Genomic DNA, 227322 nt, shown 5'->3' with positions numbered 1-227322 from the left:
CATTCATGCGGTCACCGAGTTCACCGAAATCCTTGCCGCCAGCGGAAATCGTCGCCTTGCCTTCGACCAGCACGAGAATGACTTCCGTGTCGCCGGTGCTTTCGGCTGCCGTCTCGCCCGGCTTCAGTCGGTAAAGGCCGAAACCGACATAACCCCAATCCGCGCTTTGGGGCGTGATATCGTGCACCTTGCCGCTTGTCTCGACCGGCTTGCGCAGAAGTGAGGTCATGGTGTCGTTCCTTTTTCGTGTGTAGCACAAACATGTCGTTCGGTAGTTTCGCGCCCTGCCGTCATTCCGGCCTTGATCCGGAATCCAGCTGACGCGCGTCTGCGCGGCGTGAAGACTTTTCAGCCCAAGGACTTGGGCTGGCTGGATACCGGCTCAAGGCCGGTATGACGGGTGGGATAGGTCACCCGCCTTCCTTGGCTCAGCTCAAGCGGCCTGAGCCTTGTCCAGCCCCGCTTCGCGCGCAAACGCCTTCAGCGATTTCAGCCCGAGGCTCTGATATTCGAACGGGTTGCGCACGTCAGGATCCTGCTCGGCCTCGATCACCAGCCAGCCGCTATAGCCATGCTCGGCCGCCACTTTCAGCACGGGCGGGAAGTTGACGCCGCCTTCGCTATCGCCCGGCACGGTGAAGACACCGCGGCGAACGCCTTCGAGGAAGGAAAGCCGTTCATTGCGGACCTGATCGGCAATGACCGGGCGCACGTTCTTGGCATGGATATGGCCAACGCGGCCCATATATTTCTGCGCAACGCGAACAGGGTCGCCGCCGCCGAACAGGCAATGGCCGGTATCGAGCAGCAGATGCGTCTTCGGGCCGGTGTGCTTCATCAAGAGGTCGATTTCATCTTCGCTCTCGACCACGGTTCCCATGTGGTGATGGTAGACGAGGGTGATGCCCTGCTCAGCAGCAAAAGCCGCAAGCGCTTCCACGCCCGCGCCGAATTTAGCCCAGTCCTCGGCCGCAAGGCGCGGACGGTCTACCAGCGCCGTGTCGTCTGCGCCGTGGATGGCGTTGGAGGTCTCGCAGACGATGATGACCTTCGAGCCCATGGCCTTCAGGAGGTCAAGCGCCGGCTGCATCGCCTTCTTTTCAGATTCGATGCTGTCCGTCAGAAGGTTCAGCGAATGCCAGCCCGAGACAAAGGAGAGGCCGCGCGGCGAAAGCACGCCCTTCAGGCCTTCTGGGTCGATCGGGAATTTGTGACCCTTTTCGATGCCGTCGAAACCGATCTTGGCGGTTTCATCAAGGCATTGTTCCAGGCTGATATGGGCGCCCAGCGTGCGGTCGTCGTCATTGGACCAGGCGATGGGGTTGGTTCCGTAACGGATCATCTTACTGTCTTTCCTTGACATGGTTTTCATAACGGGCGCGCGCCGGGCCGATTTCGGCGCGGTCGGAAACTTCGGGCACCGCGACATCCCACCAGTGGCCACCGGCTCGCGGGGTCGGATAGGGGTCGGTATCGATGACAATGACGGTCGTGCGGGTGGAGGCGCGGGCGGCGGCGAGGGCCTCTTCCAGTTCGGTTATGGTGGAAACCTTGCGTGCATCCGCGCCCATCGAGCCGGCATGGGCGACGAAGTCGATGGCGATGGGATTGACGTTGGTATGGGTGTAGAGGTTGTTGAACTCCGCGCCGCCGGTTTCCATCTGCAGACGGTTGATGCAGCCGTAACCCCTGTTGTCGGTAATGACGAGCGTAATCTTCACGCCCATGGCGACCGATGTGGCAAGCTCGGAATTCATCATCATGTAGGAGCCATCGCCGACCATGACGATCACGTCGCGGTCCGGTTCCGCCATCTTGATGCCGAGGCCGCCGGCGACCTCATAACCCATGCAGGAGAAGCCGTATTCCATGTGATAGGAGAGTGGCAGCTTGGATTTCCACAGCTGGTGCAGCTCGCCCGGCATGGTGCCTGCGGCGCACATGACAACGGTATTGTCCCGCGACTGGCGCTGGACAGCACCGATGACCTGCATGTCGGTGGGCAGGCTGTTTGCGTGCTCTTCGCCCGGCGCCGCCGTATCGGCATCGGCCTTTTCGAACCATGCTGCCTTCAGGCCGGCATCCGGCGCTGCAAAACGGTGAGCGCCGAGGGCTGCGGAGAGTTTTTCAAGCCCGATTTTGGCATCCGCCGTCAGGCTGATCGCATCATGCTTGGCGCTGTCATAGGGCTGGACGTTGAGCGCCAGGATCTTGCGGTTCGGGTTCTTGAACAGCGCCCAGGAGCCGGTGGTGAAGTCCTGAAAACGGGTGCCGACACCAAAGACCAGATCGGCCTTTTCGCTGATGATGTTGGCGCTTTCGGCACCGGTAACGCCAACGGGGCCGAAATTGAGATCGTGATCCCAAGCCAATGCTGATTTGCCGGCCTGCGTTTCGACGACGGGGATGGAGTGGGTTTCGGCAAAGCGCTTCAGCGTCTCCGTTGCGCCGGCGAAATGAACGCCGCCGCCAGCAACGATGATGGGGTTCTTTGCGGCCTTCAGCGCCGCGACGGCCTCTTCGAATTCCACCACGTCGGGCTCGGGGCGGCGCTGGCGCCAGACCCGCTTTTCGAAGAAGCTTTCGGGATAGTCGTAGGCTTCCGCCTGTACATCCTGGCAGAAGGCGAGCGTGACGGGGCCGCAATCGGCAGGGTCCGTCATGGTGCGCATGGCGCGGGGGAGGGCGGTGAGCAACTGTTCCGGCCGCATGATGCGGTCGAAATAGCGGCTGACCGGGCGGAAGCAGTCATTCACCGTCATGGTGCCATCGCCGAAATCTTCGAGCTGCTGCAGCACGGGGTCCGGGCCACGATTGGCGAAGACATCGCCGGGGATCAGCAGGACGGGCAGGCGGTTGACATGCGCCAGCGCTGCCGCCGTCACCATGTTGGCGGCACCCGGGCCGATGGACGAGGTGACCGCCATGGCGCGGCGGCGGCGCAGCTGCTTGGAATAGGCGATGGCCGCATGAGCCATGGACTGCTCGTTCTGGCCGCGATAGGTCGGCAGCTCGTCCCTGATGCCATAAAGCGCTTCGCCGATGCCGGCGACATTGCCATGGCCGAAAATCGCCCACATGCCGGCGATATAGGTTTCGCCATGTTCATTCATCTGCGCTGCCAGGTAACGAACCATGGCCTGCGCAGCCGTCAATCTTACTGTCTTCACGCTGCCTCTCCCTTTTTGGCGCGCGCCTCATCCCAAATACGGCACAGGCTGGTATAGCGCTGCGCCATATCCTTGACCGCTTCCTCGTCGGTCATCTTGCCCGAGAGCCAGCCGCGGGCGGCGTCGGCAAAAATCGTGCGGCCAACCGCGAAACCTTTGACCAGATCGAAACCAGCCGCAAGGCGGAAGCTTTCTTCCAGTTCGCTCTGCGGTGCGTCGAGACCGAGAACGACGATGCCCCGCACGTAAGGGTCGTTGCGGTTAACGGCGTCGCAGGCATTCTTCCATGCCGCGGTGGTTTTCATCGGCTCCAGCTTCCACCAGTCCGGGTAAACGCCGATCTCGTAGAACCGCTCGATGATGCGGGCGGCGGTAAGATCGTCGGTCGGGCCGACCTTGGAGGGGATGATCTCCAGCAGCATTTCCAAGCGGTTGCGCCGTGCGGCTTCAAACAGCCGTATCACGGTCTCTTCCTGCGCAGCGCGCATCTCATCCGTGTCATCGGGGTGATAGAAACAAAGTACCTTGACGACATTTTCGAGCGGCCATTCGGCGAGCCCGCCAAAGTCCTTGCCGAGATCGGGTTCCAGTGTCAGCGGACGGGAACCCGGCCATTCCACCGGACGGCCGATCCAGAGGCCGGAGCCGCTGGCGGCAAACAGCGCATCTCGCCCAAGGCGTCCGTCGCAGAGAATGCCGTAACCCGGCTCACCACCGGAAACTTTTTGCGCAGCCTGGAGGCAAAGCTTCTTGAAAGCGCCGATCTGCTCGTGTTTGACACCAAGCTCATCGGCGATCGCTTCCAGCTGCATGCGATGGTCGAAGGCGAAAACGCGCATCGTGTCCCAGTCGCCCTTGCGGTTGGTGGACCAGTGCACCTGCTCGAGCGCCTCGTCCTTGCGCAGCGCCTTGTTGCGAATGCCGGCCTTGAAGAAATATTGCAGTTCTTCCCAGCTTGGATAGGCAGGCGTGCAGCCATGGCGGGAGACGGCGAAGGCGCCGCAGGCATTGGCGTATTTCAGCGTCGTCGGCCAGTCTTCGCCGCGCAGCCAGCCGCGGAACAGTCCGGCCATGAAGCCGTCACCAGCGCCCAGAACATTGAAGACCTCGATCGGGAAACCTTCGCCCGTCTGCCCGTCATCGAGGCTTGCGGGGATATCGCCGGTGAAGACCGAAGCACCCATCGGGCCGCGCTTGCAAACCAGCGTGGCATTCGAAACCTTGCGCACGGCATTCAGTGCGGCCAGCGTATCTGTCGACCCGCCGGCAATGTGGAATTCTTCTTCCGTGCCGACGATCAGATCGAAGAGATGCAGGGTGGATTGCAGCTTGGCGGTCACCTTCTGCGATTCCACGAAACGGCTCTCGCCATCGCCATGGCCGGCCACACCCCAGAGATTGGGGCGGTAATCGATATCGAGCGCGGTTTTTGCACCATTTTCGCGGGCAAGTTTCAGGGCCTTCAGCACGGCCGCTTCCGTTCTTGGATGCGACAGATGCGTGCCGGTGGCGCAGACGCAGGCCGCCTCGGCAATGAAGGCGGGATCGATATCGTCTTCGCTCAGCGCCATGTCGGCGCAGTTTTCGCGATAGAAAATCAGCGGGAACTGGTTCTGATCACGAATGCCGAGCAGCACCAGCGCGGTCAGGCGCTCCGGGTCGGTTTTCACGCCACGCACGTCAACGCCTTCGCGCACCAGCTGTTCGCGGATGAAGCGGCCCATGTGCTCGTCGCCGACACGGGTGATGACGGCGCTGTTAAGGCCAAGCCGCGCAGCACCGGCTGCAATGTTGGTGGGAGAGCCGCCAATATATTTGGCAAAGGAGGCCATGTCCTCCAGACGGCCACCGACCTGCGACCCATAAAGGTCAACAGACGAGCGCCCGATCGTGATGAGATCAAGTTTTTTCAAAAGGTTCCTCCTTAGCACCGCACGCTGGCGCGGTCTGCCTCATATGTGTCGAGCGGATCAGGCAACCATGCCGCCAGCTATCGCCATCCCCGCTCCGGTGAGCCTCCTCCGCTCACTTGTCCGTCACGAGAAGGACCGTCGTGGAATGTCCGTTTCATGAATTTGGATCATAAATTCTATTTTTTCCGTTTTCAATAAAAATATTCAGGCCGTCTTGCGTGTTCCCACAGCCACGGCCAGCGTGATGGCGAGACAGAGCGTGGCCGAAAGGGAGCGGAAAGCGCCGAAATCGATCTCTGTAACCGTCAGCAGCGTTGCGCCGGATTTCCTTAGCGGATTGACGGCGGAATCAGACATGGCGACAACCGGAACGCCCTTGGCGCGGGCCGTTTCCGCCAGTTCCAGCGTCTCGGTAGAGTAGGGGGAAAAGGTGATTGCGATCAGCGCGTCGTCGCGGGAAATCGCACTGATATTGCCGAGCCCGCCCACGGCGCTATGCAGAACCGCCGGCACCTTCATCTTCTCGAAGGCATAGGCCAGATAGCTGGCAATGGGGAAGGACCGCCGCAGGCCGACGATATGCACGGTGCGCGCCTTGGCCAGCACGGAAACCGCCTCATCGAGCTGTCGGGTGTCGACCGATTTCAGCAGCATTTCCAGCGACGAGCGGCCGGCTTCCACGAATTCGGCAAGCAGGCCGGACGCGCTTTCATCGCCCTTTTCGCGCAGATGATCGAGCCGCGTGGCATAATCCGGCCAGCCGCCGACATAGGAATCACGGAACAGGCGCTGCATTTCCGAAAATCCGGAAAAACCCATGATCTGGCAGAAACGCATGAAGGCCGAGGGTTGCACGCCGGCGCCTTCAGCCATTTCGGCGACGGTGGAAACGGCGATTCGATCCTGATTGGAGGCGACATAATCGGCACATTGCCGCAATCGTTTCGGCAAACCCTCCGCCACCTGGAGCAGCCGCTCCTCAAAAGCCTTTACGGAGTCTGGCGCCTCGATTGCCGTCATTGTCGTTCCCTGGTGCAGATTGAAATCGTGTGCACTTTAACTGCAATGGAATTTTTATTCCATTGGGTTTTTCGGAGGAAGGGCAGATGAGACGGCGGGGGCTTTGTGTGATCGGTCACCCTCCGTCATTCCGGCCTCGAGCCGGAATCCAGCCGACGCGCTTCGGCGCGGCGCGAAGGGTCTCTTCACCCCAAAGACTTGGGGTGGCTGGATGCCGGCTCAAGGCCGGTATGACGGAGATTATATATGAACGCGCAATGGCGATGCGTTGGCTTAGTGCAGCCCACCCACGCCAAGATGCGTATCGATAATATCCGGATTCTCCACCAGTTCGCTCGACGGTCCGTCCCAGACGATGCGGCCGCGTTCCATGATGATGGCGTGGTCGGCGAAGTCGATTGCCATCTGGATGCGTTGTTCGACGAGAAGAATGGTCATTTCGCCGGATTGGGCAAGCTTGGAGAAGGCGGCCATCAGCTCTTCGCAGATGACAGGGGCGAGGCCTTCGAGCGGTTCATCGAGCAGCAGCACCCGCGGCTGGCCGAGAATGGTGCGGGCGGTGGACAGCATCTGCTGTTCGCCACCGGAAAGTTGCGAGCCGAGATTGCGGCGGCGCTCCTTGAGGCGCGGAAACAGCGTGTAGGCTTCCTCGATCGCCGATTTCGGTCGCCCCTTGAGGCCCACGAACAGGTTTTCCTCCACCGTCAGCGTCGGAAACACGTCACGGGTCTGTGGCACGTAACCGAGTCCGGCCTTGGCGCGCGCAGCACTTGGCAGGGTGCCAATCTCCTGCCCCCCGATGCGGATATCGCCGGAAAACCGCTTCGTCTGGCCGGCCAGCGTGGCGAAGAGGCTCGTCTTGCCGACGCCGTTGCGGCCGAGCACTGCGAAACGCGAGCCCGATGGCACGGAAAGCGACAGGCCCTCGATGACCCTTGTCGGGCCATAACCGGCCGTGAGGTTGACGATTTCAAGCGGCGCTGCGGGCATCGGCGTAACTTCCCAGATAGGCTTGGCGGACTTCCGCATTGCTGGTGACATCATCAGGCGAACCGTCGAAGATGACGGCGCCGGCGGCCAAAACGACGACGCGCTTGGCAAAACGGAAGACCAGATCCATGTCGTGTTCGATCATCAGGATCGCGAGGTCGGATGGCAGCCGGTCAAGCGCCTGTTCGATGCGCGCGGTTTCCGTGGAAGGCACGCCGGCGGCAGGTTCGTCGAGCAAGAGGATTTTCGGGCGAAGCGCCATGGCAAGCGCGATCTCGATCAGCCGCTGCTGGCCATAAGCGATTTCGCGCACCTTTGTTTCGGCGAGGGCCGTGAGGCCAAGCGTGCCTAGAATGTCGCGGGCTTCGCCCATCACCGCAGGCATGGCACGGTAACGGCCGAAAATCCGGCCGGTCCTGCCCTCACGCTGGAGAATGGCGAGCGCCACGTGCTCCTCTGGCGTCATGTCCTGAAACAGCCTGGTAACCTGGAAGGAACGTACGAGCCCGCGTTTCACGCGCTGGCTGGCGCTGAGGCCCGTCACATCCTCGCCGGCGATGCGCACCGTGCCGGCTGACGGTTTGATATTGCCGGTGACGAGATTGACAAAGGTCGTCTTGCCGGCGCCATTGGGGCCGATGAGTACCGTCCGGTCTCCCGGCGAAAGCGACAGCGAGACGTTGTTGGTGACGACGAGGCCGCCGAAATTTTTCTGCAGGCCGGAGACTTCGAAAATGGCGCTCATTTGCGACCTCCCCGGAGACGCGCGATGATCTGTTCGCCTGCGCCATAAAGGCCGCGCGGCGCGAAGAGCACGACGGCGATCAGCAGCAGGCCGACAATGGTGAGCCAGTGAAACGGGTTGGCGGCGGAAACCACGTCTTCAAACCACATGAAGGTGACGGTGCCGATCAGCGCGCCATAAAGGGAACCCGCGCCACCGAGCACCAGCATGACCAGCCCCTCGGCCGATAGCGTGAAGCTGAGGCTGTCCAGGCCGACAACCTGCGTGGAGATGGCGTTGAGCGCACCACCGATGCCGGCGACGATGCCTGAGATAACGAACATCTTCAGGATTGTGCCATTGACGGCGCCGCCCATGGCCTGAATGCGGATGCTGTCCTGTTTGACGCCCCGGCACAACATGCCGAATGGTGAATTGACGACCACCTTTAGGGCGAGGAAGACGACAAGCAGCAGGCAGACACCATAGATATAGGCGGTGCGGCCGAAGAGGTCGAATTCGAAGGTGCCGAACAGCGCGTCCGGCGAAACGCCGGCAAGACCGTCGCTGCCCCCGGTCCAGCCTGAAGCCTTGTTCGCCGCCTCGTGGAACAGGTGGATGACGGCGATGGATAGCACAAGCTGTGGAAGCCCGTGGGCACGCAGCAGCACCGCGCCGGAAAGCAGCCCGGCCACGCCGCCCGCAGCCGCGCCGATGGCGGTCATGAGAAGCGGGTCGGTGATTTCGAAATGGGCGGCGGCGATGCCGGCGGCATAAGCGCCGGCGCCGAAGAGGGCGGCATGGCCAAGCGTGGCGACGCCGCAATAACCGGTGACCAGATCGATCGACAGCACCAGAAGCGCGATGGCTATGATGCGTGTCAGAAGTGCCAGATTATCCGGAAACAGGTAATAACCGGCAACAGCGGCGGCGATGATGAGGAGCGGCCCCGCGAGCGCGCGCAGTGGTGAGCGCGCCTTCGGAATGTCTGCCGTTTCAGTCACGTCGTTCATGAGCACCGCCATCTCATTTCGCCCTTCCAAGAAGGCCGCGCGGGAACAGCGTGATGATCACGATGACCGCCAGATAAAAGAAGAATTCGCCATATTCGGGCGCAAGATATCGCCCGGTCGTATCGATGGCGCCGAGCAGCAGACAGGCGATCAACGCGCCGGGAATGGAGCCCGCGCCACCAACGGAAACCACGACCAGAAAGGTGACCATGTAGCGCAGGGCATAATAGGGTTCCACCGGCAGCAGTTCCGCGCCGATGACGCCGCCCATGGCGGCTAGTCCGACGGCGATGGCGAAGCTGACGGCATAGATGATTTCGGTGCGCACGCCGAGGGCTGCGGCCATGGCGGCATTATCGACCGCCGCGCGCAGCTTGATGCCGAAGGCGGTCTTTTCAAAGGTGAACCACAGCGCGCCGGCCACGGCAAGACCGCAGGCAATGGCGAAGATGCGGTGGGTGGCGATGGTGCGGAAGCCAAGATCGGTGGGGCCGGCCAGCTGCTGCGGCAGCGGAATGGTCTTCAGCGTCGGGCCGAAAACGAAGTTTGCGATGCCAATGATGCAGAAGGTGATGCCGATGGTCATCAGCACCTGTGTCAGTTCCGGCGCGCCATAGATGCGGCGATAAAGGAAACGTTCCAGCGGTATGGCGATGACGATGGTGCCGACGATGGCGACGAGGATCGCAGCCGCATAACCGAGACCCAGTCCGTGGGCGGCATAGGAGGCGAGATAACCGCCGATCATGGCGAAAGCGCCGTGCGCCAGATTGACCACACGCATCAGCCCCATGGTGACCGAAAGGCCGATGGAGATGATGAACAGGACCATGCCATAGGCAAGCGCATCGATGAGGATGCTGAAGACCGTCTGCATGATGAAGAAACTCCTCCCGGTGCTGCAATGCCCGTCCGGGCCGGAAACGGGCCGCCACTGGCGGCCCGGCAATATTGTCCTGTCTGGCCGTTACTTCGCGGCGGCGAGACCCGGATCGCCCTGTTTTTCGAAGGTCTGGACTTCCTTGTTGTAATAGCTGCCGTCATCGGCCTTGGCTACTTCGCGCAGATAGATGTTCTGCGTGATGTGGCGGCTTTCCGGGTCGATGCTGACCGGGCCGCGCGGGCTTGTCCAGGAAAGGCCCTTGACTGCCTCAACCGCCTTTTCCGCATCCTGCTTGCCGCCAGTGGCCTCGATCATCTTGCTGATGACATACATGCCGTCAAAGGCGCCGACGGAAGGGAAGGAGAGTTCCTTCGGATTGCCGATTGCCTTGGTTGCGGCTTCCACGAAGGTCTTGTTCTCGGGTGAATCATGCGAGATGGCATAATGGAAGGTCGTCTGCATGCCGAGCGCGGCTTCCCCGAGCGCCGGCAGATCGGATTCCTGCGTCAGATCACCCGGCGCGAAGAGCTTGACGCCTGCGGATTTCAGGCCGTTGTCGTTGAAGGCCTTGACGAAACCGAGCGTGGTCGGGCCCGATGGCAGGAAGGCGAAAACACCCTGTGCGCCGGAATCCTTCACACGTTGCATGATGGGACTGAAATCATTGGTGGAAAGCGGCATGCGGATGGTTTCAACCACTTCGCCGCCGGCAGCGGTGAAGGCCGCCTTGAAAGCATTTTCGGCATCGACGCCCGGGCCATAATCGCTGACCAGTGAGATGACCTTCTTCACGCCGCCGTCAAAGGCCACCTTGGCGATGGGGGTGGAAGTCTGCCAGGTGGTGAACGACGTGCGCACCACATAGGGGCTCTTGGTCACGATGGCCGAGGTGGCGGCATTCATGACCACCATCGGCACGTTGCCCTGCTTCAGCAGGGGTGTGACGGCCATGGCGTCAGGGGTAAAATAGAAGCCGGCAAGATATTGCACGCCTTCCTTCACCACCAGCTCCTGCGCCAGTGCCTTGGATTGCGCCGGATCGGCCTGCGGCACATCGCGATAGACGACCTCGACCGTGTCATTGCCGACCTTGTTGCCGTGAAGGGCAAACCAGGCATCGATGCCGGCCTTGAAGTTCTTGCCCTGCAGCGCAAACGGGCCGGAGAACGGGCCGACAACGCCCACCTTGATCGTTTCTGCATAAGCGGCAGAGCTGAAACAGATGGCCGCTATCGCCACGGTGATCCGAAATTTCATGGTTTCCTCCAAATTCGCCTGTGGCTCCCATCCACCGGTCCAGGCTGCCAGATTGATGATTAAGAATATCAAAGTAAAATGAAATAAGGGGGGTAATAAATAACCTGACGGTTATCAATACCGCGTCTTTGACGCCTTGCCCATATCGGATCGGGAAATCAGCCCGGCGCCTGCCCCTTTTTCAGCTCCGCATCGGCCTTGGTCTTCGCGGTCAAACAGTTCGGGGCAAATGTCGCCTGCAACCGCGCGACCGGCCATCCCGCAACCAGAGCTTTAACCAGTTCTAAGGGGATTTTTCGTAGTCTCGCCAAGCATATTTAGAACGTTATTTGGTGTCTTGATGGGCGAATATCAGAATAAAGCTGTTGAGCTGATGCGCAATCGCGTTGGAGAAAACAGGCTCAACAACCGGATCGAGCGTCGTGAAGCATTTCTGCGCAAGGCGCTGACGCTTTATCATGCCATGGGTGGTGCGATGGAGGATGTGGAAGCGGCCGTCAAGGACGCCGTGTCATCACCTGCACCGACCATCGACGTGGCCGTTGGCGACGTGATGTACAAGCTGGCCGCCATCGGCCATGTGGCCGATCTCGATATTATCCAGGCGGGATATAACAAGCTTGATGCCGCCAACCTGCATATTCTCAGCAAGGGCAAGAAGCTGCTGCAAAAACAGCGCGATCAGAAACTGGCTGCGACAACGCCGGGGAAGTGAACCGCCCGCCCGGGGCGGTTGCCGTATCAGGCCACTTGCGGCGACAGGATTTCCTGCCAGGCATCGTAGGCGGACAGCACCGTTTCCATTTGCGCGGTGTGGCCGGTGATGAAATCCGTGCCATAGATGGTTTCGTCGGGATATTCGGTGATCAGCGTCATCGGCACGGTGTGGCGGTCATCGATGGACGACAGGCACGGAAAGCCGTTGATGATGCGGAAGCCGGTTTCGCCGGCGTGGATTTCATAAAGCGCGATCTGGCGGTTATTGTAGTCGAGCAGGCCGGGAATGGCGCCGAGATGGCGGGTTACCTTGTCCAGCAGGGCTTCTGCTCGGCTTTCCCAGTCCGCATGGTGGCGGATGATGAGGAAGAAACCCTTCGGCAGCGTCCACATGGCGAAATTGCGCGGCACATAACCGGATAGAGGCCGGGTCCACTCATGTGAAGGATACCCGTGCAGGTTCACATGCAGGCTGGCGCCGCTCATTTCCTGCGCCTTGAAACGGATTTCCTTCTCGTTCAGATGCGCAGCCGAATTTTCCGGCGTGCGATATTCGAGGTCATCGCCAAGGGCGGTGTACCGCGCCGCATGATGCATGTGGCGCGGATTATCGACGCGCAGACGCTGATGCAGGGCGTAACCGTCAGGATTTTCGAGCGGCGAGATGGTGAAATGCGCGCCCTTGCGATCAGCGAGTTTGCGGGCGGCGCGGATGGCGCCGACGATGCCCGTCGTCTCGTTGGGGTGCTGGCCGCCGCTGATCATCACCGCGGCATCGCTGCCGGCGACATAACGGGCGGAAAGGACGCGGCCGGAGCGGGAGCGCGCCTGGAATGGCTCGCCGCCGATTTCCTCAAGCAGCCCTGCGAGCTGGCCTGCCGCAACCGGTTCGCGCGCCTCATCGATCGGTTGCTCGCCGCCATCGAGGAAGGCGGTTGTGAGCGGGCGGGTCTCGATGTGAAGGGTGATCTCGCCTTCGCTTTTGACGATTTCCGGTACGATCTGGCCGGGCTTGAGGCCACGGTCACCCAGCGGTCGGCCGGATTTTTTCTGAAAGAACTCCAGCAGCGAGAAATAGAAATCCTCGTGCAGCGCTTCGCGCAGGCTGACGACCTCATCACCAACGGAAAGAGGCAGATCTTCTGCCGGATGGGTAACACGGATGTTCAGTTCCTCGAAATAGGGCTCTTCATCGCCCCAGCCGTGGTTGGCGACGGCACAGATTGCCGCTTCAAAAAGCTGTTCGTAATCCGTCTCCAGTCGCTCGCCCGAGGCATCACCGGCAAGCCGGAACCAGCCGGTTGGCGAGACACTGGTTTCGCCGACGATATCGGTATGAACCCGGTTCGGAGCCAGAACCTTCAGAGTTTCCGTCTTGCCACGGCGGCTCAGCGTCACCTCATAATGGAAACTGTCGTCCTCGCGGGCGATGAAATCCAGCTTAGCATCGCCCACCAGCGCCGCCAGCGGATAGGCCTCCAGCCGGAAACGGTTGGCGGGGGCGTTTTCGTGCACCGGGTAACGCACTTCGATGGCGTCGACGCCATCCAGATTGATCTCTTCCAGAAAGGTGAAGAGAAGCGGCTTGTAGGCGCTGCGGATGCGGGCGCAGATGCCTTTTTTCTTCAGCCTCTCTTCAGTCTCACGGCGGCTTTTGGCGTCATCGAAGGTCCATGCCTCGAAGGACTGGCCGGGCTCGGCTTTGGCGACAAGCGCGTCCAGCGTGCGTTCGAAGGTCTGGTCGAAAATCTGGCTCATCACGGTTACCTCGAGGTTCTGCCTGTTGGGTCGAGGCTGTCGCGCAGCCAGTCGCCGAGAAGGTTGAGGCCAAGCACGGTCAGAAGAATCGCAAGGCCGGGAAAGACGCTAACCCACCATGCCGTCTGCAGATAGGTACGCCCATCCGCCAGCATGCCGCCCCAGCTCGGAATTGTCGGATCAACGCCGAGACCGAGGAAGGTGAGGCTGCTTTCCAGCAGGATGTTGTTGGCGACGTTGAGCGTCATCAGCACGATGACAGGGCCGATGAGGTTCGGCAGCAGGTGCTGAAGGATGATGCGCCAGTCTTTCACGCCGATGGCGCGGGCGGAAAGAATGAATTCCCGCTCCCTGAGCGTCAGCACCGATCCGCGCACGAGACGGGCATATTGCACCCATTGCGAGACGATCAGGAGGATGATGGTGTTGGTGAGACTGCCGCCGACAATGGCGATGAAGGTGATGGCGAGCAGGATGAAGGGCATGGCGAGCTGGATATCGGCAAAGCGCATGACCAGCATATCCCAGAAGCCGCGATAATAACCGGCGACAAGGCCAACGGCGACGCCGAAGATGACCGCGCCGATGACCGACGTGAAACCGACCAGCAGCGAAATCTTGCCGCCGGCGACGACGCGGGCGAGCACATCACGCCCGAGCGGATCGGTGCCCAGGGGATGGGCGGCATTGGCGAAGGGTTTGGCAAGGCGCGCCATCAGGTCGATCTTGTCAGCTCCGCCCGGAAACAGCACGTCGGAAAAGATGACGGCAAGGCAGATGATTGTTGTCAGCGACGCGCCGAGGACGAATTCGAGATTGGTGAAGCGCGCGAGACGCGAGGTTTTGGCAGCCATCGTCACTTACTCCGTGCGGATGCGCGGATCGACAAGCCCATAGGCGATATCGACCAGAAGGTTGATGCCGACGATCATCAGCGACAGCACGGTGATGACGGCCTGAAGCACGGGATAATCGCGCGCGCCGACTGCATCGAAGGCGAGCGTGCCGAGGCCCGGCCAGTTGAAGACACGCTCGATAACGACGATGCCGCCAAGCAGCCCACCAAATTGCAGGCCGAAATAGGTGATGAGCGGAATGGCGCAGTTGCGCAGCGCATGTTTGTAGAGAACCTTGCTTTCACTGAGCCCCTTGGCGCGCGCCACCATGACGTATTGAGAGCGCAGCGTATCAAGCATTGCCGTGCGCACAAGGCGTACATTGGTGGCCGTCAGGATCACACCCATGGTGACCGCGGGCATGATGTAGCTCGCAAAACCGCCCATGCCGCTTGGCGGCAGCCAGCCGAGCGTGATGGAGAACAGCAGCACCAGCATGGTGGCCAGCCAGAAATTCGGGAAGGAAAGGCCGATAAGCGAGAAGATGCGGATCACCTGATCGGCCGTCTTGCCGCGCGATGTTGCGGCCTTGATGCCGAGCGGGATGGACAGCGCAATCGACACCGCCATGGAGATGAACGCCAAGAGCAGCGTGGCGGGCAGGGCATCGGCGATCAGGCGCGAGACCGGCGTGCTGCCGGTGAAGCTGCGGCCGAAATCGAGCGTCACGAGGCCCTTGAGGAAGCTGAAATATTGCACGAAGAACGGCCGGTCGGTGCCGAGCGCCGCACGGATGCGCGCCAGATCATCTTCCGTCATGCTGCCGCCGCCCTGGAACATGGTGACGGCGGGGTCACCCGTCAGGCGGATGGCGAAGGAAACGAGAAGGGTGATGGCGATGACGACAAAAATCGCCTGCAGCAATCGCTTGATGAGGAAACCGGCCACGTTTTTTACCTTGAAGAGAGACCCGGCCTTGCCCGCATTGCGGCGGGCAAGGTGTGTTGATCAGAAACCAGCCCGATTATTCGACGGTAACGTCGGTCAGTTTCAGGCGATTGTCAGGCGGTGCGACAAAACCCTTGACCCGCTTGTTGATGCCGTAAATGGCATTGGTGTTGTAAAGCGGGATTTCCAGCGCGCGTTCGGCGGTGTAGCTGCCGATTTCCTTGAGAATCTTTTCGCGCTCGGCGCGGTCCGTCAGCGGACGCTGGGATTCCAAGAGCTTGTCCAGCTTTTCGTCCTTGTCATAGGGGTTCCACTTTTCACCCGAGTGATACATGGAATAGGCGGTGTTATCGTAATCGAAGGTCCAGCCGCCCCATTTCTGCTGGAACATCGCGCCGGTCTTGCCCTGCGGGATGATGTCGTTCAAGAGAACGTTGGTTTCATAGGGCTTGATGGTGGCGGTGATGCCAACCATGGAGAGGTAGCTGGAAATGACCTGCGCCACTTCGTTCATCGTCGCGTCATTGCCGCGGATGTCGATCTGCAGCGCCGCACCCGGCTTGACGCCGGCTTCCGCGAGAAGCTTCTTTGCGCCTTCAGGATCGTAAGGCAGCGGCTTTAGTTCCGGATCGTAACCGAAGGACAGCGCGCTCTGGAAGCTTGCGATTTCCGATGCCTGGCCGGCAAGGATCGACTTGACGATGGTGCCGCGGTCGACGGCCATGATGATGGCCTTGCGGACCTTCGGATCGGCGGTGATGCCGTCACGGGTGTTGAAACGCAGCGCATCGACGGTCGGGCCGGGGACGCTGACGATCTGAAGCTTGGAATCGCCTTCGATGACGGGGATCATGCCGATCGGGATGGTGGGCGGAATGACGAGATCGACGCGGCCTGCCTGCAATTCGGCAACGGCGGTCGCCGGCTCTGAAATGAAGCGGTATTCCAGTTCGGAAAGCTTCGGTGCGCCGCCCCAGTAATCCGGGTTGGCTTCAAGCTTGATGTTGGTCTTCGGTGCATAGGATACGAATTTGAACGCGCCGGTGCCGATTGGGTTGAGGTTGAAGTTGTCCTCACCCTTTTCCTGAATGTATTTCGGCGGCACGATCATGCCGCCATAACCGGCAAGCTTGGTGAGCAGAACCGGATCCGGCGCCTTCAGCTTCATGTCGACGGTGTAGTCGTCGATGACATCGACGCTTTCGATGGCGACATAGTTGGAGCGCTGCGGGCCCTTGGCACCCTGTTCACCAAGAAGGCGCTCGAAGGTGAACTTGACGGCGGCGGCGTTAAAGGGCTCGCCATTGTGGAACTTGACGTTCTGGCGCAGCTTGAAGCGGATGCGTTTGCCTTCATCCAGCTCTTCCCAGGATTCGGCGAGGCCGGGCACGACCTTCAGGTCCGGGCCGCGATAGGTGAGGCCATCGAAGATGTTGGTGGCGACAGCGGCCCATTGAACGAGGAAGGTGTCGATCGGATCCCAGCTGCCCGGATCCTGCGGGCTGGAAATGGTCATCTTGCCGGCGGCAAGAGCCGGTGCGGCGGTCAAGGCCGTTGCGGCCATGGCAAGCGCGACGAACGTTGTCGTCATCCCCTTCTTGATCATTGTCATCTACCTGTTCCTCTTCAGATGGTTGTGGTTCTGGTTGTTATTCAGGCGCTCTTCGCGATGAAGTGGCCCGGATTGATTTCCTCATGGGCGAGAATGGCCGGCTCATCGCCGACACGGCGCACGGGATTGGGAATTTCGCCCTCGATCATGGCAATGCGGCGCTCGATGGTCGGATCGGCGACCGGCACGGCCGACAGCAGGCGCCGGGTGTAATCATGCGTGGGGGTTTCGAAGACCTGCCGGCGGCTGCCCATTTCCATGATCTGGCCGAGATAAAGCACGGCGACGCGATGGCTCATCTTTTCCACGACAGCCATGTCATGGCTGATGAAGAGATAGGCGAGCCCGCGCTCTGCCTGCAAATCCATGAACAGATTGATGATCTGCGCCTGAATGGAAACATCGAGCGCCGACAGCGCCTCGTCGGCAATGATGAGCTTCGGATCGGAAGCGAGCGCGCGGGCAATGCAGACGCGCTGGCGCTGGCCACCGGAGAACTCGTGCGGATACCGCGCGGCGTGCTCGGAGGAGAGGCCCACACGCTCCAGCAATTCATCCACCCGACGCTTTACGGCTTTCTGATCATTGATCAAACCATGGGTGTTGATCGGCTCGGCAATCGAAAAACCAACCGTCTTGCGTGGATCGAGCGAGGCGAAGGGGTCCTGGAAGATATATTGCACTTCCTGACGCATGCGAAAGCGTTCCGCCGCCGACATCTGTGCAAAGCTGCGGCCGTTGAAGGTTATTTCGCCCGAGATGGCCGACTGCAACTGCTGGATGGTGCGGCCGATGGTGGATTTGCCAGAGCCGGATTCCCCCACCAGCGCCAGCGTTTCGCCGGCATGAATATCGAAACTGACCTTCTGCACGGCGCTGCACCGGTGCGTTGCCTTGCCAAACAGGTTCTTGCGGATATCAAAGCGCACGAACAGGTCCTTGACCGACAGAAGCGGTTTCTGGTCGTATTTCGCGGTATTTTGCACGCGCTCTTCACCGATCACGACCGGCTGGCCATCCTGCAGCACGGTGAGCGGCAGGCGCTTCGGGAAGGCTTCACCTTCCATGCTGCCAAGGCGCGGAACGGCGGAAAGCAGGGCGCGCGTGTAAGGGTGCTGCGGATTGGCGAAGATATCCTTGACCGGACCTTCCTCGACCTTCTTGCCCTTCCACATGACGACGACGTCATCGGCCATTTCCGCCACCACGCCCATGTCATGGGTGATGAAGACCATGCCCATGCCGAGCTTCTTTTGCAGGTCGCGCATGATGTTGAGGATCTGCGCCTGAATGGTCACGTCGAGCGCCGTCGTCGGTTCGTCGGCAATGAGAAGCTTCGGGCGACAGGCGAGCGCCATGGCAATCATCACACGCTGGCGCATGCCGCCGGAAAGCTGGTGCGGGTATCGCTTCAGAAGCTCGGCGGCATCGGGCAGGCGCACCATTTCGAGAAGCTTCTGTGCTTCTGCCATCGCTGCCTGCTTGCCCATCTTTTCATGCAGCACAAGCACTTCGCAGATCTGGTCGCCGATGGTGAAGACGGGGTTGAGCGAGGTCATCGGCTCCTGGAAGATCATGGCGATCTCCTTGCCGCGGATCGAGCGCATCTCTTTCTGAGAGGCCTTCAGCAAGTCCCTGCCTTCAAACAGGATTTTGCCTGTCGGATAGGTCGCGCCCATCATGTCCGCAAGGCGCATGGTGGAGAGCGACGTGACCGATTTTCCCGATCCGGATTCGCCGACGATCGCCACCGTGCGGCCGGGCTCGACGCGAAAGGAAATATCGTCCACGACGCGGCTGTTGCCAAACTCGACGCTCAGGCCTTCGACGGACAGCAGGGCGTTTGCGTTTGCGGCAGTCATGTCAGTGTCTCCGGCGTGGCCTGCGCCGGTGAAGCGGCGCGGTGGTCTGGAAAAGGAAAAGGGCGATGGGCAGGCGAGCTACGCGCAACGCCGGGCGGGAATATCGAAAATGTCGGGTGAGATCGCATCTTCAGGATGCTTTTTCACAGGGAGCCGCGCGACAATCGATGCCCCGCATTAATAGCCGCAGTGCCGCCGCAGCCGTGCCGGTTACACCCATGGCAGCCACCCGACGCGAAACGCCGGATGCCAATTCGACAATGCGCATGAAACCTTATTCTCCCCCGCCCTTGTTTTATGGAAAAAGCTAACAAAACAGAACAATCATGTCCATAGTGTTGAACAATTTTTGTGTACTGCTCTACAAATACGCATATGCACCGATTTTGAGCGCGTGTTCCTGCACAATGCTTCGCAAAGAGGCGTGTATTCCGCGTGTAGCGCCACTAAAAACGCTGAGAAGAACGAAGAGGAATGGAATGCCGTGCATGAACAATAGGGCGGGCGCAGTCAGGCTGAGGGGTTTTCTACGATGCTTGACCAAGGATGATGTCGAACTGGTCCGGCGCCACCTTCCTGAACATCTTCGTCTGACGAGAGAGGAACCCGGCTGCATTTCCTTCGGGGTATCCGAGACAGACGATCCCCTGATCTGGCGGGTTGAGGAGCTTTTTGCCGATCGTGCCGCCTTTGATTTTCATCAGCAGCGGACGCGGGCGTCGGAGTGGTTTATGGCGACCTCCGCCATTCCACGTGATTACGAGATAACGACATTGGAATAAATGAGAACAGGCCGCAGCGGCATTCCTGCCGGCTGCAGCCTGTTCGGATTTCGCTGCCGAGACCTATTCCTTCGGCATGCCAACCGGCGGCGCAAGGCGGCGTTGCGCGGCGATGCGGAAGGGGGCGTTCATGGCGCCATAACCGCCGTAAGCCCCGCGCCTTTCGATGATTTCGAAGAAGAATCCTTCGCCGAAGGTGCGGCTGTAGATCTGGAAATATTCGCCATTGTCGTCGCGGTCATAAAGGATGCTTGCCGCTCTGAGCGCATCGGAAAATTCCGGCTCCAGACCGAAACGGGCTTCCAGATCGTCGTAATAATTGCGCGAGATCGGCAGGGCCTGAAAACCGCGCGCCTGCATCGCCTTGGCCGTCGCGAAAATATCGTTGGTGGCGAAGGCGATGTGCTGGATGCTGGTGCCGAAACCTTCAGCCAGGAATTTGCCGGCGAAGGTCTTGCGATTGTCGGCACCGTTCATGGTCAGGCGGAAATGCGGTGAGGGTACGCTTTCAATCGCCTGGCTGCGCACCAGCCCGCCCGGATCGACCACATCGATCATCGGTGTGCGGCGGGTAGAAAACAGCGAGGTGTAGAACAGAAGCCACGTCAGCATTTCATCGTAATGCGTTGTTTGCGCAAGATGATCGATCCTCTTAAGCCCGGCATCGCCAGCTCGTTTATTGTCGCCGACTGTCGCAAACTCATTGTCCCAGATGGAAGCAAGCGCCGGCGAATCGTCGAGGAAATAAATGACACCGTTGCCCACGCCCTGAATGGCCGGGACGGCGACTTCGCCCGTCTTGCGCGGCTCGGCGAAGGTGGGCGCACCCAGCGCTTCAGCACGCGCCAGCGCCGCTTTGGCGTCATCGACCTTGAGGCCGAATGCATAGGCATTGGTGCCGTGGATGGAATAGGACGCCCCGGCGAAACTGTCGCCGCCATCACTGGTATTGATGACGATGCGGATATCGCCCTGGGTGTAGAGGTCGACATCGCGATTGCGGTGATGTGCGGTTTTCTCGAAACCGAGCGTGGCGAGCAGCGCCTCCAGATTGATCTTTTCTTCCGGCGCCGTGGTGAATTCCACGAACTCCACGCCCCGCGTCTCAACCCGGTCCGGCATGGCGGGCACGTCGATTCTGATATCCGGCTCAAGACGGCGCACCTGATCCATCAGGTTGACGAGCGAGCGGTGGCCGTCCTCCGCGAGCAGCCGGGCCGAGCCGCCGCGGAACTGGTCATTGAAGATCTCGAGCGACAGCGGGCCGCTATAACCGGTTGCAGCCACGGCGCGCATGAAATCCACGACAGGCAGATCGCCTTCTCCCGGCATGTTGCGGAAATGGCGGCTCCAGTAGAGCAGGTCCATGTCGATCAGCGGCGCATCGGCCAGCTGGACGATGAAAATCTTGTCGCCGGGAATGGAACGGATGGAATTGGGATCGATCTTGCGCGACAGCGTGTGGAAACTGTCGAGAATGATGCCGACATTGGCGTGGTCGGCACGGCGCACCACTTCCCAGGCATCGCGGTGATCGCTGATGTGACGGCCCCAGGCAAGCGCCTCGTAACCCACGCGCACGCCATGTTTTGCGGCAAGTTCGCCCAGCTGATGGAAGTCGGCGGCGGCGCGGTCTATGCCGCCGAGCGAGACCGGCGAGACATTTGAGCAGATCAGCATCAGATCTGTGCCGAGTTCGCCCATGATGTCGAATTTCCGCTGCGCTCTCTCGAAGGCGCGGGCGCGGTGCGGCTCCGGCATGCCCTCGAAATCGCGGAACGGCTGAAACAGGGTGATATCAAGTCCGTGGTCGGCAGCCAGTGCCTTTACCTCGCGCGGGGAGGCGTCATAGGTCAGGAAATCGTTTTCGAAAATCTCCACGCCGGAAAAACCGGCCTTGGCGATCGCCGCCAGCTTTTCGGGGAATTCGCCACTGATCGATACGGTTGCAATGGATGTGCGCATTGGCATGCCGTGTCCTGCTGTGTCATAGCTCGCCATATTGCCTTCCTTTTCAGCCTTATGTACTGATTGGTTAATAAGCAGGGCGTGACCGCAGGCCGCCGCCCCACCGATGGAATGGATGATGACCAAAACTGCGACTTTGAACGCGACCCGAGAAAGCCGGCAGGCGAAGCGTGATCCGGAAGGGGTTCGCCGCGACATTCTTTCGGTGGCCATGGAAGAGTTTTCGCAAAACGGCCTCTCCGGCGCCCGCATCGATGAAATAGCGGCGCGCACGCGCACGTCCAAGCGCATGATCTATTATTATTTCACTGACAAGGAGAGCCTCTACCAGCGCGTTCTGGAGGAGGCTTATGCCAAGGTGCGCGGCGGCGAGAGCGATCTGGAACTCGATGATCTGGAACCGGCTGCGGCGCTCGACAAGCTCTGTCGGTTCACCTTCGATCACCACCGGCGCAATCCCGCTTTCATTCGCATGGTGATGATCGAGAACATCCATCACGGCCGGCACATGCAGTCCTCCGAAACGATCCGCCAGCTCAACCGTCCGGCCATCGATGCGCTGGAAAGCGTGCTGCTGCGAGGCCAGCAGAGCGGCGTCTTCCGCGAGGGCATCGATGCGCTGGAATTGCACTGGCAGATCAGCGCGCTGTCCTTTTTCAACGTCTCGAATGTCACGACGTTCTCGTTCATCTTCGGCGACAGCCTGTTCACCGATGCGGGACAGGAAACATTGTCGCGGCATGTCAGCGACATGGTGCTGCGTTATGTGCTGACGCCCGCCCATATCACGACGAGCGCGAAAGACGGCCGATGAGGTGGCGCAGCGCCACGTCATAACCTTCGATGCCGAGGCCGGCGATCACGCCTTCGGCGCGGGTCGAGACATAGGAGTGGTGCCGGAAGACCTCGCGCTTGTGGATGTTGGAAATGTGAACCTCGATCACCGGCCCTTCAAAGGCATTGAGCGCATCGAGGATGGCCACCGACGTATGGGTAAAGGCGCCGGGGTTGATGACGATGCCTGCGGATTTGCCGCGGGCTTCGTGAACCCAGTCGATCAGCTCATATTCCCGGTTGCTCTGGGCAAAAAACAGTTCGTGGCCGGCGGTTTCTGCGATCCCGCGGCAACGGGACTCGATATCGGCGAGCGTTTCATAGCCGTAGATTTCCGGCTGGCGCTGGCCGAGCAGGTTGAGGTTCGGGCCGTTGAGGATGGTGAAAAGACTCATGCCACCCCCTCCGCCATGCACAGCTCGGTGAAATGTGCGGTCATGCGCGCAGCGTCCGGCTCGCGGGCGCAGAAGAGGCGGAATGCGCCAACGGCCTGAAACACCGTCATGCCGCCGCCGGGCAGGGTGCGACAGCCCTTTTTCGCCGCCGTCGCCAGCAACTCGGTCACGAGCGGCATGTAGACGATATCGGCCACCCAGTGTCGCTGTTCGATCAGGGCGGCCGAAACCGGCATGCCGGGATGGGCGGGCATGCCCATTGGCGTGGCGTGGATCAGGCCATCGGCAAAGGGCAGGGAAGCGGCCGGGTCGCGAACGGCAAAGGCGCGCCCTTCTCCGAACCGGTCGTTGAGTTCGCTCGCCAGGCGCTCGGCCCGGGGCAAATCGCGATCGAAAATATCGAGTCTCATAATATCGAGCTTCAGGGCGGCATGGGCGACAGCCACACCGGCGCCGCCTGCGCCGACCAGCAGCGCCCGATCACGCTTTGCATCCGGCAGGCCGCGCACGAAGCTTTCGTAAAAGCCGTACCAGTCCGTGTTATGGCCAATGCGGCGGCCGTCGCGGAAGACGACGGTATTGACCGCTCCAAGCATGCGGGCGTCGTCAGAAAGTTCGTGCAGATGCGCGATGACGGCCTGTTTGAACGGATGGGTGATATTGGTGCCGGCAAAACCGCGCGCCTCCAGCTCATCGAGCAGATCGGGAAGGGCGCTCAGGGGCAATTTGCGTGCGGAGACATCCACCAGCTCATAAGAATAGTCGAGACCATGGGCTGCTCCCTCGCGCATATGCAGCGCGGGTGACTTGGATAGCTGGATATCGGCGCCTATCAGGCCGACCTTGAATGCGGTTTTGTCTGTCATGATCTCGGGTCGTTCATCTGTTCGGCGGCGGGCATCGCCTGCCTTCGGGTTGCTGGCGAGGTGTTGAAACCTCGCCGTCGTCATCCTCGGGCCTGATCCCGGGGATCTGTCATCCGCTGGCTCCATGGATCCCCGGGCCTGTCCCGGGGATGACGCTGTCTCTGCGCGGGAGGTCGCCAAGAATTCCCCCGCGGAGCGCGAACCTCAATGATGGGCGAGAATTTCGCCAAGGAACGTGCGGGTACGCTGGTGCTTGGGATCGCGGAAGAATTCCTCCGGGGGGCCTTCCTCGATGATCTCGCCTTCCGACATGAAGACCACGCGGTCGGCCACCTGCCGGGCGAAACCCATTTCATGCGTCACGCAGATCATCGTCATGCCGTCGCGGGCAAGACCGATCATGGTGTCGAGCACTTCCTTCACCATTTCCGGATCGAGGGCCGAGGTCGGTTCGTCGAACAGCATCGCCTTCGGTTCCATACACAGCGCCCGCGCAATCGCCGCGCGCTGCTGCTGGCCGCCGGAAAGCTGGGCGGGGTACTTGTCGGCCTGGTTGAGAATGCGCACGCGCTCCAGATATTTGCGTGCCGTCGCCTCCGCATCGGCCTTCGACAGGCCTTTCACCCGCATGGGCGCCAGCGTGCAGTTTTCCATGATGGTCTTGTGCGGGAAGAGATTGAAGCTCTGGAACACCATGCCCACTTCGCGCCGAACCGCATCGATGGCGCGGCTGGAATCCGAAAGCATGGTTCCCTCCACCGTAATCTTGCCCTCCTGGATCTCCTCCAGATGGTTGATGCAGCGAATGAGGGTGGATTTGCCCGAACCGGACGGGCCGCAAAGAACGATCTTCTCGCCCTTGCGAACCGTCATATTGACATTTTTAAGCGCGTGGTAGGCTCCATACCACTTTCCGACCCCTTCAAGGGCGATAAGCGGAACCTGTGCGGCGGCGGATTGCGGCATGGAAACCTCCGGATTACTTCACGGTGAAGGGGATGTCGGGAAGGCTGTCCGGGAAGGCCGGCACTTCGCGCTTCATCCATTTGTCGTAAATCTTGGCGAGCTGACCATCCGACTTGATCTTGTCGAGGAAGGCGTTGATGGTTTCGTTCCAGTCCTTCTCGCCCGGGCGGGTGCCGGCGCCGTTATACATGGTCGTCAGTTCGAACTTTGATTCGTACTTGCCCTCGGCAGCCTTGTTCAGCCGGTCGCCGTAGAACATGTTGCCGCCCACGGCTTCGACCTGGCCCGATATCAGCGCCTGAATATTGGCGGCGTCGTCATCGAAGCGCAGGATATTGGCTTTGGAGCCGGCACCGGCAGTAATCGCCGTGTCCATGGCGCTCGACTTCGGCACGCCGACATTGATGCCGGTCAGATCATCGTAACCGGCGATCTTCTTGTCCTTGGGGGCATAGACGGAAAACACGTTGCCGACATAGGGCTTCGAATACTGAATGCTCTTGGCGCGCTCGGCGGTCATGGCCATGGTGGCGAAGAGCACGTCGACCTTGCCGGTCAGCAGCGCCGGGATGCGGTTTGCGACGGCGAGCGGCACGAACTCGGCCTTGACGCCGAGATAGTCCGCGAAGGCCTTGCCGATATCGGCATCGAGACCATCCTGCACGCCGCTGGAATTCACGAAGCCCCAGGGCGAATTGTCACCCTGAATGCCGATGACGACCTTGCCCTTGGCCTTTGCCTCTTCAACGGTCCCGGCGAAAGCATTGCCCGGTGTCACGAAAGGCAGCGCAACCGTTGCCGCGGCGAGCGCGAGCAGGGCGCGACGCGAGAATTTCATGCTGGTGGTTTTCATCTTTTGCTCCTCCTTACAAAGCTGATGAGATGGTTTTGACGTTTAACGGGACGCGGCCTGCAGCCGCTTTTCGACGCCGGCGCCCCACAGGGAGAGCGGCCAGCAGATCAGGAAATAGATGATGCCGACGAGGGCGAAGACGGTGAGCGGGCGGAACGTCTGGTTGGAGACGATCTGTCCGGCGCGGGAGAGCTCGACGAAACCCACGATCGCCGCAAGCGAGGTGCCCTTGATGAGCTGCACGAGGAAACCGATGGTGGCCGGCAGTGAAATCTTGAGGGCCTGCGGCAGGATCACATCCTTCATGCGTGAGACGTAATGCAGGCCGAGCGCATTGGCCGCTTCCGTCTGCCCTTTCGGCACGGCCTGGATGCCGCCGCGCCAGATTTCACCCAAGAAGGCGCTGGCATGCAGCGTGAAGGCGATGGCAACGGCGATCCAGGCATCGACATTGAGGCCGGCGAGCGCCACGCCGTAATAAACGACGAAAAGCTGCATCAGGAGCGGCGTGCCCTGGAAGATGGCGATGTAGGCCGTGCTTGCCCGCTGGATTGCCGGGCTGTCCGCAACGCGCGCGAGCGCCACGCAAAGGCCGAAAATGCCGCCGCCGATAAAGCCGATGATGGTCAGCGCAAGGGTCCATTTCAGGCCCTGCAGCAGGAAGAAGAGTTCGTTGGGACCGATGGATGCCATTGTCTTTTCTCCTCACTTGACCGGATAGCTGAAGGAAAGGCGGGAGATGAGCGAGAAGACGGCCATCATCAGCGAGGAAATGACGAGATAAAGCAGCGTGATCGAGAAATAGACCTCGAAGGACCGGAACGTATCCGCCTCGATCTTCTGCGCGACCGAAGTCAGCTCGTAAGCGGCGATCGAAGTGCAGACCGACGTCGTCAGCGTCAGCATGATGAACTGGCTGGTGAGTGACGGATAGACCGCGCGCAACGCCGGCTTCAGGATGATATGGCGGAAGATCTGCGCCCGGTGCAGGCCGAGCGCGAGGCCCGCTTCCACCTGGCCCCTGGGGATGGAATCGACCCCGCCCCGAATGATTTCAATGGCATAGGCGCCACCGTTCAGGGCCAGCGCAATGATGGCGGTGACGGTGGGATTGAGCTTGATGCCGATCTGCGGCAGGGCGAAGAAGATGAAGAATATCTGCACCAGAAACGGCGTGTTGCGGATGGCTTCCACAAAGGCGATGACGATGCCGCGCAGCAGCCTGAAACGCGAGCGTCGGGCGACAACCCCGAGAACCCCGATGACGGTGGCAAGCGACATGCCGGCAATGGCAAGGCCGATCGTCGCCAGACAGGCTAAAAGCAGCTCGGGCAGCCGGTCTATGACCGCTGAGAAATCGAGACTGTAAGACATTCTTCCTCCCAACCCCTTCGGGTCCGGACAGGCTTTGCGCCTTGTCCGCATCGCTCTGGAACCGTGCGGCGCCAAAGCCCTCCATTTGTCGATTTTTGCCGCTGCGGGCTTCGAACCCTTGTCGGCGGCGTCTCGTTAATCTTAATGTTTGTACCAGTTAGTTCATTTTTGTGTCAAGCGTCATATCCGGTTAAAAAGCGGCGTCGCCGCTGTTTTTTTGTTTTTTGAAATTCCCGATAAAGTCTTTTTTATCAATGGCTAATGCAAAGGAGCGCAAGCGCTTTCCGCACGTCACCATGTCGCCACCGGCCGCCCGTCTGGTAGTTCCTGGAAACCCTGGTCTATGGAAGATGGCGATCGCCCTGAGGCTCGTTTTCGCCTGCGCCCAACCTGTCTATCTGCCCCGCCAACCGCTCGGCGATCAGCAGCGAGGCTCCCGTTGCCGTCACCATTTGTGGGAGCGACAGCCATTCCAGCATCCAGCCCGCGCCGGACCTTTCCTGTTCGTGCACAAGCGACTGGTGCAACGCCGATATGTGCACGGCATTGAAGCGCGCGAGCGTCACCAGCGTTTCGGCATTGACCGGGTTTTGTTTGTGCGGCATGGCCGAGGAACCGCCGCCTCCGGAGAGGCGGATTTCCGTGCCGAGTTCGGCCATGAGCGCGATGTCCTGCCCGAACTTGCCGAGCGTGCCCGTGATCAGCGAAAGCAGACCGGAAAATTCGGCGATGCCGTCGCGCTGGCTTTGCCATTGTGGCCGATCCGCAAGGCCGAGGCGCCTTGCCAGATCGATGCGCACGGCTGCGGCATTGTCACCGAGCTTTTCGAGCGTGCCGGCCGCGCCGCCGAATTGCAGGGCGAAACCGGTCTGCGCGAAGCTCTGGAGCCGCAGCAGATGGCGCTCCAGCGGTGAAATCCAGCTTGCCGCCCGGTCGGCGACCGTGATGTCGATCGCGGCCTGCATGCGGGTATAGCCCGTCAACGGATTATGGCCGTCGCGGGAGGCGAGATCTCCCAGCGTATCGACGAGACGCCCGAGCCGCATGGCGATGATTTCCGCCGCCATTTTCAGCCGCAGCATCAGGCTGGTATCGATGACATCCTGGCTGGTCGCGCCGAAATGCACCTTGTCCGCTGCCTTGCCGGCGACGGCCGCCCGCATCTGCCGGATGAGTTCGGGAACCACAACGCCATCCTTTGCGACGCCGTGGCGAAGGGCGGTGATGTCGGCGGCAAAGTCCGACAGGCCTGAGACAATCGCTTGTGCCACCTCATCCGCAAGGATGCCAGCCTCCGCCTCCGCCTCCGCCAGCGCCGCTTCGAAACGGATCATGGCGTCGATATCCGCCCTTGCCGAAAACAGCTCGACGATTTCGCTGTCGCCGAAAAGGCCTGAGAGGAAAGGGTGCTCGAAGGGGGAAAGGCTCATTGTCCGTCTCGCTTTCTTTTGCGCATATCGTTGTCGCAAAACCGCTGCACACTTTTGCGCGATATGCGTCAGATATCGAAAAACACGGTTTCGCCTTCGCCCTGCAGACGGATATCGAAACGATAGACGTTGCCTTCTTCCTTTTTGGCGACAAGCGTGGCGATGCGGCTCTTCTGCTCGATGCGGGCGAGAACGGGATCGGCGGCATTGGCCTCCTGTTCTTCCGGGAAATACATACGGGTCTGCAGGCCGATATTGATGCCGCGCGCGACGATCCAGAAGGTGATGTGCGGCGCCATCGGCCGACCGTCGCGGAACGGCACCGAGCCGGGCTTGATGGTTTCGAAGACGAATTCGCCCGTATCCATGTCACCGGGCGAGCGGCCCCAGCCGATGAAATTCGGATCGGCCTTGCCGCGCGTTTCGCTCGGGCTGTTGTAATAGCCGTCGGTATCGGCCTGCCATATCTCGATCAGCGCATCCTTGAGCGGCATGCCGGCGCCGTCATAGACCGTGCCGCGCACGCTGATGCGCTCGCCGCGGGCCTTGTCGTTATAAAGCGGGCCGGAACCGAGATCCTTCTCGAACACGCCTTCGATGCCGACGAAATTGGGTGTGCAGCCGATATGCACGTAGGGCCCTGCCGTCTGTGAGGCGGTTTCCTTGAAATAGTTGAGCGGCTGAACCATGGTCAGTTGCCCTCCATGCGGTTTTCGAAAAGGGTGGAGCGGCGACCGCGCAGCACGATATCGAACTTATAGGCCAGCATGTCCATCGGCAGCGTCGCATTCATGTCCAGCGGCGCGATCAGTCTCCGTATCGCATCCTCGTCCGGAATGGTTTTGACGATCGGACATTTCCAGATCAGCGGATCGCCCTCGAAATACATCTGGGTGATGAGGCGCTGCGCGAAACCGTGACCGAAGATGGAGAAATGGATATGGGCCGGCCGCCAGTCATTGACGCCGTTCGGCCAGGGATAGGCGCCTGGCTGGATGGTCTTGAACCAGTAATAGCCGTTCTCGTCGGTGATCGTGCGGCCGACGCCGCCGAAATTCGGATCGATGGCCGCGAGGTAGCTTTCCTTCTTGTGGCGGTAGCGACCGCCGGCATTGGCCTGCCAGAATTCCACCAGCGCGCCGTCGACGCCGCGACCGCACTCGTCCAGCACCCGGCCGTGAACGAGAATACGCGGTCCAACAGGCATTTCACCAGGGCGGGCATAGTTGAGGATGAGGTCGTTATCCAGCGGGTTCAGCATGCCATGGCCAAAAACGGGACCGGTGATCTCGCTCTTGGTTCCTTCAAGCGAAATCAGGGCGCGTTGCGGCGAGCGCAGGATCGAGGTCTTGTAGCCGGGCGCATAGGCCAGCGGGTGAATATCGCGGTTGCGCGCGAAGAAAGGCCCGGTTTCTGGTGGCTGGTTGCTCATTTCGTCTCCTCCCCATCGCCAGTTTTATCAAGGGAACTATCGGCTTTCATGCTGGCCAGGGCAAGCTTGGCAATCTTGAAAGCATGATTGGCGGCAGGCACGCCGGCATAGATCGCCACGTGCATCAGCGCCTCGCGAATATCCGCCTCGGTTGCGCCGGTATTGACGGTGGCGCGCACATGCATGGCAAGTTCTTCGTCCTGGCCCAGCGCCGCAAGAAGGGCGATGGTGACCATCGAGCGCTCGCGTTTCGTCCATTGATTGCCGGACCAGACGGTGCCCCAGGCGCCTTCGGTAATGAGCTGCTGAAAAGGCTGGTCGAAGCCCGTCGTCACGGTCTGGGCGCGGTCCACATGGGCATCTCCCAGCACGGAGCGACGGGTCTTCATGCCCTGTTCGAAACGTTCGTTCTTGTTGTTCTGGTCCGCCATCGGTCAATGCTCCGGCAAGGTCTTGAGAAAAATGCACGCGGCCTGCGCGTAGGCGAGTGGCTGTTCAAGGCAGGGAATGTGGCCGCAGCCGGCGATTGTTACAAAGCGGCTTGCGGGAATGAGGTCCGCCAGCGACTTTACCAGTTCCGGCGGTGTCGAGCCGTCCTGATCGCCCACGATACAAAGGGTCGGCACGGCAATGCGCCCGGCGGCCGCGGTAAAATCCGCGTCGCGGATGGCGGCGCAAGTGCCGCTGTAACCGGCTTCCGGCTGTTGCGACAGCATGTTGCGTGCGCCGGCATAGGCGGCATTGTCAGGCGTGCGGAAGGCGGGCGTGAACCAGCGCTCCATGACGGGATCGACCAGCGAGCCGAGGCCATCGGCAGAGATTTTGTCGATGCGGGCGTTCCACATGTCGGCCGTGCCGATCTTGTGAGCGGTATTGCTGAGCACGAGTGCGCGGACGAGATCGGGCCGGCGGGCATAAAGCCCCTGGGCAATCAGGCCGCCGACGGACAGTCCCCAGATGACGGCACTTTTCACGCCGAGATGATCGAGCAGCGCGATCAGGTCACCGGCATGGTCGTCGATCGAATAGGGTGGGCGACCGATATCGGAAAGCCCGTGGCCACGCTTGTCGTGCAGCACGTAGGCATAGTCATCGCCAAGCACCTCGATCACCGCATCCCAGATGCGGAAATCCGTACCGAGCGAATTGATGAAGGCGATGACCGGCTTGCCGCTGTCCAATCCCTTGACGCGATAATGGATCACGGTCTCGCCGCAGCGCAGAAAATGCATGATGGCTCCTCCTGCCGGGGATATTGCAAGCGGGTTCCGGTTAAGTAAAATGACATTATCGATGAAAATCATAACCACTGGATTATACGAGCGATGGTCGACCAGCGTATCAAGTTCCGCCACCTGCAGACCTTCGTGGAGGTTGCGCGGCAGAAAAGCGTTATCCGCGCCGCCGAAATCCTGCATGTCAGCCAGCCGGCGGTGACAAAAACGATCCGCGAACTGGAAGAGATCCTGGGTGTCTCGCTATTCGACCGGGAAGGTCGCGGCATTCGCATCAGCCGCTACGGCGAGGTTTTCCTGCGCCACGCCGGCGCGACGATGACGGCGTTGCGACAGGCGGTCGATTCGGTTTCGCAGGAGGCGGCGCGCGCCGGTTCCCCGGTGCGGGTGGGTGCTCTGCCCACGGTTTCGGTCCGCATCATGCCGAAGGCGATGGCCGGTTTTCTGGCGGAAAAGACCGGCAGCCCGGTGAAGATCGTGACGGGCGAAAACGCCGTTCTGCTGGAGCAGCTGCGGGTCGGCGATCTCGATCTCGTCGTCGGCCGTCTCGCGGCGCCGCAGAAGATGGCCGGGTTTTCCTTCGAGCATCTCTATTCGGAAAGGGTGCGCTTCGTGGTGCGGGCTGGCCACCCGCTTCTGTCGCCCGGTGTTTCGGTGTTCGATCACCTGCATGAATATCCGGTGCTGATGCCCACACGGCAGTCGGTCATCGGTCCTGTCGTGGAACAGTTTTTGATCGCCAACGGTGTTCCGGCCCTGCCGATCCGCATCGAAACCGTATCCGACGCCTTCGGCCGCGCCTTTCTGCGCACCAGCGACGCGATCTGGATCATCTCGGAGGGCGTGGTGGCGGCGGATGTGGCCGATGGCATCCTCGAAATTCTGCCGGTCGAGACCGGCGATACCAGCGGCCCGGTGGGACTGACGGTGCGGGCCGATACACAGCCCTCGCTGCCGCTTTCGCTGTTGATGCAGGCCATACGTGAGGCGGCGGGCGAGTTGCTGGATGGGAGGGCGGAGGCTGGTTCTTGAGATGAGGGTGAGGGTCGGAAAAGTCTGAGAACCTCTCCTCCGTCATTCCGGCCTGGAGCCGGAATCCAGCCACGGCGCGTCTGCGCCGTGAAAAGAGTCTTTTTTGCGATCAATGATTTGATCGAGCTGGACCCCGGATCAGGTCCGGGGTGACGGGTGTGGAAACGGTAGGGATAAAAGCCGCGTGTCTGGGGCAGCCCTAATAGGGAAGCCCCACGTAATTTTCCGCAAGCGCGGTGGAAGCGGCGCGCGATTGGACGAGATAATCCAGTTCCGCCTCCTGAATGCGCTGGCCGAAATCCCCCGTATCGGGAAAACGATGCATCATCGTCGTCATCCACCAGGAGAAGCGCACCGCCTTCCACACGCGGGAAAGCGCCTTCTGCGAATAGGCGTCGATGCCGGCCTCAGACCTGTCGCGATAAAACTCGATCAGCGCCTCGCTCAGATAATGTACGTCGCTGGCGGCAAGGTTCAGGCCCTTGGCACCCGTTGGCGGCACGATATGGGCGGCATCTCCCGCTAAAAACAGCCGACCGAACCGCATTGGTTCACTGACAAATGAACGGAGCGGCGCGATCGATTTTTCAAAGGAGGGGCCGGTCACCATCGCATCCGCATGGTTTTCCGGCAGGCGACGGCGGATTTCATCCCAGAAACGTTCATCGCTCCAGTCTTCAGGCCGGTCCTCGAGCGAACATTGAATGTAATAACGGCTGCGCGTGTGCGAGCGCATGGAGCAGAGCGCAAAACCGCGCGGATGATTGGCGTAGATGAGTTCGTGGTTGACCGGCGGCACTTCGGCCAGAATGCCGAGCCAGCCGAAGGGGTAGACCTTCTCGAATTCCCTGATCGCGCCTTGCGGCACGGATTTTCGGCTCACCCCGTGGAAACCATCGCAGCCGGCAATGAAATCGCAATCGATCCGGTGGGTTACGCCATCTTTCTGATAGGTTACATAAGGGCTTTCGCCATCGAAGTCATGCGGCTCGACATCAGATGCATCGTAGATGGTCGAGAGGCCGGCCGCTTCGCGCACATCCATCAGGTCATGGGTCACTTCCGTTTGACCATAGACCATCACACGCTTGCCGCCGGTCAGATCGAATAGATCGATACGATGGTCGCGACCGTCGAAGGTCAGCGAAAAACCGTCATGCGGCAGACCCTCGCGGCGCAGGCGCTTATCCGCGCCGGCCTTTTCCATGAGCTGTACCGTGCCTTCTTCCAGCACGCCGGCGCGGACGCGGCCGAGAATGTATTCCTTGCTGACGCGGTCGAGAATGACGGTCTCGACACCGGCTTTCGCCAGAAGCTGGCCAAGCAACAGCCCCGATGGACCGGAGCCGATGATGACGACCTGTGTACGCATTGTTTCCTCCCGAACTTGTCTCCGGTCAAGAAATTGACCAAGCGTTGCCGGAAGCTCAATGGACTTTCCGGTCCGTAAATTGCACAATCCGACCATCGGGCGCAGGAGGGGGATGAGATGCGTGTGACTGCCAATGAAGGGCTCTATGGTGAGGAAGCCGCGCAGGGCAGCGATTTTCGCTTCCATTGCGAGACGCTTTTTTCGCGGAGCAGTCTGCATCGCTTTGAAATCGGCCTGCATCGCCATTCTGCTTTTTTGCAAATCTTGTACATTTTTGGCGGCGAGGGCGATGCCTTGCTGGATGGCCGCATCGAGCCGATCCGCCCGCCGGTCGCCATCATCGTGCCACCCGGTTTCGAACACGGCTTCCGTTTTTCCCGCGATATCGGCGGCGTGATCGTCACCATGCTGCAGGGCGCGCTGCCGGCATCGGTGCAGGCGCTTCTGCTGCGGAATTTCTCCCAACCGGTGCTTCTGCCCTTGCTGGATTTTGCCGATGGAGAAGGAGTGCGCAGCGGGTTCGAACGGATTTCCGCGGAATATGAGGCCCGTGAGATCGGTCGCGACGCGATGATAGAAGGCCAGCTTGCGACCGTCGTCGCGCTTCTTTCACGGGCGGCGCGGCCGCTTCTGGAAACAAGCGGTGAGGGCCTGGCGGAGCAACGTTTCGAACGGTTGCTGTCACTGATCGCCCGCCATATCCGCGAGCCGCAGAAAGCCGGTTTTTATGCGAGGAAGCTCGGCCTTTCGGAAACGCACCTCAACCGGCTTGTCCGTTCCGTTTCCGGGCTCAGCCTGCAGCGGCTGATTGCCAAGCGCCAGATCGAGATCGCCCAGCAGGAACTGGTCTTCACCGTCTCCAGCGTACAGATGATCGCGGAGGGTCTTGGATTTGCCGATCCCGCTTATTTCAACCGCTTCTTCAGGCGGGAAACCGGCATGACGCCGCGCGCCTGGCGGCTCGCCGAGCAGCGCAAGATGGGCGATACCGGCGCGCGGCAGATGCCGCTTCAGACCAGCATTCTCGCCAGTTCCCGCTGAACGGACAGAAGTGCGGGCAAATATCGCTCCACCAGATCATCCATCGAAGCGACCGAGGCGGCGAGCCCGACATTCAGCGCAGCGACCGTCTGGCCGCGCACGCTTTTCAGCGGCACGGCGATGGAGCGAAGGCCGATTTCGACTTCCTGATCGATCAACGCATAACCGCGATGGCCGGTCACCTCGATTTCGGTGAGCAAGGCCTGAATATCGGTAATGGTTTTTTCCGTGCGGGCGACCAGCCGGGAGGCTTCGAGAATGTCGCGCTGGCGTTCGGGCGGCTGAGCGGAAAGAAGAACACGGCCCATCGAGGTGCAATAGGCGGGCAGGCGCGACCCCGGCATCAGCGCAATGGACATGACCCGCTGCTGGGCGGCGCGGGCCACATAAACGATTTCGGTTTCGTCCAGGATAGAGACGGAGGTGCTCTGGCCGATCTCCTCCGAAAGGCGATCGATGAGCGGCTGGACGATTTTGGGAAGCGGCATGGTGGCGAGGCAGCCGGTGCCGAGCCGCAGCACCTTCGGCGTGACGGTAAAGAATTTGCCGTCATAGGCGGCATAACCAAGCTCCGATAGCGTGAGCAGGCAGCGGCGTGTGGTGGCGCGGTCCAGTCCGGCGATCTCGGCGGCATCGGAGATGGAAAGCCGCGGCCGCTCGGCGCTGAAGGCTTCGATCACGCGCAATCCCTTGGCGAGACCGCCCATCATGTCTCTTTCGCTGACGGCCATGGCTAGGCTCCATTTGTGCGATATACGAACAAAAATCATATAACGCACAAAATCCTTGCCGTCGAGGCAATTTCAGCTTTACCTCATGGCCAAGCAGCCCTGCCGGTCCATCCGCTCGGCTGGATGGAGGTTTTGAGAATGGACAAGACAATCAAGAGCGCGGAAGAGGCGCTTGCGGGCATCGGCGATGGTGCGACGATCATGATCGGCGGTTTTGGCGGCTCCGGCGCGCCGATCGAGCTGATCCACGCACTGATCGACAAGGGACCGAAGGACCTTACCGTCATCAACAACAATGCCGGCAACGGCCGCATCGGCATCGCCGCGATGATCGATGCGGGCATGGTCAAGAAGATGATCTGCTCCTTCCCGCGCTCTTCGGATCCGCGCGCCTTCACCGATCGCTATCTGGCCGGCGAAATCGAACTGGAGCTGGTGCCGCAGGGCACGCTTGCCGAGCGCATTCGCGCTGGCGGTTCCGGTATTCCGGCCTTCTACACCCCGACAGGTTTCGGCACGGAACTGGCAGAAGGCAAAGTAATCGCGGAATTCGACGGCCGCTCCTACGTGCAGGAGCGCTGGCTGAAGGCCGATTTTGCCATCGTCAAGGCCGAGCTTGGCGACACCTATGGCAACCTCACCTACAACAAGGCCGGGCGCAATTTTAACCCGCTGATGTGCATGGCCGCGAAAACCACCATTGCGCAGGTCTCGAAGATCGTCGCCGCCGGCGAGATCGATCCGGAGCATGTCGTGACGCCGGGTATTTTCGTGAACGGCGTCGTGGAAATTTCCGATCCGCAACAGGAAGAAGTCCTCATTCGCGCGGGAGTAGCCTACGCATGACCACGACCATCGACACCCGCGAAGACATCAAGCTTTCCAACGCCCAGATCGCATGGCGCGCGGCACAGGACATCGAAGATGGCGCCTACGTCAATCTCGGCATCGGCTTTCCCGAAATGGTGGCGCGCTATCAGCCACCCGGCCGTCAAGCGATCTTCCATACCGAAAATGGCATCCTGAATTTCGGTGAAGCGCCGCCGGAAGGTGAGGAGGACTGGAACCTCATCAATGCCGGCAAGAAGGCCGTGACGCTGAAACCGGGCGCCGCCTTCTTCCACCATGCCGACAGCTTCGCCATGGTGCGTGGCGGACATCTGGATGTGGCGATCCTAGGGGCCTATCAGGTGGCGCAGAATGGCGATCTCGCCAATTGGCGCGTCGGCTCCAGGGGTGTGCCAGCCGTCGGTGGGGCGATGGATCTGGTTCATGGGGCCAAGCAGGTCTTCGTCATCACCGAACATGTGACCAAGAATGGCGAGCCAAAGCTGGTTGAGAAATGCGCCTTCCCGCTGACCGGCGTCGGCTGCATCACCCGCATCTATACCAGCCACGCGGTGATTGACGTGGTTGATGGCCGCTTCGTGCTGCGTGAAAAACTGCCGGCAATGACGTTTGAAGAGCTACAGGCCATGACCGGCGCGCCGCTTCATGTGGATGGCACGGTTGCTGATCTCGTTGCACCGGAACTTTGAGGAAACACCGATGACCGAAGCCTATATCTGCGATTACATCCGCACACCCATTGGCCGTTTCGGCGGTGCGCTTTCTTCCGTAAGGGCGGATGACCTCGGCGCGGTGCCGCTGAAGGCGCTGATGGAACGCAATCCTTCCATCGACTGGGAAGCCGTCGAGGATGTGATCTTCGGCTGCGCCAATCAGGCGGGTGAGGATAACCGCAACGTGGCGCGCATGTCGTTGCTGCTCGCCGGCCTGCCGGTGTCGGTAACCGGAACGACCATCAATCGTTTGTGCGGTTCCGGCATGGATGCCGTCATTGCTGCCGCCCGGGCCGTCAAATCGGGCGAGGCGGAGCTGATGATTGCCGGCGGCGTCGAAAGCATGAGCCGAGCGCCCTTCGTTCTGCCCAAGGCGGAGAGCGCTTTTTCGCGCAATGCCGAAATCTACGACACCACCATCGGCTGGCGTTTCGTCAACCCGCTGATGAAGGCGCAATATGGCGTCGATTCCATGCCGGAAACCGGTGACAATGTCGCGGTCGATTATCAGGTCTCGCGCGAGGATCAGGATGCCTTCGCCGTACGCAGTCAGCAGAAGGCGGCGGATGCGCAGGCCAATGGCCGTCTCGACAGGGAAATCGTTTCGGTAACGATCCCCCAGCGCAAGGGCGATCCACTTGTCGTCTCGAAGGACGAACATCCGCGGGCCACAAGCCTCGAAGCACTGGCTAAGCTGAAGCCGGTGAACAAGCGCGAGGGCGCTACGGTAACGGCGGGCAATGCGTCTGGCGTCAATGATGGTGCGGCCGCGCTTATCATCGCGTCAGCCGAGGCTGCGAAGAAATATGGCCTCACTCCCATCGCCCGTATCCTCGGTGGCGCCGCTGCCGGCGTGCCGCCGCGCGTCATGGGCATCGGCCCGGCTCCGGCCTCCGCCAAACTTCTGGCGCGGCTCGGGCTGAAGCAGGAACAGCTCGATGTGATCGAGCTGAACGAGGCATTCGCCAGTCAGGGCCTTGCAACGCTGCGCCAGCTCGGCATTGCCGATGACGATGCGCGGGTAAATGCGAATGGCGGCGCCATCGCGCTCGGCCATCCGCTCGGCATGTCCGGTGCTCGGATCGCCGGCACGGCGGCGCTCGAACTTTCCTTGACGGGCAAGCGGCTGGCGCTCGCCACCATGTGTATCGGCGTCGGGCAGGGTATCGCCGTCGCGCTGGAGCGGATTTGACGGGATAACGGCTTCAGCATCGTGATAACGGTGCTAATGCCGCCGTAAACCGGTACGAATGCCCGCTGCCGCATCTTCCTTAGTGTGACAGTGGCCATTCAGGTTACTCGGCAGGTGATTTTTTCGCTCTGACACATCCCAGCCCCCTCATTCCTGTGCTTGTCACAGGAATCCAGCCGACGCGCGTCTACGCGGCGGAAGACTCCTCTCAGCCCAGGGACTTGGGCTGGCTGAATCTCTGTGACAAGCACAGAGATGAGGGGAGGAGGCGTGCTGGGCCAAGCAAGCCGGCCCTGCGATGCAGGCCCCCGTCGATTATTCCCTGATAAAGTACTCCACGCTCTTATCCCTCTGCACATGTTGGATTCCATCATGATCCGTGACATGTTTTGCGAGATATGACAGGAGTCTTTCCGTCTACGGGGCACCCGCATGAAACGTCCGACCATTACCGATGTTGCAAAGGCCGCCGGCGTCAGCGTCGCCACGGTCGACCGGGTGCTGAACGGCCGCCTGCCGGTGCGGGAGGAAACCTCGCGGCGTGTGTTCGAGGCCGCGGAGAAGATCGGCTTTCATGCCACCAACATCATTCGTCAGCGCATGCTGGCGGATATGCCTTCCTATGGCCTTGGCATCATTCTGCGCAAGGAACGGCACGCCTTTTATCAGACCTTTGCCGACGAGCTGGAGCTTGCGGCGCGCAACATCCGGGATCGCCACGTCAATCTGCGCATCGAATTTGCGCAATCCGGTGAGCCGGCGGAGCTTGCGGCGCTGCTTATGGGCATGAAGGGCCGGGTACAGGCGGTGGCCGCTACCGGGCCGGACCACCACGATGTCACGGCCGCCGTCGAGGCATTGAAGATCAAGGGCATTCCGACATTCTCGCTGCTTTCCGATTTTGCCCAGGGCGTGCGGGAGGCTTATCTCGGTGTCAACAGCATGAAGGTGGGACGCACAGCGGCGTGGATGATCTCACGACTGGCGCGCAGCAAGGGCAAGGTGCTTCTGCTGCTTGGTGGTCACCGGTTTCATGGTCATTCGCTGCGCGAAACCGGCTTTCGCAGCTACATGCGTGAATATGCGCCGGAATTTGAGGTTATGGATGCCCTGATCACGCTGGAAACGCGACGCGTAACCTATGAGCTCGTGATGGACTCTATCGCCAAGCACAGGGATCTCGTCGGCATCTATTGCGTGGGCGGCGGCATGGAAGGGGTGATCGAGGCACTTCAACACGAAAAGCGGCAGGAACCCATTGTCTGCCTTGTCAACGAACTGACCCCCGTGTCCCGCCAGGCACTGCTGGAAGGCAGCATCAGCGGCGTGTTCCAGACCCCGCTACGCGAATTGTGCGCCGATCTCATCGCAACCATGGTTCACACTATCGAACATGGCATGGCGGAGACGCCGGGACAGCGTTTCCTTCCTGCCCATCTCTGGGTTCCTGAAAGCCTTTGATGGTTTGATAGATTACATCATATCGCGTCCGCCCGTTTCTATCATGCTTGATGGTTTTGCCTGCTGCTGACGCGTTGACGTGGTGACCGGACTAGGAAATCTTGCCTGCCTGTGGAGCGGACAGGAGGCCGACCTTCACAGCATGAGATTACGTCGGGGTTGCTTGACGCCGCGGATATTCCTTCGCGGCGCGGGGGCAGCTTTTTCCGGAAAGCCGTGACGGCTTCGAGCGCGATGGTGCGGCCGGTTCTTTTCAAGGTTTGGAGGGGAAAGAGATGAAAAGACATTTCGCCAATGCAGCCTTCGCGACCATGCGGACGACGGGCGCGCCGGTGCAGGCCGTTGGAGTTTCGATGGCGCTGAAACCTGCCGGAAACGATGCGGCAGACAGGAGGGTCTTCGTGCTCTTCGAGCTGGTAAGGCCGGCCGATCTCAAAAACCATCAGGCCGGGAATTGAGCCATGGCCGTGCCTGCCGGCTTCTGCGCTCCCCGGGGGAGTGCCGCCGGAGGGGCCTGACGCGCCGCAGCCGGGCACGACCGGCTACGGTAAAAACTGGACAATGCAATCAGCAGCGATTTCCGCGGGAGGAAACCTTGAAAAAACTATTGATGGCGACGGCACTCTGTATCTTCGCGACACCGGCTCTGGCCGAGACCCGAATTGCAGTCTCGATGACGTCTTTCGACAATCCGTTTCTGACGATCCTGCTCAACGGCATAAGGGCCGAGGCCGGGCGCGACAAGACCATCGAGCTTCTGGTCGAGGATGCCCAGCTCGATCCTTCAAGGCAGCTGAATCAGGTGCAGAACTTCATTGCCAATGGCGTCGATGCGATCATCGTCAACGCCGTCGATGGTGACGCTACCTCGGCGATAACCAAGGCCGCATCCGCTGCGAAAATTCCGCTTGTCTATGTGAACCATCCGCCGGCTGAGCTGGAAACCGGGCTGCCTGACGGCACGGCATTTGTCGGCTCCAACGAACTTGATTCAGGCACCATGGAAGCCGAAGCCGCCTGCAAGCTGATGGGCGGCAAGGGCAAGGCCGTCATTCTGATGGGCCCTTTGGAAAACCATGCGGCGCTGGTTCGCACCAAGGATGTGGAAACGGTGTTCTCCAAGCCGGACTGCAAGATCGAAATCCTTGAAAAGCAGACGGCGAACTGGAGCCGCACGCAGGCACAGGACCTCGTTTCCTCCTGGCTGACGGCGGGCATACAGTTCGATGCGGTCATCGCCAACAACGATGAAATGGCGATTGGCGCCGTGCAGGCGCTGAAGGCAGCGGGCGTATCCATGAAGGACGTCGTCATTGCCGGCATTGACGCGACACCCGACGGACTTGCCGCGATGCAGGCGGGCGATCTCGATATCACCGTCTACCAGAATGCGACGAAGCAGGGCGAGGTCTCCGTTCAGACGGCGGTGAAGGCCGCTGCCGGTCAAAGCACCGAAAAGACGCTCTGGGTGCCCTTCGAACTCGTCACGCCGGAAAACATGTCCGCCTATGCCAAATGAGCCGGGGCTTCGGCCCCGTCCCTTATCCCACCGACTGGAAACAGCCATGAAACATACGCTCGATCCCCACATGTTCCGGCATCTTTCGCTGGCCGAGACCTGCCGCAAGGTCGCAGAGCTCGGTTACGACTATGTCGAACTTTCACCCCGTCCGGATTTTCTGTCCTGGTGGACGCGACCGAAGGTCTATCCCGAGCGCGTCGCCGAATTCAAAAAGGCCCTGAAGGATCACGGCGTCGGCCTTGCCACGCTGCAGCCCATGTATCGCTGGGCGAGCCCGTATCCGGACGAATGGGAGGTAGCGATCGACAACTGGAAACGCGCCATCGAGATTGCGGTCGAGATGGAGTGCCCGATGTTCGTTTCGGAATTCGGCCGTGGAGGCTCGCCGGAGCGCAGCCTCAACGACCGGTCCGGCCTGCACCGTCCGGAAACCTGCGAAGCGCAGTTCTTCCGCGCCATGGATGTTCTGGTGCCGATCCTCGAGCGGGAGGGGCTGGTGCTGTCGCTGGAGGCGCATCCCGAAGACTGGATCGAGGAAATCGCGCCGGCCATCGACATCATCAAGACCATCAATTCCAAGGCGGTAAAGGCCTCCTTCATCGCGCCTCACACCTTCTTTTACGGTCCGGACATGGTTGCCAACCTGCGCGCGACCGAAGGTCATCTGGTGCATGTGCGCCTTGCCGATACCTATGACCACACCAAATCGTCGCAGCTGCGCTACATCGTCAATCCGCCCGGCGCCAAAGTCAGGGTGCACCAGCACACGGATTTCGGCCAGGGCGAGATCGACTGGGAGATATTCTTCGCCACGCTGGCCGACATGAAATTCGACGGTGTGCTGTCGAATTGCGTCTTTGCCTGGGAAGATCGTGTCGATGAAAGCGCGCGTTTCATGCTCAGCGAAACCCGGCGATATGTCGCCAAATACTGGAAATGAGGTTTTTCAGATGACTGTGAAAATTGGTGTCATCGGCACCGGTGCCATCGGGCGCGATCACGCCCGACGTATCAATGAGGTTCTGGGCGGTGCGAAGGTCGTGGCGCTGAGCGACGTCAACCGCGCCTCGTCCGAAGCGGTCAAAAAAGACATCGCCCCTGATGCCGCCATTTTCGCCACCGGCGAGGAGCTCATCGCATCAGCTGATGTGGATGCCGTGCTTGTCACTTCCTGGGGCGCGACGCATGAGCAATATGTGTTGGCGGCCATCGCCGCCGGCAAGCCGTGCTTCTGCGAAAAGCCGCTGGCGACGACGGCAGAGGGCGCGAAGCGGATCGTCGATGCTGAGGTGGCGCATGGCAAACGGCTGGTGCAGGTGGGTTTCATGCGCCGCTACGACGCCGGTTACGTGGCGCTGAAAAAGACCGTGGACACCATGATCGGCGCCCCGATCATGGTCCATGCCGCCCATCGCAACCCGACCGTTCCGGAGCAGTATGTGACGCCCATGGCGATCCACGACACGATGATCCACGAGATCGACGTGCTGCGCTGGCTGCTCGATGACGACTATGTGTCGGCCCGGGTTCTCTTTCCACGTGCCGCCGCCCGCAGCCATGCAAAGCTGAGGGACCCGCAGATCGTCATTCTGGAAACGGCCAGGGGCACGATCATCGACGTCGAAATCTTCGTGAACTGCCACTACGGTTACGACATACAGTGCCAGGTGGTCGGCGAGGACGGCATTGCCAGCCTGCCGGAGCCGATGGCGATACAGACACGGCTCGGCGCCAAGCTGCAGAACGATATTCTCACCGACTGGAAGGATCGTTTCATCGCCAGCTACGACGTCGAATTGCAGGACTTCATCCATGCGGCGGCGAAGGGAACAGCCTCCGGCCCCAATTCCTGGGACGGCTACGTGGCCGCGATCACTTCCGATGCCTGCGTCGCCGCGCAGGAGACGGACGGAGCAGCCGTCGCAATCAGGCTTCCCGCCCGTCCCGCCCTTTATCAGTGAGGTCTTTCATGCGTTTTGCCATCAACCACATCACCGCCCCGGCGCTTTCGCTTGAGGACTTCTTCCAGACCGCGCGCGAACTCGGCCTCACCGAGGTCGAGATCCGCAACGACCTGCCGGATATTGTCGGCACGTTGACGCCGGCGCAGGTGAAGGCGGCGGCCGACAAGGCCGGCGTGACGATCATCTCCATCAACGCGCTTTATCCCTTCAACGTCTGGTCGGGCGACCTGCCGCAGCGCGCCGTCGCCATGGCCGATTACGCCGCGGCGAGCGGTGCAAAAGCGCTGGTCATGTGCCCGCTCAATGACGGCAGGGCGGTTTCCTTCGACGATCTCGTGACGGCGCTGAAGGCCATGAAGCCGATCCTTGAGGAGAGAGGCCTTACCGGTCTTGTCGAACCGCTCGGCTTCCCGGTCTCCTCGCTGCGCACCAAGACCGAGGCGGTGAGAGCCATTGATGTGGCCGGCGGCGGCGATGTCTACAGGCTGGTGCACGACACCTTCCACCATCACCTCGCGGGCGAAACGGCGTTCTTCCCCGAGCGCACCGGTCTCGTCCACATTTCCGGCGTCACCGACCCCGCCGTCTCCGTCGCCGACATGCTGGATGCCCACCGCGTCCTGGTGGATGGCGCCGACCGGCTGGAGAACATCGCCCAGATCAGGGCGCTGGAGGCCGCCGGTTACAAGGGGCCCTACAGCTTCGAGCCCTTTGCGACGGAAGTTCATGACCTGAAGGACCCGGCCGCTGCCGTGAAAGCCAGCATCGACCACATCGCCGGCGCGCTCTGACCGCGCTGCCGCCCGCGGTGAAGCGCGGGCGGCAACCGGACGATCGCCAAAGCCGGAGAAATCAATTCCGCATTTACGGATGATGCTGTAGTCTCCGGTAACGAGAGAGTAGCAGACCGGCGCGGTTATTCTTCAGATCGATTGCGTGAGTCTTTCCGCCAGGGCCGTCCGAAGAAGAGTGGTTGAATTCCCTTTTATGAAAATAGACAGGAAAACGACGCTTAAGGACGTCGCGCGGGAGGCGAATGTTTCGCTGAGCACGGCTTCGCATGCGATCAACGGCACGGCACCGCTCACCACGCAGGTTCGCGAGCGGGTTCTGGAAGCCGCCCGGTCGCTTGGTTATCTCGAAAACCGGCGCCAGAAGGCGACCATCGCCACCTTGCGTGTCGTCCTGCTGGCCATGACCAATGACGCGGCACCGCAGAGCGACCTCAACATGGTCAGCTGGACAATGTTGAACGGCTTCCGCCGCGAATGCGAGCGGCGCGGAATCCGCATCGTTCCCTATGTCAGTGCAACGAGCCGGCTCGACCCCGTGGCGGTTGCCGAAGCCGTCAGGACAGATAATGTGGACGGTGTCGTGGTTCTGAATGACGACAGGCCGCAGCTGGTCGAGGCGCTTTCCGCGCTTGGCAAGCCCGTGGTGCTGATCAATGGCGAAGATCCGGCCATGATCGTCGATACGGTAACGGCGGAGAACCGGTTCGGCGCTCGCCTCGGCATCGAGCATCTGCTGTCGCTCGGGCATCGCAATATTGTGCATGTGACCTGGAAGGGCCGCACGACGATCCGCCGTCGTCATGATGGCTATAACGATGCATTCCTTGCAACGGGCCTTGCCGTTCCGGCCGATATGGTCATCGAGGTCGAGAGCTACGAACCCGAATGGGGGGAGGTGGCTATCCGCCGTCTGCTTGCCGAGCAGCGACCACTGCGAAACGCCACCGCGATTTTCTGCGCCGCCGATAATCTGGCGCTCGGCTGTCTGAAGGCCTTGGGGGAGGCCGGCATCCGGGTGCCCGAGGATGTCTCGGTGCTGGGTTTCGATGACATCATGCCAGCCGCCTTCAGCACACCGCCTCTCAGCACCATCCAGTTGCCCGCCGACAGGCTGGGCGGGGCGGCGCTGTCGCTGCTGGAGCAGCGGCTGGTGGCGGCCGATCCCACCCGGCCGGCGCACCGGCTGGAACTCGGTTGCCGGCTGGTGCTGAGGGGCAGTATCGCCCCGCCGCGCAAATAGGCCGCTTTCCGCCGCCGACGCGCCGATCGACGTTTTCCACGTGATATTCGATTGCAAAAACCTATCCCATGAATAGCCTGTGCGGCATGGATTCTGGAATCGGGAGGGTTCCCCGCATGTCGCACAGCAATGAAAACGTCCCTGCTCTGGCGAGGCTGGATGAGCTGGATCGGTTCTGCCGCGCCGTTTTCCTCGCTGCCGGTACGGATGACGAGACGGCCGATGCGGCGACCCGCGCCATGATGCATGGCACGCGGCTTGGCGTTGACAGCCACGGTGTGCGCCTGCTCGCTCATTATGTCACCGCACTTGAAGGCGGGCGTCTCAATCCGCGGCCGCAAATCAGCCGCGTTTCCGGCTTCGGCGCGGTGGAGACGGTGGATGCGGACAACGCCCACGGCGCCCGCGCCACCTATGCGGCCATGGAAAACGCCATGGCGCTCGCGGAAAAATTTGGCATCGGCGCGGTGGCGATCAGGAATTCCTCGCATTTCGGACCGGCTGGGGCTTATGCGCTGGAGGCGGCCCGGCAGGGCTATATCGGCCTGGCATTCTGCAATTCGGACAGTTTCGTGCGCCTGCATGATGGCGCCATGCGCTTTCACGGCACCAACCCGATTGCCATCGGCGTTCCTGCAGCGGATGACCTGCCGTGGCTGCTGGACATGGCGACCAGCGCAGTGCCCTATAATCGCGTGCTGCTTTACCGCAGCCTAGGACAGCAATTGCCTGCGGGGGTTGCCTCGGATGGTGACGGCGTCGATACAAGGGATCCGAATGCTGCGGAAATGCTTGCCCCCGTCGGCGGCGAATTCGGCTTCAAGGGCGCGGCGCTGGCGGGAATGGTGGAGATTTTCAGTGCGGTTCTGACCGGCATGAAGCTGAGCTTCGATATCGCCCCGATGGGCGGGCCGGATTTCTCCACGCCGCGCGGGCTTGGTGCCTTCGTTCTGGCGCTGAAACCAGAAGCCTTCCTTGAGCGCGACGCGTTTGACGAGGGCATGAAGCGCTATCTCGAAGTGCTGCGGGGTTCCCCCGTTCGCGAGGATTGCAAGGTCATGGCGCCTGGCGATCGCGAATGGGCGGTGGCGGCGAAGCGGGAAAGGGAAGGGGCGCCGGTCGATCCGGTCACCCGCGCGGCCTTTTCGGAAATGGCGGCAAAGTTTTCGGTCAGCCCGCCCGCATATCACTAAGCTTCCACGATTGTCAGCGCCCGCTCAGGCGGGACGAAGAAGCATGCTGGGGCGCGGATAGGGTGCTTTTGCGGGTCCCAGCCTTTCCGCCACGACCGGACGGCCGATGTAATAGCCCTGCGCGTAATCGATTTCCATCTGGCGCACGAGTCTCAGCTGTTCCTCGGTTTCCACGCCTTCGATCAAAATTTTATGGCCGCGATTGCGAATGAGGCGGATCATGTCCTGCAGCATCGCCCGTCCGCGTGGGGTCTTGCTGTCATGCAGGAAAGAACGATCAATCTTGACGGTATCGAAATCCGTCATGCGCAGCCATGACAGCCCGGCGAAACCCGTTCCGAAATCATCCAGCCAGATTTTGATGCCAAGCGTCTTCAGGTCGTTCAGGCAACGCAGCACATCCGAATGCATTTCCATGTCCAGGCCTTCGGTGATTTCGAAGGCGAGCCTGTTGCCGGCAATACCGGCTTCCACGAGAATGGCCGCGACGGACGTGGCGAACCCAGGGTTCTTCAATTGCATGGGTGACACATTGACGCTGACGACATCAACCCTGTCATCGGCCAATATGTGCTTGCAGACCGTCTTGATGGTCCACAGGCCCAGTTCCATGATCGTGCCGGTACGCTCGGCGATCGGGATGAAGATGCTGGGGGCGACGGAATTGCCATCCAGCAGGCGAAGTCGCATCAGCGCCTCGACGCCTGTCGTTTCATTGGTCGAGATGTTCAAGATCGGCTGGTAGACAAGGGAAACAAGGTTCTCCGCAACTGCGATCTTCAGAAGGGCGGCGATGTTTTCCGTTTCGTCGCTGGTCTGCGGATCGTCGGGATCGAACAGCTTCATGCAATTGCGGCCATTGCCCTTGGCGATGTAAAGCGCGCGATCGGCCTCGTTGATGATCTTCTCCAGCTTGCCGTCCGGGTTGGGGCGGGTAAAGGAGGCGCCGATGCTGACAGTGACGATGAAGGTGCCGTCGCGGCGCTGGTCATGTGCGAGGGACAGGCTTTCCACGGTATGGCGGATCGTTTCGGCGAGTTCGCCAACCTGTTGTTTGGACTTGAATGGCGCCAGCACGATGAATTCTTCGCCACCATAGCGGCCGATCGAGGCGCCGTGCTGGATGATTGCATCCTGCAAGGCATTGCCCACGGTCACGAGACACTTGTCGCCTTCCTGGTGGCCATAACGGTCGTTGTATTTCTTGAAGAAATCGACATCGATCAGGAATACGGAAAAACCTTCTTCCTTCTTCATCCAGTTATCCCACAACAGGCGCAGATGGTGATCGATGGCGCGGCGGTTCTGCAGCCCGGTCAGGGAATCGGTGTTGGAAAGACGCAGCAGCGCCTGGCCACGCTCATCCGCCGCCTTCTGCTGGGCCTTCGCTTCCAGCCCGTTGACGAAGACATGGTAGCGTTCCCTGTTCAGGTTCCAGTTCACATAAGACGTGAAGACGAAGCAGGAGATATAGAAGGTGCCGAAAGCGAATTTGTAGAAAGCGTCTTCAGGAAACTGCGTCGCCGCCAGAAAATAGGTGACGAGAATGATGCCCGATGACACCAGCGACAGATGGAATCTGAAAGTGAAAAACAGATTGGCGCCCATCATGAAGATCGCCCCGAAAACCATGTAATAGGACATGTTTTCGATATTGTCGGTCAGCAGCGATGGCAATAGCCAGCCGATATAACCCATGACGAGGGCGGTCGCACAGGTGAGGTCGAGCGCTGCGGTGCTGGCTCCCCGGCGTAGCTGGATTTCCAGTGTCAGCAGCGCTGATACGGCGACCGCGAAACGTGCGACAATGGTGTAAAACGCGACGTCGGGTATCAGAACGATGTCTGAAGCGGCAAACAGAAGATAAATGAAGACAGCCGTCCACAGGCCCCGACGGATAGAACCCCGGCGGCTGCGTTCGCCTTCCTGCTGGTAAAGGGCAAGAAGTTCATCAGAAAACCGGGAGTCCGGCCGCCGATAGTCTTGCTGTCCACTCACCTCTCCCAATGTGTGCTTCATGCACTTTCCCATAGTGTTGCGTATACTTATTAAGTAACTGCTTATTCCACTTTTCCGTGTGCTGTCGCACCCAGTTCGGGTTCCTGTCGATCTCTGCCAAAGCTGTTTGAGACCATGGAAAGGAAGAACGCATCATACGTTCGCAACATTAAGTTTCACTAAACCGCCTATCCTCCCAGCCGCCACCCGAGAGTGTGACCAAAAAAATACGCTAATTTACTAATCTATCCCTACACCGCGCAAAAATCGAAATCGAGTGGCCTTCGGTGTCCCAGAAACGTATAGTTAACAATGTGTTAACACTGGAGGCTGAAGTGGTGCGGGTAAAGAAGAAAAATCTGGATGGGGCAAGTCTGATCACCCCGGATACTGTCGCAAAAGAGATTTTTGCACGCAAAACGAAAACGTTCGATGAGCAGTTCGCAGTTGCAAAAGCAGAAATTGCCATCATTCTCGAATTGGCACAGCAGCAGTTCGATAATGGTATTTCAGCACATGACATAATACATCGAACGGCGGGGGCGCTGCATGGGTTGCGAGAAAAACTCCACTCAAGCGTGTGGGCTGAACTGATCCCCGTCATACAGAATCACCCCGTGTCGGAGCGTTTTCTGCAGGATCCGTTCACGCGCTGGTCGTTCGACAAGCCGCGGGGTTATTCCGGCGATGCGCAATTGCTGGACTTCATCTATGGTCACGAAAGCGTTGCCGGTCTGGTGAAGAATGCGACGCCGCTGGGGCGTGATCTTTACGACTATACGAAGGACGCCAGTTCTTCCGTGGCGGTGCGCGAGCGACGGGATCTGCTGACGAGCTTTGTCGACGAAGCGGCGGCCCGGCACGGTGAAGATACCGAAATCCTCACCATAGCGTCCGGGCATCTGCGCGAGGCGGATGCTTCCGCAGCGCTGAAGGAGGGCAGGCTGCGGCGCTGGGTGGCGCTCGATCAGGACCCCTTGAGCGTCGGTTCCGTTGCCCGCGATTTCGCCGGCACCTGCATCGAGGCGATCGACGGCTCGGTGCGCGATATCGTCCTGCGCACGCAGGAGCTCGGCACTTTCGATCTGATATACGCAGCCGGTCTATACGACTACCTGAACGACCGTGTGGCGATCAAACTCACGCGGCGCTGCATGGAGATGCTGAAACCCGGCGGCATGTTCCTTTTCGCCAACTTCTCCGAGGACATCGTTGTGGACGGCTACATGGAAACCTTCATGAACTGGGCGCTGCTGTTGCGCTCGAAGGCGGATATGTGGCGGATCGTCAATGCCAGCGCCGATCCCGACAGCATCGAGGCTGAGGTGTTCTTCGGCGAGAACCACAATATCGTCTACGCGACGATGCGTAGGAAGGCATGACATCCTTCGGCCCGTCTTCCTGCCAATAACCATTTGCTTAAACCTCGTCGCGGGCCTAAGAATCCGCGCCGAATGCATTGCAGAATGGAATGGCTGAAATGAAGAGATATTATTCGGATATGGGCGGTCTGCCCGGGCAGACGGAACTCCTGTCGAGCAAGGCTGTATTCAAGACCGCCTATGCTGTCATCCCCAAGACCGTGATGTCCGATATCGTGACAAGCGTGCTGCCCCACTGGACCGGCACGCGTGCCTGGATCATCGCCCGGCCGATGACCGGCTTTTCCGAGACTTTCGCGCAATATATCGTTGAAGTGCAGCCCGGCGGCGGCAGCGACCGTCCGGAGCCGGACGCACGGGCGCAGGCGGCGATCTTCGTCGTCGATGGCGAGATGACCGTGGAATTCGAGGGCGCCCGGCATGAGCTGCGGGAGGGCTCCTTCGCTTTCCTTCCGGCCGGCAGCCGCTGGCAGATCCGTAATTCGGGCAAGGCGCCGGTCAAATTCCACTGGGTGCGGAAGGCGTTTCAGGCCGTAGACGGGCTGGAGCCACCGCCGGCGATCTTCACCCATGAAGACGAGACCGCCCTTTCGGCAATGCCGGACACCGACGGCAAATGGGCGACGACCCGTTTCATCGATCCTGATGACGTGCGTTACGACATGCATCTCAACATCGTCACCTTCGAGCCGGGCGCGACCATTCCCTTCATGGAAACCCATGTCATGGAACACGGCCTCTATGTTCTCGAAGGCAAGGCCGTGTACCGGCTGAACGAGGACTGGGTGGAGGTGCAGGCCGGCGACTTCATGTGGCTGCGCGCCTATTGCCCGCAGGCGTGTTATGCGGGCGGGCCGGGCCGATTCCGCTATCTGCTCTATAAGGATGTAAACCGACACGTGAAGCTCTGGTAACGGGCCTGCGGTCTGCAAAAAACCATGAATTGTCGCGCAATCCGGCGGCTTGCGCGATAAATGCTTGCTTTGGATCGAATATCCCTAATAAATTCCCGTAGGCGGCGGCTATTGCTGCGCCGCTCCGTTTGGTGATCCGCCTGCACCTATCCTTGAGAAGACTTGCCCGTATGACTGAGACGATCGATGCCAATGTCTTCAATCTTGCGCCCGTGGCGATGTGGATCGAGGATTTCAGCGAGGTAAAGCGCCAGTTCGATATCTGGCGGGCGGAGGGCGTAGAGGATCTCAGGGCGTTTCTTCTGGACGATCTGACAAGGGTGGCGGCCTGTTCGCAGAAGATCCGCGTCATCCAGGTCAACGCCAGGACGCTGGAACTGTTCGAGGCCCACGACCAGGGCCATCTCGTCGACAATCTGCACCGCATCTTTCGCGATGACATGCTAGAGAGCCATGTGAACGAGCTTTCCGAACTCTGGGCCGGCAAGACGGAATTCACCAGCAATGCTGTCAATTATTCGATCGGTGGCAAGCGGCTGGACATTCAGTTGCGCGGCGCGGTGATACCCGGCCACGAGGACACGCTCGACCGGCTGCTTCTGACCACCGAGGATGTGACGGAGCGGGAGGAGGCCCGCCGCAAGGAGCTGCTCAACCGCCGTTATGCCGAGGGCATGTTCAAACATTCGCCTGTGTCCCTGTGGGTGGAGGATTTCAGCCGGGTAAGGCGCCTGATCGAGGAGGTCAGGGAGCGCGGCATCATCGATTTCCGGGTCTTCATGGATGTGCATCCGGAATTCGTGCGGCAATGCATGAGCGAAATCCGCGTCATCGACGTCAATCGCGCGACGCTCGACCTGTTCTGTGCGCCGGACCGGCAGGTTCTGCTGCAGCGGCTAGGCGATATTTTCCGCGACGAGATGGAAAAGCCGTTCCGCGAACAGCTGATGGAACTCTGGAACGGTAATCTCAGCCATCACCGCGAGGTGGTGAACTACGCGCTGGACGGTTCCGAGCGGCATCTGCTTTTGCATTTTTCGGTTTTTCCCGGGTATGAGCGGGACTGGTCTCTGGTGCAGGTGGCGTTGACGGATATTACCGCGCGCAAGAAAGCCGAAGCCTACCTCGAATATCTCGGCAAGCACGATGTGCTGACCAAGCTGCACAACCGCGCCTTCTATTCCGACGAGTTGAACAGGCTGGAGCGCAGCGCGTTGCGGCCCGTATCGGCGATCGTGATCGATCTCAACGGCTTGAAGGACGCGAATGACAAGCTTGGGCACGATGCCGGCGACGCCCTGTTGCGACGCATGGGCGAGGTGCTGAACGGCGTGGTGACCGCGCCGAACCACGCAGCCCGCATCGGCGGCGACGAATTCGCCATTCTTCTTCCCGGCGCCGACAAGCAGGTGGCCGCCGCCATGGTCGAAACCGTTTATGAGCTGCTGAAGATCAACAACCAGTTCTATTCCAGCGCACCGCTCAGCCTGTCGTTGGGTGTGGCGACCAGCGAGGCAGGCGAGACGATGGAATCGTTGGTGCGCCGCGCCGATATGAATATGTACGAGCAGAAAAATGCCTATTACGCGGCGCTGCGTAACAGGTCTGCCGACAATAACGACAAGACCAATGCCGGCCCCCAGCCGGAAGCCAGCTCGCTGAAGCGTTTGTCCTGACGGTAAGAGGGGTCATCGACCCTCGCTCGCGCAATTATTTCTGATCTTCCGGCCATAAGGCCCAAGGTGGGACCCGCGCCGTCGTGGGTCCCAGACCCTTCCGTTTCCCGATGCTCTTGCGAATGCAGGCCGTGTTTCCACGCCGTCTCGCGCGGCTTCACAAGCGCGTGAGGCCGGTTTTGCGCTGCAACAATTCTATTGTCAGAAATTTACATACGTCTTAGTATGTATGTAAATGTGACCTTTTTCATGGATTCGGAGCGCAGAATGGCGAATAGACTGGGGCAGATCGTGGCGGTGTTGTTGGCGGGCATCGTTGTGGTCGGATGTAGCGACGAGCAGGCGTCTGCCCCCGGCGCGCCGCCGCCTGGTGCAGTCAAGGTCGTGACCGTAAAGCAGGAAGAGCTGCCGATAACCAACGACCTGCCGGGCCGCATTGCTCCGACGCGACTTGCGGAAGTGCGCCCGCGTGTCTCCGGCATCATCGTTGAGCGCGTGTTCGAGCAGGGTTCGCTGGTGAAGGAAGGCGATGTCCTCTACCGCATCGATCCCGCCCCGTTCCAGGTGCGCGTCGACAGCGCCGAGGGCACGTTGCGCCGGGCGCAGGCCGCGCAGCTTCAGGCGCGGCAGACGGCCGACAGGCAGCAGCAACTGCGCCGTTCCAACGTTGGTTCGCAGCAGGAATTCGACAATGCCATTGCCCAGCTGGCGCAGGCCGATGCCGAGGTGGCGGTGGCTGAGGCAGGCCTGGCGGAAGCGAAGCTCAATCTTCAATATGCGGATGTCAAAGCCCCGATCAGCGGCCGGATCGGCCGCGCGCGTATTACGGAAGGCGCGCTCGTCAGCGCGACCGGCTCTGAAAACCTGGCGACGATCCAGCAGCTTGATCCGATCTATGCCGACTTCACCCAGCCGGCGGCCGATCTCATTCGGCTGCGCAAGGCGCTTCAGGACGGCAAGCTGATGACCGGCCCGAATGAAGCCGAAGTCAATCTGCTCTTCGATGACGGCAGCCGTTACCCGCAGCCCGGCCGTCTGCTGTTTTCGGAGGCGGCGGTGGATGAGACCACCGGCCAGGTGACGCTGCGCGGCGAATTTCCCAACCCGAACGGCGATCTGCTGCCGGGCATGTATGTCCGCGTGCAGATCCAGCAGGGCATTCAGAAGGCCGCATTCGCGGTGCCGCAGCAGGCGGTTCAGCGCGATGCCGGCGGTCAGGCGAGCGTGCTTGTCGTCAACGCCGAAGATACGGTCGAGCAGCGGCGCGTCAGCGTCGGCCGTTCCATCGGTGACCGCTGGGTGATTTCGGAAGGGCTGAAGGATGGCGACCGCGTTGTTGCCGAAGGCTTCCAGAAGACCGCCCCGGGAGCCAAGGTGAAGCCTGAACCCTGGTCCGACGAGGCCGATGTCGCCGCTGCCGCAGGTAGCGAGAGCGCGGCTCCGGCCCAGAAGCAATAAGGACCGATTTCATGGCACGTTTTTTCATCGATCGGCCCATTTTTGCCTGGGTCGTCGCCATCTTCATCATGCTGGCGGGCCTGCTCGCCATTCCCATGCTGCCTATTGCGCAATATCCGAATGTGGCGCCGCCGCAGATTTCGGTCTCCACGACCTATCCCGGCGCTGCGCCGGAAGATATCTACCAGAGCGTCACGCGCCCGATCGAAGAGGAACTGAACGGTGTTCCCGGCCTGATCTATTTCGAGTCGACATCGGAGGCTTCCGGGCGCATTTCGATCAACGTCACGTTTGAACCAGGCACCAATATCGGTGAGGCGCAGGTCGAAGTTCAAAACCGCATCGCACGCGTGGAGCCACGCCTGCCGCAGGCAGTGACGCAGCAGGGCCTGCGCGTGGAACAGGCAGGCACCTCGTTTCTGATGATGGTGGCGCTCACCTCCGTCGACGGCAATACCGATGCCATCGGTCTCGGCGATTATCTCAGCCGCAACGTGCTCGGAGAATTGCGCCGCGTTCCCGGCGTCGGCAGCGCGCAGCTCTTTGCGACCCAGCGCTCCATGCGCATCTGGATGGATCCGGACAAGATGCTGGGCCTCAGCCTGACGTCGAGCGACGTCATCGGCGCCATCCAGGCGCAGAACTCGCAGGTCGCCGCCGGCCGCATCGGTGCATCGCCGAACCCGATTGGCCAGCAGATTTCCGCGACCGTCAACGTGCAGGGTCAGCTCACATCGCCGGAAGAGTTCGGCTCCATCGTGCTGCGCGCCAATCCGGATGGTTCTTCCGTCAGGCTGCGCGATGTCGCGCGTGTTGAGGTGGGCGGCGAAAGCTATAACTTCTCGAGCCGCCTGAACGGCAAGCCGAGCGCCGCCATCGGCGTGCAGCTGTCGCCGACCGGCAATGCGCTGCAGACATCGGAGGGCGTACGCGCCACGATGGAGGAGCTGTCGCGCTATTTCCCCCAGGGCATAGAGTATGAAATTCCCTATGATACCAGCCCCTTCGTCAAGATTTCGATCGAGAAGGTCATTCACACGCTGATCGAGGCCATCATCCTCGTCTTCGTGGTGATGTTCGTGTTTCTCCAGAACATCCGCTACACCATCATTCCGACATTGGTGGTGCCCGTGGCGCTGCTCGGCACCTGCGCCATCATGTATGTCTCGGGTTTCTCGATCAACGTTCTGACCATGTTCGCCATGGTTCTCGCCATCGGCATTCTGGTGGATGACGCGATCGTCGTCGTTGAGAATGTCGAGCGCATCATGGCGGAAGAGCATCTGTCGCCGAAGGAGGCGACCCGCAAGGCAATGGGCCAGATTTCCGGCGCGATCATCGGCATCACGCTGGTGCTGACGGCCGTGTTCGTGCCCATGGCCTTCTTCCCCGGCGCCGTCGGCATCATCTACCAGCAGTTCAGCCTGACCATGGTGGTGTCGATCCTGTTCTCCGGCTTCCTGGCCCTGTCGCTGACGCCGGCGCTGTGCGCTTCTTTCCTGAAGCCCATCAAGGCCGGCCATCATGAAAAGAAGGGCTTCTTCGGCTGGTTCAACCGCAACTTCGACAAGGCGTCGCACAAATATTCGTCTTCGGTCGGCGGCATCATCAAGCGCTCCGGCCGCTTCATGGTGATCTATGCGGCGCTGCTGGTCGGTCTCGGCTGGGCCTATATGCAATTGCCGAGCTCGTTCCTGCCGAACGAAGACCAGGGCTACCTGATCGTGGACATCCAGGCGCCTGCGGAAGCCAGCAGCGACCGCACCCTGCAGTCCATCCAGCAGATCGAAAAGATCTTCCTGGAAGAGCCGGCGGTTGAACGCGTCATCGCCGTGTCGGGCTTCTCCTTCTCCGGTTCCGGCCAGAACGCCGGCCTCGCCTTCGCGACGCTGAAGGACTGGAGCGAACGTGGACCGGAGGATTCTGCAGCGGCCATCTCAGCCCGGATCAATGGCAAGCTCTGGGGCCTGCCGGACGCAATGTCCTTCGCGCTGTCGCCGCCGCCCATTCAGGGTCTCGGCAACTCCAGCGGCTTTACCTTCCGCCTGCAGGACAGGTCCGGAGCGGGCCAGACGGCGCTGAGCGCCGCCGGCGCGCAGCTGATGGCCGCGGCGCGGCAGAGCCCCATCCTTGCCGGCCTTCGCATCGAAGGCATGCCGGATGCGGCGCAGGTCAATCTCGTCATCGACCGCGAGAAGGCAAACACATTCGGCGTGACTTTCAGCGATATCAACGCCACCATCTCGGCCAATATGGGTTCGTCCTACGTCAACGACTTCCCCAATGCCGGCCGTATGCAGCGCGTGACGGTGCAGGCCGAACAGGGCCAGCGCATGAAGACCGAGGATCTTCTGAACCTCAACGTCCGCAACGCCAATGGCGGCATGGTGCCGATCAGCTCTTTCGCCTCGGTGGAATGGGTGCGCGGTCCTTCTCAGGTGGTCGGTTATAACGGCTATCCGGCGATCCGTATCGGTGGCCAGGCGGCGCCGGGCTACTCCTCCGGTGATGCCATTGCCGAAATGGAACGTCTGGCGCGCGAATTGCCCGGCGGTTTCGGTTTCGAATGGACCGGCCAGTCACTGCAGGAAATCCAGTCGGGTTCGCAGGCACCGGCGCTCATCGGTCTCAGCGTGCTGTTCGTCTTCCTGCTGCTCGCAGCGCTTTACGAAAGCTGGTCAATTCCGCTCTCCGTCATGCTGGTGGTGCCGCTCGGGGTCATCGGCTCGGTGGCGGCGGTGATGCTGCGCGGCATGCCGAACGATGTCTACTTCCTCGTCGGCCTCGTCGCCATCATCGGCCTTTCCGCGAAAAATGCGATCCTCATCATCGAATTCGCCAAGGATTTGCGGGCAGAGGGCAAATCCACCTATGATGCGACGGTGGAGGCGGCGCATCTGCGCTTCAGGCCGATCCTGATGACGTCGCTCGCCTTCTCGCTCGGCGTGCTGCCCATGGCGATCGCCTCCGGTGCGAGCGCCGCGAGCCAGAATGCCATCGGTACCGGTGTTCTCGGCGGCATGATCTCGGCGACGATCCTCGCGATCTTCTTCGTTCCCGTGTTCTTTGTTTTCGTCATGAAGATTTTCGGGGATCGGAAGAAGGAGAACGAGATTGCTGCTGACGCCGTTTCACCGGCGGAATAACATCGAGGGAAAGCCGGGATACCGTCATGTCATGACGCCCCGGCATTGAGGAAAGGCACGGTGCGGAAGCGCCGTGCCGGCAGTGGAAGGAGATAACGGAATGCGCCGTACCAAGGCCGAGGCAGAAGAGACGCGTCAGGCGATCCTTGCCGCTGCCGAGCGGGTGTTCTTCAAGAAGGGCGTTGCCAACAGCTCGCTTGACGAGGTGGCGGCCGCGGCCGGGGTCACACGCGGGGCGATATACTGGCATTTTTCCAGCAAGACCGATCTCTTCATCGGCCTTTACCAATCGGTGGCGCTGCCGGAATCCGACCTGCTCGATTTCGGCGATCCCGACCTCAAGGGTGCGGCGCTGCTCTCCAGGATAGAAGAAGCGGCCTGCAAATGGCTGGCGCTCCTGGCGGGCGACGAACAGCGCCAGCGCATCATGACGATCAGTCTTCGTACCAATTATTCCGATGAGTTCGCGCCCGTGCTTCATGCGCAGGAGGAGCTGGATCGATACCACAAGGAGCGGCTGGAGGCGGCTTTCGAGCGGGCGCAGGCGGAAGGCGCGTTTAACGACAACTGGACCGCGGAATCCGCGCTTGGCGCGCTTTACTGGCTTTTGAAGGGCATGTGCTCCGACTGGCTGCTGTTCGGCAAACGATTCGATCTGGCCAGCGACGGCGCCGAAGCTGTACATCGCCTCATGAAAGGCTTCCAGCGTTCCCCTGCATAGTGAGGCGTTTTGCGGGCTCCCCGTCCACCGGTCGCCCCTCACATTTCAGTGTATTCTAACACACAAGCGAAATTTGCTTTACGTACCTCAAAACCAACGCTAGCTTCTTCTCCGAGCTTTGGGAGGAGTTCGCTCATGGTCACTTCAAGGACAATCGAAGGGCAGGAGCCCGTTCGCACCGGATGTCGGTGAGGGCGCATGGCTATTGCTGAGGTTACTGCGGAACCGGCACTTGTCCGGACGGTCGGGTTATCGAAATCTTTCGGACCGGTTCAGGTTCTGAAGGACATAGAGATAGACGTGCGGGCCGGTGAGGTGCATGCCATCATCGGTGAGAACGGCGCCGGCAAGTCGACGCTCATGAAACTGCTGGCGGGCAATGAAAAGCCCTCGGGCGGTGAGATCCGTGTCGACGGCGACCCCGTCACGCTGAGCGGGCCGGTGGATGCCGAACATCGCGGCATTGTGCTCGTCCATCAGGAAATATTGCTCGCGCCTGATCTGACGGTGGCGCAGAACATCTACCTTGGCCGCGAACTGCGCAAGGGCCCGGTGGTGGACGATCGTGCCATGCGCGACGGCGCCCGCAGGGCGATCACCGAACTGGGCGGCGTGATAGACCCCGACGCCATCGTCGGCAGCCTGTCTATCGCCCAGCGGCAGTTGGTGCAGATCGCGCGCGTGCTGCTCGTGCCGCATCGGCTGGTCATTTTTGACGAACCGACGGCCAGCCTGACGCCTATCGAAACCGAGGCGCTGCTTAACGTCATCCGCGATATTCGCGCGAAAGGCGTGGCCGTGCTCTATATCTCGCACCGCCTGCCGGAAGTGAAGGAAATCGCCGACCGCGTGACCGTGCTGCGCGACGGCCGGCTGGTCGCCTCTCACCCGGCCTCGGAGCTGGAGCCTGCCGATATGGCGCGGCTGATGGTGGGGCGCGATGTGGCGAAACTCTATCCCGACCGGAACGCCGGCGGCGAGCGCGAGCCTGTTCTTGAGGTGGAGCATTTCAACGTTCCCGGTTATGCGCAGGATGCCGGTTTCAGCCTGCGCAAAGGTGAAATCCTTGGTTTTGCCGGGCTGGTGGGGGCGGGCCGGACGGAGCTGATGGAGGGTGTGCTGGGCCTGCGGACCGGGCGTGGGACGGTGCGTCACCTTGGCCGGACGGTGCACTTCGCCAAGGCGGAGGACAGCCTCAGGGCCGGCATCGTTTACCTCAGCGAAGACCGTAAGGGGAAGGGGCTGTTGCTCACCAAGGATCTGCGGGTCAATCTCACGCTTGCGTCGCTAAAAAAATTCAGCCGTCTGTTCCAGATCGACACCGGCCGGGAAACGGCCGCGCTTGATGCTGCAGTGCGCGACTTCGACATTCGCACAGGACGCAAGGACTTGCTGGCGGGCCAGCTTTCCGGCGGCAACCAGCAGAAGCTGCTGCTGGCCAAGATGATGCTGCTCGACCCGTCCATCGTCATCATCGACGAGCCGACCCGCGGCATCGATATCGGCACCAAGGAGCAGATTTACCGCTTTATCGCCGGGCTTGCGGATGAGGGACGGTCGATCATCGTGGTTTCCTCGGAAATGCCGGAGCTGATCGGCATCTGCGACCGCATTCTGGTGATGCGTTCGGGCAGGATTGTCGGTGAGGTGACGGGGGAGCGCATGACTGAAAACGACATCGTGGCGCTGGCGACGGGTGTTCACACGCAGGAACCCGCCTGAGCGCCCGCGTTCCGGGAAACATGGCCTGGCAAAAGAAACTGAGGGGAAATATGACTGAGGCCGCATTTGATAACGGCAAAACGCCGAAGACCTCGAAGGACTGGGACCTGCGCGCCGTCGCGCCTTTCGTGGCGCTGGCACTGCTGCTGGTTCTCGGCACCATCGCCAATCCCAATTTCATCGGCATCGACAATCTGTTGAATGTCATCACCCGCAGCGCCTTCATCGCCATCATCGCGCTGGGCGCGACCTATGTCATCACGTCAGGCGGGCTGGACCTGTCGGTGGGCGCCATGGTTGCTTTCGTGGCCAGCCTGATGATCCTGTTCATGAACAGCGGCGCGATAGCGAGCCCGGTGCTGATGCTTCTTGCGGCAATGGCGCTCGCGCTCGCCATCGGCGCGGCCTGCGGGCTGGTAAACGGGCTCATCACCACCATCGGCCGCATCGAACCCTTCATCGCCACACTCGGCACCATGGGTATCTATCGCGGGCTGACGACCTGGCTGTCGCAGGGCGGCGCGATCACGCTGCGCAACCCGGAAATCCAGACGCTTTATCGCCCGGTCTATTTTGGCAATGTTCTGGGCGTGCCGGTGCCGGTCATCGTCATCTTCGTCACGGCTGCGATAGCCGCCTTCGTGCTTTACCGTACCCGCTACGGGCGGCATCTGACGGCGGTGGGCTCCAGTGAGGATGTTGCGCGTTATTCCGGCATTCCGGTCGCCCGGGTTCGCACCATCGCCTATGTGGTACAGGGGCTCTGCGTCGCCGTTGCGGTGCTGCTTTACGTCCCGCGCCTCGCGTCTACGTCGGCAACGACAGGCATGTTGTGGGAGCTGCAGGCGATTACGGCCGTCGTCGTCGGCGGTACGGCGCTGCGCGGCGGGGTAGGGCGCATCTGGGGCACGATCTGCGGCGCCTTCATTCTGGAGATCGTCGGCAACATCATGATCCTGTCGAACTTCGTCAGCGAATATCTGATCGGCGCCATTCAGGGGGCCATCATCATCATCGCCATGCTGGTGCAGCGCTCGCTCAGCCGCAGGTAAGGTATCACGCCGCGCCATGTGGGGCAGGCGCGGTTGGAGGAGGAACGCCCCGGTCTTGGGAGGAAAGAGACTATGCGTAATAAATTCATCGGCGTGGCCTTTGCCGCGCTGGCAACGGTGCTGGCGGGTTCGGCCCACGCGCAGGACAAAAAGGTCACGATCGGCGTGTCCATTCCGGCGGCCGACCATGGCTGGACGGCGGGCGTGGTCTACCATGCCGAACGTGTGGCGAAGCTTCTGATGAAGGAGCATCCGGGGCTCAACGTCATCGTCAAGACATCGCCGGATGCCGCAAACCAGGCCAATGCGCTGCAGGATCTGGCCGTGCAGGGGCTCGACGCGCTGGTCGTCCTGCCGTCCGATCCCGATCCGCTTGTCAACGCCATCAAGGAGATCAAGGACAAGGGTACCTTCGTCGCGCTCGTCGACCGCGCGCCGAGTGTCAACGACAATTCGATCCGCGATCTCTATGTGGCCGGCAACAACCCGGCGCTCGGCCAGGTAGCCGGCGAATACATCAAGAAGACGACGCCGGATGCCGAAGTCGTGGTCATTCGCGGCCTGCCGATCCCGATCGACCAGCAGCGCCAGGATGGCTTCGACAAGGGTATCGCCGGCTCGAATGTCAAGGTTCTCGACCGCCAGTACGGCAACTGGAACCGCGACGACGCCTTCCGTGTGATGCAGGACTATCTGACCAAGTACAAGAAGATCGACGTGGTCTGGTGTCAGGACGACGATATGGCAATCGGCGTGCTGGAAGCCATCCAGCAGGCCAAACGCACCGATATCCAGTATATCGTCGCGGGCGCCGGGTCCAAGGACATGATCAAGAAGGTCATGGACGGCGACAAGCTTGTGCCGGTCGACGTGCTCTATCCGCCGGCGATGGTGGCGACCGCCATGCAGCTGACGGCCGGGCATTTCTACGATCAGGTGCCGGTCGCGGGTGAGTACATCCTCGATGCGACGCTGATCACCAAGGACAATGCCGAGCAGTTCTACTTTCCGGATTCGCCGTTCTGACGAGCTGGCTTCTGCCATGCGACGCCCGCTGCAAGGCGGGCGTCGATGCTGCTAAAAGTTTTGCCTAGGTTTGGATTTGACGAGACGGCTGCATCCCCACTCCGTCACCCCGGACTTGATCCGGGGTCCAGGGCGATCAAGTCCTTGATCGCGGGAGAGTCCTTTCACGGCGCAGACGCGCCGTGGCTGGATGCCGGATCAAGTCCGGCATGACGGAAGGACGCTCGGCGAATGCCGCCCGGCCCTTCACCCGTTCTTCCTGAACCACGCCGAGAGATAATCCACGAAACTGCGCACCTTGGCGGGCAGGTAGCGACGATGCGGATAGACCGCATAAATGCCGCGGTCCTTGGAAATGTAATCGTCGAACAGCGTCACCAGTTCTCCGGACTGGATATAGGGCCGGGCGATAAAGTCAGGCACCATGGCGATGCCGAGGCCGGCACGCGCCGCGCGCAGGGTCGCCTGTGGGCTGTTGACCTCGATTGGGCCGCTGATGGCGACCGAATTTGAGCCGCCATCCGGCTCCAGATACCGCACCGTATTATGAAAACGCGTATTGGTGTCGATGATGAAGGGAACGCGGGAGAAATCCTGCGGACCATCGAGCGGTCCGTGTTGCGCGACGAAATCCGCCGTCGCCACCGCATAGACCCGGAAATCGGAAAGCTTGCGGGCGATCAGGCCCGAATCCTCCAGCCGGGTGATCCGGATCGCGAGATCGAAGCCTTCTTCGATCAGGTCGACGAATCGGTCTTCCGCGACGATCTCAAGCGACAGTTCCGGATTTTCCTTGGCGAAGTCGATGAGGCTCTGGCCGACCTCCGCGTCGATGAAAGTGCGTGGAACGGAGATCCGCAGTTTTCCTTTCAGATCGGCATTCTTTTCCCGAACAAGGTCGGCGAGATTGTCGATCTCCTTCAGAATGTCGGATGCTGTGCGGTAATAGGTGTGCCCGGCTTCCGTCAGCGAAAACTGCCGCGTGGTTCGGTTTAAGAGAAGCGCTCCGAGATCGTCCTCCAGTTCCCGCACATATTTGGACAGAAGCGCCTTGGAGCGCCCGGTCTTGCGCGCCGCAGCGGAAAACCCCTCCGCTTCGACAACATCGATAAAGGCGCGGATGCGCGTCAGCGTGTCCATGAAAACCCTCCAGTTTGTTCCATATAATTGAACGCTGCATCCTGACTGTTCAACCTTAAAATCGCTGCTGAAAAATTCCGCTATATGGTGAAAAAATCCTCTTGATTATGACGGCGAATATTCTTATCTCCCGTGCTGCCCAAAGTCGCACGTGCCCATGTGTGTCCGCCGATTCCTCGATGTGGTGAGGATTTAGGTAAGGTACCTGGAACTAACCCCTCCAGTCGCTATTCCGGCCAACCGGAAAATGCGAGGACATACGAAGCAACGACGGTGCGGGCCTTTCTGGTTCTCTGCCGGCTCTCCATCAGCCGGGGTACTAAAGAGGCACACCATCATTGCCTGAAGTGCGGTCGGGTCATTCCCTCCAATCCATGGCAGACAAAGCCGAATGATGCTCTGGCAGGGCGTCGTTCACATTCGCGCCTTGAGCGTATGCTATCGATTCTGCGCCTCCACCGGCTGATTCGAATGCATATCTCGAGCGTCCTTTGTCCTCCGGATTTTTCCGGAGCCGGTTTAACAGGGAATACATCGATGACGACTGCACGCATTCTCGACTTCATCAAGACCCGACGTCCCGAAGGCCCTTGCCTCGTGGTTGATCTCGACGTCGTGCGCGACAATTTCAACGCGTTCCGGCACTCCCTGCCGAACAGCGCGATCTATTATGCCGTGAAGGCAAACCCGGCTCCCGAAATCCTGAAGCTGCTTGCTTCGCTCGGCTCCAACTTCGATTGCGCCTCCGTGGCTGAAATCCAGATGGCGCTCGATGCGGGTGCGACTTCCGACCGTATCTCCTTCGGCAACACCATCAAGAAGGAACGCGATGTTGCGCGCGCCCATGCGCTCGGCATCGATCTCTTCGCCGTGGACAGCCATGAGGAAGTTGAGAAGGTTGCCCGTGCAGCTCCCGGCGCGCGCGTGTTCTGCCGCGTTCTGACGGATGGCGAAGGTGCGGAATGGCCGCTGTCGCGCAAGTTCGGCTGCGTACCGCAGATGGCTGTCGACGTTCTGGTTTACGCCCATCAGCTCGGTCTTGAGTCCTACGGCGTATCCTTCCATGTCGGTTCGCAGATGATGAACCTTGACGCATGGGATGCGGCGCTCGCCGATGCCAAGCGCGTTTTCGCTTCGCTTGCCAAACAGGGCATCCACCTGCAGATGGTCAATATGGGCGGCGGTTTCCCGACAAAGTACCTGCGCGACGTTCCGGCTGCCGAAGAATACGGCCAGGCCATCGACACGGCGCTGCGCAAGCACTTCGGCAACCAGATCCCGAAGACCATCATCGAACCGGGCCGCGGCATGGTCGGCAATGCCGGCGTCATCAAGGCGGAAGTCGTTCTCGTGTCGCGCAAGTCCGACAATGACAACCACCGCTGGGTGTTCCTCGACATCGGCAAGTTCGGCGGTCTCGCCGAGACGATGGATGAGGCGATCCGTTACCCGATCCGCACCGAGCGCGATCAGGACGAGATGGAGCCCTGCGTTCTGGCCGGCCCGACCTGCGATAGCGCTGACGTGCTGTATGAAAAGAACATGTATCCGCTGCCGGTCTCGCTGACCATCGGCGATGAAGTTCTGATCGAAGGCACGGGCGCTTACACGACCACCTATTCGGCGGTCGCGTTCAACGGTTTCGAGCCGCTGAAGGCCTACGTCATCTGATCCGAGCGCCGTCCGCTGAAAGGGCGGCGTCTCGACCAAGCTTCCGTTCCGGCCCTGCCGATTGTGCTGTTGCGCAAATCCCTGCTTGCTGCACCTCTTCCAGCCGAGGAAAGCGTGTCGGCGGGCCGGAACGGCTCCACCAATTTTCATCAAGGGCCGCGTGTGGGCGGTTGTGTGACGGGAGGCCAAGGATGGCCGCTCTTTTGAATTCGGTACGGGCATTTTTCACACCGCAGACATTTCATGTCGATCAGGAAAATCCGGGCGATGTCGTTGCCCGTGAAAACCTGCTGGACCGCGCCATGGGCGCCGGACGCCGCCGCAAGTCTTCCGAAAAGCTGCGCGCCGGCCGCGTTCCCGCCGAAGGCCTGGCGCTCGTCGCCCGCGATGAGGACGGCCATGTCATCGGCACGGTGCGCCTGTGGAACGTCGAAGCCGGTATCTCCCGCGAAGGCCGCGCCGTCGAAGCGCTGCTGCTCGGCACGCTTGCCGTCGATGCCGCCCATGAGGGCAAGGGCATCGGCTCGGCGCTGATGCGCGCCGCCATTACCGAGGCCACCAGGCGGGGCCATGGCGCCATTCTTCTGGTTGGCGACGCACCCTATTACGAGCGTTTCGGCTTTTTCGCCGACAAGGCCCAGCATCTCATCATGCCCGGCCCGTTCGAGCGCAGCCGTTTCCTGGCGCTGGAGCTGAAAGCTGGCTGGCTTGAAGGTGCTGCCGGCCTGCTGGTGGCAAGCGGCCGCAGGCTCTCTGCCTGAGACCGTCAACCGTTGATTTCGTGCTCCGGCCGGGTGGCCGGGGCCGATCCAGCGAAATTGTATTGCTGCAAAATATTCTTTCATGCCAGGCTGGGGAATCGGATGCGATACCGGTTCGGCGGCGATAGGTCGCAATAGCCTCTTTGGCCATTGTGACAGTTTATGTCTGCTCCGGCATGATTTCAGCAGCAGGGGATCAGGCATGCAGGCAGCTCTACTCCGAACCAATCGTGATTACCGCCTGTTATTCTCCGCGAGCGCCGTATCCAATCTTGCCGATGGTATTTCGATGGTGGCGATACCATGGCTCGGCACGTTGCTGACCAGCGATCCGCTGCTGATATCCATGATCGCGGTGGCGCAACGGTTGCCATGGCTGCTTTTTGCGCTGCCGGTGGGGGTTTGGACCGATCGAAGCGACCGGCGTTTGCTGATGGTGCGGGCAGACATGGTACGGCTGGCGCTGATGATATGCGCAGTCGCCATGATCTCCGCCACTGCAAACCTGCCATTACCGATGCAATCGGGTTCGTCGGCGATTTTTTCGCTCGCGGTAATAGCGTTCCTGTTCGGCTGCGCCGAGGTCGTTCGGGACAATGCGGCGCAGACGATCCTGCCTTCGCTTGTCGCGCCGGGTGATCTTGAACATGCCAATGGCCAGATGTGGAGCGCCGAACAGGTGACCGGCCAGTTCATCGGCCCGCCGCTGGCCGGCCTGTTGATCGCGGCGGGCATTGCCATTCCCTTCGGCCTTGATGCCGGCTTTTACGCGGTCTCGGCGGTGTTGATCTGGCTCATCGTGCTGCCGCCACGCAAACCCTCCGGTCCGGCTTCATTCTGGCCGGCATTGCAGGAAGGCCTTGGCTGGATGTGGCGCAACCCCATGGTCCTGCGGCTCGCTATCATGCTGGGCGCTATCAACGCCGTATTTGTCGGGGGAATGACAGTCCTCGTTCTCTATGCGCAGGAGGTGCTCAATCTCTCCGCGGCCGCCTATGGCGTGCTGTTGACCTGTGGCGCAGCTGGCGGCGTTCTTGGCGGGCTGGTCTCACCCTGGCTTGCCCGCCGGTTGGGGGCGAGGGCAAGCCTCTTTCTGGCGCTTTGCACATTTGTACTGTTCAATCTGGTGCTTGGCCTGTCGGCGTCCTTGCCGCTGGTGGCGGCCGGCCTGTTTTTCGAGGCGGCAGCGGGCATGTTGTGGAATGTGGTCACCGTCAGCTACAGGCAGAGGCTCATTCCAGATGAGCTTCTTGGACGCGTCAATTCCGTCTATCGGTTTTTCGGTTGGGGCGCGATGTCGTTCGGCGCCTTTGCCGCCGGGATAATGGTCAGTTTGGCCGAACCGGAGATCGGCCGCACCGCGGCGCTGCATATGCCTTATCTGGTTGGCGCCTCTGTCTGTGCGGTTCTTGCCGCCTATGGCTTCTTCCGACTGCGCTTCTGAACCCTGCCGCATGGCGATCTCCGGCCGTTTTGTCGCATCTTTGCGTTCCATACCCCCTTGCGCCCGGGAATTTGCGGGTATATACCCGAGACAAATGCCAAACGATAGCTGCCACTGCATTCTGTTGCGCAAAGCATCCCGCAAGGTCTCGTCCTATTATGACGAGGCGCTGGCGCCGCTTGGTGTCAACATCGGTCAGTTCAGCCTGCTGCGGAACATCAACCGCGTTGCGCCGGTCTCGCTGACCGACCTGGCGGCAAGGGTGGAGCTTGATCGCTCCACCGTTGGCCGTAATGCCAAGGTGCTGGCGCGAATGGGTCTGGTCGCTATTGGTCACGGCGAGGATCAGCGGGAAGCGATGCTCACCGTAACGGAGGAAGGGCACGCGATCCTCAAGGCGGGCGCACCGCTCTGGGATGGGGTGCAGGATGAAATCGAGGCCCGGCTTGGGCCCGAGAAGACAGCACAATTGCAGGAACTGCTCGCAGCCCTGTAGTTTTTTGGGCATATGCGGTTATCTGCCCGCAATGTGGGTATATACCCGTAAAATATCGGCCGCGGCCGCCGGAAAGGGAATTCGAACATGCTCTCCGCACGCCTCGCCAGCTGGATGGCCGGCAGAAATCTGCACTATGGCTGGCTCGTCGCCGCGACCACCTTTCTCACCATGCTGGCCACCGCCGGTGCGATGGGATCTGCGGGGGTGATGATCCAGCCGCTGCATCAGGAATTCGGTTGGGATATCGCCGATATTTCTTCGGCCATGGCCGTCAGGCTTGTGCTGTTCGGTCTGCTTGGGCCCTTTGCCGCCGCTTTCATGAACCATTTCGGCATCCGGCAGGTGGTTTCCACCGCGCTTGCCCTGATCATGGGCGGCATTGTCGCCTCCTTCTTCATGACTGAGGTGTGGCAATTGCTGCTGCTCTGGGGCGTGGTGATCGGCGTCGGCACCGGCATGACTGCCCTGGTGCTGGGCGCCACCGTGGCGACACGCTGGTTTTCCAAGCGTCGGGGACTGGTGATCGGCCTGATGACGGCAAGCAACGCCACCGGCCAGCTGGTTTTCCTGCCGCTGCTGGCGGCGCTGACGGAAGCCTATGGCTGGCGAACCGCCTTGACCCTGTCCGTCGCGGTGATTGCCACCGCCATGGTCCTCGTCCTGCTTTTGATGCGTGACCACCCCGCTGATGTCGGTTTGCCGGCCTATGGCGAGACGGTGGTGACAAAGCCGGTCAAGCAGGACCACAATCTCCTCGCCACGCTGGCATCGCCGCTGGTGACGCTGAAAAGCGTCTCGGGCAACCCCGTCTTCTGGGTGCTGTTCGGCACGTTTTTCGTCTGCGGCCTTTCGACCAACGGTCTCATCCAGACACACTGGATCTCGATCTGCGGCGATTTCGGCATGGCTGCGGTAACAGCGGCGGGAACGTTGGCGGTGATCGGCATTTTCGACTTCTTCGGCACGATCTTCGCCGGTTGGCTTTCCGACCGGTTCGACAATCGCTTCCTTTTGTTCTGGTTCTACGGTCTGCGCGGGCTATCCTTGCTTTATCTCTCATTCTCAGGCTTCAGCTTCGTGGAGCTTTCGGTCTTTGCCGTCTTCTACGGGCTGGACTGGGTAGCGACCGTGCCGCCGACGGTGAAGCTTGCCGCGGAAAACTTCGGCCGTGAAAAGGCCGGTCTTGTTTTCGGCTGGGTCTTTGCCGGCCATCAGCTGGGGGCAGCCACCGCTGCCTTTGGCGCCGGTTTCTTCAAGAGCGACTTCGATACCTATATGCCTGCGCTGCAGATTGCCGGTCTGATGTGCATGATTGCCGCCGTCTCGGTTCTGCTGCTGCGAAAGCCGGGCTCCGCGACCCTGACGCCGCAGACGGCGTGATATGCATGGGGGAGGCCTGCGCATGTGGCCTTCTCCGTATTCTGACTTCCGTAGGCGGGTCGCCGGGCGGTATTGTTGCGTAATTGCCACAATGCTTGCCGGTTCATCGCTTCCATACATGAAGGGCATCCCGGTTTGATCCATCTCAATCGGCCTGCGTCACCCTTCGTCATAGTGGCTCCCAAGCGGTTGCGGCAGGCGAAGATTCGCAAGGCCCGCCGTCATCAGCCGGTTCCGGGGACTTGCCCGGCTGCGGTGCGCTATAGGAGAGATGGAATGACGAATAGAAACAGAAACAACGCCTTGCTTGCCAGTGTTGCGATTGGCGTTGCCGCCATGCTCGGGTCCGCCGATGCGATAGCCGCTGATATGACCCAGGCGGCGCCGGCTCCGACTGCGGAGGAAGCGATTGCGGCGGCAAGCCCGTGGATGCTGCGCGTGCGCGGCCTCGGTGTCATCACCAACGACAGCGGGAGCGTCGACGGTGTGCCAGGGGCTGGCCTGTCCTATTCGGATACCGTAATCCCGGAACTCGACATCAGCTATTTCTTCACCGATAACTTCGCCGCCGAACTCATTCTCGGCACCACCTATGCCAAAATCAATGGCGAGGGCGTGCTGGCCGGCACGCCGGTCGGCAAGACCTGGCTGCTGCCGCCGACACTGACGCTGCAATATCACTTCACCGACTTCGGCGCTTTCAAGCCCTATATCGGCGCGGGCGTGAACTATTCGCTGTTCTACAACCAGACGGAAAAGCCCGGTTTCAGCAATCTCGACGTCAAGAACAAGCTGGGCGCCGCGGTGCAGGTCGGTTTCGACTATATGCTGGATGAGCATTGGGGTGTGAACTTCGACGTGAAGAAGATCTTCCTCAAGACCGACTGGACGGCGGAACTCGGTGGCACGCCGATCAGCGGCAAGGCCAAGCTGGATCCGTGGCTGATTGGCGCGGGTATCACCTATCGTTTCTGACAGTAGATCGATGAAGCGCGGCCTTTGACGGGCGGCGCTTTCTGGGCTATAGGGACGGCCACGGGCAAGAGCCCCGGCCGTCCGCAGGCGCGTTTGCGCCCCTGGTGAAGCTCTTTTCTTGATAACGGTCATCCCATGTTTTGCATGTCGTCGATGGCAACGCGGACTCCCTTCGGAACATTCGGCATGCACATGTTGGAGAACCGTTATGAACGTGTCCAAACCGCTTCCCGCACTTGAGGGGCTGAAAGAACAGGCAAAGCGCCTGCGTGCCGCTCTTGAGGATGAGGGGCAGTCAATCACCCATTCAAAGGCGTTGGAACTCATCGCCGCGCAATATGGCTTCCGCGACTGGAATACGCTACATGCCGCCGCGGGAAATCGTCCCGCCTTCAATCCCTATCTTCTGGGTTCGAGGGTGGAAGGTTTTTACCTCGGGCAGCCTTTCGTGGCCTCCGTTCTGGGCGTGCAGGCGCTCGGCGGCGATCCCGAACGTTACCGGCTGACCCTGCATCTCGATGATCCCGTGGATGTCGTGACCTTCGAAAGCTTCTCCGCTTTCCGCCAGCGCGTTCATTGCAATGTCGATACCTCCGGCCGCACCCTTGAGAAAACTTCCAATGGCCGGCCGCAGGTGGAACTCGTCTGGTAGGTTGGCGCTCCCTTGATTGGTCGCCGTTCATGGAGGCGAAGCACGGGATTTCAGGCTTTTTTGAACCCCTTTTCATTTCAAAACTGAAAGGGGGTTCAGTCGAAATTTGCGATGTTTGCTTCACCGCGTCTTTCCGCATCGCCCCCTTAACACACGTCAGTGCCCGTCCGAGTATATATAATATATTTTTTGGTTGTGCTTGTGTGTTATTAATAGCATTTATTGTAGATATATTTGTTTTGCAAAGTAAAATCTGTTACTGTATTGAATAGTTGATATATAAATATTATTGTCTGCTTATGTTTGAGGGATTTTATGAGCGATACGCAGTGGCTGGAATGGGGCAGGAAAAACCCATATTACGGCGTGTATTCCGAAGACCGATTTCACACTTCAAATATCGAGGCAACGAAGGGGGAATTCTTCGCAACCGGGGAAGCCAATGTCTCTTGGATGCTGGGTCGTGCGGAACAGTATTTCGGGCCGTTGGGTAAAGGACGTGTTCTTGAGTTCGGTGCCGGGGTGGCTCGAATGAGCATACCGCTTGCGTCCCGTTTTGAAACCGTAATCGGCGTTGAACTATCTCCAGACATGCGTGCCGAAGCCGTTAAGAATTGCCAGTTATACAATGTCAAAAATGTCGAAATGGTCCCTTCAGACGACGATTTAAGTCACGCTTCGGGCGAATTTGACCTCGTCCTCAGCTATATCGTTCTCCAGCACGTAGATGCCAGGAGGGGAGTGATGCTGATCGACAAGTTGCTGTCTAAGGTCGGCCCCAGCGGTGTCGCCATTCTCCACGCGAGCGTCAAACGGCCTGAACGCCGCTTGTCAGACCGCCTACGCTATCACCTGCGCCACAATGTGCCAGTGCTGGCGGCAACATATAGATTCCTGCGTGGAAAAGGCTGGAATACACTTTCAATGCGAATGTCGGAATATGATCCTGTCGCCATCCTCGCTGCGTTCAGTCGGAACGGAATGAAGGACGTTTTGCTTTCCGAGCATTATCAAGGTGATGTCCTTACCTTTCATTTCACGGCGAGAAAGGGCGGCTAACACGACGGGACGCCATTACTTAGATGCTGGACGTCGCAGTAATGGCATCCCGCAGTGGCTTAAATCCGCTTCCCCGCCGAATCGAACAGATGGAAATCCTTTGCCTGCGCGGCGATTTTCAGCGTTTCGCCGATTCGCAGTTGCGAGCGGCCGTGGACGCGGAAGACGATGGTGGTGCCGTCGGCGAAGGAGCCGTGCACGTAACTTTCCGCACCCACCAGTTCCACGGCGTCCACCTGCACGGTGCCGGTGAATGCAGCGTCGGTGGGGGCCTCACTGGCAAGGGTGATGTCTTCCGGGCGGATGCCGAGCGTGGCAGCGCCCTGCGGCAGTGCGGTGCTATCCATCACCGACCAACCGGAAGAGCTGTTGGCCGTCGCCGTCCCGTGGTTCAGCAGGTTCATCGAGGGCGAGCCGATGAAGGTGGCGACAAAGGTCGTGGCCGGTTTCTCGTAAAGCTCGATCGGCGTGCCCATCTGCTCGATGCGGCCGGCATTCAGCACCACCAGCCTGTCGGCCAGCGTCATGGCTTCCATCTGGTCGTGGGTCACGTAAACGCTTGTCGTGGCGAGAGAGCGCTGCAGGCGGCGGATTTCGACGCGCATCTGCACGCGCAGCTTGGCGTCGAGGTTGGAAAGCGGCTCGTCGAACAGGAATGCCGCGGGCTTGCGCACGATGGCGCGGCCCATGGCCACACGCTGGCGCTGGCCGCCGGAAAGCTGGCGCGGCTTGCGCTCCAGGAATTGTTCGATTTCGAGAGCCTTGGCCGCCTCCGTGATACGCCGCTCGATCTCCTCCTTCGGCGTGTTGCGGTTCTTCAGGCCATAGGCAAGGTTCTGGCGCACCGTCATATGCGGGTAGAGCGCGTAGTTCTGGAACACCATGGCAATGTCGCGGTCTGAGGGTTCCAGATCGTTGACGACGCGGTCGCCGATGACGATCTGGCCGCCGGAAATACCTTCCAGACCGGCGATCATGCGCAACAAGGTGGATTTTCCGCAGCCGGAGGGACCGACGAGCACGATCATTTCGCCATCGGCGATGTCCATCGATACGCCCTTGATGGCTTCGACATTGCCGCCATAAACCTTGCGGACGTCTTTCAGCGCAATTTTTGCCATTACTTCTCGGTCTCCACCAAACCTTTGACGAACCAGCGCTGCATCAGCACCACAACGATAACAGGGGGGATGATGGCGAGGATCGCCGTCACCATCACATAATTCCAGGGCGTCGAGGCATCGGTAAAATCCACCATGCGCTTGAGGCCGATGATGATCGTGTTCATCTTTGCGTCGTTGGTCACGAGCAGCGGCCAGAGATATTGCGTCCAGCCGTAGATGAAGAGGATCACGAAAAGTGCCGCGATATTGGTCTTCGACAGCGGCAGCAGGATATCGCGCATGAAGCGGAACGGACCCGCATTGTCGATGCGCGCCGCTTCCACCATTTCACCGGGAATTGTCAGAAAGAATTGCCGGAAGAGAAAGGTCGCCGTGGCTGAAGCCATCAGCGGCAGGGTGAGCCCCGCATAGGTGTCGATCAGGCCCAGATCGACGATGACCTTGTAGGTGGGCAGGATGCGTACTTCCACCGGCAGCATGAGCGTGATGAAGATCATCCAGAAAAAGCCCATGCGGAAGGGAAAGCGGAAGAAAACGATGGCGAAGGCGGACAGGAACGAGATGATGATCTTGCCGATGGCAATGGCCAGCGCCACGACGAAGCTGTTGAACAGCAGCCGTTCGAGGCTGACGCCGACGACCCTTTCCACGCCGCCAACCATGGCGTCGGTATAGTTTTCTCCGAGATGGCCGCCTGGCAGCAGCGACATGGGCGGCCGGATGATGTCGTTCGACGTCATCGAGGAAGCGATGAAGGTGTAGTAGATCGGAAAGGCCACGATGATGATGCCGAGCACCAGCATCAGATGGGCAATCACGCGTGCGATGGGGCGATTTTCAATCATCAGGACGTCCTCAGCCGTAATGCACGCGCTTCTCGACGAAGCGGAACTGGAAGGCAGTGAGCGCGATGACGATCACCATCAGGATCACGGATTGCGCGGCGGATGAGCCGAGATTGAGGTTCACGAAGCCATCATTATAGACCTTGTAAACCAGCGTTTCCGTCGCCTTTGCGGGGCCGCCGCCGGTCACCGCATGGATGATGCCGAAGGTGTCGAAGAAGGCGTAGACCGTGTTGACGACCAGAAGGAAGAAGGTGGTCGGCGCAAGCAGAGGGAAAACGATGGTCCAGAAGCGCCGCGAACCGCGCGCGCCATCAATGGAGGCGGCCTCCAGCAATGATTTAGGAATTGCCTGCAAGCCCGCGACAAAAAACAGGAAATTGTAGCTGATCTGTTTCCACGCAGCCGCCGCGACGACGAGCAGCATGGCCTGATTGCCGTTGAGCAGCGGGTCCCACATGATGCCGTTGCGACGCAGGATATAAGAGAAGGTTCCCATGGCCGGATTGAACATGAAAAGCCACAACATGCCGGCCACCGCCGGCGCGACGGCATAGGGCATGATCATCATGGTGCGGTAAAAGCCCTTGCCGCGCACCACCCTGTCTGCCGCCGTTGCCAGCAGCAGCGCCAGCCCCATGGAGACAAGCGCGGTGAGGATGCTGAAAACGACGGTGACCTGCAGCGAGTTGAGGTAGCTTTCATCAGAAAGTACCGCGGAAAAATTCGCCAGGCCGACGAAATTGCTGTTCAGCCCGAAGGCATCCTCGCGCATGGTGGACTGATAGAGCGCCTGGCTGGCCGGCCAGAAGAAAAAGATCACCGTCAGGATGATCTGCGGGGCGACCAGCAGATAGGGCAGGATCTTGTTGGGGAATACGACGCTTTGCACGGCGATCTCCTGATGACATGGAAATGCCGCCCGCATCTATCAGAGGATGCGGGCGGGGCAGGGGATCGTTTAATTGCCGGCGGCCTGTTTGATGGCCGCGTCGCCGCGCTGGACTATCTTGTCGAGTGCTGCCTTCGCATCCTGCTTGCCGGCCAGCATCGCCTCGAACTCCTCGTTCATGATGTCACGCACCTGCGGCAGGTTCACGAGACGTACACCCTTGGAGTTTTCTGTCGGCGGTTTGCCCATCATCTGCAGCAGCGGCGTTTCACGGCCGGGGTTCTTGTCGTAGAAGCCGGATTTCTTGGTTTCCTCATAGGCTGCGATCGTGACCGGCATATAGCCAGAGACCTGATGCAGGCGAGACTGGATCTTGGTCTGGGAGAGGAAGTGGAAGAACTCCGCTACGCCCTTATATTCGGCATCGCTCTTGCCACCGAAGACCCAGAGGCTGGCGCCGCCCGGGATGGTGTTCTGTGGGCCATGGCCCTCATAATAGGGAAGCTGGCCGATGCCGTAATTCATTCCGGTCTTGATGATATCTCCAAGGCCGCCGGAGGATTCGGTCAGAATACCGCATTCGCCGGACATGAAGAGCTGCTTGGCTTCCGAAGTGCGGCCGCCATAACGGAAGACACCGTCTTTCGCCAGATCGGCAATCGCCTGGAAATGCTCGACAAAGAGCGGCGCATTGACGGCGAGCTTCACATCGGTGCCGCCGAGACCGTTTTCATTGCTGCCATAGGAGACGTTGTTCCACGCGGCGAAGTTTTCGGTCTGGATCCAGGTCAGCCAGGTGGAGGTGAAACCACATTGCGCGGCACCGCTGGTCTTGATCTTCCTGGCGGCATCGAAAACTTCCGGCCAGGTCTTCGGCGGGTTGGCGGCATCGAGGCCGGCCTTCTGGAAGATATCCTTGTTGTAATAGAGGATCGGCGAGGACGAATTATAGGGGAAGGACAGCATGGTGCCGTCAGGCTTGGAATAATAGGCGACGATGCCTGCCAGATATTCATCCTTGTTGAAGGTGTAGCCGCCTTCCTTCAGCACGTCCGCTACCGGTTTGATGGCGCCCGCAGCACCCATCATGACACCGGAGCCGGCATCGAAGACCTGAATGATGGCAGGCGCCTGCTTGGCGCGGAAGGCGGCGATGCCGGCGTTCAGGGTTTCGGGATAGGTGCCCTTGAAGACGGGCATGACCTTGTAGTCTTTCTGGCTGTCGTTGAATTCCTTGGCAAGCGAATCCACGACTTCGTTGTTGGCGCCGGTCATGGCGTGCCACCACTGGATCTCCGTCACAGCATATGCATTCGATGTGACAAAAAACGAAAGCGCGGATGCCGCAGCAAGGCGGTAGCTGAGTTTTTTCAAGGCGATTCCTCCCATTATGAAAACAGTAAAAGATACAGCCCCTTAATTGCAGCCTATCCTCCTCGATATGGCTGCGGGCGATCTTTTCTGTATTAGCATTGCCGATTAAAAGCGAACTCTAACGAAAATGCAATAGAACGTGGAACGATTAAAACGAAAGTGAAGGAAACGGATTTATTATTCCATTTCCTTCGTTCCGCGGTTTTTTCATGCGCTTGGCCACCGGCGCGTGTCTTCGCTGGATTCGCTCCTGTCGAAATCCAATAGTTGCGATTGATATGTTATTACATTACCTATTATATTGCTGTGAATTTGTGCGGGCGAAGAGGTGGATGTGTTCGGATTGAAGCGGAAAAAGGCAGTTGAGCGCAGGGACGATTCGGCTGGCCTGCCATCTTTGGGAACGGTGCCGGTTACCCTGCTTACCGGCTTTCTCGGTGCAGGCAAGACCACCTTGCTGAACGCGCTTCTGGCTGCGCCGGCCATGCGGGATGCGGCCGTGATCGTCAACGAATTCGGCTCGGTGCCCATCGATCACGGTCTGGTGCGGACGGGGTCCGAACGATATTTCAGAACGACGACGGGTTGCATCTGCTGCACCGCCACGAGCGATATCCGCACCTCGCTTTACGAACTGCATCAGGCCATTCTGGAAGGGGTAATGCCTGATGTCTCGCGGGTTGTCATCGAAACCACCGGTCTTGCCGATCCTGCGCCGATCATCAACAGCCTCATCGCCGGCGGCACACCGGCGCTGGGCCTGCGGGATCACATCGTCGCCCGGCATTTTCATCTTTCGGGCGTGGTGACGGCTTTCGACGTTGTCTCGGGCCCGCCGATGCTCAACAGCTTCATTGAGGGCTGGAAACAGCTTGCCTTTGCCGACCACATCGTTTTGACGAAGACCGATCTGGCCGATGACGCGGCGCTGGACCGCGAAAGCCTCGCCGATCTCAATCCCGCAGCCTCGTTTCATGATCGCAATGCAGCCGATTTCGATCTGATGTCGTTGTTCAACGCATCGGATTATTCGTTGTGTGGCAAGCCGGAGGATGCGCCTGCATGGCTCGCGGCCGACAGGCTTAGCCTTCATGCGGCCCATCAGCACGATATCAACCGCCACGGCGTCGGGGTCGAGGCCTTCAATCTCACCTTTGACGGGGTTTTTGACCCCCAGGCGATTGTGACTTTTCTCGAGCTCGTCACCAGCAATGTGCACTCCGGTCTTCTGCGGCTCAAGGGAATTTTCGGGGCGACGGATGATCCGGAGCGACCGGTTGTCGCCCACGCGGTGCAGCATCGGCTTTATCCGCTTACCCGCCTGGAGCGCTGGCCGAATCAAGATCGTTCGACACGTATCGTGCTGATCGGCATGGACATGCCGCAAAAGCCCATTCGCGAGCTTTTCGACACATTGGCCGCGCAGGCAAGGCGGAAGGGCAGGGCATGAACAATCCGCTTGCACGCAGTGGCTCCGCGATCATCTCGCACGCCCGTCTTCTGAAGCAATGGTCACGCGATTTGCTGCAACTCAAGCCGGAAGACAGTATTACCGTCAGCGAGCTTTCCTGCGCGCTGCCGGATTGCCCGCCACGGGAAACGGTGATCGTCATCCTCGCCGTTTCCGGTACGACCCGGCAATTATCCATCCACAAGGCGCTTCTCGCGGTGGATCATGACGATATTGTGCGCGCCATTGCCGCGAATTCAGCTTGAGAACCCGCCTCCACGCGGCAGAGCCGCTTGACCGCTGCGGCCCTTATCCGCCACTTCAGGGACAGCGATGGGATTCGCGGATGATGAAGGGCACGGAATGGCCGATCTGGCTGTATATGCGGGTTTGTTTCTGACGGCGTTCATTGCGGCGACCATCCTGCCCATGCAGTCGGAGGCGGCGCTTGCGGGGCTCATTCTTCTGAAATCCCAGCCCGTCTGGCTGCTGGTTGTCGTGGCGAGCGTCGGCAATGTCGCCGGGTCCTTCGCCAACTGGCTGCTTGGCCGTGGCATCGAACGTTTTCGACATGAACGTTGGTTCCCGGTCGGGGAGGCTGCGCTGCAACGGGCGCAGAACTGGTACCGGCGTTACGGCAAATGGTCCCTGCTGCTCAGCTGGGCGCCGATCATCGGGGACCCTCTAACGGTTGCGGCCGGCATCATGAAAGAGCCGCTGCCGGTGTTTCTGCTGCTGGTCACCATCGCCAAGGTGGGACGATACGTGGTGCTCGCGCTGGTGACGTTGAATTTTTCATGAAGCCTCTCCTCCGTCATGCCGGGCTGGATCCGGCATCCAGCCACGGCGCGTCTGCGCCGTGAAAAGAGTTTTTCGCGATCAAGGACTTGACCGCGCTGGACACAGACCTGATCCGGAGTGACGGCTTGCGACTGCCCCGCATCGGTAGCTACCGCTCAAGCCGCCTGCCGGTCCCAGCTGGCGAAAGGATCGGGCAGGTGCCGCCAGGCATCGGGCGTGAAGGCATCCGTGTCGATCAGGCAGGCATCGAGCTGGGCGCGGATGCGGGCTTCATTCATTGGATCGGAACCTATGAAGACGATTTCCTGCCGGCGGTCGCCGAAGACCGGGTCGAGATAGGGCTTCATCATATCAAGGAACTGCTTTTCGCGCGGCCATTGCTCTTTCGGCACGGCGGACCACCAGAGACCCATCTTGCCGGTGCGAACCAGGGCGCCGGCCTGGCTGATCTCTCCCACATAAAGCGGCCGCGTCGCCAGCCAGAAAAAACCCTTGGCGCGCACGACCCCCGGCCAGGCGCGATCGATGAAACGCTGGAACAGCACGGGGTCGAAAGGCTTTTTGGCACGATAGACGAAAGAGCGAATGCCATATTCCTCGGTTTCGGGAATGTGGTCCTTGAAACCATGCAATTCCTTGAACCAGAGAGGGTGTTCTTCGGCCCTGGCGAAATCGAAGCGGCCAGTGCCCAGAACCTCCTTCAGCGCCACCTTGCCGAAATCGGCCTCGATGAGTTTTGCATCGGGGTTCAGCCCGATGATGATCTTGCGGGCGGCATCCCGCTCCTCTGGCGTTGCAGTGCCGATCTTGTTGAGCACGACGACATCGGCGAATTCGATCTGCTCCACCAGAAGATCGACGATGGTGCGGTTGTCGCCATCGCCCGCCGTTTCGCCCCGGTCGGCCAGAAAATCGGATGAACCGTAATCGTTGAGAAGATTGGCGGCGTCCACCACCGTCACCATCGTGTCGAGCCGGGCAACATCGGAAAGGCTGCGACCATTCTCGTCGCGGAAATCGAACGTCGCGGCGACGGGAAGCGGCTCGGCGATGCCGGTCGATTCGATCAGCAGATAGTCGAAACGGTCCTGCTCCGCCAGCGCCCGCACTTCCTTGAGAAGATCGTCACGCAGGGTGCAACAGATGCAGCCATTGGTCATTTCCACCAATTGCTCTTCGGTTCGGGAGAGATTGGCCCCGCCGTCACGAACCAGCGCCGCATCGATATTGATCTCGCTCATGTCGTTGACGATCAAGGCCACGCGCAAACCATCGCGATTGGCGAGAATGTGGTTCAGAAGCGTCGTCTTGCCAGCGCCTAAAAAGCCGGAAAGCACGGTGACGGGTAGTTTTTTCGACATTTGGACCTCGTTCTGTAAACGTGTTTCGAGTGGACCTTGGCGGGCACGTCGGGGCATCGGGAAACGATCCGGCGCGCATCGTTACCATATGTAACGTAATAACATTACATATATGGGGCGTGTCAACAGGTGAGCGAGAAATTGCCTTCGGCATGAGCGTGGTGGTTACGCGTCCGGATGAATAATTCGCCGTTTGCCAGCAACGGCCTACCCCGCGGAGGGGACAGCGTGCCAGTCCGCTTCCACCAGTAAATGTTATTTCATTACATATTCGTTTGACGAATGTAATAACATTACATATCAAGGGTCATCGAATGACATCCTGCTTCCGGAGGGATCGATGAACGATCCGTGCCTTATCTTCTCAAATCTGACCCTTGGATATGCCGGCCGGGCGGCGGTGCACCATCTCAATGGTAGTATTGCCTGCGGCTCGCTTACCGCCGTTATCGGCGCCAACGGCTCGGGAAAATCCACGTTGATGAAAGGCATTGCCGGCATTTTGAAGCCGCTTGGCGGCGAATGTCGGGTCAGTCCGGCGATCTCCGTCGCCTATCTGCCGCAACAGTCGGAGCTGGACCGGTCCTTTCCCGCTCAAGTACGAGACCTTGTGGCCCTCGGTCTCTGGCCGAGACGCGGCCTGCTCGGACGACACCGTTTCGAAGATCGGACGGCGATCGACCAAGCGCTGAAAACGGTCGGACTGTCCGGTTTTGAAAGGCGAAATATCGACTCCCTCTCGGGTGGCCAGATGCAGCGTGCCCTTTTTGCCCGGGCCATGCTGCAGGATGCGCAGCTCATTCTGCTCGATGAGCCCTTCAATGCCGTCGACGAGCGGACGGTGACCGACCTGCTGGTGCTGATCAAGGCATGGGTGGCGCAAGGGCGCACCGTTCTGGCCGTACTTCACGATCACCAGCTCGTGCAGCAGCATTTTCCCCAGACGCTTTTCCTGGCGCGAAGGCTGGTTGGACTTGGTCCAACGGCTGAAGTCCTGCAGGCGGAGAATCTTCGCCAGGCCCGACATTTCCATGAGGCGTGGGAGGCGAATGCGCCTTGGTGCGCGCCGGCTTCCCCTCCGCTCCCTCCGGATCCGGCGGCGCCGCCGCACGCCCACGCCCACTTCCACGCGAATTCGAATAGCCATGGCTGATATCTTCATCGATCCTTTCATCCAGTATGTCTTCATGCAGCGCGCGCTTGCCGGTGCGCTGATCCTCGCGGTCAGCTGCGGTCCCGTCGGGGTTTTTCTGATGCTGCGCCGCATGAGCCTGACGGGAGATGCCATGTCGCACGCCATCCTGCCGGGCGCTGCTGTCGGCTTTCTGTTTTATGGGCTGGACATTCTGCCGATGACGATTGGCGGGCTCGTCGTTGGCCTCGTGGTCGCGCTGGGGGCCGGCGCGGTGTCGCGTTTCACCGTTCAGAAGGAGGACGCCTCTCTCGCCGCGCTTTATCTGATTTCGCTGGCGCTCGGCGTGCTGCTCGTCTCATGGCGTGGCTCCAGCGTCGACCTGATGCACGTTCTGTTCGGCACGGTGCTGGCGCTGAACAATGAGGCGCTCGGACTGATCGGCGGCATCTGCGTCATTACGCTTGCGGTGATGATCACCTTCTGGAGGGCGCTCGTGGCGGAATGCCTCGATCCGCTCTTCCTGCGCTCGGTCAGCAGATGGGGCAGCCCGGTGCATTTCCTCTTCCTCGGCATCGTCGTGCTCAATCTCGTGGGTGGCTTTCAGGCGCTGGGGACGCTCCTTTCAGTCGGGCTGATGATGCTGCCGGCTGCCGCCAGCCGCTTCTGGTCAAACCGCGTCGCGCCCATGTGCTTCATTTCCATCGGCATCGGCATGGTGTCCTGCTTTGCCGGTCTTGTCCTGTCCTATCACGCGTCGCTGCCATCGGGCCCGGCGATCATCCTTTCGGCGGGTGCCGTCTATGCGCTCTCCATCCTCTTCGGCACGCGCGGCGTGCTCATCGATCTTCTCGGTTCCGGCCGCCACCGCGCGGCCTGAAAACAGCCTTTGAAACAGGAGAATCCAATGTTCAAAACCTTCCGCTTAGCCACGTGCGCCAGTCTTCTTTCGCTCTCACCGGTTCTGACGGCGCAGGCTTCCGCCGCCGAACTGAAGGTCGTCGCCAGCTTCTCGATCATCGCCGACTTCGCGAAAAATGTCGGTGGGGATCGTGTGGAGATCACCACGCTCGTCGGGCCGGATGGCGATGCCCATGTCTACGAACCGCGCCCTGCCGATGCTGTCGCCGTCAGCAAGGCGGATGTGGTGCTGGTCAACGGCCTGGAATTCGAAGGCTTTCTGAAGCGGCTGATTGAAACGAGCGGCACGAAGGCGCCGATTGTCGAGCTGACCAAGGGTGTCGAGCCGCTCAGGCTTTCCGACGAGCCCGCGGGCCACGCCCATCCTGAGGCCGAGGAAGAGGAGGCTCACAACCACAAGGCGGAGGAAGCCGGCCACAAGCACGAAACGGCTGACGCCCACGATCACGACCATGGCCATGGCCATGAAGGACATCACCATCACGGCGAGTACGATCCCCATGCCTGGCAGTCCATCAAGAATGCCCAAATCTACGTGAAGAACATAGCCGGCGCCTTTTGCAAGGCCGACAAACCCGGCTGCGCGACCTATACCGCGAATTCCGACGCCTATGTCGCCAAGCTTGCCACTCTGAACGAGAAGGTGAAGACGGAGATCGCCGCGATCCCGCCGGAGAAGCGCGTCATCATCACGTCGCATGATGCCTTCGGTTATTTCGAGCATGCCTATGGCCTGAATTTCCTCGCGCCGGAGGGCATCTCGACGGAGTCCGAAGCCTCTGCCGCCGATGTCGCCAAGCTGGTGGACCAGGTCAAACACGACAAGGCTTCGGCCATCTTCGTCGAAAACATCACCGACAAGCGGCTGATCGACCAGATCGCCAGCGAAACCGGCCTGAAGGTTGGCGGCACGCTTTATTCCGACGCGCTTTCCACGGCCGATGGCCCGGCCGCGACCTATATCGACATGGTCAACCACAATATCGAGACCATCTCGGCCGCTGTACTCGGGCAATAAGACCGCCGATCAGCCGAAAAGTTTCAGGGTGGCTTCGGCCACCCTGATTTCGCTCGTGTCATTCAGGCCGGGATCACCCTGCTGTCATCTGCGTGATGAAACGGTCTGACCGAGCCTGAGCTCGAGCTTGCCATCGGTTCTGGCCGTCGACCCCCGTCGACCTTTCGTCCTGGCAGGGACGGACCGGAGCTTTCGAGTTGTCCGATCCGGCCACTATAAAACTCTAATTTGCGGCCGATTGATCGTTTGGCCGTTGATAACCGCATCGGACCGGCTTTTCGTGCGAAGGCCCGTCGATGTAAAGTGCCACCTGTGACGTTCATGGGGGCAAGCACTTTGGCCAAATCTATCAGGACGATGGAGGAGTTTTCGGAGTTTGTCGGCCTTTCCCGCCCGACCGTTTCGAAATACTTCAATGATCCGTCCTCGGTCCGCAAGAAGACGCGGGATGCCATTGAGGATGCGCTGAAGAAATCCGGGTTTCGGCCGAACATTTTCGCTGTCAACCTCAACCGCCGCCGTTCCAACATCATCGGCATCATCATCCCGAGTTCCACCGACCCCTTTTATATGGCGCTCACGAGCCGTATCGAGCTCATCGCCAGCGAAGCCGGGTTTCTCGCCTTCGTGCTTTCATCGGACGGCAAGCCCGAAATCGAAGACCGCGCCATCCGCACCTTCAAGTCGATGAACGTGGCGGGTGCCATCATCGCGCCGCTTGGCGTCAAATCCCATCGCGCTACGCTGGAGCAACTCGCGGCCACTGTCCCGATCGTCTATGTCGATTCGCCACTCGACGAGACGTCCGCCTTTGTCGGCACAGATAACCGGCAGAGCGTGGGACTGATGGTGGATTATCTCTGCCGGTCGGGAGAACCGCCGTGTTTCTTCGACATGCCGCAGGTCAATACCAATGCCGCCACGCGCCGCACGGCCTATGTGGAGGCCATGCAACAACTCGGCTTCGAGCCACATGTGATTAACGTCCCGGGCGACATCACATGGGAGTTTGAACGGTTTGCTTTCGAGGAAGCAGGCCGGCTTCTGGAACGGCGCACGCTTCTGCCGTCGCGGACGATCCTGTGCGCCCATGACCGCATCGCCTTCGGCGTCATCGCCGCGGCTTTTCAGAAGGGCATCAGGGTCGGCCACGGCGCCGATTACGATCTGAGGGTCGCTGGCCACGACGATCATCCGCTGGCGCGTTATGCCTGCCCACCCATCACCACCGTGGCGCAGAACTACAACGAGATCGGCAGGCTGTCGATCGAGCTGCTGTTTCAGAAACTGAACGAGGAGGCAGACGATGCCACCCGAATGCGGGAGCGCATCCTGCTCAGCGCCGATCTGATGCTGCGGAAATCGGCCTGAGGATCGTTAGAAAAACTAAAATAAAAATGTGATTTTCTAAATAGAACTAATATTTGAACGCTCCTACTCTGTTCTCAAGGTTGCTTTGGGAGGCGACCGCGAGAGCCGGCGCACAGGTGTGCCGGGCTTCGGGAGGAACGTCAGATTGCCATGTCTCCAGTGCCGTGAGGGGAGCCTCGCAGCCGCGGTATCGCATGGTTTTCGCCGGGCTGACTGGACATTCTCGCCAGCAAATTCCCCAGCGAAGGATGATGAAACATGAACCTCTATTCTCTTCTGTCAGAACGTGCGGCCGGCGGCAGGCCTGTCCGCGTCGGTCTCATCGGCGCGGGCAAGTTCGGCTCCATGGTGCTGGCGCAGGCGCAGCGCATCGCCGGTTTCCACATGGTCGCCGTTGCGGACCTCAATGTCGGAAAGGCGAAGGAATCGCTGGATCGCGTCGGCTGGCCGAAGGAACGTTACGATGCGAAGAGCTGCGCCGAGGCGCTGAAGAGCGGCAAGACCTATGTGACCGACGACGTGAACGAGCTTTTCGCCTGCGGTGAGATCGAATGCGTCATCGAGGCCACCGGCCATCCGCTGGCCGGTGCCCGCCACGCGTTGGGCGCCATCGACCACAACAAACACGTCGTCATGGTCAATGTCGAAGCTGACGTCATGGTCGGCCCGATCCTTGCCGAAAAGGCCCGCGCCAAGGGCCTGATCTATTCCATGGCTTACGGCGACCAGCCGGCGTTGATCTGCGAGCTTGTCGACTGGGCGCGCGCCACCGGCTTCGAGGTCGTTTCCGCCGGCAAGGGCATGAACTTCGAGCCGCGTTACCGTTATTCGACGCCGGACACGGTCTGGGGTTATTTCGGCTGGACGGACGAGGAAGTGGCCAAGGGCGACTTCAATCCGAAAATGTATAATTCCTTCACCGATGGCACCAAGGCAGCCATCGAAATGGCGGCTGTCGCCAATGGTACGGGGCTGGATTGCCCGGATGACGGTCTGGCTTTCCCGCCCGCCGGCCTGCACGATCTCGCCCGTGTTTTCCGTCCCGCCGCCGATGGCGGCCGCATGGCCCGTTCAGGCCTGGTGGATATCGCCGCAAGCCAGGAACCGGATGGACGCGAGGTGTTCAACAACATCCGTTACGGCGTCTTCGTCACGTTCAAGGCGCATAATGAATATGCCCGCGCCTGCTTCAAGCAATATGGCCTGCTGACCGATCCGTCCGGCTGGTACGCCTCCATGTGGCGTCCGTTCCATATCATCGGACTCGAAACCTCGATCAGCGTGCTCTCTGCCGTATTGCGAAACGAGGCAACCGGCTGCTCGAAGGAGTTCCGCGGCGATGCCGTCGCCACCGCCAAGAAGGACATGCAGCCCGGCGAAATGCTGGACGGTGAGGGCGGTTATGCGGTCTGGGCGAACGCCATTCCAGCGACCCGCAGCCTGGACATGAAAGCGCTGCCGATCGGCCTCGCCCATAACGTCAAGCTGAAGCGCGCCATCAGGAAAGACCAGATCGTCAGCTTCGACGATGTGGAGCTGGTCAACGATCTCGACGTGGTGAAGCTGCGTCAGGACATGGAAAACCGCTTCCGCCCGCAAAAGGACGCTGCGGCGTGACGGGCGGGGATCAGGACATGTCGAAGGGGGCTTTCGTGGTGATAGCGGAATTTCGGGTCAAGCCCGACGCGATGGAGGCCTTTCTCGACGCTGCGCGTGATGATGCCACCCATTCGGTCCGTGATGAACCGGGTTGCCGGCAATTCGACGTGGTGCGGCCGGAAACGGGAAACAATGTGGTGTTCTACGAGGTCTATGACGACAAACAGGCTTTTGACGACCACCTGAAGACACCGCATCTCGACCGCTTCCGCGAGGCGTTCCCGGCGCTTATCGAAGAAGAACTGCCGGTGCGCTTCCTGAACCGGCAATGGCTTTGAAGGATGGGAACGATGGCAGACATCCGCCAGGTCGCCGTTATCGGTACGGGTATCATGGGCGCACCCATGGCGGCGCGCCTGGCAGAGGCCGGGTTTTCCGTCAAGGCCTGGAACCGCAGTGCCGACAAGGCTGCGGTTCTGGCAGAGAAGGGCGTGCAGCCGACTGTAACGGCTGCCGAGGCTGCGGCCGAAGCGGATGTGGTGCTCTGCATGCTGAGTTCCGGGCCGGTCTGCAACGATGTTCTGCTCGGTTCGCCGGGCATCGTTTCAGCCATGAAGCCCGGTGCGGTTCTGCTGGTCATGAGTTCCATTCCCGTTGAAATTGCAATGGAACAGGCTGAAGCCGCCCTGGCATGTGGCGTCAGATATGTCGATGCGCCCGTGTCCGGCGGTGAAAAGGGAGCGATCGAAGGAACGCTCGCCATCATGGCCGGGGGTGAACAGCGGGATGTGGATGCGCTGCGGCCGCTCCTCGGTTGTCTTGGCCGCGTCACGCACGTAGGGCCGGTGGGCTGCGGCTCTCTGGCCAAGCTTGCCAATCAGCTGATCGTCGCCTCGACAATCTGCGCCGTTGCCGAAGCTCTCACCCTTGCGGAAGAAGGGGGAGCGGACCCGGCACAGGTGCGCCACGCCCTGCTTGGCGGATTTGCCGATTCCACCGTCTTCCGTCAGCACGGAAAACGCATGGTTGAGGGCGATTTCCGCCCCGGCGGGCCGGCGAAATATCAGGTCAAGGATACGTCCACGGCGCTGGCCTTCGCCAGAAGCCGCGGCCTGACATTACCGGTCAGCGAGGAGGTTGACCGGCTGTTTCGCTCCATGGTCGAGCATGGCGCGGGCGAGCTTGATCACAGCGGTGTGATCCTTGAAATTAAGCGCATGAATGCGTTCGGAGGAACGCTCGAAACTGTTTAAGACACAACAAAGGGAGGAACACATGAAAATTTCGAAACTTTACGGGCTGGCCCTTGCCGCCACCATGCTGGTCGCATCGATTGCACGGGCCGAGACGCTGACGCTGTCGACGCCGGATGCAGACAATTCCGAAATCACGCTTTCCGCCAACAAGTTCGCGGAACTGGTCTCAAAAAAGACCGACGGCAAGCTCAAGATCAAGGTATTCCCCAACGGTACGCTTTATGGCGGCGATCCTTCGGCGGGCGTCAAGCAGCTGGCCGGCGGCTCGCTTGACATGCTCCTGAATTCGACATCGCTCTACGCGACGTTCAACCCGAAATTCACAGCTATCGCCATTCCCTATCAGTTCCGCGATATCGACCAGCTCCGGGTCTATCTCGACAGCGATCTCGGCAAGGAGCTTTCCGGCGATCTGAGCAAGATCGGCATTCTCGGGCTCGATCTCTGGTCACGGCCGCTGCGCCAGATCACCAATTCGAGGGCGCCGATCAAATCGCCAGCCGATCTGAAGGGCATGAAGCTGCGGGTGCCTAACAATCCGCTCTGGGTTGAATTCTTCGGCGCCATGGGGGCCGCCCCGACGCCGATGGCTTTTGCCGAAGTCTATAATGCCCTCCAGCTCAAGGTGGTCGACGGGCAGGAAAATCCGGTCAATGTGCCGGTCAGCGCCAAGCTCTACGAGGTGCAGAAATACCTGACGATCAGCAACCACATCGCCGACGCCTGGGTGCTGGGCATGAATCCTGCCCGTTTTGAAGGTCTTGATGAGAACTTCAAGACCGCGCTCAAGGAGGCCGCCGTGGAAACGGAGGCCTGGAAGGCGCAGAACGACGCTGCCGATATCGACAAGTCACTGGAAACGCTGAAAAAGAACGGCATGGAGGTGAACGCGCTGACCGATGACGAGCGCAAGGCTTTCGTGGCCGTGGCGGCCGGCCTTTCGGCGAAATTCTCCGCTCTGGTGAAGGATCAGGCCTTCTTCGACAAGACGCAGGCGTTCCTCAAGACGAACTGACCTTTCCGCAAACGGACGGCCGGGTTTCGATCCGGCCTTCCCAAATGTCAGGCAGGGTCGTCTTGCCGTAAGGGCAGGGTGGCATTCGTTTTACCGGATATCCGGTTTTAGCAGTGGAAGGGTATTGTCATGAACGATACGAAACCTTCGGTGCTCGGCACCATCGTAAGACTCATCGCCGATGTGGCCGCAGGCGCGGCCTGCGCCGGCATTCTCATCGTCGTGCTCCTCCAGGTCATTGGCCGCCTCATCGGCAGTCCTCTCCCCTGGACCGAGGAAGCAACCCGCTTTCTCTTCATCTGGATGGTGTTTCTGGGCCTCGCCGCCGGCTTCCGCACCGTTGAAAGCGCCCGTGTTGTGGTGTTTCTCGTGCTGTTTCACCGCTTCTTCCGGCGGCTCGCGGTGCCGATCTACGTCGGTTCATCCGTGTTCTTCTTCGGCATGATGGGCTGGACGGGCCTGACCATGGTGCGCCAGCAGGTCATGATGAACGAAACCGCCGCCACGCTTCCCATCCCGATGTGGACCATCGGCATCGTTCTGCCGGTTTCCGCCATCATCGCCGTGCTCGCCATCGTCGAATCGCTGCGCAGCCGCCGGGAGCTCATCGCGCTTCCCGAGCTTGGCCTGCCGGCGGACGAGATCGCACACGCCGACATCTCCATTTCAGCAGGACATTGATCCATGTCGGTCTTTCTTCTCGTCGCCTTTTTCGGTCTCAGCATGCTCGGTGTACCGCTTGCCATTGCGCTGGCGCTCGCCAGCGTCGGCACGCTCTGGCTCTTTACCTCCATGCCGATGGACCTGCTGTCGCAGACGATGTTCTCGTCCATGAACTCCTTCCTGCTCGTCGCCGTGCCGCTGTTCATCCTCGTAGGCACCGTCATGGAGCGGGGGCGTGTTGCGGAGCGCATTTTCGATTTCGCCGAGGCCATGGTGGGCTGGCTGCCCGGCGGCCTCGGTCACGTCAACGTCATCTCCTCGGTGATTTTTTCCGGTGTCTCCGGCTCGTCCGTCGCCGACATCGCCTCTGTCGGCGCCATCGAGATCAAGGCGATGGAGCGGCATGGCTTCCCGAAGGGTTATGCCGTCGGCATGACGCTTTGCACTTCCACGCTCTCCTCGATCATTCCGCCGTCAATCCTGATCGTCATTGCCGGCTCCATCGCCAACGTGTCCATCGGCACATTGCTGATCGCGGGCTTGGTGCCCGGCCTCTTCATCGCCTTCGCCTTCCTAATCTTCAATCACTTCTATTCCGTGCACTACGGATATAACCCGCCGACCCCCTTCAACTTCCGTCTGGTTGTCATCACCGGACTTCGCGCCATCCTGCCGATGCTCACCCCGCTGATCCTCATCATCGGCATCGCCAGCGGCCTGTTCACGCCGACGGAAGCCGCTGCCATCGCGGTCGTTTATGTAGCGGTGCTCGGCGTCATCGTCTACCGCACGCTGCCGGTGCGCGAACTGCCGGAAATCCTCATCTCGACGGCACGCATTTCCGGAACCATCCTGTTCATCGCCGCCACTTCGCAGCTGGCTGCCTGGGTCTTCACCTTTGACGGCCTGCCGGAACAGGTCGCCGAACTCTTGAAGGCGATGAACCTCGGGCCGATGACGGGCATGCTCGTGATCTTCGTGTTCCTGCTGATCATCGGCATTTTCATGGAAGCGATCCCCGCCATGTTCATCCTCATTCCGGTATTGATGCCGCCGGTCGAAGCGCTCGGTATCGATCCGATCCATTTCCTGATCGTGACTGTCATGACGCTGACGCTCGGGCTGGTGACGCCGCCAGTCGGGGTCTGCCTGTTTGCCGCAGCCCAGGTCGCGAACATGAAGATCGAGGATGTCATCCGCGGTTCGCTGGCGCCGATGACGGTGCTGACGCTCGCCATATTTGCGCTGGTGCTTTTCCCGATCCTGACGCTTGGGCCGATACGGCTGATGGGTCTCTACTGAGCCGAAACAGTAAGCCTGAAAAACTCAGACAACGCGACGGTCACGCCACTCGTCGCGTTGTTTTCGCATCCACTCCAGGAAAAGCGTCACCTTTCGCTGCCGCAGGTGAGAATGCGGGCAAACGATCCATTGGGTAACGAGCTTGATGCGCGGTGCGTCGATGACGGGGCAGACAAGCGCCCCGGTGCTCAGTTCCCGTTCCATCATCAACGTGCTCTCCAGCGCGACGCCCAGACCGCCGGCCGCAGCGTCGATGGCCATATGGCTGCGGTCGAACAGCACGCGCCGCCATCTTTTGTCTGAATGCACGCCCGCCATCGGGAACCAGTGCGTCCACTGCGCCTGCGCCTTCACCGAATGAATGAGCCGCAGTTCGAGCAGATCGGCGGCCTGAAGGCTTCCGGTGGCGGCATAGTCCGGTGAGGACACTGGCAGGAATTCCTCTTCCACCAGCCCTTCCACGAAGAGGCCCGGCCAACGACCATCGCCGTGGCGCAGCTCCACATCGACGAGCTCCTGCGAAAAATCGGTCGGCTCGTTGGTGCCGTCCAAGCGCACTTCCAGTTCAGGGTGCTCCTCCAGAAAGGAGCCGAGACGCGGCAGAAGCCATTTGTTGGAAATGGTCGGCGTCGCCCGGATAGTCAGTGCCGTGACGGAACGGAAACCACGAATGCTGTCGGTCGCGTCGGATATCTGCTCAATCTGGGCGGTGATCATCGAAAAATAGCGCTCGCCCGCTTCGGTCAATGTCACCTTGCGGCCGGTTCGCGCCATCAGCGTCGTGCCGAGCTGGCCTTCCAGCAGCTGGATCTGCTGGGAAACGGCCGAAGGCGTCACGCTCAACTCTTCCGCCGCCCGGGAAATGCTGCCCGCCCTTGCCGCGGCGTGGAAAACGAGGATCGATTTTATCGGGATTTGCATGGATAGGGCTTTGCTCAACGGAATACGGCGGTCACCCGAGTATCACAGGTGCCCGCCGTGTTGAAAAGCGTTGAACGCGAGGCTTTTAGCGGTGGCTCGGCAGTTTCGGCAGGAAGACCGTCAAAAGGCCGAGCAGCGGCATGTAGGAGCAGATGCGGTAGACGAATTCAATGCCTTCCTTATCCGCATAGACCCCCAGAACCGCAGCCCCGATGCCACCGAAACCGAAGGCGAAACCGAAGAACATGCCGGCGATGAGGCCGACGCGGCCCGGCACAAGCTCCTGCGCGAAAACGACGATGGCCGAGAAAGCGGAAGAGAAGACGAAGCCGATGACGACGACCAGAACGGCTGTCCAGAACAGGTTCGCATAGGGCAGCATCAACGCGAAGGGAATGACGCCGAGGATCGAGAACCAGATGACGACGCGCGAGCCGAAACGGTCACCGATCGGGCCGCCGAAGAACACGCCCAGTGCCGAAGCCCCGAGGAAGAGGAACAGCAGTACCTGCGCGTCCTGCACGCCAAGGCCGAACCTGTCGATGGTGTAGAAGGTGAAGTAGCTCGACAGGCTGGCGAGATAGGCATTCTTGGTGGCGGTCAGAACCACCAGCACCAGAAGCGTCATCATCACGGTTCCGCGTGAGAGCGGCAGGGCGCGGCTGGCCGGAGCCTTGCCGACGGTTGCGCGGCGGTGGCGGGTATACCAGACGCCGACCCAGGACAGCACGCCGAAGCCGAGGAGCGCAATCAGCGAGAACCAGCTGAGGCTCGACTGGCCCAATGGAATGACGATGAAGGCGGCGAGCAGCGGGCCGATGGCCGTGCCGGTATTCCCACCCACCTGGAAGAAGGACTGCGCCAGACCATGGCGGCCGCCGGATGCCAGGCGGGCAACGCGCGAGGCTTCGGGATGGAAGATCGCCGAGCCGATGCCGATGAGGCAGGCGCCAATCACCAGAACCTCGAAACTATGGGCAAAGGCGAGCGTGATGAGGCCGGCGCAGGTGGAGAGCATGGCCACGGGCAGGGAAAACGGCATGGGCCAACGGTCTGTCACCATGCCGACGACCGGCTGCAGCAGCGATGCCGTGACCTGAAAGGCGAAGGTAAGCAGTCCGATCTGTACGAAATCGAGCGCGTAATTGGCTTTCAGCAACGGGTAAAGCGACGTCAGCAGCGATTGCATGATGTCGTTCAGCATGTGGCAGAAGCTCGCGGCTGCGATGATTGAAAACGCCGTGCGTTGCGGGTTGAACCCGGTGCTGGTGACGGTGGCCATGAATTATCCTCTCCAGATCCCCGCCGATGAAACGGGAAACATGTCTTTATTTGCTCCCGCTTTTATTCATATTGTGTCTGGCCTGCATTTGTGTTCTGGACGAGTTTCTTTGTGAGTGGGCCAAATGGCAAAAATCAAATCGCGACAGACAGTCGGTGTGACGCTCGAGGAGCATGAGCGCAGCCTGAAATTGATCGACGGCACCAATGAGCCGGTGCTGGCGCTCCATCGCATCTATCCGACGGGGCATCGCACGCCGCCCCATAACCATAGTCGCGTGCAGATATGGTGCGCGCGCCGGGGGGTGGTGCTGGTCAGCACGGCGGATGGGCGCTGGATGATACCGCCGGGTCACGGGCTGCTCATTCCCGCCGGTCTGCAACATGAGGCCGAAGTCATCTCCAATGTCGAGATGCACTCCATCTACGTCCATCCCGATCTCTTCCAGGCAACGTCTCCAAGGGTCGTGGAAATAACAGATCTCGCCTCGAGCCTCATTTCCGAGTTGCTGGCCGAGGAACATCAGCCAGCTGCTTTTCACCGGCAGGGTCTCGTGCGCGCACTTTTGCTGGATGAAGTGAACCGCCTGCCGGAACGCCCTTTGGGTTTGCCATTTCCGGACAATCAGCGGCTGGCAGCGCTTTGCCGGGATTTCCTCAACAGGCCCGTGGCGCGGGTGGAGATCGATGACTGGGCGGCGGCCATGGGCATCAGCCGCCGGTCCTTTACGCGTCTGTTTCGCAAGGAACTGGGGGTGAGCTTCGCCACATGGCGTCAGCAGGCCTGCATCTTCGCCTCCCTGCCGCGGCTGGCGGCGGGGGAGGCCGTGACGAACGTGGCGCTGGATGCCGGTTATGAAAACATCCCGGCTTTTACAACGATGTTCCGGCGAATGCTGGGCAGCTCGCCCCGGGCTTATCGCCAGGCGGCGCGGCAGCGCAGCGCCGCTTTTCCCGATTTTGAAGAGATGGGTGGCTAGGGTTGGGGTGGCTCACTCAACCTCATCCCTGTGACGAGCACAGGAATGAGGAGGATACCCTAAGCCGCCGCCGCCCGCATGTCGCGGCGGAAATCGGAAGGCGACATGCCTGATATCTGGCGGAATGCCTTGTTGAATGCGCTGACCGAGCCAAAACCGCTTTCCATGGCGATTTGCAGGATATTGTCCTTGCCCGTCATCAGCATGGCCTGCGCGCGCGAAAGACGGAGCAGGGTCAGATATTTGATCAGCGTCATGCCGGTGGATTTGCGGAACAGGTTCATCGCATATTTCGGGTGAAGCGCGGCGGCGCGGGCGATGTCGGTTGCGTCGATATCGTCGAGGAAATTGGCGGCAATGAAATCGCACATGCGTACCACGCCGATGGAGGGCGCCATGCCCTCATCATTCTCTCTGCGTTTGCCGCTGGCGGCGGAAGATACGACGGCGTATGGCTCGAGGAACATCCGCTCGACCCTGAGCAGCAATTCTTCCACCGCGTGCTGGGCTTTCGCCGGGTCGCCGGAGGTGACATAGCGAAACCAGCGGCCGAAATTTTCGGCGTCTGCCTTGTCCGTCTCAGCACTCACCATCGTCGCACCGCCCATCAGCAGGCTGGAAACGGTAGCGGGCAGGCGCATGCGGAAAAAATGCACGAGCGGAAGATGCGCGCCGGCGTAAAACGAATCGTCGGAAGAGTGGTCCATCTGGTGCGGCTGGCCACCCCAGAAGATGCACATCTGGCCGGAATTAAGCGTAAGGTCATGATCGCCCATGCGATAATGCACCGATCCCGCCATCACGTAATTCACCTCCACCTGCGCGTGCCAGTGTGGCCTGAGCATGATGGGCGGGTGATTGTGAAAAAGCTGAAGGGTTGTCGGCATGCCTTCGATGCTGCTTGCACCCGGCTGGTAGAAGGCTCTTTCAGCAATCTTACTTTCCGCCAAATCGATGTTCCCTTTTTACGAGACAGATTTCCTGCCGCCGGTAATGTGCCCATGTTCGCTGAAGAACGGCAATTGAAAAAGGGAGGTTTTCAATGTGCTTGAAATTTCTTGGCGCGTCTACGGCCATGCTGCTTCTTGCAGCCCCGGCTTTCGCGCAAACCGAGACCGTCACCATCTGGAGCTGGAATGTCGCGGCTTCCGCGCTGAAATCCACGGTAGAGGGCTTCAACAAGCAGAATCCGGATATCAAGATCGTCGTCGAAGACCTTGGAAACAATCAGGTTTTTGACAAGACGCTGGCTGCGTGCGCCGCCGGGGGCGATGGTCTTCCTGATATCGTCACCATTGAAAATTTCGAAGCGGAACTGTTCTGGAGCCGTTTCCCAGACTGTTTCGCCAATCTGACCGAGCTTGGCTATACGCCTGAGAAACAGGCGCTTTTTCCTGATTTCAAGCGCACGGAACTGGAGGTTGACGGTGTCGCCTATGCGGTTCCGTGGGACTCCGGCCCGGTAGCGGTTTTCTATCGCCGCGACTTCTATGAAAAGGCGGGCGTCGATCCGGCCACCATCAAGAGCTGGGATGATTTCATCGCCGCCGGCAAGAAGGTCATGGCTGCCAATCCCGGAACGGTCATGGCGCAGGCCGACTTCAACGGCGATAGCGAATGGTTCCGCATGATCGCCAATGAGCAGGGATGCGGTTACTTTTCGACCGATGGCCAGAACATTACCATCAACCAGCCCGCCTGTGTCGCGACCCTTGAAAAGGTCAAGGAAATGAAGGACGCCGGCATCATCACGGCGGCGATCTGGGATGAAAAGATCCAGGCGAATACCGCCGGCAAGGCGGCAAGCCAGATGTATGGCGCCTGGTACGAGGGCACGATCCGCTCCGGCTCGCCCGATCTCGCGGGCAAATGGGGCGTCTATCTGATGCCGAGCCTCACGCCTGACGGTCCGCATGCGGCCAATCTCGGCGGGTCTTCGCTGGCGATCAGTTCGACGTCCGAGCACAAGGAAGCCGCATGGAAATACATCGATTACGCGCTGACCACGAATGAGGGCCAGGTGACGATGCTGAAATCCTTCGGCCTCGTTCCCTCGCTGCTATCAGCCATCGACGATCCCTTCGTGAAGGAAAAGCACCCCTATTGGGGCGGGCAGGCGGTCTGGACCGATATTCTTGCCACGCTGCCGAAGATCGTTCCAAGCCGCGGCACGGCATTCCAGTCCGATGCGGATGCGATCTACAAGGCGACGCAGACGAAATATTTCGCAGGTGGCTATCCCGATGCGAAGGCTGCGCTCGATGATGCGGCAAAGCAGATCGAAACGGCGACGGGGCTGCCTGTCGCGCAGTAAGCCGGCGGCCAGGACCGAGCGGGTGCCACGGGCTTCTTCTCCCCGATGGGGAGAAGTCCGCGGCAGCGGGATGAGGGGGCAACGTTGGTGATAGATCGCGAGCTAACCCCCTCATCCGACCCTTCGGGCCACCTTCTCCCCCTTGGGGAGAAGAAATAGGCCGCACCGCCTTGCAATGGTCTCGCCCTCGAAATCGGGCAGGCCTTCAAGCTTTTCCATTTATCCGGCCCTTGTCCGGCATCTGGAGGTCGTCATGCCGTCTAGGAACAGGATCGCTTATGCGTTCCTTGCGCCCTATCTCCTGATTTTCGCCACCTTCTGGGTCTGGCCGATCATCAGCTCGTTCATGCTGTCGTTCCAGAATACCCGCATTAACCCGTGGCGGTTTGCACCGTCCATGAACTGGGGGCGGCTCGTCTCCGATCCGGCATTTTATAACGCGCTCTACAATACGCTGATCATTCTGGTCATTCAGGTGCCGGTCATGATCGCGCTCGCCACCGTCATGGCGGTGCTCCTGAATTCGCCGCTGCTGAAAGCGCGGCCGCTCTATCGTTTTGCCTTCTTCGCGCCTGTCGTTGTCGGCGAGGTGGCCTATGCGGCGGTGTTCCGGCTGATGTTCAGCGCCGATTTTGGCATCATCAACAAGCTCATCACGTCAGTCGGCCTTGCGCCCATCTCGTGGTTCGACGATGCCAATGCGGCCATGGCGCTGGTCATCATCGCGGTGACCTGGCGCTGGGCGGGGTATAACGCGATCATCATTCTCGCCGGTCTGCAATCGATCCCCGGCGATGTCTATGAGGCGGCGACGCTGGACAAGGTGAGCAAGCGCCAGCAGTTCTTTCATATCACGCTGCCGCTCCTCAAACCCATCATTCTGTTCTGCGTTGTCCTGTCGGTCATCGGCACCATGCAGCTCTTTGCCGAACCCTTCCTCATCACCAACAGGGGCGGGCCGGGCGGCGGCACGGAAACGCTGGGACTCTTCCTTTATCGGCAGGGCTTCACCTCGCTCAATTTCGGGTACGCCTCGGCCATCGCCTACACCATGGCGGCGCTCGCCATCGCCATTTCGTTGCTTAATCTCTGGGTCGGGAGGGAGCCGAAATGAGATCGAAATCGAGATCGCTTTTCTGGCAAAAGATCGCGCTGCACGCGGTGCTGACGCCACTTGCCGTCATCTGGCTGTTTCCGCTGTGGATGATGTTCGTGTTCTCGACCATGCCGGATTACGGCATCTTCAGCCCCGATATCGTTCTGGTGCCGTCCACCAACTTCATCGAGAATTTCAACAACCTGCAGGCGGATACGAATTTCCTCAGGGCCATGTTCATCTCGATCACCGTCGCCTGCATCTACACCGTCCTTTCGGTCTTCCTGACGTCGATGGCGGGCTGGGCGCTGGCGCGTTACCGTTTTGCGGGACGCGGCGTGGTGATCGCCATCATTCTCGGCACCATCACCCTGCCGTTTGCAGTCGTCGTCATTCCGCAATTCATCATGGTGGCGCGGGAATTCAAGCTCGCCAATACCTGGGTAGCGCTGATCGTGCCGCCGCTCTTCAACTCGCTCGGCGTGCTGTTCATGCGGCAATCCTTCTCGATGATGCCGACGGAGCTTTTCGATGCCGCGCGGGTGGAAGGCGTCAAGGAATGGCAGATTTTTCTGCGCATTGCTTTGCCCTTGGCGCGACCCACCATGGCGGCGCTCTCCATCATTCTCTTCCTGGCCTCGTGGAACAATTACCTCTGGCCGCTTCTCATCAATTCCCGCCCAGGAATGATGACCGCACCCGTGGCACTTGGCACCCTTATCGGGCTCACCAAGGTGTCATGGGGCGGCATCATGGCTGGCGCGGTGCTGTTGACCGCACCCATTCTCGTGGTTTTCGTGGTCCTGCAGCGTCACTTCATCGCCGGCATTTCAGCCGGGGCAGTCAAGTAAGGGGAGGCCGCATGGCGGAACTTTCGCTCAAAAACGTCGTCAAGCGATACGGTGCGCTGGAGGTGATCCATGGCGCCAATCTCGAGGTGAAAGACGGGGAATTCGTCGTTTTTGTCGGCCCGTCCGGCTGCGGAAAATCCACGCTTCTCAGAATGATCGCGGGGCTGGAGGATATTTCCGGCGGCGATATCGTGATTGGCGGCAAGACGGTCAGTGATGCTGATCCGGCCGATCGTGGCATTGCCATGGTGTTCCAGTCCTATGCACTTTATCCGCATATGACGGTGGCCGAAAACCTCTCCTTCGGCCTCAGGATGAACGGCAATCCGAAGGCCGATACGGAAAAGCGGGTCAACCGCGCCGCCGAAATCCTGCAGATCAATGAACTGATGGATCGCCGGCCGAAACAGCTTTCCGGCGGCCAGCGGCAGCGTGTGGCCATCGGCCGAGCGATTGTGCGCGAGCCGCAGGTCTTCCTGTTCGACGAGCCTCTGTCCAACCTCGATGCGGAACTGCGGGTGCAGATGCGCGTCGAAATTTCGCGCCTGCACAAGCAACTCGGCACCACGATGATCTATGTGACGCATGACCAGACCGAGGCGATGACGCTGGCCGACAAGATCGTGGTCCTGCGGGCGGGCAATATCGAACAGGTGGGTGCGCCGCTCGATCTCTATGACGATCCCGCCAACCGCTTTGTCGCCGGCTTTGTCGGCTCGCCGAAGATGAACTTTCTCGACGCCACTGTCATCGGCGGCGGCGCCGACAGCGTCACGCTCGCCCTCGACAGCGATCCTGCGGTGCGGCTGACTTTGCCGATCAAAGAGCGCGTCAACGAGGGCGCCAGGGTCTTGCTCGGCATCCGGCCGGAGCATTTTGCCGATGCGGGCGGGGGCGATGCCGATCTCACCGTGCATGTCGATGTCGCCGAGCATCTCGGCAATACCAGCTATGTCTATGCCCGAACCGAAGGCGGCGAGCAGCTCATCATCGAGCGGCCGGAATCGCGTGATGTCGGCAATCGCGACCGGCAGACGGTCGGCCTTTCCGCCCGCCGGGCTTTCCTTTTCGACAGCAAGGGCGAACGCCTGCGCTGAACCCTTTCCCAAGCACCCAAGACCGATACGAAAGACGAGGATTTCATGACCACCGAACAACCGATCCGCTGGGGCATCATCGGCCCGGGCACCATCGCCAGAACCTTTGCTGACGGTATCGCCCATTCCCGCACCAGCAGGCTGGAGGCCATAGCCACTCGCAATCCGGACAAGCCCGGCCTTGCCGAAGCTTTTCCCGGCGCGCGCATTGTGAAGGGTTACGATGCGCTGCTTGCCGATCCCGATATCGACGCGGTCTATATCGCCACGCCCCATACGGGCCATGCCGAGTGGGCAATCAAGGCAATCCGGGCGGGCAAAAACGTGCTGGTGGAAAAGCCTATCGCGATTTCCGCCTATGACGCCGACGCAATTTTCCATGAGGCGAAAAAGGCCGGCGTTTTTGCCGGTGAAGCCTATATGTATCGCCTGCATCCGCAGACGGCGAAATTGCTGGAACTGGTGAAAGCCCGCGCGGTGGGTGATATCCGCATCATCCGCTCGAGCTTCGGTTTCAACATGGGCTCGTTCCGGGCCGATCACCGGCTGTTCGCCAATGAAACCGCGGGCGGCGGCATTCTCGATGTCGGCGGTTATCCGGTTTCGATGGTGCGGATGATCGCAGGCGCTGTGGATGGAAAGCCTTTTGCGGAGCCCGAAAAAGTGGCGGGTGCTGCCCATCTCGGCCAGTCGGGCGTTGATGAATGGGCCTCGGCCGTGCTGAAATTCCCAAACGGCATCGTCGCCGAAGTCTCGTGCTCGATCATGGCGGCGCAGGACAATGTGCTGCGCATCATCGGTTCGGACGGCCGGATCGAGGTCAGGGATTTCTGGTTTGCCGCCGGCCACAAGGGCGGCACCGGGCGGATCGATATCATCAGGGGCGACAAGGTCGAAACCATCGAGCTGCCGGAGGATCGCTGGCTTTATTCCTTCGAGGTCGATGCGGCGGGCGAAGCAATTCGCCAGGGTAAAAAGGAATTCGATGCACCCGGCATGGCCTGGGCGGACAGCCTCGGCAACCTGCGCGTCATGGACCAGTGGCGGGCTTCCGTCGGGCTGGAATACAGCGTCGAAAAGGCGACGTCGCGTATCGCCAATATAGCCGGTGGTAAGGTTGTATCCGGAAATACGGTCCCGAAGCGGCAGATACCGGGCCTTGCCAAGCCCGCTTCGGTAGTCGCGCTCGGCTTCGAATTCTTCCCCAATTTCGCCCCCGCATCCCTGACGCTCGATGCGTTTTACGAGGCCGGCGGCAATCTTTTCGATACGGCCTATGTCTATGGCGGCGGCAAAACGGAGGCGATTTTCGGCGACTGGCACACCAGCCGCAACGTGCCGCGCGAAGAGATCGTGCTGATCGGCAAGGGTGCGCATTCGCCGCTCTGCTATCCCGATATGATCGCCAAACAGCTAGATCAGTCGCTGGAGCGTCTGAAGACGGATTATGTCGATGTTTATTTCATGCATCGCGATAATCTCGACGTCCCGGTGGGCGAGTTCGTTGATGCCATGGATGCCGAGGTTCGGCGCGGGCGCATTCGCGGCATTTTCGGTGGCTCGAACTGGACGCGCGAACGGATGGATGAGGCCGCGGCTTACGCGCAGAAGAACGGCAAACAGGCCCCCGGCGCGCTTTCCAACAATTTCTCCCTGGCCGAAATGCTCGATCCCATCTGGGCAGGCTGCGTGGCGGCATCGGATGACGAATGGAAAGAATGGCTGAAATCCCGACAAATCCCAAATTTCGCCTGGTCCAGCCAGGGGCGCGGTTTCTTTACCGAGCGGGCAGGGCGGGACAAGCATGACGATGAGGAAATCGTCCGCGTCTGGTATTCCGACCGCAATTTCGTCCGTCGCGATCGGGCGATCGAGCTTGCGCAGAAACTCGGGCGCCACCCAATCCATATCGCTCTCGCTTATGTCATCGCCCAGCCTTTCCCGGTCATCCCGCTGATCGGGCCGCGCACGATTGCGGAGCTGGAGGATAGTCTTTCGGCGCTGGATATTGCGCTGACGGACGAGCAGGTGAAGTGGCTGGAGGCGTAAGAGTGGATTTAGGCTGCGGATTTATCTGCCGCCTCTTCCGGATAGGGCAAGCCGTTGCGGCATATTTCTTCTCCCCGCCGGGAGAAGGTGGCCTGAAGGGTCGGATGGGGGGGCAAGCTCTCCTGATATCTCGACCCTCGCCCCCTCATCCCGCTGCCGCGGACTTCTCCCCGGCGGGGAGAAGAAACAAGGGGCATCCGCTCGCTCACACTGATGAATCTCAGGGTTGAGACATCATCTTCCACCTTCTTTCCTATCCCGGTGACTGCTAAAGCGTAGGTTCACAAACCTGCCGCCAAACAATCACCGGAGTTCCCATGAGCGATATCGACCGAGGCCGCGCCCAGCAGCTGATGCGGGAGGCGGAGATTGATGCGCTGGTACTGTTCCAGCCCGAGGCCTTTCGTTATGCGGTTGGTGCGCCTGCCGGTGTTGCGACCATGTGGGGCAAAGCGGGTTCCGCAATTGCGCTGGTGCCTGCCGATGCCGGGGCAGGGCTGGCCGCCGTCGTCAGTGATCATGCCGCGCCGATCATCAGGAGGGCGGCACCTGATATCGATCTGCGCTGCCATCGCATCTGGATCGATTTGGTCGATCTTTCGGGTGTGGACACCATCGCGCAGGTGGATGATGCCTATCGCCGCAACAATTCAGGTGGGCCGCGGCCGGAGACATTCGATCGTACCGCCTGCTTCGGCCTGCTCTCCGATCTGCTGCGGGAGCGCGGACTGTCCGCGGCGCGCATCGGTGCCGACCTTGAATTCATGCCCGCGGCCGATTTTCTAGCGCTGCGCCAGGCATTGCCCGAGGTGAACTGGGTTGATGGTTCGACGGTGCTGAAACGTCTGAGGGCGGTGAAATCTCAACGCGAGATCAACCTTCTCAGGCAGGCGTCAGCCGCAGCCGAGGCGGGGCTGGTCGAGATGGCAGCCGCCGTCCGACCGGGGGCAGCTCTTGGTCAACTCTCTACCGCCTGGAAATCCGGCGCGCAGGCATATGCCGCGAAATCCGGTTTTTCGTTGAGCGGGCATTGGGACTTCATTTCGGTCGGCCCGGCTTTGTCGGATATGACGGCAGCGGTCGCGCCGGGTGCGCTGATCAAGGCCGATGTGGGCACGCTGGTGGACGGTTATTCTTCGGATGGCGCGCGGACTTTTTCATGGGGGCCGGTTTCGCCTTTCGCGGGCGATATCTTCAAGGCTCTGGAAGCGGCCTTCGCCCGCGGGCTGGACGCGCTCCGCCCGGGCAATACATTCGGTGCAGTGCACGCCGCCATGCTGGCCTCGATGCGCAAGGACGGCTTCGGTGAATATTATCGCGGCCACTTCGGCCACTCCGTTGGTGGCAGCGTGGGTATCGAGGAATGGCCGTTCTTTTCCCACGACAATCCGGAACTCATTCTTCCCGGCATGGTCGTCGCGCTCGAAGCGCCGTTTTATGGGGAAGGCGTGGGTGCGTTGATGATCGAGGACCAGTTCCTCGTCACCGCATCTGGCGCAGAGTGCATGAACAGCCTGCCACGCACCCTGCGGGATTTATCTGCGGACTGATCGCCGGATCAGAGGAAATCGTCGCGGCGCGGCGTGAAGCAGTCGATCAGTTCGCCCTCTTCCAGACACAGGCAGCCATGCTCGATATGGCCGGGAATGACGAGGCTATCGCCCTTCTTGAGGTCGTAGGCCTCGCCATCACGGTAAAAGCGGAAGCTGCCGCTGGCGACATAGGTCGATTGTACATGCGGATGGCTGTGCAGCTTGCCTTCCGCGCCGGTCTTGAAACGGAACGATACCACCATCAGTTCGGGCGCTTCGGAAAGCACGGTGCGTTCTACGCCATCGTCGGGCGAAACAGTGGGGAAGGTCGGAAGCTGCTGCATATCTTTCTCCTCAGTCAATGCGGTTCAGGCGGCAATCTCAGCGCGGTGCGCGCAACATCGCGCGGTATCGCATCTGGCTGCTTTTCAGGTGGTTGCGCATGGCGCTTCGCGCCGCCTCCTCGTCGCCGTCCTGTATCGCGATCAGTATCGCCTCGTGCTCTCCCACCAGACGGCTGAGATCAGCGGGCGAAAGCACGGTCTCGGAGCCGTTGTCGGCCACGGCGCGGCGGGGAATGACGGTCGGGCCGAGCACCTGCAGAAACTCGCTGAAGCGGGGATTGTTGGTCGCTTCGGCAACGGCCAGATGGAAGGCGAAATCGGCCTCGGCCGTCGGGCTGCCCTTGGCGGCGCTGGCCCGGAAGGCGTCGAAGGCCTCGATGATCTTTTCTTCCTGCGCCGGCGAACGGCGGATCGCAGCAAGGCCCGCGGCATCGCCTTCCACCGCGGTGCGCAGTTCCAGCATTTCGATCAGCGAGGAGACGCGGGCCAGATCGACATTATGGAAAGGCCGCCGTTCGACCGGGGCGGGCTCCAGTACGAAGACACCGGCGCCCTGACGCGGTTCGACGAGACCGTCTGAGCGCAGGGAGGCAATCGCCTCGCGCACAACGGTTCGGCTCACGCCGAATTCCTGCGTCATCTGCGCTTCCGATGGCAGGCGGTCGCCAGTCTTGTAACGGCCCTTGGCGATCTGGCTGCGGAGTTCCTCCGAAACCTTCACCACAAGCGTTTTGGCCTGTGGCGCTGCCGGTTCGGAGGTCGTCGTTCTTGTCATCTTCGTCGCCGTTCTAAAAATATCGGTTGCGTCTACCGTTCCTCGATACGTTATTCGCGGCCCGGCTTGCAATCCCACCGCCTGCCGGGAACGTTCCCTGCCGCATTTCACGTCGCCTTGAAGATCGGGTTGTCGACGAAAACACCGCCCTGAAACCGCACCATGGCATCGCCGGGGTCGGGTTTCGGCGTTGTCTCGGCAATGTGCCGCCGGAAGGCCTCCGCATTGTCTTTGGGTTTCCATCCGAGAAAACCGAGATGCGAATTGTCCCACCAGCCGGCGTCATTGGCAGACGCGCCCCAGACAACGGGGCAGCCGAGGATCGGTGCGCGAAATACCGCTTCGATCAGCGATACGAAATCGTCGTGCGAGAACCAGGTGGACAACATGCGATAATTGGTGGGTTCCGGGGTGCAGGAACCGATGCGCACAAGCGCCGTCTCCTGCCCGAACTTCTCGAAATACATGCGGGCCAGGTTTTCGCCAAAACACTTGGAGACGCCGTAAAGCCCGTCCGGTCGGAAGGGGGCGTCGGGGCCAAGACGCTCCGTCTGGGGATAATAACCGATCGTGTGGTTGGAACTGGCAAAAACGATCCGCGGCTGTCCATGGGCGCGGGCGGCTTCATAGAGATTATAAAGCCCGATGATGTTGCCTTGAACGATTTGTTCGAACGGCTTTTCCACCGATATGCCGCCAAGGTGGATAATCCCGTCGCAACCGGCGACCATGGCATCCACGGCATTTGCGTCCGCCAGGTCGCACTGCACGCATTCCTCGTTCGGGCCTGCCGGGTCTAGCGGAGCGAGATCGGCGAGGCGCAAGATCTCGGCCACCGGTGCGAGGCGTTCGCGCATGACGCGGCCGAGCTGGCCTGCCGCACCGGTAACAAGAAGCCGTTTCATCGCAATTCTCCATCAGCATTATACGTCATCGACGCAGTCAGATATGGCAGCGCCTCTTGACCTTGTCATACAGATCGTACAAAAAGCGGATAACATATATTATGTGCCATACGCAACAATCATGAAGGATGAGTTTGATGCTGACCGTCGAAACAAGGCAGGCCGTGAACCCGGAATATGCAAAAACGCTGGATACCGAAGGTCTCCGCCGGCATTTCCTCGCCAGCGACATGTTCCGTTCCGGTGAAATCAGGCTGATCTACACCCATTACGACCGCTTTGTGATGGGCGGCGCCGTGCCTGACGGAAAGCCGCTGACGCTCGACAAGGTGGAGGAAACCAGGACGCCTTCCTTCCTCGATCGGCGTGAAATGGGCATCGTCAACATCGGTGAGGCGGGCACGGTCAGCGCCGGCGGCGAAACCTACACGCTGAACCGCGGTGACGTGCTTTATCTCGGTGCCGGCAGCGGCGCGGTGACCTTCGACGGCGGCGGGCGATTCTACATCACCTCGTGCCCGGCGCATCGCAGCCTGCCGGCGAAGCTGGTGACGCTGGCGAACAGCAAGGAGGTCAAGCTTGGTGCAACCGAAACCTCCAACAAGCGCACCATCAACCAGTTCATCCATCCGCTGGTCATGGAAAGCTGCCAGCTGGTGCTGGGATATACGACACTGGAGGACGGCTCGGTCTGGAACACCATTCCCTCGCATATTCATGATCGCCGCATGGAGGCCTATCTCTATTTCGGCATGGATGAAAAGTCGCGCGTGCTGCACCTGATGGGCGAGCCCCAGGAGACCCGGCACCTGTTCATTTCAAATGAAGAAGGCGCGATATCCCCGCCCTGGTCCATTCATTCCGGTGCGGGCATCGGCTCCTACACCTTCATCTGGGCCATGGCCGGCGACAATGTCGACTATACCGACATGGACTTCATTCAGCCGGGAGACCTGAAATGAGGAACCCCTTTTCGCTTCAGGGGCGCAAGGCGCTCGTCACCGGCGCGAATACGGGGCTCGGCCAGGCGATTGCGGTGGGTCTCGCCGCTGCCGGCGCGGACGTCGTCTGCGCCGCCCGTCGTGCGCCGGATGAAACGCTTGCCATCATCGCGAGGGACGGCGGCAAGGCCAGCGCATTGTCTATCGACTTTGCCGATCCGCTGGCGGCAAAAGACAGTTTTGCCGGTGCCGGTTTCGACATTCTCGTCAACAATGCCGGCATCATCCGCCGTGCCGATTCCGTTGAATTTTCCGAGCTGGACTGGGACGAGGTGATGGACGTCAACCTCAAGGCGCTGTTTTTCACCACGCAGGCCTTTGCAAAGGAGCTGCTGGCGAACGGCCGCCCCGGCAAGGTCGTCAATATCGCCTCGCTCCTGTCGTTCCAGGGGGGCATTCGTGTGCCGTCCTATACGGCTGCAAAACATGGCGTCGCCGGTCTCACCAAGCTTCTGGCAAATGAGTGGGCGGCGAAGGGCATCAATGTGAACGCGATTGCGCCGGGTTACATCGAAACCAACAATACAGAGGCACTGCGCGCGGATGCGGCCCGCAACAAGGCCATTCTCGAGCGCATTCCGGCTGGCCGCTGGGGTCATTCAGACGATATAGCCGGGGCGGCGGTTTTCCTTGCTTCGCCGGCGGCGGATTATGTGCATGGCGCCATTCTCAATGTCGATGGCGGCTGGCTGGCGCGCTGAGCCGCGCCCGCTTGTAAAATTCATCATATAACTTGTATGATGAATTGTTGACAAATATACGGCAAGTGGTTTAGGTGACTTTCAGTCATTGAACTTCAAAGGAATACCGATCATGAACCCTGAACAAATCAAAACGGCTCTCGGCTCCGGCCTTCTGTCTTTCCCGGTCACCCATTTCGATTCCGAGGGCCGTTTCGCTGCCGACAGCTACAGGGCCCATGTCGAATGGCTTGCCGGTTACAAGGCGCCGGTGCTGTTTGCCGCAGGCGGCACCGGCGAGTTCTTTTCGTTGAAGCCGGATGAGATTCCGACCATCGTTTCCGCCGCCAAGGAAGTCGCCGGCGAAACCGCCATCGTTTCCGGCTGCGGTTACGGCACTGAAATTGCGGTCGATATCGCCCGCTCCGTCGAAAAGGTCGGCGCCGATGGCATCCTGCTTCTGCCGCATTACCTCATCGATGCGCCGCAGGAAGGGCTTTACGCCCATATCAAGAAGGTGTGTCAGTCGGTCGGCATCGGTGTCATGGTCTATAACCGTGACAACTCGGTTCTTCAGGCCGATACGCTGGCGCGGCTGTGCGACGAGTGCCCGAACCTTGTCGGCTTCAAGGACGGCACCGGCGATATCGGCCTCGTTCGCCAGATCACCGCCAAGATGGGGGACCGCCTGATGTATCTCGGCGGAATGCCAACCGCGGAACTGTTTGCCGAAGCCTATCTCGGCGCCGGTTTCACCACCTATTCCTCGGCCGTATTCAACTTCGTGCCCGGCCTTGCCAACGAGTTCTACGCGGCGCTGCGCGCCGGCGAGCGCGCCACCTGCGAGCGCATTCTTGTCGATTTCTTCTATCCGTTCATGGCGATCCGCAACCGCGCCAAGGGTTATGCCGTCTCCGCCATCAAGGCCGGCGTCCGCCTGCAGGGCTTCGATGCCGGTCCGGTGCGTGCGCCGCTGAAGGACCTCACGAATGAGGAAATCGGCATGCTCGAAGCGCTGATCGGCACGCACAAGCGCAAAGCCTGATCACGGCATAACGGGAGGGGAGCCATGAAAATCACGGCAGTGCGCACGCATCTGCTCGAACATCGTCTGGACACGCCGTTCGAAAGCGCCTCCATGCGTTTCGACCGGCGGGCCCATGTTCTGGTGGAAATCGAATGCGACGACGGGACCGTCGGCTGGGGCGAATGCCTCGGCCCGGCGCGGCCGAACGCCGCCGTGGTCCAGGCTTATTCCGGCTGGCTCATCGGCCAGGACCCTCGCCAGACCGAAAAAATCTGGGCCGTGCTTTATAATGCCCTGCGCGATCAGGGCCAGCGCGGCCTCAGTCTTACGGCCCTGTCCGGCATCGATATCGCGTTGTGGGACATCAAGGGCAAGCATTACGGTGCTTCCATCTCGATGCTGCTCGGCGGGCGCTGGCGCGAGAGCGTACGCGCCTATGCCACCGGCAGCTTCAAGCGTGATGGTGTCGACCGCGTTTCAGACAATGCGTCCGAAATGGCGGAGCGCCGCGCTGACGGCTTCCACGCCTGCAAGATCAAGATCGGCTTCGGCATCGAGGAGGACCTCAGGGTCATAGCCGCGGTTCGAGAGGCGATCGGGCCTGACATGCGGCTGATGATCGATGCCAATCACGGTTATACGGTCACCGAAGCCGTCACGCTTGGCAACCGCGCCGCCGACTATGGCATCGACTGGTTTGAGGAGCCGGTGGTTCCCGAACAGCTCGATGCCTATCAGCGTGTACGGGCAGGGCAGCCGATCCCGGTTGCGGGCGGCGAGACCTGGCACGGGCGTCACGGCATGTGGCAGGCGCTTTCCGCCGGTGCCGTGGATATTCTCCAGCCCGATCTCTGCGGCTGCGGCGGTTTTTCAGAAACGCAGAAGATTGCCACGCTTGCCACGCTGCACGGCGTGCGCATCGTGCCGCATGTCTGGGGCACCGGCGTACAGATCGCAGCCGCGCTGCAATTCATGGCGGCGATGACGCCTGATCCGGTGCGGGTCAATCCCATCGAACCGATCATGGAATTTGACCGCACCCATAATCCGTTCCGTCAGGCGGTTCTCAGTGAACCTCTCGAAGCGGAGAACGGTATCGTCGCCATTCCCGATGGTCCCGGTCTCGGCATTGAGATCAACCGGGATGCACTCGTTGAATTCAGGATGCCAGACCCATGAGTGAACTCGTCAGAAAGCTGAGCGGCACCGCGCCGAGACCCGCTTTCCCGAAAGGCGCGATCGATACGCAGATGCACATGTATCTGCCCGGATATCCCGCCTTGCCGGGTGGCCCCGGCCTTCCGCCGGGCGCCCTGCCGGGACCGGAGGATTATCGTCGCCTCATGCAATGGCTCGGCATAGACCGGGTCATCATCACGCAGGGTAACGCCCATCAGCGAGACAATGGCAATACGCTGGCCTGTGTTGCCGAGATGGGCGAGGCGGCGCGCGCGGTCGTCATCATCGATGCCACCACGAGCGAAAAGGACATGGAGAAGCTTGCCGCCGCGGGTGCGGTCGGCGCGCGTATCATGGATTTGCCGGGTGGCGCTGTGAACCTTTCCGAACTGGAAGCGGTGGACGAGCGGGCGCATGCGGCCGACTGGATGGTGGCGGTGCAGTTCGACGGAAACGGTCTTCTCGACCATCTGCCGCGTCTTCAGAAAATCCGCTCGCGCTGGGTGTTCGATCATCACGGCAAGTTCTTCAAGGGCATCAAAACCGACGGGCCGGAAATGGCGGCGCTTCTGAAACTCATCGACGGCGGCAATCTGTGGTTCAAATTCGCCGGCGTTTATGAAAGCTCCCGCGAAAGCTGGCCGTACGAGGATGTCGCCGCCTTTTCGCGGGTGATCGCGGCGCATGCGCCGGAACGCATCGTCTGGGGCACCAACTGGCCGCATAATTCTGTACGCGAAACAGCGGTATACCCTGATGATGCCCGTCTTGCGGAACTCACACTCGGCTGGCTGCCGGACGATAGCGCGCGCCGTCGGGCGCTGGTCGAAAACCCCGAAGAGCTGTTCAAGCTGTCGCCGGTCAAGGCGGCCTAATTTCATCCGGGATGGTTGGGGAAGGGAGGCCCCATCATCCTTTTCACATGAAAGGTCTTTGCATGCCGGCCCGGACGGGCGTCAAAAATCGGTCCGTTAGCCTTGGAGGGGCTGGACCGTGTCAACAATGGAGGAGGAAAGCATGAAAAAGATTGCAAGCATGATGTGCGTCGCGATGGGGATCGCGCTGTCAGGCGTTTCCGCCATGGCGCAGGAAATCACCCTGCGTTCGGCCGATATTCATCCGGACGGTTATCCCACGGTCGAAGCCGTGAAATATATGGGCGAGCTTCTGGCCGAGCGGACCAATGGCCGTATCAAGATACAGGTCATGAACAATTCCGTTCTTGGCGGCGAAAAGGACACCATCGAGCAGACCCGCTTCGGCGTCATCGACATGAACCGCGTCAATGCCGCGCCTTTCAACAATCTGGTCAAGGAAACCACCGTTCTTGGTCTGCCTTTCCTGTTCCGCTCGACGGAGCACATGCACAATACGGTCGACGGTCCGATTGGTGATGAGGTTCTGGCTGCCTTCGAACCGCACGGTCTCGTCGGTCTCGCCTTTTACGATTCCGGCGCCCGATCCTTCTACACCACCAAAAAGCCCATCGAAAAACTGGCGGATCTGAAAGGGCTTAAAATCCGCGTGCAGCAGTCGGACCTGTGGATTTCGATGATGCAGGCCTTCGGCGCCAACCCGACGCCGATGCCGATGGGCGAGGTTTATTCCTCACTGGAAACCGGTGTTGTCGATGGTGCCGAAAACAACTGGCCATCCTACGAATCCGCCCGTCATTATGAGGTGGCAAAGAACTATTCTCTGACCGAACATTCTCTGAACCCGGAAATCCTCGTCATTTCGAAGATCTCCTGGGACAAGCTCTCCCCGGAAGACCAGACGCTGCTGCGCCAGGCGGCCAAGGATTCGGTCGGCAAGATGCGCGAACTGTGGAGCGCCCGCGAAAAGGCATCGGAAGAAAAGGTCCGGGCTGGCGGGGTCAATGTCATCAAGGTCAACAAGGAGGAATTCGCTGCCGCGATGGGGCCGGTCTACGACAAGTTCGTCACCGATCCGAAGATGAAGGACCTTCTGGAACGGGTGAAAGCGGTCAAGTAACGCGTGGGAAACCGGCCTTGGAAACAGGGCCGGTTTTCTTTTGTCGCCGTTGATGCGGGAGGAACAGACAATGCGACACTTCATGCGGGCCATCCGCCCTTTTCTCGGCGCGCTCAGCCACGCGTCGCTTTATATTGCCGGTATCGGCATGATCGCCATGACGCTTATCGTCGGCTGGCAGGTCTTTGCGCGGTACATTCTCAACGATTCACCCAGCTGGTCTGAGCCGCTGTCGCTGCATCTCATGTCGTGGTTCATCATGCTTGGCGCCGCCGTCGGCGTGCGCGAGAGCGTGCATCTGGGGCTCGATATTCTGCGCTACATGATGCCGCCGCGCGTGCAGAAGGGCATGGACCTGACAAGCCTTGCGCTGATCTTTTTCTTCGGTGCCGGCATGGCCTGGTATGGCACCTCGCTTGCCATGGGGACATGGACGGCGACGATCCCTGTTCTCGGCTGGCCGGGCGGGACGGATTTCTTTCCGCTGATCGGCGGCGGTTTCCTTATCGCGCTGTTTGCTGCCGAACGTTTCGTCGATCTTTCCATCGGCGAGGAAATCGCTGCAGACGTGATCGTGCAGGAGGCCGCATAAATGGCTTACACCATTCTCTTCGGGGTGTTCACCCTGCTGATGCTGATCGGAACGCCGATCGCGTTCTGCCTCGGCATCGCGTCCTTCGCCACGGTTCTTTATCTCGGCCTGCCACCCATCGTGGTGTTCCAGCAGATGAATTCCGGCATGAATGTCTTCGCGATGATGGCGATACCGTTCTTCATCTTCGCTGGCGACCTCATGGTGCGCGGCGGCATCGCCCATCGCCTCATCCGGTTTGCCGCCGGTCTGGTCGGGCATCTGCGCGGCGGCCTCGGACAGGTCAATATTGTGGCCTCGACACTGTTCGGCGGCATTTCCGGCTCGGCCGTCGCCGATGCTTCCGCCGTCGGCGGGCTCATGATCCCGCAAATGGCCAAGCGCGGCTATGACAGGGATTATGCCGTCAATGTCACCGTCAATGCCGCCATTATCGCGCTGATGATCCCGCCCTCGCACAACATGATCCTCTATTCGATCGCGGCGGGCGGCAATGTCTCTGTGGCCGATCTCTTCACCGCCGGTATCATTCCGGGCCTGTTGCTTGCAGCAGCGCTGATGGTGACGGCCTATATCGTCGCCCGGCGCAAGGGCTATCCGTCTGAGCCTTTCCCCGGTTTCTCGAAGCTGATGTATTATTTGCTGGCGTCTTTCCCCGGCATCCTGCTGATCGGCATCATTTTCGGCGGCGTGCGTTCGGGCATCTTCACCGCGACCGAGAGTTCCTGCATCGCCGTGCTCTATGCCTTCCTTGTCGCCATGCTGGTCTATCGCGAACTCAACTGGGACGGCTTCGTGGAAGCGGTGATGGGGGCGGTTCGTACCACGGCCATGGTTCTGCTGGTCATCGGCACGGCGGCATCCTTCGGCTGGCTGATGGCCTTCCTGCAGGTCCAGACATTGATGATCGCGGCAATCAGTGCGATTTCGGACAATCCGATCATCGTGCTGCTTGTCATCAACATCATCCTGCTGTTGCTCGGCACCTTCATGGACATGGCGCCGATGGTCATCATTTCCACGCCGGTGCTTCTGCCCGTCGTGAAGGCGTTCGGCATCGACCCCGTGCACTTTGGTGTGGTGATGATCCTGAACGCCGGTATCGGCCTCAACACGCCGCCCGTCGGAACGGTGCTCTTCGTCGGCTGCGCGGTGGGCGGCATATCGATACGGGAGGCAATGCGGACGATCTGGCCGTTCTTCGGCGCCAGCATCGCAGTGCTGCTTGCTGTCACCTATATTCCGTCGCTGTCCCTGTGGTTGCCGTCACTGTTCCGGTAATTCCAGCGCTTTCAGACGAGGAGGCCCCGTTATGCCGGGGCCTTTTCCGTTTCGTCGGCAAGCAGCCTTTGCTGCTCATGCTCGTCAAATGCCATCAGGTTGCCGTGCCGGCTGCGGCGTATCCGGTTCATATGGTCACGCGGGCTTAATCCCAATGTCCGCTTGAACATGCGCGAGAAATAATAGGGGTCGCCATAACCCACCTCGGCCGCCGCTGCCGAGACCGAAAGTCCGGCCTCAAGAAAATGCATGGCGCGTTCCATGCGTTTGAACTCCTGATATTTGCGCGGCGTCCGTCCCACCCGCTTCTGGAATTCCCGCAGGAAATAATCGCGATTATAGGGCGCCGCATCGGTGGCCCGCCCGGCAATGTCGGGGTCCAACGGATTGGCGGAAATCATCGTGATCGCCTTCATCACCGCAAGGTCGAGGCCTTCCGTACCCTCCGGCTGAAAACTCGGGCGGTCGACCCAACCCAGAAACGCGTCATCGATGAAGGCGATCAGAAGCACCATGAAGAGATGATGTTGACCCAGAGTGACGGAGGAAGGAGGCGCGCTCTGCCGGTAGTGGCGCACCAGCGGCTCCAGAAGCGACCAGCGGCTCAGCCGCAGTTTCGGTTTCAGGTCCATCTGCGCGATCAGGTTGTGGCGGCCGTAAATATCGAGCGTGAAATGCTGCGCCACGCCGCGATAGGTGACTGCCTGCTCGTTCCACCCGACAAAGCGTTGCCCTCGGAAAATAAGCATGGCGTCACCGGGCTCCAGTACCCTTGCTTCGCCATCAACGAGATAGTGCCCGCGCCCCTCCAGGCAGATGATGAGATCGTCCACTGGATTGGATTTGTCGATCTGCCAGGTGCGCGAATGCTCCATTTTGATCGTCGCGCGCGTCAGGTTGAGGTTGAGCGCCGCAGGCGGAACGGATGACAGAATGCCACCTTCGATTTCGTCCATCTTTTTCCTCGTCTTTGTTAATTCACCTTGGCGCTGAAATTTGGTTTTGTCACCGCATAAATTGCTTTTACGCGCCGTATCAATGAGGGAGGAGATCGGTCGCGGCTAGGAAATACGCTTTATTGCGCCTGCCGCTGGCCGTTCCGGGAGAATCACTTGTACGAAATTGTATTCTGTCAGTCGCGTTCCGCCGGGACGCGGGGAGGAGCATCATGAAATCTCAGCGCTTCCTGGGGCTGGGATATCTGATGCCTTACATCATCGGGCTTTTGGTCTTCACGGCCATTCCGTTCCTTGGCTCGCTCTACCTCAGTTTCACCCGTTACGACTTGATGAGCGATCCCAGCTGGGCAGGGCTTGCCAATTACGAGCGGCTGTTCACCCGCGACCGCACCTTCATGAAATCCCTGAACGTCACCCTGTTCTACGTGTTTCTGACGGTGCCGCTGAAGCTTGCCTTTGCGCTGTTCATCGCGGCAATACTCAATTACAAGCTGCAATTCATCAACTTTTTCCGCACCGCCTTTTACGTGCCGTCCATCCTCGGCGGCTCGATCGCGATTGCGGTTCTGTGGCGCTATATCTTCGCCAGCGAAGGCCTTGCCAATATGGCGCTTGCCGCCGTGGGGCTGTCGCCGGTGGACTGGTTCGGAGATCCGGGCAATGCGCTTTTCACCATCACGCTGCTGCGCTGCTGGCAGTTCGGCTCGGCCATGGTGATCTTCCTTGCGGCCCTGCAATCCATCGACAAATCGCTTTACGAAGCGGCCGCCATCGATGGTGCCGGCAAGGTGAGGACCTTCTTCTTCATCACCCTGCCGCTTCTGACGCCGGTGATCTTTTTCAACCTCATCATGCAGATGGTGCAGGCATTCCAGGAGTTCAACGGTCCTTACATCATCACCCAGGGCGGGCCGCTGAAGTCCACCTATCTCCTGCCTCTTTACATCTACGACGAGGCCTTCAAGAAGTTCAACATGGGCTATGCCTCCGCAATCGCCTGGGTGCTCTTCACCATCATCACCGCGCTGACCCTCGTGGCCTTCTGGTCCTCGAAGAAGTGGGTCTATTACGCCGGCGACAAGCGGAACTGATGCCATGACCGATATCGCAACCCTAAACGACATGCAGGCGGCCCGCCGGGCGCGGCTCAGGCTGCTTTCCACCTCGGTCCGCTACGTGCTTCTCTTCGCTGTCGGACTCGTCATGCTTTATCCGCTGATCTGGCTGGTGGGCGCAAGCTTCAAGACCAATTCGGAAATCTTCTCCGGTGCCGGTTTCATCCCGGAAAACCCGACGCTGGATGGCTATATCCGCGGCTGGGAAACCTCGACGCCCTACACCTTCGGCCGGTTCTTCTGGAATTCGTTCCTGATCATCATGCCGAAGGTCATCGGCACGGCGATTTCCTGCACCATGGCGGCCTATGCCTTTGCCCGCTTCGATTTTCCGCTGAAGAAGATCCTGTTCGGCTCGGTCATCGCCATTCTGCTGCTGCCCAATGTCGTCACCCGCATTCCGCAATATATCCTGTTTCGCGATCTCGGCTGGCTGGACAGTTTCCTGCCGCTCTGGGTGCCCTCGGCTTTCGCCGGTGATGCCTTCTTTGTCTTCATGCTGGTGCAGTTTCTGCGCTCGCTGCCCTCGGACATGGAAGAGGCCGCCCGGGTGGACGGCGCCAACAGCCTGCAGACACTGGTGTACATCGTCGTACCGATGCTGGCGCCGGCGCTGATCTCGGTCTGCCTGTTCCAGTTCATGTGGACGATGAACGACTTTCTCGGGCCGCTGATCTACCTGTCCTCGGTCGACAAATATCCGGTGAGCCTGGCGCTCAAACTCTCCATCGACACCACCGAAGCCTTTGAATGGAACCGCATCCTGGCGATGTCGGTGCTGACGATCGCGCCTGCGCTGATCGTGTTCTTCGCGGCGCAACGGTATTTCATTGAAGGGATCTCGTCTGGCGGGGTCAAGGGCTGAAAATGGCAAGCGTTCAACTTAAAAATCTCGAAAAAGTCTATGGCGGCAGCTTCAAGGCGGTGCACGGCATCAATCTCGACGTCGAGGATGGCGAGTTCATGGTGTTCGTCGGCCCTTCGGGCTGCGCCAAATCCACGACGCTGCGCATGGTGGCGGGGCTGGAGGAAATCACCGGCGGTGAAATCCTGATCGGCGATCAGCGCGTCAACGACCTGCCGCCTGGCAAGCGCTCCATTGCCATGGTGTTCCAGAACTATGCGCTTTATCCGCATATGAAGGTGCGCGGCAATCTCGCCTTCGGCCTGAAGATCGCCGGTGTCGCCAAGCCGGAGATCGAGAAGGCCATCGACAATGTCGCGCGCATCCTGGAGATCGAGCCGCTGCTCGACCGTCTGCCGAAGCAGCTTTCCGGCGGGCAGGCGCAGCGTGTGGCGCTCGGCCGTGCGCTCATCAAGAAACCGGGTGTGTTTTTGTTCGATGAGCCGCTGTCCAATCTCGACGCCAAGCTTCGTGCTTCGATGCGGGTTCGCATTACCGATCTGCACCGCCAGTTGAAAGCGGAAGGCCTGTCATCGACTGTGATCTACGTCACCCATGACCAGACGGAGGCCATGACCATGGGTGACCGCATCTGCGTCATGCAGGCAGGTCGCATCATGCAGGTCGCGACGCCGAAGGAGCTTTACAACCATCCCGCCAATCTCTTCGTCGCCGGCTTCATAGGCACGCCGGAAATGAACCTCGTGGATGTGGCAATCGAGGGTACTGAATTCGTGATCGCCGGTCAGCGCCTGCCGATCGGCGCGCATCTGGAACAGCGACTATCGGCGAGACCCACGGACGCCGTCATCGGCATCCGTCCGCAGCATTTCTCATTGGCGGAGGCGACCGATGGTCCGGCGCTGCAGGCGAAACTCACCAATGCGGAATTCATGGGCCACGAGGTCTATCTGCACGCCGATCTCGGCGGCCAGAAGGTCGTCAGCGTCGTCGGCGCGGCGGAATTCGAGGTGCTCGGCCGCGATGGTCTTCTGCGCCTGAAGCCGGACCCGGAGAAGCTGCATATTTTCGACAAGGCCGATGGGCGCAACGTTTCGCTGTGAGGAGCGGACGGGCGTGCCTGATTTTTCGAGGAGGAGAAGAACAATGAAGATGATGACCAGAATGATGGTGATGCTTGCCGGTGCCGCTTATGTGGCGATGGCGACCGCTCCTGCGGCAGGTGCCGCGGAACTGCGCATGTCATGGTGGGGCGGCGAGAGCCGCCATGTCGCCACCCAGAAAGCGATTGCCGCCTGTGGCGAGAAATACGGCCACACGATCAAGGGCGAGTTCACCGGTTTCGACGGTTATCTCGAAAAGCTCACCACCCAGATGGCGGGCAAGACGGAAGCTGATATCGTTCAGGTCAACTGGCCGTGGCTGCCGCTGTTTTCCAAGAATGGCGAAGGTTTTGCCGATCTGCGCCAGCTGAAGCCGCTCGATCTTTCCCAATGGGCCGAGAGCGATCTGGAGGCGGGGTCGATGAACGGCGTGCTGCAAGGGCTTTCCGTTTCCACCACCGGCCGCGTCTTCTTCTTCAATGCCACGACCTTCGAAAAGGCGGGTATCGAAATTCCGAAGACCTGGGATGAGTTCTTCGCGGCGACGAAGACCATCAAGGAAAAGCTCGGTAAGGACTATTATACCTTCAACGCCGTCAAGGAGACCGCCCAGCTTCTGGTGACGCTGGCCGTTGTGCAGAAAACCGGCAAGGATCTGGTCGATCCCAAGACCAACCGCGTGGCCTGGACGCCGGAGGAACTGGCCGAGGGCATTTCCTTTGTCGGCAAGCTGGTCGAAACCGGATCCATCCGCTCCCAGAAAGAGGAAGCGGCCGATGGCAATGTCAATCTTTATGAAAAGCCGTCCTGGTCTGAAGGCCGCATTGCCGGCTCCTATGAATGGGATTCGACCTATTCAAAATATGCCGATCCCCTGAAGCAGGGGCAGGTTCTGAAACCCGTGCCGATGCTGAAGCTTGCAGACGCGGTGACCGAGGGGGTCTATCGCAAGCCTTCAATGGTGTTCTCGATCTCTAAAAACTCGAAGAACCCGGAAGCAGCGGCGCAGATACTGAACTGCCTGCTGAACGAGCCTGAGGGTATCGACGCACTCGGCACCTCGCGTGGTTTGCCGGCATCCAAGGCTGCGGCTGCACGTCTGGGCGACAAGGGCGAGCCGGAAGTGCGAGCCGCCAATGCCATCGTCATGGCCGCATCCGGGCCGGTGGTATCGCCCTTCAACGAACATCCGGAAATCCGCTCGGCCTTCATCGATACGCTGGAAGAATATGCCTATGGCCAGCTGACGGCGGAGGAGGCGGCCGAGCAGATCATCGATTCCACCAATGATGTTCTGGCGAAGTTCGATTGACGGCAATCTCCCGCCGCCGCGTCCGTGGCGGCGGGCTCACTGACCGGCTGCCGGAACATGCGAGGCATGTCCGCCAGGGCCTGGCCGGATAGGGACGAAAGACGGGAAATGAACATGAACGAACCCCTTATCATCGCGTCTTCAGCGCGAACGGCAGCGCTTTGCCTCGCCGCACCCGGCGCTCGCCATTTCCTTCCGGCGAGGACGGAGTGGCGTTTGTCGTCGACGGAAGGCGACGAGCGGCGCGGCGAAACTGCGACCGTGGTGACGCTGCTGCATGATCTCTTACCGGATACCGGCTATCTGTTCGAGGCCGAGGGGTTCGGAGCGCTGGAGTTCAGAACCAGCCCTTGCGCCGGGCTTGTTGAGGCTGCGGCGTTCTCCCTGGCGCCGGATGTCGCGCTCGATGATGAAGAGGGCGCGCGTGCCAATGCCGAGGCGCTGGAAAGGGCGGTGGCTACGGTGCCGCATGGCGGCACATTGCGGCTTGCGGCCGGTCTCTGGACGTCCTTCCCTGTCCGCCTCAAAAGCAACATGACCTTCCATCTTGCCGAGGGAGCCGTGCTGCGCGCCCCTTCGAGCCGTAAAGGGTGGCCGATCCTGCCGGCACGCGATGATGCGGGCCATATGCTCGGAAGCTGGGAAGGCCTTCCGGATGCCTGTTTCGCCGCGCCGGTTCACGCCATCGGGACAGATAATCTCATCATCGAGGGCACGGGCGTTCTCAATGGTTCGGGCGACAGGGGTGACTGGTGGAGCTGGCCAAAAGAAACCCGCGACGGCGCGCGGCGGCCGCGCGGCCTGCATCTCGTTTCCTGCCGCAAAATCCAGCTTCTCGGCTTTACGATAAAAAACGCCGCCTCATGGACAATCCATCCGCAGGGCTGCGAAGACTTGATCGCTGCCGGCCTCACCATCAACGCGCCGCATGACAGCCCGAACACCGATGGTTTCAATCCTGAAAGCTGCCGCAACGTCACGATATCGGGCGTTCGTTTTTCGGTCGGAGACGATTGCATCGCCGTAAAGGCAGGAAAGCGCGGCCCGGATGGCGAGGACGATCATCTCGCGGAAACCCGTGGCATTCTTGTGCGCCATTGTCTGATGGAGCGCGGCCATGGCGGGCTGGTGATCGGCTCGGAAATGTCCGGCGGCGTGCATGACGTGTCTGTGGAGGATTGCGACATGGTCGGCACGGATCGCGGCCTGCGCCTCAAGACGCTGCGCGGACGGGGCGGCATCGTCAGCAATATCGCCATGCGCCGGGTGCTGCTGGACGGCGTGCAAACCGCGCTTTCCGCCAATGCACACTATCATTGCGATGCTGATGGACATGACGAACGGGTACAGTCGCGGCAGCCGGCGCCGATCGACAAGGGCACGCCATTCATCGATGGAATTATCGTGGAAGATGTCGAAATACGCAATCTCGCCCATGCTGCGGGCGTCTTTCTCGGCCTTCCCGAAGCACCCATACGCAATGTCGCCATCCGCAATCTCACCATCGTCTCGCGCGATCCATCGGCCATCGCCGCACCTCCCATCATGGCTGACCGGGTTCGTCCCATGCGCCATGAGGCGATTGTTGTCGAGCAGACACATATAGTCTGCGACGATCCTGCCATGCTGAGCGACGCTTCTATTTCCACTGTTTCAGATCGCGATTGAGAAAATCCATGAAAGCCACTGAATATTTTGAGCAGTTCTGCAGTCGTTATAGGCATTACAAGGGCGGCAGCTGGTGTTATGAGGATGGATGCATCTACCGCGGCCTGCAGCAGCTGTCCGAGGCCACCGGAGAGGCGCGCTGGAGCGACCATCTGCACCGGCTCGCCGATGTGCAGATAGCGACCGACGGCGCGCTCGCCGGTTACGATCCGCAGGAATATAATATCGACCATATTCTTGCCGGCCGTATCCTCTTTCCCCTTTCGGAAGAAACGGGTGACCCAAGGTATCTCGCTGCCGCGGACCATCTGGCGGGGCAGCTACGCAGCCATCCACGCATCGCCAGCGGCAATTACTGGCACAAGAAACGCTATCCGCATCAGGTTTGGCTGGACGGTCTCTATATGGGGCTTCCGTTCCAGATTGAATATGCGCAGGCAACGGGGCGGGCCGAACTGATCGACGACGCGCTGAGGCAGTTTTCAACGGCACTTGCCCTGACGGCGGATACCGGCGGGCTCTATGTTCATGGCTACGATGAAAGCCGCACCCAGCGCTGGGCCGATCCGCAAACCGGCAAATCGCCGGCCGTCTGGGCCCGTGCGGTCGGCTGGCTGGCCATGGCGCTGGTGGATGCGCTCACGATACTGCCGGATGATGGCCGGACAAGTGAATTGCGACAGAGCACACGGCGCCTCCTGGCTGATATCGTCGCACGCCAGACAGGCACCGGTCTGTGGATGCAGGTTCTCGATAATCCGGATCTGGCGGGCAATTACGAGGAGACATCCGCCTCCGCCATGTTCTCCTATGCGCTGCTGCGTGCGGTCCGTCTCGGGCTGTTGCAGGGAGAGGCGGCGGGCGCGGCTTTGTCCGCAGGTCGTCGCGCGCTTTCGGCTCTGCTGGAGACCCGGCTTCTGGCGGGCGAAGACGGTGTCACTCGTCTTGCCGGCATCGTACACGTCGCTGGACTTGGTGGTTTCGAGGGCAATTATCGCGACGGCTCGCCGGACTATTATCTGACCGAGCCAGTGGTTAGCGATGACGCCAAGGGAGTGGGTCCCCTGATGATGGCCTTTGCCGAAAACATCCGGCTGGTCTGATGTGCCACCACCTCGATGAGCAGGCTAGTTAGAGCGGGACACCCCGAAATTTGGCCCGGTTGCGGCGCTATCAGCGGATCAGGCCCGCCTCTGGCGCTGCACCATCAAGCCGTGCTTTTTTCGATGAAGCGGATGGCGTCGCCGACGGTCAGGATCGTATTTGCGGCGGAATCCGGAATCTCCACCCCGAATTCCTCTTCGATTTCCATGACCACCTGAACTATTTCCAGAGAGTCTGCCCCGAGATCGTCGGCGAAACTGGCATCGTCCACGACGGCGGCAGGGTCTGCGCCAAGCTGGTCCACGATGATTTTTCTGATACGTTCGGCAATTGTGGGCATGAGAAGGCTCCGCGAGAGTGGTTGTCGCCGAACCTGCCCCATGGACATTGCCGGAACTTGTTCTTGCAAAATCACACATTTGCAGGAACAACACGGCTGTGTCCCGGGGTCGAAACATCGATGACATCCGGACGTAGCACGCCTTTCTCCGCTGCGAAAGGGTGCCGGCCTCGACCCCATGTCCGGAAAATTCGCGGCGACTGCAAGATTAAACGGTTTGTGACTGGAAGCGGAGAACCGGGACGCGGTAAAGCTGGTTTCCATTGAACAATTGCCGCTATCTCATTGAGCATCAACGCCATGGCCCCATCATCCCCGGAACGCTTCATCTTGCTTGACGGCATAAGGGGCGTGGCTGCGCTCTTTATCGTCCATCGCCATGCCGAGCAGTTTTTCGGCAGGGATCCGGCCTCGAGCTATCTCGCCGTTGATCTGTTTTTTGCTCTCAGCGGCTTCGTGCTGGCTCACGCCTATGGCGTCAGATTGCGTGACGGGGCTATCACGCCCGGCTTTTTCATGAAGGCGCGCTTCGCCCGGCTTTATCCGCTTTATGTGCTGGCACTGGCGTTGATGGTGGCCTATTTCATCTGCCTTTATATACTGGGTCTGCCGACGCCGATCGACGATCTGCATCGCCTCATCGATCCCGGTGAACTGGCCTTTGCGCTGGTGACGGGGCTTCTCTTTCTGCCGGCGCCTTTCACGTTGACCCTCAATGGCGCGCTGTTTCTCGTCAGCCCGGCGTGGTCGCTTTTCAACGAACTGGTGGTGAACGTGGTCTATGCCCGCTGGGGCGTGCGGGCGACGGTGAAACAGATCGCAGCCGTCATTGTTGCCAGCGCCATTGTACTGGTGGTGGCCGCCGCCGCGTCTGGAAAGCTGCATCTCGGTTTCCGTTGGCATGAAATGTATGCCGGCATGGGCCGGGTATTCTTTTCGTTTTTCGCCGGTGTACTCGTTTACCGGTTCCGCAACCGTGTGCCGGAGCTGAGGCCCGTCCAGGCCGCGCTCTGTCTGGTGCTCGTCTGTGTCATCCTTGCCGTGCCCGTATCACGCGAAGTCCGGCCCTTCTTCGACCTCGCAATCGTCCTGCTCCTCTGGCCGCTGCTGCTGTTCGTGGCCAGCCGAACGGTGCCGGGCCCCATGGTGAGTGCACTTTCGGGGTTTCTTGGTACGGCGTCTTACGCCGTCTATGTCCTGCATATTCCGCTTCTGGCATGGACGGAGTTTTTGATCCCGTCCATCACGCAGCAGAATATCGCCCTGCCAGCCGGCGTCCTGTTTCTCATCGGCACGACGTGGATTTCATGGTGGCTGACGGTCCGTTACGATCAGCCCGTTCAGAAATGGGTGAAAAACCGCCTGCGGAAACGCGCAGAAACCCGCCAGCCCGTCTAGTCGAAACAAGCGGGCCTGAAATTCAGTAGTGGGCAAAGATAGGCGCGGTCAGCACAAAGGCGGCCACAAGGCTGATGATCGTCAGTTTCGCCGCTCGCATGCGGCGCATTCTGCGGCCGCTCCAGTCATACGTCATACTCTCTCTCCACGCAGACGCAAACTCGCCGGTATGAAACCCGCTGACGTCGAGGCCTGTCCCGGCCTTCAGCGCGCATGTTCCATCCGTCACCTTCGTGCCGCCTGATCGGCGCACGGAGGTATCCATTTCAGTGTTGCCTGATATACATCATTTGCCAAGCCGTTATTTTCATCGGTGATTTTGAAGGCCTGGTTTCCCGTCGTCATGAATGGAAGAGCGCCGTTATCGGTAGAGAGGCGGCAGCCCCTGGATCGCGTAACGTGGCAACGGTTTCCATGAATTACTGCGTTCATGTTTATGAACGCCAAAAAGAAAGCGCATTTCCTTCGAAAGCTCGGCAGGGTCGGTCAGCCCGCCCTGAAACAGCTGGATCACCTTTCGGGCGGCATTGTTGTAAAGCATGACCTCCTCGTCCATGGTGTGCCGGTCATAACCGAGGTCTGCCAGCACCGACTGGAGCATCTTGAGGTCCTGTGACGAAATGATGCAATTTTCATATGCGGAAGACATCACGTCCTCCTTTCTATGGGGTTCACCAAAACTGTGGTGTCTCGCGTCGCTGCGGACGTCATGCGACGCCGCTTTCGTGCATCCGAGCGACAGGCCGTGCCATTAAAGCGTCGCGCCTTGGACATTCATGTCGTGTGGGTCCGTATCGTTCCTGCGGGTGAACGACATGAGCAGGACGAGGGCTTCAGCGGCCGTCGTAAAGCGGCGGTAACGCCCTTTTCAGTGATTGGGAGGGTGCGCCCATTAGGCGGAATAGGCAAGTTAATTCCGTCGCAGTCGGCGGCAGTCGTGCATATTTATCTTCGGCTGCTCACGGCAACAAAAAAGGCCGGGGCAATATTGCACCGACCTTCCTCATATCGCTCTCAACACCAGTGCCAGTACATCCGTGGTCAAAAGTCTGAAGCGACTAAAACAACTGCGAACGACGATTTCATTCGCGCTCACCAGCAGTTGCTATGAGAGATATATAGAAGAGCAATATGGCCAAAACAAGTCCGGTCTCCCAGACGAGAATTTATCGTCGTGACCTGCGCGCCGATACCGTGCCCTACTTCTTCTTGCCATCCGCTGTCGTGGCGTTTGCAAACTTCACCTGCGAACCGGCCGGCGCCGCGGCGGGTGTTTTCGTCTTGTCCTTCTTCGGCTTGCGGATTTCCTTGTTACTGCGCAACTGACCCTTTGCCATGGTGTCGTCCTCCTGCGTTGACCGGGCGATGTGAAAGCGCCCGCTATCTGTTACCGGATCGTTTCTTTGCGGGCACCGGATCGGCGGCGACAACCGCCGCTTCCTGTGCCTCGCGAAGCTGGCGAAGGCGTTCCGTCTTGCGGGCGCGCTGGTCGGCTTCGGCGTTGATGATCTGCTTTGCCGCGCTGTCGGTCAATGATGCTTTGTCCTGAGCGGACAGTTTACCGGGCTTGAAAAAAACTTCTTTCGTGGCGGCCATGGCAGTCTCCTTCGCGGAAGTGCGGTGTAGGGCGTTTACCGGGTACGGGCGGCCTTTTTGGGCGCTGGCAGCAGCCCTTCGCGCTGCATCTTCTTTTTCTCCAGCTTGCGGTGGCGGCGTACGGCTTCGGCTTCTTCGCGAACACGCTTTTCCGACGGCTTTTCATAGGATTCGCGGGCGCGCATCTCGCGGAAAATGCCTTCACGCTGCATTCTCTTTTTCAGGACGCGAAGGGCCTGTTCAACATTGTTGTCTCTGACGAGTACCTGCAAGACTATCTCCTTTAAGCGGCCAATGCCGCTACTTTCTGATTTTGATTGTGTTCAGGTTGATCCAGCTTGATCCGGTTTCGCGTGGCGAGAGGCTTTCGCCTTTGCCTAGCCGCGAGGCCGTCGACATCGATGCATCTATCTCATCGAGTGCGACGCTGCGCTCAAAATTCTCGTGCTGGAAACGCACCCTGTAACGAACCGTTCCCTGGGCTTCGGGCATGACTGACACAATCCGGCCGGGACCATCGGGCTGTGCATTGCCAAGGACGCCGGACTTCAAAAAGACGGTGTCACCGCAATGATAGGAATTTTTACGCATGAGGACCTCCATGGCCCAAAAACAAAAGGCCGGGCTTTAACCCGACCTCTCACAGTCATCGGCAAGCGCAGCCAGTACATCCGTGGTCTGCGGTGCCAAAATGACGAATATCAAGCTGCCTGAAGGTTGTCGGCAGAGCTCTTTCCGGACCGACGGTCCTGGACGATCTCGTAGCTGATCTTCTGGCCGTCGTTCAGAGAACGCATGCCAGCGCGCTCAACAGCGGAAATGTGGACGAAAACGTCCGTGCCGCCATTGTCAGGCTGAATGAAGCCGAAGCCCTTGGTGGCGTTAAACCACTTTACAGTACCAGTGTTCATAACGATTTCCTTTCGTAGAATCGTTGTGGTTCCCGCGATACCTTGCGGGATAAGATCGATTATTTGAGAGGAAATCCGACGGGGAACAGTCTGTTCCAGAACGACGTCACAAGCAATGGTCGATAAGGCAAATATAAGCTCAATTTTCGATTTTGCAATGACCACCGTGAAGAAACAGGTATTTCGCGACGGTTCGGGGGCTAAGTGACTGTTAATGCGCCGAAATATAATAAATGTATGATATTTCGGCACAAATGGTCATCAGCCGGCTCCCGGCGTGACGTCCTTGCCGTCGCCATCCGGCAGGCTTCCTGCGCCTGGTGTCTTTTCATGGTCGGTCAGGGAAGGTTTGGCGTGCGGACCTGCAGGAGGAATGTCGCTGGCCTTCGAAGCCCTGTTGTCGTCGTTTTTCGTCTTTTGCTCTTGCGTCATGGCGTTCTCCTTCTGACAGGGAAACGCTGACGGCAGGACGAGGTTCCGTAACCGTGCAAGGGCGCGGGCGGGCGTGATCGGTCAGCGGCGGGAGCGCGGCTTCTTCTCTTCCCGATTCATGTCGCGCCCCACCCATTTGAAGAATACGACGAGGCTGACGCCGATGATGATGAGCGGAACGATGGATTGCAAACTGGACATGACTCACTCTTTCTTCCCCCGGCAATCAATTTATCGGTATGGAAGGAGTGCGTAATCTGCGGAATATCGCCCGTTCTTTTTGGTGGTTGCCCGTGGCGGATGGCGCCACGGGCTGAGGCAGCTAGAGGGGCAGGGATTTCACCGGCTGGGAGCCGCCTTCCAGCGCACTTTTCAGTGCCGCCACGCCTGTCAGAACCGACATGGCGCCAGCGCGCGAACCAGCCCGCTGCCGCAGCCGGTCGTTGGAGCCGGGCTTGAAGATCATGTCGCGCATGCGGTTGTCGCCGCCATAATGGCCGCCCGGCTCATGCGGCACCCAGATGTGCTCGACGCCGCCACCGAAGCTCTTCACCAGCAGGATTTCATCGGCCGGCGGCTCCGTCCAGGGCTGCTTTTCATATTGGCGCATCTCGATGCGACCCTTGTGGCCGTTGAAGGCGATGTGGTGACCCTCTATCGGCATATAGGTGTTGAGTGAATAGGAAACCTGCACGCCGCTGGCATAACGGATCGAAGCGCTCATGGTATCGGGAATGTCGATGTCCTCCCGGAAGACGCAGGCATCACGCATGTATCCGTCAATGCTCGACGGGTCCTCGTAGAGCGCATCGAGGAAAGGATCGGCGCCGAGGTCCATGAAATAATCACACTCATTCTTGTGCGGACAGGTGCGACAGCGCGTTCCGCGGAACGGGCCGTTCTTGCCATAATGCAGCAATTGCCCGAAGCCCTTCACCTCCACCGGATCGGAATCGAGATACCAGTTCAGGAGGTCGAAATGGTGCGTGGCCTTGTGCACGAACAGGCTGCCGGAATGTTCTGTGAAGGCGTGCCACCGGCGGAAATAATCCGCGCCGTGCTGGTTATCGAGATACCAGTGGAAATCCACCGAGGTAACGGTGCCGATGGCGCCTTCGTCGATCAGTTCCTTGATGCGGGCTGCGGTGGGAGAGAAGCGATAATTGAAGGAGACATCGACCCGGCGGCCGCTTTTGGCCTCGGCTGCGCGAATCCGGTCAATCTTTTCGGGGGTGGTGGTCATCGGCTTTTCGCTGATGACGTCTGCCCCGCCTTCCAGCGCGCGGATGATGATGTCGTCATGCGTATCGTCGGGCGTGCAGACGATCACCAGCTCCGGGCGCTGCTCTTCCATCATCCGGTCGAAATCGTCGTAAAGCGGAGCGCTCGATCCCATCATGGCGCGGGCGCGCTCGGCGCGCATCAGGTTCAGGTCGCAAACGCCGACGAGTTCGACATAGTCGCTCCAGCCGGCCAGCAATTCGCGGCCCCACATGGTAGTGCCACGATTGCCGGTGCCGACCAGCGCATAGCGTTTGCGTTTCACCCTTTCAGGCATTGTGTCTCTCCCGGATCTATCAACAAACAGTCTTGAAACGCTCAACCACGGTGGCGAGGACCTCGTCCACCGGGCGCGCCTGCCAGCGATGCGAAAAGATTTCCACTTCCTGCGGGCCGTGGAAGCCCGCAGCCTCGATCATGGCGCGAAATGCCTTGAGGTCAATCACACCATCTCCCATCATGCCGCGATCGTTGAGCGGGTCAGTGGTCGGCACCAGCCAGTCGCAGATGTGATGGGCGAGAATTTGGCCATTCCTGCCGGCCCGCGCCACCTGCTCCTCCAGCTCCGGGTCCCACCAGACATGATAGACATCGATGGCCACGCCGGTGCCGGCACCCAGCCGGTCACAGAGGTCGAGCGATTGTTTCAGCGTGTTGATGCAGGCGCGGTCCGCGGCATAGAAAGGATGCAGCGGTTCGATGGCGAGCGGCACGCCGGCAGCCCGCGCATAAGGAAGAAGTTCCGCCATGCCGTCCTCCACCATCTGCCGCGCACCTTTCAGATCGCGCGAACCGGCGGGCAGGCCGCCCACGACAAGCACAAGGCAGTCGGCCTTCATGGCGGCGGCCTCATCGACGGCGCGTTTATTGTCCTCGATGGCGAGACGTCGGCCTTCAGCGTCAGGAGCCGGGAAAAAACCGCCGCGGCAATGACCGGACAGGCGCAGGCCGTTCCGCTCAACGATGCGGGCGGCCTCCGCAAGGCCGATACCGTTCACCTGCTCGCGCCACGGTGAGATGGTGGTGATGCCATGGGCGAGGCAGGCATCCACGATGGCACCGAAATTTGCGCCTTGCCGCACGGTCGCGAAATTGATGGAAAGGCCTTCAAGGCTCATGTTCTATCCTCCCTCGTTCTGCTTCAGCTGATACCCCGGACGGCGAGAAATGCCTTCATCCGGTGCGTCGCCAGGTCAGGTTCAGCCAGCACGTTGGCCTTGTCCGCCAGCCGGAAAAGCTCGGCGAAATGCTGCGTGGAACGGGTGCTTTCCTGGCCGCCGACCATGGTGAAATGATCCTGCAATCCGTTGAGATAGGCGAGGAACACCACGCCGGTCTTGTAGAAGCGGGTGGGCGCCTTGAAGATGTGGCGTGAAAGCGCCACCGTCGGCTCCAGAATATCGAAAAATTCATTATCAGCACCGCGCTTCAGGCTGGCCAGCGCCTTGGACGCAGCAGGCGCGATGGCATCGAAAATGCCGAGGAGCGCATCCGAATGGCCCTTTTCGTCACCGGCGATCAATTCGGCATAGTTGAAATCGTCGCCGGTATACATGCGCACGCCAGCGGGCAGGCGGCGGCGCATGGCAATTTCCTTTTCCTTGGAGAGAAGTGAAATCTTGATGCCGTCGATCTTGTCGGCATTCTCCTCGATCATGGCAAGGCAGGTGTCCATGGCGGTCATATGGTCGCCCGAACCCCAGTAGCCCTCGAGCGCCGGGTCGAACATTTCGCCCAGCCAGTGGATCACCACTTTCTGTTCGGCGCGGGAAAGCACCCTGGTGTAGGTCTTGAGGTAATCATCGGGCGAACGGGCGGCGGCGGCGAGCGCGCGGCTGGCCATCAGGATAACGCGCCCGCCTTCTCCCTGAACAAAATCAAGCTGTTCGAGGTAAGAGTGGACAATCTGGTTCAGATCGTAACCGCTGCCGTTCAGATGATCGGTGCCCACCCCGCAGGCAATCAGCGCATCCTTGCGGCTGGCGGCTTCCTTGAGCGAACGGGAGATCAGCTCCTGGGCCTGCGGCCATGCCAGCCCCATGCCGCGCTGAGCCGTGTCCATCGCTTCCGCGACCCCGAGGCCGAGGTCCCAAAGGCGATGACGGAACCGCAAGGTCGCGTCCCAATCGATCGCGGGGGTCAGCCACGGGTCGTTGTCGGCAAGCGGATCGGCCACCACGTGGGCGGCTGCGAAAGCGACGCGGTTGAAATCGGCGGCACTTCGTTTTTCAACCGCGACCGGCGTGCCGGATAATCTGTAAACCTCGATGCTGCGGTCGTCCTTCGGAAGCTTGAGTTCACTCATGTCAGCCTCCTCAGGAAAGGGCGGGAACGTCGAGCCAGCGGCGTTCCTTCCATGATTTCAGCCCCAGCTCGGCAAGCTGCACGCCCTTCACGCCTTCCATCAGGCCATAAGGCCACGGGTCGTTATCGACGAGGTGGCGGATGAACATTTCCCACTGTGCCTTGAAGCCGTTGTCATAAATGACGTTGTCCGGCACCTCCTGCCAGGTCTTGTAGAAGTCGATGGTCTGCGGCTGGTCGGGGTTCCATACCGGCTTCGGCGTGTTGGTGCGGTGCTGGGTGAAGCACTTCGTCAGGCCAGCGACGGCCGAGCCGTGAGTGCCGTCCACCTGGAAGGTGACGAGATCGTCACGGCGCACCCGTACCGCCCATGAAGAGTTGATGTGGGCGATAATTCCGCCCTCCAGTTCGAAGGTGGCGTAGGCGGCGTCGTCCGCATCCGCCTTATAGGCTTTGCCCTGTTCATCGAAACGCTCCGGAATGTGCGTCGCGCCGAGGCAGCTCACGGATTTCACCGGTCCGAACAGATTGTCGAGCACATAACGCCAGTGGCAAAGCATATCGAGAATGATGCCGCCGCCATCCTTCAGGCGGTAGTTCCATGAGGGGCGTTGCGCTGGCTGCCAGTCGCCCTCGAAGACCCAGTAACCGAACTCGCCCCGCACGGAGAGAATCTTGCCGAAGAAGCCGCTGTCGCGCAGCATGGCGAGCTTGCGAAGGCCGGGCAGGAACAGCTTGTCCTGCACCACTCCGTGCTTAATGCCCGCACTTTCGGCCAGGCGGGCAATCGCCAGCGCCTCATCCATCGTGTCCGAAATCGGTTTTTCGCAATATACGTTCTTACCGGCCTTGATGGCTTTTTCCAAAAGGCTGCCACGCATCTGTGTCGTGCCAGCGTCGAAGAAAAGTGTGTCGTCAGGGTTGGCGAGAGCGGCATCAATATCGGTCGTCCAGCGCGCGACATTATGCTTTTTGGCGATTTCCTCGATCTTCGCGCCGTTGCGGCCGACGAGAATGGGATCGAGCATCACCCTTTCACCGTTCTTCAAAAGCACGCCGCCCTGATCGCGAATGGCGAGAACGGAGCGCACGAGATGCTGGTTGTAACCCATGCGGCCGGTGATGCCGTGCATGATGACGCCGATACGTTTCATGAATTTCCTCCCAAGGCGACCTTTTCCCGCAAGGCCGCTTCCGTCAAACATGGTAATTTGTAACCATTTGGTTATTTGTGATCGCGAAGAACACGATCTGTCAAGGTGTTTTTTGACAGGAGAAATTGATGAGGTTTGAAGGCTCGCCCTTGCAGTTATTCGCTGCGCCGCAAAAGAAAATGACGCGCTTCGCGGATGCGAATGGCGTGTCATCGCTGTAGTTAAACAGGAATCCGGCTTGGCGCGTTCAGACCCGCCGCACTGCAGCAAGCAACGTGTCGACGATGTGCTGGCCCCATCGCTCCAGCTCGGCAGGGTCTGTCAGGTCGCGCTGGAAGATCGTTGACAGGGTGAACCTGTTCGACAGGTAGAAGGCGCCGAGCGAAGCGATGGTCAGATAAACGTCGATCGGGTCGAGGCCGTCACGGAATTCGCCGGCGTCGCTGCCACGCCGCAGCACGTCCTCAAGCTCGGAAATGAAATTTGAGTGCATCGCCGTGATCGTCGGTGATTGCCTGAGATACCGGGCTTTATTGAGGTTTTCCGTGGCGAGGATGCTCAGGAATTCGGGGTGGTCGAGAAAGTAGTGCCAGGTGAAAAGCGCAAGTTCCCGCAAGCCCTCGGACGGGGCCTTACGGGCCAGATCAAGCCGTCTTTCAGTGTGGCGGATATGGCGGTAGGCGTCTTCCAGAACGGCGAGATAAAGCGCATCCTTGTCGCCGAAATAATGGTAGATCATCCTCTTGTTGGTCCCGGCGCGGCGGGCGACGACATCGATTCTGGCCCCCGCCAGCCCTTTGGCGGCCACCTCGCGGCGGGCAGCTTCAAGAATGGCGGCGCGGGTTCTTTCCGGGTTTCGCACCTGGGCAGTGGCCCGTTTGCGCTTTGGCGGCGGCGTTTTCTCCACGGCCGGATCGGGGCCCGGATCGGACGGCTGGTTCTTAGTCGTTTCTTCCATTTCGGCACCCGCTTGACAATGTTTGCGATCGGTGTTCCCATGTAACCAATTAGTTATAAAACGGCAAGTGTCGTTTGCGTTCATCATCAATTGGCAGTCAATAGGGAGGAGTTGCCAATGCCCGTGATGCTTCAGAGGAGAACTGTGCTTTCGGCAGGGCTTGCGGCCCTGTCGCTTGCAGCATTGGGAGGTGGTTCGGCGCAGGCGCAGGCCGCGCGCCTTCGCATGTTGTGGTGGGGGTCGCAGGAGCGTGCCGATCGCACCAACAAGGCGATAGCAGCCTACAAGCAGGTGAAGCCCGATCTCGACATCGCCGGGGAATTCGCCGGCTGGAGCGATTATTGGCCCCGCCTTGCAACGCAGGTGGCGGGCCGCAATGCGCCCGATCTGATCCAGATGGATTATCGTTACATCTTCGAATATGGCCGGCGCAGCGCGCTGGCGCCGCTGGATGATTACATCGGCAAGGGCTTGAAGATCGAGGATTTCGGCAAGATGAACATCGATTCCGGCAGGGTCGATGGCAAGCTTTACGGCATCAATCTGGGGGTCAATTCCAGCGCCGTCTTCTTTGACAGGGCGGCCTGGGAAAAATCCGGCGCGACACCGCCGGCCATCGGCCAGACCTGGGAGGAGTTTGCCGAAAATGCCGCCAAGCTCAGCAAGAACAAGCCGAAGCCCGGTTATTACGCCACAGCCGATGCGAGCGGCGTGGAGCCGAGCTTTGAAAACTGGCTGCGCCAGAACGGCAAGTCACTCTACACGCAGGATGGCGGCATCGGCTTCGATCCGACCGACGCGACCAAGTGGTTCACGCTCTGGGCGGATCTGCGCAAGAGTGGTGCCTGCGTGCCCGCCGATGTGCAGGCGCTCGACCAGCTCAATATCGAAACCAACCCTTTGACGACGGGCAAAGCGGCAACCGCATTTGCCCATTCCAACCAGTTCGTCGGGTATCAGAAGCTCAACAAGGCCAAACTTGCCATCAGCTCCTATCCGAAGAGCACGAAGGACGGCCCTTCCGGCCACTACCTTAAACCTTCCATGCTCATCAGCGTCGCCAATGGCAGTGCCGGTATCGAACAGGCCGTCGGGTTTATCAATTTCCTCGTCGCCGAGCCGGAAGGCATCGATATTCTCGGCGTGGAGCGCGGCGTTCCGGCGTCGGAATCCATGCGCAACGCGCTGACCCCGAAACTCGATGAAGTCAGCAAGAGCATGGTGGAATATATCGCCGAAATTACACCCGGCGTCGGCGATCTGCCGCCGGCGCCACCTCCGGGTGCGGGGGAATTCGCCTTTGTCCTGAAACGCACGGCGGAAGAAGTCGGCTTCGGCAAGATCACCCCGGAAGAAGGCGGTGACCGCCTCGTCAAGGAATCCGAAACCGTTATCAAACGGAAGTGATGGTTTATGGCCTTTCGATCTGAAACTCTTGTGGGGGAGAGCCGTGGCGCGGCTCTCCCGAAACGGGGCGGCCTGAAGCGGATCTTCGACCGCAACATTCACGCCTACCTGTTTCTCCTGCCCTGGCTGATCGGCTTTTTCGGCCTCACGCTGGGCCCGGCGCTTGCGTCGCTTTATCTGTCCTTCACCAACTACGACCTGTTGCAGTCGCCGGACTGGGTGGGTGCGGCCAATTATGTGCGCATCGCCACGGCCGACCCGAAGTTTGCCGCCGCCATGCAGGTCACCTTCACCTATGTGCTGCTGTCGGTGCCGCTGAAGCTGATTTTCGCGCTGCTGGTGGCGCTCGCCTTCAACCGCGGCATCCGCGGCCTGACCCTCTATCGGGCGATTTTCTATCTGCCGTCCTTGTTGGGCTCCAGCGTCGCGATTGCCGTTCTCTGGCGTCAGCTTTTCGCCTCTGACGGTCTCGTCAACATGATACTCTGGCAGGCCTTTGGTTATGAAGGGCCGAGCTGGATTTCCAATCCGGATTATTCGATCTACACGCTGGTCATCCTGTCGGTCTGGCAGTTCGGTTCGCCGATGATCATTTTCCTCGCAGGTCTGAGGCAAATTCCGCAGGACATGTATGAGGCCGCCGAAATCGATGGCGCAAGCAAGGTGCGGCAGTTCTTCCGCATTACGCTGCCGCTTCTGACGCCCGTCATCTTCTTCAACGCCGTGATCCAGACGATCGACGCCTTCAAGGCCTTCACGCCGGCCTTCATCATTTCCGAGGGCACCGGCGGGCCGATCAATTCGACTCTGTTCTACACGCTCTATCTTTACCAGGAAGCCTTTGGTTTCTTCCGCATGGGTTATGCCTCGGCGCTTGCCTGGATCCTGGTGATCATCATCTCGCTGTTCACGGCCTTCTCGTTCCTCAGCGCGAAATACTGGGTGCATTACGATGACTGACGCTGTTACCGCTCCCCGGCCGGGACAAGGCCCGCAACGCTCGCCGCTGAAATCAGTGATGCTCCATACGGCGCTGATCATCGCCTCCTTTGCGATGCTCTATCCGATCCTGTGGATGATTTCAGGCTCCTTCCGGCCGCAGGACGAGCTGTTCGGCTCATCCTCGCTCATTCCCTCGGCGGTGGATGTCGGCGGTTATATCAGGGGCTGGACCGGGCTGCAGGTGAGCTTTGGGCAGTTCTTCTGGAACTCCTTCTTCATCTCGGTGCTGGCCACCATCGGCAACGTGGTCGGCTGCTCGCTCACGGCGTTCGCTTTTGCAAGGCTTCGCTTCGGCGGGCGCAATTTCTGGTTCGCGCTGATGCTCGGCACCCTGATGCTGCCCTATCACGTCGTGCTCATCCCGCAATATATCCTCTTCTTGGAAATGGGCTGGGTGAACACATCGCTGCCGCTGATCGTGCCGAAGTATCTCGCGACGGACGCCTTCTTCATCTTCCTGATGGTGCAGTTCTTCCGCGGTATTCCGCGTGAGCTGGATGAAGCGGCTGTCATGGATGGCTGTTCGCCCTTCCGTATCTACTGGAAGATCATGCTGCCCCTGTCGCTGCCAGTTCTGGCAACGGCCGCCATCTTTTCCTTCATCTGGACCTGGGACGATTTCTTCGGTCCGCTGATCTATCTGAACGACATCAACACCTACACCGTGCAGCTTGGTCTCAGGTCCTTCGTGGATTCCACCGGCAGCTCGGACTGGACCTCGCTTTTCGCCATGTCCAACCTGTCACTGGTGCCGGTCTTCCTGTTTTTCCTGTTCTTCCAGCGGCTGCTGATTGAAGGCATCGCGACGACGGGAATGAAACGCTGAACGGATCCCGGATCGGGAACGTATTCTAAGACAATCAACACTGTCGCAGCCGTCCCGCATGCGGCGCGACAGTCGGGAGAAACAGCATGGCAAGCAGCATTACGCTCGAAAAAATCGTCAAGCGGTTCGGCGCTTTTCCGGTCATCCACGGCATCGATCTCAAGATCGAGCCGGGCGAATTCACCGTCTTCGTCGGCCCTTCGGGCTGTGGCAAATCCACGCTTCTGCGCATGATCGCCGGGCTTGAGGAAATCTCCGAAGGCGATCTGCGTATCGACGGTGAGAGGGTCAACGAAACCGCTGCCTCCAAGCGCGGCATCGCCATGGTCTTCCAGTCCTATGCGCTCTATCCGCATATGAGTGTCTACAAGAACCTTGCCTTCGGGCTGGAAACGGCGGGCTACAAAAAACCGGAAGTCGAGGCGCGGGTGCAGAAGGCCGCCGATATCCTGCAGATCGGCCCGCTGTTGCAGCGCAAGCCGAAGGCGCTTTCCGGCGGCCAGCGCCAGCGTGTCGCCATCGGCCGCGCCATCGTGCGCGAGCCGAAAATCTTCCTCTTCGACGAACCGCTCTCCAACCTCGATGCGGAACTGCGCGTGCAGATGCGCGTCGAAATTGCCAAGCTGCACCAGACGCTCGGCAGCACCATGATCTATGTGACGCATGACCAGGTGGAAGCCATGACCATGGCTGACAAGATCGTCGTGCTGCGCGACGGCCGCATCATGCAGGTTGGCCGCCCGCTCGATCTCTACAACAATCCCGCAAACCAGTTCGTCGCGGGGTTCATCGGCTCACCGAAGATGAATTTCCTCTCCGCAAAAGTGGCTTCAGGCGACACCTCCAACCGCACCATCGAAGTGGCGGGACAGCGCATCGTGCTTGAAAAACCGGTCACTGCTCAGCAGGGGGAACCGCTCACCTTCGGTGTGCGCCCGGAACATGTGAACCCGCAGGCCCAATCCTCGCTCGGTGAAGCTTCCATCCAGCTCGTGGAACATCTCGGCGGCTCGACGGTGGTTTACACCAGCACCCCCGACGGCCAGCCAGCGACCGTGCTTCTCGATGGCCAACGCCATATCCGCATCGGCGAAACGATTCCCTTTGCCTTCGATCTGGGTAAGACGCATCTGTTCGGGGCGGATGGACGGCGGATATGAGAACGAGTGGTGAGCTGTCTCACCACAGTGGCTGACGAAGTCCAGAAAGCTTTACGTTCTTCATCCTCGGGCTTGTCCCGAGGATTTGCGACGTCTTTGTTCCACATGATCAGGTTCCCGGCACTAGGCCGGGGGTGACGCCGCGTGTGAGGTTAATCGTGCGCTAATCGGCCACTCCGCGGCCAGCGAGTATCTTGCCTAGTGTCAGCGCGTCTTCCGCAAACTGGCCGATGTCATCACCCCTGACGAATTCCAGCATCGCATAGGCGGGTCTCGTCCATTCGCCCTCAGGCAAAGCCTCGATGCACGCCCGCCAGTAGTCTGCGCGGTCGGCAAGCGGCAGGCGGCTGGCGTCGGCGAGCCAGGCGAAAACATGCAGATGGCAGATGCGTGGGCCGAGCGCGGATATTTCCGCGAGTGCCTCTTCCAGCGGCAGGCCCGGGGCGGGTTGCCAGTAGAAGAACAGGTTGGGCATCGGCAAATCCTGCGCCAGCTGCTGGGCGGAGGGGAGGGCGTCTGTCAGCGAATTGGGGTGGTATTCGAGACCGATTGTCATGCCGTAGTCTTCCGCTCGGTGAGCAATTGTCGCCAGCGCTTCCATTGCCCCGCGGCGTTCCGCGGGTGTGTAATCGGCGGATGGACGTTTGCGTTGCCCCGGCCAGATACGGATATGCTGTGTGCCGAGCGCCCTTGCCGTTTCGAGCACACTGGTCACATCGTCAGGTGTGAAATCCGGCGCGAAGATATAGGAACCGTAGGACGAGACGGAGAGGCCTGCTTCCGCCGTCCGCGCCGCAACCTGCCGCGCATTTTCGAGGTCGCCCGGCGGGACATGGACATCCGCACCCCATTCGATCGCCCTGATGCCATTGCTGGCCGCAAGCTCTATCACCAGCTGTGGCGTCAGGGAGCGGAAGGTGACGGAGCAGAGGCCGGGTTCGAAAGGTCTCACGCGATCAGGTCCAGATGTTCGGGCCGCACCTGCTGCTGCAAAGGCACTGCGCAGCAGAAGCGTTCGATTTCGGCAATCGCCATGTCGCCGAGCCTCGCCCGTTCGAGACCGGTGGCGCCGGCAATATGCGGCGTCAGGAAGACGTTCGGCAGGCTGTAAAAGGGTGAGTCCGGCGGCGGCACTTCGGGATCGGTCACGTCGATGATGGCTTCGATGCGTCCGGTTTTTAGTTCGGCCAGAAGCGCGTCTTCATCCACAAGTGCGCCGCGCGCCGTGTTGATCAGGGTTGCGCCGTCCTTCATGCGGGCAAGCGCTGCCGCGCCAATCATGTGCCGCGTCTGCGGCAGGGAGGGCGCATGCAGGGAAATGACGTCGCTCGCCGCCATCAGCTCCTCGAGCGAGGCAAGACGGACGCCGAGCTTTTCCGCTTCCGCAGCATCGAGAAGCGGGTCGAAAAGCATGAGATTGAGATCGAAGGGCTGCAATAGACCAATGACGCGACGTCCGATGCGTGACGCGCCGACGATGCCGACCGTGAGGCCGAGATTGCCGATGGCCTGCGCCTGCAATCGCTCGACCGGGGCTCGGTCGCGATGCTCCAGATAAAGACGCCTGAAGCCGAAGGTGCGCTTGCCGGCCAGCAGGATCATCGCCAGCGAAAATTCTGCGACCGGCTGCGCATTCGCCTCTGCGGCGCTGCACACCGTAACGCCCCGATCGAACACCGCTTGCGACAGGAAATATTTTACCGTGCCGGCAGCATGGGAGATAAGCCTGAGGCGGGGCATCAGCGCCAGTTCCTGCGCGCCGATATCCGGACAGCCCCAGCCGGTCAGGAGGATATCCGTCTTCGCCAGCTGCTCTTTCACCGCAGGATCGTGGAAATCGCGGATTGTGCCTGTGTCGAGAATCTCGACCCTCTCTGACAACCTGTCGAGCGCCTGCGATGTCAGCACATGCTCGGTCCGTTCCGGGTCCATGGCTATGCTGAGACGCGGAATCGGGCTCGTCATTGCGGCTCTCCCCTGGCCGCCATGCTGCTGACCGGCACGCCCTCTCTCGCGAAGAGGCGATCAAGCGCCTCCAGGTCGGGAATGGCTGGAACCGAAGCCATTGCTTTCTCGCCTTCCGGGCCGCTCACCCCGGCAAAGACCGCGCAAATCAGAACGCTCTCGCCGGCAGCGATCTGGCCGCGCAATTGCGGCACGGTGGTCTTGGCGTTGATGAGATTTGTATTGGGCAGTGCCTTCAGCGCCACGCCGTGCCGGTCTATGCTCGAACCGAGATCGATGATTGCCGATATGTCAGTGCCACAATCCGTCGTCGCCCGTCCGGCCTCTTCGCTCATGGCGTCGCGGTCGCCATCGTTGCGGTTGATCGCAAAGCCACCTTCCGTAACCCAAAGGGAGCGGGCAGAGGTGATCCGGTGCAGTCTGATATGCCAGTCGCCAGCCGCAACCAGCGTGGTTTCAACGGTGACATCGGCAAACGGCTTCCATGTCGCCCGCAGGCTTGCTCCCGCCAGCAGAACCTTTTCGTTGGTCTCGCGCACGCGGTAATGCAGTCCGTCCTCGGAAAAGGCCAGCATATTGTCGAAACCGTTGGTCTTGAAGCCACGCTCGTCCACTTCCACGCCGAAGCCGTAGCGGGAGGAATAGGCGAATTTTGCGTATTTTTCCGGCCCGCCGCGCATGGAGAGATTTTCCTGGCCGCTGGAGAGCGCCGTGACGTTGCCTTTCGTCCGCATCATCACCATGCCGGGATGAACAAGCGGCTTAGGGCTTGCGGACGGCTCGGGCAGCCTTTCCTCCGCCTGCCAGAAGGGATGACTTTCCGGCAGGGCAAGCGGCAGGAAAGCCTTGAAAGCCCAATAGGGCGAACCTGCAGAATTATAACTTTCCGACATGGTGAGCTGCGGATAGGCGTAACCGATGGAGAGCACGCCATCGCGATCGGCAATCGGCTTTTTGGCCCACCAGCGCAGATGCAGCAGATAAAGGCCCTTGATCTCGCCCCAGGGCAGCGCCTCCTCGTCGGCAAAGGCAAGGCCCGCCCAGAAACCGCCACAGGCAAAACGGTAGGTCATGGAGCGGCCGAAAGCCAGGGTTCCGCCATCCTCATCGAACCAGCTGGCAAAATCGCCAGCGAAAAGCCGTGCGCGTTGCCGGTAACGCTCGGCATAGGCGTCATCAGGCTTGCTGAGTTTCGCGTAAATCAGCCCGTAGAAATGCATGGCGAAGGCAATGTAGTGATCGATGCGGCGATAGTTGCCGTCGCGATACCAGCCGTCGGATATATAGAAATCGTCGAGCTCCTTCTGGAAGGTTTCGGTCAGGCTGCGATCGAATTCGATACCGAGATGATCCAGCGCCATGTCGACCATGACGCGAAAAAACTTCCAGTTATTATCGGCGTAACCGCGCTCACGGGCGGTCAGCAAATAGCGGCGCACATTGTCTTTCTGTGTATCGGACAGTGGTTCCCACAGATGCTGCGGCGCAAGCCGCAGTGCAAAACCGATTGCAGCGAGCTCCACCAGCCGCTGATCCTTCTGGCGCACATCACCCCAGTATTCAGGATGGGAAGGATCGGTGCCGTTGGCTATGCCCCGGGCGAGAAGCGGCCAATGGTCGAAACGATCGCCACTCAGCGCAAGTGGTGCGATGCCCCAGAGCGGTCGGGCAAAGCCTTCCAGATCGGCCGCCGCCCGGTCGAAGTGCGCGGCTGCTCCGCTGAGCGTCACCCTTGCGCCACCCTGCGAGAAATAGGGAAGAAGCGGCGCAAAGCTATCATCCAGCGCCCGCCGGACATCGGCGCGGCTTTTGAGCGGATTGCCGTGCAGCGGATTAAATCGCGCCATATGGGGTCTGCTCATGGTATCATGCATCGCGTGTCGCCTTTCCCGTCTTTTTCGCCTTGCCGGCTGTCTGTCCTTCCACCAGCTGCACGCCAAGTTGCACCTGACGGGCATTGGCGGAAGGCTCGGTCAGGCGCCGCCGCAGCAGGTCAACCGCTTCGCGCGCAATCTCGCGGCGATCGACCCGGATCGTGCTGAGACGTGGGGTAGAAAGTTCGGCAAAGGGCAGGTCATCGAAACCGATGATGGAAAGATCGTCGGGAACGCCGAGGCCCAGCTCCTGCGCTGCCCCGAGTGCGCCAAGGGCAATTGCGTCATTCATACAGAAAATGCCTGTCAGTTCAGGGTTTTTGGCCAGCAGCTGGCGAACCGCGTCGCCCGCCTGCCCGAAGCCGCTATCTGCCGTCGAAAGCAGGAACTCCTCATAGGTCGTTCCTTTTTCCTCAAGGATCGTATGGCGGAAGCCGCGCATACGCTCCCTGATAGTGTGGCGATGATGCGGACCGATATAGGCCACCTTGCGATGGCCGAGTTCCAGAAGCCGCCGGGCCGCCAGCGCGCCGCCGTAAAAATTGGAAGGCGAAACGCAATCGAGCATCATGGAGGGGTCAGCACTGTTGACAAGAACAGGTTGCAGTACGCCCTGCGTGATGCGGTGGATGATCTCCTCCTCGGGATCGAGCCCGATGGCCAGGAGGCCGTCCACCTCACAGACCCGCTGGATCAGGGAATCGTCGATCTGCTTCTGGTGCAATAGCCTGATGTCGAGTTCGAAACCGTCCGTCTGGGCGAGGCTGCGCAGCACATCGAAAATATCGTGATAAAACGCGCCAATATCGCCCGTCGCCCTTTCCGCGGACATGAGCGCGAGGATTGTCTTGCCTTCCAGCTGCACACCGGCCGCCTGATTGGTTGTCGGTCGCAAGGGGTAACCGAGCTCCGCCGCAACTCCCAGAACCTTGGTCTGGATCGACGCGCTGATCCCTTTTTCCCCTGCGAGAACACGTGAGACTGTGCTGATGGAGACCCCGGCGCGCTGGGCGATATCCGACTGGCGCGGACGGCTGATGTCGGGCGTATCGTTCATATCGGCTCCTGCGCTTGCAAAAAAATCTATTATGATGCAAATATTGCAAACAAAGAAAATTTGCAAGAATTTAAGTGATATCAGAAAAATTTGCAAAACGCGGGAGGAGCAGATGCAAATGATTGATAGACGCGGGTTTTTGGTGACGGCGGCGTTGGCGAGCCTGGGTGCTGCGGCGGGCGGTTTTTGCGCGGCTGCGGCTGAAACCCGGCTTCGTTGCGTGTGGTGGGGATCTGCCGATCGCAGCAAGCGCACCAACGATGTGATCGCCCTTTACCAGAAGGCCAATCCGCAGACCGAGATCAGCGGGGAAATGATCGCCGGTTCCGATTACTGGACCAAGCTTGCGACATCGATGGCGGGGCGAAACGTCGCCGATATCTTCCAGCTCGAACCTTCCACCATCGCCGATTATTCGGGTCGAGGCGCCTGCATGGAGCTGGATCAGTTCGTCGGCAAGTCGCTTGATCTTTCCACCTTCGGCAAAAGCGAGATCGATCTCTGCCGTATCGACGGCAAGCTTTACGGCGTCGGCCTCGGGCTGAATTCCTTCTGCATGATGTATGACGCCGACACGCTGAAAGAAGCGGGTGTTTCCGTTCCACAGGATCAGATCACCTGGAAGGCGCTTGCTGAACTGGCGCGCGATTTCAAGAAGAACGGCCCGGCGAAGCGCAACTATTGGGCCGTACCCTATGGCGCGCGTTATCATTATGTCTTCGATGTCTGGCTGCGCCAGCGCGGCAAGCTTCTGTTTCAGGACGGCACCATCGGCTTCAACAAGGAAGATGCCAAGGAATGGTTCGCCTATTGGGAGGACCTGCGCGAGAACAAGCTTTGCGTTTCCGCCGATATCCAGACGCGTGACGACAATACCATCGAATCCAATGCGCTGACGCTTGGCAATTCCGCCATCGGTTTTGCCTATTCCAACCAGCTTGTCGGTTACCAGAAACTCAACAAGCAAACGCTGTCCATCGGCATGCTGCCGGGTGAGGGGCCGGGCAAGCCGACCGGGCATTATTATCGGCCGGGCCTCATCTGGTCCATTTCGTCCACTTCGACCAACGCGGAAGCGGCGGCGAAATTCATCAACTTCTTCGTCAACGATCTGGAAGCAGGCAAGGTGCTCGGCGTCGAGCGCGGCGTGCCGCCCGCCAAGGTCGTGCGCGAGGCATTGTTGCCGACGCTCAACGAGACCGAGCGCAAGACGGTGGATTACATTGAGAGCCTGTCGGGCAAGCTCGATCCCTATCCGGAGCCCGCCCCGATCGGCGCCAATGAGTTCGACCGCGGCGTGATGCGCCCCATCGCCGATTCGCTCGCCTTCGGCCGCGCCACCGTGGATGAAGCAGCGCAAAATCTCGTCGACACCGGCACGCGGACCCTGCGCAAGCGCGGCTGACGACGAAAGGGCACCGCCGCGCGGTCTCGCAGCCGCGTGGCGATGCCTTTTTCATGAAGCAAGGGCGGTGAATCCCGCTTTCCGCCTTTTGGAAGCGCCTGCATGGCAAACGGCACTGGACAAGTGCATGGCATTTAAGCCAGAAATTCTGATCTGGATCGATAAATCTGAAGATTAGAATATGGCGCCCAATTTCCTTCTCGTTGATGCTGAAAAAGAATTCGATGTGCTGAAAGCGGCCGCATCGCTGATCCGCGTGCAGATATTGAAGCTCTTGCACGAGGCGAGCGGTCTCAATGTGAATGAAATCGCCCAGAGACTGGATCTGCCGCAGTCCACCGTGTCCGCAGGGGTGGCGGTTCTTGAGGAGGCGGGACTGCTGCGCACCGAGACGCGCAAGGCGCGCAAGGGCAGCCAGAAAATCTGCTTTGCCACCTGCGACGAACTCATCGTTTCCTTCCGGAAACCCGAAACCCCGGCGACCTCAAACTATATTGCCGTGGCGATGCCTCTCGGTCTTTACACGCAAAGTTCGGTAACGGCGCCCTGTGGCATCTGCTCGCCGGAGGGCATTATCGGGCTTCTGGATGTGCCCGATACGTTCATGGATCCGGACCGCATGAAGACGGCCTTGTTATGGCTGACATCGGGTTTCGTCGAGTATCAGTTCCCCAATAACGCCAAGATTCAGGGGCGGGAGGTCGAGGAAGTCGAGTTTTCCATGGAGGTCAGTTCCGAGGTTCCCGGAACCCACAGCAACTGGCCGTCGGACATCACCCTGTCCGTCAACGGCAGGGAAATCGGCGTCTGGACGTCGCCCGGCGATTTCGGAGACAAGCGGGGAACATTTACGCCGGACTGGTGGAAGCTGTCCGGTTCGCAATACGGTATGCTGAAAACATGGCGGATTACCGCCCAGGGAACCTTTGTGGATGGGACCCGGATTTCGGATGTGACGCTCGCGGATATCGATCTGACCAGCCACCGTTCCATCCGTCTGCGCATCGAGGTCAAGGCGGATGCGAAACATCCGGGCGGGCTGAACATATTTGGCCGCGGGTTCGGAAATTACGACCAGGACATCGTTCTGCGTCTGCGAACGGCTGCCTGATCCAGCAAATTTAATAAGTATGATTTTCGCGGTTGACAGGCGCGAATTCCCTCGGCAACTATATTATCAAATGTGGTTTATACCACATTTCACGATATAAATGCGCATGGGAGGAGAGCCTTATGAAAGCGCGGGTTTCAGTCCACCGGGACTTCCGGATTGGGCGTATCGACGATCGTCTTTATTCCGCCTTCATCGAACATATGGGGCGCGCCATATACGGCGGCATCTACGAGCCGGGCCATCCTCAGGCGGATGAAAACGGCTTTCGCAAGGACGTTCTGAAATTCGTGCAGGACCTGAAGATCCCGGCCATCCGTTATCCGGGCGGCAACTTCGTTTCGGCCTATCGCTGGGAAGACGGCATCGGGCCGCGCGACCAGCGTCCCATCCGTCTCGATCTCGCCTGGCGCTCCAAGGAAACCAACCAGATCGGCATCAATGAATTCGCCGACTGGGCGCAGATGGCCGGCATCGAGATGATGCTCGCCGTCAATCTCGGCTCCCGTGGTCTGGACGACGCCCGCAACTTCCTCGAATACGTCAACTTCCCCGGCGGTACGACGCTCAGCGATCTGCGCCGCAGCCATGGCGCCGAAAAACCGCATGGCGTGAAAATGTGGTGCCTTGGCAACGAAATGGACGGTCCCTGGCAGATCGGTCACAAAACGGCGGTGGAGTACGGGCGTCTCGCCAACGAAACCGCCAAGGCCTTCAAGGGTTTCGACCCGACAATTGAAGCAATCGTCTGCGGCAGCTCCAATGACGGCATGCCCACTTATCCCGAATGGGAGCGGGAAGTTCTCGAGGAGTGCTATGAAAATGTGGATCACATCTCGCTGCACAAATATTTTGGCAATAACAGCCGCGACACGCTGAATTATTTCGGCAAGATCGAGGAAACCGGACGCTACATCCAGACGATTGCGGGCGTCATCGATTATGTGAAGGCGAAGAAGCGCGCCAAGAACGACGTCTCCATCTGCTTCGACGAATGGAACGTCTGGTATCACATCCGCGAAGAAGACGGCAAACGCATCAAGAGCTGGGACTGGCCGGAAGCGCCCGCACTTCTCGAAGAGACATACAATTTCGAGGACGCGCTGTTCGTGGCGGGTCTGCTCAACGAGTTCATCCGCCGTTCGGATCGGGTGCGCATCGCCTGCATCGCGCAGCTCGTCAATGTCATCGCGCCCATCCGTGCCGAGAAGAACGGCCCGGCATGGCGTCAGACGATCTATTATCCATACCAGTTTGCTTCGCTTTATGGCCGTGGCGTCGCGCTGAATGTCGCCGTTGATTGCCCGACCTATGACTGCAATGCGGCCGATGACGTCAAATATCTCGATGTCGCCGGTGTCTATGACGAGGCGGAAGGCATGGTGACATTGTTCGTGTTGAACCGGCACTTGACCGAGGCCGCCGACCTCGATGTCAGCCTCACCGGTTTCTCGTCGACCACGCTCGATCTGCATCTGGCCATGGCGGGATATGATCTGCGTGTCGGTAATGGCCCGGATCAGCCGGATCGTGTCGTGCCGGTGCCGGGCAGCGGTGTCGGCGTCGAAGACGGAGCGCTGAAGGGCTCCGTGCCGGCGCTGTCTTATCATGTGCTGCGTCTGAAGGTTCAGTGAGGCGGCCATGGGTGTCCGTCTCAACAATATCGCCAAGTCCTTCGGCTCCTTCGCGGCGATCCGGGATGTCTCGATGGACATCCCCACCGGCAGCTTCGCGGTCTTCGTCGGGCCTTCCGGTTGCGGCAAATCCACGCTGCTGCGGATGATTGCCGGTCTTGAAGAGACCAGCGGCGGACGCATAGCCATCGACGACCGTGATGTCACGGCCGTCGAGCCGGCGGATCGCGGCGTTGCGATGGTTTTCCAGAACTATGCCCTCTATCCGCATCTGACGGTGTTCGAGAACATGGCGTTCAGCCTGCGTCTTGCCCGCCGGCCGAAGGCGGAGGTGAATGAGAGGGTGGGCGAGGCGGCCCGCATTCTACAGCTGGAAGATCATCTGCAGAAAAAACCGTCGCAGCTTTCCGGTGGACAGCGCCAGCGCGTCGCCATCGGCCGCGCCATCGTTCGACAGCCGAAGGTCTTCTTGTTCGATGAGCCGCTTTCGAACCTCGATGCGGAGTTGCGCGTGCAGATGCGGCTGGAGCTGACCCGGCTTCACCGCAAGCTGGGTGCCACAATGATCTATGTCACCCATGACCAGGTGGAGGCCATGACGCTCGCGGACAAGATCTTCGTGTTGAAGGGCGGCGTCGTGCAGCAGGCGGGTGCACCGCTCACCCTCTATGACGATCCTGATAACCGGTTCGTCGCGGGCTTCATCGGCTCACCGGCGATGAACTTCCTGCAGGCGGACGTCGTCGGACAGCACGAAGGCGTCGTGACGCTTTCGCCCGATGGCGGGCATCGACATATCGAGGCGCGGCTCTCGCAACCCGTCTCCGCCGGGCAGCGTGTCGAGATCGGGATCCGGCCCGAGCATCTGATCATAACACAGGACGGTGCCTTGCCGGTCGTCGTCGAGGTCGCGGAAGAACTGGGCGACGTCTCCTACCTCTATACCCGCACCGGGGCCGGCAGGGAAATCATCGTGCAGCGCCAGGGCTCGCGCGAGAGCCTGGATGGCCGTCTGGTTTCGCTCACCGCCGCGCCCGACCACATCATGGTTTTCGACAGCGACGGCAGAAGGTTGCGATAGGCGCGAGGAGGCGCCTGTCGATGCAGCAGACCATCCCCGATGGGGTGTTTTCAAAGAAAACGGGAGGAGTGAACGATGCGACTGATCAAGACATTGCTTGTTGGCACGGTTCTGGGTTTGACCGCCCTGCCGGCGCTGGCCAGACAGGATATCGTCTGGTGGGATTTCCTGTCCGGCGGTGACGGCGTGCGCATGAAGGCGCTGATCGATGCCTTCAACAAGGAACATCCTGATATTCAGGTGAAGGGAACGACGCTCGAATGGGGCGTGCCCTTCTATACCAAGGTGCGGACCGCTTCTGCCGTCGGCGAAGGACCTGACGTCATGACCTATCACCTGTCCCGTGCGCCGCTGGCGCTGCAGGAGAAGGTGCTGAGCGAGATTACCGACAAGGATCTTGAGGATGCGGGCCTGAAGAAGGACGATTTCTTCAGTGCGCCGCTCGATGCGGCCACCCATGACGGCAAGCTTTATGCCGTGCCTTTCGATATTCACGCGCTGGTTCTCTATTACAATGCCGATCTTCTCAAAGGCTCGCCCTATATCGATGCCGAAGGCAAGCTGACCGGTATCAATACGATAGACGACTTCGAGAAGGCGCTGGCCTGGGCCAAGGAAAAAGGCGTCGAAACGCCGGTAACGTATCAATCCGGCGGAGAAGCCGGTGTCTGGCGCGTCTTTTACACCTTGTTCTCGCAGCAGGGCGGTGAACTCGTCACCAATGGCGAGGTGCTGGCCGGCGACAATGCGGAGAAGGCCGCCAAGGCTATCGATACCATGTCGAAATGGCGCGAAAACGGCTGGGCGCCGGAGCAGGCGGAATATCCCGCTTCCGTCGCGCTCTTCTCCGCCGGAAAATCCGCCTTCCAGCTGAACGGCGTCTGGGAAGTGCCGACCTACAAGGACCTGGAAAAGAACAACAAGCTGGGCTTCAAATGGAGCGCGGTCGAGGTTCCGCCCTTCATGGGTAAACGCGCTACATGGGCGGATTCACACGCTTTTGCCATTCCCAACCAGGGTGACAAGACCGTTTCCGGCGAGAAACGCGCCGCGGTGATGAAGGTAATCGGCTGGATGGAAAAACACGCCATCAGCTGGGCCGATGCTGGCCACATCCCGGCCTATAAATCGATCACCGAGGGCAGCGATTACAAGGCGATGCAGCCGAACGCCACCTATGCGTCACTTGCAGAAGCAGCCGTGTTCGATCCGAAAACGACGATCACGGGTGTCGCTTCGCCTGCCTATGATGCCGCGCTCAACGTCATCGCTCCGGCCATTCAGGGCTTCATGAGCGGCACGGATGCGGTGGAGCAGATCAAGGAAGAGCTGCAAAGCAAGCTGAAGTGACAGGAACCGGCCCTCCGGTCTCTGGCCGGAGGGCGCCTGCAATGCGTGAAGTCCCGGAGACAGTCCATGGCTATGATTGAAAACCGGCGCAAGAAATCGCTGATCGCGCTGTCGATGGTGACGCCGTTCATCGTGGTCTTCGCCACCTTCTTCCTTTATCCGCTGGTCGAGATGGTGCGCATGAGTTTCACCGATGCGCCCCTGATCGGTGATGGAAACTGGGTCGGGTTTGCAAACTACGCAAAGCTGCTGAGCGACCGCCTGTTTATAACGTCGCTGAAGAACAACGGTTATTTTGTGCTTCTAACCGTGGTCCCGACGACTGTCATCGCGCTGATGATAGCACTCGCCGTCAGCCGCCTTTCGGGCGTCAGGCAGACGGTTGCGATGAGCCTGTTTTTCTTGCCCTATGTCTTGCCTGTATCCGTCGTCACGGAAATCTGGACGTGGATGCTCGATCTTCAGTTCGGCATTCTTCAGCCGGTGATTTCCCTGTTTGCCGGAAAACCGGTCGCGGTCTTCAAGAATCCCTATTGGGTCATGCCGATGGTCGCTGTCGTCACCATCTGGTGGACCAACGGTTTCAACGTATTGCTATTCATCGCGGGTCTTCGCAACATTCCGGCCGAGCTTTATGAGGCCGCCTCGCTCGATGGCGCAACGACGTGGCAACGCTTCTGGCGCGTGACCTGGCCGCTATTATGGCCCGTGACAGCCCTCGTGCTGACCCTTCAATTGATCCTGCAACTGAAGATATTCGACCAGATCTATCTCCTGAGCGGCGGCGGCCCTTTCAACTCAAGCTTCGTGCTGCTTCTAAAGGTCTATCGTGAAGCCTTCCAGCTCAACAATGGCGGTTATGCCTCAGCCGTCGCCACCGTGCTGTTCCTGCTGATCGTCATCGTTTCCATTCTCCAGTTCCAGTTGCTGCGCATCCGGAGGAACTCATGAGCCTCAGCAGAAGACTAGAAAACATCATCCTGACCGTGCTAACCTTCTCGGCGGCGCTGGTATGGATATTTCCGCTCTACTGGACCTTCGTCACCTCCATTCGCTCGGATGAGAATGTTGCAGGGAACACCTTGCTGATACCCGACGAGTTCCGGCTGAGCGCCTATGTGAACGCCATCTTCAACACGCAGTTGATGAACTGGTATATCAACTCGGTCGGCACGGCGGCGATCGTTACCGTGTCGGTGCTTCTTATCTCGATGTTGTGCGCCTATGCCCTCTCGCAGATACGGTTTCCGGGCCGACGCCTGCTCTATGGCATCGTGCTGGCGAGTTTCATGGTGCCGGCGCAGACGCTTGTCGTCACGCAGTTCATCCTGATGAAAAACCTTAACCTCATCAACACCTGGGCAGGCATCATCCTGCCGCAGCTAATCACGCCCATCGTCATCATCGTCTACAAGCAGTTCTTCGACAGCGTGCCGAAGGAGATGCGCGAGGCTGTGGTTCTGGATGGCGGCGGTGAGTATACGATCCTTTTCAAGGTCTACCTGCCGCTGAACTGGGGCATTACGACCGCCATGGCGATCGTGACATTCATCACGGTCTGGAACGCCTTCTTCTGGCCCTTCCTCGTCGTTACCTCGGAAAACATGATGACGATCCCGGTCGGCATCACCCAGGTCAATGACACATTCGGCGTTGCCTATGCACGGCTGATGGCCATCGCCATGCTTGCCGCGCTGCCGGTCATCATCGCCTACGTCATCTTCCAGCGGCGGGTAACGGAAGCCATCATGATCTCGTCCGGTGTGAAAGGGTGAGGGGGCGGACGATCAGATGACATGCGCCTTGTGCAGGGCTGTCAGCACGTCGTTCTTGAGGGTTGCCAGCCGGGGTGAGCGCCGGTCACGGGGGCGTGGCACGTCCACCTCGATCTCCTCCTGTATGCGACCGTCATGGGCACCCATCATGTAAATCCGGTCGCCGAGATAGAGAGCTTCATCGATATCGTGGGTGACGAGAAGGAATGAGATGCCGCGCTGTTCGACAAGCTTTAGAACAAGGTCCTGAAGCTTCATCCGCGTGAAGGCATCGACCGCGCTGAAGGGTTCATCCAGCAGCAGGATACGCGGTTGCGTATAGAGCGCCCGAGCGATGGCGACACGCTGCGCCATGCCGCCGGAAAGCGCCTTTGGCAGCGCCGCGCCGTGGCCGCTGAGGCCTACGTCGTTGATCAGCCCTTCAACCCGCTGCACGTCGAATTTCTTGCCGGCCGCATAGCCGATATTTTCGGAAACCGTCAGCCAGGGCATCAGGCGGGGTTCCTGAAAGACGAAGGCGATCGGCGGCGTGTCCGTCGCACCGTCTTCTTCCGCCGTGTTGATCGTCACGGCGCCGGCAAATCGCCTGTCCAGACCTGCGGCGATGCGCAGCAGCGTGCTCTTTCCGCAGCCGCTTGGCCCGAGAAGAACCGCCGCTTCGCCATCGCCGAGCCCCAGATGAATGTCCTGAAGGACAACGGTATCGCCGAAGGCCTTTTCGCGCACGTCTACCTGAAGCAGGCTCATCGCAACCGCCCTCCTTCCTGCAGGGGATAGGTATCGCGCCAACGCAGGCAGCGTTCCTCGACGATCTTGAACAGGCTGTCGGATATCTTGCCGAGCACCGCAAGGCAGATGATGGCGATCATCACCAGATCGGGACGGGACAGTTCCCGCCCGTCGGAAAGCATGTAGCCGATCCCTTCGGATGCGGCCAGTAGCTCGGCTGCCACGACGCTCAGCCAGGCAAGGGACAGCCCGTAACGCAGGCCGGTGAAAAGATGAGGCAGGGAGGCCGGGATAAAAATTCGCCAGACCAGTACGGGCAGGGGCTGGCGATACATTTCGCCCACTTCCACAAGTTTGCGATCCACATTGCGGATGCCGGAGAACAGGTTGAGATAGACCGGGAAAAACGCGCTCTTGGCGATCAGGACGATTTTAGAGGTTTCGCCGATGCCGAACCAGATCATCAGCAGCGGCACCCAGGCGAGGCTCGGAACCGCGCGCAGGGCCTGGAACGTGGGCTCCAGATATCGCTCGGCGGCAACGACCAGCCCGACCAGCGATCCAACGATGACCGCAAGCACCGAGCCGATGACGAAGCCGACGAAAACGCGGGCGGTGCTTGCCGCGACATTGGTCCAGAGAGGTCCTTCAGCAAGCCGCAGAAACGTATCGTAGAGTTCCGACGGCGGCGGCAGTACATAAGGGCTCACCCAGCCCATGCGAACAAAAAGCTCGAGCAGCAGCAAAGACCCGACCGGCACGATCGCACCGCGCAGGTCGAACCGTGTGAAGAAAGCCCCCACCTTTTGCACAAGCGTCGATCGGGAAGGAGACTGTCTGGATGGCTGTCTCACGCGCTGAAATTCGCGCGGATGGGAATTCATGCGCCCAGCACCTTTTTCGCCGGAGCCGGGTCTATCAATGACGCAAGAACATTGTCGACATTGACCCCCGGACGCAGGACGTCGTCGCCAAGCAGCGGGGTAACGATACGGATCGAATTCAGCAGTTCTTCACCCGGGACGGGGTCGTTCCAGTCACGCTTGTTGATGGTAAGTTCCGTGATCTTGGGGTCGTTGCCCGTTACCTTCGTGACGAAATCGATGAATTCACTGTTATTCTCGCGGATCCATTTCTGCGTCTGCACCCACACGCCGAGCAGACGCTCTACCGCGCGCGGGTGTTTTGCCAGGAACGCCTCCGATACGCTGAAGACACTGCCGTCGCGCCAGCTACGCTCATCGAAAATTGCCCTGTCGCCGGCAAGCTCGGCCTGGGAGGTGTGCGGATCGATACCGACCCAGGCATCCACCTGTCCCTGCTGCAGCGCGTTGAACCCCTCGGGGTGCTGCAGGTTTACAACCTTCAGATCATCGACTGACAGCTTGTGTTGAGCAAGCGCGCGGACAAGGGTGAAATAGGGAGCCGTGCCCTTGGTGACGGCAATGGTCTTGCCCTTGAGATCGGCCACCGTCTTTACCGGCGAATCCGGACGCACCTGAATGATGGACGAACCGCCCCAGCTTGCTACATAGATGACTTTCAGCGGCACGCCATTGGCGCGGGCAATAAAGGCCGAAAGCGCCGCGGAACCGGCGAAATCGGTCGAGCCGACCTTGAGGAACTCCAGCGAGTTGTTGCTGCCGCGCGATTGTACCCAGGTGATCTTGGTGCCGACATCCTTGAACGCTTCCTCAAGCCAGCCCTTGTTCTTTATCAGCAGCGTATGGGACGAATAAAATCCCCAGTCCAGCTTCAGCTCTGCCGGAAATTCCGGCGTGCTCTGTGCCAGCGCACCGCGAGTTGCAAGCGGCGCGGCAAGCGCGCCGGCAATACCGAGCTTGAGGATATGGCGGCGGGAATGTTCGGCCTTCATTTAATTCACCTATTTTATGGATTTTATGTACATAAAGGCTAAAGGCAGGGGTTTTTGTGGTCAATACGCACCTCTGGAACCCCATGCCAAACTTCGAAAGCGGCGTGGAAAATCTCCCTAATCCCGGAGGGATAGGCGCGACATCCCGTTATCAAGCAAAGAAGCGGTTGACCGGGCGGTGCAGTCCGAGATGATCGCGCAATGTCGGACCCTCATAGTCCGTTCGGAACAGTCCGCGCTTTTGCAGTTCCGGCACGACCAGCGTGGTAAAATCGTCAAGACCGGCGGGCAGGAAGGGGAAGGTGACGTTGAAGCCGTCCGAGCCTTCCTCATGCAGCCATTGTTCCATCTCGTCGGCGATGGTTTTCGGCGTGCCGACGAAGGCGAGCCCTGCATAGCCGCCCAGCCGCTGCGCGAGTTGACGCACCGTCAGCCCTTCGCTTCTGGCAAGTTCTATCACTCTTTCGCGGCTGGATTTGCTCGCATTCGTTTCCGGAATGTCGGGCAGCGGGGCGTCGGGATCGAAACCGGACACGTCGTGACCCAGCGCGATCGACAGCGATGCTATCGCGCTTTCATAGTGGACGAGGCTGTCGAGCCTGGCGCGCTTGGCTTTTGCCTCCTCGACCGTATCGCCGACAAGAACGAACGCGCCAGGCAGAATGACGATGCCATCACGCGACCGTCCGGCGGCGACCGTCCTGTCCTTTACGTCCTTGTAAAAGGCCTTGCCTGCTGCAAGGGTGGGTGTGGCCGCAAAGACCACCTCAGCGGTTTCGGCGGCGAGCTGGCGTCCGGGTTCGGATGCGCCGGCCTGAACGATGACCGGCCAGCCCTGCACCGGGCGGGCGATATTGAGCGGTCCGCGCACCGAAAATTCGGGGCCCCTGTGGTTCAGCACATGCATTTTTTCAGGGTCGAAGAACAGTCCGCTATCGACATCCCGAATGAAGGCATCGTCCGAAAATGAATCCCACAGCCCGGTGACGACATCATAGAACTCCCGCGCGCGGCCATAGCGCTCGGCGTGGTCGGGTTGATCATCACGGCCGAAATTCCGGGCGGCGTCCGGGTTCGAGGTAGTGACGATGTTCCAGCCGGCGCGGCCATTGCTGAGGTGATCGAGAGAGGCAAAACGCCGGGCCACGTGATAGGGCTCGTCGAACGTGGTAGACGCGGTTGCGACGAGACCGATGCGCTGGGTGACGGCGGCCAGGGCGGAAAGAAGCGTGAAGGGCTCGAAGGAAGTAACGGTATGGCTGCGGCGCAGCGCCTCCGTAGGCATGTTCAGGACGGCGAGATGATCGGCCATGAAGAATGCGTCGAATTTCGCAGCTTCGAGCTGCTGCGCGAAACGCGCCAGATGGGCGAAATTGAAATTGGCGTCAGGAAAGGCGCCGGGGTAACGCCATGCGCCCGTGTGGAGGCTGACGGGCCTCATAAAGGCGCCGAGATGCAGTTTGCGATCATTTGCCATTGGGTTTCACTCTCTTGTCGGTGTTTCGGCGCGGACGGCTCGCTGTCGCATCCCCTGGCGGGCGCAAGCCCGCTTCTTGCTTGCGGCGACGATATCCCCGTCAGGGAATTGGCGCGGCAAAGACTATTCCGATTATGATTTCCAAACCGAAAGATTTTTCTCGGGATTGTGTTTGCGACGATGCAACCGTCGCTGTCGACCGGTTGTCGCGGGCGGGTAATATGTCTGCAACTTCGTATCGTCGTGACGGGGCCGCGTCGTGTGAAGGCCCGGCAGGCGGCCTGCCACCGGACCTCTTTTTCGGCGCCGTCCGCGTTCAGACCGCCAGAAGCGCCTCGTTCCCCGTGCGGCGGGTCTCAATGGCGCTTTCCGTTTCTATACGCTTGCCGGTAGCCGGATCGAAGAAGTGGAGCTGCGCGGCCGGCAGGCCGAGATGGATGCGCTGGCCGGGCTTCACGGCCAGGTCCTCGCCTATGGCAGCGGAGAATGTTTCGCCGGCAATCTCGGCGTGTACGATGCGGCCCGATCCCAGTTCTTCGACGAAATCGACGATGGCCGGCACGCCCTCGCCATCCGCGCTGACGAGGCATTGCTCCGGGCGGATGCCGACCGTTACATCGCGGCCGCGCAGTTCCAGTGCGGTTTCGGGAAAGAGTTTCACCGGCGTGCCGGCCAGCATGACGGCGTGGGATTCCACTTCAACCCGGGTGGTGAACAGGTTCATGGCCGGCGAACCGATGAAGGATGCAACAAAGGTGCTGGCGGGACGATGATAGATATCGAGGGGATGACCGACCTGTTCGACGATGCCCCTGTTCATCACGACCAGCCGGTCGGCCAGCGTCATGGCTTCCACCTGGTCGTGGGTGACGAAGACGGAGGTGGCGGACAGGCGCTGGTGCAGCTTGCGGATTTCGGCGCGCATGGTGACACGCAGCTTGGCGTCGAGATTGGAGAGCGGCTCATCGAACAGGAAGACCTGCGGCTCCCGAATGATTGCCCGGGCCATGGCCACACGCTGGCGCTGGCCGCCGGAAAGCGCAGCCGGCTTGCGTTCCAGATAATCGGAAAGGCCGACAATCTTCGCCGTTTCCTCGATCCGGCGCTGGCGCTCGGCCCTGGCGACGCCGGCAACTTTCAGCGCGTAGCCGATATTGCCGGCGACGGTCATGTGCGGATAGAGCGCGTAGTTCTGAAATACCATGGCGCATCCGCGCTCACGCGGCTCGAGCCTGTTGACCACGCGTCCGCCAATCGCGATCTCGCCGGAGGTGATGTCCTCCAGCCCGGCGATCATGCGCAGAAGGGTGGACTTGCCGCAGCCGGAGGGGCCGAGGATGACGACGAATTCGCCGGAGCCGAAAGTGAGATCCACGCCATGCAGCGTGGGGGTCTTGCCATAGGATTTGCGGAGCTGGCGGATATCGATCTGAGCCATGATGGGAACCTTGTTGTTAAAAGCCGCGCGCCGTCACTTTTCGGACGAAACGAGACCGCGGACGAACCAGCGTTGCAGGAAGGCGACAACGAGAAGCGGCGGTGTGATGATGATGAGGGAGCCGGCCAGTGTCACGTTCCAGTCCGGCGTGCCGTCTTCGGCGGGCAGAAGGGCGCGCAGCGACATCATCACCGTCTTGTAGGAAGGATCGGTGACCATCAATAACGGCCAGAGATACTGGTTCCAGGCATAAACGAACATGATGGTGGTGAGCGCCGCCATGTTGGTTCGGGAGAGCGGCACCAGCATTTCCACGAAGAAGCGGATTGGCCCCGATCCGTCCATGCGCGCCGCTTCAGCCAGTTCGTCGGGGATGGTCATGAAGAACTGGCGGTATAGAAAGGTGCCGGTGGCGGTCGCGACCAGCGGCAGGGTGAGGCCGACATAGGAATTCAGGAGGTTCCACTCCACTGAGACCTCAATTCCGAACCATCCGAAGATGGAGCGGAAAGGCTGGAAAATATCCGCGGCCACCGAATAGGTCGGGACCACGCGCACTTCCAGCGGCAGCATGAGGGTGATGAACACCGTCCAGAAGAAGAGGTGCTTCAGCGGCGAGCGGAAGAACACGATGGCGAAGGCGGTAAAGGCCGAAAGGGCCACCTTGCCGATCGTGACCAGCGTGGCCATGATCATGCTGTTGAGAAGGGCGTTGCCGAGATTGGCGCGTTGCCAGGCGGTTTGGGCATTGGTGAGGAATTCGCCCTGTGGCAGAAAGCTGAACGGGATGCTGTTGACCTGAACGACAGACTGGCTGGCGCCGGCGATCACGACGAGCAGGGGACCGATGAGCAGAAGAAAACCGGCAATCATCAGCCCGTAGGTCAGGGCGTCGGCATAGGGGGTGCGCTGGATCATCGTCGCCTCACTTGTAATGGACCTGCCGCTCGACGAAGCGGAACTGGATGAAGGTGAAAATCATGATGAGGCCGATGAGGACGAGGCTCTGTGCCGAGGCGCCGGAATAGTTCAGCCCCTCGAACGCTTCGCTGACGATGCGGTAGACCATCACTTCGGTGGCGCGGTTGGGACCGCCCTCGGTGGTGGAGGCGACGATGCCGAACGTATCCGCGCCGACGAAACCCTCCGTCATCATGATGACGGTCAGGAAGAACAGGGTCGGTGCCAACAGCGGCACCTGAATGTCGATGGCGCGGCGGACGGGCCCGGAGCCATCCATGGCGGCTGCTTCCGTCAGCGCGCGCGGCACGGATTGCAGGCCGGCGAACAGGAAGATGAAGGTGTAACCCGCCCATTTCCAGATGAAGATGACGATGACGAGGATCAGCGCGTGCTCGCCATATTTTGCCGGGTTCCAGAAATCCGGCCACCAGGCGTTGAGCGAGGCGGCAAGCCCGCGTTCCGGCGAGAGGATGAAACGGAAAGCCATGCCCGCCGCAGGCCCGGCGATGGCGTAAGGAAGAATGTAGAGCACCCGGAAGAAGCCGGAGCCGGGAAGGGCGCGATCCACGCAAAGCGCAAGGACAAGGCCGATGAGAATGGTGAAGAACGGACCGGCGACGGCGAAGATCAGGCTGACGAGCACCGATTGCCAGTAAAGCGGATCGGAGAAGGTCTCCTTGAAATTGGCGAGCCCGACGAATTCCGCCGCACCGCCGAAGGGCGGTTCAAGTGTGAACGCCCAGTTGATGACCGCTGCCACGGGCCAATAGAAGAACAGAAAGATCAGCAGAAGCTGCGGCAGGGCGAACAGCACGGGCAACCACGTGCTCTTGAAGACGGCGCGCTTTTCCATTGAGTAACCGGCAAAAGTGGAGAACTGGACGGGCTTGCCCGGGAGATCCCGCGGGCAAGCCTCTGGAAAAACGGCGAAGCTTAGTTCAGCTTGGCGCCGGCATAGGTCTTTTCGAAGCGGCGCAGGCCGGCATTGGAGCGCTCGACGGCCTTGTCGAGTTCCCCCTGAACGTCGGCATTCTGCATGAAGATGGCTTCGAGTGCCGTGGAGACTTCCTTGCGGATCTGCGTGAAGTTGCCGAGACGGATGCCGCGCGTATATTCGGAAGGCGGCGTGAAGGTCAGGCTCTCAATTGCCTTTTCGCGACCCTTATAGGGTGCCTTGTCGTAGAAGCCGTTGGCCTTCATGGCGTCGAAGCCGGTCTTGGTGACCGGGATGTAACCGGTGACCGTGGACCACCACTGAACCATCTCCGGCTGGGCGATGAAGTTGAGGAATGCTGCCGCGCCCTTGTATTCCGCTTCCGGACGGCCGGCCATGACCCACAGGGAAGCGCCACCGACGAGCGAGTTCTGCCGCTGCGTGCCCTTCCAGACCGGCAGCATGGCCACGTCCCACTTCACGCCCTCAGGCATGCCCTTGCCCACCGTGCCGTGCCCGGCAATCGAAGACATGAACATCTGGCAGGTCTGCGAGGTGAATGCGGGCAGGATGTCCATGCCGAGCTGCTTCGTCTTGACGACGAATAGCTTCTCGTCCTGCATCTTTTTGAAGAATTTCACATGGTCGACGAACTTGGTCTTGTTGATCGTCAGTTCCGCGTCGAGGCCCTGATAGCCGTTGCCTTTGGTGGCGATCGGCTGGTTATGGATGGCGGAGAACTGTTCCATCAGCATCCAGGTGTCGAAGTTGAAGGCGAGCGGGCATTCGAAGCCGGCGGCTTTCAGCTTCTTCGCGGCCTCTTCAACCTGTTCCCATGTATCGGGCTTGAAGGTGATGCCGGCTTTTTCGAACGCATCGACATTGTAATAGAAGACAGCGGTGGATGAATTGTAGGGGAAGGAGTTCAGCTCGCCCGCAGCCGTTGCATAATAATTGGCAATGCCCGGGAAATAATTGTCCCAGTCGATCTTGTAGCCATTGTCAGCCATCAGCTTTTTCGCGGGAACGAAAGCCTTGGACAGCATCATGTCCAGTGTGCCGGCGTCGTAAATCTGGGTGATCGCCGGCTGCTTCTTGGCGCGGTAGGCGGCGATGGTGTTCTGCAGCGTGGCGTCGTAATCGTTCTGAGACGTGCAGACGATCTCGAATTCAGCCTGGGATTCGTTGAACTTCTTGCAGGTGTCCTGAACGCGTTCGCCAAGGTCACCGGAAAGGCCGTACCAGAATTCGAACTTGGTCTTTTCAGCGTGGGCAGCCGTGGCGCCGAAGGCGGCGGCAATGGCAACGCCGGCCATGAAAGAGGTCAGAGCGGAAGGTTTCATGAGTTGAGCCCCGTTGATGGAATGATGGCCTGATCGGCAGGGACGTCATGTCCTGAGCACGAAGCCACGGGCTCTGCTAACAGTCGTATTTGACGGATAGCTTACATTTTGTTGAACGTTTTATGATGACTTGCGGCGCAGCATCGTCGGCGCGGCGAAATACGATCGCTGGAAGCGCAATGCATGTATTTCTATTTAGACGTCAGTTATTTACGTGGAAAGCGGGCGTTCCGCTACCTGATGCTGAACCGTCTGTCTCCATCAACCCCGGCGTGCGGCTTCGATGGCGGCGACGTCGATTTTCTTCATATCCATCATCGCCGTGAAGGCTCGTCTGGCTTCTGCCCCGCCGACAGCCATGGCATCCATCAGCACGCGCGGCGTGATCTGCCAGGAGATGCCCCATTTGTCCTTGCACCAGCCGCAGGCGCTTTCCTGGCCGCCATTGCCAACGATGGCGTTCCAGTAGCGGTCGGTTTCCTCTTGATCTTCAGTCGATATCTGGAATGAAAAAGCTTCGCTGTGCTTGAATTGCGGCCCACCATTGAGGCCGATGCAGGTTACGCCCGCGACAGTGAACTGCACCATGAGGACGTCCCCCTGCTTGCCGGAGGGATAGTCGCCGGGTGCGTGATACACTTTTATAACCTCACTATCGGGAAACGTGTCGGCATAAAAACGGGCTGCTGCCTCTGCGTCCTTGTCGTACCAGATACAGATCATGTTCTTTCGCATGGGTATGGTCCTCCGAGGTTGACGGCTTCCCCTTGCCGGCGGCAAATCATGGGCAGATTGACGGCTCCCCATCCGGCATAAAATGCAGCCGCAGCGCAAACGTTCCGAAACAATGCGTGACCAGTGTCAAAGCCAGCGTCTCACCCTGCGGCGATAGGCAACATAGGCCGGGCCAAGTTCCTTTGTCAGCACGCGCTCTTCAATGCTGACCTGCAGCATCACCGCGATGATGAGGACGATGGCGACGGTGAGCTGCAGAATGGAGGTGAACACCAGAACCAATCCCGCAAACAGCACAATCTGCCCGACGAAGACCGGGTTTCTTGACATGCTGAAAGGCCCGGTATCCACGATGGTTCCGAGATGGCCTTCGGCCGCGCCGATGCGCCACGATTTGCCCATGTAATGCTGCGCGTAGAGCGCGAGCGCACTTCCCGCCAGCGCCATAGCCACCCCAGCGAAGCGGATGGCTGCGCCGGTATAGTGTCGGTCCAGCAGCCAGCCGGCCTGTTGCGGTTCCAGCCAGAGGGTGAAAAGCGGCAGAAGCGCGCCGAGAAGAAACGCGACACGGAAAAGCGTGGCGGGAACGGTTTGCCTTTCGCGACCCTTGGCAAAAAGCCAGACCGGTTCGCCCGTGCGCTTCGCCAGCCGGGCCGTCAGCCATAAGAAGCCGCCGATATAGGTCCACACCGCAAGCACTGCCACAAGATCAATCATGTCTCCCCCAAATATATTGCCCAAGCCGGAAGCGGGCTCCCGACTCGGAACAAATGTATCAATGGAACTATTGCATCGTCGTGTCTTCGACTACGGGGACAGGTGTGAAATTTCAAAAAACGAACCAATGAATGGAAATTTCGCTAGAGTACGCACGCGCATCGGACGAAAATAAAATTATCATTAAATATCAATTAATACTGAAATTATAATATGCATGAATAATTTTGGATAGAAACTTCCTGTTTTATCGGAGAAGCGCGCTTGAGTGTTCTTGATCGTGGTGCCAATGCTTTCGCGGTTCTCGCCGCGCTTTCCAAATCCCAGGCCATCATAGAATTCGACCTTTCGGGAAAGATTCTTGCCGCCAATGAGAATTTCTGTCGGGCTCTGGATTACGAACTTTCGGAAATCCTCGGCAGGCATCACAGCATGTTCGTCGAACCCGCCGTCGTGGCTTCGGCGGATTACAAGGGCTTCTGGGCAAAACTTGCTGCCGGTCAGTTCGATCAGCAGCAGTATAAGCGCATCGGCAAGGGCGGCAGGGAGGTCTGGATCGAGGCTTCCTATAACCCCGTGTTTCGCCGCGGCAAGCCGGTGAAGGTGGTGAAGATCGCTACAGACATCACCGCACGCAAGCTGAAGGCGGCGGAAGACGCCGGCAAGATCGACGCCCTTTCCCGGGCGCAGGCCATCATCGAATTCTCGCCCAACGGCGAAATCCTGACCGCCAACGAGAATTTTCTGACGGCGCTGGGCTATTCTCTGGCGGAAGTGCAGGGCCGGCATCATTCCATGTTCTGCGAGCCGGCCTATACACAGTCACCGGCCTACAGGCAGTTCTGGGAAAGGCTCGCCGGCGGCGATCTGGTGGCGGATGAATTCATGCGTCTTGGCAAGGGCGGCCGCAAGGTCTTCATCCAGGCTTCCTATAATCCGATCTTCGATATGAATGGGAAAGTGTTCAAGGTCGTCAAATTCGCGACCGATGTGACCGGCCGTGTCGAGAATGTCGAAAAGCTGGCGCAGTGCCTTACAGACCTTGCCGAAGGCGATCTTGCCCAGAGCATCGACACGCCTTTCATTCCCTCGCTTGAACGGCTGCGCACGGATTTCAACGCGGCTTCGGAAAAGCTCAAGCGGGCCATGACGCGGGTGTCTGAAAATGCCGGCGCCATTTCTTCCGGGTCGAATGAAATACGATCCGCGGCAGATGATCTTGCCAGACGGACGGAGCAGCAGGCGGCTTCGATAGAGGAGACCGCTGCCGCGCTTGAAGAGGTCACCACCGCAGTCGGTGACTCAAGCCGTCGGGCGGAAGAAGCCGGCAGGATCGTTGCCCGTGCCCGCGACCATGCCGAACATTCAGGCCAGGTGGTGCGCGATGCCATAGGCGCCATGGATCAGATTGAAAAATCATCGCGGGAAATCTCGAGCATCATCGGCGTGATCGACGAAATTGCTTTCCAGACCAACCTTCTGGCGCTTAATGCGGGCGTGGAAGCGGCCCGTGCAGGCGAGGCAGGCAAGGGCTTTGCCGTTGTCGCGCAGGAGGTGCGCGAGCTTGCGCAGCGCTCGGCGACGGCCGCAAAGGAAATCAAGAACCTGATCAACGCTTCGGGCAAGCAGGTGGAAAACGGCGTCGGCCTCGTCACCAGGGCGGGTTCGGCGCTGCAGGAAATCGCAGAGCAGGTCCGCGACATCAATACCAATGTGGCGGCGATCGTGGATGCGGCGCGCGAACAGTCCACGGCGCTTGCCGAAATCAATCAGGCGGTCAACAGCGTGGATCAGGCTACCCAGCAGAACGCCGCGATGGTGGAGGAGCAGACGGCCGCAAGCCACAGCCTCGCGCGGGAGGCCGCGGCCCTGTTCGAGCTCCTTGGCCAGTTCCGGTTCGAGGAGACTGCGCGTCATGCGGCCTCTACGCGCAGCGGGTCCGGCCAGCGCGGTGCCGCCGCGCCGCGCCACCCGCTATCCCGCCCGTCGGGCGTGCGTGGCGCATCGAGCGCGGCTGTCGCGCATGAGGAATGGCAGGACTTCTAGACGCATCTCCGGTTCCCTTCCACCCCTGCGGGCCTTGGCATGGGGGGCCATGAAACGTCTGAAACCGAAATCGATCCATGCAAGTGCGGGGTATAGGCATATCGTCGCGATTGTCGGATAATCGACGCAGCGCGCCTGAAGATTACGGGGACTTTCGTTTGGCAGGGATGACATCAACAGGCAGGGTCGTGCTCGTTCTCTGCTGGCTGGCGGCGTTTCTCGGGCCGGCGCAGGCCGAAACGCCGGCTGACGGCAAGGCGTCCTGCGCCCATGCTCACGATGTGGCGCCCGAATTGTGCATCAGTCCCCAGAGCTACAACAGGGACCTTTGCCACGCCATCGAGGTTCTCGCCGCGCGCCATGCCGTTCCGCCGGATTATTTCGCCAGGCTGATCTGGCGGGAGAGCCTGTTCCGGGCCGATGCGGTGAGCCCGAAGGGGGCGGAAGGCATTGCCCAGTTCATGCCGGGGACGGCGAGGCTGCGTGGTCTGGACAACAGTTTCAACATCATTGCTGCGCTGGAGGCGTCGTCACGCTATCTGTCGGAGCTGAAGCTGCGCTTCGGCAATTTCGGTCTCGCAGCCGCAGCCTATAATGCCGGCGAGGCGGGGCTGCGCGGTTTTATCGCGACAGGTCGCCTGCCGGTGGAAACGCGCGATTATGTCTTTGCAATCACCGGGTACCCTGTGGAAAGCTGGAAAGACAATCCACCGGATAAGGCCGCGCCGGCGCTGGACGACAGCCGGCCCTTCATCGACGCCTGCCTGCGGCTTGCCGATACACGCACGATCAACGATCCCGTCCTGATATCTTCCGCCGACTGGGCGCCATGGGGTGTGCAGCTTGCCGCCCATTACAATCCGACGGTGGCGAACCGGCTCTTTACCCGTGCCATAGGCCAATTGTCGGGGCCTCTCAATGCCGAGCGCGCACTGATCGTGCGGCAAAGGGGTGGCAATTTCGGTTCGCGCCCGCGTTACGCCGCGCGCATCGGCCGCGAGACCAGAGCCGAAGCCAATGCGCTTTGTGGTGAAATCCGCGGGGCGGGTGTTCCCTGCACCGTGTTCCGCAACCGCTAGCGGAGGCCGCGGCTGATCATGACAAGTTGATCGGCCCATACGCCGCTCCTCCTTTCAGTGCGAGATGATCGCTCCTAGATTTGCGGGCGGCGGCGACCGCAACCCGCGGGCCGGTGGCGTGTGACGAGGGGATGAATTGCACATGAGATTGCTTGAAACCGGAGCGCTGGCAGCGGTGCTGACCATGGCCGTGGCGTGCACCAGCACCGGGCAGACGGAAATCACCCGCACTGTGGCCGGTTTTAAAGGGCAGCCGCGGGAGGCGGCAATCGCCCGGCTTGGCCGCCCCAACAAGGTCATCATCGAAAAGGGCGCAACCGAATCCTACTGGCTGAAAGTGGATGTCGAGACCTATGCCGGGCTCAGCAACCGGCGCGAATACCGGACCGTCGACGGGCAGGCGCAGGTCTCGCAGACCGAGGGCATGAAAATCAAGCAACATCGCCGCGATTGCATCATCAAGATCACCGCGGACGCGGCTTCCATCATCACCACGAGCGAGATCATCGGCGATCCGGCAAGCTGCGAGACTGTCCTGGGGCGTCCGGCTCCCTGACCGCCGCGGTTGAGATCGCCGCAGATTTACAGATGACGGCGGTTTTTTCCGAAGCCTGAAACCGTGCGCGTCTTTCGTTAACGGATTGGCGCCGCCTTTCTGTGGATGAGAGCGTCTGCTGTTGTTACCGTGAGCCTCTACGCATATGTTGGAGTACTGATTTTCGATTTCCGGGCAAGGCGGCAGGCACCTCATGACCTCCCAGTTGGACTTTTTCGCTTCCGCGGCCGCGCGGCTTCCCGAGACCGAACGGGGGCGAAAAATGCCGGGACGCGGAGCGGTGCAGAGGGTCGCAATGGATGACGAGGGGCTGGCGGGCTATCTCGAATCCACCGGCAATTACCGCGTTCTGCGCAAGCTCATGCCGCGTCAGGTCGTGGAACGGCCAAGGCCGGAATTTTCCCGCCGGGGCGTGATCCTCGACACGGAAACCACGGGTCTGAACCACCGGACGGACGAAATCATCGAGATCGGCGTCATCGCCTTCACGTTCGACGATCAGGGCGCCATTGGCGACGTCACCGGCATTTACGGCGGACTGCGGCAGCCCAACGTCGGCATACCGGCGGAGATCACTCGGCTGACAGGGATCACCGATGACATGGTTGCGGGGCAGGCGATCGACATGGAGCGGCTGGCTTCTCTCGTCGGCGATGCCGATCTGATCATTGCCCACAATGCCGGCTTCGACCGTCCCTTCTGTGAAGCCTTCTCGCCCATATTCAATGAGAAGGCCTGGGCCTGCTCCGTTTCCGAAATCGACTGGCGGGTGCGTGGATTTGAGGGCAACAAGCTGGGTTATCTGATCGGTCAGTCCGGTTATTTCCATGATGGCCATCGCGCGGTTGATGATTGCTTCGCGCTGCTGGAGGTGCTCGAGCAGAACCGGCCGGGCCAGGAAGGCATGACGCCCTTCATGGAGCTTCACGCGGCTAGCCGTAGATCGCGCGTCCGGATCTACGCGGAGAACAGCCCCTTCGATATGAAGGATCACCTGAAAAAGCGGGGTTATCGCTGGTCGGACGGTTCGGACGGCCGGCCGAAATCCTGGTGGGCGGAGCTGCCGGAAGAGATGCTGGCGGAGGAGCTGCATTTTCTGCGCACCGAAATCTATCGCTGGGACGCCGACCCTACGGTCAAATATCTCACGGCTTTCGACCGGTTCAAGGCCGGGTAGGGTTAATCGCCTGCGGGCGCTTTGATCGAATGATGAAAATCTGTCCTGTTAACAGGCTGCTTCTTTCGTGTGCGCTGGACAGATTGCTCAAATTTTGAGCTCATGTCGTTTTCCCCGCGATTGAAAGTGGGGAATCCGTCTGGCACGGGCTTTGCTTTCCGTCTTGTATGCAAGATTTACATACCAGGCAGGATCGTCAGATAAACATTGAAGAGGCCATCGTATCCGGCATTTTGTCGGCGCGTATCCGGCCGGGCACACGGCTCAGCGAAAACCAGCTTGCCGGACTTTTCTCCGTATCGCGCACCCGGGTACGCGAGGCGATGATGCGGCTGGAAACCCGGGGAATCGTGCACGTTAGTGCGAGGCGGGGCTGGTTCGTGGTCGAGCCGTCTGCCGAGGAGGCGATGACCATCTATGAAGCGCGCCGGATCATCGAATCCGGGTTGCTGCGCAGTATGCGGACCCTTACCGAGGAAGGGCGCGGCGTTCTCCTGGCGCATCTCGAGGAAGAGAAAGTCGCCATAGCCGCGGGCGACCGGCAGCGCCTGACCTGCCTCATGGGCGATTTTCACATCAGGATCGCCGAGCTTTGTGGCAATGCCGTCCTCGTTGAACTGCTGCGCGACCTGACGGCCCGCACGATCCTCATTTCCATGCTTTACCAGTCGGAATTTCATGCGCTGCAGTCGCATCAGGGACATTGCCGGATATTCGAGGCGATCGCAGCCGGCGATTTCGCGAGGGCGGCGGAGCTTTCAATCGAACATCTGGACGAGGTGGAAACCGGCCTCGATCTCACCCGGCGACCTGACCCGCTCGCCGGTCTTCGCCACTCGCTCGCCCTTCCGGAACATAACCGCGGCGATACCGACAAAAAAACCGAGCAACAGAACCAGCACAAGGAGAATGACCCATGATATTCAGACGGACCTTCATCGCCGCCGCCGCCATGGCTGCCGCCTTCGGATTTTCCGCGCCCGCAAAGGCGGACGCCCTTGCCGACATTGCCGCACGCGGCACGCTGCGCGTCGCCGTGCCGCAGGATTTTCCACCCTTTGGCAGTGTCGGGGCCGACATGACCCCGCAGGGTTATGACATCGACGTTGCAAAGCTGATCGCCGACAAGCTGGGCGTGAAGGTGGAGCTGGTGCCAGTCACCAGCGCCAACCGCGTTCCCTATCTGCAGACCAACAAGGTCGATCTGGTGATCTCCAGCCTCGGCAAGAACGCCGAACGCGAGAAGGTCATCGATTTTTCGGCCGCCTATGCTCCTTTTTTCAACGGCGTGTTCGGTCCGCAGGACGTTTCCCTCTCCAAAGCCGAGGACCTGAAGGGCAAGACCGTTGCCGTGACGCGCGGTTCGGTCGAAGACCTCGAGCTGACGAAGGTTGCGCCCGCTGACGCCACCATCAAGCGCTATGAGGACAATAACGGCACTATTTCCGCCTTCCTGTCCGGTCAGGCGGAGGTTGTCGCAACCGGCAATGTGGTCGCCGCCGCCATTCTGGCGAAGAACCCGCCGAAGCGGCCGGAAATGAAATTCCTGATCAAGAATTCGCCCTGCTACATCGGCCTCAACAAAAATGAGACGGCCCTGCTGGAAAAGGTCAATGCGACTATCGCCGCGGCCAAGGCGGACGGTTCGCTGAATGCCATCGCCACCAAATGGCTCGGGCAGGATCTGCCGGCCGATCTCTGATCGTCACATATCCCCGTCGTCCCGGTTCCCCGGGACGGCTTTCTCACCACCGGCGCAAGGGGACTTTTCTTGAGCTATCAATTTGATTTCCTGTGGCTCGGCGAATATTGGCCGCAGATTGCCAAGGGTATTGCCATCACCAGCCAGCTGACGCTGGTGGGCGGCGTTATCGGCGTGTCGCTCGGCACCGCCTGCGCCTGGGCCCGTGCGCTTGGCCCCTCCTGGCTAAGGCCCATCGTCGGCGGTTACGTCGAACTCATCCGCAATACGCCTTTCCTCATCCAGCTGTTTTTTATCTTTTTCGGCCTGCCGTCGCTTGGTTTCAAGCTTTCGGAGCTGACCGCCGCCAATCTGGCGATGATCGTCAATCTCGGCGCCTATAGCTGCGAGATCATTCGCGCCGGCATCCAGGCAACACCGAAAGGCCAGTTCGAGGCGGGGGCAAGCCTTGCGATGACGCGCTTCGAAACCTTCCGCCACGTGGTGCTCCGGCCATCGCTGCAGCGCATCTGGCCAGCGCTCACGTCGCAGGTTGTCATCGTCATGCTCGGGTCGGCGGTTGTCTCGCAGATCGCGGTGGAAGACCTGACGTTTGCGGCCAACTTCATTCAGTCGCGCACCTTCCGCGCCTTCGAGGCCTATATTGTTTCGACGGTAATCTACCTGCTGCTCGCGATCCTGCTGCGGCAGGGCATGCTGGCGCTGGGCGGCTTCCTTTTTCCGCGGAGGCTGGCGCGATGATGGAATTCACCTTCTGGGATATTCTGCGCAACCTGTTGCTTGCCACGCGCTGGACGCTGCTGCTGTCGCTGGTTTCCTTCGCTGGCGGAGGCCTGGTCGGCCTCGCGCTTCTGTGGCTGCGCATCAGTCCGCGTCCGGCCTTGAGCCGTCTTGCCCGCATCTATATCGAAGTCTTTCAGGGCACGCCGCTCCTGATGCAGCTTTTCATCGCCTTTTTCGGCCTCGGCCTCTTCGGAATCGATGTTCCAGCCTGGCTTGCCGCAGGCGTGGCGCTCATCCTGTGGACTGCTGCGTTTCTGGCGGAAATCTGGCGCGGCTGTGTAGAGTCGATCGCAAAGGGGCAATGGGAAGCCTCGGCAAGCCTTGCCATGGGCCGCCTGCAGCAGATGCGTTACGTCATCCTGCCCCAGGCGATGAAGATCGCCATTCCACCGACAGTCGGTTTTTCCGTCCAGGTGATCAAAGGCACCGCGCTCACCTCCATTATCGGTTTCGTCGAACTGTCCAAGGCCGGCACGATCGTCACCAACGCGACCTTCCAGCCTTTCACGGTATACGGGCTGGTGGCGCTCATCTATTTCGCCCTCTGTTGGCCGCTGTCGAAATCCAGCCAGTTTCTCGAAAGGAAGCTCAATGTCGCTCATCGAAATCACTGAAGTCCACAAGAGCTTTGGCGACAACGAGGTGCTGAAGGGCATCAACCTGGATGTCGAGCCCGGAGAGGTGATCGCGATCATCGGGAAAAGCGGTTCGGGAAAATCGACGCTGCTACGCTGTATCAACGGTCTGGAGACGATCAGCAACGGCTCCATTCAGGTGGCTGGCGCCCAGCTGCTTGATGACGAGCTGCATCTGAAGGCCCTCAGATTAAAGGTGGGCATGATTTTCCAGCAGTTCAATCTCTTCCCGCATCTGACTGCCGGCGGCAATGTGATGCTGTCGCAGATGGTGGTGAAGAAGCTGGCGGCGCCCGAGGCGGAGGCGATGGCGCGCAGGATGCTGGAGCGTGTCGGTCTGGCGCACAAGTTCGACTCCTATCCGGACCAGCTCTCCGGCGGTCAGCAGCAGCGTGTGGCCATCGCCCGCGCGCTTGCCATGCAGCCCATCGCGCTTCTGTGTGATGAAATCACGTCCGCGCTTGACCCGGAACTGGTGTCGGAGGTGCTCGCTGTCGTGCGTGAACTTGCCAGAGAGGGCATGACACTTTTGATGGTGACGCATGAAATGAAGTTCGCCCGTGACGTCTGCTCGCGCGTCGTCTTCATGCATCAGGGACGGGTACACGAGATCGGCCCGCCGGAAGAAGTTTTCGCTAACCCCCGCACACCGGAACTCAGGCAGTTCCTCGGTGTGCTCTAACATTCCATGGCTACGCACGCCTGCAGAACGGCGTGCGCAGTGGCCCGTGCGCCGCAGGCTTCGCGCTGCGACTTGCGCGTTCATGCGCCATGTGAACCAGCGGCGCGTAATCAATTAGTCGCCAAGATTGCATACAATTTTTCCATCGCATCGAAAACAATCGCTGTAAATTTGGGCACTCTTCCCAACCGGTGTTTCTCCCCATTTAAATTATCCTTTTGCATCAATGAGAAAGCCGATTGGCACGCCTCCTGCATGGATAGAAGTGTCGCAGGAGAGTGTTTATGAGCAAAGCCGCCGCAATTGACATCGCTTCCGTATCCAAGATTTACGGCAACACCACCGCCGTCCATGCGATAAGCCTGAAGATACCGGCGGGGAGCTACTGCTGCCTGCTCGGCCCGTCGGGCTGCGGCAAGACCTCGACGCTCCGGATGATCGCTGGTCACGAGAGCATTTCCAGCGGCGATGTCAGGCTTGGCAACACCGTCGTCACCGATCTGCCGCCCGCCCGGCGCGGCACAGCGATGATGTTCCAGTCCTATGCGCTGTTTCCGCATCTCGATCTCGTCGACAATGTCGCCTTCAGCCTCAAGATGAAGGGTGTGGACAGGGAGACCCGGCGCACAAAGGCGCTGGACATGCTGCGCCTGATGCAGCTCGAGCCTTATGCCGGCCGCCGCCCGGCCCAGCTTTCCGGCGGACAGCAGCAGCGTGTGGCGCTGGCGCGCGCGCTCATTACCGATCCCGAGGCGCTGTTGCTGGACGAGCCGCTTTCGGCGCTCGATCCCTTCCTCAAGATCCGCATGCGCGCAGAGCTGAAGAAGCTGCAGACTTCACTCGGCATCACCTTCGTCCACGTCACCCACAGTCAGGAAGAGGCGATGGCACTGGCCGATATCATCGTCGTCATGAATGACGGCCGCATCGAGCAGGCCGCGACCCCGCGTGAGGTTTTCGAGCGACCGGCGACCGCTTTCGTCGCCCGTTTCATGGGCGACCACAATGTCATTTCCGGACGATTCAGGGAAAGGTCCGGCGAGCTGGTAACGCTTGAAGTCGCAGGCGGCGGCACATTTACCGCGACAGGCGCGGCGCCGGATGACGGGGCGGTCGATATCGCCGTTCGCACCGATCGGGTGCGTGTGGGTGAGACCGATCAACCCGGTCTCGGTTTCACGGGTATCGTCTCCAATGTCGAGTATCGCGGCGCCACCGTGAAGATCGCCGTGACCGGCGCCGGCATGGAGGATTTCAATGTCATCCTCAGCGACGCCGCCTTTTTCGAAAACCCGGTCAGGACCGGCGACGCCATACCGCTTTCATGGAATGCGGCCGATGCCATCGTGCTCGGCCGGGTAGAGAAGTGACCCCAAAAATAACCAGAGGAGAACTTTGCAATGACCGATACCACCAGCAGCAAGAAGGGCCTGTCCCGCCGCGGCCTCCTGAAAGCGGGCGCGGCTGCCACGGGTGCGGCGATCGGCTCCGGCCTCATCACCGGCTTCCCGACCATCTGGGCGCAGAACCCCATCACCATCCGCCAGTTCGGGACCGGCGTCTCCAACCTCAACGCCATTGCCGAAAAGTGCAAGGCGGACCTCGGGATCACTCTTGAGATGACGGCGACGGATTCCGACGCCGCTGCCCAGCGCGCCGTCACCCAGCCGAACTCCTACGATATCGCCGATATCGAATACTGGATCCTGAAGAAGGTCTATCCGGCCGGCGTCATCCAGCCGATGGAAATCAAGAAGCTCAAATATTACGACAAGATCGTGCCGCTGTTCAAAAACGGCAAGCTGAAGCCTGACAGCGTGGTCGCGCAGGGCACTGCGCCGCACACGGTCGGTTACGTCGAGAAGCCGGGCGACAAGACATTTGCCAAGGGTGAGACCGATTATTTTACCATGGTTCCGACCATCTACAATGCCGATACGCTCGGTATCCGCCCCGATCTCGTCGGCCGCGATATCACCAGCTGGGCCGATATCATGGACCCCAAGTTCAAGGGCAAGACCTCCATCCTCAACATCCCGTCCATCGGCATCATGGACGCGGCGATGATCATGGAAGCCATGGGCAACATCAAATATGCCGACAAGGGCAACATGACGAAGGCGGAAATCGACAAGACCATCGATTTCCTCATCAAGGCCAAGAAGGACGGCCAGTTCCGCGCCTTCTGGAAGAGCTTCGACGAAAGCGTCAACCTTATGGCCTCGGGCGAAGTCATCATCCAGTCCATGTGGTCACCGGCCGTTGCCGCGGTCCGCTCGAAGGGCATCGCCTGCAAATACCAGCCGCTGAAGGAAGGCTATCGCTCCTGGGGCGGCGGTCTCGGTCTCGCCAAGCATCTGTCCGGTGCGAAGCTCGATGCAGCCTATGAATATATCAACTGGTACACCTCGGGCTGGGTCGGCGCCTACCTCAACCGTCAGGGTTATTACTCCGCCGCCATGGAAACCGCGAAGGAGCACATGACCGCCGACGAGTGGGGTTACTGGGTCGAGGGCAAGGCGGCTCAGGGCGATATCATCGCGCCAGACGGCAAGGTCATGGAAAAGGCCGGTGCCGTGCGCGATGGCGGTTCCTTCGAGGAGCGCATGGGCAAGGTGGCGTGCTGGAACTCTGTCATGGACGAAGACCGCTACATGGTCCGCCGCTGGAACGAATTCATCGCGGCGTGATGCTTTCAGGACGACCGGCGGCAAGTGCCGCCGGTCAATTGCGACAGGCACCCACCTCTCGACGTCATCCTCGGGTCAAGCCGAGGATGACGTCGAGGGTGTGGCGGACCTTCCAACGTGCCCGCTGGCGGCAATGCCGCCGGCACTTCTGCAAATCCACAGAAAGGCTCCCCATGGTGACGGTCAGACTCATCGGCGTCAGCGACAAGAAGGACAGGCCGCCCCGCAGCTTCGCGCTGCCGCAAAAACTCGTCTCCCATGTGCAGGCTGCCCCGCTTTTCCTGATCCTCGGCTTTTTCCTGGCTCTACCGATCCTGATGATCGCCGTCGTCAGCTTCTGGGATTACGATTTCGCCCAGATGTATCCTGATTTCGTGACCTTCAATTACAGCGAGACACTGGGATCGTGGGTCACCTGGCAGACCTATCTAAATACGCTGAAATATGCAGCGATGGTCTGGGCCATCACGCTGTTCTGCGGTTTTTGGGTGGCTTATTTCCTCGCCTTTCACATCCGCACCACCACCATGCAGATGGTGCTGTTCCTTGTCTGCACCGTGCCCTTCCTGACGTCCAACATCATCCGCATGATTTCGTGGATACCCGTTCTGGGGCGAAACGGTCTCGTCAACAGCGCGCTGGTCGGCACCGGCATCATCCCCGAGCCGATCGAATGGCTGCTCTATTCCGATTTTGCCGTGGTGCTGGCCATGGTGCATCTTTATACGCTGTTCATGGTCACGCCGATCTTCAACACGCTGATGCGCATCGACAAATCCTTGATCGAGGCGGCGCGCGACGCTGGTGCGACCGGCTGGCAGACGCTCACCAATGTCATCATCCCGCTCGCAAAACCCGGCATGGCGATCGGCAGCATCTTCGTTGTCACGCTGGTCATGGCCGATTTTTCCACGGTTCAGGTCATGTCCGGCGGCCAGAGCGCCTCGGTGGCGCTGATGATGAAGAACCAGATGTCGCTGCTGCAATATCCGGCCGCTGCCGCCAATGCCGTCATCCTGCTCGTCCTCGTTCTCCTGATGGTCGCGGGCATCCTGCGCATCGTCGATATCCGCAAGGAGCTTTGATTATGCACCGGGAAAAACGCGGCCGCGAATTCTATATCCTCGCTTTCTTTTTCGCCCTCTTCGTGCTGTTTCTTTACGGCCCGTTGTCGGCCATCCTCATCCTCGCCTTCCAGGGGCCGAACGGAGGCCTGACGTTCCCGCTGAACGGCGTCTCGCTGCACTGGTTCGGCAATCTCTTCGAACAGCAGGCAGTCGGCGATTTCGGCGGATCGTTCCGCCGTTCCTTCGCTCTCGGCCTGATGGTCATGGTCGTAACCGTGCTCGTCTCGCTGCTGGCAGGCCTTGCCTTCCGTCGCAAATTCATCGGCGCGACGCCGCTGTTTTATCTGTCGGTCGCCAGCCTGGTGGTGCCTTCCATCATCATATCCCTTGGCATTGGCGTTTTGTTTCAGCAGCTTGGGCTTGAGCCTTCATGGTATACATCAGCTTTTGGCGCGCATCTGACCTGGACGTTGCCCTTCGGCGTTCTCATCATGCTCGCCGTCTTCAACCGGTTTTCGCCGTCCTATGAGGAGGCGGCGCGCGATCTCGGTGCGTCCTCATGGCAGACCTTCGCCCATGTGGTGCTGCCGATGATCGCGCCGAGCCTCATCGGTGTCGGCCTCTTCGGGTTCACGCTTTCCTACGACGAGTTCGCCCGCACGCTGATGACGTCTGGCACCTACAACACGTTGCCGCTGGAAATCTACGGCATGACCACCAATGTCACGACCCCTGTGCTTTATGCGCTAGGCGCCGTTACCACCCTGTTTTCCTTCCTGGTGATTGCGGCCACGCTTGGCCTGATCGTCACTCTCAATCGACGCCATTCGCGCGGATGAAGAAACCCAAGATGCGCATTCTCGTCATCAATCCCAATACCACGCAGTCCATGACCGCGACCATCGCCGACGCCGCGACACGGGTGGCGGGCCGCGATACGGAAATCCTCGCCGTCACCTCTTCCATGGGGCCTGTCTCCATCGAAGGTTATTACGACGAGGTATTCGCGGTGCCCGGCCTTCTGCTGGAGCTTGCCAAGGCTCCGGTGCTGCGCGTCGACGCGGCAATCATCGCCTGTTTCGATGATACCGGGCTTGATGCGGCCCGGGCTCTTGCAGATATTCCCGTCATCGGCATCTGTGAGGCGGCGGTTTCCGCCACGGCCTTCATCGCGCAGAAATTCACCATCGTCACGACGATGGAACGCTCACGGCTGCCGCTGGAACATCTCGTCCATCGCTATGGCATGTCTTCCCGCTGCAATGTCCGCGCCGCCGATATTCCGGTGCTGTCGCTGGAAGAGGCGGGTTCGAATGCACGCGAAAGGCTGCGGGAGGAAATTTCGCTGGCGCTGAGGCAGGATCGTGCCGAGGCGATCGTGCTCGGCTGCGCCGGCATGGCCGACCTGACGGCGGAACTCCGCGCCGAATTCGGCGTCCCTGTCATTGACGGCGTCGCAGCAGCCGTCAAACAGGCGGAAGCACTGGTATCCATGGGCCTCTCCACCGCCAAGCGCGGTGCTTATGCCACGCCGGTCGCCAAGCCCTATCGCGGATTGCTGGACATGTTTCAGCCGGGCAGGAGCGGCGGGATGCCGGAGGGCGGCTGAGACGTTTCCCGGCCCGGTTCACACGGTGCTGATTCGCAAGGCCCTTCATATCCCTGTCGTAATAGTGTCTGATACCCTCGGCGTTTCAGTGCGGACGATGTGTATGCGCAGCCGTCATACGCTTAGGGAGCTATCGTTGAATTCCTCGACACCCACGATTTCGAACGACACCGCGCGTCACAAAATCGGAACGCCCGGCGAAGTTTTCGCGGCCTTTCTGAAGCTCGGGGTCACGTCCTTTGGCGGCCCCATCGCTCATCTCGGTTATTTCCGCGATGAGCTGGTCGTCCGGCGCAAATGGGTCGATGAAGCCGGTTATGCGGACCTCGTGGCGCTCTGCCAGTTTCTGCCCGGTCCCGCTTCCAGCCAGGTGGGCTTTGCGCTCGGGCTGCTGAGGGCAGGGCCGCTCGGGGCGCTGGCCGCCTGGACGGCGTTTACGCTGCCATCTGCCATTCTTCTCGTCGCTTTCGCAATGGTCGCCGCATCCATCGAAGGCCCCGTCGGCACCGGACTGCTGCATGGACTGAAGATCGTCGCTGTTGCCGTGGTCGCCCAGGCGGTATGGGGAATGGCAAAAAGCCTCGCACCGGATCGTGAGCGCGCGACCATCGCGATGGCCGCCATCGTCTGTGTCGTATTCATCGCCGGCGCTTTCGGGCAAATCCTGGCGCTTTGCGCCGGAGCGCTCGCCGGGCTGGTCTTCTGCCGCGCCGCCTCGGCGGGGTCGACCAGCCATCTTGCCTTCCGCGTGTCGAAACGCGTGGGATATGTTTCGCTTGCGGCTTTCGCCCTTCTTCTCGTTCTGCTGCCGGTTTTCGCGGCGGGCGCGGCCTGGCAGGGGCTCTCCTTGTTTGACGCCTTCTATCGGGCCGGCGCGCTGGTCTTCGGCGGCGGCCACGTGGTGTTGCCTCTGCTGCAATCCGAAGTCGTCGCCTCGGGCTGGGTCACCAGGGATGCCTTCATTGCCGGCTATGGCGCAACGCAGGCCGTGCCCGGTCCGCTCTTTACTTTTGCTGCTTATCTCGGCGCGGTGGCGGGCCCTCAGCCGAACGGCGTGGCGGGCGCAGCCATCGCTCTCGTTGCCATCTTCCTGCCCGGCATGTTGCTTCTCGTCGGCGCACTTCCTTTCTGGGAGGGCTTTCGCCGGCATCCTCTGGCGCAGGCGGCCATGCGCGGCGCCAATGCCGCGGTGGTCGGCATATTGGGCGCGGCGCTTTATGATCCCGTCTGGACCAGCGCCGTCTTCACCCCCAGGGATTTTGCACTGGCGCTTGCGGGTTTCATCCTGCTGACGGTCTGGAAAGCGCCGCCATGGGTCGTCGTTCTTCTTTGCGCGGCCGGCGGCGTGGCGCTCGCCCTCGTGTAAAGGCTTCAGGCAGTGCCGATGCTGTCGAACAGCCAGTCGGAAAAGACCTGCATGGCTGGGGTCGGCGGTTTCGATTGCAGCCGGGTCAACCAATAGCTACCGAGCGATATGGTGACGGGAAAAGGTTGGACGACCGCTCCGGAAGCCAGATGCCGTGAAAACATCGACGGCGGCGCCAGCGCGACACCGAGCCCTTGCAGGGCGGCCTCCATCATCCCGAGCGACGTGTCGAAGACAATGCCGGCATTGACCTGTGCGGCCGGCGTGACGCCCGCCGCCGCAAACCAGCTGCTCCATTCATCGGCGCGGTAACTGCGCAGCAATGTCGCTTCCATCAGGTCGGCCGGCGCTTTCAGCGTTTCCGCCAGTTTCGGCGTGCACAGCGGCGAAAGCGGCGCGTCGAAGAGACGAAACGCATCCGTGCCGTGCCACGAGCCCTGACCGAAACGGATGGCGAAATCCAGCCCCTCTGCCGCCATATCCACCCGGTTGTTGTTGGTGGAAACCCTGACGTCAATAAAGGGGTGGCGCTTCTGAAACGCCTGCAGGCGCGGCAGCAGCCAGCCGACCGCGAAGGTGCCGACAACGCCGAGAAACAGCAGTTCGCGCACCTGCCCGGCCTCGATGCGGTCAAGCGTCGTTGCCATCTGGTCGAAGGAACTGGTCACCGTCGGCAGCAGGGCTTCGCCTTCCGCAGTTATCTTCAGGCCGCGCGGAAGACGCTGAAAAAGCGCGACGCCCAGCCGCTTTTCCAGTCCCTTGACCTGCTGGCTCACAGCCGCCTGCGTCACGCATAGTTCGATCGCCGCGCGGGTAAAGCTCAGATGCCGCGCGGAAGCTTCGAACGCGCGCAAACCGTTCAGGGGAAGAAATTGACGGACCATTCGAGACCTAGATTTTCTTGTGTCTCCTCCGAGATATCATGATTTGTTCGTGCAATGTAGGGCGGCTAAACGTCTTTCGCGCTGGCTGGGGAAACGCCTGATATCCACCTGAGGTTTTGGAGACGCGACAGATGAATTTTCACCGCAGACATATCGTATGGACGGCCATGCTTTCGGCGATCCTCCTCACGCCGGCTCTGGCCGCCGACGAGGCGAGGCTGAAGGCGATAACGGATGCGGCGATCAAGCCCATCATGGAAAAGAACGGCATACCCGGGCTTGCGGTCGGCATCAGCGTCGATGGAAAGAGTTACATCTTCACTTACGGCGCGATGTCAAGAAGCACCGGCCAGCCGGTGACGGCTGAAACGCTGTTCGAACTCGGCTCCATCAGCAAGACATTCACGGCTACCCTTGCGACCTACGCCGAGGCGAACGGGCATTTGTCGCTGTCCGGCAGGGTCAAGGATTATCTTCCGGGCATGAAGGGCACCGCTTTCGGTGACGTTACATTGACGCATCTCGGCACCCACACCGCAGGCGGCTTTCCGCTACAGGTGCCTGACAATGTCAAAACGGAAACGCAGCTGCTGGCTTATCTCAAGAGCTGGAAGCCTTCTTACGGCGCCGGAACGCACAGGACCTACGCCAATCCCAGCATCGGCATGCTCGGCTACATCACGGCAAAGACGATGGGGCAGGGCTACGACGCCGCCATGCAGGACACGCTCTTTCCTGCGCTCGGCCTGAAGGACACGTTCACGGTCGTTCCCCAGGCGAAGTTGGCCAATTATGCACAGGGCTACACGCGAAACGACGAGCCGGCCCGCCTGACGCCGGGCATTCTCTCTTCGGAAGCCTATGGCGTCAGATCGACGGCGACAGACATGATCCGCTTCGTCAACGCGAATCTGGGGCTTGAAAAGCTGGACGGCAAGATCCGGCAGGCGATCGCAGGCACCCATACCGGTTATTTCGCGGTCGGCGCCATGACGCAGGATCTCGTCTGGGAGCAATATGCCCGGCCTGTCGCCTTGAAGACGCTTGTACAGTCCAATTCCGGCGCTCTTCTCAAAACCGTTCCGGTGCAGGAAATCGCGCCGCCCCTGAAGCCCGGACAGGATGTCTTCGTCAACAAGACGGGTTCCACCAATGGTTTTGGCGCCTATGTCGCCTTCATCCCTCAACGGAAACTCGGCATCGTCATACTGGCCAACAAAAACTATCCCAATGAGGATCGTGTCACGGCGGCCGTTGAGATTTTGACGGCTGTCGACAAGGCGGACTGATATCCGCTCGATGCTTCCTTGCCGTGCCGGCGCGGGGCGCACTCCCGCCGGCGCCAAACGCATTTCGATCCCGCCGCCCGGATGACAGCGAGAACCAATCGCGCTACCGGAGAAAAGATACGCCGGCCACCGATTCGATCTCGGCCGACCGCGCTTATCATCAAAAGGCAACTCTTTTTGCGCGGCTGCGATCTGCGACGGAAAAGCCGTCAGTCTCGCGCCGGGAGGTTCGTGGGGGACGACGATGAGCGACACGGGTGGTTATTTTCCTCGCTGGCGATTGAAAACCGAAGGGCGCATCATGCCGGATGAGCGATTGCCCGCCGGGCAGACCGCGGTGCTCGGTTTGCAGCACGTCGTGGCCATGTTCGGCTCTACGGTTCTCGCGCCGCTGATCATGGGCTTCGATCCGAATGTATCGATCCTGTTTTCCGGTATTTCCACGCTGATCTTCTTCATCGCCGTTGGCGGTCGCGTGCCGAGCTATCTTGGTTCATCCTTCGCCTTCATCGGCCCCGTTCTGGTGGCGACCGGGGCGGCGGCGGGCGCGGCAAGCCCGAATATCGCGCTTGCGCTCGGCGGCATCATCGCCGCGGGCGTGCTTTATGCACTGATTGGCGTGATCGTCATGATTGCCGGTCATAACTGGATCGAGCGGCTGATGCCGCCGGTCCTGACGGGGGCCATCGTCGCCGCCATCGGCCTCGTGCTCGCGCCCATCGCGATAGCCAGCGCCTCCGGCTCCGGCCCCGGCAATCCCGATGGCGACCAGCTGTCGCGATGGATTGCCATTCTGACGGTCACCTCGGTCGGTGCGATTGCCGTCTATGCGCCCGGAATGGCGCGGCGCTTGCCGATCCTCATCGGCGGCGCGATCGCCTATCTCGCCTATCTCGTGGTGGCGAACGGTCTCGGCCTCGGCAAACCGGTTGATTTTTCAGGCGTCGCCGCCGCAGCCTGGTTCGGATTGCCAACCTTCACCACGCCGGTCTTTTCCGCATCGGCAATCGCACTCATAGCTCCGGTCGTCGTCATCCTCGTGGCGGAAAATCTCGGGCACATCAAGGCAATCGGCGCGATGACCGGCAGGAACCTCGATCCCTACCTCGGTCGGGCCTTTATCGGCGACGGCATCGCGACCATCTTCTCCGGCGCCTTTGGCGGAACCGGCATGACCACCTATGCAGAGAACATGGGCGTCATGGCGATAACCCGCATCTTCTCGACGCTCGTTTTCATTGTCGCGGCTTTGGTGGCCATCCTCCTCGGCTTTTCGCCGAAATTCGGCGCGCTGATACAGACGATACCCGGGCCGGTCATCGGCGGCCTGTCCGTCGTCGTCTTCGGCCTCATCGCGGCAACCGCCGGGCGCATTTGGGTGGAAAACAAGGTCGACTTTTCCGAGCCACGCAACCTCATCACGGTGGGTATCGCCCTTGTTCTGGGGGCAGGAAATTTCAAGCTGAATGTGGGCGGATTCACGCTTGATGGCATCGGCACGGCGACAATTGGCGCCATCGCCTTTTATCATCTGCTCGGCCTCGGCAAGCCGGCGCAGGGACGATAAGGCGGGGAGTGCCGGCGCGGCCTGGCGGCGAAGATGTGGGATGGGCGAAATATCGCGCATCCCCGCGCTTACAGGCATGCGACATCTTGTCAGCGGCCCCCGGTTGGCGTAGTCGAAACCGACAGAAACCCGGGGGCGACCAGCACTACCGTTAGGTGGCGCTGTGTTCGGCTCCATAGACATCATGACGTTGGGATTGCGATGAACCTTTACTTGGATTACCTGGCTGAAATCAAAAGCAGAGAACCACAGGGACTTGCGCCCAAGCCGATCGATGACGGTGCGTTGACCGCCGAAATCATCGAACTGATCAAGGATGCAGGCAGCGAACACCGCGCCGATGCCCTGAAGTTTTTCATTTATAACACATTGCCGGGAACCACGAGCGCCGCCGGTGTGAAGGCTGCGTTTCTGAAGCAGATCATCCTCGGCGACGTCATCGTCCCCGAGATTACCCCGACCTTCGCGCTGGAACTGCTGTCGCACATGAAGGGCGGCCCGTCGATCAAGGTGCTGCTCGACATCGCGCTCGGCAACGATGCCGCAATCGCCACCAAGGCGGGTGAAGTGCTGAAGACCCAGGTCTTCCTTTACGATGCCGACATGTTCCGCCTGCGGGATGCCTACAAGGCCGGCAACGCGATTGCGCGGGACGTGCTTGAAAGCTACGCCAGGGCCGAGTTCTTCACCAAGCTTCCCGATGTCGAGGACGAGATCAAGGTTGTCACCTTCATCGCCGCCGAAGGCGATATTTCGACCGACCTCCTGTCTCCGGGCAATCAGGCGCATTCGCGCTCCGACCGCCAGCTGCACGGCCAGTGTATGATCTCGCCGGAAGCGCAGGCGCAAATCGTCGCGCTGCAGAAGCAGGACCCCGACAAGCGGGTGATGATGATCGCCGAAAAGGGCACGATGGGCGTTGGCTCCTCGCGCATGTCGGGCGTCAATAACGTTGCGCTGTGGACCGGCAAGCAGGCCAGCCCCTACGTGCCCTTCGTCAACTATGCCCCCATCGTTGCGGGCACCAACGGCATTTCGCCGATTTTCGCCACCACCGTCGACGTGACGGGTGGCATTGGCATCAATCTGAAGAACTGGGTGAAGAAGCTCGGCGAAGACGGCAAGCCGATCCTCAACAATGACGGCAACCCCATCCTTGAGCAGAAATATTCGGTCGAGACCGGCACGGTCCTCAAGATCGACGCCAAGAATCGCAAGCTGCGGGACGAAAACGGCACCGAGCTGGTCGATCTCGCTTCGTCCTTCACGCCCCAGAAGATGGAATTCATGAAGGCTGGGAGCTCCTATGCCATCGTCTTCGGCAAGAAGCTCCAGACTTTTGCCGCTGAAACGCTTGGCGTCGAGGCGACCCCTGTCTTTGCACCGAACAAGGAAATTTCGATCGAAGGCCAGGGCCTTACCGCCGTCGAGAAGATCTTCAACCGCAACGCCGTTGGCGTGACGCCTGGCAAGGTGCTGCACGCCGGCTCCGACGTTCGCGTCAAGGTCAACATCGTCGGTTCGCAGGATACGACCGGCCTGATGACCGCGCAGGAACTGGAAGCGATGGCGGCCACCGTCATTTCGCCGCTGGTGGACGGGGCCTATCAGTCTGGCTGCCACACGGCGTCCGTCTGGGACAAGAAGGCTCAGGCCAACACGCCGAAGCTCATGGCCTTCATGCACAATTTCGGCGTCATCACCGGCCGTGATCCGAAGGGCGTCTATCACTCCATGACGGACGTGATCCACAAGGTGCTGAACGACATCACCGTTGATGACCGGGCAATCATCATCGGCGGCGACAGCCACACCCGCATGTCCAAGGGCGTCGCCTTCGGTGCGGACTCCGGCACCGTCGCTTTGGCGCTCGCCACGGGCGAGGCGACCATGCCGATCCCGCAATCGGTCAAGGTCACCTTCAAGGGAACGATGCAGCCCTACATGGACTTCCGCGACGTGGTGCACGCGACGCAGGCGCAGATGCTGCAGCAGCACGGCGACAACGTGTTTCAGGGCCGTATCATCGAAGTCCATCTCGGAACACTGCTTGCCGACCAGGCTTTCACCTTCACCGACTGGACGGCCGAGATGAAGGCCAAGGCGTCGATCTGCATTTCCGAAGACGAAACGCTGATCGAGTCGCTGGAGATCGCCAAGTCGCGCATCCAGATCATGATCGACAAGGGCATGGACAATGCCGCACAGACGCTTAAAGGCCTGATTGCGAAGGCGGATCAGCGCATTGCGGAAATCCGTTCCGGTGAAGTTCCAGCATTGAAGCCTGACGCGAATGCGAAATATTTCGCTGAAGTCGTCGTCGATCTCGATGTCATCAACGAACCGATGATCGCCGACCCGGACGTCAACAACAACGACGTTTCGAGACGCTACACGCACGATACGATCCGTCCGGTTTCCTATTATGGCGCTACCAAGAAGGTCGATCTCGGCTTCGTCGGCTCGTGCATGGTGCATAAGGGCGACGTGAAGATCGTCGCGCAGATGCTGCGCAACATCGAAAAGACCGAAGGCAAGGTCGAATTCAAGGCGCCGCTCGTCGTTGCCGCGCCGACCTACAACATCATCGACGAGCTGAAGGCGGAAGGGGATTGGGAAATCCTCCAGAAATATTCCGGCTTCGAATTCGATGACATCAACCCGAAGACAACGAACCGGACCGAATACGAAAACATCCTCTATCTGGAACGCCCGGGCTGCAACCTGTGCATGGGCAACCAGGAAAAGGCAGCGAAGGGTGACACGGTTCTGGCAACCTCGACTCGTCTCTTCCAGGGCCGCGTCGTTGAAGACAGTGCCGAAAAGAAGGGTGAATCGCTTCTGGCCTCGACCCCGGTCGTGGTGCTGTCCGCCATTCTCGGCCGTACGCCGAGCATCGAGGAGTATCGTTCCGCCGTCGAGGGCATCGACCTGACGAAGTTCGCTCCGCCGAAGACGACGCCGATCGATTCCCAGTCGGTGCATTATTAATCCGCAATACCGCCTGCCTCTGGATGCGGGAGGGTGCGGTGAATGAAAGAGGGGCGGCGGGGAGATATTCCCGCTGCCCTTTTTGTATTGGCCCTTGTCGCTGGCCCGCCGGGTCTTGAGCATTATCAAGACAATAGCCGTCTGCGGCATGCCGAATTGTCAGCACTTGCATGGCAAGGGTAACACTTCGTTTAGTTGTTTTGTGAAATCTAAAATACGCAGGTTCCAAGGTTTTATCGGTGGAGCCGGTAGAACAAGCGGACCCGTCACGACCTGCCCTGCGGTTCGAAAAAGGCACCCGCTTGTCGCCCTATGAGGAGGGGCAACAGCTACCCGCGATGTTTCATCATATGGTTCCCCCGGCCACCCGTGCGGCGGCAGGAGGAGCGCTTGCCTTGAGGCCGTTCATGTCATTCCTGAAGAATACCAAGATAAAAACGAAGGTCGTTTTTGTCATCTCGCTGATGAGCCTGATGTCGCTTTCCGGCATAAGCTATGTCAGCCTGCAATATAAAAGCACCGATAATGTCTATAGTGATTTCATCGGCCACGAGGCCCTTGCTGCGGTGCTGAACGCCAGAACAAGCGGAAATCTCAATGCGCTCGGCATGCAGATGCTTCGTGCCAGCCTCAACGATCCGGCCAGCAGCGATTTCGAAGCGGCGGTAAAGACCTTCAGGGCAGATCGCAAGCAGCTCGAGGAACGTCAGAACAAGATCATGGAACTCGTGCCGGCCCGCACGGACGCCGCGCGGGACATCCTCAAGGGTGTTGTCGAAGTCGAGGAAATCGGCAATCAGGTCGTTTCCCTCATGCAGGCAGGACAGCGGGCCGAAGCCCAGCAGATGGCGCTTAACGTCCTGCGGAAAATCACCGAGGTTTCGCCGAAAATCAGTGCGGGTAACGAACAGCTCATCCAGGTCATGAATGAGGGCCGGGAGCGCCTTACCGCAAGCACGAATACGACGATCTGGACGGGTGTTGTCACACTCGCACTCATGTCTCTGGCCGTGATCGCGCTTGGCCTGCTCATCTCGTCCCGCGGCATTACCACGCCGATTGCGCGCCTTCGCGCCCGCATGGAAGCGCTGGCGGCGGGGGATACTGCAAGCGAAATCGTCGGCATGGATCGCAAGGATGAAGTTGGTCAGATGGCCGCCACCGTTCAAGCGTTCCGCGAAAGCGCAGTGGAGCGCCTGCGGCTCGAGGCTGAAACGGACGCGACCCGGTCCATGTCCGAAAAGGATCGGATCGAGCGGGAGAAACAGAAGGCGCAGGAAGCCGCCGACGTTCAGTTTGCGGTCAACAATCTTGCCACCGCGCTTTCGAAGATCGCCGAAGGCGATGTCACTTACCGCATAGCGCAGCCGTTTGTGCCGAGCCTGGACGGTATTCGCGGCGACTTCAACAGGGCCGCGGAACAGCTGCAGTCGACGCTCAACCAGGTGGCGCAGAATGCCCGTGGCATCGATTCCGGCGCAAACGAAATCCGCGCAGCGGCCGACGATCTGGCGAAACGGACGGAGCAGCAGGCTGCGGCCGTAGAGGAGACCGCTGCGGCACTGGAAGAGATCACCACGACGGTGAAGGATTCGACCAAACGGGCGCAGGAAGCGGGACACCTCGTCAGCCGCGCGAAGATCGGCGCCGAAAGATCCGGAGACGTGGTGCAGAAGGCCGTTGCCGCGATGGAACAGATCGCGACATCCGCGAATGAGATTTCCAATATTATCGGCGTTATCGATGAGATTGCCTTCCAGACCAACCTTCTGGCACTGAATGCCGGGGTGGAGGCTGCCCGTGCGGGCGAGGCGGGCAAGGGCTTCGCCGTTGTCGCGCAGGAGGTTCGCGAACTGGCGCAGCGTTCCGCAGGCGCCGCCAAGGAGATCAAGAACCTGATCACGACCTCGAACGGTCAGGTCCAGCAAGGCGTGCAGCTCGTCGGAGAGACCGGCAAGGCATTGGAACTGATCGTCACGGAAGTGCAGGAGATCAACCGCCACGTGGCGGCGATTGCGGAATCGGCACAGGAACAGTCCTCCGGTCTCCAGCAGATCAATACGGCCGTGAACCAGATGGACCAGGACACCCAGAAGAACGCCGCAATGGTGGAGGAGAGCACCGCGGCAAGCCACGGGCTCGCACGCGAGGCGTCGTCGCTCAACCGGCTGATCGCCCAGTTCAAGCTGTCTGAAGCCGGTTACAGCGAGGCGTCCGCGCCCGTGCGAACCGCTTCGTCGGCCGACAGACCGGCGACCTCACCGGCCCGCGCCCTTGGCGGCCGGATCAGGGCGGCGTTCTCCGGCAACGCGGCACTGAATACGACAACGGATAATTGGGAGGAGTTCTGATACCCACCCTGCCTTCACGCCCTCCATGGCGCTGAAAGCACTATTCCAGACAGGGACACCGGGGTCGGGTTTTTAGCCTGAGCCCGGTGTTCTGCTTTTCGGGACGGATCAGCCTGCCACTGCGCCGTGGCTACTCGTTGCCATTCGTCGTCATGCTGGTTAGGTTTGCCGCCATTGGGGCGGTGCCTGGGAGGGGAAGACATGATCGCAGCCTATATTGATGAATTCATCATGTTCTGCGTCGGCCTCTGGATGACGCTGGTGGGGTTCGGATATCTGTCCCTGTCGAGAAATCCAGCTCACCGGCCACCGGTGGCGCGTCACTTCAAGTGGATGGGCCCCATGCTGCTTATGATCGCGCTCATTCTGGCCATCGCTTCCTGATCCTTGAAGGTTGTCGTGTGGCGGCACTTTGCCTTTGGCTCGTTTTGCGGTAACAGGGAGCCATGATCAAGGCATCGAGTACCACCTGCATCTAGCTCCCGCCGCAGCGCGAGGAGCATCGGACGAGAAGCCAGCTGGCTTTTCGCCTGGTGTCGGCTTGCCGCAAGGCAAGCGAAAGCGAAGACATGCAGTGAGATTACTCAATGGAAAACTATTTCGAAAGCCCGTTCCGGGGCATCACGCTCGACAAGCAGGTAAAGAACCCAAACCTCCTGGTCGGAAAATACAGCTATTATTCCGGCTATTATCACGGCCACAGCTTTGAAGATTGTGCCCGTTATCTGTTACCGGATGAGGGCGCGGACAGGCTGGTGGTGGGGAGCTTCTGCTCGATAGGTTCGGGCGCAGCCTTCATCATGGCGGGCAATCAGGGCCATCGCAATGAGTGGATCAGCACCTTTCCCTTCTTCTTCATGCCCGAAGTGCCGGAATTCGAGAATGCCGCAAACGGCTATCTGCCGTCCGGTGACACAGTCATCGGCAATGATGTCTGGATAGGCTCGGAAGCTGTCATCATGCCCGGTATTACCATAGGCGACGGCGCCGTGATTGGAACGCGTGCGCTGGTGACGAAAGATGTCGAACCTTACGCTATCGTCGGTGGCAATCCCGCGAAAACGATCCGCAAGCGGTTCGACGACGACTCGATCGAGCTGCTTCTGGAGATGAAGTGGTGGGATTGGCCGGCGGACCGGCTGAAAGCCGCGATGCCACTCATGACGAGCGGCAATGTTGCGGAGCTTTACCGGTTCTGGCGGTCGGATAGCGCCCAGCCGTAAACAAACGGCCGGCCCGTCTCATCGAGGCGGGCCGGGCCTTTCCGAGGGCCGGACATGTGGGTCAGCTTCGCCGTCAGTAAGCGGTATAGTCAGCCCGGCATGAACGACCAAGACAGCTCCGTATCATCCTGAAAATCTATCCTGTGGAGACATCACGGCGGATTTCATAGTGATCAAGCCGCCGAATGAGGTCGCGCGGTGCGTGATCGCAGACGCCGGAGCCGGACTTCCATCTGTCTCTTCGCCTGAATGTCGCCTCGCCTAACGGCGACCGACATCCCTTCGACCCACGCCGTAATGGCGCCGTCATTGTCTCCCAACCGTGCACGGCATTCGCCGAGTTCTGCCCATACCGCCGAATAGTCGGGATCCTGCCGGATAGCCTCCTGCAGGTGATGCGCGGCATTGTCGAACTGCCCCGCTGCCGCCAGAGCCTTCGCGATTGAAAAGCGCAGAAGGGGACTGTCCCTCCCGTCTTCCAGCATCTTCATGAGTTTTGTTATCATCGTTGTCCCGGAGCAATGGTGAAACACCATGTATCGGTACGATCTCAAGCGCAGTTGAGGTCAAGCGGTATTTGGCGCGCTCATCCTGCATGGGCCCGCATGCGAACGCGTCCGACGACGACGCGCGCCTCCGTCAGGCTACGTCGCATCTCTCGCCCTCGCCGAGTTGAAATGACCACAGCCTGTGGGTTAAAGCACGGATGTCCCTTAGGATGGACACGATTCCCCCCAGAATTATGGGTTTGCATGATCCCCGTCGCATTGCCCTCCGTCGAAGCGTTGCTTCTCCTTGCCTTCTTTCTCATCACGACCCTTGTGTGGGGCGTCTGGTCACTATGGCTGTTGGTTCGATACATGGGCGGGCGCTGGAAGCGCCCGATGATCCTGCCTTACGGGCTGGTGACCGCGGTTGCGCTTTTCACGCTTTTTCGGTTCGGTGAATTTTATTTGGAGATGAGCGCTTACGACAGGGAGAGAGCAATACGTTATCAGCCGGAACTTCTGGAACCCGCACGTCTGGGTGGGATAGATATGCCCAAGGGTACGAAGCTCGAACTGGCCATTGCCGACAACAAGGAGGCCTTCGATAGGGCCGTGTTTCCGCATCCGGTGCGGATCGCGGATATCGACGCCGTTGAGATCGCCCGTTATATCGCGATAAAAACCAATGAAAATTACGAAACGATCGGTTTCACCCCAGGCGACATGCGGATAACCGGTATTGGCGTGACCACTCAGAGCGACTGGCGTTGTGATGCAACGCAGCCCGTGGAGTTCGATCTCATGGCTGATGGCAGCATCTCTACCTTCAGCAAATGCATTCTCGCCGATGGCAATCTCGTTGACGGTATCAGCCTGCCGAAAGGCACCTCCCTGCGGGCCTCCACCGGCAATGTTTACACCGATGGCTTTGTCGATTCCGACAGATGGGTTCTCGATATACCGACTGGGCAGACCGTTCACATCGATGATTTCGATCTCTCAGAGGTAACGCTTGCCCTGAACAGCGAGCGAAAGCTCCACGAAATCAGCAGAGGCACTCTGTCAAAAGATGCCGCTCTTGGAACGCTTTACCATGCCGCTGGAACCAATATTCGTTATAATCCCCGCCATCTTCGCAATGACTACCCAGACGCATGGCTGATAATTCCGCCTCTGCCCGATACCGGTGCTCCGCCGGTTCCATCGCCGGATATCATTCAGAGCAGGGATGGCGAGGTTCTTGCGAATTGAGCCTGCGGCGAAGACCTGCAGGGACGACTGACTGTCCCGCCTTGCCCTACCAGCCGTAGCTGAAGGTCAGGCCGCTGCCGTTATTGCCGTCCTGCACGACGTTGGTATCCGTGTTGCGGCCGTACTGAAAAATGCCATAGGCATTGTTGTTGCCGTTCTGCTGCAACGTCGCGGAGTGGCCTACGCCCCGTTGCCGGATAAAGCCGAGATTGCCGCCGCCGTTCTGGGCAATGCCGGCGGCGTTGCCGCGGCCGAGCTGGCGGATGTCGGCATCCTTCAGGCCGCGGTAGAGCGAATAGGCGCGGAGGCCCGTCGAAAGCAGGTCGCCGTCGGCGGCATTGCCGGGTGCGAGATCGAAGGAGATGCGACCGCCGGCGTGGGCCGGTGCCGGAGAACCAAGAGGTGCGAGGCCCCCGACGAGCATGGTAACAGTCATGAGTTTCAATATGTTGCGCGTCATTCTGATCTCCATCCGTCAGCGCCTTGCCGATGATCGATAATCGCATTTCGCAACTGAACCTGATCGGAACTGCCCGTTCACACGTCGTTCAGTCGCTTGGCAGGATCCAAAGAAAAGGGCGCCTGAAGCGGCGCCCTTCACGGGGATAATTTACGGGCATGTCTTGGCTTAGTCGCCATCAACCTGCTTTGTGCAGCTGAAGCTCCGGCCATCGATAACCATATCGAGCACCGCCTTATAGCGGGCTCCCTTCGCATCGAGCGTTACCGCGCTCAGCAGTTGCGGACGTCCGGCTGCGGCATCAAAGTCACCGTCCTGATTGATCACCGAATGTCCGCCGCTTCCCGATTTTTCGACGTGAAAGCCGTAGGTCCCACCGGCAGCGGCATCGGCTCCGGCAAAGGCCTCCAGCTTCACCATGCCCGCCTGCGACGTTGCCCTGATCTCGCAGACGTTTCCAGCCGTCGACTCCCGTGCGGTCGATATGGCCGCAACGGTGCCGGCGGGAAGCAGTGCCAGCGCAAGGATCGCCGCCAGGCGGCGCTTATGACTGATGTTGTGGGGCATGGCTGGTCTCCCGGATGATCTGATGTTTCGAGCCCGACCGGTTACACGTCGTGCGGCCGGTCAAGGGCAGGCTTGCACGAAGGCGGCGACATTGTCGTTGCCGCCCTGGCTCACATTGGCGCTGCATCCGCGACCTACCTGGACACCGGCCGCGATGTTGCCGTTGCCGTCCTGCGTGAGGATGGTGGTGTGGTTGGAACCGAACTGGCCGATGCCGGCCACGTTGCGGCTGCCATTCTGATAGGTGGAGCCGTAATTGTCGTGCCCCTCCTGGCCGATAGCCGAGAGGTTATGCCGGCCATATTGATGACCGACAATCCGGTTGTAGCCGCCGTTCTGGTACGTGCGGATCCGGTTGCCGTAACCCTCCTGTGCACCGCCGGCAGAATTGGACCAGCCATATTGTTCGATGCGCACATCATTGGCCATGGCGGGTGCCGCGGCAGCGAGGCCGACGAGAGCGACGAGTGCACTTGCAATGAAAGACTTCCGGATCATGACGTGTCTCCTCAGGCGGATGGACCGCGGTTGAACGTCCCTGTTTTAGAACGTTCCACCGGAACGGAGGCTGAAGGCGTCATTCAGTCGTGGTTCATTGGCCGAAGCCCATAGGCGCCGGCATCGCTGAAATTTGCCTCTACGTTCCTGCGGTATCCTGACGGGACCGTAAACGCCTCTTCAGCGCCATATATCTGTCAGGCCGCCCGAAGCTCCGTGCACAGGATCGGTCTCCGGCTTCGGCAGGGATCTGATCCGCTCAACCATGTCAGCGCTGGCGGAGGATGTTTGAATATCGGCTTCCTGCCCGGGCGGATAAGCACCCACCACTTGAAAATCCGGGGAGGAGTCCAGTTTCATATGGCCTGTCCCGGCGGGCAGGATCAGGCAGTCACCGCGGGCAACATCGAGAACTTGCCCCTCAGGCCCGCCGATCTGCAAGGTCGCTTCGCCACGTCCGACACCCAGAACCTCGTGTGCCCCGCTGTGGTAATGGTGGTAGTCGAAAACGCCGTTGCGCCAGATGCCGCTCCATCCGTTGCGGGAAAATGTCGCTTCGAAATCCGCGGAATGAAAGTCCATGCCGACATTGCGGTAAATGATCACGGGAAAGGTCTGGTTATTGGGGACCTGTCCGCTGGGGCCGAAGGTCAGTTGCTCGGTTTTCATGGCGATGCTCCTCATGACCGTTTCTACCGCGAAAAATGCGGACCGAAATCTGGCGGCGCATTTCAGCCGCCCAGGTCATAATAACTCCGAGGAGCGGGCAGTTCCGCAATGTCTTGACGAAAACGCGGTTGCGGCGGTCCCAAGCCCGGCGAACCGGGCTTGGGACGTGTTCTGGCTGGCTTACTCGGCTGTCGCCTGAATATCGACCTTGTCGAGAAGACCCATCGGATTGTCGGAAGCCGCAACCAGGTCGAAGACCCCGAGGCCATTGACGCCCGTGGATTTGACTGTGATAGTCAGGGTTCCGGGCGTGCTGATGAAGCGCACCAGCGCCTCCACCGCGCCTTGCAGCTTCGGCTGCTCCGCCGCCACCTGCTGCAGCATCACACTCGCCACCAGCGTCAGCGTGCCGCGCACCTGATCCTCGGTCATGTCGTTCTGCAGGGCATAGAGCTTGATCGCCTTGGCCATCAAGCCTTCGTCCTTGACGGTGAGCTTCACCTCACGGCCGGCAAGCCCGAAAAGCGCCGCCTGCGCGCGATTGACGTCGAAGGAGAAGAACTCCTCCGTAAAGCCGCTGACCAGTCCGGCAAGATTGACGCTGCCGAAATCCCTGCTGCTGAGCGAGATGTCGCGGATCACCAGATTGCTGTTCGGCTCGTCCCAGCCTGCGGAAAGGCCATAGGAGAAAGCCAGCGTCTCGAGACCCAGCTTGCGGGCTTCCACGAAAACGTCCTCCGTCGCGTCTGCGGGGATCGGAAGTGTGAGGTCATCCTGCCTGATCTCTATATCGGTCGGAATGCCGTTGAAGGGCTTGGTCAGCCCCATCTCGAAATTCTTGAGCGTGAACCTGATGCGTTCCGGCGTGCCGGTGGGTTCTTCCTCCGGCTCTTTCGGCGCGGCAATATCGACGTTGATGCCGCCGACGCGCACCCGGCCAAGTTCCGGTATCAGGCGATTGAACTGAAAGGTCTCGATCTCGGTTTCATCGAGCGCGATGATCTGGGAAATACCCTCGATCGTCGAACTCCAGTCGAAACCCTTGAGGCTTGCTTCCGCCACTTCGATCTTGCCGTCGCCGTCACCGATCGACAGACCGTTCAGACCGAAGTCGAGCTTGCGGCTGTCCATCTCCATGTCGATGCGGTCGATGGCGGCCTTGACCCTTTTGCCGGCCGCTCCCTCTTTTTCATCCGGTGCGTCGGCCTTGAAGCCGATAAGCTGCATGTTGCTCCTGCCGATCATGTCGAGGATGGACACGACCTTGGCAAAAAGCGCCTGGCGTTCCTCCGGCGGAAGCTGGTCGGGATCCTTGGTGACCGTCAGTGCCTTCAGTGTGTCCAGCAGCGGTTCGGATGGCATGCGGGCGGTAAAGCCATCGCTGCGGATCTCGTCATAGCTGAAACGGCCGTCGCCGTCGGTAAATGAAACCGTCTTGACGGAAAGCGGCCCATAGACAGGTTTTGCCTCCTTGTCGTCAGGGCCGGCCTTTTCCGTATAGAGCCGCGCGAGATAAGCGACGTCGATGTCCTGACCGGCGATCACGCCGGTCGACACCGCCACACGCTTGTCCTCAATCGCGCCGTCGCTGTCGGGAAGCCGCATCTTGATGTCGTAGCTGCCCTTGTCTATCGAATACCGGGCGATACGGCCACCGGCGATCTCGGAGAGGACCAGGTTGTTGTAAACCGTCTTCTGCTCGGTGGTCGCGACCGACTGGCTCAACGTCAGCTCGGGCGTGGAGATGCGCGTCGCTGCGAAGCGCTCGATGCGGCGGGGCAGGGAGCCGCCGTTTCCTTCCGCCTGTGCGGACTTCTCGAACGCCGCATTCTCGATGCGGGCATGCGCCATGGAAAGCTTGCCGGTGGGCACATCCACATCGATGTTGCTCATGTCCAGCGCGCCATCCAGAAAGGGCAGCTTCGGACGACCGTCAATAGAGGCAATGCGAAGGTTTTTGCCATCTTCGAGCGGCAGCGTCAGATCGCGAACATGAATTTTCCCGAGGAAATCGACTTCCACGGAACCGGCAGTCGCGCCGGTGCGCGCAACCAGTTCCTTCACCTTCGCCTCGTAGAAGGTCTTGCCGCTGATGACACCTGCGGCCGCAACGGCGACAATTGCCACCGCCGCCCATAGCGCCCTGCGCCGCCCCTTGCCGGTATGGCTGTTTTCCTGTTCCACGACGTTGGTCCTCTCTCACATACTGATCATATTGCGCGCCTTTTAAGCACGCAAAAGTTGCTTAGCAAGAGGTGATCGACGCCCGTGAAGGCCGCGCTACATCCAGACCCTCAACGCCATGCCGGCCAACACAGGTGCGGCGCCAGCGCAAGCGTCGGGCGAAGGGGCAGACGCGGCCTCACCGGCAATCAGCTTTGGGTGGGCAGGGCCTGGAATCCGCCGCGTCACGCGCCATTGATGATATTGCAGATACCCTCGCGGATCACGTTCTTGTCCGCGATCTGCCCTGCCTGAATGTTGAAGACGGCGTCGATCCGCACAGCCGCACCCTTTTGCCGGGCCACTACCCGCAGCGTCTGAATTCTGCCGCTGCCGCTGGTCTCCTGGTGCGCATCGATGGACGACAGCGCCTTGTTGATCTGGATGCCCGAAAAACCTTCCGCCGCCACGGCCTGGGCGAGCTTTTGAAGCACGGCTGGCGCCTTTGCCTTCGGCAGCTCCTGCCAGGACTTGTAGGAAACAGCCGTCACCATCGGCACACCGGAGACGGTGAAGTTCTTCTCGCAGGATGCCGCGAAAACGGGGCTCGAGAAGGTGATCAGGCCAAGAGCCGCTATGAGGTATTTCATTTCGAACAATCCAATCGTTGGTGAAGGCTGACGACAACCGGCCGTGTCAGAAGGTTGACCGTTTGCCTCTGTAGGTGGAAGGCGGCGGCAGAGCCTCATGGGCCTGCGCAAGCGTTTCGAGCCATGTGGCCAGCCCTTCGGGAACCTCTTCATTGCCCGCCTCAAGCGCCTCGATCCAGGAGAGTTCGCATTGCAGCGCGGAGGCGATATTGATCGGCGTCCAGCGAATGACCCGCAGGCATTGGTTAAAGCGTTCTGGCGACATGATGATTTGATTTTTCCCCGTCTTTTTTCCCGCCGAAGCTCACCCACCGGGCGGCGGGAGTCAATTGCTTTTTTGCAACTCTCGATGGCTTGTTTCACTTCCCGATCCGGATTTGCCGGATGATAAACTTAGCTGATCGGCTAGGTTTTTGCTTGTGCCGCGATGATGGAACATGATAGTTAGCGATATGGCTAAGCATCATCCAGAGCTTTCACTCATCTTTCAGGCCCTTGCCGATCCCACACGGCGGGCAATTCTCGCTCGCCTCGGCAGCGGGCCGGCGCAGGTTACCGCATTGTCCGCTCCCACGGGTCTGCGCTTGCCCACGGTCATGCGCCACCTCGCCGTGCTTGAGGAGGCGGGGCTCATCGCCACATCCAAGGATGGACGCGTGCGCACCTGCGCAATAGTACCTGAAGCGCTGGAGCCGGTGAGAACTTGGCTCGATGAGCAACGGGCCGTGTGGGAGAGCCGGCTTGACCGGCTGGAGGCATTTGCAGTTCACGCCATGAAGGAGGAGGAACAATGACAACGAAACCGGGTCAACAAAGCGCACACGCTGAACCGCCACAAGACCGTTTTGCAACGCTCAGCTTCGAACGGGAAATTGCCGTTCCGCTATCGGCTCTCTGGCAGGTCTGGCTCTCACCCGCCGCCCGGGCGGTGTGGGCCTCTCCCTCACCCTCGGTGACAGTGGAATTCCTGGAGGCGGACAGCAGGCTGGGCGGTCGCGAAGTGTCGCTCTGCAAGGTCTCCGGCCAACCGGATATTCGCTGTGAATGCGGCTGGCTGGAGCTTCAGCCAAGCCGCCGCAGCGTGAATTACGAGGTGGTCTCATCCAGCGGCATAACCCAGTCGGCAGCGCTGGTGACTGCCGATTTTCAGGCGGCGGACGAGCGTAGCCGCTTGACCGTAACGGTGCAGCTTTCCTCGCTGGCCGAGGATATGCGCGATGGCTATCAACAGGGTTTCAGCGCCGGTCTCAACAATCTTGCCAGCGTGGCCGGGCGAACCATGGTGCTGGAGCGAGTGATAAAGGTGCCGCGAAACATCGTCTGGAAAGCCTGGATGAACGAAAAGACGCTGCCGCAATGGTGGGGCCCTGAAGGGTTCTCCTGCCGCACGAAGAGGATTGACCTGCGGACCGGCGGTGAATGGGTCTTTGACATGATCGGCCCTGACAGCACAGTCTTCCCGAACCATCATCGTTATGTCGAGGTCCGGCCCGAAGAGAGGATCGCCTATACGCTGCTATGGGGCGAAAACGGGCCGAAACATGCCGATGCCTGGGCCTCCTTCGAAGATCAGGATGGCGCGACGAAAGTTGTGCTGGGCATGGTGTTCAGCACGGAAGCCGAGTTCCAGCAAGCGAAGGGTTTCGGCGCCGTGGAGCTGGGGCAGCAAACGCTGGGTAAACTGGAACGCTTCGCCAAGGCGCTATAGATGCGCCGTTCCGTCAGCTTCATGTGTAGAGGTCTCGATACTGGCTCCTTTCCAGACCGGCATTAATCGTCAAAGCGCGCTCTGCGCGTGCGTGATCGTCTTGCAGGTCCCGCCTAATCTGTGATTTCGGCTCAGCCTACGGAAGCGTAATGCTAGAGCGGGCTTCTGCGGGCAACCTGAAGGCCACTTGGGTCAATAATGGGCGTCAGCCGAATTGGCTTGACCGTACACAAGGGCAGGGCCGTGACTATTTGCGCAGGGCGATTCAGGTGAAGAACATCTGGGTGCCATATGGAGCCTGACCCGGATTATGCGCGGCCTGCGACTAACAAGATTGCTGACTGGGACCGGTGGCCCCGGTAAGGTTTTCCGTAGAAAACAACCCTGCAACCGCGCCTACCCGCTGTTGCCGTCACTTGTTGTGCTGGCAGGATGATCAATACGGCAACAGAGGCCGGCCACAGAGACCTGAAAAGCGCTGTGCTTTTCGAAGAAACATTTGCCTGCTTGTTTGACCAAACGAGCGGAGGCGAAGCGTTATCTCTCAAGGACTATCTCTCGCGTCCGCATGTGCGAGTAAGTGTTGCGCTGCAGGACAACAGCGAGGTTGACGATGCGCTCGCTCGTCTTGGCCACAAACGCCGCATTGCAATCCAGATTCCGCACTGGTCTGTTGCGCCCGACTTCGTCAGGGGAAGCGATCTCATCCTGACGGCAGCAAGACGCAGCATCGAGCTTTTGGGCCAGGGAAGTCTACAATGCGGCGAACTGCCGTTCCAGCTCAACAGCTTTCCATTCGTCCAGGCGTGGCACAGGCGTTGCGAAAAGGATGCGGCGCATCGATGGCTTCGGGAGGCAATCGCTGCCATGGCGTCTAAGGAACCGACGTAGATACTCGGGACAACAGTTGGACGTCTGCTACGACATCCATGCTGAGGCCGAAGCTTTGGGCTTGGCGACGACGATATGATCGGCGTGGTTGGAGTGATCGAACAGCGAACCGTCGCACTTTCACCAGAGATCATCGCATATGGATTTTGCCCCGAGTCTGCATTGGCTGCTTTCGGAGGCACTTGGACAGCACCGCCTAAGCTCATCGAGTTGATCGTTGCTTCGAACATTTGCGAGGCCGCGCCGGTGGCAACCTTCCGCTCCCAAGTCACAGGACATTAAGTGTTTCAGCGTACCCAAAGCGCGAGTCGCTAGTTTGATTGCCATCAAGGGCGCCTGAACTATCCACAGTCGAGGTTATTCATCGGCGCGCTGCGCGAACTAACGGCTCATGTGCGCCGAGCTTGCGGGAGAGTTCCGCGGCAGCTTGCGTCAAGACGCTCAGATGAGAGGATTGGGCCTCTGCCGTAAACCTTTGCATCTGGACGGTAAGACCGATCGCCCCGACCAGCGCATTACCGACGCCGAAGACGGGGACGCCGATCGCTCCGGTATCCGGGTCTCGTTCGCCGAGGGAGATGTAATAGCCCTTCTCCCTGATGTCATCGTAAAACAGCCCGGGCTCCCCCGAAAACGCCACGAGGATCCGGGCGGTGGCGCCCTTATCCAGCGACAGGGCTGCCCCTTCTTCCAGGTAGTGCCGGAAGATCCGCTCGGCGTGCTGCCGGTAAAGGCAGATGCGCCGGTCGCCGTCCTTAATGTAAAAGGCAGCAGTTTCTTGTGTGCTCTCGACAAGCTCCTTGAGCGTCGGTCGGACGTAGTCGGCAAGGTTGAACGCGCGCTGGTACTGGTTGCCGAGACGATAGAGCGACGATCCCAGGCGAAAGCGGCCGTCAGCTTCCCGAAACAGGTAGCCGAACCGTTCGAGCGAAGCGGACAGCCGCAAGATAGTGCTCGGATAAAGCCCGGTTCTTTGAGCAAGCTCGTTCAGCGTCAGTTTCGGATTTGCATCGTCGAATGCGTCGAGGACGGATAGTGCACGTTCGACGGCCTCCACACGCTGTTCTTTTTGTCCGGCCATGAAACGCCTCGCCCGTTTGTAAGCTTCTCTCGCATCGGAGCTTTTTCCAATGCAGCTCTGCGAATCCATATAGAGCATTTCGATATGGGATGGCATTAGGAGAGACGCTCGTTGAACCCATATCAGCGGCGAGCGATGATTTTCCACACCCCGTAGGCGCTCGCGACCTGTCGATCCTGGACGAACAATTCCCCCCGCATGAAGACGAGCTGACGGGTTTCTCGCACCACTGTGCAGCTGATTTCGACGGTTTCGCCAATCTTGACCGGTTCAAGAAACTGCATGTCGAGCTGCACGGTGGCTTGTGCACGGGTCGGATCGCCCTGTCGGGCCGTCTTGCCCATCGCCCGATCGGCGAGCGTCATCAACATCCCACCCTGGACATAGCCGGCGCGGTTCTTGTGCTTGGCTTCCGCATGAAAGCGGAACCTTCCGCTTTCGAGGGACGTCGCTCGATGGAAGATCGGCCCGACAAGTTTGATGAAGCCATCGTCCTCCTCTTCGACCCACTCGATCTTGGTGCTCATGCACCCATTCCCCGCAGCGGAATAATGCCAAAGACAAGCGCGCCGGCAAGCATCGCAAACATCAAACCGATCACCCATCCGATCGCGGCCTTCTGGTTCTCACCGTAGTTGATGTCGAGAAGAGCGACGAGGAGATAGGTCGAAGCGACAAGCGGGCTCAACAGATGCAATGGCTGGCCAATCAGCGATGCCCGCGCCATTTCCGCCGAGGAAATCCCGTAGGCGGCCGCCGTCTGCGCAAGGATCGGCAGGACACCGTAATAAAAGGCATCGTTGGTAACCGCATATGTCGCCGGTCCGCTGAGGAGGGCTGTGAATGGCGCGAGATACGGCCCGAAACTGTCTGGCGTGATATAAAGAAGGCTGTTCGACATGGCGTCGAGCATACCCGTACCATTTAGAATTCCGGTGAAGATGCCGGCGGCAAATATCAGCGAGACGACGGCCAGAACATTGAAGGCGTGCGCGCTCAGGCGTTCCTTCTGGCTGTTGACGTCGGGGTAATTCAACACGAGCGCCACGGCGGTTGCGATCATGAAAAGGATCGGCAGGGGCAGGAAACCCTCGACCAGTGCGATGATCAGGATCACGGTGAGGATGAGGTTGAACGGCAGCATGCGCGGCCGGCGGAACTGCGGCACCTCCCCGAGACCTTCCTCGATTGCGGCGACATCGCTGGCCCGCACGGTTCCGATCCGGCGACGCTCCCGGATACCGAAAATGATCGCGACAAACATAATATACGCGATTCCTGCCAGCATGGCTGGGATCAAAGGCACAAATACCTCGCTGACGTCGAGATGCATGGCGCTTGCTGCGCGTGCCGTCGGGCCGCCCCAGGGGAGGATGTTCATCACTCCGATCGACATCAACAGCAAGGTCGCCATATATTGCAGGCGGATGCCGAGACGCCGGTAAATCGGCAAGAGCGCGGCGGTGCAGATCACGTAAGTGGTGGCACCGTCACCGTCGAGCGCCACCGTCGTGCCCATCACCGCCGTGCCGACGATGATCTTCAGAGGGTCGCCCTTGGCGAGTTTCACGATGAGGCGGATCAACGGATCGAACAAGCCGGCATCTGTCATGATACAGAAGTAGATGATGCCGAAGAACAACATGGCGGCGGTCGGCGCCAGTTTGACAATGCCATCGAGCATCATTTTGCCCATATCGGCACCAGCCCCGGCGATCAGGCCGAATACGATCGGCACGATCATCAAAGCAACAAGCGCGGTCATGCGTTTCGTCATGATCAGGATCATGAAGCTCGCGACCATTGCGTAACCGAGGAATATCAGCATGTCGTCTCCCTTCGACCACGTGCAAGCCTGCCTCCCAAGGCATGATGAGCGCGCGGTCGGATCGAAATTTTGTCAAATCAGTAGTGCAGGCACCAATCAGGCGTAGTGGAAGCCCTTTGGCAGCCCCGCATCCTGGACATGGCCATAGAGTGCCTCGCCAGGCAGACCGGACAGGATGATTGGGCGCGCCGCAATCAACTTGTCGATGTCGATTCCGGTCTTGAGGCCCATGGCCTCGAGCATGAACACGAGATCTTCCGTCACGATATTGCCGGTGGCGCCCGGTGCATAGGGACATCCGCCCAGGCCTGCCTGGGAGGAATCGAAAGTAGTCACGCCGACGTCGAGCGCCGCTACGACATTGCCGAGACCCTGGCCACGGGTGTTGTGGAAATGCGCGCCACCGGCCTTTTCGCCAACTTCGCTCTTCAGCCGCTTGAACAGCCGCTTCACCTGCGCCGGATTGCCGTATCCCGTCGTGTCGGACAGGCCGATCGTGTCTGCGCCAGCGTCGGCAAGCATGCCGGCGAGCCTGATGACCCAGTCTTCCGAAATCGCGCCTTCCATCGTGCACCCGAAGGCCGTCGAAATCCCGACCTCGATACTCGGCCTGTAGTCATCCGGTTGCTCGTGACGCAGGCGATTGACGCGCGCAACATCCTTGACCGCTTCCTCGACAGTGCGGTTGATATTGGCCTTGCTATGCGCCTGCGAGGCCGAGACCGGCATGGTGATCTTTCGGGTGCGCGCCGCGAAGGCTGCTTCAGCCCCGCGAAGATTGGGGACGAGGGCCAGGACCGTCAGCTCCGGGATTTCGATCGCCGCCTGGACAAGATCGGCACAGTCGGCCATCTGGGGAAGAAGCTTCGGCGAGACGAAAGATCCGACCTCGATCTCGGACAGACCGGATACGGCGAGCGCCTTGATCCATGCGATCTTGGTTTGCGTCGGCATGATGCGCTTGATGCTTTGCAACCCATCGCGCGGTCCGACTTCGCTGACGATGACGTCACGGTTCTCCGGTCCCATCGGAATCTCCTCCAACTCCAAAAACAGAATGTGTTTCTACTAGACGGAAATATTAACATCGTCAAACCTTTTGCAGGACGATTATGATCGGTTCATGCACAAAGGCCGCTTACTAAAACGCCGCGAATTCCCGGAACTTATTGGTTGTTCGACAAAATCTCATCTGCGGCTGTCGTCTCCATTTTAGGCGAGATGCTGCGAGTGCTAGCAGACGGCTGGCGCAGAGTTGCAGCGCAACATCTAATTTTCTTGACAATGCCGGAGCTTCGTCCAATTCCTAGGTATAACAGAAATGATTTCTATCTAGCAGAAATGGAGGAGGGCGCCTTGAGCCAACCGTTCCGTGACAACAGCAGCCTTCCGCTTGCGGGCATCAAGGTCGTCGAGTTTTCGCACATGATTATGGGGCCGAGCTGCGGCATGATCCTCGCTGACCTTGGCGCCGACGTGGTCAAAATCGAGCCGTATCCCAACGGCGACAATACGCGCCGGCTGAATGGTTCTGGAGCAGGCTTCTTTCCAACGTTCAATCGTAACAAACGCAGCCTCGTGCTTGATCTGAAGTCGAAGGATGGCAAGGACGCCGCCCAGAAGCTCATCGATCAGGCGGATGTTTTGATCGAGAACTTCCGCCCCGGTGCGCTCGACAAGCTCGGCTTCGGCTATGATGCCCAGAGCGCCAGCAATCCCAGGCTGATCTATTGCTCGCTGAAGGGCTTTCTTTCCGGCCCCTACGAACACCGCGCAGCGCTCGATGAAGTCGTTCAGATGATGGGCGGGCTTGCCTACATGACCGGCCCCACGGGGCGCCCGTTGCGCGCTGGCGCTTCCGTCAATGATGTCATGGGGGGCATGTTTGCAGCGATCGCCATCCTTGCCGCCTTGCAGGAACGATCGATGACGGGGAGGGGGCAGCTTGTGCGCAGCGCACTCTTCGAGAACAACGTATTTCTCGTTGCCCAGCACATGCTGCAGATGGCAGTCACCGGAAAGCCCGCTGCACCTCTGCCGGAACGTATCTCGGCCTGGGCCGTCTACGATCTCTTCGACACCGCCGACGGCGAGCAGATCTTCGTCGGTGTCGTCAGCGATACCCAATGGGTGGCATTTTGTACGGCCCTTGACCTGGAGAAGTTCCTCGACAATCCCGATCTGCAGACGAACGCCGATCGCGTCCTGCATCGTGCCGACTTCATGCCCGACATCAAGGCGATCTTTGCAGCGATGACCCTGAAGGATGCGCTGGCGCGTTGCGAGGAGATCGGACTGCCGTTTGCGCCGATCGCCAAGCCGCAGGACCTGTTCGACGATCCGCATGTCAGCCAGCCGGGCGGGACGGTCGATGTTGTTCTGCCCAATGGCACACCGACCCGAGTTCCGACCTTGCCGATCGATTTCAACGGCGAGCGGCTTGGTCTGCGCTTCGATATCCCGCGTTGTGGTGAACACAGCGTCGAGGTCCTGCGCGAGCTTGGCTACGCCAAGGCCGATATCGACCGCATGGTCGTCGAGGGCAGCGTCGGTTGCGACGGCAATCGCGGCGAGCCGGCACCACTGCGCAAGCTTGCATGACTTTCAAACGTCGCGTTCTGCGCGGCGCGCATCCCGCGTAGGGAGGAGATGATTGGGATTGGAGACCCGATCGAAGATTGGCCGCAGATGACTGCGGCACGCCACTGGGAGGAGCCCATGACAATGCAATCAGCCTCGGCTGTGGAACTGAGAAACGTCGCCGTTAAGTTCGGCGCCTTTACCGCGGTCGCGGAAATGAACCTGACTGTCAAGGATGCCGAGTTCGTCGCGGTCGTCGGACCGACCGGCTGCGGAAAATCCACCATCCTCAACGTCGTCACCGGCTTGTTGAAGGCCGCCAATGGCGATGTCGAGATTTTCGGCGAACGGTTGAAGGGGTTGAACTCCCGTAGCGGATACATGCTGCAGCAGGAGGCAATCCTGCCTTGGAAAACTGCCGAAGATAATGTCGGGCTCGGCCTGGTCTTTCAGGGCGTTGCCAAAGACGAGGCCCGTGCGCGGGCCCGTGAATGGATGGCAAAGGTCGGGCTCAAGGGTTTCGAGAAACGCTATCCGCACCAATTGTCAGGCGGACAACGCAAGCGTATCGCCATGGCGCAGACGCTGATCATGGAGCCGAAGATAGTCCTGATGGACGAGCCGTTTTCGGCACTCGATGTCCATACGCGGCGCCTGATGCACCGTATTCTTCTCGATCTGTGGCAAGCCGACCGTCGCTCGCTGATTTTCATCACCCACGACCTGGAAGAGGCCATCGTGCTTGCGGACCGTGTGGTCGTCATGTCAGCCGGCCCCGGCAGCCGGATCGTCGGCGACGTCGAAATCAACTTGCCGCGCCCGCGCGATGTCTCGCAGCTCGCGACGACGGACGAATTCATGCGGCTGTACCGCCAGATCTGGGACATGCTCGGCAAGGAAGTGGAGAAAAGCTATGTCAATCAGTGATACGACTGCAAGCGTCGACACGCAGCGCGCGGCGGGCGCTTCTGTCCGCCTTCCTTACAGGGCCAAGGTCCACTTCGCCCAGGTCGCGATCCTTGTCGGCTTCCTCGGGCTTTGGGAATCCGGTGTGCGCAGCGCGCTGCTCGACCCGTTCTTCTTTCCGGCACCAAGTGCGATCGTGCTGCGCGTCTTCGAATGGGTCCAGACGCGGGAATTGTGGACCGACCTTGGCATTACCCTGCTCGAGACTGTGCTTTCCTTTGTGATCGGCATTACCGCGGGCACAGTTCTCGGCGTCTGGCTGGGCCTGTCCAAATTTGCCTCGGATGTTTTCCAGCCCTTCATAAAGGTCTTCAACGCCATTCCCCGCGTGCTACTTGCGCCGATCTTCGTCATCTGGTTCGGCATCGGGCTCGCCTCGAAAGTGGCGCTCGGCGTGATGATCGTGCTCTTCATCGCCTTCTTCAACACCTATCAGGGCGTGCGTGAAGTAAACCCGGTCGTGCTGGCCAATGCTAGGCTCCTGAAGGCAAGCAAGCTTGCCCTGTTGCGCCACGTCTATCTGCCTTCGGCGACCAGCTTCATCCTGTCTTCCCTGCGCGTTTCTGTCGGTATGGCCGTTCTGGGTGCGGTCGTCGCCGAGTATCTCGGATCGTCCTACGGTCTCGGCAACCGTATTGGCCAGGCCGAAGGTGTCATGGATGCGACAGGTGTATTTGCAGGCCTCGTCATTCTGTCAGTCTTCGTGGTCGTCCTCGACGGCCTGGTTGACCGTCTCGAGAAGCGTCTGCTGGTCTGGAAACCGGCATCGCATCCTGAGCATGAAGCATAATTTCATCTTGAGGAGGAGAACCAAAATGAAATCACGTATTGCAGCCCTCACCGGAACAGCCTGCCTCGCCCTGTCGCTGTTATTCGCGCAGGCGCGCGCCGCCGAACCCGAAAAGAAAGACATTTCCCTTGCAGTCGGATCGGTGATCATGAGCTACATGCCGGTTGGTCTGGCCGATGCAACAGGTGCCTTCAAAAAGGAGGGGCTCAACGTCACCGTCGAAAACTTCAAGGCTGGCGGCTCGAAGGCGCTGCAGGCGCTCATCGGCGGTTCCGTCGATGTGGTCGTGGGTGCCTATGACCACACGATCCAGATGCAGGCCAAGGGCAAGTTCGTCCAATGCGTCGTCCAGTTCAATACGCTTCCCGGCAATTCTCTCGCCGTTCGCGCAGCGCTCGCCGACAAGGTCAATTCGGGGGCCGACCTTAAAGGTCTGAAGATCGGCATCACGACGCCCGGTTCTAGCACCGACATGGCCATTCGCTACTATCTGCAGCGCAATGGTCTGAAACCGACGGATGCGCAGATCATAGCAGTGGGCAGCGGCACGCCTGGCATGGTGGCGCTGGAGCAGGGCAATGTCGATGCGCTTATTTACTGGGATCCGGTTGCGACAATCCTGGAGCAGAAGAAGGCGGTCAAGGTGCTGTTCAATGCCCGCACGCCAGAAGGCAATATGAAAGCGTTCGGTGGCTCGGTCTCGCCCTTCGCCTGCCTCTATGCCACCAAGGACTTCATCGACAAGAACCCTGAGACGATCCAGCGCCTGGTCGACGCCTTCGTCTCCACCTTGCGTTTCATCCATGACAAGCCCTCGGCCGAGATCGTCGACGCACTTCCCGATACCTGGAAACTTCCGAACCAGCGCGATCTGAACATTGCGATCATGGACGCGTCGAAGCAGATGTTCTCGACCGACGGGATGACGATACCCGATAGCGTCAAGATCAATTACGGCATCGTTAGTGCCTATACCGACGAGGTGAAGAATGCCGATATCGACCTGACGCAGACCTACACCAATCGCTTTGCCGAGGAAGCCGCCAAGCGGTTGAAATAAACTTCACCAAACCGCGGCGGGATAGGCCCGCCGCGGCGCCTCTCCGGAGCATGACGATGTTTCTCTTCAATCCGCCGGTTGCCATCGCATCCGAAATATTTACGACCATGCCGGGCGAATTTCGCAAGACGGGGATCAGGTCCGCCTGGGGAGATGCGAACAAGCAAGGCCACCCCGTAGACTGCTTCATTGAGGGTCCTGCTTTCGACAGCGATGGCAATCTCTACATCGTTGATATCCCGCACGGCCGGATTTTTCGGATTTCGCCCAGGGGCGAGTGGGTGCTGGCTGCCGAATATGACGGCCAGCCGAATGGCCTGAAGTTTCATCAGGACGGCCGGATCCTGGTTGCGGACTATCGCCGGGGCCTCCTTCAGTTCGATCCGGAAACGGGTAAGGTCACCGAAGTTCTGGCGCATCGCAATTCTGAGGCTTTCAAGGGGCTGAATGATCTGGCGATCGCCTCCAACGGCGATATTTATTTTACCGACCAGGGCCAATCCGGCCTGCATTCACCCACCGGACGCGTGTTTCGATTGTCTCCCTGCGGCCGTCTCGACTGTTTAATGGATAATCTCCCAAGTCCCAATGGCCTTGTACTCAGCCCCGACGAGAAGGTGCTGTTCGTCGCGATGACCCGCGACAATTCCGTCTGGCGCGCACCCTTGATGCGGGATGGATCGGTGTCGAAGGTTGGGCGCTTCTGCCAGATGTTTGGCACCAGTGGTCCCGACGGGCTTGCGATGAGTGAGGACGGCAGCCTCTTCGTTGCTCATGCGTCGCTTGGCGCCGTCTTGATGTTTGCACCTAGCGGAGAATGCATCCAGGTCATAGAAAGCTCCGCTGGCAAGACCTGTACCAATATTGCTTTCGGTGGGTACGGCAACAGCGAACTATTTATTACCGAGTCCGCAACCGGTTCCATCCTGCGCGCGAGGACCGAGCTCAAGGGTATCGCGCTCCCTCGTTGAGACCAGCCCACTGAGCATTCGGGACAACTCGTGAACTACTCCGGAATCGGCGCCCCCATCGGGATGAACCACGTCACAACCCAGAAATACGTCGGTATATTCGAGAGCCTGTTCCTCGCCCGAAGCGTTCAACCTTGTTTTTCGAACAAACTAAAGCGCTTGACCAAAACCCCTAAAATACATTTCCTCGATTCGGAAGTTGGCCATCAAGGAGCTGTGGGGCGTGTCCGTATCAGCGCACCTCCTTCATTTGCCAAGAGATGCATTCTGCCTCGCCTGCCGGAGTTTCTCCGTGCGAACCCAAGTATTTCGGTAGAGATCGAATTCAGCGCCGATTTCCTCAATATGGCAGTGCGCGGGATCGATATTGCTATCGGAGGTGGAGACGTGTCAGGACTGCCCGGTCACTTCGTTCGCCAACTTTGTACGTTTCCGTGGATCGTGTGCGCGACGCCCGACTACATCAGCGCTCATGGACGGCCGGTCACTCCGTCTGATCTAGCCAGCCACGATCTTATTGGTTTGCGCAATCGGGTAAATGGGCAGGTCGAAAGCTGGCGTTTCCGTAGCCCGGTGGACGGAAAAACGATCCGTCACCAGCCTAAGGCGCGACATGTGTTCGATGATCCAGAAGCTGCGTGGGACATGATCCGCTCTGGAGTTGGTATAGGCTATGCGCCAGCGTGGGTCGGTATAGAGGACTGGAAGCAAAGTGTTGTGACCGAGGTTTTAGGCAATTGGCGTAGCGGTGAAGTCCCGCTCTACGCCGTGAGGATCGACAAACGTCACACGCCTTCACGTGTACACATCGTGCATGATTTCATCGTCGAACTGACGCGAGCCTCGCACGAAGCTTTCTCTGAATTGGGTGTCAATCGCTAGTCGGGCACGATTCAAGTCATGGACGAGAGTATCATTCGATCTCCGGATTGATAGATGATGGCTGGCCTGAGACGAGTATTTCTTGACAGGCGACCGGTTGGTGCGGCGAGCGTTGCGATCGGGTGATACGAGCCTTGACAGCCATATTGAGTATCACCCAGTCTGCGCCAGATGGATTCTGCTAAATGAGGGCCATAGAGGTGCCTCGCGCAATAACAACGTCATGACCACGAGCCTTCAATTCATCGATAGAAGCAATCCCCATGAGCGCCAGGCTGACGGAGACTTCCTTTTCGAGAATGGCGATCACGCCCGCGACGCCGTGCTCTCCCGCAGCGGACAGCCCGTAGGCATAGGCGCGGCCAAGCATTACGCCATCGGCTCCGAGACCGATCGCCTTGATGATGTCTGTGCCGCGGCGAATGCCGCCATCCAGCATCAGGCAGAAGTCTGGACCGACGGATGCGCGAATGCCAGTCAGGGAGCGGATCGTGCTGGACGCACCGTCCAGCTGACGCCCCCCGTGGTTTGAAATCACGACGCCGTCGCAGCCGATGCCGCGCGCCTTCACGGCATCGTCGGCCGAAAGTACGCCCTTGACGACCAGCTTTCCCGTCCAGCGTTCGCGCAGCCAAGCGAGGTCTTTCCAGGAGAGCGTCTTATCGATGCCGCGTGACAGATTTGTCGCCTGCTCCAGTGCGCCACGGCCGAACTCCGGACGATGTTCAATCGCGCGTACCGAAGGCATCCCACCGAGTGCCATTTCCGCCAACCAGCGCGGGCGAAGGGACAGACGGGCGAAGAGGCCCGGGGTCATTCGCGTCAGCGAACGGAAGCCGTTGCGCACGTCGCGTTCACGGATGCCGGTAATCGCTGTGTCGACAGTGACGAACAGGGTATCAACGCCTGCCTGTCCCGCAGCGACGAGGAGCTCCTCGCAGAGCGTGCGGTCCTCGAGCACATAGAGCTGGAAGTGCAACGGTCCTTTGGTCTGGGCCCGGAGGTCGGTGAGCGACGCAATGGAGAAGGTCGAGAGGCAGAAGGGTATATTGGCCGCATGGGCGGCGCGAACCGCTTTTATCTCGCCATTGCCCGTATAGAGACCAAGAAATCCGACCGGGCCCAGCATGAAAGGTAGAGGGTGGCGCATGCCTAGATAGGAGGCTGAAAGGTCCTGCGGCTTTGGTTCCACCAGTACATTCTGCTTGAGCTCAAAATCGCCAAAGTCCGCGCGGTTGGCTTGCATCGTAACTTCATCGAACGATCCGCCGTCAATGTAGTCGAAGAAGATCTTTGGCAATCGACGGCGTGCGAGTTCGCGATAATCAGAGACATTTACCGGCTTCATCTCAGCCTCGCTCCGGATCAATCGCATCAAAGAAGCGAGACAAGGCATCCTCGCCCTCAACAGGTTCGCTTCCAGCCATGACTGCACTCGACAGGCCAATCAGGGATGATGCCGGATTATGGCTCGTCGCACCCGCACGAAGGTTCATCACCAGTGTTGGACACAGGAAGAGGCCGAGGCGGACCACCCGGCGCCAGTCAGCGGGAAGCATGCCGCGCGCCTTCAGCTCGGCAAGAAGCGGCCTCCACATGACCTCCCCCTTTACGGCAAGAAGTTCGCGCCGGACCTTGCTCGGCTCGTAATTGGTGGTGATCAGAAGCATGTCGTCATCGAGCGTGACGCTTGCCGAATAGCGCTCTCCAGCAAGAGCCGGGTCATATAGCCAGAGCGGATGGGCGAGGATGTTGTGAAACGTCGTCTTCACTTCCGCGAGGAGCGTCGGGATATTCTCACCGGCGAAAGCGGGGTCGAAGAAGGAGAGGCGGGTGTCGCTGCCGTCGTCCTCATACCAGACATTGGCATTATGGGCGTCGCCATGGGCGGTAACGCCGCCTGCATCGGCGAGCTTCGCTGGGTTCAGCCGTTCATGCGCCTCGTCGAAAAGCGCTGCGAAACCGTCGCGATACGCGATGCCGTTAACGCAGAAGCGAAGCCCGGAGAGGGTTTGCCAATCCAGGGTCATGCCCGGCAGTTCGAACGTCTTGCCAACATAGAAATTTGCCAGTCTGCCACCGGGATAGATGCCAGTGAGGGGATCGATCAGGCGCTCATAGAACAATCGATGAACCGGCTCGGCGGCCACTTCTGTGGGCGTGACAACGTGCAGCGTTTCCAGATACACTTTCAGAACCGCCTCATTCAGCCTGCGCTCGGCCTCCACCGCCTTTGCGCGGGCTGCCGGATCGTCCTTGAGGTCCAGCGCGCGCAACACGTCGGAAAAACGCGGGTCGCTGCGGCGGCGATAGACGAGGATCTGTTCACCCGGCAGCACGGACATGAGCAACGGCTGGTCGACCGGCAGACCTGCGCGGGCAAGAATATCGGCGCGGTAATATTCGCCGCTCATTGCCTCTTCGCCCTCCTCCTGATGGAACTTGAAGAAGAACTGACCTTCGCCGGTTTCGAAGAAGCCATTGAGGGAATTGAGACTGTACTGATCCTGATTGATCGCCACATTCCTTGCTTCGATGCTGAAAAGGTCACGGAGCAAGTCGGCAAGCATTTTTTCCGCTCTGCCATCGGCGGCCTTGGCGATTTTTCGGATTTCCGCGGTGCGGCTGGCGGGCTGGGTCATGGCAATTGTTCCGGATGTTGTCTTATTTGCTGCCGTGCAGATAGCGGCTTCCAAGCGAGTAGCGGCTGCCGACATAGGTAAGCGTATTGACGGTCGCGACGATCGGGCCTGTCCAGGTCTTGCGGTGCAGGACGAGACAGCTGTCGCCAACGCGGATCTGCAACAGGCGCGCATGGGCCTCGCTGGCCGGCAGAGCGCTGATCAGGTGCTCGACTTCGGTGAGCGGCGTTGCGTTCTGGAGATAGTCGTAGGTTGCCGCCGTGGTGAAGTCCTGCTCGACATAGCCTGAAACGAGGCTGGGGTTGACGTAGCGTTCCTCGAGCTGGACCGGCAGATCGTTTTCAAAATGAATGACGACCGAATGGTCCACGGGGCGGCTGGTGCTGAACTCGAAGGCAAGCAGGAGTTCGGGTTCCGGCCTGACGATGCGTTCCAGCACGACAACCTCGGCGCGGTGGCGACCGCCACGGGCCCTGATTTCGGTTATGATGTTGCTGATCTCGATCAGCGTCGACTGTGGTTTTGGCGGCGCGACAAATGTGCCCACGCCCTGGATGCGGCGCAGATGCCCTTCCGAGGTGAGCTCCCGAAGCGCGCGGTTTACTGTCATGCGCGAAACGCCGAGCGTCGAAACCAGCTCGTGCTCCGAAGGCAACCGGCTGTTGCGCGCCCATTTGCCGCTGCCAATGTTGCCGAGAACGAAGTCCTTCACCTTCTCGTAGAGGGGCGAGGCGGAATCTGAAAGTGCAGTCATGGTCACTGTCTCCGCCTCCGCGTCGCTGCGCCGGCATTGTTGAAGTGACGTGTCAGACCTATTTCGACACGTCTATTATCGTCTTCAAAGCGCTGCTTTCACCCCGCAGCAACCGGTCATAGGCGGCGGGGACATCATCGAGTGAGGGCAGCACCTCGATAAAGCGGTGAAGAGCCGGCGTGAGCTCTGTCAGCAGCGCCGTTGCCTCCGGCAGTTCGTTGCAAAAGGCGTGGCAACCGATCAGTGAAATTTCGCGCTCGACAAGAATGTTGGGATCGAAATCAAGCTTGCCGTGGCTGATGCCGACAAGCGCCAGACCGCCGCCGCCGGAAAGGAGGCCTACGGCCCGGCCTATCGCCTGAATGCTGCCGGTGGCGTCAAGCGCATAACGAAGGCGGTCACCCGAAAGCGCGGCGTCTATCACAGCCTTGTCGAGTGTTACGATCTTGCCACCTGTCACGTCACTGACGCGTCGGGCTCGCTCCGCATTCAGGTCGGCGAGCAGAACCGGGCCGTCGTGCAGGCGGGAGAGGATGAGAGCGCTCAGCCCGCCGATCGTGCCGCAGCCGACGACGAGCACCGGCTCCCCCCTGGGAACAGCAAGGCGGCGCACCGCGTGCAGCGCCACGGCGAGCGGTTCTGCCATGGCAGCGATATGTGGCGAGAGTTGCGGATCATGGCCGACCAGCAGCTTGGCCGGTACCTGCACCTCATCTGCAAAACCGCCGTCGCACACTTCGCCGACGAAGCCCAGGTTTTCACACACATTGGTGCGGCCACTCGAACAGGCCGGGCAGAGGCCGCACCACATGCGCGAGTCTGATGAAACGACATCGCCGATCGCAAAATCAGTCACACCGTCGCCGATCGCCGTGATGCGCCCGCAGAATTCGTGACCGGCGGTGGACGGACGACGGGAAATCCATTGTCCGGTGCGGTAATTGTGCAGATCGGAACCACAAATCCCCGCTGCCCTGACTTGCAGATTGACGAAGCCTGCCGGCGGCGAAGGTGGGGAGGCCATCTCCTCCACACGCAGGTCGTTCGCATCGTGAAGCCGCACCGCCTTCATGGATCAGGCACCCTTTTTCAGATAGGCGTCGCGCACCGGAGAAACCGCGAGCGCATGCGAGGAGAATCCTTCGTAAAGAGCGAGGTTATGGGAATGTCTGGCGAATTCCGGATAGGCTGGCGGCGTGACATAGCCGATCGAGCTGCGCTTGACGAAGTCGGTCACCGAAAGCGGCCCGAAGGTACGTGCCCAGCGGCTGGTCGGTAGCACGGCGTTCGGGCCGAGCGAGAAATTGGCGATGCTGACCGGCGTGTGGGTGCCCATTAGAATTTCGGAGGCTTCGGTGATATGTCCGAGATGGATGAACGGTTCTTCCGACAGTAATTCGAGATGTTCCGGCGCATAGGCATTGACGAAAGCGTAGCTCTCTTCAATCGAGGACGTCAGGACGATACCGCCGGTCTTGCCGGTGAGAACGGTCTTGGAGAAAGCGACGCGCTGCTCCGACATTTTGGCCCAATGTTCCGGCAGGGCCGCGATCGCCTCCTCGACGACGCGCCGGCTATGGGTGACGAGATAGGCCGAGGAATCGGGGCCGTGTTCCGCTTCGATCAGCAGGTCAAGCGCGGCAAGGCCGCCATGGACCGTATCGTCGGCAAAGATCATGACTTCCGAAGGACCGGCCGGCAGGCCGGTATCGATGACGCCGGACAGCGAGCGCTTGGCGGCGACGACCCATGGGCTTCCCGGACCAACGATCTTGAGCGCCGGCTTCACGGTCTGCGTACCGTAGGCGACGGCGGCCACCGCCTGGGCGCCGCCGACCTTATAGATGGTATCCACGCCGGCGAGACGCGCGGCAACCAGTGTGGCCGCATCGACCGAGCCATCGGGCGCCGGCGGTGTGACGATGGCAAGGTTCGGAACGCCGGCAACGACCGCGGGCACAGAGGTCATCATGGTGACAGACGGAAAGGATCCCTTGCCGCGTGGAACATAGAGCGCTACGGACTGGATCGGCGTGAAGCGATCACCCGCAAAGGCACCGGGGCGAATTTCCTTCAGCCACATGGCTTCCGGCTTCTGCTCCTCGTGGAAATGGCGGATATTGTCGATGCCGAACTGGATGGATTCGATGACGCTTGCATCAACCAGCTTGAAGGCCGCGTCGAATTCGGCTTCGGTGACTTTGAGATTGGTTTCGGTCACGTCGGCCTTGTCGAGTTCGCGACCGAAGCGAGCCAGTGCACTGTCGCCTTCGGTGCGAACGGCTTCGAGGATTGGGGCAACCTTTTCGATGAAGCTCGAGATGTCGCTTTCCGAACGGCGCAGCAGGGCGGCCTTCTCATCGGCATCGAGCTTGGAATAGTCGTAGAAAGACACTGATGTCATCGTCTTGTCCTTGATAGCTGGCCATACGGCCGATTGGTCACTTCGATTTCAGGAAGATGTCGAGGCCGACGAGGCGGTCGAGCAGCGCGATCGCGATCCCGGCGCAGGCGATGAACACCACGGAAATGGCGGCAAGGTCCGGTGTGATGATCGAGCGGATGGAGTTGTAGATCTGGACCGGCAGTGTGACGCTTCGCGCGTCTACCAGAAGCAGGCTTACGAGGAACTCATTCAACGCCAGAATGAACATCAATAGAGAGCCGGTGATCACGCCCGGCAGGACGGCGGGAAGCGTGATGTATAGGAAACGCTGCAAGGGTGGCGCACCGCAATTTGCGGCCGCAAGTTCCAGATCCGGCGACAGGTTGCTGGCGCTTGCCGTCACCGCCCAGATCATGAAGGGCAGGTTGATGACCGAGCAGGCGATGCCGACGGGCCATAGCTTGCCAAGCACACCCATCTGTCCAAAGGCGAGCATCATGCCGATGCCGGAACCGATCAGCGGAATCGTGAAGGGAAGCAGCAGATAGATCTGGATGGAGCGGGCAAACCGTACCCGATATTTGGCGAGCGCAATACCGGCGAGCGTGCCGACGGGAATGGATACCAGGGTGCAGATCGCCGCGACGATCAGTGAGCGGAAGAAGGCCTGGCGCAGATCGGTGGCGTGGGCGATCTTGCTATACCATTGCAATGAAAACCCGTCCGGCGGGAAGGTGATGATGTTTCCGGAAGTAAACGAGGCACCGAGAACCACGATGGTGGGTGCCGACAACATGAGGAGCGCGGTGGAGACGAAGGCCCAGATGACGATGGATTTGCTGCGGCTGCCGGTCATTTGCGGTCGCCCCCCATGGCAAGCGTGCCTGCACCGAAGACCATGAAGACGACACCGACGAGAATGGAGCCAACCGCGACGAGCAGCAGCGAGAGTGTCGCGCCGAGGCCTTGGTCGGAGGTGCGGAAGAACTGGTCGTAGATCGCGTTAGCGATGAAATCCTGCGTCCCCCCGCCAAGGATCGCGGGAATGGCAAAGTCCGTAAGGGAGAGCGTGACTACGACAAGACCGGCTCCGACGAGGCCGGGGCGCGAAAGCGGCAGGACGACATGACGGAAGGTGCGAAGCCAGCTGGCGCCGAGGGAGGCGGCGGCGGCCTCGAGTTCCGCCGGAATGGCGGTCAGGGCAGGTGCCAGCATCAAAACAGCGAAGGGCAGCATGTATTGAACAAGGCCGAACAGAACAGCCGGGTAGTTATAGAGAAGGCGTATCGGTGAGACACCGACCAGGCCGAGAGCCTCGTTGACCATGCCCTGGTTGCCGAGAATGATCAGCCAGCCATAGGCGCGTACTACCTGACCGATGAAGAAAGGCAGGAACAGCGCAACCAGCAGGAATTTGCGCAGCGCCGAGGAGGACGTGCGCACCATGAGATAGGCGTAAGGGAAGGCGAATATCAGCGTGATGACGGTAACGATGAGCGAGCCTATAAGGCTGCGGCCCGCGACGGTGGCAAAGAACTTTTCCGTGAGCGCCCGCTGGTAATTGGCGAGCGTATAGGTCTCAGACATCAGAAACGTATTCGTGTCCAATGTCCGAAGACTCGTATCGCCGATCTGTATGAGGCCGAGGACCAGAAGGCCAACCAGCACGATGGCCGGCAGCAGCATCAGATAGGGCAAACCCTTCTTGAAGCTGGAAGGCCAGAAAATGGCCGCAAATCGTTCGAGCATATCCATGACGCGCCACGTCAGGGGATATGCGACACGGGAAGCGCGCATGAATACCGATCCTCGAGCGGTCCCGGCAAAGGCTATGGCGCATTTGCCAAAGAGACCGCGTTACCTCTTAACCTCAAGTGGAATGCCCGCCGTCACCTGAACGACGCGACGGGCGGGACAGGGCTTCAGCCCTGCATGATTTCCTTGAACTTGGCGAACCACTGGCTCTCGTTTTCGACCTGGATCTTGGACGAAACCCGGATCAGGTGTTTGAACTCTTCTTCGGTCGTAGGATAGGACGGGTCGCCCACGAGGTCGGCCGGCGGTTTGACGCCCGGAATGACGCCGGGAAGTCCGAGGCCATCAAGCCAGACCTGCTGGGCTTCCTGGGTCAGGGCGTGGTTGATGTACTGCTTCGCCCAGTAGAGTTCGTTCTCCGGCAGGCCCTTCGGAATCCACAGGCCGTCGGTATCGAATTTCGCACCTTCTTCCGGAACCACCCATGCGATCTCGATGCCGTTCTTCTTGGCTTCGCGGGCGTTGGTTGAAATGGTGCAGGCAGCGTCGATTTCGCCTTTCTGGAACCAGGTGGTGAAATCGGGGTCTTCGCCCAGCAGCGGCTGCTGCGCCTTGATCTTCGAAATGAAGTCCCAGGCGGGTTGCATGTTGCCGGGAATGTCCTCGAGCTTGCCGCCACCTGCGACCTGCGCCGGGAAATGGAAGCCGATGCCGTCATTATAGAGCGCGATACGGCCTTTCAGCTTCGGATCGAGAAGGTCCTTCCAGGACTTTGGTGCTCCGTTCGGGAATGCCGAAGGACGGTAGGCCAGCACATAGACGTAGCCATAGGTATTGACGATCGGATAGCCATCGAGACCGACCGGCTTGGCAAGATCCGTGGCATTCTTGAGATTGGGCAGGTCCGAGAGGTCTTCGGTGACGCCACGCAGCGCCGACTTCGTGGCATTCGTCGTGGTGTCCCAGTTAATATGGATCGGCGGCACGCGCTTCTGGGCGACGGCGGCCCAGACCTTCGGCTGGATTTCGTTATCTTCGGTCAGATCGTGGCGCACCGCGATGCCGGTTGCCTTGGTGAAGCTGTCGGAGACGCCCGCCTTCAGCGCGTCCACCCAACTGCCGCCCCAGGCGCGAACGATTATTTCGGCTGGTTTTTCCGGCTCCTGCGCAAAGGCGCGGCTGACGCCGAGCGTCGACAGTCCGGCATAAGCGCCGGCTGCGGAGAACGACGCCAGCAACGTGCGACGGCGGAGTTGGGCGGTCAGAAATTTATCATGCGACATTGAACATTCTCCTCTGGTCCGACCTTCTGGGGGTCATTTTTGAAAGATATGCATATCCCGTGCATTCCAGCCCAGTCGAACGTCGTCGCCCGGAGCGAATTGCAGATGTGATTCCGGATCGTGATCGAACACGCGCATTACGACGCCGCCGAGAGCCTGGACCCGGATTTCATAAACCACGCGCTCGCCTTCGAAAATGCAGTCTTCGACCTTGCCCTCGACGACGGTTGACAGGCCTTCGAGGCGGCCATTGGCCGATGCGATGCGAATTTGCTCTGCGCGAACGGCCCCGGCACAGGCCGCGCCGACCGCGAGATTCTCGTCCGAAGCGACACCGAGAAGATTGATGCCTGCCGCCGTGATCGTGACATTGGTTGGTGTGACTTCGGCAACCTTGCCTTCGATGAAGTTGGTGACGCCGATGAAGTTTGCGACGAAGGCATTCGAGGGCGCGCGATAGGTTTCCACCGGCCGTGCCTTCTGCTGGATTTCGCCGCCGTTCATCACGATGACCTCGTCTGACACCACCAATGCCTCGCGCTGGTCGTGAGTAACGTTGATGGTGGTGACGCCGAGTTCCTTCTGAATACGGCGGAACTCCAACTGCATTTCCTCGCGCAGCTTGCGGTCAAGTGCCGCGAGCGGCTCGTCGAGCAAAAGCAGATCCGGTTCGAACACCAGGGCCCGGGCAATGGCGACACGCTGTTGCTGGCCGCCCGAGAGTTCGTTGATGCGGCGGTCACCGTAACCGGCGAGGCGTACGAGGTCGAGATAACGCTCGACCTTCTCGGGAATGGTGCGGGCATCATGTCGGCGCATCTTCAGGGGAAAGGCGACGTTTTCGGCGGCGGTCATGTGCGGAAAAAGCGCGAGCTTCTGGAACACCATACCGATCGCGCGCTGGTGTGGTGGCACGGCACTGACCGGCTGCCCGTTGATGAATATTTCGCCGCTGGTCGGGCGATCAAAGCCGGCAATCATCCGCAGCAGCGTCGTCTTGCCCGAACCGGAAGGGCCGAGGATGGTCAGGAAACGGCCCTTGGGAAGATCAAACGAGGCCTGCCTGACGGCGTGAACATTGCCGAAGGACATTCCCACGTCCCTGACGGACACTGCGATGAGGTCAGCGGAAGGATCGACCGAACGAAGTTCTGCTGCCCCCATGAGATTTCTCCTGTCGCGCTTTGATGGCGGGAAATCCCCTCAAAGCTACCTGTGCGCCTTCAGCGGTATGTGGCCGAGTTATATGTACTTGTATATACATATACGTACAACTAGCGTCAACCAAATTTGCGTAATTTTTCGCCTGAAATTTTGTTGCGCAATATTTGTGCAGATGCGAAAATGTTTAGCGGTCAACTCTGCGACTTTGTTTCTCATCGCGTCGAATGACAAGCGTCGAAGACCTCTATTCGGTACTATTTCTCATTCGTTTGTTTATCGACGTCAGATCGAGGCCAGATAGCCGCCGTCCACCGGAATGCAGTGGCCTGTAATATAGGCGGCCGCATCGCTGCAGAGGAAAACGGCAACGCCGCCAATGTCGCTCTCCTTGCCGAAGCGCCGTTGCGGGATCTTCTCCAGCATCCGCGACTGCCAATCGTCATTTTCATAGAAAATCTCCGTCATGGCTGTGCGAAAATATCCCGGGGCAATGGCGTTTACCCGGATGTCATGCGCCGCCCATTCACTCGCAAGTGCATGGGTTATGCCGAGCAGGCCGGACTTCGAGGCGCCGTAAGGGGCGGCCGTTGGGATGCCGACATAAGATGTCAGCGAGCAGAGGTTGACGATCACGCCCCCGCCTGTTTCGGCCATGATGCGGCCGGCTGCCTGCGCGCAGAAGAATGCGCCCTTCAGGTTTGTCGACAGGATCGACTCCCAGAGTGCTTCGTCAACATCGAACGAAGCGCGGACGTTTTCGAAGCCGGCGTTGTTGATGAGGATGTCGAGACCACCAAGTTTGTCGGCAGCTTCCTTCGTCACGCGAGCGCATTCCTCGACGTCGCGAACGTCCTGGGTAAGCGCCACGCAGCGTCGGCCCAGATTACCGATGCGTAAATGCGTTTCCGAGAGCGCCTCGATCGTGCGCGCCGTGATGGCAATATCGGCACCCGCCTGCGCGAGGGCGACCGCAATGGCCTGGCCGATGCCGCGACTTGCGCCGGTCACGAGGGCGCGGCGGCCGGAGAGGTCGAAATTCGGCTGTGTCATGGCGGCACCCTTTATTTATTCAACCTGTCGATGACATCATTTTCGTCATAAAATGTCTATACATATTTACGGATAAGATTTGCCGGTTTATCACTGGCCCATCCGCATCTCATGGAGACTGCAAAATGGAAAAGCCTTCAAGCCCCATCCGCGACGAAATCCGCGCGATTGCCCCTTACAATGCAGGTCTGACGATTGAAGAAGTGCGGGCAAAATACGACGTCGCCGCCATCGCGAAACTGGGCTCCAACGAGAACCCGCTCGGGCCATCACCTGCGCTGCGTCACCTTTTTCCCGATATCGGCGAACTGGCACGTCTCTATCCCGATCCGCAGGGGCGGGCCTTGTGCAGCCAGCTTGCCGCCCGGTTTGGCGTGGATGACAGTCAGGTAATCCTTGGCAATGGCTCGGAAGACCTCATTGCCGTTATCTGCCGCTCCGTTGTTCGTCAGGGCGATACGGTTGCTACGCTCTATCCTTCTTTCCCGCTGCATGAAGACTACACCACGCTGATGGGAGGTGTGATTGACCGTGTGACTGTGAAGTCAGATTTAACGATCGATATCGATGCGTTGCTGGTGGCTATTGCGCGCAAGCCGCGCATGCTGATTTTCTCGAACCCGATGAACCCCGTGGGTTCATGGCTGACGCCGACTGAACTCGAAAAGGTAATCGCTGCGCTCGACAAGGATACAATCGTCGTGATTGACGAGGCCTATGCAGAATATGCGGCCGGCGAGGACTATCCCTCGGCCGCCGATATGCTGCGGGATGCCAGGGTGAACTGGGTAGTCCTACGAACGTTCTCCAAAGCCTTCGGCCTTGCGGGTCTACGCATCGGTTATGGCGTCGTCAGTAGCGGCGAGCTCTGCAATTTTCTCAACCGCGCCCGAACGCCCTTTAACACCAACGCCATTGCGCAGGCTTCGGCCGTTGCTGCTCTCAACGATGATGCGCATCTGCGGAAATCCGTCGAACTGGCTCTTGTGGAGCGTGCGCGTATCGCAGGCGAAATCAAATCGTTGGGTTACCGGATGGCGCCGTCGAAATGCAATTTCCTCTTCATCGATGTCGGGGTCAGCGCTGTGCATGCGGCGGAAAATCTGCTCCGCCTTGGTGTCATCGTGAAACCATGGAAACAAATGGGCTTCGACACCTTCATTCGTGTCAGCATCGGCTCTCGCGAGGAGAATGATCACTTCCTCCGTGCCTTCAACCAAATCATGGTAGGTTAAGCTTGGTACTTCGTAGGCCGTCGATCTTAGTTTGTTGAGCAAGTAGTCCTCTCGACGACGCCTTTCGGCTGCTACCATGTGACCTCTTTTCGACCGTTCTTAGCGCCGCCAGGCCAACATCCGCCTAGCGGGCGCAATAGGCCCTGTTCAGAAACGATCCTCGACGCTCAGCGGGCGACGCTTGAGCGGGTAGATTTCTTCATTCAGAAAGCAAAGTTCTATGATCGTTTTCGAGGTCAGTTGAACGAGCGACAGGAAAAAGTAGTCGCCCGCATCTTCAAGGAAGGTACGGCAGGCTTCAAGGGGGGGGGCTAAGTGCCGAAAACTACATTTCGATCACAGACACATCCCGCGCTACAGCAACACGTGACCTTCAGCAGCTCGTTAAGACCTGTGCACTGACGCGTACGGGTGAACGTCGACATACCCGGTACTGGCTGTCATTGCAGAAATAAATTGCTGCTAGTCTAATGAACTCCACCAATGTGATAATGATTGTTCGATTCCGCTAAAAAGCAAAAGCTGGTCAGGAAAAGCTCTCCAGCACTGCCAGGAAGGTATGGCGATCGCCTTGGCCTTCGGTCAGCCTTACCCGCCCCTCGATATCGGCGAGGTGATGGTCCATCAACTGCTGTGCCTTCGCCAGGTCTTTCGCCTTCAGCGCAGTGACGATCATGCGGTGGTGGTCGGCACCGCAGTCGTCCTTCTTGTCTTCTTCATAGAGCGCCATGACGAGGGACAGGCGCGCGACGATCTTGGAGAGCATTTCGGTCATGACGGCATTTCCGCCAAGCTCCGCCAGGACGATATGGAATTTCCCGGAAAGCACCGTCTTCGACTTTTCGTCGCCGTGATGGTGAATATGCTCTTCCTCATCGGTCAGTTTTTCCAGTGCATCGAGTTGTTCGCTGGTGGCGCGGGCCATCACAAGGTCGAGGATCGCGTGTTCGATCTTGCGGCGTGCCTCGAATAGAGCCTTGGCTTCTTCGATGCCCGGTTCTGCGACGAAAGTGCCGCGGTTGCGCTTGCGTTCCAGCAGATGATCGCTTTCCAGCACGCCGAGCGCGCCACGAACCACGGTGCGGCTGACGCCGAAATGGTCGGCAATGGCATCTTCGAGGATCTTTGTGCCGGGTTTCAGAGCGCCTTCGCCGATGGCAGTGGCAAGCGTCGTGCGAATGCGCTCGGAGACGTCGTCATTGGCATTTTCTGCCGCTTCGGCGGTGCTCGGCGCCTTGGGGGCAGATCGCGGGGTCTGCCGACGGGTCTTCTTCATGTCCTGCTCCGCATGCATTCGAGCGGTCGGTCGCTCGATCTGATTACATCCATACACATATTGTTGCGTACATTGATACGCGCTGGAAATCCACTTGATCTTGGGTCTTGCACGATGACGGCAGAGATCTCTACCGTCATCGCGTGGTTCGAAATCAGGCTGCCTGCCGTTTTGCCACGGATGGGGAAAGATCGATGCCATTATCGGCGCAGATGGTCTCGATATGCCTGGCCGAATTGCGAATGAAGACGATGGCCGCGTCGAAGCCATAGGCCTGCTTTGCATAGGACGGGTAGCCGTAGTTGATCGCCTCATAGGTCTCCCAATCCGGGATCTCGCCAGCAGCAACACGCTTTTCAAAAGCGCTGATGAGCGAGAGATAGGCGTCGAGCTCTTCGGCATCGAGGTCCGGGTGCGCAGCGCGCCACGCAGGGTCGTCAATCTCGATGCACTGACGTGGATTGGCCTTGCGCGGCTTGTCTTCGACCGTGGCGGCAACTTCCAATGAGAGATTAAGATCCGGGTTCGCCGCGGCCAGGATTGGAACGATCGCGGCAAAATCCACGATCCCGTGACCGACGGGACGGGTCTGGAAATCGAGGCCGCCCGGAGCGCGGCCCACATAGGCGTCTTTGATATGGGTCTGGCGAACGTATGGCGCGACGCGTCTTGTGGCGTAAACCGGATGTTCCCCGCGCTGCAGGCCGTTGGCCGTGTCGAAGACAACGCCCATGCAATCCTCACCGACCTTTTCGATCAGCCTGAGGATTTCGAAGGACGTAATCTCGTCATGGGTTTCCATATTGAGATGGACACCATTGGCGCGCGCTACGGGAGCAAGTTTCAGCAGGACCTTCTCGATGGCCAGCAACTGCTCGTTCCAGGTGACGTCGGTGCGAAAGCGGTCGTTTGCCAGCCTGCCACGATACTCCGATTTGAAATTGCCCGGCGAGATCCATAGTTCGCGGCAGCCGATGGAGGCGCTTGCCTCGATCATGCGGGTAAAGCCCAGAATGACGTCGCCATCGCCGATCGCACGGAACTCCGGAGCCTCGGCACTGCAATAGGGATTGATCTTGCCGACGCCACTTTCGAGGTAGAGCCCCAGTTCATCGGCTTTCTCGCGGATGTCGCGAAGGACTCCCTTGTCGAGCGTCGGGCTCATGTCGAGAACTGTCGGGAAGAACAGGCCCGCAAGGCCAAGCTCCTTGACAAGGTCAAGGCTTGCGAGCGATCCGCGTTTCACGAACTCGGGAAGCTTCTGGCTATCGATACCCAGTCTCATAATGGTCTCTCCTTGATGTTTCCTGATGGGATGCGCTGCAGTGGCGATCCCTTGGTTGGTTGATTTTCTGGCGTCATTGACTGCGCGCTGGCGCCCCGAAGCTCAATTTTTGCCGCTGTTCGAGCGGCCTTTTGGTGCAAGCTTCCGTTCCAGATAGTGCTGGCCGATGGAGGCGATCGTGGTGATCCCGAGATACCAAAGCGAGGCAACGCACAGGAGTTCGATGACGAGGAAGTTGCGGGCGTAGATGGCCTGCGCCTGTGTCAACAAATCCTGCATGCCGATGACGGAAACGATGGCACTTGCCTTCAGCATGCCGATCGCCTGGTTTCCGGTCGGCGGCATGATCAGCCTCACTGCCTGAGGGAGGACCACCGTTCGCAGAGTCTGCAATGGTCTGAGGCCCAGAGACGATGCGGCTTCGCGCTGTCCACGATCCACGGCATTCAGGCCACTCCGAATGATCTCGCTCATGTTTGCCGCCTCGTGCAGACCAAGCGCCAGGAAGCCGGCCAAGGCGGGTGTGACGATGTCGTTTACCGAAACCGACCAGGACCCGAATCCGATCTCGGGGACGAAGAGCGCGATGTTGAACCAGAAGAAGATCTGGACGATCAGCGGTACGCCGCGGAACCACCAGACAAAGGCGACGGCGATCGCCTTGAGAACGATGTTCTGGCTCGTCGCCATGATGGCAACGAGGCAACCGATGACGATGCCGGCGACCATGGCGCCGGCTGTCAGTTCGAGCGTCAGGACGACGCCGCCAAGAATGACGGGGTCAATCATGTAGCGCGGGATCTCGCTCCACTGGACGCTTTGATTGCGCCCGATAGCCAGGACCATGAGGGCCAGCACAAGGATCGCAATGCTACCGGTTGCGACCTGCCTCCAGAGTATCGGCCTGCGGACTGGAGGCACGATGGTCATGCTGATCGGTTGAGCAAAGAGTGCCATGGCTCATTCCACCGGCATGGAGGCAGCATCGTTGAACTTGACGGTCTTCACGGCAAGCGGGCCAAGACTCCATTTCTCCATGATGGCCCGATAGGCGCCGCTGTCGACCATGTGTTGGAGCGAGGCGATCACGGCATCCCGGAGCTGTGGATTGTCCTTCGAGACCAGCATGCCAAGATAACCGACGGCGAGGCGGACATCGGGCAAGGCTTGCAGGCCGACGCCTTTGCCGGTCTGCTTCTCGGTGGTGTAGACGCTCGTTGCGTAACCGTTGACGGTCGCATCGGCGCGGCCCGTTCGCACGGCCTGCAGGACGTCAGGCATTTTCGGGATGGACATGATCTCGATGGGCGCGGTCTTGCATTTTGCCGAGGCGGCAACGACCAGCCTGTTCTGGAAGGTCCCGACCGGCACGGCGACCTTCTTGCCGCAGAGGTCTTCCATGTTCTTGATGCCGAGCGGATTGCCCCTGACCGTCATGATGGTTGTTGCGTCATACATGTAGTCGATGACATCGACCTGCTTTTCCAGTTCCACATCGTCGTTGATACCGGAAAGCGTGATGTCGAACCGCTTGGAGAGCACGGCGGGAACGATGGCTGCGCCCGCGCCGACATTGGTCATCTGCACATCAATGCCGAGAATGACGCCTAGCGCCGCCGCTAGATCGGCATCGATACCAATCAGCTTGCCAGCCTCGTCCTGGAAGCTGATTGGCGGCGTCAGATCCGTCGCAACCTTCAGCACCTTCTTTTCCTTGATCTCAGAAGGCAGACGGTCTGACAGTTGCTGATTAAAGGCGATGCCCGGAAGCTTCCCCACATCCTCCTCAGGCACCATCTTCACGGGCGTGCCTTCTGCGGCCTGCGTGGTTGAGGAGAGGAGAGCAAAGGCGATGCCTGCCAGGGCGGCTGTGACGGTCTTCTTGAAACTATGCATGCGGAACCCCTTCTTCACATTTCTATTGTCGTGAATTTTCAAGATTGGGTGATGCAATCAGCATGCCAGTTCGGGGTGATGGTTTTTATATATATGTTTTTATTGATTTATTTTGTACGCCGTAGAATCAACTTAATCTACGAACTAAGTTGCGCATGAATATTCGAAAGTATGTGATGAAAAAATAGCCCGCATGGCGTTGTCGGATCATTCGTTTACAGTAACAACATTTAACCTATTGAAAAATATTTATAATCTTAAGATTTTTAAGAACGGATACGGTGCCTTGGTCGTCGAGAAAGCTCCGATACTGATACGATTCAAGAGCTCATGAGCCAAAGCTCTGCCCAACAAATCACCGTCATCTATCAAGGCTGCACAATTAATGAATTCCAGATGGTTTGCGATTTTTCATAATTATGAAGTTGCGAAATAACTTAAAACAAAAATAATTACATATATTCATGTGGTTGCTACCATCAGTTCGGTGTTGGAAGCGTAGTTGGCACGCAGCTTGCAATTCCTTTCCCATGGACCAGCGCGAGCTCAAAATTGCCGATCAACCACATCTCCGCCTGATGAATACGAGAGCCACGTCCTCGTCTGTTCAGGCGCAAACCAAGGGGACATTCATGTCGCAGGCCTCGAATGCATCAGAAGGCAGGCAGCTCAGCGTTCGTGGCCTGACCCACAGCTACGGTGGACAGAACGCGATCAGCGACATCTCTTTCGAGATGAACGCTGGTGAGATTGTCGCACTCCTCGGACCGAGCGGCTGCGGCAAATCCACGGTGTTGCGGGCCATCGCGGGGCTGATCCAGCCGAAAAGCGGCGTGATCCAGCTCGGTGGAGAAGACCTTGCCAATGTTTCGGCCCGTGCGCGCGGTATAGGCATGGTTTTCCAGAACTATGCGCTGTTTCCACACCTGACGGTCGCCGAGAACATCGCCTATCCGTTGGCATGCCAGAAGGTTGGGCGCTCCGAGCGGCGTGAACGGGTCGAGGAGATGCTTTCGCTCGTACGGTTGAAAGGGTTTGGTCATCGGCTACCGCGTGAGCTCTCCGGTGGTCAGCAGCAACGCGTGGCGGTGGCCCGTGCCATTGCCGGACGGCCTTCGCTTCTGCTTCTCGACGAACCCTTCGGTGCCTTGGACCGGGCGCTCCGTTTCGACCTGCAGGTCGAGCTTCTCCATCTGCAGAAGACGCTGGGCATCACCACACTGATCGTCACGCATGACCAGGAGGAGGCGCAAAGTCTGGCAGGTCGTCTCGTGCTGATGAACAAGGGCAATGTCGAGCAGATCGACACCCCGATGGCCGTTTATGACCGGCCGAAAACGCTGTTCGTCAATACGTTTATCGGCCAGGCCAATGTACTGCATGGAACGGTGGATCGCCTGGATGCCGAGGCAACCCTGGTCACGCTTGCCAATGGCAAGGCTCTCGTTCTCCCCCGCCGCCTGAATTTCACCACAGGCTCGAAGGTGACGGTCACTTTCCGTCCCGAAGACGTACGTCTGTCTGCGACCTCGAGCGCATCGGCCCTGCCGGCGCGACTGACCGTGTCAGTGCCGCTTGGGCCCACCCTTGTCCATGATCTCCTTCTCGAAGACGGGACAAACCTTCGTTCCTCGGAGGTCCGCGCACCTTCGACCTTCATTCCCGAGCCGGGAGCACAGCTCTTTGCCGAGATAGACACCATGAGGTGTCACGCCTTTCCGAGCGAGCCGGAAGCATTCCGTGAATAACAACAACAGAGGTGAACAGATGCAAGACTTCAACATCACAAGACGCCGTTTCGGACTGCTTGCCGCCGGTGCGGCCGTGGCAGCGACCGTTCCTTTCGCCGCCCGTGCGGCTGGTGGCACGGCGGTTGCCGCGACCTTCCCAGGCAACTGGGAAGACGGCTATCGCACCGTGCTGACGCCACTCGTGAAGGAGGCCGGCTTCGATCTGACGGTCGCTCCGGCAATGGCGCAGGACCAACTCGCCAAGGTGATTGCAAGCCCCGGCAACCCGCCCTACGACACGCTTCTCATGTCGCCCGGTCAGATGGCCATCGCGATCGAGAACGACCTCATCCAGAAGATCGACACTTCGAAGCTGAAAAATTGGGGAATGCTCGATCCGGCCTTCCAGGGTGAATATGGCCCGACCGTCACGGTAGAGGTCAACGGCATTGCCTATAATCCCGATCTCGTACCCGCGCCGAAGGGCTACCGCGATCTTTTTGAAAACCCGGTCTATAAGGGCTTGGTCTCGTGGACAGGCTTTGCCTCCAATACAGGCGTAATGGCCTATACCCAGATCGCCAAGATTTTTGGTTCAGGCCCCGCCGACATGGATGCTGTCTTCAAGCTGTTCAAGGAACACCCGGAACAGATCAAGGGCGTGGTGGCCAGCACGAACCACCAGATGACGCTGTTCCAGCAGGGCGAAATTGCAGTCTTCATGTGCTCGACCGGCAACGTCGCCAAGCTGAAGGCTATGGGGCTGAAGGCCGAATTCGTCCAGCCGGAGACGGGCTCGCCTGCAGCCCCTGTCAACATTCATCTGACCAAGGGCGCCAAAAACGTCGACGCTGCCTACGCCTATATGGACGCAGCGATTTCGAAGGCCGCCCAAGACAAGCTGAAGATGCCGCCACAGGAAATGTTCCCGACGAACAAGGAAGTGGAGCTGACACCTGGCATCGAGGCTTATGTGAAGCGCGAACAGCTTGCCTCTCTCGTCTATCCGGACTGGGCTGCCATCAACAAGAACCGGCCGGAATGGATCCGCCAGTTCGACGCCCTCGTGGCTGGTTGAGGTAGCACCATGAAAGCGAGCGGCTTCCCCTACGTTATCCCGATGCTTCTGCTGTCGCTGGCGTTCTTCGCGACGCCGCTCGCCGTCCTTGTGGGGTTCAGCTTTATTGGACCCGACGGCCTGTCCCTGCACAATTATGCGCGCTTTCTCGGCGATGCGTTCAATTATCGCGTTCTCGTCAACACCGCCAAGCTCGGGGTGCAGACCATCGTCACCACGACGCTGCTCGGTGTGCCGATCGCGCTGTTCTACTGGCACAGCGGCAAGACCACGCGTCAGATTATCATTTTCCTGACGCTGATCCCTATGTTGACCAGCAACGTGGTTCGCACCTTTGCCTGGATCGTGATTCTCGGACGGCAGGGCCCGATCAGCGAAACATTCGTGGCGCTTGGGCTGACTGACCGTCCCTTCACGTTGATGTCGACGGAACTTGGGCTTGTGATGGCCATGTGCCAGATCGACCTGCCGCTGATCATCCTTCCGCTGGTGGCGATTTTGTCGCGCATTCCCGTCACCTATACCGAAGCTGCGCAGGTTTCGGGCGCCGGGCCATGGCGCATTCTTGTCACGGTCCTGTTGCCGATGATGCTGCCTGGACTTCTGGCCGGTTGGATTCTCGTCTTTGCCAGCACCAGTGCTTCCTTCGTCACCCAGGCGGTGATCGGCGGCGCGCGCAACGTCTATGTGCCGCAATTGATCTACCGCGAGGTCGGCACGCTGTTCGACTGGCCGATGGCGTCTGCGATCGCCGTCGTGCTCCTCATGTCAACCGGCATCCTGCTCGTCGCCATGACCATGATTTCCCGTCACCGGAGGCTCGTCGGCCATGCGTAGAAAATCCGAAAACCCGGTCCCCGCCATCCTCTACAAGGCATTCGTCTTCGGCTTCGGCGGCCTGAGCCTGATCTATCTCGTGGCCCCGATCGTCATCGCGATCACCATGTCGTTTACTTCAGGACAGACGCTCAAATACCCACCGGAGGGTTTTTCGCTGCGCTGGTATGAGGCGTTGCTCGATCCTATCCGCTCCGGGACCGAACATATTGCCGCCGGCAACTCGCTGAAGATCGCAGGCCTTGCCGTTCTTGGCTCGTTGCTCTTTGCGGTGCCCGCCACGATCGGCATGGCCCGGCTGCACCGTCGGTCGGTCAACACAATCGAGCCGTTGCTCCTCGCCCCGCTGGTCTTGCCGAGCCTCGTTTATGGTCTGGCTGCGCTGATCGTCGCCAATTTCGTTGGCTTGCAGCCTTCGCTCTGGCTGACTGTCGCCGGCCATGTGGTGGTCTTTGGGCCTTTGATGTACCGCGCCGCTTCGGTCGTCGCGCAGGGTATCAATCCTTCGCTGGCAGAGGCTTCGATGGTAATGGGGGCTACGTGGTTCACCACACTGAGGCGCGTGATCCTGCCCTTGCTGACACCCGGCATCCTCGCTGGCGCATTCCTCGTCTTCATCCAGTCGCTCGACAACGTTTCCGTCTCGCTCTTCCTGGCCGACGCGCAGACGACAGTGCTGCCGCTCAGGATGTTTGCCCTGATTGAGGAATCGCTCGATGTGCGCGTTGCCGCCATGTCGGGCCTGCTGATCGGCCTGACGTTGGTGGTGATGCTGGTGGCAAGGCGGGTGCTGGCGCCTACGCGACAGGCCTGACGAACAAGAACAATATTGGAAGGAATAGCCCATGAACATGACCGCCACCAGAACAGGAGCCTATCGCATCGGCTCGTTGCTCGCCGACTTTCAGCCGGATTTCGATTTCGCAGCGCCCTTGCCCCTCCCGGTCGAGGAATTCGAGGATCGTCTGCGGCGTATCCGCCGCCAGGCAGTGGAGGCCGGACATGACGCCCTGATTGTTCATACTGGCGGTGTGGGCTGGTTTCACACGTCGAACCACTATCTGCGCTATATCTGCGACTGGATGCGGGAAGGCGTGCTAATCATTCCGACGGATGTCGACAAGCCAATGGTGCTTTTGTCCTTCTTTACCCAGTCCGTGCTCCTGCCGCCGGGAGGCGAGCCGGTGCTGGTCGAGGATATCTGGCAGATTGGCCCCATCGGGCGGGAATATTCAGATCGTCCGGGCGACAGCGTCATCAAGACCGCAGAAAAATGTGCCGAACTGCTGGCAGGAATGGGACTATCGAAAGCGCAGATCGGCCGTATTGGCGACCGCACCTCGCTGATTTTCTGGGCAGGTCTCGACGCATTGATGCCAGGCGTGAAGTTCGTTGCCGACAATGCCATTCTCGACCGCATGCAAAAGGTCCGCTCGCCGCGCGAAATCGAGATGTTTCGGGCCGCCGCCCAACTGGTCAGCATCGCCACGCAGGCGGCCTATCACGTGGCAAAACCCGGCGTGACCGACCACGAGATCTATGCTGCCTTCACCCAGGCACAACTCTCCTTCGGTGGCGAAACCGGTGACGGTTACCAGATCGGCATCAACGAGTTTGGCACCCATTGCGGCAAGCCTTACGGGCACGTCGTACGATCGGGAGACCTGATCAATCTCTATGTCTCCAACGTGACCTACCGAGGCTACACTGCGCAGACTGCAAGGATGATCGCAATCGGCGAGATCACCAGGCGCCAGGAAGAGGTGCTCGCCGCCTGTACCGAAGGTGTCAAGCGCGCGGAAATGCTGATCCGGCCGGGTGCCTTGATGCGCGATGTCAACAATGCGGCCTTCGAGCCCATGATCGAGCGCGGCATGCTGGCGTCGCCGGAAGCCCGCACCATGCCCTACAACTGGGCGCCAATGGATGATGGCGGCGCAAGGCTCATTCCGCGCCAATATGTCAAGAATATCGACTGGGAGGCGCAAGGCCGCTCACTCATGCATGTCTATCCAGCGACACACGGCCCGCATAACCCCAACCTCGGTCATTCAGTCGGCATGGCCGGCGGGCAGAACAGTTTCAACATCTCCTCCCATAATTACGATCGGATGGAAGAGGGCATGGTCTTTGTGCTCCACACCCAGTGGCTCGAACCGCTATCCGCCGGCTGCAATGTCGGTGACATGTATGTCGTGACCAAAGACGGGTTTGAAAACCTGTCGCGCCACACTCCGCTTGAAACCCACCGCATTGCTGCCGAGGCCTGAGATGACCGATACGACCGTTGCTCACAGCCATTTCGATTTCGCCAAGCTCACAGAGCGCGAACGCTACAAGATCCTGATCGGCACGGTCATTCCCCGCCCGATCGCACTTGTAACAACCGCAGACAGAGACGGCCGCCACAATGCCGGGCCGTTCAGCTTCTTCAATGTTCTGACCCATGATCCGGCAATCGTTGCGATCGGCGTCGAAAATTACGCAGACATGCGCTTCAAGGACACTGCCCGCAACATTCGCGAAACGGGTGAATTTACGGTGCATATCTGTGACAACGCACTCGTGGACCAGATGGAGATCTGCGCCATCAAATTCGGTCCAGGCATCAACGAGATGGAGGAGGCGGGGCTCGAAACCGTACCGGGTGAGATGGTGTCTAGCCCACGCATTCTCGCGGCACCCGCAGCACTTGAGTGCCGTCGTCACACGACGTTGCAAGTGGGGCCTGCCCGCGAGATCATCCTCGGCGAGGTCGTCGGCGTCTTCGTGCGCAGCGATGCCGTCAACGCATCCAACTTGCATATCGACCAGCAGATGATGGACGCCGTTGGCCGCATGGGTGGCCACACCTATACCCGCACCCGCGACCAGTTCGACGTCAAGACGTTGACGCCCCAGGAATGGGAGAGTCGAAGGCTCTCTGGAACTGACGCGGCTGAGTAAAATCTTCGATCATCAGCGCCTTTTTCGGTTGGTAGCTGCATCGCTCAGAGCCTGATCCGTCGTCGGTTCGATTCCAATTAAGAGCGGGTTGTTTTCATCGCTCGAAGGGAGTCAACCATTTCGAATGTCTAGGGGCAGGCCCCGATGAGCGTCGCTCGATAAAGGTCGAGGCGATAAGAATGCGTTTTGCGACGACCGGCTGCCCTCTTGTCTCAATGCGTTCCAACAATAGCCGCATCGCTGTAGCGCCCATCTCCCCCCCTTGTACCCTGATGGTCGTCAGGGGCGGAGATATTTGGGTCGCAGCGGAAAAATCACCAAATCCGACAACGGACATGTCGTCTGGTATGCGGTAGCCACGTGCTAGTAGTTCGGAAACAGCGGTCAGCGCCAGCCCATCGTGAGCGCAGAACAGGGCTGTTGGTGCGATCCCTGCAGTGTGAAGAGTTTGCAGCGCAGGGATAAAGCCTCCATCTTCGTCAAAGCGCAGGACATGCAGTCTTGCATCGGCATGTTGCTCTAAACTTTCGCGCAGACCGTGATATCGCTCCATACGACCGCGATAGCCTTCCTGCCCCTGCACGAAAGCGATGTCGCGATGGCCGAGCCCAAACAAATAATCGCCGACCGCTATCCCTGCTTCGTGGTCCGTGCCGCCTACATGATCGGCCTGTTCAAGTGGAAGCACCCACCCCAGTCGAACCGAAGGCAAGCCCGACGCTTTGACAATGTCCAGCGTCTTTTGTTCGTGCGGCCCAACAAGAATGATACCTGCGCTATCTTTCACCATCGCCTCGACCCTGTCGGCGTCATGCGTCCACTGCAACCGTACAGCTTGACCTAGTCGATGCGCCTCCTTCTGCATGCCGTCCTGCAGCATCGTCCGCAACTCGTAGCTCACGCTATCGACCTGATCGTGAAAGATCAGAGTGATTTCGCGTTGCTCGTCGGCGGGCTTCGGGCGCTGGTAGCCCATCATCGCGGCAGCGTCCTCGACGCGCTTGCGCGTCGCCTCACTGACTCCTGCTTTTCCTGAAAGTGAACATGAGACCGCAAATTTTGACAGGCCGGTGTGATTGGCGATGTCCTGCAATGTCACTTTGCGCATAACGCATCCTCCCGCCGTGGAGTTCGTGCCAAAATAAATTAAACATAACGCTTTACCTAACAAATCACATAATACAAGCTAAACAAATTCGGGGATGCAAGCTATTTTTTTGCACCGCAGCCGTCCGAAAAATCGCGGGATCTATCCTGAGGAGGAGAGATAATTCCGCGATGCGTGACTGGAGGAGGAAAACAAATGCAAGGATTAAATCGCCGCGCGTTTCTCGCTGCGAGCACCGCTGCCGTCATACTACCCGCTTTGCCAGCGTTCGCGCAGACCACGGCCGTCAAAGACCCCGCCATGCTGGACGCCTTGGTCGGGGAGGGTAAGCTGCCCGCCGTTGTGGACCGCCTGCCGCTCAATCCGCTTGTCATCACGCCGCTTGACCGCGTCGGAACACATGGTGGTGACTGGAACAGCGCGATCGTCGGTGGTGGGTCCCTGTCGATGTTGTTTCGATATCAGGCTTACGAGCCGCTGTTGCGATATAAGCCCGACTGGTCGGGTGTGGTACCGAATGTCGCAGAGCACTACGAAAGCAATGCCGACGCCACGGAGTTCACCTTCAGATTGCGCAAGGGCATGAAGTGGTCCGACGGTCAGCCGTTCACTACCGAGGACATCATGTTCTGGTACGAGGACATCTTCAATTACGAGGGCCTTAACGACATCGGCCAGAACCATCTGCGTGCGGGC

The 227322-nt window shown here is 59.9% G+C and carries 217 protein-coding genes and 2 pseudogenes (2 of these 219 running past the window's edge); 120 read left to right on the top strand and 99 right to left on the bottom strand.

The window, feature by feature from the left end; translation table 11 throughout:
• The 10 genes from iolB to K7A42_RS13890 all read right to left on the bottom strand — a co-directional run.
• Window positions 1–229 carry the start of a 5-deoxy-glucuronate isomerase gene (gene iolB / locus K7A42_RS13935; RefSeq protein ID WP_282455411.1) on the bottom strand. The gene continues 584 nt to the left of window position 1, outside the view, so 229 of the gene's 813 nt are visible here — the first part of the coding sequence; the start codon lies at window positions 227–229; its stop codon lies off the left edge, out of view.
• Window positions 230–433: 204 nt separating this feature from the next.
• Entirely contained in the window at window positions 434–1342 is a 909-nt protein-coding gene (gene iolE / locus K7A42_RS13930; protein WP_282455410.1) for a myo-inosose-2 dehydratase, read from the bottom strand.
• 1 nt (window position 1343) lies between these two features.
• Window positions 1344–3170 carry a 3D-(3,5/4)-trihydroxycyclohexane-1,2-dione acylhydrolase (decyclizing) gene (gene iolD / locus K7A42_RS13925; RefSeq protein ID WP_060942290.1) on the bottom strand — a complete coding sequence of 609 codons (1827 nt, stop codon included), beginning with the start codon at window positions 3168–3170 and terminating at the stop codon, window positions 1344–1346.
• On the bottom strand, window positions 3167–5083 hold the full coding sequence (locus K7A42_RS13920; protein ID WP_282455409.1) for a bifunctional 5-dehydro-2-deoxygluconokinase/5-dehydro-2-deoxyphosphogluconate aldolase: 1917 nt from the start codon (window positions 5081–5083) through the stop codon (window positions 3167–3169). Before K7A42_RS13920 ends, iolD begins: the two co-directional genes overlap by 4 nt.
• 204 nt (window positions 5084–5287) lie before the next feature.
• Window positions 5288–6103, bottom strand: coding sequence for a MurR/RpiR family transcriptional regulator (locus K7A42_RS13915; protein WP_004445154.1), 816 nt, complete (start codon window positions 6101–6103; stop codon window positions 5288–5290).
• A gap of 273 nt (window positions 6104–6376) precedes the next feature.
• Window positions 6377–7093: an ABC transporter ATP-binding protein gene (locus K7A42_RS13910; RefSeq protein ID WP_004445152.1), complete on the bottom strand. Its 717-nt coding sequence runs from the start codon at window positions 7091–7093 to the stop codon at window positions 6377–6379.
• Entirely contained in the window at window positions 7074–7838 is a 765-nt protein-coding gene (locus tag K7A42_RS13905) for an ABC transporter ATP-binding protein (RefSeq protein ID WP_034496736.1), read from the bottom strand. Before K7A42_RS13905 ends, K7A42_RS13910 begins: the two co-directional genes overlap by 20 nt.
• Window positions 7835–8842: a branched-chain amino acid ABC transporter permease gene (locus tag K7A42_RS13900; RefSeq protein ID WP_004445148.1), complete on the bottom strand. Its 1008-nt coding sequence runs from the start codon at window positions 8840–8842 to the stop codon at window positions 7835–7837. The genes K7A42_RS13905 and K7A42_RS13900 overlap by 4 nt, the downstream gene beginning before the upstream one ends.
• 1 nt (window position 8843) lies before the next feature.
• Window positions 8844–9707 carry a branched-chain amino acid ABC transporter permease gene (locus K7A42_RS13895; RefSeq protein WP_004445147.1) on the bottom strand — a complete coding sequence of 288 codons (864 nt, stop codon included), beginning with the start codon at window positions 9705–9707 and terminating at the stop codon, window positions 8844–8846.
• A 90-nt stretch (window positions 9708–9797) separates the two neighbouring features.
• Window positions 9798–10970 carry an ABC transporter substrate-binding protein gene (locus tag K7A42_RS13890; protein WP_004445145.1) on the bottom strand — a complete coding sequence of 391 codons (1173 nt, stop codon included), beginning with the start codon at window positions 10968–10970 and terminating at the stop codon, window positions 9798–9800.
• Window positions 10971–11310: 340 nt separating this feature from the next.
• Here K7A42_RS13890 and K7A42_RS13885 point away from each other — a divergent pair, with 340 nt between their 5' ends.
• Window positions 11311–11685, top strand: a complete 375-nt coding sequence (locus K7A42_RS13885; protein WP_006700227.1) for a hypothetical protein — start codon at window positions 11311–11313, stop codon at window positions 11683–11685.
• A gap of 26 nt (window positions 11686–11711) precedes the next feature.
• Here K7A42_RS13885 and K7A42_RS13880 read toward each other — a convergent pair whose 3' ends face one another.
• From K7A42_RS13880 to K7A42_RS13860, 5 genes are all read right to left on the bottom strand, one after another.
• Window positions 11712–13445: a M14 family metallopeptidase gene (locus K7A42_RS13880; RefSeq protein WP_282455408.1), complete on the bottom strand. Its 1734-nt coding sequence runs from the start codon at window positions 13443–13445 to the stop codon at window positions 11712–11714.
• A 5-nt stretch (window positions 13446–13450) separates the two neighbouring features.
• Window positions 13451–14299: an ABC transporter permease gene (locus K7A42_RS13875; protein ID WP_004445140.1), complete on the bottom strand. Its 849-nt coding sequence runs from the start codon at window positions 14297–14299 to the stop codon at window positions 13451–13453.
• Window positions 14300–14305: 6 nt separating this feature from the next.
• A complete protein-coding gene (locus tag K7A42_RS13870; RefSeq protein WP_037092271.1) occupies window positions 14306–15229 on the bottom strand; it encodes an ABC transporter permease in 924 nt (307 codons plus the stop codon).
• 76 nt (window positions 15230–15305) lie between these two features.
• Window positions 15306–16841: an ABC transporter substrate-binding protein gene (locus K7A42_RS13865; RefSeq protein ID WP_022562725.1), complete on the bottom strand. Its 1536-nt coding sequence runs from the start codon at window positions 16839–16841 to the stop codon at window positions 15306–15308.
• Between the two features lie 41 nt (window positions 16842–16882).
• Entirely contained in the window at window positions 16883–18703 is a 1821-nt protein-coding gene (locus K7A42_RS13860; protein WP_004445135.1) for an ABC transporter ATP-binding protein, read from the bottom strand.
• Between the two features lie 479 nt (window positions 18704–19182).
• Between K7A42_RS13860 and K7A42_RS13855 the strand changes: the two genes are divergently transcribed.
• Window positions 19183–19485, top strand: a complete 303-nt coding sequence (locus K7A42_RS13855; RefSeq protein ID WP_113731840.1) for a putative quinol monooxygenase — start codon at window positions 19183–19185, stop codon at window positions 19483–19485.
• A gap of 63 nt (window positions 19486–19548) precedes the next feature.
• Here K7A42_RS13855 and K7A42_RS13850 read toward each other — a convergent pair whose 3' ends face one another.
• Window positions 19549–21450, bottom strand: a complete 1902-nt coding sequence (locus tag K7A42_RS13850) for a bifunctional sugar phosphate isomerase/epimerase/4-hydroxyphenylpyruvate dioxygenase family protein (protein ID WP_280171350.1) — start codon at window positions 21448–21450, stop codon at window positions 19549–19551.
• Between the two features lie 121 nt (window positions 21451–21571).
• Between K7A42_RS13850 and K7A42_RS13845 the strand changes: the two genes are divergently transcribed.
• Entirely contained in the window at window positions 21572–22267 is a 696-nt protein-coding gene (locus K7A42_RS13845) for a TetR/AcrR family transcriptional regulator (protein WP_022562722.1), read from the top strand.
• On the opposite strand, the gene aroQ is transcribed toward K7A42_RS13845, so the two are convergent.
• The 11 genes from aroQ to pcaD form a co-directional block, all read right to left on the bottom strand.
• Window positions 22239–22682 carry a type II 3-dehydroquinate dehydratase gene (gene aroQ / locus K7A42_RS13840; protein ID WP_004445128.1) on the bottom strand — a complete coding sequence of 148 codons (444 nt, stop codon included), beginning with the start codon at window positions 22680–22682 and terminating at the stop codon, window positions 22239–22241. The genes K7A42_RS13845 and aroQ overlap by 29 nt on opposite strands.
• A complete protein-coding gene (locus K7A42_RS13835) occupies window positions 22679–23548 on the bottom strand; it encodes a shikimate dehydrogenase (RefSeq protein ID WP_282455407.1) in 870 nt (289 codons plus the stop codon). The genes aroQ and K7A42_RS13835 overlap by 4 nt, the downstream gene beginning before the upstream one ends.
• Before the next feature lie 204 nt (window positions 23549–23752).
• Window positions 23753–24514, bottom strand: coding sequence for an amino acid ABC transporter ATP-binding protein (locus K7A42_RS13830; protein WP_004445125.1), 762 nt, complete (start codon window positions 24512–24514; stop codon window positions 23753–23755).
• 13 nt (window positions 24515–24527) lie between these two features.
• Window positions 24528–25367 (bottom strand): transporter substrate-binding domain-containing protein, encoded by an 840-nt coding sequence (locus tag K7A42_RS13825; RefSeq protein WP_037092263.1) that lies wholly within the window; start codon window positions 25365–25367, stop codon window positions 24528–24530.
• Window positions 25368–25409: 42 nt separating this feature from the next.
• Window positions 25410–26060: an amino acid ABC transporter permease gene (locus K7A42_RS13820; protein WP_004445121.1), complete on the bottom strand. Its 651-nt coding sequence runs from the start codon at window positions 26058–26060 to the stop codon at window positions 25410–25412.
• 12 nt (window positions 26061–26072) lie between these two features.
• Window positions 26073–26741, bottom strand: coding sequence for an amino acid ABC transporter permease (locus K7A42_RS13815; protein ID WP_282455406.1), 669 nt, complete (start codon window positions 26739–26741; stop codon window positions 26073–26075).
• Window positions 26742–27082: 341 nt separating this feature from the next.
• Window positions 27083–28171, bottom strand: a complete 1089-nt coding sequence (locus K7A42_RS13810; RefSeq protein ID WP_282455405.1) for a 3-carboxy-cis,cis-muconate cycloisomerase — start codon at window positions 28169–28171, stop codon at window positions 27083–27085.
• A 68-nt stretch (window positions 28172–28239) separates the two neighbouring features.
• Window positions 28240–28860 (bottom strand): protocatechuate 3,4-dioxygenase subunit alpha, encoded by a 621-nt coding sequence (gene pcaG, locus K7A42_RS13805; protein ID WP_004445117.1) that lies wholly within the window; start codon window positions 28858–28860, stop codon window positions 28240–28242.
• Between the two features lie 2 nt (window positions 28861–28862).
• Window positions 28863–29603: a protocatechuate 3,4-dioxygenase subunit beta gene (gene pcaH, locus K7A42_RS13800; RefSeq protein WP_282455404.1), complete on the bottom strand. Its 741-nt coding sequence runs from the start codon at window positions 29601–29603 to the stop codon at window positions 28863–28865.
• On the bottom strand, window positions 29600–30034 hold the full coding sequence (pcaC, locus tag K7A42_RS13795; RefSeq protein WP_004445114.1) for a 4-carboxymuconolactone decarboxylase: 435 nt from the start codon (window positions 30032–30034) through the stop codon (window positions 29600–29602). The genes pcaH and pcaC overlap by 4 nt, the downstream gene beginning before the upstream one ends.
• Before the next feature lie 3 nt (window positions 30035–30037).
• Entirely contained in the window at window positions 30038–30835 is a 798-nt protein-coding gene (gene pcaD / locus K7A42_RS13790) for a 3-oxoadipate enol-lactonase (protein WP_034496723.1), read from the bottom strand.
• 93 nt (window positions 30836–30928) lie between these two features.
• Here pcaD and pcaQ point away from each other — a divergent pair, with 93 nt between their 5' ends.
• Window positions 30929–31870 carry a pca operon transcription factor PcaQ gene (gene pcaQ, locus K7A42_RS13785; RefSeq protein ID WP_282455403.1) on the top strand — a complete coding sequence of 314 codons (942 nt, stop codon included), beginning with the start codon at window positions 30929–30931 and terminating at the stop codon, window positions 31868–31870.
• A 199-nt stretch (window positions 31871–32069) separates the two neighbouring features.
• Here the strand turns inward: pcaQ and pobA are convergent, their stop codons facing one another.
• Window positions 32070–33242 (bottom strand): 4-hydroxybenzoate 3-monooxygenase, encoded by a 1173-nt coding sequence (gene pobA / locus K7A42_RS13780; RefSeq protein WP_072493009.1) that lies wholly within the window; start codon window positions 33240–33242, stop codon window positions 32070–32072.
• A gap of 117 nt (window positions 33243–33359) precedes the next feature.
• Between pobA and K7A42_RS13775 the strand changes: the two genes are divergently transcribed.
• Window positions 33360–34283: a helix-turn-helix domain-containing protein gene (locus K7A42_RS13775; RefSeq protein ID WP_207589893.1), complete on the top strand. Its 924-nt coding sequence runs from the start codon at window positions 33360–33362 to the stop codon at window positions 34281–34283.
• Here K7A42_RS13775 and K7A42_RS13770 read toward each other — a convergent pair.
• Window positions 34253–35014 carry an IclR family transcriptional regulator gene (locus K7A42_RS13770; RefSeq protein ID WP_072493007.1) on the bottom strand — a complete coding sequence of 254 codons (762 nt, stop codon included), beginning with the start codon at window positions 35012–35014 and terminating at the stop codon, window positions 34253–34255. The two genes, K7A42_RS13775 and K7A42_RS13770, sit on opposite strands and share 31 nt — an antisense overlap.
• Window positions 35015–35152: 138 nt before the next feature.
• On the opposite strand from K7A42_RS13770, the gene K7A42_RS13765 reads away from it, so the two are divergent.
• The 11 genes from K7A42_RS13765 (at window position 35153) to K7A42_RS13715 (ending at window position 45942) form a co-directional block, all read left to right on the top strand.
• Window positions 35153–35860 carry a 3-oxoacid CoA-transferase subunit A gene (locus tag K7A42_RS13765; protein WP_004445108.1) on the top strand — a complete coding sequence of 236 codons (708 nt, stop codon included), beginning with the start codon at window positions 35153–35155 and terminating at the stop codon, window positions 35858–35860.
• Complete coding sequence (locus K7A42_RS13760; protein WP_004445107.1) at window positions 35857–36552, top strand: CoA transferase subunit B; 696 nt, start codon at window positions 35857–35859, stop codon at window positions 36550–36552. Before K7A42_RS13765 ends, K7A42_RS13760 begins: the two co-directional genes overlap by 4 nt.
• A 10-nt stretch (window positions 36553–36562) precedes the next feature.
• A complete protein-coding gene (gene pcaF / locus K7A42_RS13755) occupies window positions 36563–37768 on the top strand; it encodes a 3-oxoadipyl-CoA thiolase (RefSeq protein ID WP_037092252.1) in 1206 nt (401 codons plus the stop codon).
• A gap of 432 nt (window positions 37769–38200) precedes the next feature.
• Window positions 38201–39229, top strand: a complete 1029-nt coding sequence (locus K7A42_RS13750; protein WP_004445104.1) for a LacI family DNA-binding transcriptional regulator — start codon at window positions 38201–38203, stop codon at window positions 39227–39229.
• A 275-nt stretch (window positions 39230–39504) separates the two neighbouring features.
• Window positions 39505–39687: a hypothetical protein gene (locus tag K7A42_RS13745; RefSeq protein ID WP_146617397.1), complete on the top strand. Its 183-nt coding sequence runs from the start codon at window positions 39505–39507 to the stop codon at window positions 39685–39687.
• 152 nt (window positions 39688–39839) lie between these two features.
• Entirely contained in the window at window positions 39840–40748 is a 909-nt protein-coding gene (locus K7A42_RS13740) for a sugar ABC transporter substrate-binding protein (RefSeq protein ID WP_282455498.1), read from the top strand.
• A gap of 46 nt (window positions 40749–40794) precedes the next feature.
• Window positions 40795–41691 carry a sugar phosphate isomerase/epimerase family protein gene (locus K7A42_RS13735; protein ID WP_022562706.1) on the top strand — a complete coding sequence of 299 codons (897 nt, stop codon included), beginning with the start codon at window positions 40795–40797 and terminating at the stop codon, window positions 41689–41691.
• A 10-nt stretch (window positions 41692–41701) separates the two neighbouring features.
• Window positions 41702–42712 carry a Gfo/Idh/MocA family protein gene (locus tag K7A42_RS13730; protein ID WP_034496696.1) on the top strand — a complete coding sequence of 337 codons (1011 nt, stop codon included), beginning with the start codon at window positions 41702–41704 and terminating at the stop codon, window positions 42710–42712.
• Window positions 42713–42720: 8 nt separating this feature from the next.
• Entirely contained in the window at window positions 42721–43506 is a 786-nt protein-coding gene (locus K7A42_RS13725; protein WP_107327266.1) for a TIM barrel protein, read from the top strand.
• A 196-nt stretch (window positions 43507–43702) separates the two neighbouring features.
• Window positions 43703–44749: a LacI family DNA-binding transcriptional regulator gene (locus K7A42_RS13720; RefSeq protein ID WP_004445099.1), complete on the top strand. Its 1047-nt coding sequence runs from the start codon at window positions 43703–43705 to the stop codon at window positions 44747–44749.
• 116 nt (window positions 44750–44865) lie between these two features.
• The gene (locus K7A42_RS13715; RefSeq protein ID WP_064263420.1) at window positions 44866–45942 is read left to right on the top strand and encodes an Ldh family oxidoreductase; all 1077 of its coding nucleotides are present in this window, start codon (window positions 44866–44868) and stop codon (window positions 45940–45942) included.
• A 24-nt stretch (window positions 45943–45966) separates the two neighbouring features.
• On the opposite strand, the gene K7A42_RS13710 is transcribed toward K7A42_RS13715, so the two are convergent.
• Window positions 45967–47961, bottom strand: coding sequence for a putative bifunctional diguanylate cyclase/phosphodiesterase (locus tag K7A42_RS13710; RefSeq protein ID WP_064263419.1), 1995 nt, complete (start codon window positions 47959–47961; stop codon window positions 45967–45969).
• A 314-nt stretch (window positions 47962–48275) separates the two neighbouring features.
• Here K7A42_RS13710 and K7A42_RS13705 point away from each other — a divergent pair, with 314 nt between their 5' ends.
• From K7A42_RS13705 to K7A42_RS13665, 9 genes are all read left to right on the top strand, one after another.
• Window positions 48276–49322, top strand: coding sequence for a class I SAM-dependent methyltransferase (locus K7A42_RS13705; RefSeq protein ID WP_282455402.1), 1047 nt, complete (start codon window positions 48276–48278; stop codon window positions 49320–49322).
• Window positions 49323–49411: 89 nt separating this feature from the next.
• Complete coding sequence (locus K7A42_RS13700; protein ID WP_006700368.1) at window positions 49412–50236, top strand: bifunctional allantoicase/(S)-ureidoglycine aminohydrolase; 825 nt, start codon at window positions 49412–49414, stop codon at window positions 50234–50236.
• Between the two features lie 170 nt (window positions 50237–50406).
• Window positions 50407–51912 carry a sensor domain-containing diguanylate cyclase gene (locus K7A42_RS13695; protein ID WP_125271358.1) on the top strand — a complete coding sequence of 502 codons (1506 nt, stop codon included), beginning with the start codon at window positions 50407–50409 and terminating at the stop codon, window positions 51910–51912.
• 225 nt (window positions 51913–52137) lie between these two features.
• Window positions 52138–53370, top strand: coding sequence for an efflux RND transporter periplasmic adaptor subunit (locus tag K7A42_RS13690; RefSeq protein WP_034496683.1), 1233 nt, complete (start codon window positions 52138–52140; stop codon window positions 53368–53370).
• 11 nt (window positions 53371–53381) lie between these two features.
• Complete coding sequence (locus tag K7A42_RS13685; RefSeq protein WP_045531658.1) at window positions 53382–56516, top strand: efflux RND transporter permease subunit; 3135 nt, start codon at window positions 53382–53384, stop codon at window positions 56514–56516.
• A 100-nt stretch (window positions 56517–56616) separates the two neighbouring features.
• Complete coding sequence (locus K7A42_RS13680) at window positions 56617–57237, top strand: TetR family transcriptional regulator (RefSeq protein ID WP_006700369.1); 621 nt, start codon at window positions 56617–56619, stop codon at window positions 57235–57237.
• A 198-nt stretch (window positions 57238–57435) separates the two neighbouring features.
• Window positions 57436–58959 carry a sugar ABC transporter ATP-binding protein gene (locus K7A42_RS13675; RefSeq protein ID WP_044459250.1) on the top strand — a complete coding sequence of 508 codons (1524 nt, stop codon included), beginning with the start codon at window positions 57436–57438 and terminating at the stop codon, window positions 58957–58959.
• A 50-nt stretch (window positions 58960–59009) separates the two neighbouring features.
• On the top strand, window positions 59010–60011 hold the full coding sequence (locus tag K7A42_RS13670) for an ABC transporter permease (RefSeq protein ID WP_282455401.1): 1002 nt from the start codon (window positions 59010–59012) through the stop codon (window positions 60009–60011).
• Window positions 60012–60083: 72 nt separating this feature from the next.
• Window positions 60084–61037, top strand: a complete 954-nt coding sequence (locus K7A42_RS13665; RefSeq protein ID WP_004445078.1) for a substrate-binding domain-containing protein — start codon at window positions 60084–60086, stop codon at window positions 61035–61037.
• Between the two features lie 246 nt (window positions 61038–61283).
• Here K7A42_RS13665 and K7A42_RS13660 read toward each other — a convergent pair whose 3' ends face one another.
• Window positions 61284–62177 carry a LysR family transcriptional regulator gene (locus tag K7A42_RS13660; protein ID WP_004445076.1) on the bottom strand — a complete coding sequence of 298 codons (894 nt, stop codon included), beginning with the start codon at window positions 62175–62177 and terminating at the stop codon, window positions 61284–61286.
• 537 nt (window positions 62178–62714) lie between these two features.
• Here K7A42_RS13660 and odc2 point away from each other — a divergent pair.
• The 8 genes from odc2 (at window position 62715) to K7A42_RS13620 (ending at window position 70618) form a co-directional block, all read left to right on the top strand.
• The gene (gene odc2 / locus K7A42_RS13655) at window positions 62715–63848 is read left to right on the top strand and encodes an ornithine/lysine decarboxylase (protein ID WP_004445074.1); all 1134 of its coding nucleotides are present in this window, start codon (window positions 62715–62717) and stop codon (window positions 63846–63848) included.
• A 191-nt stretch (window positions 63849–64039) separates the two neighbouring features.
• Window positions 64040–64609, top strand: coding sequence for a GNAT family N-acetyltransferase (locus tag K7A42_RS13650; protein WP_282455400.1), 570 nt, complete (start codon window positions 64040–64042; stop codon window positions 64607–64609).
• A gap of 202 nt (window positions 64610–64811) precedes the next feature.
• On the top strand, window positions 64812–66053 hold the full coding sequence (locus K7A42_RS13645; protein ID WP_282455399.1) for an MFS transporter: 1242 nt from the start codon (window positions 64812–64814) through the stop codon (window positions 66051–66053).
• 94 nt (window positions 66054–66147) lie between these two features.
• Window positions 66148–66549 (top strand): MarR family winged helix-turn-helix transcriptional regulator, encoded by a 402-nt coding sequence (locus K7A42_RS13640; protein ID WP_004445069.1) that lies wholly within the window; start codon window positions 66148–66150, stop codon window positions 66547–66549.
• A gap of 87 nt (window positions 66550–66636) precedes the next feature.
• Window positions 66637–67932: an MFS transporter gene (locus K7A42_RS13635; RefSeq protein ID WP_282455398.1), complete on the top strand. Its 1296-nt coding sequence runs from the start codon at window positions 66637–66639 to the stop codon at window positions 67930–67932.
• Window positions 67933–68208: 276 nt separating this feature from the next.
• Complete coding sequence (locus K7A42_RS13630; RefSeq protein WP_004445064.1) at window positions 68209–68907, top strand: OmpW/AlkL family protein; 699 nt, start codon at window positions 68209–68211, stop codon at window positions 68905–68907.
• Window positions 68908–69115: 208 nt separating this feature from the next.
• Complete coding sequence (locus tag K7A42_RS13625) at window positions 69116–69559, top strand: glyoxalase superfamily protein (protein WP_004445058.1); 444 nt, start codon at window positions 69116–69118, stop codon at window positions 69557–69559.
• 315 nt (window positions 69560–69874) lie between these two features.
• On the top strand, window positions 69875–70618 hold the full coding sequence (locus K7A42_RS13620) for a class I SAM-dependent methyltransferase (RefSeq protein ID WP_282455397.1): 744 nt from the start codon (window positions 69875–69877) through the stop codon (window positions 70616–70618).
• A gap of 59 nt (window positions 70619–70677) precedes the next feature.
• On the opposite strand, the gene K7A42_RS13615 is transcribed toward K7A42_RS13620, so the two are convergent.
• The 4 genes from K7A42_RS13615 to ugpB all read right to left on the bottom strand — a co-directional run bounded on the left by K7A42_RS13615 (window position 70678) and on the right by ugpB (window position 74859).
• The gene (locus tag K7A42_RS13615; RefSeq protein WP_282455396.1) at window positions 70678–71739 is read right to left on the bottom strand and encodes a sn-glycerol-3-phosphate import ATP-binding protein UgpC; all 1062 of its coding nucleotides are present in this window, start codon (window positions 71737–71739) and stop codon (window positions 70678–70680) included.
• Entirely contained in the window at window positions 71739–72587 is an 849-nt protein-coding gene (ugpE, locus tag K7A42_RS13610; protein ID WP_004445050.1) for a sn-glycerol-3-phosphate ABC transporter permease UgpE, read from the bottom strand. Before ugpE ends, K7A42_RS13615 begins: the two co-directional genes overlap by 1 nt.
• A gap of 10 nt (window positions 72588–72597) precedes the next feature.
• Window positions 72598–73479, bottom strand: a complete 882-nt coding sequence (ugpA, locus tag K7A42_RS13605) for a sn-glycerol-3-phosphate ABC transporter permease UgpA (protein WP_004445049.1) — start codon at window positions 73477–73479, stop codon at window positions 72598–72600.
• A 69-nt stretch (window positions 73480–73548) separates the two neighbouring features.
• A complete protein-coding gene (gene ugpB, locus K7A42_RS13600; RefSeq protein ID WP_169692189.1) occupies window positions 73549–74859 on the bottom strand; it encodes a sn-glycerol-3-phosphate ABC transporter substrate-binding protein UgpB in 1311 nt (436 codons plus the stop codon).
• A 328-nt stretch (window positions 74860–75187) separates the two neighbouring features.
• Here ugpB and K7A42_RS13595 point away from each other — a divergent pair, with 328 nt between their 5' ends.
• The 3 genes from K7A42_RS13595 (at window position 75188) to K7A42_RS13585 (ending at window position 77104) form a co-directional block, all read left to right on the top strand.
• Window positions 75188–76303, top strand: coding sequence for a CobW family GTP-binding protein (locus K7A42_RS13595; protein WP_282455395.1), 1116 nt, complete (start codon window positions 75188–75190; stop codon window positions 76301–76303).
• Window positions 76300–76569, top strand: coding sequence for a hypothetical protein (locus K7A42_RS13590; protein WP_006700378.1), 270 nt, complete (start codon window positions 76300–76302; stop codon window positions 76567–76569). The genes K7A42_RS13595 and K7A42_RS13590 overlap by 4 nt, the downstream gene beginning before the upstream one ends.
• A 97-nt stretch (window positions 76570–76666) precedes the next feature.
• Window positions 76667–77104, top strand: a complete 438-nt coding sequence (locus tag K7A42_RS13585) for a YqaA family protein (protein ID WP_174150073.1) — start codon at window positions 76667–76669, stop codon at window positions 77102–77104.
• A 155-nt stretch (window positions 77105–77259) separates the two neighbouring features.
• Here K7A42_RS13585 and zigA read toward each other — a convergent pair whose 3' ends face one another.
• The gene (gene zigA, locus K7A42_RS13580; RefSeq protein ID WP_184286940.1) at window positions 77260–78465 is read right to left on the bottom strand and encodes a zinc metallochaperone GTPase ZigA; all 1206 of its coding nucleotides are present in this window, start codon (window positions 78463–78465) and stop codon (window positions 77260–77262) included.
• Between the two features lie 340 nt (window positions 78466–78805).
• On the opposite strand from zigA, the gene aztA reads away from it, so the two are divergent.
• From aztA to K7A42_RS13530, 10 genes are all read left to right on the top strand, one after another.
• The gene (gene aztA, locus K7A42_RS13575) at window positions 78806–79618 is read left to right on the top strand and encodes a zinc ABC transporter ATP-binding protein AztA (protein WP_184286943.1); all 813 of its coding nucleotides are present in this window, start codon (window positions 78806–78808) and stop codon (window positions 79616–79618) included.
• Window positions 79611–80477 (top strand): zinc ABC transporter permease AztB, encoded by an 867-nt coding sequence (aztB, locus tag K7A42_RS13570; protein ID WP_034496649.1) that lies wholly within the window; start codon window positions 79611–79613, stop codon window positions 80475–80477. The genes aztA and aztB overlap by 8 nt, the downstream gene beginning before the upstream one ends.
• Before the next feature lie 27 nt (window positions 80478–80504).
• A complete protein-coding gene (gene aztC, locus K7A42_RS13565; protein WP_282455394.1) occupies window positions 80505–81536 on the top strand; it encodes a zinc ABC transporter substrate-binding protein AztC in 1032 nt (343 codons plus the stop codon).
• A 357-nt stretch (window positions 81537–81893) separates the two neighbouring features.
• The gene (locus K7A42_RS13560; protein ID WP_113382404.1) at window positions 81894–82907 is read left to right on the top strand and encodes a LacI family DNA-binding transcriptional regulator; all 1014 of its coding nucleotides are present in this window, start codon (window positions 81894–81896) and stop codon (window positions 82905–82907) included.
• Window positions 82908–83165: 258 nt separating this feature from the next.
• A complete protein-coding gene (locus tag K7A42_RS13555; protein WP_006700383.1) occupies window positions 83166–84524 on the top strand; it encodes an NAD(P)H-dependent oxidoreductase in 1359 nt (452 codons plus the stop codon).
• Between the two features lie 17 nt (window positions 84525–84541).
• Entirely contained in the window at window positions 84542–84844 is a 303-nt protein-coding gene (locus tag K7A42_RS13550) for a putative quinol monooxygenase (RefSeq protein WP_034497555.1), read from the top strand.
• A gap of 12 nt (window positions 84845–84856) precedes the next feature.
• A complete protein-coding gene (locus K7A42_RS13545; RefSeq protein WP_004445026.1) occupies window positions 84857–85759 on the top strand; it encodes an NAD(P)-dependent oxidoreductase in 903 nt (300 codons plus the stop codon).
• Window positions 85760–85781: 22 nt separating this feature from the next.
• A complete protein-coding gene (locus K7A42_RS13540; RefSeq protein WP_004445022.1) occupies window positions 85782–86777 on the top strand; it encodes a DctP family TRAP transporter solute-binding subunit in 996 nt (331 codons plus the stop codon).
• 129 nt (window positions 86778–86906) lie between these two features.
• Window positions 86907–87458, top strand: coding sequence for a TRAP transporter small permease (locus tag K7A42_RS13535; protein ID WP_004445019.1), 552 nt, complete (start codon window positions 86907–86909; stop codon window positions 87456–87458).
• A gap of 3 nt (window positions 87459–87461) precedes the next feature.
• Window positions 87462–88742 (top strand): TRAP transporter large permease, encoded by a 1281-nt coding sequence (locus K7A42_RS13530; RefSeq protein WP_282455393.1) that lies wholly within the window; start codon window positions 87462–87464, stop codon window positions 88740–88742.
• A 24-nt stretch (window positions 88743–88766) separates the two neighbouring features.
• Here the strand turns inward: K7A42_RS13530 and K7A42_RS13525 are convergent, their stop codons facing one another.
• Both K7A42_RS13525 and K7A42_RS13520 read right to left on the bottom strand, forming a co-directional pair.
• The gene (locus K7A42_RS13525; RefSeq protein ID WP_006700384.1) at window positions 88767–89663 is read right to left on the bottom strand and encodes a LysR substrate-binding domain-containing protein; all 897 of its coding nucleotides are present in this window, start codon (window positions 89661–89663) and stop codon (window positions 88767–88769) included.
• A gap of 85 nt (window positions 89664–89748) precedes the next feature.
• Window positions 89749–90945 carry an MFS transporter gene (locus K7A42_RS13520; RefSeq protein WP_004445010.1) on the bottom strand — a complete coding sequence of 399 codons (1197 nt, stop codon included), beginning with the start codon at window positions 90943–90945 and terminating at the stop codon, window positions 89749–89751.
• 124 nt (window positions 90946–91069) lie between these two features.
• On the opposite strand from K7A42_RS13520, the gene K7A42_RS13515 reads away from it, so the two are divergent.
• Entirely contained in the window at window positions 91070–91924 is an 855-nt protein-coding gene (locus K7A42_RS13515) for an AraC family transcriptional regulator (protein ID WP_004445008.1), read from the top strand.
• A 59-nt stretch (window positions 91925–91983) separates the two neighbouring features.
• Here K7A42_RS13515 and K7A42_RS13510 read toward each other — a convergent pair whose 3' ends face one another.
• Window positions 91984–92874 carry a helix-turn-helix domain-containing protein gene (locus K7A42_RS13510; protein WP_072492972.1) on the bottom strand — a complete coding sequence of 297 codons (891 nt, stop codon included), beginning with the start codon at window positions 92872–92874 and terminating at the stop codon, window positions 91984–91986.
• Between the two features lie 92 nt (window positions 92875–92966).
• Between K7A42_RS13510 and K7A42_RS13505 the strand changes: the two genes are divergently transcribed.
• The 6 genes from K7A42_RS13505 (at window position 92967) to K7A42_RS13480 (ending at window position 100881) form a co-directional block, all read left to right on the top strand.
• Window positions 92967–94238 carry an ABC transporter substrate-binding protein gene (locus K7A42_RS13505; RefSeq protein WP_022562662.1) on the top strand — a complete coding sequence of 424 codons (1272 nt, stop codon included), beginning with the start codon at window positions 92967–92969 and terminating at the stop codon, window positions 94236–94238.
• Between the two features lie 253 nt (window positions 94239–94491).
• A complete protein-coding gene (locus K7A42_RS13500) occupies window positions 94492–95352 on the top strand; it encodes a carbohydrate ABC transporter permease (RefSeq protein WP_282455392.1) in 861 nt (286 codons plus the stop codon).
• Window positions 95349–96185, top strand: coding sequence for a carbohydrate ABC transporter permease (locus tag K7A42_RS13495; RefSeq protein WP_035210329.1), 837 nt, complete (start codon window positions 95349–95351; stop codon window positions 96183–96185). Before K7A42_RS13500 ends, K7A42_RS13495 begins: the two co-directional genes overlap by 4 nt.
• A gap of 11 nt (window positions 96186–96196) precedes the next feature.
• Window positions 96197–97282, top strand: coding sequence for an ABC transporter ATP-binding protein (locus K7A42_RS13490; RefSeq protein ID WP_282455391.1), 1086 nt, complete (start codon window positions 96197–96199; stop codon window positions 97280–97282).
• Between the two features lie 45 nt (window positions 97283–97327).
• Window positions 97328–99331: an aldo/keto reductase gene (locus K7A42_RS13485; protein ID WP_282455390.1), complete on the top strand. Its 2004-nt coding sequence runs from the start codon at window positions 97328–97330 to the stop codon at window positions 99329–99331.
• A gap of 317 nt (window positions 99332–99648) precedes the next feature.
• Window positions 99649–100881 (top strand): M24 family metallopeptidase, encoded by a 1233-nt coding sequence (locus K7A42_RS13480; RefSeq protein ID WP_108081615.1) that lies wholly within the window; start codon window positions 99649–99651, stop codon window positions 100879–100881.
• Between the two features lie 8 nt (window positions 100882–100889).
• Here K7A42_RS13480 and K7A42_RS13475 read toward each other — a convergent pair whose 3' ends face one another.
• From K7A42_RS13475 to K7A42_RS13465, 3 genes are all read right to left on the bottom strand, one after another.
• Entirely contained in the window at window positions 100890–101207 is a 318-nt protein-coding gene (locus K7A42_RS13475; protein WP_006700391.1) for a cupin domain-containing protein, read from the bottom strand.
• Between the two features lie 37 nt (window positions 101208–101244).
• Window positions 101245–101982, bottom strand: a complete 738-nt coding sequence (locus tag K7A42_RS13470) for a FadR/GntR family transcriptional regulator (RefSeq protein WP_107327280.1) — start codon at window positions 101980–101982, stop codon at window positions 101245–101247.
• A gap of 107 nt (window positions 101983–102089) precedes the next feature.
• Window positions 102090–102887 carry an NAD-dependent epimerase/dehydratase family protein gene (locus K7A42_RS13465; protein ID WP_006700392.1) on the bottom strand — a complete coding sequence of 266 codons (798 nt, stop codon included), beginning with the start codon at window positions 102885–102887 and terminating at the stop codon, window positions 102090–102092.
• Window positions 102888–103024: 137 nt separating this feature from the next.
• On the opposite strand from K7A42_RS13465, the gene kduI reads away from it, so the two are divergent.
• The 8 genes from kduI (at window position 103025) to K7A42_RS13425 (ending at window position 110642) form a co-directional block, all read left to right on the top strand.
• Entirely contained in the window at window positions 103025–103849 is an 825-nt protein-coding gene (kduI, locus tag K7A42_RS13460; RefSeq protein ID WP_107327282.1) for a 5-dehydro-4-deoxy-D-glucuronate isomerase, read from the top strand.
• On the top strand, window positions 103846–104589 hold the full coding sequence (gene kduD, locus K7A42_RS13455) for a 2-dehydro-3-deoxy-D-gluconate 5-dehydrogenase KduD (protein WP_006700394.1): 744 nt from the start codon (window positions 103846–103848) through the stop codon (window positions 104587–104589). Before kduI ends, kduD begins: the two co-directional genes overlap by 4 nt.
• A 112-nt stretch (window positions 104590–104701) precedes the next feature.
• On the top strand, window positions 104702–105613 hold the full coding sequence (gene kdgD, locus K7A42_RS13450) for a 5-dehydro-4-deoxyglucarate dehydratase (RefSeq protein ID WP_004444985.1): 912 nt from the start codon (window positions 104702–104704) through the stop codon (window positions 105611–105613).
• Between the two features lie 24 nt (window positions 105614–105637).
• A complete protein-coding gene (locus tag K7A42_RS13445) occupies window positions 105638–106774 on the top strand; it encodes a D-galactarolactone cycloisomerase (protein ID WP_282455389.1) in 1137 nt (378 codons plus the stop codon).
• Window positions 106771–107649 carry a D-galactarolactone isomerase gene (locus K7A42_RS13440; RefSeq protein ID WP_282455388.1) on the top strand — a complete coding sequence of 293 codons (879 nt, stop codon included), beginning with the start codon at window positions 106771–106773 and terminating at the stop codon, window positions 107647–107649. The genes K7A42_RS13445 and K7A42_RS13440 overlap by 4 nt, the downstream gene beginning before the upstream one ends.
• 142 nt (window positions 107650–107791) lie before the next feature.
• The gene (locus tag K7A42_RS13435; protein ID WP_282455387.1) at window positions 107792–108769 is read left to right on the top strand and encodes a TRAP transporter substrate-binding protein; all 978 of its coding nucleotides are present in this window, start codon (window positions 107792–107794) and stop codon (window positions 108767–108769) included.
• A 70-nt stretch (window positions 108770–108839) separates the two neighbouring features.
• Window positions 108840–109361, top strand: coding sequence for a TRAP transporter small permease (locus K7A42_RS13430; protein ID WP_022562649.1), 522 nt, complete (start codon window positions 108840–108842; stop codon window positions 109359–109361).
• Window positions 109362–110642 carry a TRAP transporter large permease gene (locus K7A42_RS13425; RefSeq protein WP_004444979.1) on the top strand — a complete coding sequence of 427 codons (1281 nt, stop codon included), beginning with the start codon at window positions 109362–109364 and terminating at the stop codon, window positions 110640–110642.
• A 29-nt stretch (window positions 110643–110671) separates the two neighbouring features.
• Here K7A42_RS13425 and K7A42_RS13420 read toward each other — a convergent pair whose 3' ends face one another.
• A complete protein-coding gene (locus tag K7A42_RS13420) occupies window positions 110672–111598 on the bottom strand; it encodes a helix-turn-helix domain-containing protein (RefSeq protein WP_004444978.1) in 927 nt (308 codons plus the stop codon).
• 212 nt (window positions 111599–111810) lie between these two features.
• On the opposite strand from K7A42_RS13420, the gene K7A42_RS13415 reads away from it, so the two are divergent.
• The 6 genes from K7A42_RS13415 (at window position 111811) to K7A42_RS13390 (ending at window position 118767) form a co-directional block, all read left to right on the top strand.
• Window positions 111811–112692, top strand: coding sequence for a carbohydrate ABC transporter permease (locus K7A42_RS13415; protein ID WP_282455386.1), 882 nt, complete (start codon window positions 111811–111813; stop codon window positions 112690–112692).
• A 4-nt stretch (window positions 112693–112696) separates the two neighbouring features.
• Entirely contained in the window at window positions 112697–113581 is an 885-nt protein-coding gene (locus K7A42_RS13410) for a carbohydrate ABC transporter permease (protein ID WP_006700401.1), read from the top strand.
• Window positions 113582–113583: 2 nt separating this feature from the next.
• Entirely contained in the window at window positions 113584–114684 is a 1101-nt protein-coding gene (locus tag K7A42_RS13405) for an ABC transporter ATP-binding protein (RefSeq protein WP_004444973.1), read from the top strand.
• Between the two features lie 43 nt (window positions 114685–114727).
• A complete protein-coding gene (locus K7A42_RS13400) occupies window positions 114728–115996 on the top strand; it encodes an ABC transporter substrate-binding protein (protein ID WP_282455385.1) in 1269 nt (422 codons plus the stop codon).
• 114 nt (window positions 115997–116110) lie between these two features.
• Complete coding sequence (locus K7A42_RS13395; RefSeq protein WP_282455384.1) at window positions 116111–117664, top strand: glycoside hydrolase family 28 protein; 1554 nt, start codon at window positions 116111–116113, stop codon at window positions 117662–117664.
• Window positions 117665–117672: 8 nt separating this feature from the next.
• Entirely contained in the window at window positions 117673–118767 is a 1095-nt protein-coding gene (locus tag K7A42_RS13390) for a glycoside hydrolase family 88/105 protein (RefSeq protein WP_282455383.1), read from the top strand.
• Window positions 118768–118871: 104 nt separating this feature from the next.
• Here the strand turns inward: K7A42_RS13390 and K7A42_RS13385 are convergent, their stop codons facing one another.
• Window positions 118872–119108 carry an acyl carrier protein gene (locus K7A42_RS13385; protein ID WP_004444965.1) on the bottom strand — a complete coding sequence of 79 codons (237 nt, stop codon included), beginning with the start codon at window positions 119106–119108 and terminating at the stop codon, window positions 118872–118874.
• Between the two features lie 300 nt (window positions 119109–119408).
• Here K7A42_RS13385 and K7A42_RS13380 point away from each other — a divergent pair, with 300 nt between their 5' ends.
• Window positions 119409–120506 (top strand): acyltransferase family protein, encoded by a 1098-nt coding sequence (locus tag K7A42_RS13380; RefSeq protein WP_282455382.1) that lies wholly within the window; start codon window positions 119409–119411, stop codon window positions 120504–120506.
• Between the two features lie 22 nt (window positions 120507–120528).
• Here the strand turns inward: K7A42_RS13380 and K7A42_RS13375 are convergent, their stop codons facing one another.
• The 13 genes from K7A42_RS13375 to K7A42_RS13315 all read right to left on the bottom strand — a co-directional run bounded on the left by K7A42_RS13375 (window position 120529) and on the right by K7A42_RS13315 (window position 129142).
• On the bottom strand, window positions 120529–120759 hold the full coding sequence (locus tag K7A42_RS13375) for a hypothetical protein (protein WP_125271381.1): 231 nt from the start codon (window positions 120757–120759) through the stop codon (window positions 120529–120531).
• A gap of 108 nt (window positions 120760–120867) precedes the next feature.
• Window positions 120868–121155, bottom strand: coding sequence for a hypothetical protein (locus K7A42_RS13370; protein WP_064263390.1), 288 nt, complete (start codon window positions 121153–121155; stop codon window positions 120868–120870).
• A gap of 550 nt (window positions 121156–121705) precedes the next feature.
• Entirely contained in the window at window positions 121706–121843 is a 138-nt protein-coding gene (locus tag K7A42_RS13365) for a hypothetical protein (protein WP_004444959.1), read from the bottom strand.
• A gap of 43 nt (window positions 121844–121886) precedes the next feature.
• Window positions 121887–122102 (bottom strand): hypothetical protein, encoded by a 216-nt coding sequence (locus tag K7A42_RS13360; protein WP_004444958.1) that lies wholly within the window; start codon window positions 122100–122102, stop codon window positions 121887–121889.
• A 35-nt stretch (window positions 122103–122137) separates the two neighbouring features.
• Window positions 122138–122374, bottom strand: a complete 237-nt coding sequence (rpsU, locus tag K7A42_RS13355) for a 30S ribosomal protein S21 (RefSeq protein WP_006700627.1) — start codon at window positions 122372–122374, stop codon at window positions 122138–122140.
• 28 nt (window positions 122375–122402) lie between these two features.
• Window positions 122403–122693, bottom strand: coding sequence for a hypothetical protein (locus tag K7A42_RS13350; protein ID WP_004444954.1), 291 nt, complete (start codon window positions 122691–122693; stop codon window positions 122403–122405).
• A gap of 110 nt (window positions 122694–122803) precedes the next feature.
• The gene (locus K7A42_RS13345) at window positions 122804–123013 is read right to left on the bottom strand and encodes a cold-shock protein (protein WP_003508146.1); all 210 of its coding nucleotides are present in this window, start codon (window positions 123011–123013) and stop codon (window positions 122804–122806) included.
• Between the two features lie 261 nt (window positions 123014–123274).
• Window positions 123275–123445: a hypothetical protein gene (locus tag K7A42_RS13340; protein WP_282455381.1), complete on the bottom strand. Its 171-nt coding sequence runs from the start codon at window positions 123443–123445 to the stop codon at window positions 123275–123277.
• Between the two features lie 322 nt (window positions 123446–123767).
• Window positions 123768–125003, bottom strand: coding sequence for a Gfo/Idh/MocA family protein (locus tag K7A42_RS13335; protein WP_282455380.1), 1236 nt, complete (start codon window positions 125001–125003; stop codon window positions 123768–123770).
• Between the two features lie 19 nt (window positions 125004–125022).
• A complete protein-coding gene (locus tag K7A42_RS13330) occupies window positions 125023–125844 on the bottom strand; it encodes a sugar phosphate isomerase/epimerase family protein (RefSeq protein ID WP_004444942.1) in 822 nt (273 codons plus the stop codon).
• 23 nt (window positions 125845–125867) lie between these two features.
• A complete protein-coding gene (locus K7A42_RS13325) occupies window positions 125868–127031 on the bottom strand; it encodes a dihydrodipicolinate synthase family protein (RefSeq protein ID WP_022562635.1) in 1164 nt (387 codons plus the stop codon).
• Between the two features lie 10 nt (window positions 127032–127041).
• Window positions 127042–128184 (bottom strand): Gfo/Idh/MocA family protein, encoded by a 1143-nt coding sequence (locus K7A42_RS13320; protein WP_022562634.1) that lies wholly within the window; start codon window positions 128182–128184, stop codon window positions 127042–127044.
• A 247-nt stretch (window positions 128185–128431) separates the two neighbouring features.
• Window positions 128432–129142, bottom strand: coding sequence for a TetR/AcrR family transcriptional regulator (locus K7A42_RS13315; protein ID WP_004444938.1), 711 nt, complete (start codon window positions 129140–129142; stop codon window positions 128432–128434).
• A gap of 117 nt (window positions 129143–129259) precedes the next feature.
• On the opposite strand from K7A42_RS13315, the gene K7A42_RS13310 reads away from it, so the two are divergent.
• The 4 genes from K7A42_RS13310 to K7A42_RS13295 all read left to right on the top strand — a co-directional run bounded on the left by K7A42_RS13310 (window position 129260) and on the right by K7A42_RS13295 (window position 133537).
• The gene (locus K7A42_RS13310; protein ID WP_282455379.1) at window positions 129260–130549 is read left to right on the top strand and encodes an ABC transporter substrate-binding protein; all 1290 of its coding nucleotides are present in this window, start codon (window positions 129260–129262) and stop codon (window positions 130547–130549) included.
• A 6-nt stretch (window positions 130550–130555) separates the two neighbouring features.
• The gene (locus K7A42_RS13305; RefSeq protein ID WP_004444936.1) at window positions 130556–131509 is read left to right on the top strand and encodes a carbohydrate ABC transporter permease; all 954 of its coding nucleotides are present in this window, start codon (window positions 130556–130558) and stop codon (window positions 131507–131509) included.
• A complete protein-coding gene (locus K7A42_RS13300) occupies window positions 131502–132377 on the top strand; it encodes a carbohydrate ABC transporter permease (protein ID WP_004444935.1) in 876 nt (291 codons plus the stop codon). The genes K7A42_RS13305 and K7A42_RS13300 overlap by 8 nt, the downstream gene beginning before the upstream one ends.
• Window positions 132378–132463: 86 nt before the next feature.
• Entirely contained in the window at window positions 132464–133537 is a 1074-nt protein-coding gene (locus K7A42_RS13295; protein WP_100911159.1) for an ABC transporter ATP-binding protein, read from the top strand.
• Window positions 133538–133700: 163 nt separating this feature from the next.
• On the opposite strand, the gene K7A42_RS13290 is transcribed toward K7A42_RS13295, so the two are convergent.
• Genes K7A42_RS13290 through K7A42_RS13275 form a run of 4 tightly spaced genes read right to left on the bottom strand, consistent with a single transcriptional unit; the run spans window position 133701 to window position 138433 of the window.
• Window positions 133701–134489 carry a sugar phosphate isomerase/epimerase family protein gene (locus K7A42_RS13290; RefSeq protein WP_282455378.1) on the bottom strand — a complete coding sequence of 263 codons (789 nt, stop codon included), beginning with the start codon at window positions 134487–134489 and terminating at the stop codon, window positions 133701–133703.
• Complete coding sequence (locus K7A42_RS13285) at window positions 134486–135502, bottom strand: hydroxyacid dehydrogenase (protein ID WP_244455369.1); 1017 nt, start codon at window positions 135500–135502, stop codon at window positions 134486–134488. The genes K7A42_RS13290 and K7A42_RS13285 overlap by 4 nt, the downstream gene beginning before the upstream one ends.
• Window positions 135499–137376 (bottom strand): DUF2264 domain-containing protein, encoded by a 1878-nt coding sequence (locus K7A42_RS13280; RefSeq protein ID WP_113382420.1) that lies wholly within the window; start codon window positions 137374–137376, stop codon window positions 135499–135501. Before K7A42_RS13280 ends, K7A42_RS13285 begins: the two co-directional genes overlap by 4 nt.
• Window positions 137369–138433 (bottom strand): LacI family DNA-binding transcriptional regulator, encoded by a 1065-nt coding sequence (locus tag K7A42_RS13275; RefSeq protein WP_282455377.1) that lies wholly within the window; start codon window positions 138431–138433, stop codon window positions 137369–137371. Before K7A42_RS13275 ends, K7A42_RS13280 begins: the two co-directional genes overlap by 8 nt.
• 112 nt (window positions 138434–138545) lie before the next feature.
• On the opposite strand from K7A42_RS13275, the gene K7A42_RS13270 reads away from it, so the two are divergent.
• The 7 genes from K7A42_RS13270 to K7A42_RS13240 all read left to right on the top strand — a co-directional run bounded on the left by K7A42_RS13270 (window position 138546) and on the right by K7A42_RS13240 (window position 146789).
• Window positions 138546–139838, top strand: coding sequence for an ABC transporter substrate-binding protein (locus K7A42_RS13270; protein ID WP_282455376.1), 1293 nt, complete (start codon window positions 138546–138548; stop codon window positions 139836–139838).
• Between the two features lie 181 nt (window positions 139839–140019).
• Window positions 140020–140949: an ArsR/SmtB family transcription factor gene (locus K7A42_RS13265; RefSeq protein WP_004444928.1), complete on the top strand. Its 930-nt coding sequence runs from the start codon at window positions 140020–140022 to the stop codon at window positions 140947–140949.
• A 122-nt stretch (window positions 140950–141071) separates the two neighbouring features.
• Window positions 141072–142583, top strand: coding sequence for an alpha-N-arabinofuranosidase (locus K7A42_RS13260; RefSeq protein WP_113730298.1), 1512 nt, complete (start codon window positions 141072–141074; stop codon window positions 142581–142583).
• Between the two features lie 7 nt (window positions 142584–142590).
• Window positions 142591–143664 carry an ABC transporter ATP-binding protein gene (locus tag K7A42_RS13255; protein ID WP_135855748.1) on the top strand — a complete coding sequence of 358 codons (1074 nt, stop codon included), beginning with the start codon at window positions 142591–142593 and terminating at the stop codon, window positions 143662–143664.
• Between the two features lie 75 nt (window positions 143665–143739).
• Window positions 143740–145014, top strand: a complete 1275-nt coding sequence (locus K7A42_RS13250; protein WP_113730300.1) for an extracellular solute-binding protein — start codon at window positions 143740–143742, stop codon at window positions 145012–145014.
• Window positions 145015–145080: 66 nt separating this feature from the next.
• Window positions 145081–145965 carry a carbohydrate ABC transporter permease gene (locus K7A42_RS13245; RefSeq protein WP_034496581.1) on the top strand — a complete coding sequence of 295 codons (885 nt, stop codon included), beginning with the start codon at window positions 145081–145083 and terminating at the stop codon, window positions 145963–145965.
• On the top strand, window positions 145962–146789 hold the full coding sequence (locus K7A42_RS13240; RefSeq protein WP_006700583.1) for a carbohydrate ABC transporter permease: 828 nt from the start codon (window positions 145962–145964) through the stop codon (window positions 146787–146789). The genes K7A42_RS13245 and K7A42_RS13240 overlap by 4 nt, the downstream gene beginning before the upstream one ends.
• A gap of 12 nt (window positions 146790–146801) precedes the next feature.
• On the opposite strand, the gene K7A42_RS13235 is transcribed toward K7A42_RS13240, so the two are convergent.
• The 10 genes from K7A42_RS13235 to K7A42_RS13190 form a co-directional block, all read right to left on the bottom strand.
• Window positions 146802–147536: an ABC transporter ATP-binding protein gene (locus K7A42_RS13235; RefSeq protein ID WP_035210303.1), complete on the bottom strand. Its 735-nt coding sequence runs from the start codon at window positions 147534–147536 to the stop codon at window positions 146802–146804.
• Window positions 147533–148402 (bottom strand): ABC transporter permease, encoded by an 870-nt coding sequence (locus K7A42_RS13230; protein WP_004444914.1) that lies wholly within the window; start codon window positions 148400–148402, stop codon window positions 147533–147535. The genes K7A42_RS13235 and K7A42_RS13230 overlap by 4 nt, the downstream gene beginning before the upstream one ends.
• A complete protein-coding gene (locus K7A42_RS13225) occupies window positions 148399–149394 on the bottom strand; it encodes an aliphatic sulfonate ABC transporter substrate-binding protein (protein ID WP_108081630.1) in 996 nt (331 codons plus the stop codon). Before K7A42_RS13225 ends, K7A42_RS13230 begins: the two co-directional genes overlap by 4 nt.
• Before the next feature lie 151 nt (window positions 149395–149545).
• Window positions 149546–150871 carry an LLM class flavin-dependent oxidoreductase gene (locus K7A42_RS13220; protein ID WP_022562620.1) on the bottom strand — a complete coding sequence of 442 codons (1326 nt, stop codon included), beginning with the start codon at window positions 150869–150871 and terminating at the stop codon, window positions 149546–149548.
• Window positions 150872–151187: 316 nt separating this feature from the next.
• Window positions 151188–152309 (bottom strand): sn-glycerol-3-phosphate import ATP-binding protein UgpC, encoded by a 1122-nt coding sequence (locus K7A42_RS13215; RefSeq protein ID WP_006700579.1) that lies wholly within the window; start codon window positions 152307–152309, stop codon window positions 151188–151190.
• Window positions 152310–152342: 33 nt separating this feature from the next.
• On the bottom strand, window positions 152343–153227 hold the full coding sequence (locus K7A42_RS13210) for an ABC transporter permease subunit (protein ID WP_282455375.1): 885 nt from the start codon (window positions 153225–153227) through the stop codon (window positions 152343–152345).
• A gap of 7 nt (window positions 153228–153234) precedes the next feature.
• Window positions 153235–154125, bottom strand: coding sequence for a carbohydrate ABC transporter permease (locus K7A42_RS13205; RefSeq protein ID WP_282455374.1), 891 nt, complete (start codon window positions 154123–154125; stop codon window positions 153235–153237).
• Between the two features lie 80 nt (window positions 154126–154205).
• On the bottom strand, window positions 154206–155549 hold the full coding sequence (locus tag K7A42_RS13200; protein ID WP_004444904.1) for an extracellular solute-binding protein: 1344 nt from the start codon (window positions 155547–155549) through the stop codon (window positions 154206–154208).
• Between the two features lie 261 nt (window positions 155550–155810).
• Entirely contained in the window at window positions 155811–156284 is a 474-nt protein-coding gene (locus K7A42_RS13195; protein ID WP_282455373.1) for a VOC family protein, read from the bottom strand.
• Between the two features lie 126 nt (window positions 156285–156410).
• Window positions 156411–157001 carry a methyltransferase family protein gene (locus K7A42_RS13190; protein ID WP_072492945.1) on the bottom strand — a complete coding sequence of 197 codons (591 nt, stop codon included), beginning with the start codon at window positions 156999–157001 and terminating at the stop codon, window positions 156411–156413.
• Between the two features lie 264 nt (window positions 157002–157265).
• Here K7A42_RS13190 and K7A42_RS13185 point away from each other — a divergent pair, with 264 nt between their 5' ends.
• The 15 genes from K7A42_RS13185 (at window position 157266) to chrA (ending at window position 172393) form a co-directional block, all read left to right on the top strand.
• Window positions 157266–159047, top strand: coding sequence for a methyl-accepting chemotaxis protein (locus tag K7A42_RS13185; protein WP_282455372.1), 1782 nt, complete (start codon window positions 157266–157268; stop codon window positions 159045–159047).
• A 167-nt stretch (window positions 159048–159214) separates the two neighbouring features.
• Window positions 159215–160126, top strand: a complete 912-nt coding sequence (locus tag K7A42_RS13180; protein ID WP_044459289.1) for a lytic transglycosylase domain-containing protein — start codon at window positions 159215–159217, stop codon at window positions 160124–160126.
• Between the two features lie 142 nt (window positions 160127–160268).
• Window positions 160269–160682, top strand: coding sequence for a hypothetical protein (locus tag K7A42_RS13175; RefSeq protein WP_022562613.1), 414 nt, complete (start codon window positions 160269–160271; stop codon window positions 160680–160682).
• Between the two features lie 193 nt (window positions 160683–160875).
• Entirely contained in the window at window positions 160876–161859 is a 984-nt protein-coding gene (locus tag K7A42_RS13170) for a 3'-5' exonuclease (RefSeq protein ID WP_280171294.1), read from the top strand.
• Window positions 161860–162026: 167 nt separating this feature from the next.
• On the top strand, window positions 162027–162779 hold the full coding sequence (locus tag K7A42_RS13165; protein WP_282455371.1) for a GntR family transcriptional regulator: 753 nt from the start codon (window positions 162027–162029) through the stop codon (window positions 162777–162779).
• On the top strand, window positions 162776–163561 hold the full coding sequence (locus K7A42_RS13160; protein ID WP_044459292.1) for a transporter substrate-binding domain-containing protein: 786 nt from the start codon (window positions 162776–162778) through the stop codon (window positions 163559–163561). The genes K7A42_RS13165 and K7A42_RS13160 overlap by 4 nt, the downstream gene beginning before the upstream one ends.
• A gap of 69 nt (window positions 163562–163630) precedes the next feature.
• Entirely contained in the window at window positions 163631–164302 is a 672-nt protein-coding gene (locus K7A42_RS13155) for an amino acid ABC transporter permease (RefSeq protein ID WP_034496560.1), read from the top strand.
• Window positions 164299–164958, top strand: coding sequence for an amino acid ABC transporter permease (locus tag K7A42_RS13150; RefSeq protein WP_022562609.1), 660 nt, complete (start codon window positions 164299–164301; stop codon window positions 164956–164958). Before K7A42_RS13155 ends, K7A42_RS13150 begins: the two co-directional genes overlap by 4 nt.
• Window positions 164936–165661: an amino acid ABC transporter ATP-binding protein gene (locus K7A42_RS13145; protein ID WP_004444884.1), complete on the top strand. Its 726-nt coding sequence runs from the start codon at window positions 164936–164938 to the stop codon at window positions 165659–165661. The genes K7A42_RS13150 and K7A42_RS13145 overlap by 23 nt, the downstream gene beginning before the upstream one ends.
• A gap of 284 nt (window positions 165662–165945) precedes the next feature.
• A complete protein-coding gene (locus K7A42_RS13140; protein WP_004444882.1) occupies window positions 165946–167031 on the top strand; it encodes an ABC transporter ATP-binding protein in 1086 nt (361 codons plus the stop codon).
• 30 nt (window positions 167032–167061) lie between these two features.
• Entirely contained in the window at window positions 167062–168351 is a 1290-nt protein-coding gene (locus K7A42_RS13135; protein ID WP_004444880.1) for an ABC transporter substrate-binding protein, read from the top strand.
• Between the two features lie 173 nt (window positions 168352–168524).
• Window positions 168525–169436 carry an ABC transporter permease gene (locus K7A42_RS13130; protein WP_282455370.1) on the top strand — a complete coding sequence of 304 codons (912 nt, stop codon included), beginning with the start codon at window positions 168525–168527 and terminating at the stop codon, window positions 169434–169436.
• Window positions 169437–169438: 2 nt separating this feature from the next.
• Window positions 169439–170257, top strand: coding sequence for an ABC transporter permease (locus tag K7A42_RS13125; protein WP_022562606.1), 819 nt, complete (start codon window positions 169439–169441; stop codon window positions 170255–170257).
• An 11-nt stretch (window positions 170258–170268) separates the two neighbouring features.
• On the top strand, window positions 170269–171027 hold the full coding sequence (locus K7A42_RS13120; RefSeq protein ID WP_125271393.1) for an aspartate/glutamate racemase family protein: 759 nt from the start codon (window positions 170269–170271) through the stop codon (window positions 171025–171027).
• 136 nt (window positions 171028–171163) lie between these two features.
• Window positions 171164–172393, top strand: coding sequence for a chromate efflux transporter (gene chrA, locus K7A42_RS13115; RefSeq protein ID WP_162749728.1), 1230 nt, complete (start codon window positions 171164–171166; stop codon window positions 172391–172393).
• A 5-nt stretch (window positions 172394–172398) separates the two neighbouring features.
• Here chrA and K7A42_RS13110 read toward each other — a convergent pair whose 3' ends face one another.
• The gene (locus K7A42_RS13110) at window positions 172399–173277 is read right to left on the bottom strand and encodes a LysR substrate-binding domain-containing protein (RefSeq protein WP_006700572.1); all 879 of its coding nucleotides are present in this window, start codon (window positions 173275–173277) and stop codon (window positions 172399–172401) included.
• Between the two features lie 131 nt (window positions 173278–173408).
• Between K7A42_RS13110 and ampC the strand changes: the two genes are divergently transcribed.
• The 6 genes from ampC to catB all read left to right on the top strand — a co-directional run bounded on the left by ampC (window position 173409) and on the right by catB (window position 182698).
• The gene (ampC, locus tag K7A42_RS13105) at window positions 173409–174566 is read left to right on the top strand and encodes a class C beta-lactamase (RefSeq protein WP_282455369.1); all 1158 of its coding nucleotides are present in this window, start codon (window positions 173409–173411) and stop codon (window positions 174564–174566) included.
• Between the two features lie 244 nt (window positions 174567–174810).
• Window positions 174811–176133 carry a solute carrier family 23 protein gene (locus K7A42_RS13100; RefSeq protein WP_072492933.1) on the top strand — a complete coding sequence of 441 codons (1323 nt, stop codon included), beginning with the start codon at window positions 174811–174813 and terminating at the stop codon, window positions 176131–176133.
• A 201-nt stretch (window positions 176134–176334) separates the two neighbouring features.
• A complete protein-coding gene (locus K7A42_RS13095) occupies window positions 176335–179124 on the top strand; it encodes a bifunctional aconitate hydratase 2/2-methylisocitrate dehydratase (RefSeq protein WP_282455368.1) in 2790 nt (929 codons plus the stop codon).
• A 407-nt stretch (window positions 179125–179531) separates the two neighbouring features.
• The gene (locus tag K7A42_RS13090; protein ID WP_282455367.1) at window positions 179532–181475 is read left to right on the top strand and encodes a methyl-accepting chemotaxis protein; all 1944 of its coding nucleotides are present in this window, start codon (window positions 179532–179534) and stop codon (window positions 181473–181475) included.
• A 201-nt stretch (window positions 181476–181676) separates the two neighbouring features.
• On the top strand, window positions 181677–181859 hold the full coding sequence (locus K7A42_RS13085; protein ID WP_004444862.1) for a hypothetical protein: 183 nt from the start codon (window positions 181677–181679) through the stop codon (window positions 181857–181859).
• Window positions 181860–182062: 203 nt separating this feature from the next.
• On the top strand, window positions 182063–182698 hold the full coding sequence (gene catB / locus K7A42_RS13080; protein ID WP_064263341.1) for a type B chloramphenicol O-acetyltransferase: 636 nt from the start codon (window positions 182063–182065) through the stop codon (window positions 182696–182698).
• A gap of 173 nt (window positions 182699–182871) precedes the next feature.
• On the opposite strand, the gene K7A42_RS13075 is transcribed toward catB, so the two are convergent.
• The gene (locus K7A42_RS13075; protein ID WP_282455366.1) at window positions 182872–183204 is read right to left on the bottom strand and encodes a tetratricopeptide repeat protein; all 333 of its coding nucleotides are present in this window, start codon (window positions 183202–183204) and stop codon (window positions 182872–182874) included.
• A gap of 246 nt (window positions 183205–183450) precedes the next feature.
• Here K7A42_RS13075 and K7A42_RS13070 point away from each other — a divergent pair, with 246 nt between their 5' ends.
• On the top strand, window positions 183451–184437 hold the full coding sequence (locus K7A42_RS13070) for a hypothetical protein (RefSeq protein WP_282455365.1): 987 nt from the start codon (window positions 183451–183453) through the stop codon (window positions 184435–184437).
• Between the two features lie 46 nt (window positions 184438–184483).
• Here K7A42_RS13070 and K7A42_RS13065 read toward each other — a convergent pair whose 3' ends face one another.
• From K7A42_RS13065 to K7A42_RS13035, 7 genes are all read right to left on the bottom strand, one after another.
• A complete protein-coding gene (locus K7A42_RS13065) occupies window positions 184484–184897 on the bottom strand; it encodes a hypothetical protein (RefSeq protein ID WP_004444852.1) in 414 nt (137 codons plus the stop codon).
• A gap of 168 nt (window positions 184898–185065) precedes the next feature.
• Window positions 185066–185464: a curli-like amyloid fiber formation chaperone CsgH gene (csgH, locus tag K7A42_RS13060; RefSeq protein ID WP_282455364.1), complete on the bottom strand. Its 399-nt coding sequence runs from the start codon at window positions 185462–185464 to the stop codon at window positions 185066–185068.
• 60 nt (window positions 185465–185524) lie between these two features.
• Complete coding sequence (locus K7A42_RS13055) at window positions 185525–185962, bottom strand: curlin (RefSeq protein WP_282455363.1); 438 nt, start codon at window positions 185960–185962, stop codon at window positions 185525–185527.
• A gap of 180 nt (window positions 185963–186142) precedes the next feature.
• A complete protein-coding gene (locus K7A42_RS13050; protein WP_282455362.1) occupies window positions 186143–186631 on the bottom strand; it encodes a cupin in 489 nt (162 codons plus the stop codon).
• Between the two features lie 180 nt (window positions 186632–186811).
• Window positions 186812–188815: a hypothetical protein gene (locus K7A42_RS13045; protein ID WP_282455361.1), complete on the bottom strand. Its 2004-nt coding sequence runs from the start codon at window positions 188813–188815 to the stop codon at window positions 186812–186814.
• 224 nt (window positions 188816–189039) lie between these two features.
• Window positions 189040–189444: a hypothetical protein gene (locus K7A42_RS13040; RefSeq protein WP_004444843.1), complete on the bottom strand. Its 405-nt coding sequence runs from the start codon at window positions 189442–189444 to the stop codon at window positions 189040–189042.
• Window positions 189445–189490: 46 nt separating this feature from the next.
• Window positions 189491–189709: a hypothetical protein gene (locus K7A42_RS13035; protein WP_004444840.1), complete on the bottom strand. Its 219-nt coding sequence runs from the start codon at window positions 189707–189709 to the stop codon at window positions 189491–189493.
• 187 nt (window positions 189710–189896) lie between these two features.
• Between K7A42_RS13035 and K7A42_RS13030 the strand changes: the two genes are divergently transcribed.
• The 3 genes from K7A42_RS13030 (at window position 189897) to K7A42_RS13020 (ending at window position 192043) form a co-directional block, all read left to right on the top strand.
• Window positions 189897–190238 (top strand): ArsR/SmtB family transcription factor, encoded by a 342-nt coding sequence (locus K7A42_RS13030; protein WP_006700642.1) that lies wholly within the window; start codon window positions 189897–189899, stop codon window positions 190236–190238.
• On the top strand, window positions 190235–191152 hold the full coding sequence (locus K7A42_RS13025; RefSeq protein ID WP_282455360.1) for an SRPBCC family protein: 918 nt from the start codon (window positions 190235–190237) through the stop codon (window positions 191150–191152). Before K7A42_RS13030 ends, K7A42_RS13025 begins: the two co-directional genes overlap by 4 nt.
• A 432-nt stretch (window positions 191153–191584) precedes the next feature.
• On the top strand, window positions 191585–192043 hold the full coding sequence (locus K7A42_RS13020; protein WP_107339643.1) for a LysR substrate-binding domain-containing protein: 459 nt from the start codon (window positions 191585–191587) through the stop codon (window positions 192041–192043).
• Window positions 192044–192404: 361 nt separating this feature from the next.
• On the opposite strand, the gene K7A42_RS13015 is transcribed toward K7A42_RS13020, so the two are convergent.
• The 4 genes from K7A42_RS13015 to K7A42_RS13000 all read right to left on the bottom strand — a co-directional run bounded on the left by K7A42_RS13015 (window position 192405) and on the right by K7A42_RS13000 (window position 195981).
• Window positions 192405–193124: an IclR family transcriptional regulator gene (locus tag K7A42_RS13015; RefSeq protein WP_282455359.1), complete on the bottom strand. Its 720-nt coding sequence runs from the start codon at window positions 193122–193124 to the stop codon at window positions 192405–192407.
• A 122-nt stretch (window positions 193125–193246) separates the two neighbouring features.
• Complete coding sequence (locus K7A42_RS13010) at window positions 193247–193651, bottom strand: PaaI family thioesterase (protein ID WP_282455358.1); 405 nt, start codon at window positions 193649–193651, stop codon at window positions 193247–193249.
• Entirely contained in the window at window positions 193648–194952 is a 1305-nt protein-coding gene (locus K7A42_RS13005; protein WP_282455357.1) for a CitMHS family transporter, read from the bottom strand. The genes K7A42_RS13010 and K7A42_RS13005 overlap by 4 nt, the downstream gene beginning before the upstream one ends.
• Before the next feature lie 96 nt (window positions 194953–195048).
• Window positions 195049–195981: a hydroxymethylglutaryl-CoA lyase gene (locus K7A42_RS13000; RefSeq protein WP_282455356.1), complete on the bottom strand. Its 933-nt coding sequence runs from the start codon at window positions 195979–195981 to the stop codon at window positions 195049–195051.
• A 327-nt stretch (window positions 195982–196308) separates the two neighbouring features.
• Between K7A42_RS13000 and K7A42_RS12995 the strand changes: the two genes are divergently transcribed.
• The 7 genes and pseudogenes from K7A42_RS12995 (at window position 196309) to K7A42_RS12970 (ending at window position 202201) form a co-directional block, all read left to right on the top strand.
• Window positions 196309–197553 carry a CaiB/BaiF CoA transferase family protein gene (locus K7A42_RS12995; protein ID WP_282455355.1) on the top strand — a complete coding sequence of 415 codons (1245 nt, stop codon included), beginning with the start codon at window positions 196309–196311 and terminating at the stop codon, window positions 197551–197553.
• Between the two features lie 117 nt (window positions 197554–197670).
• The gene (locus K7A42_RS12990) at window positions 197671–198459 is read left to right on the top strand and encodes an ABC transporter ATP-binding protein (RefSeq protein WP_107339681.1); all 789 of its coding nucleotides are present in this window, start codon (window positions 197671–197673) and stop codon (window positions 198457–198459) included.
• Window positions 198446–199288, top strand: a complete 843-nt coding sequence (locus K7A42_RS12985) for an ABC transporter permease (protein ID WP_282455354.1) — start codon at window positions 198446–198448, stop codon at window positions 199286–199288. Before K7A42_RS12990 ends, K7A42_RS12985 begins: the two co-directional genes overlap by 14 nt.
• A gap of 25 nt (window positions 199289–199313) precedes the next feature.
• Window positions 199314–200348: an ABC transporter substrate-binding protein gene (locus K7A42_RS12980; RefSeq protein ID WP_282455353.1), complete on the top strand. Its 1035-nt coding sequence runs from the start codon at window positions 199314–199316 to the stop codon at window positions 200346–200348.
• 56 nt (window positions 200349–200404) lie between these two features.
• Entirely contained in the window at window positions 200405–201319 is a 915-nt protein-coding gene (locus tag K7A42_RS12975) for an SMP-30/gluconolactonase/LRE family protein (RefSeq protein WP_282455352.1), read from the top strand.
• Between the two features lie 24 nt (window positions 201320–201343).
• Window positions 201344–201502 (top strand): annotated as a pseudogene (locus K7A42_RS26110) (DUF4143 domain-containing protein); the annotation flags it as partial.
• Between the two features lie 33 nt (window positions 201503–201535).
• Window positions 201536–202201 carry a substrate binding domain-containing protein gene (locus tag K7A42_RS12970; RefSeq protein ID WP_416220914.1) on the top strand — a complete coding sequence of 222 codons (666 nt, stop codon included), beginning with the start codon at window positions 201536–201538 and terminating at the stop codon, window positions 202199–202201.
• A gap of 181 nt (window positions 202202–202382) precedes the next feature.
• Here the strand turns inward: K7A42_RS12970 and K7A42_RS12965 are convergent, their stop codons facing one another.
• The 10 genes from K7A42_RS12965 to K7A42_RS12920 all read right to left on the bottom strand — a co-directional run bounded on the left by K7A42_RS12965 (window position 202383) and on the right by K7A42_RS12920 (window position 213235).
• Window positions 202383–203549, bottom strand: a complete 1167-nt coding sequence (locus K7A42_RS12965) for an alpha-hydroxy acid oxidase (RefSeq protein WP_282455350.1) — start codon at window positions 203547–203549, stop codon at window positions 202383–202385.
• Between the two features lies 1 nt (window position 203550).
• Complete coding sequence (locus K7A42_RS12960; RefSeq protein ID WP_282455349.1) at window positions 203551–204843, bottom strand: hypothetical protein; 1293 nt, start codon at window positions 204841–204843, stop codon at window positions 203551–203553.
• Window positions 204844–204865: 22 nt separating this feature from the next.
• Window positions 204866–205597 carry a histidine utilization repressor gene (gene hutC / locus K7A42_RS12955; RefSeq protein ID WP_282455348.1) on the bottom strand — a complete coding sequence of 244 codons (732 nt, stop codon included), beginning with the start codon at window positions 205595–205597 and terminating at the stop codon, window positions 204866–204868.
• Window positions 205598–205655: 58 nt separating this feature from the next.
• A complete protein-coding gene (locus K7A42_RS12950) occupies window positions 205656–206669 on the bottom strand; it encodes a zinc-dependent alcohol dehydrogenase (protein ID WP_282455347.1) in 1014 nt (337 codons plus the stop codon).
• Window positions 206670–206672: 3 nt separating this feature from the next.
• Window positions 206673–208001, bottom strand: a complete 1329-nt coding sequence (gene hisD, locus K7A42_RS12945; RefSeq protein WP_282455346.1) for a histidinol dehydrogenase — start codon at window positions 207999–208001, stop codon at window positions 206673–206675.
• Window positions 208002–208038: 37 nt separating this feature from the next.
• Window positions 208039–208839, bottom strand: coding sequence for an ABC transporter permease (locus K7A42_RS12940; RefSeq protein WP_100911121.1), 801 nt, complete (start codon window positions 208837–208839; stop codon window positions 208039–208041).
• Window positions 208836–209780, bottom strand: coding sequence for an ABC transporter permease (locus K7A42_RS12935; RefSeq protein ID WP_112554247.1), 945 nt, complete (start codon window positions 209778–209780; stop codon window positions 208836–208838). The genes K7A42_RS12940 and K7A42_RS12935 overlap by 4 nt, the downstream gene beginning before the upstream one ends.
• A 125-nt stretch (window positions 209781–209905) precedes the next feature.
• Window positions 209906–211021: an ABC transporter substrate-binding protein gene (locus K7A42_RS12930; RefSeq protein ID WP_063947077.1), complete on the bottom strand. Its 1116-nt coding sequence runs from the start codon at window positions 211019–211021 to the stop codon at window positions 209906–209908.
• Window positions 211022–211054: 33 nt separating this feature from the next.
• Complete coding sequence (locus K7A42_RS12925; RefSeq protein ID WP_282455345.1) at window positions 211055–212185, bottom strand: ABC transporter ATP-binding protein; 1131 nt, start codon at window positions 212183–212185, stop codon at window positions 211055–211057.
• 282 nt (window positions 212186–212467) lie between these two features.
• Window positions 212468–213235: an SDR family NAD(P)-dependent oxidoreductase gene (locus tag K7A42_RS12920; RefSeq protein ID WP_282455344.1), complete on the bottom strand. Its 768-nt coding sequence runs from the start codon at window positions 213233–213235 to the stop codon at window positions 212468–212470.
• A 125-nt stretch (window positions 213236–213360) separates the two neighbouring features.
• Between K7A42_RS12920 and K7A42_RS12915 the strand changes: the two genes are divergently transcribed.
• On the top strand, window positions 213361–214470 hold the full coding sequence (locus tag K7A42_RS12915; RefSeq protein WP_282455343.1) for a histidinol-phosphate transaminase: 1110 nt from the start codon (window positions 213361–213363) through the stop codon (window positions 214468–214470).
• Between the two features lie 147 nt (window positions 214471–214617).
• Window positions 214618–214925 (top strand): annotated as a pseudogene (locus K7A42_RS12910) (DUF4172 domain-containing protein); the annotation flags it as partial.
• 71 nt (window positions 214926–214996) lie between these two features.
• On the opposite strand, the gene K7A42_RS12905 reads toward K7A42_RS12910, so the two are convergent.
• The 4 genes from K7A42_RS12905 to K7A42_RS12890 form a co-directional block, all read right to left on the bottom strand.
• Window positions 214997–215746, bottom strand: coding sequence for a GntR family transcriptional regulator (locus tag K7A42_RS12905; RefSeq protein WP_112416898.1), 750 nt, complete (start codon window positions 215744–215746; stop codon window positions 214997–214999).
• A gap of 154 nt (window positions 215747–215900) precedes the next feature.
• Window positions 215901–217031, bottom strand: a complete 1131-nt coding sequence (locus tag K7A42_RS12900) for a sugar phosphate isomerase/epimerase family protein (protein ID WP_112554255.1) — start codon at window positions 217029–217031, stop codon at window positions 215901–215903.
• 102 nt (window positions 217032–217133) lie between these two features.
• The gene (locus K7A42_RS12895) at window positions 217134–217988 is read right to left on the bottom strand and encodes an amino acid ABC transporter permease (RefSeq protein WP_282455342.1); all 855 of its coding nucleotides are present in this window, start codon (window positions 217986–217988) and stop codon (window positions 217134–217136) included.
• Between the two features lie 3 nt (window positions 217989–217991).
• Entirely contained in the window at window positions 217992–218927 is a 936-nt protein-coding gene (locus K7A42_RS12890; protein ID WP_107341139.1) for an ABC transporter substrate-binding protein, read from the bottom strand.
• A 632-nt stretch (window positions 218928–219559) separates the two neighbouring features.
• Here K7A42_RS12890 and K7A42_RS12885 point away from each other — a divergent pair.
• From K7A42_RS12885 to K7A42_RS12860, 6 genes are read left to right on the top strand one after another with little or no spacing between them, the layout of a single operon-like run.
• Window positions 219560–220675 carry an ABC transporter ATP-binding protein gene (locus K7A42_RS12885; protein WP_416220912.1) on the top strand — a complete coding sequence of 372 codons (1116 nt, stop codon included), beginning with the start codon at window positions 219560–219562 and terminating at the stop codon, window positions 220673–220675.
• A 19-nt stretch (window positions 220676–220694) separates the two neighbouring features.
• Window positions 220695–221735: an ABC transporter substrate-binding protein gene (locus K7A42_RS12880; protein ID WP_269842512.1), complete on the top strand. Its 1041-nt coding sequence runs from the start codon at window positions 220695–220697 to the stop codon at window positions 221733–221735.
• Window positions 221736–221744: 9 nt separating this feature from the next.
• Window positions 221745–222572, top strand: coding sequence for an ABC transporter permease (locus K7A42_RS12875; protein ID WP_269842511.1), 828 nt, complete (start codon window positions 221745–221747; stop codon window positions 222570–222572).
• A complete protein-coding gene (locus K7A42_RS12870) occupies window positions 222565–223386 on the top strand; it encodes an ABC transporter permease (RefSeq protein ID WP_282455340.1) in 822 nt (273 codons plus the stop codon). The genes K7A42_RS12875 and K7A42_RS12870 overlap by 8 nt, the downstream gene beginning before the upstream one ends.
• Before the next feature lie 31 nt (window positions 223387–223417).
• Window positions 223418–224842: a Xaa-Pro peptidase family protein gene (locus tag K7A42_RS12865; protein WP_112554263.1), complete on the top strand. Its 1425-nt coding sequence runs from the start codon at window positions 223418–223420 to the stop codon at window positions 224840–224842.
• A gap of 1 nt (window position 224843) precedes the next feature.
• Window positions 224844–225518, top strand: a complete 675-nt coding sequence (locus K7A42_RS12860) for a flavin reductase family protein (protein WP_162702270.1) — start codon at window positions 224844–224846, stop codon at window positions 225516–225518.
• A gap of 94 nt (window positions 225519–225612) precedes the next feature.
• Here K7A42_RS12860 and K7A42_RS12855 read toward each other — a convergent pair whose 3' ends face one another.
• Entirely contained in the window at window positions 225613–226626 is a 1014-nt protein-coding gene (locus K7A42_RS12855; RefSeq protein ID WP_044459309.1) for a LacI family DNA-binding transcriptional regulator, read from the bottom strand.
• Window positions 226627–226821: 195 nt separating this feature from the next.
• Here K7A42_RS12855 and K7A42_RS12850 point away from each other — a divergent pair, with 195 nt between their 5' ends.
• Window positions 226822–227322, top strand: partial view of an ABC transporter substrate-binding protein gene (locus tag K7A42_RS12850; RefSeq protein ID WP_282455339.1) — the beginning only. The gene runs 1428 nt beyond the window's last position; only the first 501 of its 1929 coding nucleotides appear in the window; it begins with the start codon at window positions 226822–226824; the stop codon falls past the right edge of the window.

The sequence above is a fragment of the Agrobacterium sp. InxBP2 genome, from assembly GCF_026191755.1.
Classification (GTDB): Bacteria; Pseudomonadota; Alphaproteobacteria; order Rhizobiales; family Rhizobiaceae; genus Agrobacterium; species Agrobacterium pusense.
Note: the sequence above shows the minus strand (reverse complement) of the source record. Positions and strands in the feature narration are given on the sequence as shown.

What these genes read in the sequence shown, in the direction of transcription:
- K7A42_RS13405 (WP_004444973.1), top strand. Translation starts at nt 113,584, where the DNA reads ATGGCAAGCGTTCAACTTAAAAATCTCGAAAAAGTCTATGGCGGCAGC.
- K7A42_RS13410 (WP_006700401.1), top strand. Translation starts at nt 112,697, where the DNA reads ATGACCGATATCGCAACCCTAAACGACATGCAGGCGGCCCGCCGGGCG.
- K7A42_RS13590 (WP_006700378.1), top strand. Translation starts at nt 76,300, where the DNA reads ATGAACAATCCGCTTGCACGCAGTGGCTCCGCGATCATCTCGCACGCC.
- K7A42_RS13360 (WP_004444958.1), bottom strand. Translation starts at nt 122,102, where the DNA reads ATGGCCGCCACGAAAGAAGTTTTTTTCAAGCCCGGTAAACTGTCCGCT.
- K7A42_RS13640 (WP_004445069.1), top strand. Translation starts at nt 66,148, where the DNA reads ATGCCAAACGATAGCTGCCACTGCATTCTGTTGCGCAAAGCATCCCGC.
- K7A42_RS13895 (WP_004445147.1), bottom strand. Translation starts at nt 9,707, where the DNA reads ATGCAGACGGTCTTCAGCATCCTCATCGATGCGCTTGCCTATGGCATG.
- K7A42_RS13730 (WP_034496696.1), top strand. Translation starts at nt 41,702, where the DNA reads ATGACTGTGAAAATTGGTGTCATCGGCACCGGTGCCATCGGGCGCGAT.
- K7A42_RS13865 (WP_022562725.1), bottom strand. Translation starts at nt 16,841, where the DNA reads ATGACAATGATCAAGAAGGGGATGACGACAACGTTCGTCGCGCTTGCC.
- K7A42_RS13555 (WP_006700383.1), top strand. Translation starts at nt 83,166, where the DNA reads ATGAACCTCTATTCTCTTCTGTCAGAACGTGCGGCCGGCGGCAGGCCT.
- K7A42_RS13665 (WP_004445078.1), top strand. Translation starts at nt 60,084, where the DNA reads ATGCGTAATAAATTCATCGGCGTGGCCTTTGCCGCGCTGGCAACGGTG.
- K7A42_RS12880 (WP_269842512.1), top strand. Translation starts at nt 220,695, where the DNA reads ATGCAAGACTTCAACATCACAAGACGCCGTTTCGGACTGCTTGCCGCC.
- K7A42_RS13310 (WP_282455379.1), top strand. Translation starts at nt 129,260, where the DNA reads ATGCCCGTGATGCTTCAGAGGAGAACTGTGCTTTCGGCAGGGCTTGCG.
- K7A42_RS13160 (WP_044459292.1), top strand. Translation starts at nt 162,776, where the DNA reads ATGATATTCAGACGGACCTTCATCGCCGCCGCCGCCATGGCTGCCGCC.
- K7A42_RS13075 (WP_282455366.1), bottom strand. Translation starts at nt 183,204, where the DNA reads ATGATAACAAAACTCATGAAGATGCTGGAAGACGGGAGGGACAGTCCC.
- pcaQ (WP_282455403.1), top strand. Translation starts at nt 30,929, where the DNA reads ATGGTCGACCAGCGTATCAAGTTCCGCCACCTGCAGACCTTCGTGGAG.
- K7A42_RS13630 (WP_004445064.1), top strand. Translation starts at nt 68,209, where the DNA reads ATGACGAATAGAAACAGAAACAACGCCTTGCTTGCCAGTGTTGCGATT.
- K7A42_RS13175 (WP_022562613.1), top strand. Translation starts at nt 160,269, where the DNA reads ATGAGATTGCTTGAAACCGGAGCGCTGGCAGCGGTGCTGACCATGGCC.
- K7A42_RS13180 (WP_044459289.1), top strand. Translation starts at nt 159,215, where the DNA reads ATGACATCAACAGGCAGGGTCGTGCTCGTTCTCTGCTGGCTGGCGGCG.
- K7A42_RS13260 (WP_113730298.1), top strand. Translation starts at nt 141,072, where the DNA reads ATGAAAGCGCGGGTTTCAGTCCACCGGGACTTCCGGATTGGGCGTATC.
- K7A42_RS13735 (WP_022562706.1), top strand. Translation starts at nt 40,795, where the DNA reads ATGAAACATACGCTCGATCCCCACATGTTCCGGCATCTTTCGCTGGCC.
- K7A42_RS13720 (WP_004445099.1), top strand. Translation starts at nt 43,703, where the DNA reads ATGAAAATAGACAGGAAAACGACGCTTAAGGACGTCGCGCGGGAGGCG.
- K7A42_RS13120 (WP_125271393.1), top strand. Translation starts at nt 170,269, where the DNA reads ATGCGCATTCTCGTCATCAATCCCAATACCACGCAGTCCATGACCGCG.
- K7A42_RS13415 (WP_282455386.1), top strand. Translation starts at nt 111,811, where the DNA reads ATGAAATCTCAGCGCTTCCTGGGGCTGGGATATCTGATGCCTTACATC.
- hisD (WP_282455346.1), bottom strand. Translation starts at nt 208,001, where the DNA reads ATGACATCAGTGTCTTTCTACGACTATTCCAAGCTCGATGCCGATGAG.
- K7A42_RS13305 (WP_004444936.1), top strand. Translation starts at nt 130,556, where the DNA reads ATGGCCTTTCGATCTGAAACTCTTGTGGGGGAGAGCCGTGGCGCGGCT.
- K7A42_RS13885 (WP_006700227.1), top strand. Translation starts at nt 11,311, where the DNA reads ATGGGCGAATATCAGAATAAAGCTGTTGAGCTGATGCGCAATCGCGTT.
- K7A42_RS13675 (WP_044459250.1), top strand. Translation starts at nt 57,436, where the DNA reads ATGGCTATTGCTGAGGTTACTGCGGAACCGGCACTTGTCCGGACGGTC.
- K7A42_RS13200 (WP_004444904.1), bottom strand. Translation starts at nt 155,549, where the DNA reads ATGAAACCTTCCGCTCTGACCTCTTTCATGGCCGGCGTTGCCATTGCC.
- K7A42_RS13620 (WP_282455397.1), top strand. Translation starts at nt 69,875, where the DNA reads ATGAGCGATACGCAGTGGCTGGAATGGGGCAGGAAAAACCCATATTAC.
- K7A42_RS13475 (WP_006700391.1), bottom strand. Translation starts at nt 101,207, where the DNA reads ATGCAGCAGCTTCCGACCTTCCCCACTGTTTCGCCCGACGATGGCGTA.
- K7A42_RS12915 (WP_282455343.1), top strand. Translation starts at nt 213,361, where the DNA reads ATGGAAAAGCCTTCAAGCCCCATCCGCGACGAAATCCGCGCGATTGCC.
- kduD (WP_006700394.1), top strand. Translation starts at nt 103,846, where the DNA reads ATGAGGAACCCCTTTTCGCTTCAGGGGCGCAAGGCGCTCGTCACCGGC.
- K7A42_RS13815 (WP_282455406.1), bottom strand. Translation starts at nt 26,741, where the DNA reads ATGTCTTACAGTCTCGATTTCTCAGCGGTCATAGACCGGCTGCCCGAG.
- K7A42_RS13225 (WP_108081630.1), bottom strand. Translation starts at nt 149,394, where the DNA reads ATGAAGGCCGAACATTCCCGCCGCCATATCCTCAAGCTCGGTATTGCC.
- K7A42_RS13340 (WP_282455381.1), bottom strand. Translation starts at nt 123,445, where the DNA reads ATGACGCAAGAGCAAAAGACGAAAAACGACGACAACAGGGCTTCGAAG.
- K7A42_RS13855 (WP_113731840.1), top strand. Translation starts at nt 19,183, where the DNA reads ATGCCGTGCATGAACAATAGGGCGGGCGCAGTCAGGCTGAGGGGTTTT.
- K7A42_RS13515 (WP_004445008.1), top strand. Translation starts at nt 91,070, where the DNA reads ATGGCAAAAATCAAATCGCGACAGACAGTCGGTGTGACGCTCGAGGAG.
- K7A42_RS13400 (WP_282455385.1), top strand. Translation starts at nt 114,728, where the DNA reads ATGAAGATGATGACCAGAATGATGGTGATGCTTGCCGGTGCCGCTTAT.
- K7A42_RS13235 (WP_035210303.1), bottom strand. Translation starts at nt 147,536, where the DNA reads ATGAGCCTGCTTCAGGTAGACGTGCGCGAAAAGGCCTTCGGCGATACC.
- K7A42_RS13520 (WP_004445010.1), bottom strand. Translation starts at nt 90,945, where the DNA reads ATGGCCACCGTCACCAGCACCGGGTTCAACCCGCAACGCACGGCGTTT.
- K7A42_RS13845 (WP_022562722.1), top strand. Translation starts at nt 21,572, where the DNA reads ATGACCAAAACTGCGACTTTGAACGCGACCCGAGAAAGCCGGCAGGCG.
- K7A42_RS13325 (WP_022562635.1), bottom strand. Translation starts at nt 127,031, where the DNA reads ATGAGTGAACTCAAGCTTCCGAAGGACGACCGCAGCATCGAGGTTTAC.
- K7A42_RS12980 (WP_282455353.1), top strand. Translation starts at nt 199,314, where the DNA reads ATGAAATCACGTATTGCAGCCCTCACCGGAACAGCCTGCCTCGCCCTG.
- K7A42_RS13765 (WP_004445108.1), top strand. Translation starts at nt 35,153, where the DNA reads ATGGACAAGACAATCAAGAGCGCGGAAGAGGCGCTTGCGGGCATCGGC.
- K7A42_RS13445 (WP_282455389.1), top strand. Translation starts at nt 105,638, where the DNA reads ATGAAAATCACGGCAGTGCGCACGCATCTGCTCGAACATCGTCTGGAC.
- K7A42_RS13875 (WP_004445140.1), bottom strand. Translation starts at nt 14,299, where the DNA reads ATGGCTGCCAAAACCTCGCGTCTCGCGCGCTTCACCAATCTCGAATTC.
- K7A42_RS13690 (WP_034496683.1), top strand. Translation starts at nt 52,138, where the DNA reads ATGTATGTAAATGTGACCTTTTTCATGGATTCGGAGCGCAGAATGGCG.
- K7A42_RS13505 (WP_022562662.1), top strand. Translation starts at nt 92,967, where the DNA reads ATGTGCTTGAAATTTCTTGGCGCGTCTACGGCCATGCTGCTTCTTGCA.
- K7A42_RS13890 (WP_004445145.1), bottom strand. Translation starts at nt 10,970, where the DNA reads ATGAAATTTCGGATCACCGTGGCGATAGCGGCCATCTGTTTCAGCTCT.
- K7A42_RS13320 (WP_022562634.1), bottom strand. Translation starts at nt 128,184, where the DNA reads ATGAAACGTATCGGCGTCATCATGCACGGCATCACCGGCCGCATGGGT.
- K7A42_RS13900 (WP_004445148.1), bottom strand. Translation starts at nt 8,842, where the DNA reads ATGGCGGTGCTCATGAACGACGTGACTGAAACGGCAGACATTCCGAAG.
- K7A42_RS13350 (WP_004444954.1), bottom strand. Translation starts at nt 122,693, where the DNA reads ATGCGTAAAAATTCCTATCATTGCGGTGACACCGTCTTTTTGAAGTCC.
- K7A42_RS13550 (WP_034497555.1), top strand. Translation starts at nt 84,542, where the DNA reads ATGTCGAAGGGGGCTTTCGTGGTGATAGCGGAATTTCGGGTCAAGCCC.
- K7A42_RS12925 (WP_282455345.1), bottom strand. Translation starts at nt 212,185, where the DNA reads ATGGGGGCAGCAGAACTTCGTTCGGTCGATCCTTCCGCTGACCTCATC.
- K7A42_RS13265 (WP_004444928.1), top strand. Translation starts at nt 140,020, where the DNA reads ATGGCGCCCAATTTCCTTCTCGTTGATGCTGAAAAAGAATTCGATGTG.
- K7A42_RS13770 (WP_072493007.1), bottom strand. Translation starts at nt 35,014, where the DNA reads ATGGCCGTCAGCGAAAGAGACATGATGGGCGGTCTCGCCAAGGGATTG.
- K7A42_RS12860 (WP_162702270.1), top strand. Translation starts at nt 224,844, where the DNA reads ATGACCGATACGACCGTTGCTCACAGCCATTTCGATTTCGCCAAGCTC.
- ampC (WP_282455369.1), top strand. Translation starts at nt 173,409, where the DNA reads ATGAATTTTCACCGCAGACATATCGTATGGACGGCCATGCTTTCGGCG.
- K7A42_RS13190 (WP_072492945.1), bottom strand. Translation starts at nt 157,001, where the DNA reads ATGATTGATCTTGTGGCAGTGCTTGCGGTGTGGACCTATATCGGCGGC.
- K7A42_RS13635 (WP_282455398.1), top strand. Translation starts at nt 66,637, where the DNA reads ATGCTCTCCGCACGCCTCGCCAGCTGGATGGCCGGCAGAAATCTGCAC.
- K7A42_RS12900 (WP_112554255.1), bottom strand. Translation starts at nt 217,031, where the DNA reads ATGAGACTGGGTATCGATAGCCAGAAGCTTCCCGAGTTCGTGAAACGC.
- K7A42_RS13710 (WP_064263419.1), bottom strand. Translation starts at nt 47,961, where the DNA reads ATGAAGCACACATTGGGAGAGGTGAGTGGACAGCAAGACTATCGGCGG.
- catB (WP_064263341.1), top strand. Translation starts at nt 182,063, where the DNA reads ATGGAAAACTATTTCGAAAGCCCGTTCCGGGGCATCACGCTCGACAAG.
- K7A42_RS13680 (WP_006700369.1), top strand. Translation starts at nt 56,617, where the DNA reads ATGCGCCGTACCAAGGCCGAGGCAGAAGAGACGCGTCAGGCGATCCTT.
- K7A42_RS13050 (WP_282455362.1), bottom strand. Translation starts at nt 186,631, where the DNA reads ATGAAAACCGAGCAACTGACCTTCGGCCCCAGCGGACAGGTCCCCAAT.
- K7A42_RS13020 (WP_107339643.1), top strand. Translation starts at nt 191,585, where the DNA reads ATGATCAATACGGCAACAGAGGCCGGCCACAGAGACCTGAAAAGCGCT.
- K7A42_RS13480 (WP_108081615.1), top strand. Translation starts at nt 99,649, where the DNA reads ATGAGCGATATCGACCGAGGCCGCGCCCAGCAGCTGATGCGGGAGGCG.
- K7A42_RS13275 (WP_282455377.1), bottom strand. Translation starts at nt 138,433, where the DNA reads ATGAACGATACGCCCGACATCAGCCGTCCGCGCCAGTCGGATATCGCC.
- K7A42_RS13615 (WP_282455396.1), bottom strand. Translation starts at nt 71,739, where the DNA reads ATGGCAAAAATTGCGCTGAAAGACGTCCGCAAGGTTTATGGCGGCAAT.
- K7A42_RS13285 (WP_244455369.1), bottom strand. Translation starts at nt 135,502, where the DNA reads ATGACGAGCCCGATTCCGCGTCTCAGCATAGCCATGGACCCGGAACGG.
- K7A42_RS12895 (WP_282455342.1), bottom strand. Translation starts at nt 217,988, where the DNA reads ATGGCACTCTTTGCTCAACCGATCAGCATGACCATCGTGCCTCCAGTC.
- K7A42_RS13390 (WP_282455383.1), top strand. Translation starts at nt 117,673, where the DNA reads ATGAAAGCCACTGAATATTTTGAGCAGTTCTGCAGTCGTTATAGGCAT.
- odc2 (WP_004445074.1), top strand. Translation starts at nt 62,715, where the DNA reads ATGACGACTGCACGCATTCTCGACTTCATCAAGACCCGACGTCCCGAA.
- K7A42_RS13670 (WP_282455401.1), top strand. Translation starts at nt 59,010, where the DNA reads ATGACTGAGGCCGCATTTGATAACGGCAAAACGCCGAAGACCTCGAAG.
- K7A42_RS12875 (WP_269842511.1), top strand. Translation starts at nt 221,745, where the DNA reads ATGAAAGCGAGCGGCTTCCCCTACGTTATCCCGATGCTTCTGCTGTCG.
- K7A42_RS13165 (WP_282455371.1), top strand. Translation starts at nt 162,027, where the DNA reads ATGCAAGATTTACATACCAGGCAGGATCGTCAGATAAACATTGAAGAG.
- K7A42_RS13545 (WP_004445026.1), top strand. Translation starts at nt 84,857, where the DNA reads ATGGCAGACATCCGCCAGGTCGCCGTTATCGGTACGGGTATCATGGGC.
- K7A42_RS13395 (WP_282455384.1), top strand. Translation starts at nt 116,111, where the DNA reads ATGAACGAACCCCTTATCATCGCGTCTTCAGCGCGAACGGCAGCGCTT.
- K7A42_RS13015 (WP_282455359.1), bottom strand. Translation starts at nt 193,124, where the DNA reads ATGGCCGGACAAAAAGAACAGCGTGTGGAGGCCGTCGAACGTGCACTA.
- K7A42_RS13040 (WP_004444843.1), bottom strand. Translation starts at nt 189,444, where the DNA reads ATGAAATACCTCATAGCGGCTCTTGGCCTGATCACCTTCTCGAGCCCC.
- K7A42_RS13210 (WP_282455375.1), bottom strand. Translation starts at nt 153,227, where the DNA reads ATGATCCAGCGCACCCCCTATGCCGACGCCCTGACCTACGGGCTGATG.
- pobA (WP_072493009.1), bottom strand. Translation starts at nt 33,242, where the DNA reads ATGCGTACACAGGTCGTCATCATCGGCTCCGGTCCATCGGGGCTGTTG.
- K7A42_RS13145 (WP_004444884.1), top strand. Translation starts at nt 164,936, where the DNA reads ATGTCGCTCATCGAAATCACTGAAGTCCACAAGAGCTTTGGCGACAAC.
- K7A42_RS13715 (WP_064263420.1), top strand. Translation starts at nt 44,866, where the DNA reads ATGTCGCACAGCAATGAAAACGTCCCTGCTCTGGCGAGGCTGGATGAG.
- K7A42_RS13370 (WP_064263390.1), bottom strand. Translation starts at nt 121,155, where the DNA reads ATGTCTTCCGCATATGAAAATTGCATCATTTCGTCACAGGACCTCAAG.
- K7A42_RS13910 (WP_004445152.1), bottom strand. Translation starts at nt 7,093, where the DNA reads ATGCCCGCAGCGCCGCTTGAAATCGTCAACCTCACGGCCGGTTATGGC.
- K7A42_RS13140 (WP_004444882.1), top strand. Translation starts at nt 165,946, where the DNA reads ATGAGCAAAGCCGCCGCAATTGACATCGCTTCCGTATCCAAGATTTAC.
- K7A42_RS12870 (WP_282455340.1), top strand. Translation starts at nt 222,565, where the DNA reads ATGCGTAGAAAATCCGAAAACCCGGTCCCCGCCATCCTCTACAAGGCA.
- K7A42_RS13485 (WP_282455390.1), top strand. Translation starts at nt 97,328, where the DNA reads ATGACCACCGAACAACCGATCCGCTGGGGCATCATCGGCCCGGGCACC.
- K7A42_RS13830 (WP_004445125.1), bottom strand. Translation starts at nt 24,514, where the DNA reads ATGCCGCAATCCGCCGCCGCACAGGTTCCGCTTATCGCCCTTGAAGGG.
- K7A42_RS13055 (WP_282455363.1), bottom strand. Translation starts at nt 185,962, where the DNA reads ATGATCCGGAAGTCTTTCATTGCAAGTGCACTCGTCGCTCTCGTCGGC.
- kdgD (WP_004444985.1), top strand. Translation starts at nt 104,702, where the DNA reads ATGAACCCTGAACAAATCAAAACGGCTCTCGGCTCCGGCCTTCTGTCT.
- K7A42_RS13270 (WP_282455376.1), top strand. Translation starts at nt 138,546, where the DNA reads ATGCAAATGATTGATAGACGCGGGTTTTTGGTGACGGCGGCGTTGGCG.
- zigA (WP_184286940.1), bottom strand. Translation starts at nt 78,465, where the DNA reads ATGTCGAAAAAACTACCCGTCACCGTGCTTTCCGGCTTTTTAGGCGCT.
- K7A42_RS13365 (WP_004444959.1), bottom strand. Translation starts at nt 121,843, where the DNA reads ATGGCAAAGGGTCAGTTGCGCAGTAACAAGGAAATCCGCAAGCCGAAG.
- K7A42_RS13330 (WP_004444942.1), bottom strand. Translation starts at nt 125,844, where the DNA reads ATGAGCCTTGAAGGCCTTTCCATCAATTTCGCGACCGTGCGGCAAGGC.
- kduI (WP_107327282.1), top strand. Translation starts at nt 103,025, where the DNA reads ATGCTGACCGTCGAAACAAGGCAGGCCGTGAACCCGGAATATGCAAAA.
- K7A42_RS13110 (WP_006700572.1), bottom strand. Translation starts at nt 173,277, where the DNA reads ATGGTCCGTCAATTTCTTCCCCTGAACGGTTTGCGCGCGTTCGAAGCT.
- K7A42_RS13085 (WP_004444862.1), top strand. Translation starts at nt 181,677, where the DNA reads ATGATCGCAGCCTATATTGATGAATTCATCATGTTCTGCGTCGGCCTC.
- K7A42_RS12940 (WP_100911121.1), bottom strand. Translation starts at nt 208,839, where the DNA reads ATGACCGGCAGCCGCAGCAAATCCATCGTCATCTGGGCCTTCGTCTCC.
- K7A42_RS13295 (WP_100911159.1), top strand. Translation starts at nt 132,464, where the DNA reads ATGGCAAGCAGCATTACGCTCGAAAAAATCGTCAAGCGGTTCGGCGCT.
- K7A42_RS13725 (WP_107327266.1), top strand. Translation starts at nt 42,721, where the DNA reads ATGCGTTTTGCCATCAACCACATCACCGCCCCGGCGCTTTCGCTTGAG.
- pcaF (WP_037092252.1), top strand. Translation starts at nt 36,563, where the DNA reads ATGACCGAAGCCTATATCTGCGATTACATCCGCACACCCATTGGCCGT.
- K7A42_RS12920 (WP_282455344.1), bottom strand. Translation starts at nt 213,235, where the DNA reads ATGACACAGCCGAATTTCGACCTCTCCGGCCGCCGCGCCCTCGTGACC.
- K7A42_RS12855 (WP_044459309.1), bottom strand. Translation starts at nt 226,626, where the DNA reads ATGCGCAAAGTGACATTGCAGGACATCGCCAATCACACCGGCCTGTCA.
- K7A42_RS13035 (WP_004444840.1), bottom strand. Translation starts at nt 189,709, where the DNA reads ATGTCGCCAGAACGCTTTAACCAATGCCTGCGGGTCATTCGCTGGACG.
- K7A42_RS13010 (WP_282455358.1), bottom strand. Translation starts at nt 193,651, where the DNA reads ATGAGCACCAAGATCGAGTGGGTCGAAGAGGAGGACGATGGCTTCATC.
- K7A42_RS12885 (WP_416220912.1), top strand. Translation starts at nt 219,560, where the DNA reads ATGTCGCAGGCCTCGAATGCATCAGAAGGCAGGCAGCTCAGCGTTCGT.
- K7A42_RS13740 (WP_282455498.1), top strand. Translation starts at nt 39,840, where the DNA reads ATGGCGACGGCACTCTGTATCTTCGCGACACCGGCTCTGGCCGAGACC.
- K7A42_RS13915 (WP_004445154.1), bottom strand. Translation starts at nt 6,103, where the DNA reads ATGACGGCAATCGAGGCGCCAGACTCCGTAAAGGCTTTTGAGGAGCGG.
- K7A42_RS13660 (WP_004445076.1), bottom strand. Translation starts at nt 62,177, where the DNA reads ATGGACACGCTGACGCGCATCCGCGCCTTTATCGATGTTGTCGAAGCG.
- K7A42_RS13470 (WP_107327280.1), bottom strand. Translation starts at nt 101,982, where the DNA reads ATGACAAGAACGACGACCTCCGAACCGGCAGCGCCACAGGCCAAAACG.
- K7A42_RS13220 (WP_022562620.1), bottom strand. Translation starts at nt 150,871, where the DNA reads ATGGCAAATGATCGCAAACTGCATCTCGGCGCCTTTATGAGGCCCGTC.
- K7A42_RS12975 (WP_282455352.1), top strand. Translation starts at nt 200,405, where the DNA reads ATGTTTCTCTTCAATCCGCCGGTTGCCATCGCATCCGAAATATTTACG.
- K7A42_RS12985 (WP_282455354.1), top strand. Translation starts at nt 198,446, where the DNA reads ATGTCAATCAGTGATACGACTGCAAGCGTCGACACGCAGCGCGCGGCG.
- K7A42_RS13000 (WP_282455356.1), bottom strand. Translation starts at nt 195,981, where the DNA reads ATGGGACCGGAGAACCGTGACGTCATCGTCAGCGAAGTCGGACCGCGC.
- K7A42_RS13760 (WP_004445107.1), top strand. Translation starts at nt 35,857, where the DNA reads ATGACCACGACCATCGACACCCGCGAAGACATCAAGCTTTCCAACGCC.
- aztC (WP_282455394.1), top strand. Translation starts at nt 80,505, where the DNA reads ATGTTCAAAACCTTCCGCTTAGCCACGTGCGCCAGTCTTCTTTCGCTC.
- K7A42_RS13860 (WP_004445135.1), bottom strand. Translation starts at nt 18,703, where the DNA reads ATGACTGCCGCAAACGCAAACGCCCTGCTGTCCGTCGAAGGCCTGAGC.
- K7A42_RS13380 (WP_282455382.1), top strand. Translation starts at nt 119,409, where the DNA reads ATGGCCCCATCATCCCCGGAACGCTTCATCTTGCTTGACGGCATAAGG.
- pcaG (WP_004445117.1), bottom strand. Translation starts at nt 28,860, where the DNA reads ATGGTTCAGCCGCTCAACTATTTCAAGGAAACCGCCTCACAGACGGCA.
- K7A42_RS13030 (WP_006700642.1), top strand. Translation starts at nt 189,897, where the DNA reads ATGGCTAAGCATCATCCAGAGCTTTCACTCATCTTTCAGGCCCTTGCC.
- K7A42_RS13240 (WP_006700583.1), top strand. Translation starts at nt 145,962, where the DNA reads ATGAGCCTCAGCAGAAGACTAGAAAACATCATCCTGACCGTGCTAACC.
- iolE (WP_282455410.1), bottom strand. Translation starts at nt 1,342, where the DNA reads ATGATCCGTTACGGAACCAACCCCATCGCCTGGTCCAATGACGACGAC.
- K7A42_RS13250 (WP_113730300.1), top strand. Translation starts at nt 143,740, where the DNA reads ATGCGACTGATCAAGACATTGCTTGTTGGCACGGTTCTGGGTTTGACC.
- K7A42_RS12950 (WP_282455347.1), bottom strand. Translation starts at nt 206,669, where the DNA reads ATGAAGGCGGTGCGGCTTCACGATGCGAACGACCTGCGTGTGGAGGAG.
- K7A42_RS13255 (WP_135855748.1), top strand. Translation starts at nt 142,591, where the DNA reads ATGGGTGTCCGTCTCAACAATATCGCCAAGTCCTTCGGCTCCTTCGCG.
- K7A42_RS13425 (WP_004444979.1), top strand. Translation starts at nt 109,362, where the DNA reads ATGGCTTACACCATTCTCTTCGGGGTGTTCACCCTGCTGATGCTGATC.
- K7A42_RS13650 (WP_282455400.1), top strand. Translation starts at nt 64,040, where the DNA reads ATGGCCGCTCTTTTGAATTCGGTACGGGCATTTTTCACACCGCAGACA.
- K7A42_RS13170 (WP_280171294.1), top strand. Translation starts at nt 160,876, where the DNA reads ATGACCTCCCAGTTGGACTTTTTCGCTTCCGCGGCCGCGCGGCTTCCC.
- csgH (WP_282455364.1), bottom strand. Translation starts at nt 185,464, where the DNA reads ATGCCCCACAACATCAGTCATAAGCGCCGCCTGGCGGCGATCCTTGCG.
- K7A42_RS13135 (WP_004444880.1), top strand. Translation starts at nt 167,062, where the DNA reads ATGACCGATACCACCAGCAGCAAGAAGGGCCTGTCCCGCCGCGGCCTC.
- K7A42_RS13025 (WP_282455360.1), top strand. Translation starts at nt 190,235, where the DNA reads ATGACAACGAAACCGGGTCAACAAAGCGCACACGCTGAACCGCCACAA.
- K7A42_RS12905 (WP_112416898.1), bottom strand. Translation starts at nt 215,746, where the DNA reads ATGAAGAAGACCCGTCGGCAGACCCCGCGATCTGCCCCCAAGGCGCCG.
- K7A42_RS13585 (WP_174150073.1), top strand. Translation starts at nt 76,667, where the DNA reads ATGGCCGATCTGGCTGTATATGCGGGTTTGTTTCTGACGGCGTTCATT.
- K7A42_RS12930 (WP_063947077.1), bottom strand. Translation starts at nt 211,021, where the DNA reads ATGTCGCATGATAAATTTCTGACCGCCCAACTCCGCCGTCGCACGTTG.
- K7A42_RS13525 (WP_006700384.1), bottom strand. Translation starts at nt 89,663, where the DNA reads ATGCAAATCCCGATAAAATCGATCCTCGTTTTCCACGCCGCGGCAAGG.
- K7A42_RS12865 (WP_112554263.1), top strand. Translation starts at nt 223,418, where the DNA reads ATGAACATGACCGCCACCAGAACAGGAGCCTATCGCATCGGCTCGTTG.
- K7A42_RS13440 (WP_282455388.1), top strand. Translation starts at nt 106,771, where the DNA reads ATGAGTGAACTCGTCAGAAAGCTGAGCGGCACCGCGCCGAGACCCGCT.
- K7A42_RS13625 (WP_004445058.1), top strand. Translation starts at nt 69,116, where the DNA reads ATGAACGTGTCCAAACCGCTTCCCGCACTTGAGGGGCTGAAAGAACAG.
- ugpE (WP_004445050.1), bottom strand. Translation starts at nt 72,587, where the DNA reads ATGATTGAAAATCGCCCCATCGCACGCGTGATTGCCCATCTGATGCTG.
- K7A42_RS13905 (WP_034496736.1), bottom strand. Translation starts at nt 7,838, where the DNA reads ATGAGCGCCATTTTCGAAGTCTCCGGCCTGCAGAAAAATTTCGGCGGC.
- K7A42_RS13835 (WP_282455407.1), bottom strand. Translation starts at nt 23,548, where the DNA reads ATGACAGACAAAACCGCATTCAAGGTCGGCCTGATAGGCGCCGATATC.
- K7A42_RS13195 (WP_282455373.1), bottom strand. Translation starts at nt 156,284, where the DNA reads ATGCGAAAGAACATGATCTGTATCTGGTACGACAAGGACGCAGAGGCA.
- K7A42_RS13500 (WP_282455392.1), top strand. Translation starts at nt 94,492, where the DNA reads ATGCCGTCTAGGAACAGGATCGCTTATGCGTTCCTTGCGCCCTATCTC.
- K7A42_RS12960 (WP_282455349.1), bottom strand. Translation starts at nt 204,843, where the DNA reads ATGACCCAGCCCGCCAGCCGCACCGCGGAAATCCGAAAAATCGCCAAG.
- aztA (WP_184286943.1), top strand. Translation starts at nt 78,806, where the DNA reads ATGAACGATCCGTGCCTTATCTTCTCAAATCTGACCCTTGGATATGCC.
- K7A42_RS12965 (WP_282455350.1), bottom strand. Translation starts at nt 203,549, where the DNA reads ATGAAGCCGGTAAATGTCTCTGATTATCGCGAACTCGCACGCCGTCGA.
- K7A42_RS13065 (WP_004444852.1), bottom strand. Translation starts at nt 184,897, where the DNA reads ATGACGCGCAACATATTGAAACTCATGACTGTTACCATGCTCGTCGGG.
- K7A42_RS12990 (WP_107339681.1), top strand. Translation starts at nt 197,671, where the DNA reads ATGACAATGCAATCAGCCTCGGCTGTGGAACTGAGAAACGTCGCCGTT.
- aroQ (WP_004445128.1), bottom strand. Translation starts at nt 22,682, where the DNA reads ATGAGTCTTTTCACCATCCTCAACGGCCCGAACCTCAACCTGCTCGGC.
- K7A42_RS13090 (WP_282455367.1), top strand. Translation starts at nt 179,532, where the DNA reads ATGTCATTCCTGAAGAATACCAAGATAAAAACGAAGGTCGTTTTTGTC.
- K7A42_RS13205 (WP_282455374.1), bottom strand. Translation starts at nt 154,125, where the DNA reads ATGGAAAAGCGCGCCGTCTTCAAGAGCACGTGGTTGCCCGTGCTGTTC.
- K7A42_RS13435 (WP_282455387.1), top strand. Translation starts at nt 107,792, where the DNA reads ATGAAAAAGATTGCAAGCATGATGTGCGTCGCGATGGGGATCGCGCTG.
- K7A42_RS13700 (WP_006700368.1), top strand. Translation starts at nt 49,412, where the DNA reads ATGGCTGAAATGAAGAGATATTATTCGGATATGGGCGGTCTGCCCGGG.
- K7A42_RS13095 (WP_282455368.1), top strand. Translation starts at nt 176,335, where the DNA reads ATGAACCTTTACTTGGATTACCTGGCTGAAATCAAAAGCAGAGAACCA.
- K7A42_RS13880 (WP_282455408.1), bottom strand. Translation starts at nt 13,445, where the DNA reads ATGAGCCAGATTTTCGACCAGACCTTCGAACGCACGCTGGACGCGCTT.
- K7A42_RS13745 (WP_146617397.1), top strand. Translation starts at nt 39,505, where the DNA reads ATGAAAAGACATTTCGCCAATGCAGCCTTCGCGACCATGCGGACGACG.
- pcaC (WP_004445114.1), bottom strand. Translation starts at nt 30,034, where the DNA reads ATGGCGGACCAGAACAACAAGAACGAACGTTTCGAACAGGGCATGAAG.
- K7A42_RS13465 (WP_006700392.1), bottom strand. Translation starts at nt 102,887, where the DNA reads ATGAAACGGCTTCTTGTTACCGGTGCGGCAGGCCAGCTCGGCCGCGTC.
- K7A42_RS13825 (WP_037092263.1), bottom strand. Translation starts at nt 25,367, where the DNA reads ATGAAAACCACCAGCATGAAATTCTCGCGTCGCGCCCTGCTCGCGCTC.
- K7A42_RS13775 (WP_207589893.1), top strand. Translation starts at nt 33,360, where the DNA reads ATGCGTGTGACTGCCAATGAAGGGCTCTATGGTGAGGAAGCCGCGCAG.
- K7A42_RS13130 (WP_282455370.1), top strand. Translation starts at nt 168,525, where the DNA reads ATGGTGACGGTCAGACTCATCGGCGTCAGCGACAAGAAGGACAGGCCG.
- K7A42_RS13490 (WP_282455391.1), top strand. Translation starts at nt 96,197, where the DNA reads ATGGCGGAACTTTCGCTCAAAAACGTCGTCAAGCGATACGGTGCGCTG.
- K7A42_RS13420 (WP_004444978.1), bottom strand. Translation starts at nt 111,598, where the DNA reads ATGGACGAAATCGAAGGTGGCATTCTGTCATCCGTTCCGCCTGCGGCG.
- K7A42_RS13280 (WP_113382420.1), bottom strand. Translation starts at nt 137,376, where the DNA reads ATGCATGATACCATGAGCAGACCCCATATGGCGCGATTTAATCCGCTG.
- K7A42_RS13100 (WP_072492933.1), top strand. Translation starts at nt 174,811, where the DNA reads ATGAGCGACACGGGTGGTTATTTTCCTCGCTGGCGATTGAAAACCGAA.
- K7A42_RS13495 (WP_035210329.1), top strand. Translation starts at nt 95,349, where the DNA reads ATGAGATCGAAATCGAGATCGCTTTTCTGGCAAAAGATCGCGCTGCAC.
- pcaD (WP_034496723.1), bottom strand. Translation starts at nt 30,835, where the DNA reads ATGCATTTTCTGCGCTGCGGCGAGACCGTGATCCATTATCGCGTCAAG.
- K7A42_RS13850 (WP_280171350.1), bottom strand. Translation starts at nt 21,450, where the DNA reads ATGCGCACATCCATTGCAACCGTATCGATCAGTGGCGAATTCCCCGAA.
- K7A42_RS13820 (WP_004445121.1), bottom strand. Translation starts at nt 26,060, where the DNA reads ATGGCATCCATCGGTCCCAACGAACTCTTCTTCCTGCTGCAGGGCCTG.
- K7A42_RS13150 (WP_022562609.1), top strand. Translation starts at nt 164,299, where the DNA reads ATGATGGAATTCACCTTCTGGGATATTCTGCGCAACCTGTTGCTTGCC.
- pcaH (WP_282455404.1), bottom strand. Translation starts at nt 29,603, where the DNA reads ATGAGCAACCAGCCACCAGAAACCGGGCCTTTCTTCGCGCGCAACCGC.
- K7A42_RS13810 (WP_282455405.1), bottom strand. Translation starts at nt 28,171, where the DNA reads ATGAGCCTTTCCCCCTTCGAGCACCCTTTCCTCTCAGGCCTTTTCGGC.
- K7A42_RS13535 (WP_004445019.1), top strand. Translation starts at nt 86,907, where the DNA reads ATGAACGATACGAAACCTTCGGTGCTCGGCACCATCGTAAGACTCATC.
- K7A42_RS13430 (WP_022562649.1), top strand. Translation starts at nt 108,840, where the DNA reads ATGCGACACTTCATGCGGGCCATCCGCCCTTTTCTCGGCGCGCTCAGC.
- K7A42_RS13530 (WP_282455393.1), top strand. Translation starts at nt 87,462, where the DNA reads ATGTCGGTCTTTCTTCTCGTCGCCTTTTTCGGTCTCAGCATGCTCGGT.
- K7A42_RS12890 (WP_107341139.1), bottom strand. Translation starts at nt 218,927, where the DNA reads ATGCATAGTTTCAAGAAGACCGTCACAGCCGCCCTGGCAGGCATCGCC.
- K7A42_RS13560 (WP_113382404.1), top strand. Translation starts at nt 81,894, where the DNA reads ATGGAGGAGTTTTCGGAGTTTGTCGGCCTTTCCCGCCCGACCGTTTCG.
- K7A42_RS13685 (WP_045531658.1), top strand. Translation starts at nt 53,382, where the DNA reads ATGGCACGTTTTTTCATCGATCGGCCCATTTTTGCCTGGGTCGTCGCC.
- K7A42_RS13245 (WP_034496581.1), top strand. Translation starts at nt 145,081, where the DNA reads ATGGCTATGATTGAAAACCGGCGCAAGAAATCGCTGATCGCGCTGTCG.
- K7A42_RS13315 (WP_004444938.1), bottom strand. Translation starts at nt 129,142, where the DNA reads ATGGAAGAAACGACTAAGAACCAGCCGTCCGATCCGGGCCCCGATCCG.
- K7A42_RS13385 (WP_004444965.1), bottom strand. Translation starts at nt 119,108, where the DNA reads ATGCCCACAATTGCCGAACGTATCAGAAAAATCATCGTGGACCAGCTT.
- aztB (WP_034496649.1), top strand. Translation starts at nt 79,611, where the DNA reads ATGGCTGATATCTTCATCGATCCTTTCATCCAGTATGTCTTCATGCAG.
- K7A42_RS13300 (WP_004444935.1), top strand. Translation starts at nt 131,502, where the DNA reads ATGACTGACGCTGTTACCGCTCCCCGGCCGGGACAAGGCCCGCAACGC.
- K7A42_RS12935 (WP_112554247.1), bottom strand. Translation starts at nt 209,780, where the DNA reads ATGCGCGCTTCCCGTGTCGCATATCCCCTGACGTGGCGCGTCATGGAT.
- K7A42_RS13335 (WP_282455380.1), bottom strand. Translation starts at nt 125,003, where the DNA reads ATGCCTGAAAGGGTGAAACGCAAACGCTATGCGCTGGTCGGCACCGGC.
- K7A42_RS13070 (WP_282455365.1), top strand. Translation starts at nt 183,451, where the DNA reads ATGATCCCCGTCGCATTGCCCTCCGTCGAAGCGTTGCTTCTCCTTGCC.
- K7A42_RS13750 (WP_004445104.1), top strand. Translation starts at nt 38,201, where the DNA reads ATGAAACGTCCGACCATTACCGATGTTGCAAAGGCCGCCGGCGTCAGC.
- K7A42_RS13540 (WP_004445022.1), top strand. Translation starts at nt 85,782, where the DNA reads ATGAAAATTTCGAAACTTTACGGGCTGGCCCTTGCCGCCACCATGCTG.
- K7A42_RS13215 (WP_006700579.1), bottom strand. Translation starts at nt 152,309, where the DNA reads ATGGCTCAGATCGATATCCGCCAGCTCCGCAAATCCTATGGCAAGACC.
- K7A42_RS13230 (WP_004444914.1), bottom strand. Translation starts at nt 148,402, where the DNA reads ATGAATTCCCATCCGCGCGAATTTCAGCGCGTGAGACAGCCATCCAGA.
- hutC (WP_282455348.1), bottom strand. Translation starts at nt 205,597, where the DNA reads ATGACTGCACTTTCAGATTCCGCCTCGCCCCTCTACGAGAAGGTGAAG.
- K7A42_RS13345 (WP_003508146.1), bottom strand. Translation starts at nt 123,013, where the DNA reads ATGAACACTGGTACTGTAAAGTGGTTTAACGCCACCAAGGGCTTCGGC.
- K7A42_RS13695 (WP_125271358.1), top strand. Translation starts at nt 50,407, where the DNA reads ATGACTGAGACGATCGATGCCAATGTCTTCAATCTTGCGCCCGTGGCG.
- K7A42_RS13645 (WP_282455399.1), top strand. Translation starts at nt 64,812, where the DNA reads ATGCAGGCAGCTCTACTCCGAACCAATCGTGATTACCGCCTGTTATTC.
- K7A42_RS13005 (WP_282455357.1), bottom strand. Translation starts at nt 194,952, where the DNA reads ATGCTGATATTCCTCGGTTACGCAATGGTCGCGAGCTTCATGATCCTG.
- K7A42_RS13125 (WP_022562606.1), top strand. Translation starts at nt 169,439, where the DNA reads ATGCACCGGGAAAAACGCGGCCGCGAATTCTATATCCTCGCTTTCTTT.